Annotated in this window: 225 protein-coding genes, 3 tRNA genes, 1 other RNA gene and 1 pseudogene (1 of these 230 running past the window's edge); 125 read left to right on the top strand and 105 right to left on the bottom strand. The window is 69.7% G+C overall.

Annotated features, from left to right (window positions below; translation table 11 throughout):
* The 15 genes from ACX80N_RS12555 to ACX80N_RS12485 form a co-directional block, all read right to left on the bottom strand.
* Positions 1-289, bottom strand: the beginning of a protein-coding gene (locus tag ACX80N_RS12555; RefSeq protein WP_459339658.1) for a hypothetical protein. Its footprint begins 320 nt before the window's first position; the window shows 289 of its 609 coding nt (coding positions 1-289); it begins with the start codon at positions 287-289; its stop codon lies off the left edge, out of view.
* 468 nt (positions 290-757) lie between these two features.
* On the bottom strand, positions 758-922 hold the full coding sequence (locus ACX80N_RS12550; protein WP_459339657.1) for a hypothetical protein: 165 nt from the start codon (positions 920-922) through the stop codon (positions 758-760).
* 45 nt (positions 923-967) lie between these two features.
* Positions 968-1,519: a hypothetical protein gene (locus ACX80N_RS12545; protein ID WP_459339656.1), complete on the bottom strand. Its 552-nt coding sequence runs from the start codon at positions 1,517-1,519 to the stop codon at positions 968-970.
* Between the two features lie 118 nt (positions 1,520-1,637).
* A complete protein-coding gene (locus tag ACX80N_RS12540; RefSeq protein WP_459339655.1) occupies positions 1,638-1,868 on the bottom strand; it encodes a hypothetical protein in 231 nt (76 codons plus the stop codon).
* Positions 1,869-1,945: 77 nt separating this feature from the next.
* Positions 1,946-2,728, bottom strand: a complete 783-nt coding sequence (locus ACX80N_RS12535) for a hypothetical protein (protein ID WP_459339654.1) — start codon at positions 2,726-2,728, stop codon at positions 1,946-1,948.
* 43 nt (positions 2,729-2,771) lie between these two features.
* Positions 2,772-3,371: a hypothetical protein gene (locus ACX80N_RS12530; protein ID WP_459339653.1), complete on the bottom strand. Its 600-nt coding sequence runs from the start codon at positions 3,369-3,371 to the stop codon at positions 2,772-2,774.
* Positions 3,372-3,630: 259 nt separating this feature from the next.
* Positions 3,631-4,173: a hypothetical protein gene (locus ACX80N_RS12525; RefSeq protein WP_459339652.1), complete on the bottom strand. Its 543-nt coding sequence runs from the start codon at positions 4,171-4,173 to the stop codon at positions 3,631-3,633.
* 357 nt (positions 4,174-4,530) lie between these two features.
* A complete protein-coding gene (locus ACX80N_RS12520) occupies positions 4,531-4,758 on the bottom strand; it encodes a hypothetical protein (RefSeq protein WP_459339651.1) in 228 nt (75 codons plus the stop codon).
* Positions 4,759-4,951: 193 nt separating this feature from the next.
* A complete protein-coding gene (locus ACX80N_RS12515; RefSeq protein WP_459339650.1) occupies positions 4,952-5,665 on the bottom strand; it encodes an aminoacyl-tRNA hydrolase in 714 nt (237 codons plus the stop codon).
* Positions 5,662-5,952 carry a hypothetical protein gene (locus ACX80N_RS12510; protein WP_459339649.1) on the bottom strand — a complete coding sequence of 97 codons (291 nt, stop codon included), beginning with the start codon at positions 5,950-5,952 and terminating at the stop codon, positions 5,662-5,664. Before ACX80N_RS12510 ends, ACX80N_RS12515 begins: the two co-directional genes overlap by 4 nt.
* Positions 5,953-6,378: 426 nt before the next feature.
* A complete protein-coding gene (locus ACX80N_RS12505) occupies positions 6,379-7,398 on the bottom strand; it encodes a hypothetical protein (RefSeq protein ID WP_459339648.1) in 1,020 nt (339 codons plus the stop codon).
* An 862-nt stretch (positions 7,399-8,260) separates the two neighbouring features.
* On the bottom strand, positions 8,261-8,851 hold the full coding sequence (locus tag ACX80N_RS12500) for a 5' nucleotidase, NT5C type (RefSeq protein ID WP_459339647.1): 591 nt from the start codon (positions 8,849-8,851) through the stop codon (positions 8,261-8,263).
* A 66-nt stretch (positions 8,852-8,917) separates the two neighbouring features.
* Positions 8,918-9,688, bottom strand: a complete 771-nt coding sequence (locus ACX80N_RS12495; protein ID WP_459339646.1) for a DUF6994 family protein — start codon at positions 9,686-9,688, stop codon at positions 8,918-8,920.
* A gap of 51 nt (positions 9,689-9,739) precedes the next feature.
* Complete coding sequence (locus ACX80N_RS12490) at positions 9,740-10,294, bottom strand: hypothetical protein (protein ID WP_459339645.1); 555 nt, start codon at positions 10,292-10,294, stop codon at positions 9,740-9,742.
* Between the two features lie 111 nt (positions 10,295-10,405).
* A complete protein-coding gene (locus ACX80N_RS12485; protein WP_459339644.1) occupies positions 10,406-11,005 on the bottom strand; it encodes a hypothetical protein in 600 nt (199 codons plus the stop codon).
* Positions 11,006-11,011: 6 nt separating this feature from the next.
* Between ACX80N_RS12485 and ACX80N_RS12480 the strand changes: the two genes are divergently transcribed.
* Positions 11,012-11,701, top strand: a complete 690-nt coding sequence (locus ACX80N_RS12480; RefSeq protein WP_459339643.1) for a hypothetical protein — start codon at positions 11,012-11,014, stop codon at positions 11,699-11,701.
* Between the two features lie 27 nt (positions 11,702-11,728).
* Here ACX80N_RS12480 and ACX80N_RS12475 read toward each other — a convergent pair whose 3' ends face one another.
* The 9 genes from ACX80N_RS12475 to ACX80N_RS12435 all read right to left on the bottom strand — a co-directional run bounded on the left by ACX80N_RS12475 (position 11,729) and on the right by ACX80N_RS12435 (position 18,349).
* Positions 11,729-12,259, bottom strand: a complete 531-nt coding sequence (locus tag ACX80N_RS12475; protein WP_459339642.1) for a hypothetical protein — start codon at positions 12,257-12,259, stop codon at positions 11,729-11,731.
* Between the two features lie 43 nt (positions 12,260-12,302).
* Positions 12,303-12,611 carry a hypothetical protein gene (locus ACX80N_RS12470; protein WP_459339641.1) on the bottom strand — a complete coding sequence of 103 codons (309 nt, stop codon included), beginning with the start codon at positions 12,609-12,611 and terminating at the stop codon, positions 12,303-12,305.
* A gap of 34 nt (positions 12,612-12,645) precedes the next feature.
* The gene (locus ACX80N_RS12465; RefSeq protein ID WP_459339640.1) at positions 12,646-13,020 is read right to left on the bottom strand and encodes a hypothetical protein; all 375 of its coding nucleotides are present in this window, start codon (positions 13,018-13,020) and stop codon (positions 12,646-12,648) included.
* A gap of 140 nt (positions 13,021-13,160) precedes the next feature.
* Positions 13,161-13,832, bottom strand: a complete 672-nt coding sequence (locus tag ACX80N_RS12460) for a helix-turn-helix domain-containing protein (protein ID WP_459339639.1) — start codon at positions 13,830-13,832, stop codon at positions 13,161-13,163.
* Between the two features lie 376 nt (positions 13,833-14,208).
* Positions 14,209-14,475 carry a hypothetical protein gene (locus ACX80N_RS12455; protein ID WP_459339638.1) on the bottom strand — a complete coding sequence of 89 codons (267 nt, stop codon included), beginning with the start codon at positions 14,473-14,475 and terminating at the stop codon, positions 14,209-14,211.
* Between the two features lie 370 nt (positions 14,476-14,845).
* On the bottom strand, positions 14,846-15,286 hold the full coding sequence (locus ACX80N_RS12450) for a hypothetical protein (RefSeq protein WP_459339637.1): 441 nt from the start codon (positions 15,284-15,286) through the stop codon (positions 14,846-14,848).
* Positions 15,287-15,351: 65 nt separating this feature from the next.
* Positions 15,352-17,094 carry a hypothetical protein gene (locus ACX80N_RS12445; protein WP_459339636.1) on the bottom strand — a complete coding sequence of 581 codons (1,743 nt, stop codon included), beginning with the start codon at positions 17,092-17,094 and terminating at the stop codon, positions 15,352-15,354.
* Positions 17,095-17,153: 59 nt separating this feature from the next.
* Positions 17,154-17,324: a hypothetical protein gene (locus ACX80N_RS12440; protein WP_459339635.1), complete on the bottom strand. Its 171-nt coding sequence runs from the start codon at positions 17,322-17,324 to the stop codon at positions 17,154-17,156.
* A gap of 287 nt (positions 17,325-17,611) precedes the next feature.
* Complete coding sequence (locus ACX80N_RS12435; RefSeq protein WP_459339634.1) at positions 17,612-18,349, bottom strand: competence protein CoiA family protein; 738 nt, start codon at positions 18,347-18,349, stop codon at positions 17,612-17,614.
* A 157-nt stretch (positions 18,350-18,506) separates the two neighbouring features.
* Here ACX80N_RS12435 and ACX80N_RS12430 point away from each other — a divergent pair, with 157 nt between their 5' ends.
* Complete coding sequence (locus tag ACX80N_RS12430) at positions 18,507-19,007, top strand: DUF732 domain-containing protein (RefSeq protein WP_459339633.1); 501 nt, start codon at positions 18,507-18,509, stop codon at positions 19,005-19,007.
* Between the two features lie 73 nt (positions 19,008-19,080).
* On the opposite strand, the gene ACX80N_RS12425 is transcribed toward ACX80N_RS12430, so the two are convergent.
* The 7 genes from ACX80N_RS12425 to ACX80N_RS12395 form a co-directional block, all read right to left on the bottom strand.
* Positions 19,081-19,233, bottom strand: a complete 153-nt coding sequence (locus ACX80N_RS12425) for a hypothetical protein (RefSeq protein WP_459339632.1) — start codon at positions 19,231-19,233, stop codon at positions 19,081-19,083.
* Between the two features lie 102 nt (positions 19,234-19,335).
* Complete coding sequence (locus ACX80N_RS12420) at positions 19,336-19,653, bottom strand: hypothetical protein (protein WP_459339631.1); 318 nt, start codon at positions 19,651-19,653, stop codon at positions 19,336-19,338.
* Between the two features lie 1,393 nt (positions 19,654-21,046).
* Positions 21,047-21,265, bottom strand: coding sequence for a hypothetical protein (locus tag ACX80N_RS12415; RefSeq protein WP_459339630.1), 219 nt, complete (start codon positions 21,263-21,265; stop codon positions 21,047-21,049).
* An 83-nt stretch (positions 21,266-21,348) separates the two neighbouring features.
* A complete protein-coding gene (locus ACX80N_RS12410) occupies positions 21,349-21,555 on the bottom strand; it encodes a hypothetical protein (protein WP_459339629.1) in 207 nt (68 codons plus the stop codon).
* A gap of 47 nt (positions 21,556-21,602) precedes the next feature.
* Positions 21,603-21,749 (bottom strand): hypothetical protein, encoded by a 147-nt coding sequence (locus ACX80N_RS12405; RefSeq protein ID WP_459339628.1) that lies wholly within the window; start codon positions 21,747-21,749, stop codon positions 21,603-21,605.
* Positions 21,746-21,943: a hypothetical protein gene (locus ACX80N_RS12400; protein WP_459339627.1), complete on the bottom strand. Its 198-nt coding sequence runs from the start codon at positions 21,941-21,943 to the stop codon at positions 21,746-21,748. The genes ACX80N_RS12405 and ACX80N_RS12400 overlap by 4 nt, the downstream gene beginning before the upstream one ends.
* Entirely contained in the window at positions 21,943-22,245 is a 303-nt protein-coding gene (locus ACX80N_RS12395) for a helix-turn-helix domain-containing protein (RefSeq protein WP_459339626.1), read from the bottom strand. The genes ACX80N_RS12400 and ACX80N_RS12395 overlap by 1 nt, the downstream gene beginning before the upstream one ends.
* A gap of 1,205 nt (positions 22,246-23,450) precedes the next feature.
* Between ACX80N_RS12395 and ACX80N_RS12390 the strand changes: the two genes are divergently transcribed.
* From ACX80N_RS12390 to ACX80N_RS12375, 4 genes are all read left to right on the top strand, one after another.
* A complete protein-coding gene (locus ACX80N_RS12390) occupies positions 23,451-23,741 on the top strand; it encodes a hypothetical protein (RefSeq protein WP_459339625.1) in 291 nt (96 codons plus the stop codon).
* A 264-nt stretch (positions 23,742-24,005) separates the two neighbouring features.
* On the top strand, positions 24,006-24,305 hold the full coding sequence (locus ACX80N_RS12385) for a hypothetical protein (protein ID WP_459339624.1): 300 nt from the start codon (positions 24,006-24,008) through the stop codon (positions 24,303-24,305).
* A 173-nt stretch (positions 24,306-24,478) separates the two neighbouring features.
* Positions 24,479-25,000: a DUF1643 domain-containing protein gene (locus ACX80N_RS12380; protein WP_459339623.1), complete on the top strand. Its 522-nt coding sequence runs from the start codon at positions 24,479-24,481 to the stop codon at positions 24,998-25,000.
* Positions 25,001-25,408: 408 nt separating this feature from the next.
* Positions 25,409-26,017 (top strand): hypothetical protein, encoded by a 609-nt coding sequence (locus ACX80N_RS12375; RefSeq protein ID WP_459339622.1) that lies wholly within the window; start codon positions 25,409-25,411, stop codon positions 26,015-26,017.
* A 69-nt stretch (positions 26,018-26,086) separates the two neighbouring features.
* On the opposite strand, the gene ACX80N_RS12370 is transcribed toward ACX80N_RS12375, so the two are convergent.
* On the bottom strand, positions 26,087-26,647 hold the full coding sequence (locus ACX80N_RS12370; protein ID WP_459339621.1) for a hypothetical protein: 561 nt from the start codon (positions 26,645-26,647) through the stop codon (positions 26,087-26,089).
* Between the two features lie 344 nt (positions 26,648-26,991).
* Here ACX80N_RS12370 and ACX80N_RS12365 point away from each other — a divergent pair, with 344 nt between their 5' ends.
* From ACX80N_RS12365 to ACX80N_RS12355, 3 genes are all read left to right on the top strand, one after another.
* Positions 26,992-27,651, top strand: a complete 660-nt coding sequence (locus ACX80N_RS12365; RefSeq protein ID WP_459339620.1) for a recombinase family protein — start codon at positions 26,992-26,994, stop codon at positions 27,649-27,651.
* Between the two features lie 83 nt (positions 27,652-27,734).
* Positions 27,735-28,010, top strand: coding sequence for a hypothetical protein (locus ACX80N_RS12360; protein WP_459339619.1), 276 nt, complete (start codon positions 27,735-27,737; stop codon positions 28,008-28,010).
* A gap of 126 nt (positions 28,011-28,136) precedes the next feature.
* Positions 28,137-28,580: a hypothetical protein gene (locus ACX80N_RS12355; RefSeq protein ID WP_459339618.1), complete on the top strand. Its 444-nt coding sequence runs from the start codon at positions 28,137-28,139 to the stop codon at positions 28,578-28,580.
* Positions 28,581-28,600: 20 nt separating this feature from the next.
* Here ACX80N_RS12355 and ACX80N_RS12350 read toward each other — a convergent pair whose 3' ends face one another.
* Positions 28,601-28,816: a hypothetical protein gene (locus tag ACX80N_RS12350; protein ID WP_459339617.1), complete on the bottom strand. Its 216-nt coding sequence runs from the start codon at positions 28,814-28,816 to the stop codon at positions 28,601-28,603.
* Between the two features lie 37 nt (positions 28,817-28,853).
* Between ACX80N_RS12350 and ACX80N_RS12345 the strand changes: the two genes are divergently transcribed.
* Both ACX80N_RS12345 and ACX80N_RS12340 read left to right on the top strand, forming a co-directional pair.
* Positions 28,854-29,081 carry a hypothetical protein gene (locus tag ACX80N_RS12345; RefSeq protein ID WP_459339616.1) on the top strand — a complete coding sequence of 76 codons (228 nt, stop codon included), beginning with the start codon at positions 28,854-28,856 and terminating at the stop codon, positions 29,079-29,081.
* Positions 29,082-29,122: 41 nt separating this feature from the next.
* Positions 29,123-29,743, top strand: a complete 621-nt coding sequence (locus ACX80N_RS12340; RefSeq protein ID WP_459339615.1) for a hypothetical protein — start codon at positions 29,123-29,125, stop codon at positions 29,741-29,743.
* Between the two features lie 300 nt (positions 29,744-30,043).
* Here ACX80N_RS12340 and ACX80N_RS12335 read toward each other — a convergent pair whose 3' ends face one another.
* From ACX80N_RS12335 to ACX80N_RS12325, 3 genes are all read right to left on the bottom strand, one after another.
* Positions 30,044-30,259 carry a hypothetical protein gene (locus ACX80N_RS12335; RefSeq protein WP_459339614.1) on the bottom strand — a complete coding sequence of 72 codons (216 nt, stop codon included), beginning with the start codon at positions 30,257-30,259 and terminating at the stop codon, positions 30,044-30,046.
* A gap of 45 nt (positions 30,260-30,304) precedes the next feature.
* Entirely contained in the window at positions 30,305-31,219 is a 915-nt protein-coding gene (locus tag ACX80N_RS12330; RefSeq protein WP_459339613.1) for a DNA/RNA non-specific endonuclease, read from the bottom strand.
* A gap of 208 nt (positions 31,220-31,427) precedes the next feature.
* Positions 31,428-31,907 (bottom strand): hypothetical protein, encoded by a 480-nt coding sequence (locus ACX80N_RS12325; protein WP_459339612.1) that lies wholly within the window; start codon positions 31,905-31,907, stop codon positions 31,428-31,430.
* Positions 31,908-31,969: 62 nt separating this feature from the next.
* On the opposite strand from ACX80N_RS12325, the gene ACX80N_RS12320 reads away from it, so the two are divergent.
* Positions 31,970-32,116 carry a hypothetical protein gene (locus tag ACX80N_RS12320; protein ID WP_459339611.1) on the top strand — a complete coding sequence of 49 codons (147 nt, stop codon included), beginning with the start codon at positions 31,970-31,972 and terminating at the stop codon, positions 32,114-32,116.
* Between the two features lie 10 nt (positions 32,117-32,126).
* Here the strand turns inward: ACX80N_RS12320 and ACX80N_RS12315 are convergent, their stop codons facing one another.
* Together ACX80N_RS12315 and ACX80N_RS12310 are read right to left on the bottom strand one after the other, a co-directional pair.
* Positions 32,127-32,567 carry a hypothetical protein gene (locus ACX80N_RS12315; RefSeq protein WP_459339610.1) on the bottom strand — a complete coding sequence of 147 codons (441 nt, stop codon included), beginning with the start codon at positions 32,565-32,567 and terminating at the stop codon, positions 32,127-32,129.
* A 512-nt stretch (positions 32,568-33,079) separates the two neighbouring features.
* Positions 33,080-34,267, bottom strand: a complete 1,188-nt coding sequence (locus tag ACX80N_RS12310) for a recombinase family protein (RefSeq protein WP_459339609.1) — start codon at positions 34,265-34,267, stop codon at positions 33,080-33,082.
* A 70-nt stretch (positions 34,268-34,337) separates the two neighbouring features.
* Between ACX80N_RS12310 and ACX80N_RS12305 the strand changes: the two are divergent.
* From ACX80N_RS12305 to ACX80N_RS12215, 19 genes and pseudogenes are all read left to right on the top strand, one after another.
* A pseudogene (locus tag ACX80N_RS12305) lies at positions 34,338-34,655 on the top strand (CpaF family protein); the annotation flags it as partial.
* On the top strand, positions 34,652-35,509 hold the full coding sequence (locus ACX80N_RS12300; protein WP_459339608.1) for a type II secretion system F family protein: 858 nt from the start codon (positions 34,652-34,654) through the stop codon (positions 35,507-35,509). The pseudogene ACX80N_RS12305 and the gene ACX80N_RS12300, both read left to right, overlap by 4 nt.
* On the top strand, positions 35,506-36,447 hold the full coding sequence (locus ACX80N_RS12295) for a type II secretion system F family protein (RefSeq protein WP_459339607.1): 942 nt from the start codon (positions 35,506-35,508) through the stop codon (positions 36,445-36,447). Before ACX80N_RS12300 ends, ACX80N_RS12295 begins: the two co-directional genes overlap by 4 nt.
* 37 nt (positions 36,448-36,484) lie before the next feature.
* Positions 36,485-36,691: a hypothetical protein gene (locus tag ACX80N_RS12290; protein WP_240614922.1), complete on the top strand. Its 207-nt coding sequence runs from the start codon at positions 36,485-36,487 to the stop codon at positions 36,689-36,691.
* Between the two features lie 18 nt (positions 36,692-36,709).
* Positions 36,710-37,105, top strand: a complete 396-nt coding sequence (locus ACX80N_RS12285; RefSeq protein ID WP_459339606.1) for a TadE family protein — start codon at positions 36,710-36,712, stop codon at positions 37,103-37,105.
* 69 nt (positions 37,106-37,174) lie between these two features.
* A complete protein-coding gene (locus tag ACX80N_RS12280) occupies positions 37,175-37,612 on the top strand; it encodes a hypothetical protein (protein ID WP_459339605.1) in 438 nt (145 codons plus the stop codon).
* Between the two features lie 5 nt (positions 37,613-37,617).
* A complete protein-coding gene (locus tag ACX80N_RS12275; protein WP_459339604.1) occupies positions 37,618-38,151 on the top strand; it encodes a pilus assembly protein TadG-related protein in 534 nt (177 codons plus the stop codon).
* A gap of 516 nt (positions 38,152-38,667) precedes the next feature.
* Positions 38,668-39,960 carry a hypothetical protein gene (locus ACX80N_RS12270; protein ID WP_459339603.1) on the top strand — a complete coding sequence of 431 codons (1,293 nt, stop codon included), beginning with the start codon at positions 38,668-38,670 and terminating at the stop codon, positions 39,958-39,960.
* Between the two features lie 94 nt (positions 39,961-40,054).
* A complete protein-coding gene (locus tag ACX80N_RS12265; RefSeq protein ID WP_459339602.1) occupies positions 40,055-40,780 on the top strand; it encodes a polyprenol monophosphomannose synthase in 726 nt (241 codons plus the stop codon).
* A gap of 217 nt (positions 40,781-40,997) precedes the next feature.
* A complete protein-coding gene (gene prfB, locus ACX80N_RS12260) occupies positions 40,998-42,113 on the top strand; it encodes a peptide chain release factor 2 (RefSeq protein WP_105030164.1) in 1,116 nt (371 codons plus the stop codon).
* Positions 42,114-42,284: 171 nt separating this feature from the next.
* Entirely contained in the window at positions 42,285-42,989 is a 705-nt protein-coding gene (gene ftsE, locus ACX80N_RS12255; protein ID WP_105030201.1) for a cell division ATP-binding protein FtsE, read from the top strand.
* On the top strand, positions 42,986-43,900 hold the full coding sequence (gene ftsX, locus ACX80N_RS12250) for a permease-like cell division protein FtsX (RefSeq protein ID WP_105030165.1): 915 nt from the start codon (positions 42,986-42,988) through the stop codon (positions 43,898-43,900). The genes ftsE and ftsX overlap by 4 nt, the downstream gene beginning before the upstream one ends.
* Positions 43,901-45,499 (top strand): peptidoglycan DD-metalloendopeptidase family protein, encoded by a 1,599-nt coding sequence (locus ACX80N_RS12245; protein ID WP_459339601.1) that lies wholly within the window; start codon positions 43,901-43,903, stop codon positions 45,497-45,499.
* A 71-nt stretch (positions 45,500-45,570) separates the two neighbouring features.
* On the top strand, positions 45,571-46,044 hold the full coding sequence (smpB, locus tag ACX80N_RS12240; protein WP_105030166.1) for an SsrA-binding protein SmpB: 474 nt from the start codon (positions 45,571-45,573) through the stop codon (positions 46,042-46,044).
* Positions 46,041-46,415 carry a hypothetical protein gene (locus ACX80N_RS12235; RefSeq protein WP_459339600.1) on the top strand — a complete coding sequence of 125 codons (375 nt, stop codon included), beginning with the start codon at positions 46,041-46,043 and terminating at the stop codon, positions 46,413-46,415. The genes smpB and ACX80N_RS12235 overlap by 4 nt, the downstream gene beginning before the upstream one ends.
* Before the next feature lie 117 nt (positions 46,416-46,532).
* Positions 46,533-46,900: a transfer-messenger RNA gene (gene ssrA, locus ACX80N_RS12230) on the top strand.
* Between the two features lie 125 nt (positions 46,901-47,025).
* On the top strand, positions 47,026-48,330 hold the full coding sequence (locus ACX80N_RS12225; protein WP_459339599.1) for a D-alanyl-D-alanine carboxypeptidase family protein: 1,305 nt from the start codon (positions 47,026-47,028) through the stop codon (positions 48,328-48,330).
* 41 nt (positions 48,331-48,371) lie between these two features.
* A complete protein-coding gene (locus tag ACX80N_RS12220) occupies positions 48,372-48,599 on the top strand; it encodes a hypothetical protein (protein WP_157940094.1) in 228 nt (75 codons plus the stop codon).
* 40 nt (positions 48,600-48,639) lie between these two features.
* Positions 48,640-50,811 (top strand): alpha-galactosidase, encoded by a 2,172-nt coding sequence (locus ACX80N_RS12215; protein WP_459339598.1) that lies wholly within the window; start codon positions 48,640-48,642, stop codon positions 50,809-50,811.
* Between the two features lie 31 nt (positions 50,812-50,842).
* On the opposite strand, the gene ACX80N_RS12210 is transcribed toward ACX80N_RS12215, so the two are convergent.
* The 11 genes from ACX80N_RS12210 to ACX80N_RS12160 all read right to left on the bottom strand — a co-directional run bounded on the left by ACX80N_RS12210 (position 50,843) and on the right by ACX80N_RS12160 (position 60,640).
* Entirely contained in the window at positions 50,843-51,943 is a 1,101-nt protein-coding gene (locus tag ACX80N_RS12210) for a carboxylate-amine ligase (protein WP_459339597.1), read from the bottom strand.
* A gap of 115 nt (positions 51,944-52,058) precedes the next feature.
* Positions 52,059-52,781, bottom strand: coding sequence for a metal-dependent transcriptional regulator (locus ACX80N_RS12205; RefSeq protein ID WP_459339596.1), 723 nt, complete (start codon positions 52,779-52,781; stop codon positions 52,059-52,061).
* Entirely contained in the window at positions 52,781-53,674 is an 894-nt protein-coding gene (locus ACX80N_RS12200) for a metal ABC transporter permease (protein ID WP_459339595.1), read from the bottom strand. Before ACX80N_RS12200 ends, ACX80N_RS12205 begins: the two co-directional genes overlap by 1 nt.
* Position 53,675: 1 nt before the next feature.
* Complete coding sequence (locus ACX80N_RS12195; RefSeq protein ID WP_459339594.1) at positions 53,676-54,446, bottom strand: metal ABC transporter ATP-binding protein; 771 nt, start codon at positions 54,444-54,446, stop codon at positions 53,676-53,678.
* Entirely contained in the window at positions 54,443-55,348 is a 906-nt protein-coding gene (locus ACX80N_RS12190; RefSeq protein ID WP_459339593.1) for a metal ABC transporter substrate-binding protein, read from the bottom strand. Before ACX80N_RS12190 ends, ACX80N_RS12195 begins: the two co-directional genes overlap by 4 nt.
* A 58-nt stretch (positions 55,349-55,406) precedes the next feature.
* The gene (locus tag ACX80N_RS12185) at positions 55,407-56,168 is read right to left on the bottom strand and encodes a class I SAM-dependent methyltransferase (protein ID WP_459339592.1); all 762 of its coding nucleotides are present in this window, start codon (positions 56,166-56,168) and stop codon (positions 55,407-55,409) included.
* A gap of 30 nt (positions 56,169-56,198) precedes the next feature.
* Positions 56,199-57,008 (bottom strand): histidinol-phosphatase, encoded by an 810-nt coding sequence (gene hisN, locus ACX80N_RS12180; RefSeq protein ID WP_459339591.1) that lies wholly within the window; start codon positions 57,006-57,008, stop codon positions 56,199-56,201.
* Positions 57,009-57,163: 155 nt separating this feature from the next.
* Positions 57,164-57,367, bottom strand: a complete 204-nt coding sequence (locus tag ACX80N_RS12175) for a cold-shock protein (protein WP_105030177.1) — start codon at positions 57,365-57,367, stop codon at positions 57,164-57,166.
* A gap of 185 nt (positions 57,368-57,552) precedes the next feature.
* The gene (gene rsgA, locus ACX80N_RS12170; protein ID WP_459339590.1) at positions 57,553-58,683 is read right to left on the bottom strand and encodes a ribosome small subunit-dependent GTPase A; all 1,131 of its coding nucleotides are present in this window, start codon (positions 58,681-58,683) and stop codon (positions 57,553-57,555) included.
* Positions 58,680-60,086, bottom strand: coding sequence for a 3-phosphoshikimate 1-carboxyvinyltransferase (gene aroA / locus ACX80N_RS12165; RefSeq protein ID WP_459339589.1), 1,407 nt, complete (start codon positions 60,084-60,086; stop codon positions 58,680-58,682). The genes rsgA and aroA overlap by 4 nt, the downstream gene beginning before the upstream one ends.
* 5 nt (positions 60,087-60,091) lie before the next feature.
* Positions 60,092-60,640: a DoxX family protein gene (locus ACX80N_RS12160; RefSeq protein WP_105030180.1), complete on the bottom strand. Its 549-nt coding sequence runs from the start codon at positions 60,638-60,640 to the stop codon at positions 60,092-60,094.
* 412 nt (positions 60,641-61,052) lie between these two features.
* Here ACX80N_RS12160 and ACX80N_RS12155 point away from each other — a divergent pair, with 412 nt between their 5' ends.
* A complete protein-coding gene (locus ACX80N_RS12155) occupies positions 61,053-61,748 on the top strand; it encodes a sigma-70 family RNA polymerase sigma factor (protein ID WP_240614920.1) in 696 nt (231 codons plus the stop codon).
* Positions 61,745-62,005, top strand: a complete 261-nt coding sequence (rsrA, locus tag ACX80N_RS12150) for a mycothiol system anti-sigma-R factor (RefSeq protein ID WP_105030181.1) — start codon at positions 61,745-61,747, stop codon at positions 62,003-62,005. Before ACX80N_RS12155 ends, rsrA begins: the two co-directional genes overlap by 4 nt.
* A gap of 81 nt (positions 62,006-62,086) precedes the next feature.
* Here the strand turns inward: rsrA and ACX80N_RS12145 are convergent, their stop codons facing one another.
* Complete coding sequence (locus ACX80N_RS12145; protein WP_369299106.1) at positions 62,087-62,161, bottom strand: 50S ribosomal protein bL37; 75 nt, start codon at positions 62,159-62,161, stop codon at positions 62,087-62,089.
* A gap of 146 nt (positions 62,162-62,307) precedes the next feature.
* Here ACX80N_RS12145 and ACX80N_RS12140 point away from each other — a divergent pair, with 146 nt between their 5' ends.
* A complete protein-coding gene (locus ACX80N_RS12140; RefSeq protein WP_459339588.1) occupies positions 62,308-63,273 on the top strand; it encodes a zinc-binding dehydrogenase in 966 nt (321 codons plus the stop codon).
* A 67-nt stretch (positions 63,274-63,340) separates the two neighbouring features.
* On the opposite strand, the gene ACX80N_RS12135 is transcribed toward ACX80N_RS12140, so the two are convergent.
* The 6 genes from ACX80N_RS12135 to ACX80N_RS12110 all read right to left on the bottom strand — a co-directional run bounded on the left by ACX80N_RS12135 (position 63,341) and on the right by ACX80N_RS12110 (position 74,393).
* Positions 63,341-65,122 carry an ABC transporter ATP-binding protein gene (locus ACX80N_RS12135; RefSeq protein WP_459339587.1) on the bottom strand — a complete coding sequence of 594 codons (1,782 nt, stop codon included), beginning with the start codon at positions 65,120-65,122 and terminating at the stop codon, positions 63,341-63,343.
* Positions 65,122-66,156 carry an ABC transporter permease gene (locus ACX80N_RS12130; RefSeq protein WP_240614921.1) on the bottom strand — a complete coding sequence of 345 codons (1,035 nt, stop codon included), beginning with the start codon at positions 66,154-66,156 and terminating at the stop codon, positions 65,122-65,124. The genes ACX80N_RS12135 and ACX80N_RS12130 overlap by 1 nt, the downstream gene beginning before the upstream one ends.
* A gap of 8 nt (positions 66,157-66,164) precedes the next feature.
* Positions 66,165-67,697 carry an ABC transporter permease gene (locus ACX80N_RS12125; RefSeq protein ID WP_105030184.1) on the bottom strand — a complete coding sequence of 511 codons (1,533 nt, stop codon included), beginning with the start codon at positions 67,695-67,697 and terminating at the stop codon, positions 66,165-66,167.
* 102 nt (positions 67,698-67,799) lie between these two features.
* Complete coding sequence (locus ACX80N_RS12120) at positions 67,800-69,584, bottom strand: ABC transporter family substrate-binding protein (RefSeq protein ID WP_105030185.1); 1,785 nt, start codon at positions 69,582-69,584, stop codon at positions 67,800-67,802.
* 229 nt (positions 69,585-69,813) lie between these two features.
* A complete protein-coding gene (locus ACX80N_RS12115) occupies positions 69,814-70,413 on the bottom strand; it encodes a GDSL-type esterase/lipase family protein (RefSeq protein WP_105030186.1) in 600 nt (199 codons plus the stop codon).
* A gap of 140 nt (positions 70,414-70,553) precedes the next feature.
* Positions 70,554-74,393 (bottom strand): multifunctional oxoglutarate decarboxylase/oxoglutarate dehydrogenase thiamine pyrophosphate-binding subunit/dihydrolipoyllysine-residue succinyltransferase subunit, encoded by a 3,840-nt coding sequence (locus tag ACX80N_RS12110; RefSeq protein WP_459339586.1) that lies wholly within the window; start codon positions 74,391-74,393, stop codon positions 70,554-70,556.
* A gap of 259 nt (positions 74,394-74,652) precedes the next feature.
* Here ACX80N_RS12110 and guaB1 point away from each other — a divergent pair, with 259 nt between their 5' ends.
* The 6 genes from guaB1 to ACX80N_RS12080 all read left to right on the top strand — a co-directional run bounded on the left by guaB1 (position 74,653) and on the right by ACX80N_RS12080 (position 81,825).
* Positions 74,653-76,104, top strand: coding sequence for a GMP reductase (gene guaB1 / locus ACX80N_RS12105; protein WP_459339585.1), 1,452 nt, complete (start codon positions 74,653-74,655; stop codon positions 76,102-76,104).
* A gap of 285 nt (positions 76,105-76,389) precedes the next feature.
* Positions 76,390-77,838: a hemolysin family protein gene (locus tag ACX80N_RS12100; protein WP_459339584.1), complete on the top strand. Its 1,449-nt coding sequence runs from the start codon at positions 76,390-76,392 to the stop codon at positions 77,836-77,838.
* Positions 77,835-78,923 carry a hemolysin family protein gene (locus ACX80N_RS12095; RefSeq protein WP_459339583.1) on the top strand — a complete coding sequence of 363 codons (1,089 nt, stop codon included), beginning with the start codon at positions 77,835-77,837 and terminating at the stop codon, positions 78,921-78,923. The genes ACX80N_RS12100 and ACX80N_RS12095 overlap by 4 nt, the downstream gene beginning before the upstream one ends.
* 92 nt (positions 78,924-79,015) lie before the next feature.
* Entirely contained in the window at positions 79,016-79,999 is a 984-nt protein-coding gene (locus ACX80N_RS12090) for a metal ABC transporter solute-binding protein, Zn/Mn family (protein ID WP_459339582.1), read from the top strand.
* A gap of 81 nt (positions 80,000-80,080) precedes the next feature.
* On the top strand, positions 80,081-80,920 hold the full coding sequence (locus tag ACX80N_RS12085) for a metal ABC transporter ATP-binding protein (RefSeq protein ID WP_105030192.1): 840 nt from the start codon (positions 80,081-80,083) through the stop codon (positions 80,918-80,920).
* A gap of 2 nt (positions 80,921-80,922) precedes the next feature.
* Positions 80,923-81,825, top strand: coding sequence for a metal ABC transporter permease (locus tag ACX80N_RS12080; protein WP_459339581.1), 903 nt, complete (start codon positions 80,923-80,925; stop codon positions 81,823-81,825).
* Here the strand turns inward: ACX80N_RS12080 and ACX80N_RS12075 are convergent.
* The 3 genes from ACX80N_RS12075 to ACX80N_RS12065 form a co-directional block, all read right to left on the bottom strand.
* Positions 81,822-82,361, bottom strand: a complete 540-nt coding sequence (locus tag ACX80N_RS12075; protein ID WP_459339580.1) for a MarR family winged helix-turn-helix transcriptional regulator — start codon at positions 82,359-82,361, stop codon at positions 81,822-81,824. The two genes, ACX80N_RS12080 and ACX80N_RS12075, sit on opposite strands and share 4 nt — an antisense overlap.
* A gap of 85 nt (positions 82,362-82,446) precedes the next feature.
* Positions 82,447-82,992 carry a MarR family winged helix-turn-helix transcriptional regulator gene (locus ACX80N_RS12070; RefSeq protein WP_459339579.1) on the bottom strand — a complete coding sequence of 182 codons (546 nt, stop codon included), beginning with the start codon at positions 82,990-82,992 and terminating at the stop codon, positions 82,447-82,449.
* A gap of 127 nt (positions 82,993-83,119) precedes the next feature.
* Positions 83,120-83,593, bottom strand: coding sequence for a Fur family transcriptional regulator (locus ACX80N_RS12065; RefSeq protein WP_105030196.1), 474 nt, complete (start codon positions 83,591-83,593; stop codon positions 83,120-83,122).
* 80 nt (positions 83,594-83,673) lie between these two features.
* On the opposite strand from ACX80N_RS12065, the gene ACX80N_RS12060 reads away from it, so the two are divergent.
* The 3 genes from ACX80N_RS12060 to ACX80N_RS12050 all read left to right on the top strand — a co-directional run bounded on the left by ACX80N_RS12060 (position 83,674) and on the right by ACX80N_RS12050 (position 85,962).
* A complete protein-coding gene (locus tag ACX80N_RS12060; RefSeq protein ID WP_459339578.1) occupies positions 83,674-84,333 on the top strand; it encodes an MBL fold metallo-hydrolase in 660 nt (219 codons plus the stop codon).
* A gap of 148 nt (positions 84,334-84,481) precedes the next feature.
* Positions 84,482-85,309, top strand: coding sequence for a sulfurtransferase (locus ACX80N_RS12055; protein ID WP_459339577.1), 828 nt, complete (start codon positions 84,482-84,484; stop codon positions 85,307-85,309).
* A 227-nt stretch (positions 85,310-85,536) separates the two neighbouring features.
* A complete protein-coding gene (locus tag ACX80N_RS12050) occupies positions 85,537-85,962 on the top strand; it encodes an HIT family protein (RefSeq protein WP_459339715.1) in 426 nt (141 codons plus the stop codon).
* 7 nt (positions 85,963-85,969) lie between these two features.
* Here ACX80N_RS12050 and hrpA read toward each other — a convergent pair whose 3' ends face one another.
* The 11 genes from hrpA to ACX80N_RS11995 form a co-directional block, all read right to left on the bottom strand.
* Positions 85,970-90,004, bottom strand: a complete 4,035-nt coding sequence (gene hrpA, locus ACX80N_RS12045; protein ID WP_459339576.1) for an ATP-dependent RNA helicase HrpA — start codon at positions 90,002-90,004, stop codon at positions 85,970-85,972.
* A gap of 46 nt (positions 90,005-90,050) precedes the next feature.
* On the bottom strand, positions 90,051-91,058 hold the full coding sequence (locus ACX80N_RS12040; RefSeq protein ID WP_459339575.1) for a helix-turn-helix transcriptional regulator: 1,008 nt from the start codon (positions 91,056-91,058) through the stop codon (positions 90,051-90,053).
* Between the two features lie 173 nt (positions 91,059-91,231).
* On the bottom strand, positions 91,232-91,756 hold the full coding sequence (locus tag ACX80N_RS12035) for a hypothetical protein (protein WP_459339574.1): 525 nt from the start codon (positions 91,754-91,756) through the stop codon (positions 91,232-91,234).
* A complete protein-coding gene (locus ACX80N_RS12030; protein WP_459339573.1) occupies positions 91,753-93,135 on the bottom strand; it encodes a DUF58 domain-containing protein in 1,383 nt (460 codons plus the stop codon). Before ACX80N_RS12030 ends, ACX80N_RS12035 begins: the two co-directional genes overlap by 4 nt.
* Entirely contained in the window at positions 93,128-94,135 is a 1,008-nt protein-coding gene (locus tag ACX80N_RS12025; RefSeq protein ID WP_459339572.1) for an AAA family ATPase, read from the bottom strand. Before ACX80N_RS12025 ends, ACX80N_RS12030 begins: the two co-directional genes overlap by 8 nt.
* Positions 94,132-94,635, bottom strand: a complete 504-nt coding sequence (locus ACX80N_RS12020) for a hypothetical protein (protein ID WP_459339571.1) — start codon at positions 94,633-94,635, stop codon at positions 94,132-94,134. The genes ACX80N_RS12025 and ACX80N_RS12020 overlap by 4 nt, the downstream gene beginning before the upstream one ends.
* Entirely contained in the window at positions 94,632-95,354 is a 723-nt protein-coding gene (locus ACX80N_RS12015; protein WP_459339570.1) for a DUF4129 domain-containing protein, read from the bottom strand. The genes ACX80N_RS12020 and ACX80N_RS12015 overlap by 4 nt, the downstream gene beginning before the upstream one ends.
* Before the next feature lie 119 nt (positions 95,355-95,473).
* Positions 95,474-95,546 (bottom strand) — tRNA-Arg (locus tag ACX80N_RS12010).
* 91 nt (positions 95,547-95,637) lie between these two features.
* Positions 95,638-97,149, bottom strand: a complete 1,512-nt coding sequence (locus ACX80N_RS12005) for an FAD-dependent oxidoreductase (protein WP_459339569.1) — start codon at positions 97,147-97,149, stop codon at positions 95,638-95,640.
* Positions 97,146-98,006, bottom strand: coding sequence for an FAD:protein FMN transferase (locus tag ACX80N_RS12000; RefSeq protein ID WP_459339568.1), 861 nt, complete (start codon positions 98,004-98,006; stop codon positions 97,146-97,148). The genes ACX80N_RS12005 and ACX80N_RS12000 overlap by 4 nt, the downstream gene beginning before the upstream one ends.
* An 11-nt stretch (positions 98,007-98,017) precedes the next feature.
* A complete protein-coding gene (locus tag ACX80N_RS11995) occupies positions 98,018-98,578 on the bottom strand; it encodes a hypothetical protein (RefSeq protein WP_459339567.1) in 561 nt (186 codons plus the stop codon).
* A gap of 230 nt (positions 98,579-98,808) precedes the next feature.
* Between ACX80N_RS11995 and argS the strand changes: the two genes are divergently transcribed.
* The 10 genes from argS (at position 98,809) to ACX80N_RS11945 (ending at position 111,876) form a co-directional block, all read left to right on the top strand.
* On the top strand, positions 98,809-100,449 hold the full coding sequence (gene argS / locus ACX80N_RS11990) for an arginine--tRNA ligase (RefSeq protein ID WP_459339566.1): 1,641 nt from the start codon (positions 98,809-98,811) through the stop codon (positions 100,447-100,449).
* A 2-nt stretch (positions 100,450-100,451) separates the two neighbouring features.
* Positions 100,452-102,008: a diaminopimelate decarboxylase gene (lysA, locus tag ACX80N_RS11985; protein WP_459339565.1), complete on the top strand. Its 1,557-nt coding sequence runs from the start codon at positions 100,452-100,454 to the stop codon at positions 102,006-102,008.
* Positions 102,005-103,336, top strand: coding sequence for a homoserine dehydrogenase (locus tag ACX80N_RS11980; protein ID WP_105030990.1), 1,332 nt, complete (start codon positions 102,005-102,007; stop codon positions 103,334-103,336). Before lysA ends, ACX80N_RS11980 begins: the two co-directional genes overlap by 4 nt.
* Entirely contained in the window at positions 103,337-104,440 is a 1,104-nt protein-coding gene (thrC, locus tag ACX80N_RS11975) for a threonine synthase (RefSeq protein ID WP_459339564.1), read from the top strand. It abuts the gene before it with no gap.
* 1 nt (position 104,441) lies between these two features.
* Positions 104,442-105,431, top strand: a complete 990-nt coding sequence (gene thrB / locus ACX80N_RS11970; protein WP_459339563.1) for a homoserine kinase — start codon at positions 104,442-104,444, stop codon at positions 105,429-105,431.
* Between the two features lie 368 nt (positions 105,432-105,799).
* Positions 105,800-107,983, top strand: coding sequence for a transcription termination factor Rho (gene rho / locus ACX80N_RS11965; protein ID WP_459339562.1), 2,184 nt, complete (start codon positions 105,800-105,802; stop codon positions 107,981-107,983).
* Positions 107,984-108,114: 131 nt separating this feature from the next.
* Positions 108,115-109,194: a peptide chain release factor 1 gene (prfA, locus tag ACX80N_RS11960; protein WP_105030988.1), complete on the top strand. Its 1,080-nt coding sequence runs from the start codon at positions 108,115-108,117 to the stop codon at positions 109,192-109,194.
* A 3-nt stretch (positions 109,195-109,197) separates the two neighbouring features.
* Positions 109,198-110,067, top strand: a complete 870-nt coding sequence (prmC, locus tag ACX80N_RS11955; protein WP_459339561.1) for a peptide chain release factor N(5)-glutamine methyltransferase — start codon at positions 109,198-109,200, stop codon at positions 110,065-110,067.
* On the top strand, positions 110,064-111,065 hold the full coding sequence (locus ACX80N_RS11950; RefSeq protein WP_459339560.1) for a glycosyltransferase: 1,002 nt from the start codon (positions 110,064-110,066) through the stop codon (positions 111,063-111,065). The genes prmC and ACX80N_RS11950 overlap by 4 nt, the downstream gene beginning before the upstream one ends.
* Before the next feature lie 70 nt (positions 111,066-111,135).
* Entirely contained in the window at positions 111,136-111,876 is a 741-nt protein-coding gene (locus ACX80N_RS11945) for an L-threonylcarbamoyladenylate synthase (protein ID WP_459339559.1), read from the top strand.
* A 6-nt stretch (positions 111,877-111,882) separates the two neighbouring features.
* Here ACX80N_RS11945 and ACX80N_RS11940 read toward each other — a convergent pair whose 3' ends face one another.
* Both ACX80N_RS11940 and ACX80N_RS11935 read right to left on the bottom strand, forming a co-directional pair.
* Positions 111,883-112,836 (bottom strand): NAD-dependent epimerase/dehydratase family protein, encoded by a 954-nt coding sequence (locus ACX80N_RS11940; RefSeq protein ID WP_459339558.1) that lies wholly within the window; start codon positions 112,834-112,836, stop codon positions 111,883-111,885.
* On the bottom strand, positions 112,833-113,819 hold the full coding sequence (locus ACX80N_RS11935; RefSeq protein WP_459339557.1) for a glycosyltransferase: 987 nt from the start codon (positions 113,817-113,819) through the stop codon (positions 112,833-112,835). The genes ACX80N_RS11940 and ACX80N_RS11935 overlap by 4 nt, the downstream gene beginning before the upstream one ends.
* A gap of 203 nt (positions 113,820-114,022) precedes the next feature.
* Here ACX80N_RS11935 and ACX80N_RS11930 point away from each other — a divergent pair, with 203 nt between their 5' ends.
* From ACX80N_RS11930 to ACX80N_RS11870, 13 genes are all read left to right on the top strand, one after another.
* A complete protein-coding gene (locus ACX80N_RS11930; protein ID WP_459339556.1) occupies positions 114,023-115,966 on the top strand; it encodes a polysaccharide biosynthesis protein in 1,944 nt (647 codons plus the stop codon).
* A complete protein-coding gene (locus ACX80N_RS11925; RefSeq protein ID WP_459339555.1) occupies positions 115,963-117,030 on the top strand; it encodes an MraY family glycosyltransferase in 1,068 nt (355 codons plus the stop codon). Before ACX80N_RS11930 ends, ACX80N_RS11925 begins: the two co-directional genes overlap by 4 nt.
* Before the next feature lie 127 nt (positions 117,031-117,157).
* On the top strand, positions 117,158-117,712 hold the full coding sequence (locus tag ACX80N_RS11920) for a hypothetical protein (RefSeq protein WP_459339554.1): 555 nt from the start codon (positions 117,158-117,160) through the stop codon (positions 117,710-117,712).
* Position 117,713: 1 nt separating this feature from the next.
* The gene (locus ACX80N_RS11915; RefSeq protein WP_240615005.1) at positions 117,714-118,031 is read left to right on the top strand and encodes a hypothetical protein; all 318 of its coding nucleotides are present in this window, start codon (positions 117,714-117,716) and stop codon (positions 118,029-118,031) included.
* 85 nt (positions 118,032-118,116) lie between these two features.
* Complete coding sequence (gene atpB, locus ACX80N_RS11910) at positions 118,117-118,938, top strand: F0F1 ATP synthase subunit A (RefSeq protein WP_105030981.1); 822 nt, start codon at positions 118,117-118,119, stop codon at positions 118,936-118,938.
* A 75-nt stretch (positions 118,939-119,013) separates the two neighbouring features.
* Entirely contained in the window at positions 119,014-119,229 is a 216-nt protein-coding gene (locus ACX80N_RS11905; protein WP_019481292.1) for an ATP synthase F0 subunit C, read from the top strand.
* Between the two features lie 50 nt (positions 119,230-119,279).
* Positions 119,280-119,849: a F0F1 ATP synthase subunit B gene (locus ACX80N_RS11900; RefSeq protein WP_105030980.1), complete on the top strand. Its 570-nt coding sequence runs from the start codon at positions 119,280-119,282 to the stop codon at positions 119,847-119,849.
* Complete coding sequence (locus ACX80N_RS11895) at positions 119,849-120,661, top strand: F0F1 ATP synthase subunit delta (protein ID WP_105030979.1); 813 nt, start codon at positions 119,849-119,851, stop codon at positions 120,659-120,661. The genes ACX80N_RS11900 and ACX80N_RS11895 overlap by 1 nt, the downstream gene beginning before the upstream one ends.
* A gap of 99 nt (positions 120,662-120,760) precedes the next feature.
* Positions 120,761-122,395, top strand: coding sequence for a F0F1 ATP synthase subunit alpha (gene atpA / locus ACX80N_RS11890; RefSeq protein ID WP_105030978.1), 1,635 nt, complete (start codon positions 120,761-120,763; stop codon positions 122,393-122,395).
* A gap of 89 nt (positions 122,396-122,484) precedes the next feature.
* Entirely contained in the window at positions 122,485-123,378 is an 894-nt protein-coding gene (locus tag ACX80N_RS11885) for a F0F1 ATP synthase subunit gamma (RefSeq protein ID WP_459339553.1), read from the top strand.
* A gap of 79 nt (positions 123,379-123,457) precedes the next feature.
* Positions 123,458-124,921, top strand: a complete 1,464-nt coding sequence (gene atpD, locus ACX80N_RS11880; protein WP_459339552.1) for a F0F1 ATP synthase subunit beta — start codon at positions 123,458-123,460, stop codon at positions 124,919-124,921.
* Between the two features lie 5 nt (positions 124,922-124,926).
* Entirely contained in the window at positions 124,927-125,220 is a 294-nt protein-coding gene (locus ACX80N_RS11875; protein ID WP_105030975.1) for a F0F1 ATP synthase subunit epsilon, read from the top strand.
* Between the two features lie 10 nt (positions 125,221-125,230).
* Complete coding sequence (locus ACX80N_RS11870) at positions 125,231-125,662, top strand: DUF2550 domain-containing protein (RefSeq protein ID WP_459339551.1); 432 nt, start codon at positions 125,231-125,233, stop codon at positions 125,660-125,662.
* A gap of 27 nt (positions 125,663-125,689) precedes the next feature.
* Here ACX80N_RS11870 and ACX80N_RS11865 read toward each other — a convergent pair whose 3' ends face one another.
* A complete protein-coding gene (locus tag ACX80N_RS11865; RefSeq protein ID WP_459339550.1) occupies positions 125,690-126,901 on the bottom strand; it encodes an N-acetylglucosamine-6-phosphate deacetylase in 1,212 nt (403 codons plus the stop codon).
* A gap of 98 nt (positions 126,902-126,999) precedes the next feature.
* Positions 127,000-127,695, bottom strand: coding sequence for an endonuclease NucS (gene nucS, locus ACX80N_RS11860; protein WP_105030972.1), 696 nt, complete (start codon positions 127,693-127,695; stop codon positions 127,000-127,002).
* Between the two features lie 74 nt (positions 127,696-127,769).
* Here nucS and ACX80N_RS11855 point away from each other — a divergent pair, with 74 nt between their 5' ends.
* Together ACX80N_RS11855 and ACX80N_RS11850 are read left to right on the top strand one after the other, a co-directional pair.
* Positions 127,770-128,096, top strand: coding sequence for a hypothetical protein (locus ACX80N_RS11855; protein WP_105030971.1), 327 nt, complete (start codon positions 127,770-127,772; stop codon positions 128,094-128,096).
* Between the two features lie 56 nt (positions 128,097-128,152).
* Positions 128,153-128,962: an alpha/beta hydrolase gene (locus tag ACX80N_RS11850; protein ID WP_459339549.1), complete on the top strand. Its 810-nt coding sequence runs from the start codon at positions 128,153-128,155 to the stop codon at positions 128,960-128,962.
* 45 nt (positions 128,963-129,007) lie between these two features.
* Here ACX80N_RS11850 and ACX80N_RS11845 read toward each other — a convergent pair whose 3' ends face one another.
* Positions 129,008-130,348, bottom strand: a complete 1,341-nt coding sequence (locus tag ACX80N_RS11845) for an AI-2E family transporter (protein ID WP_459339548.1) — start codon at positions 130,346-130,348, stop codon at positions 129,008-129,010.
* 292 nt (positions 130,349-130,640) lie between these two features.
* Between ACX80N_RS11845 and ACX80N_RS11840 the strand changes: the two genes are divergently transcribed.
* The 7 genes from ACX80N_RS11840 to ACX80N_RS11810 all read left to right on the top strand — a co-directional run bounded on the left by ACX80N_RS11840 (position 130,641) and on the right by ACX80N_RS11810 (position 138,950).
* Complete coding sequence (locus ACX80N_RS11840; protein WP_459339547.1) at positions 130,641-132,464, top strand: hypothetical protein; 1,824 nt, start codon at positions 130,641-130,643, stop codon at positions 132,462-132,464.
* Between the two features lie 55 nt (positions 132,465-132,519).
* The gene (locus ACX80N_RS11835) at positions 132,520-133,476 is read left to right on the top strand and encodes a co-chaperone YbbN (RefSeq protein ID WP_459339546.1); all 957 of its coding nucleotides are present in this window, start codon (positions 132,520-132,522) and stop codon (positions 133,474-133,476) included.
* 34 nt (positions 133,477-133,510) lie between these two features.
* Positions 133,511-134,623 (top strand): NADH:flavin oxidoreductase/NADH oxidase, encoded by a 1,113-nt coding sequence (locus ACX80N_RS11830; RefSeq protein ID WP_459339545.1) that lies wholly within the window; start codon positions 133,511-133,513, stop codon positions 134,621-134,623.
* Positions 134,624-134,688: 65 nt separating this feature from the next.
* Positions 134,689-135,498: an ABC transporter ATP-binding protein gene (locus ACX80N_RS11825; protein WP_459339544.1), complete on the top strand. Its 810-nt coding sequence runs from the start codon at positions 134,689-134,691 to the stop codon at positions 135,496-135,498.
* Positions 135,480-137,045: a transporter gene (locus ACX80N_RS11820; protein WP_459339543.1), complete on the top strand. Its 1,566-nt coding sequence runs from the start codon at positions 135,480-135,482 to the stop codon at positions 137,043-137,045. The genes ACX80N_RS11825 and ACX80N_RS11820 overlap by 19 nt, the downstream gene beginning before the upstream one ends.
* 330 nt (positions 137,046-137,375) lie before the next feature.
* Complete coding sequence (locus ACX80N_RS11815; protein ID WP_459339714.1) at positions 137,376-137,963, top strand: DUF6318 family protein; 588 nt, start codon at positions 137,376-137,378, stop codon at positions 137,961-137,963.
* A 429-nt stretch (positions 137,964-138,392) separates the two neighbouring features.
* Positions 138,393-138,950, top strand: coding sequence for a PKD domain-containing protein (locus ACX80N_RS11810; RefSeq protein WP_459339542.1), 558 nt, complete (start codon positions 138,393-138,395; stop codon positions 138,948-138,950).
* Positions 138,951-139,004: 54 nt separating this feature from the next.
* On the opposite strand, the gene ACX80N_RS11805 is transcribed toward ACX80N_RS11810, so the two are convergent.
* Positions 139,005-140,447 (bottom strand): HNH endonuclease, encoded by a 1,443-nt coding sequence (locus ACX80N_RS11805; RefSeq protein ID WP_459339541.1) that lies wholly within the window; start codon positions 140,445-140,447, stop codon positions 139,005-139,007.
* Between the two features lie 167 nt (positions 140,448-140,614).
* On the opposite strand from ACX80N_RS11805, the gene ACX80N_RS11800 reads away from it, so the two are divergent.
* From ACX80N_RS11800 to ACX80N_RS11790, 3 genes are all read left to right on the top strand, one after another.
* A complete protein-coding gene (locus ACX80N_RS11800; protein ID WP_105030962.1) occupies positions 140,615-140,914 on the top strand; it encodes a DUF3039 domain-containing protein in 300 nt (99 codons plus the stop codon).
* A gap of 245 nt (positions 140,915-141,159) precedes the next feature.
* Positions 141,160-142,617, top strand: a complete 1,458-nt coding sequence (locus tag ACX80N_RS11795) for an MFS transporter (RefSeq protein WP_459339540.1) — start codon at positions 141,160-141,162, stop codon at positions 142,615-142,617.
* Positions 142,614-144,392 (top strand): DEAD/DEAH box helicase, encoded by a 1,779-nt coding sequence (locus tag ACX80N_RS11790; protein ID WP_459339539.1) that lies wholly within the window; start codon positions 142,614-142,616, stop codon positions 144,390-144,392. The genes ACX80N_RS11795 and ACX80N_RS11790 overlap by 4 nt, the downstream gene beginning before the upstream one ends.
* 64 nt (positions 144,393-144,456) lie before the next feature.
* On the opposite strand, the gene ACX80N_RS11785 is transcribed toward ACX80N_RS11790, so the two are convergent.
* Positions 144,457-145,080, bottom strand: a complete 624-nt coding sequence (locus ACX80N_RS11785) for an isochorismatase family protein (protein WP_105030959.1) — start codon at positions 145,078-145,080, stop codon at positions 144,457-144,459.
* Positions 145,077-146,387: a nicotinate phosphoribosyltransferase gene (locus ACX80N_RS11780; RefSeq protein WP_459339713.1), complete on the bottom strand. Its 1,311-nt coding sequence runs from the start codon at positions 146,385-146,387 to the stop codon at positions 145,077-145,079. The genes ACX80N_RS11785 and ACX80N_RS11780 overlap by 4 nt, the downstream gene beginning before the upstream one ends.
* Positions 146,388-146,521: 134 nt before the next feature.
* On the opposite strand from ACX80N_RS11780, the gene clpS reads away from it, so the two are divergent.
* From clpS to ACX80N_RS11740, 8 genes are all read left to right on the top strand, one after another.
* Positions 146,522-146,830 (top strand): ATP-dependent Clp protease adapter ClpS, encoded by a 309-nt coding sequence (gene clpS / locus ACX80N_RS11775; protein ID WP_105030958.1) that lies wholly within the window; start codon positions 146,522-146,524, stop codon positions 146,828-146,830.
* Between the two features lie 9 nt (positions 146,831-146,839).
* Positions 146,840-147,415: a DUF2017 domain-containing protein gene (locus tag ACX80N_RS11770; protein ID WP_459339538.1), complete on the top strand. Its 576-nt coding sequence runs from the start codon at positions 146,840-146,842 to the stop codon at positions 147,413-147,415.
* 82 nt (positions 147,416-147,497) lie between these two features.
* A complete protein-coding gene (gene murI / locus ACX80N_RS11765; protein WP_105030956.1) occupies positions 147,498-148,406 on the top strand; it encodes a glutamate racemase in 909 nt (302 codons plus the stop codon).
* Positions 148,403-149,200, top strand: coding sequence for an MBL fold metallo-hydrolase (locus ACX80N_RS11760; RefSeq protein ID WP_459339537.1), 798 nt, complete (start codon positions 148,403-148,405; stop codon positions 149,198-149,200). The genes murI and ACX80N_RS11760 overlap by 4 nt, the downstream gene beginning before the upstream one ends.
* A gap of 72 nt (positions 149,201-149,272) precedes the next feature.
* Positions 149,273-150,061, top strand: a complete 789-nt coding sequence (gene rph / locus ACX80N_RS11755; protein WP_459339536.1) for a ribonuclease PH — start codon at positions 149,273-149,275, stop codon at positions 150,059-150,061.
* Positions 150,054-150,692 carry an RdgB/HAM1 family non-canonical purine NTP pyrophosphatase gene (gene rdgB, locus ACX80N_RS11750; RefSeq protein WP_105030953.1) on the top strand — a complete coding sequence of 213 codons (639 nt, stop codon included), beginning with the start codon at positions 150,054-150,056 and terminating at the stop codon, positions 150,690-150,692. Before rph ends, rdgB begins: the two co-directional genes overlap by 8 nt.
* 213 nt (positions 150,693-150,905) lie before the next feature.
* On the top strand, positions 150,906-151,493 hold the full coding sequence (locus tag ACX80N_RS11745) for a DedA family protein (RefSeq protein WP_459339712.1): 588 nt from the start codon (positions 150,906-150,908) through the stop codon (positions 151,491-151,493).
* Entirely contained in the window at positions 151,490-152,194 is a 705-nt protein-coding gene (locus tag ACX80N_RS11740; protein ID WP_459339535.1) for a GNAT family N-acetyltransferase, read from the top strand. The genes ACX80N_RS11745 and ACX80N_RS11740 overlap by 4 nt, the downstream gene beginning before the upstream one ends.
* Here ACX80N_RS11740 and ACX80N_RS11735 read toward each other — a convergent pair.
* A complete protein-coding gene (locus ACX80N_RS11735; RefSeq protein WP_459339534.1) occupies positions 152,160-152,852 on the bottom strand; it encodes an HAD-IA family hydrolase in 693 nt (230 codons plus the stop codon). The two genes, ACX80N_RS11740 and ACX80N_RS11735, sit on opposite strands and share 35 nt — an antisense overlap.
* Positions 152,853-152,953: 101 nt before the next feature.
* Here ACX80N_RS11735 and ACX80N_RS11730 point away from each other — a divergent pair, with 101 nt between their 5' ends.
* On the top strand, positions 152,954-153,946 hold the full coding sequence (locus tag ACX80N_RS11730; protein WP_105030951.1) for an exonuclease domain-containing protein: 993 nt from the start codon (positions 152,954-152,956) through the stop codon (positions 153,944-153,946).
* A gap of 15 nt (positions 153,947-153,961) precedes the next feature.
* On the opposite strand, the gene ACX80N_RS11725 is transcribed toward ACX80N_RS11730, so the two are convergent.
* Together ACX80N_RS11725 and ACX80N_RS11720 are read right to left on the bottom strand one after the other, a co-directional pair.
* Complete coding sequence (locus tag ACX80N_RS11725; protein ID WP_459339533.1) at positions 153,962-154,924, bottom strand: SDR family NAD(P)-dependent oxidoreductase; 963 nt, start codon at positions 154,922-154,924, stop codon at positions 153,962-153,964.
* Between the two features lie 3 nt (positions 154,925-154,927).
* Positions 154,928-155,977 carry an ADP-ribosylglycohydrolase family protein gene (locus ACX80N_RS11720; RefSeq protein ID WP_459339532.1) on the bottom strand — a complete coding sequence of 350 codons (1,050 nt, stop codon included), beginning with the start codon at positions 155,975-155,977 and terminating at the stop codon, positions 154,928-154,930.
* A gap of 137 nt (positions 155,978-156,114) precedes the next feature.
* Here ACX80N_RS11720 and ACX80N_RS11715 point away from each other — a divergent pair, with 137 nt between their 5' ends.
* From ACX80N_RS11715 to ACX80N_RS11695, 5 genes are all read left to right on the top strand, one after another.
* Entirely contained in the window at positions 156,115-157,143 is a 1,029-nt protein-coding gene (locus tag ACX80N_RS11715) for an aquaporin (RefSeq protein ID WP_459339531.1), read from the top strand.
* A gap of 64 nt (positions 157,144-157,207) precedes the next feature.
* Positions 157,208-158,371 carry an exonuclease SbcCD subunit D gene (locus tag ACX80N_RS11710; protein ID WP_459339530.1) on the top strand — a complete coding sequence of 388 codons (1,164 nt, stop codon included), beginning with the start codon at positions 157,208-157,210 and terminating at the stop codon, positions 158,369-158,371.
* Positions 158,372-158,380: 9 nt separating this feature from the next.
* A complete protein-coding gene (locus ACX80N_RS11705; protein ID WP_459339529.1) occupies positions 158,381-161,434 on the top strand; it encodes an AAA family ATPase in 3,054 nt (1,017 codons plus the stop codon).
* A 72-nt stretch (positions 161,435-161,506) separates the two neighbouring features.
* Complete coding sequence (locus ACX80N_RS11700; RefSeq protein ID WP_459339528.1) at positions 161,507-162,844, top strand: MFS transporter; 1,338 nt, start codon at positions 161,507-161,509, stop codon at positions 162,842-162,844.
* Between the two features lie 119 nt (positions 162,845-162,963).
* The gene (locus tag ACX80N_RS11695) at positions 162,964-163,149 is read left to right on the top strand and encodes a hypothetical protein (protein ID WP_105030944.1); all 186 of its coding nucleotides are present in this window, start codon (positions 162,964-162,966) and stop codon (positions 163,147-163,149) included.
* Positions 163,150-163,170: 21 nt separating this feature from the next.
* Here ACX80N_RS11695 and ACX80N_RS11690 read toward each other — a convergent pair whose 3' ends face one another.
* Positions 163,171-164,136 carry a serine/threonine-protein kinase gene (locus ACX80N_RS11690; RefSeq protein ID WP_459339527.1) on the bottom strand — a complete coding sequence of 322 codons (966 nt, stop codon included), beginning with the start codon at positions 164,134-164,136 and terminating at the stop codon, positions 163,171-163,173.
* A 147-nt stretch (positions 164,137-164,283) separates the two neighbouring features.
* A complete protein-coding gene (locus ACX80N_RS11685; RefSeq protein WP_459339526.1) occupies positions 164,284-165,081 on the bottom strand; it encodes an alpha/beta fold hydrolase in 798 nt (265 codons plus the stop codon).
* Positions 165,082-165,333: 252 nt separating this feature from the next.
* Here ACX80N_RS11685 and ACX80N_RS11680 point away from each other — a divergent pair, with 252 nt between their 5' ends.
* The 6 genes from ACX80N_RS11680 to ACX80N_RS11655 all read left to right on the top strand — a co-directional run bounded on the left by ACX80N_RS11680 (position 165,334) and on the right by ACX80N_RS11655 (position 172,054).
* Positions 165,334-166,062: an NUDIX hydrolase gene (locus ACX80N_RS11680; protein WP_459339525.1), complete on the top strand. Its 729-nt coding sequence runs from the start codon at positions 165,334-165,336 to the stop codon at positions 166,060-166,062.
* 117 nt (positions 166,063-166,179) lie between these two features.
* Positions 166,180-167,463 (top strand): quinolinate synthase NadA, encoded by a 1,284-nt coding sequence (gene nadA, locus ACX80N_RS11675; protein WP_459339524.1) that lies wholly within the window; start codon positions 166,180-166,182, stop codon positions 167,461-167,463.
* Positions 167,460-169,124 carry an L-aspartate oxidase gene (gene nadB / locus ACX80N_RS11670; protein WP_459339523.1) on the top strand — a complete coding sequence of 555 codons (1,665 nt, stop codon included), beginning with the start codon at positions 167,460-167,462 and terminating at the stop codon, positions 169,122-169,124. The genes nadA and nadB overlap by 4 nt, the downstream gene beginning before the upstream one ends.
* The gene (gene nadC / locus ACX80N_RS11665) at positions 169,121-170,086 is read left to right on the top strand and encodes a carboxylating nicotinate-nucleotide diphosphorylase (RefSeq protein WP_459339522.1); all 966 of its coding nucleotides are present in this window, start codon (positions 169,121-169,123) and stop codon (positions 170,084-170,086) included. The genes nadB and nadC overlap by 4 nt, the downstream gene beginning before the upstream one ends.
* Positions 170,073-171,245 carry a cysteine desulfurase family protein gene (locus tag ACX80N_RS11660; protein WP_459339521.1) on the top strand — a complete coding sequence of 391 codons (1,173 nt, stop codon included), beginning with the start codon at positions 170,073-170,075 and terminating at the stop codon, positions 171,243-171,245. The genes nadC and ACX80N_RS11660 overlap by 14 nt, the downstream gene beginning before the upstream one ends.
* A 35-nt stretch (positions 171,246-171,280) precedes the next feature.
* Positions 171,281-172,054: a hypothetical protein gene (locus ACX80N_RS11655; RefSeq protein WP_459339520.1), complete on the top strand. Its 774-nt coding sequence runs from the start codon at positions 171,281-171,283 to the stop codon at positions 172,052-172,054.
* Positions 172,055-172,085: 31 nt separating this feature from the next.
* Here the strand turns inward: ACX80N_RS11655 and ACX80N_RS11650 are convergent, their stop codons facing one another.
* Positions 172,086-173,003 (bottom strand): oxidoreductase, encoded by a 918-nt coding sequence (locus tag ACX80N_RS11650; protein ID WP_459339519.1) that lies wholly within the window; start codon positions 173,001-173,003, stop codon positions 172,086-172,088.
* A 122-nt stretch (positions 173,004-173,125) separates the two neighbouring features.
* On the opposite strand from ACX80N_RS11650, the gene ACX80N_RS11645 reads away from it, so the two are divergent.
* Entirely contained in the window at positions 173,126-173,929 is an 804-nt protein-coding gene (locus ACX80N_RS11645; RefSeq protein WP_459339518.1) for a transglutaminase-like domain-containing protein, read from the top strand.
* Between the two features lie 34 nt (positions 173,930-173,963).
* Here the strand turns inward: ACX80N_RS11645 and ACX80N_RS11640 are convergent, their stop codons facing one another.
* From ACX80N_RS11640 to bcp, 7 genes are all read right to left on the bottom strand, one after another.
* Complete coding sequence (locus tag ACX80N_RS11640; protein ID WP_459339517.1) at positions 173,964-174,518, bottom strand: MarR family winged helix-turn-helix transcriptional regulator; 555 nt, start codon at positions 174,516-174,518, stop codon at positions 173,964-173,966.
* A gap of 48 nt (positions 174,519-174,566) precedes the next feature.
* The gene (locus ACX80N_RS11635; RefSeq protein WP_459339516.1) at positions 174,567-177,827 is read right to left on the bottom strand and encodes an efflux RND transporter permease subunit; all 3,261 of its coding nucleotides are present in this window, start codon (positions 177,825-177,827) and stop codon (positions 174,567-174,569) included.
* 51 nt (positions 177,828-177,878) lie between these two features.
* Positions 177,879-179,372, bottom strand: coding sequence for a malate:quinone oxidoreductase (locus ACX80N_RS11630; RefSeq protein WP_459339515.1), 1,494 nt, complete (start codon positions 179,370-179,372; stop codon positions 177,879-177,881).
* Between the two features lie 36 nt (positions 179,373-179,408).
* Positions 179,409-181,178, bottom strand: coding sequence for an ABC transporter substrate-binding protein (locus tag ACX80N_RS11625; RefSeq protein ID WP_459339514.1), 1,770 nt, complete (start codon positions 181,176-181,178; stop codon positions 179,409-179,411).
* Between the two features lie 214 nt (positions 181,179-181,392).
* Positions 181,393-182,115: a fasciclin domain-containing protein gene (locus tag ACX80N_RS11620; protein ID WP_459339513.1), complete on the bottom strand. Its 723-nt coding sequence runs from the start codon at positions 182,113-182,115 to the stop codon at positions 181,393-181,395.
* A 302-nt stretch (positions 182,116-182,417) separates the two neighbouring features.
* Positions 182,418-182,502: transfer RNA gene (locus ACX80N_RS11615), tRNA-Leu, on the bottom strand.
* 65 nt (positions 182,503-182,567) lie between these two features.
* Positions 182,568-183,047: a thioredoxin-dependent thiol peroxidase gene (gene bcp, locus ACX80N_RS11610; RefSeq protein ID WP_459339512.1), complete on the bottom strand. Its 480-nt coding sequence runs from the start codon at positions 183,045-183,047 to the stop codon at positions 182,568-182,570.
* A gap of 165 nt (positions 183,048-183,212) precedes the next feature.
* Between bcp and ACX80N_RS11605 the strand changes: the two genes are divergently transcribed.
* Positions 183,213-183,722 (top strand): MarR family winged helix-turn-helix transcriptional regulator, encoded by a 510-nt coding sequence (locus ACX80N_RS11605; protein WP_105030929.1) that lies wholly within the window; start codon positions 183,213-183,215, stop codon positions 183,720-183,722.
* 220 nt (positions 183,723-183,942) lie between these two features.
* Positions 183,943-184,767: a sigma-70 family RNA polymerase sigma factor gene (locus tag ACX80N_RS11600; RefSeq protein ID WP_105030928.1), complete on the top strand. Its 825-nt coding sequence runs from the start codon at positions 183,943-183,945 to the stop codon at positions 184,765-184,767.
* 53 nt (positions 184,768-184,820) lie between these two features.
* On the opposite strand, the gene ACX80N_RS11595 is transcribed toward ACX80N_RS11600, so the two are convergent.
* Positions 184,821-185,831: a glycosyltransferase family 9 protein gene (locus ACX80N_RS11595; RefSeq protein ID WP_459339511.1), complete on the bottom strand. Its 1,011-nt coding sequence runs from the start codon at positions 185,829-185,831 to the stop codon at positions 184,821-184,823.
* Positions 185,832-185,973: 142 nt separating this feature from the next.
* On the opposite strand from ACX80N_RS11595, the gene ACX80N_RS11590 reads away from it, so the two are divergent.
* From ACX80N_RS11590 to ACX80N_RS11560, 7 genes are all read left to right on the top strand, one after another.
* A complete protein-coding gene (locus tag ACX80N_RS11590; RefSeq protein WP_459339510.1) occupies positions 185,974-186,522 on the top strand; it encodes a D-glycero-alpha-D-manno-heptose-1,7-bisphosphate 7-phosphatase in 549 nt (182 codons plus the stop codon).
* Positions 186,519-187,622, top strand: coding sequence for a glycosyltransferase family 9 protein (locus ACX80N_RS11585; protein WP_459339509.1), 1,104 nt, complete (start codon positions 186,519-186,521; stop codon positions 187,620-187,622). Before ACX80N_RS11590 ends, ACX80N_RS11585 begins: the two co-directional genes overlap by 4 nt.
* Positions 187,619-188,620, top strand: coding sequence for a glycosyltransferase (locus tag ACX80N_RS11580; protein WP_459339508.1), 1,002 nt, complete (start codon positions 187,619-187,621; stop codon positions 188,618-188,620). The genes ACX80N_RS11585 and ACX80N_RS11580 overlap by 4 nt, the downstream gene beginning before the upstream one ends.
* Positions 188,617-189,909 carry a glycosyltransferase gene (locus ACX80N_RS11575; protein ID WP_105030924.1) on the top strand — a complete coding sequence of 431 codons (1,293 nt, stop codon included), beginning with the start codon at positions 188,617-188,619 and terminating at the stop codon, positions 189,907-189,909. Before ACX80N_RS11580 ends, ACX80N_RS11575 begins: the two co-directional genes overlap by 4 nt.
* Positions 189,910-190,049: 140 nt before the next feature.
* Positions 190,050-190,625 carry a D-sedoheptulose-7-phosphate isomerase gene (locus ACX80N_RS11570; RefSeq protein ID WP_240615013.1) on the top strand — a complete coding sequence of 192 codons (576 nt, stop codon included), beginning with the start codon at positions 190,050-190,052 and terminating at the stop codon, positions 190,623-190,625.
* Positions 190,622-191,986, top strand: a complete 1,365-nt coding sequence (locus ACX80N_RS11565) for a PfkB family carbohydrate kinase (protein ID WP_459339507.1) — start codon at positions 190,622-190,624, stop codon at positions 191,984-191,986. Before ACX80N_RS11570 ends, ACX80N_RS11565 begins: the two co-directional genes overlap by 4 nt.
* A 63-nt stretch (positions 191,987-192,049) precedes the next feature.
* Positions 192,050-192,784 (top strand): SDR family oxidoreductase, encoded by a 735-nt coding sequence (locus ACX80N_RS11560; RefSeq protein WP_459339506.1) that lies wholly within the window; start codon positions 192,050-192,052, stop codon positions 192,782-192,784.
* On the opposite strand, the gene ACX80N_RS11555 is transcribed toward ACX80N_RS11560, so the two are convergent.
* The gene (locus ACX80N_RS11555) at positions 192,750-193,907 is read right to left on the bottom strand and encodes a glycosyltransferase family 9 protein (RefSeq protein WP_459339505.1); all 1,158 of its coding nucleotides are present in this window, start codon (positions 193,905-193,907) and stop codon (positions 192,750-192,752) included. The two genes, ACX80N_RS11560 and ACX80N_RS11555, sit on opposite strands and share 35 nt — an antisense overlap.
* A gap of 255 nt (positions 193,908-194,162) precedes the next feature.
* On the opposite strand from ACX80N_RS11555, the gene ACX80N_RS11550 reads away from it, so the two are divergent.
* The 5 genes from ACX80N_RS11550 to ACX80N_RS11530 are packed head-to-tail and all read left to right on the top strand — an operon-like array spanning position 194,163 to position 198,432.
* Positions 194,163-195,575, top strand: a complete 1,413-nt coding sequence (locus tag ACX80N_RS11550) for an aldehyde dehydrogenase family protein (RefSeq protein ID WP_459339504.1) — start codon at positions 194,163-194,165, stop codon at positions 195,573-195,575.
* Positions 195,572-197,134, top strand: a complete 1,563-nt coding sequence (locus tag ACX80N_RS11545; RefSeq protein ID WP_459339503.1) for a PfkB family carbohydrate kinase — start codon at positions 195,572-195,574, stop codon at positions 197,132-197,134. Before ACX80N_RS11550 ends, ACX80N_RS11545 begins: the two co-directional genes overlap by 4 nt.
* Entirely contained in the window at positions 197,131-197,994 is an 864-nt protein-coding gene (locus ACX80N_RS11540; RefSeq protein ID WP_105030918.1) for a glycosyltransferase family 2 protein, read from the top strand. The genes ACX80N_RS11545 and ACX80N_RS11540 overlap by 4 nt, the downstream gene beginning before the upstream one ends.
* A 56-nt stretch (positions 197,995-198,050) precedes the next feature.
* Positions 198,051-198,239, top strand: a complete 189-nt coding sequence (locus ACX80N_RS11535) for a DUF2795 domain-containing protein (RefSeq protein WP_459339502.1) — start codon at positions 198,051-198,053, stop codon at positions 198,237-198,239.
* 13 nt (positions 198,240-198,252) lie between these two features.
* Positions 198,253-198,432, top strand: coding sequence for a hypothetical protein (locus ACX80N_RS11530; RefSeq protein ID WP_459339501.1), 180 nt, complete (start codon positions 198,253-198,255; stop codon positions 198,430-198,432).
* Between the two features lie 16 nt (positions 198,433-198,448).
* Here ACX80N_RS11530 and ACX80N_RS11525 read toward each other — a convergent pair whose 3' ends face one another.
* The 4 genes from ACX80N_RS11525 to ACX80N_RS11510 all read right to left on the bottom strand — a co-directional run bounded on the left by ACX80N_RS11525 (position 198,449) and on the right by ACX80N_RS11510 (position 201,285).
* Complete coding sequence (locus tag ACX80N_RS11525) at positions 198,449-198,907, bottom strand: VOC family protein (protein WP_105030915.1); 459 nt, start codon at positions 198,905-198,907, stop codon at positions 198,449-198,451.
* A gap of 166 nt (positions 198,908-199,073) precedes the next feature.
* Entirely contained in the window at positions 199,074-199,772 is a 699-nt protein-coding gene (locus ACX80N_RS11520) for a hypothetical protein (RefSeq protein WP_459339500.1), read from the bottom strand.
* A gap of 192 nt (positions 199,773-199,964) precedes the next feature.
* A tRNA-Lys gene (locus ACX80N_RS11515) sits at positions 199,965-200,037 on the bottom strand.
* A gap of 96 nt (positions 200,038-200,133) precedes the next feature.
* Positions 200,134-201,285: a PQQ-dependent sugar dehydrogenase gene (locus ACX80N_RS11510; RefSeq protein ID WP_459339499.1), complete on the bottom strand. Its 1,152-nt coding sequence runs from the start codon at positions 201,283-201,285 to the stop codon at positions 200,134-200,136.
* A 98-nt stretch (positions 201,286-201,383) separates the two neighbouring features.
* On the opposite strand from ACX80N_RS11510, the gene ACX80N_RS11505 reads away from it, so the two are divergent.
* Entirely contained in the window at positions 201,384-202,409 is a 1,026-nt protein-coding gene (locus ACX80N_RS11505) for a 2-hydroxyacid dehydrogenase (RefSeq protein ID WP_459339498.1), read from the top strand.
* On the opposite strand, the gene ACX80N_RS11500 is transcribed toward ACX80N_RS11505, so the two are convergent.
* Positions 202,393-202,857, bottom strand: coding sequence for a hypothetical protein (locus ACX80N_RS11500; protein ID WP_105030911.1), 465 nt, complete (start codon positions 202,855-202,857; stop codon positions 202,393-202,395). The two genes, ACX80N_RS11505 and ACX80N_RS11500, sit on opposite strands and share 17 nt — an antisense overlap.
* 232 nt (positions 202,858-203,089) lie before the next feature.
* Between ACX80N_RS11500 and ilvD the strand changes: the two genes are divergently transcribed.
* The 7 genes from ilvD to metG all read left to right on the top strand — a co-directional run bounded on the left by ilvD (position 203,090) and on the right by metG (position 212,953).
* On the top strand, positions 203,090-204,805 hold the full coding sequence (ilvD, locus tag ACX80N_RS11495; RefSeq protein WP_459339497.1) for a dihydroxy-acid dehydratase: 1,716 nt from the start codon (positions 203,090-203,092) through the stop codon (positions 204,803-204,805).
* A 346-nt stretch (positions 204,806-205,151) separates the two neighbouring features.
* Positions 205,152-207,032: an acetolactate synthase large subunit gene (locus tag ACX80N_RS11490; protein WP_459339496.1), complete on the top strand. Its 1,881-nt coding sequence runs from the start codon at positions 205,152-205,154 to the stop codon at positions 207,030-207,032.
* Positions 207,033-207,034: 2 nt separating this feature from the next.
* Complete coding sequence (ilvN, locus tag ACX80N_RS11485; RefSeq protein ID WP_105030908.1) at positions 207,035-207,553, top strand: acetolactate synthase small subunit; 519 nt, start codon at positions 207,035-207,037, stop codon at positions 207,551-207,553.
* Between the two features lie 57 nt (positions 207,554-207,610).
* On the top strand, positions 207,611-208,636 hold the full coding sequence (gene ilvC / locus ACX80N_RS11480) for a ketol-acid reductoisomerase (RefSeq protein WP_105030907.1): 1,026 nt from the start codon (positions 207,611-207,613) through the stop codon (positions 208,634-208,636).
* A 142-nt stretch (positions 208,637-208,778) separates the two neighbouring features.
* Entirely contained in the window at positions 208,779-210,371 is a 1,593-nt protein-coding gene (gene serA / locus ACX80N_RS11475) for a phosphoglycerate dehydrogenase (protein ID WP_459339495.1), read from the top strand.
* On the top strand, positions 210,371-211,300 hold the full coding sequence (locus ACX80N_RS11470) for an acetamidase/formamidase family protein (RefSeq protein WP_459339494.1): 930 nt from the start codon (positions 210,371-210,373) through the stop codon (positions 211,298-211,300). Before serA ends, ACX80N_RS11470 begins: the two co-directional genes overlap by 1 nt.
* Before the next feature lie 81 nt (positions 211,301-211,381).
* On the top strand, positions 211,382-212,953 hold the full coding sequence (metG, locus tag ACX80N_RS11465) for a methionine--tRNA ligase (RefSeq protein WP_459339493.1): 1,572 nt from the start codon (positions 211,382-211,384) through the stop codon (positions 212,951-212,953).
* Between the two features lie 89 nt (positions 212,954-213,042).
* Here the strand turns inward: metG and ACX80N_RS11460 are convergent, their stop codons facing one another.
* The 5 genes from ACX80N_RS11460 to ACX80N_RS11440 all read right to left on the bottom strand — a co-directional run bounded on the left by ACX80N_RS11460 (position 213,043) and on the right by ACX80N_RS11440 (position 219,279).
* Entirely contained in the window at positions 213,043-213,582 is a 540-nt protein-coding gene (locus ACX80N_RS11460) for a hypothetical protein (protein ID WP_459339492.1), read from the bottom strand.
* 137 nt (positions 213,583-213,719) lie between these two features.
* Entirely contained in the window at positions 213,720-216,296 is a 2,577-nt protein-coding gene (locus tag ACX80N_RS11455; protein ID WP_459339491.1) for an ABC transporter permease, read from the bottom strand.
* 1 nt (position 216,297) lies between these two features.
* Positions 216,298-217,083: an ABC transporter ATP-binding protein gene (locus ACX80N_RS11450; RefSeq protein ID WP_459339490.1), complete on the bottom strand. Its 786-nt coding sequence runs from the start codon at positions 217,081-217,083 to the stop codon at positions 216,298-216,300.
* 138 nt (positions 217,084-217,221) lie between these two features.
* Entirely contained in the window at positions 217,222-217,902 is a 681-nt protein-coding gene (locus ACX80N_RS11445; protein WP_459339711.1) for a response regulator, read from the bottom strand.
* Positions 217,903-218,079: 177 nt separating this feature from the next.
* Positions 218,080-219,279, bottom strand: coding sequence for a sensor histidine kinase (locus ACX80N_RS11440; protein ID WP_459339489.1), 1,200 nt, complete (start codon positions 219,277-219,279; stop codon positions 218,080-218,082).
* A gap of 110 nt (positions 219,280-219,389) precedes the next feature.
* Here ACX80N_RS11440 and ACX80N_RS11435 point away from each other — a divergent pair, with 110 nt between their 5' ends.
* Both ACX80N_RS11435 and ACX80N_RS11430 read left to right on the top strand, forming a co-directional pair.
* Positions 219,390-220,442: a 3-isopropylmalate dehydrogenase gene (locus ACX80N_RS11435; protein ID WP_105030898.1), complete on the top strand. Its 1,053-nt coding sequence runs from the start codon at positions 219,390-219,392 to the stop codon at positions 220,440-220,442.
* A 97-nt stretch (positions 220,443-220,539) separates the two neighbouring features.
* Positions 220,540-221,646 carry a branched-chain amino acid aminotransferase gene (locus tag ACX80N_RS11430; protein ID WP_459339488.1) on the top strand — a complete coding sequence of 369 codons (1,107 nt, stop codon included), beginning with the start codon at positions 220,540-220,542 and terminating at the stop codon, positions 221,644-221,646.
* 75 nt (positions 221,647-221,721) lie between these two features.
* On the opposite strand, the gene ACX80N_RS11425 is transcribed toward ACX80N_RS11430, so the two are convergent.
* Positions 221,722-223,293 (bottom strand): putative bifunctional diguanylate cyclase/phosphodiesterase, encoded by a 1,572-nt coding sequence (locus tag ACX80N_RS11425; RefSeq protein WP_459339487.1) that lies wholly within the window; start codon positions 223,291-223,293, stop codon positions 221,722-221,724.
* A gap of 468 nt (positions 223,294-223,761) precedes the next feature.
* Complete coding sequence (locus ACX80N_RS11420; RefSeq protein ID WP_105030895.1) at positions 223,762-224,793, bottom strand: hypothetical protein; 1,032 nt, start codon at positions 224,791-224,793, stop codon at positions 223,762-223,764.
* A 206-nt stretch (positions 224,794-224,999) separates the two neighbouring features.
* Between ACX80N_RS11420 and ACX80N_RS11415 the strand changes: the two genes are divergently transcribed.
* Positions 225,000-225,140 carry a hypothetical protein gene (locus tag ACX80N_RS11415; RefSeq protein ID WP_157940160.1) on the top strand — a complete coding sequence of 47 codons (141 nt, stop codon included), beginning with the start codon at positions 225,000-225,002 and terminating at the stop codon, positions 225,138-225,140.
* Positions 225,141-225,321: 181 nt separating this feature from the next.
* Positions 225,322-226,095 (top strand): fumarylacetoacetate hydrolase family protein, encoded by a 774-nt coding sequence (locus tag ACX80N_RS11410; RefSeq protein WP_105030894.1) that lies wholly within the window; start codon positions 225,322-225,324, stop codon positions 226,093-226,095.
* The last annotated feature ends 71 nt before the right edge of the window (positions 226,096-226,166 follow it).

The following is a 226,166-nucleotide window of genomic DNA, read 5'->3' as shown; positions in this document are numbered from 1 at the left end:
TCACGGACGGGGAAGGGCTAGGTGTCGGCTTGGCCGCGGGAGAAGTTGTCGTGGCGGGGCTCGTTGCCGCGGTCGGCGATGTGGACGGAGTGGGCATCGCCGATGCGGTCGATTCAGGCTTGTAATCGGTGCACGTGGTCACCAGCTTCTCGGCGGCCGAAATGCCTGAGGTGAAGTCGATTTCCCTACCTTCCGCCATCGCCTTGAGGGGAACCTGAACGCCCTCAATGTGCTCCTCCACAAGATCATCAGCAGACGAAGAGATCTTTCCCAGAGCGCTGGCGGCCATGGATGCAGATGCTTCGTCTGCGTTAGACACCTTGCTCGGAGCGGTATCAGCTTTTGTGAGCAGTGCCAGCGCCGAATCGAGAGGACTTTCGGCACCGCCATCGTGGAGACTCTTGCAGGTAGCGGACAGGGACACAATCGGGATGGCCGGCTCTCGGGCAGCCTTCGTAGTCGAGGACGCCAACCTCGTCGACGTCGTGGGGTCAGGTTCACTGCCGGCTCCGGCAGCAGTGCCGCATGCGGTCAGAACGAGGGCCGAAGCAAGAAGGACGGCGGGGAGGGCTTTCATGATGGTCCTTGGGGTCGCGCTGGTCGGTGAGACATGCGGGACCCAGGATTTGCGCCTGATGCCGAAGGCTCGAAAGCCTGCAGCGTTGTTCCCCCATGAGTGATCTGACTGAAGCCTACTGCCCGTCGATCCGGACGCTGATGATCGGGGCAAGCGGGTTGCTGCCGGATTCGTCAGTAGTTACGGCTCGTCCGTGGATCGCCGGCGTTGGGCTGCTGCAGCTGGTTTCGACGTTGCGCGGATGCTGGAGTTGATGAAGAAGGCGGCTCCCACGATCGGCACCGCTGCGACCGCGTGGTGGCTGTGCTCGGCGATGATCTGGGTGAGGTGCTGAAAGGCGTCCATGCCCTCGTGTGTGCGGTGGCGGCGATTCCGCTTACGGCCGGATTCTCAGCCCTTGGGCCAGAAAGCCATGACGAGGAACAGGTTACAGGCGAAGTCGGCGCAATGCACCGGCACGAAGCGGCTGCGGGTCATGCGGATGGACAGGGTGGACGGCGTCGTGGCGCCCGCTGGCAAATCATCGGGCGTTCCGCTCGGCGACGGCGACGGGAATGACGAGGACGGTTGCGTCCCACCCCCGGTACTGCTCGTGAGGGCGTAGGGCTCGGGCAGGTAGGGGAAGTCGCCATGCCAGTCGCGCTCGATAGGCACTCCGGGGGTGTGGGCGTTGGAGCCGACGAAAGTGCCGCGGAAGGTCATGCGGGCGCCATGAATGTAGTGCAGGGCGACGTAGTGGAACTCCAGGCTCGCGAACAGCGGCCGGTCACGCTCACGCTGTTCGGGGTCGCGTGGTACGAACAGGTTGGCCTCGAAACGGCTGCGACCCGCGGAAACGGCGCCGTCGAACGAACCAGCCATGAAGCGAACGATGTCGACGTGGTCGGCGAACTTCTCGTCGTGCCGTGCGCGCATGTAGCGGGGGGAACTCCAGGCGGACATGAATGAAGACATGGCCCTCCCTGATGAGCTCAAGGTTGGTCGGGGCAGATGCGGGAGCTTCGGGGGTATTGGCAGTCATGGCCGTCATGGGTACGGCCGGCCCGTGAAGCCTTACCCGTCAGGCGTCGGCAGAACCGAGCTTGTCGAGAATCCGGCGGTAGCGCGCGTACTTCTCGATCGCGCATGGCTCGCAGTAGCGGTCCACGTACCCCCAGCCACCGGGGTGGCGGACCCGCGGCTGCAGGTCGACGTGGCAGTAGGGATCACCGACGGCGATCGGGTACATCTTGACCGCGCAGCCGACGAGCGGTTCAGTGGCGACCCTGCGGCTGATGACGACGCCGGCCATCAACGGCCATCTCTGGCTGGACGTGGTGTCTGGATCATTGCCGTCATGTGTGCGGCAGATGGTGCCGCTCTGCCCGGTCAGATCGCGGGCAGTGCGTCGAGCTCCTCCTGGGTGGCGATAACGCCATCTTTGTCGATCGTGCCCCCGTACTGCGTTACGTCCCACGAGCCGTCCTCGGCCTGGACCAGACCGAGGTGAAGGGTCCGGTCGAGGAACACAATCTTGCCATCAGGCGTAGTGAACATGAGGCGTGCTTTCACGTTATTCACGCGGACACCCAAGGTTCCGTCGTGCCACTGCCATCGCTGCACGATCATGCCGTCGTTACGGGAGACGAAGGAGGCGCCGCTGTCGTCCGCGCTGTACTGCCCGTTCTCGGCAGGGTCATCAGCATGCTCGACCTCGTAGCCGGGTGCCAGGGTGATGGGCATCGATGAACCCAGGCCTGCCGTGTAGTCCTTCTCGGTCTCGTTCCAGTAGGACGGGGACATCAGCGGCCGCAGCGGGGCGAGCACCTCTAGGTCGGCTGCCGAGGGCTTGTGGCTGCCCTTCTCCAGTTCGGGGAAGCTCATGCCGACGCGGATGAACTCTTCGGCGGCCGCGCTGATGTCATCGCCGACGGCTGGATTGGCGTAGAACTCAACGATGTCCGGGTCGACGGCGGTCTGAGTCATGTCCAGGAGGACGGACTCCGGCCGGACCGGCAGGGACGCCGCGGCTGCCGGCGTCGCCTGGGCTGTGGCAGAAGCAGTCACTGGCGTGCTGAACGTCGAGGACGCCTCGGTGGTGGCGCACCCGGTCGCGCCCAGGACGAGGGCGCTGGCGATGATGGCAGAAGCGAGAGTCGTGCGGGGTGCCATGAGAATCCAGACGGTCGAAGGAGAAATGCTTGGGGTGAATCGGCTATACGGGCGGCAGCGCGTCCAATTCCTCCTGGGTCTGGGCGACGCCCTCGCGATCGACTGGCCCCCTGTACTCAAAGGTGTCCCAGGTGCCGTCTTCTGCGAGGATCATCGTGAGGTACAGGGTGCGGTCGAGGTAGACGAGGGCACCGTCGGGCCGGGTGAACATGATCCGGGCCTTGATGTTGTCGATCTTGACGCCGGTAACGCCGTTCTCCCAGACGTGGTTCTTGACGATCATGTCGTCGTTTCGGAAAACGAAGCTGATGCCGCTGTCATCTGCCTTGTGGGGTCCGTTGTCCGCGGGATCGGCTGCTTTGTCGAAGGTGACGACGTCGCCGGCAAGGGTTGGCGGGAAGGGAGCGCCGCCGTTAGAGGTGAAGTTCTCCTCGATGTCGCCCCAAAAGTTTGCCTCTACGAGCGGCTTCAAAGGGGCCAGCATCTCAAGGTCGGCCGCCGAGGGCTCGTGGCTGCCCTTCTGCAGCTCGGTGAAGCTGAGGCCGACACGAATGAACTCTTCGGCGGCGGCACCGATCGCGTCTCCCACAGCAGGGTCTGCATACGCTTCAACAACAGCAGGGTCGACGGCTGCGTTGCTCATGTCCAGGAGGACAGGCTCCGGCCGGACAGGAAGAGCGGGCGCGGGCGTGGTCTCCGGGGCGGACGAGCTGGAGGTCAATGATGAAGCCGCAGGAGCGGAGCCGGATGCAGGCTCACCTGCAGCGCAGCCGGTGACGCCGAGGACGAGGCCGCCGGCCAAAACGGCAGCAGCGATGGACGCAGAGCGGTGCTTCATGATTCCCCCAAGGATGATGGCGGCCCGTGCCGCTACGGGAATCGTAACGGCACGGGCCTGTGGATTACGCGGCGAGCAGGAGCGTGTCGAGGCGATCCCGGGACGAGTCGAGCTTCACCAGGATCTCTGCGGTCCCGTGGGATGCGAGCAGACCGGACATGGTCGCGTTCTTCAGGAACACGGCCTTGAAGATGTCGATGAGGGGTCGGTACTTCGCGGCCAGGCGGCGGACCATGCCCTCGTTGCAGGGGACGTTGTTGTGATAGAGCCCGGCGCCGTTGTCCATGAAGTCGGCGAACTTCACGAGGAAGACCTCCGGGTCGTCGGTGATCGCGTGTGCGACGTGGCCGACGTAGAAGGCGTTCTTGGTGCGGCGGCTCGCGCCGGCCGGGGGAGTGCCGTTGGTGACGGCGCGGATGATGCGCGCGGCGCCTGCTCCGAAGTCGTTGCGGACCCACTCGGTGGCGTAGGCGAGCTTCTCGGCGTCGCAGAAGTCGGACGGGTCGAAGTCCAGCATGTGGGTCAGGATGTCGTCGAGGCAGTCCTCGAAGGTTTCATGGAGGAGCGACCCCACCAGGACGTGGGTCTCGGTTACGTCCCAGCGCATGAGGCAAAGGGTGTTCCTCAGCGGATGTTCGATGTAGGACGTCCGGGGCAGGTTCGCGCGGTTTGCACGGGTCTGGTTGCGGTGCAGGAAGGTAGCTGCCGCGACGGCCCGGCTGATCGCGTCGAAGGCCGTCGGGATCTCCGGCTCACCATGTCGAGGAGCTCGCGGGTGAGTTCGGTGGCGTCCATGTCCTTGAGCAGCCGTGAGGCAAGCGTCGTCATGACCACCATGTGTGCGGCGGTCCCGGTTTCCGTCGCTAGTCAAGCCCAGCCGTGGAAGCTTCGGGAGTGCCCCCTTGATTGGGCGGAGAAGAGACGGCTGACTGCCCACCGGGCGGAATGGGGTTATAGCGCCACGTCAGCAGCCCAGAATCCCCATATTCTCCCTTACCGTGTTTAGTTCTCCTTGTAGATCGCTGACGTTTTCTCCCGACTCTCCTGCACCGGCAATTCTGCCTTCGAGCTCCCTCTCAGCGTCCGCCAACTTCCTACAGCCCGCGTCAACGCTGTTGTCCACCCCCTTAGTTCTTCCGAACTTACCGGTGATCCATGAAACGAGCCTGCGCCACCTGCTTTTTTTCGCCATAACCAGCTCCTTCGCCTAGACCTCGAGGTTCCTCCTGCACCCGGGGGGCGTCAAGGGGGACTGCCGGCTTTTCTGGGACTGTCCGATAAACGGTGCGTGGGGGCCAGCGGTTTCGAGTTGGTGGTCTTCCAGAATCGGCCCGCGAAAGTGCTCGCGCGGCGTTTACCCCCGTCGCTGGATACCGCCGCCGTCATCACATGGGTGCGGCGGGCACCATGACGTAGGCCGTCGTGCTCGACGGGGCGATCTCGGTGAGCCCGGCGTCGACGATAATCGAGTGCGGCACCGCCTTGGCGGCGAAGGCGCGGAAGTCGTCGGTGTCCAAGAACAGGACGGTGCCGGTCAGCTTGTTCGACCAGGCGCCCTGCGTGTCTTCGTTCAGCGTGAGGAACCAGGCGAAGAGGGCGTGCGATGCCTGGGCGGCCGCCTTGCCCGTCGTCATCTGCAGGTCTGCGTTCAGGACGATGACCGGGGTCGGGGCCTTGCCGTCGCTCGCGCGGTGCGTGCCACCCACCCGGGGGAGGTGAGTGCCGGAGACCTGCAGGCGGCTCAGCACCTTCGGGTACTGCTCGTAGGGAGCCGGCCGGAAAGCCAGTGCCCGTGCACGGCCGACGACTGCCTCGGTTGCCTCGTTGTGGAGTTCGTTGACGACCTTCGAGTACATCTTCACGTCGGCACGCCGCACCGACTTCGTGAAGCGTCTGTCCAGCCAGGTCTCCCAGCTGGTCGTGTCACCGCACGGCGTGAGCAGATCCGAGGCGTAGGCGCTCACGCTGGCGATGGCTGCGGCCAGGATGCCGTCGGCCTCAGGCGCAGGGTCGGTCCTGTCGATGAGCAGCACGATCGGCTGCACGAAGGACCCGGTCTCCGGCGCAGTAAAGGCTGGGGCGGTGATGCTGTCGGTCATGGCTGTCTCTCGGTGAGGCGGATGGAAGTAATCGTACGGAGAATCGCCTCGGTATTGTCGACCTGAGTCATCGCGGAACCGATCATGGTGCCGAGAGGTTCTCGTCGTCGGGCTTTCCCGTTCAGGCGGTACAGACCCGAGCAGCCGAGCCCGGGCGCCATGCGCAACGGCTTGGCGAAGGAGCCGATGTCGATGACGTCCATCGCGAACGATGTGCTCACCTGAGAGTAGTTGGGGTCGAGCAGCAGGTGCGAGTTTGTGAACGCGGCTGCCCGCTCGGCGGACACGGTGCGCCAGGGTCGACGACGCCCCACGGGCCTTGCCGGTCGGCGCGGCCGCGGTTGGAGGTCAGCAGTCTGATGTGCTCGTCCTCGTCCATGACGAGGCGGTTGTTTACGCGGGTCAGTGCGTCGCGCCGGAGGTGGCGTGACGTCTCCACGTCGGTCCACAGCGCCTGCGAGCCCGGTGACCAGAGCCGGTCCCAGTGGGGGTCACGGCGTGATGGCTTGGCTAGGTTCTGATTGGTGCAGGCGGGTTCGAGGGGTTCGGCGTGGGCGGCGGCGCCGCCGGAGCGTCGGCGGGGGACGGACGGTGCGGTCACAGTCGGACTCCCTGCTGTGGGTCGTAGCCCTGGGTGGCGGGGTAGGCGGCCGCACCGGGTTCGGGCTGTGATGCACTGCTTTTTCCATGGCGTGTCCGCAGAGTTTGGTGCTTCATACAGGTAAACATGCGTAGACGGGAGCCGATCGCTCTCCACCCTGACGCTGACGATCAAGGCGGCCACAGTCGTGGGTTTCCTCGGCGCTGACGGTGGGTGCGAGGATCAAGGGGTGCTCCGATCGGTGGTCCGGATGCTGGCTCAGCTGGGTACTGCTCGAGCGCCGGACACCTCGTCCTGCGCCACATGCGGATGGTCTGACCTCATGTGTGCGGCAGGGACGGAATCCCGCTACGCCGGTCGGCCGGAAGATCCCGCGTGGCTGGACGACCCGCTCGGGGACACCCGGGCGCCGCTCGATGATCTCCTTGGCCTTCTGGCTCTTGGGGTCCAGCTGGTCCTTCCGGTAGCCGGCGACGTCGACCCCCTGGGCGTCGAAGGCAGCGGCGAGGAACAGGTTCCCGGTGCTGTCCTTGCGGAACGTCATGATGGCCGCTGTGGGGAACATGTCGCGCACGTGCTCGCCGGCAGCCGCCGGTGCGGCCGATGCCAGGGTGTGCCGTTCGGCGGAGATGTCGGGGCGGGGGACCGAGAAGCCCTGGAGGGATCCGTAGGTGCGTTCATGATTCCTGCGCTGGGCGAAGTACTCGGCCTTGCGTCGCTCGATGACGGCGAGGGCGTCGGTGGCCGCGCGGACGGACGGAAGGTTCGCCAGGCGTCGGGTTGCGTCCTCGAAGGCGCGCATCGCGGCCAGGAGCTGGTTACGTGTGGGGAGTCCTCCGTGGAGGTCCGGGAGGTAGTCGTGCCAGGTGCCGGACTTGGTCGTGCGGGACGCATAAGCGGCCAGGGCCCGGTCCATGTCGGAGACGGTTTCGGCGGCCCGGATCGGTGCGGTCAGTCGCTCCCGCGCGACCGCTGCCAGGTCGTACGCGGCGGGGGTCTGCGAGGGCGCCTCGTCGACGGTGAGGGTGGACGCTCCACCGAGGCTGACGGAGGACTCCGCGTGTGTCGCGTACGTGAACTGCCCGCCCGCACGTACACCCTTGTCGATGCGGTTCGGATTGAAGCCAGCCATGTCATTTCCCTTTCGAGCGGCCCAGCGCCGCTCCTCTCATTTTAGGTGTGTGCGGCTCGCATCACGAGAGAGTGCAGGCGACCTGAAGCTGGCTGCCCGGGCAGCCCGGTCGACGGCGGAATTGGTGAAGAAGAGGCCGCGACAGGAGAGATCGGGCCGCTGGAGCTTGTCCGACCGTTGTCCGTCCTGTCCGACCGCTGTCCGACCATGTGGTCGGACAAGAACTTCCGCTCAAACAAAGGGAAGGAGGGGCCATAGATAGATAGATATGACTTGTCCGACCACTTAATTACTACTTCACACATAGGAACCCCTATATGTTGCTCACCCCTCCCTCCAACCGGATATATATACCCTCTCTCCCTTAAGTGTCCTGTTTTCCGGGCGGACAGGTCGGACAAGGCGATTGGGAAGTCCCAATGCGCCTCTGACTAGGCGTTTTACCCGGAAATCGTGTCCGCCGCATGGTCGGACAGCGGTCGGACACAGCAGGACATTGGTCGGACAGCCGAATTGCCCTATTCGCCTTTCTTGCGAGGAATTTGGTCATTCGTGGTACCCTGAGGAGCGAACGACCGGCAGAGAGCGACGAGGGGTACCACGGCCACCGAGAAGGTGGCCTTTTTTGTGGTCGGGGGCAGGGGTGCGGGCCTGGGGTCCCTCCTGCACCGGTGTCGGGCCGCGCACAAGGTCTCCGTCTTCGACAACCCTGTTTCCGCTCTGACAACCCTCGACGAGCAACCGGCGTGCACGTTCGTCGGTCACCTCCCAGAGCACTCGGAGGACCCCCGGACACGACGAAGGCCGCCTCCGGAGATGGAAGCGGCCTTCACCACGACTTGGAGCGCCGGCGGTGGTGGGCCTAGGCGGGAACCTCGGCACCCTCGAGGAGGGGCATCACGACGTCTTTCCAGTTCGCCCAGTCGGTGAGCCGGTGAGGGGTGTCGATGTAGCGGTTGTAGTCCTGGTCGCGCATCACATGAACCCACGACGGGGTGTGCGCCCCGGTGATCTCGGGCTTGTCGTCGATGAGCAAATCTGCCCTCACAACGGTCTTGTCGTGGGTCAGGATCAGGCGCTTGTCCCACCCCTCGCCGAGGTGCTTGGCGAGGTCCTTCAGCTTGCCCTGGACGCACCCCGGATTGGTCCAGGTCGGGGTCGAAACGACGAAGACGTCCATGCCCATCGAGAGCATCTCCCGAGCCGCTTCGATGGCACCCGGAAGGGGCGTCAGGTCGTCGTAGAGACGAGGGTGATTGAGGGCTGCCATGATCGTGTTGCGGTCCGCACCGTCGACCCAGAAGTAGTCGAAATGGGTCCTCAGGCCCTCCTCGACGACGGGGAAGTTGGGGTCCAGATCGAGGAGGATGTCGGCGAAGCGGGTGCTCCAGTCGAACATGTTGCCGTCTTGGTCCAGGGCCATGGTGGGGGTTGTGCCGTTTACGAATGCCATAGCGCACATGTGTACGGCATCCCTCGGACATTTCACCGGGCGCTGTATCGAGGGGACGCCGTGACGCTATCGGAGAACCTCGACGTCGGGGTGCACCTTCTGGACCCAGTCGGCCATCCGGCTGCCCCGGCGTTCGATGAAGCGTAGCGTCGCTTCCCGGTAGGTCACGTACTCATCGGCCGTAGTCGGTGTCGCCGGCCGCTGGAAGTCGTCGAACGGCAGGAAGAAGTTGATGCCCTCCGGTGTCGCGAGGTCCTGCAGGTGGAAGAACTCCACGAAGGCGCTGAACGTTCCGAAGAGCACGAAGAAGTCCGCATAGTTCGTGGTGACGCCGGCGAGTGGGCTGCCCGGCTCTCCTGCGTAGTGGCGCCGGATGCACTCCAGTGTCAGGTCCATGCGGTCGCCGATGAGTGCACCCTCGGGACCAAAGCCCCGCGCCGTGTTCATGGTGGGGTGGTAAGCGGTCCTGACCGGCCAGATCATGGCGCTGCCGATCGTGTACGGAGGGTTTAGGTATCGGGATCGCTGGTCCTCGGTCAGCGCGCCCCGTGCGTCGACCAGCGCCTTCGGCCTCGACCAGTCGCTGTACGAATGCGTGATGGCGTCGCTGCCGACAGTGAACCTTGCACCGAAGTCCAGCTCGACCGCCAAGTAGTTCTTGCGGCGCTCACTCGCCAGTGCCGGCACCTGAGGCTTGAAGAGCTCCCCGTCATGCAACGCCTTCGTCCACAGGAGCTGATGGTCGGCCTTGAGCCGCGGACTGTCCCGGTCGGGATCGGGTTTCGTCGGCGCCGGATGGTCGGTCTTGTAGTCGAAGGTGATGTCGAAGACGGTCATGCCCGAAGCGTATGCGTGCCTCGGCCTCGAGGCGCGGACCCTAGAGCCAGGTCAGTCGCAGTCGTCGCAGATGCCCGTAGCCGGCAGCTGGAGCCCGCAGGACGCGCATACCGGGCGCTCCCGCGGCTCAGGCTTGTTCTGCCGGCTGACGTAGGCCCTGTACTCGCGAGTCAGGGCCGGCTCGGCGTCGTCGGGCAGGTCCGGGCAGAACCGCCGGTAGCACTCCAGGCGCTCCTCCGCTGCGACGACCTCGAGCTGCTGGGGGTCATCGATACGGGGCCGCCCGGATCGTTCGAGGATGGCGTTGAAGCCTTCGCCCACTCCACCGTCGGATGCCCTCACGACCAGAGCGGTCAGCTGCGGATGGCCGTCGGCCTCGCAGATCTGGATCACCCGGTTCAGCACTCGGTCGGCCCAGTTGTTGACGAGCTGGTTGGACGGCCGGTGGATGAGAACACCCACCTGGTCCTTGAGGACCCCGTAGGTGATGTAGCCGTTGTAGCGGGAAGCGACCTCCTGCAGCACGAGGACGGCCGCGCGCGCTTCCCGCTCGGTGATAGTGCCGGCGACCTCGTGGTCGCTCGGCGGGGTAGCTACATCGGACAACGTCGTCTCCACTCGGTAGGGGTCCTTCCGATCATAGCCACGGCTACGCGGGCTGCCCCGGGTACGAGAAAGGGGCCGCCCAGATGGGCGACCCCTTTGGACAGGTGTTGGTTAGGCGGCTTCGCGGAGCCGGTGCTGGGCGTGGATGTTCTCGTTAATCGCGGCCAGACATGCGGTGTTGGCCAGTCGTTCCCACTGCTCGCGGTTTTCGTCCTGGCCGCGGTAGGCGAAGTCGTCCTCGCTGTCGTAGTCGGCCTTCTCGATGATGAGCTCGTAGTCGTTGTCCGGGCTCAGGACATGCTCGGTGTTCGAGTAGTGCTTCATCTCGTTGTGCACGGCGAAGCGGATCAGGCCGGCGTAGTGCTTGCGGCGGTCATCGTCCAGGTACGGCAGCTCACCCTCGAGCATCTCGAAGGCATCCTTGCGCGGGTGCACCGCGGTGCCGTCGGCCATGTAGTCCGGGTGGGACTCGCGGATGTAGTCGGCCAGACGGGAAGCACCGAGGGTGTCCTTGATGGGCGACTTCGGCATCTTGAGGAGCTGGTTCGTGAGCGCGGCGCCGTAGGCGGCCTCGAACTCCGGGTCGAAGTCCGGTGCTTCCGGTGCCGGCTCGACAGCAGGAGCGAGGGACAGCTGCGGCTCGGAGTGGGAGGTGGCGGCGAACTGGCCGCCCGTGGGAACGCCGGCTGGGGTGCGGTTGATGAGGTCCATACCTGCATGTGTGCGGCACCGCCCCTCTACCGCCACGTCCGCGTATCGGTCACCCTGTTCGACGGCGACGAGGATCCGTACAGTGCATCGGAAGTAGCCCGGTCGGGCAAGGAGCGGCCGAGCTGCTCCAAGAGCGAGAAGAGGGATGGCATGGGCAAGAAGCGGGATGAGATAAGTCGGGAGCTTCAGTACAGGGTCGAGATCGCCAAGATCGGCGCGCGAGCTGCCAAGGAGATTGCTGTTGCAGCAGCACCTGCATTGGGGAATCCCGCCCTGGCGCCCGTGGTGATGAGCCCCAAGGTGGGCGAGGCCACCGAGAAGGCCGTGATGTGGGTGGCCGGGTTCGGTTACTCAGGAACCGGCAAATGGATCAGGGGCCTGCATGGTGTCGCCCGAACCGACTCCACCCTGGCTCGTCTCGGACTTGGGACCCTGGTCAACGGAGGGTGGGGAAGGGCTGGCGGGGCGAGGGTAGTCGCCGTCGCAGGGACCGCTGTGTCGACCGCGGTCTTCGCGGGCTGGCTCGCGAACGGACTCGTGGCCACCCATTCCAAGCTGAAGACCGAGGCTGAGCAGTCTCATGCAAATGTCGTCCTATGCCCGAACTGTCAGGAAGTCCTTCCCATGGCTGCCACCGACGGAGAAATCCCTGCATGCCCTCATTGTGAAGCCGCCGAGAAGCCGGAGCTGGACTAGGTCAAGCGACAACGAGGTGGGCCCGGGCTAGTGCCTGGGCCCGACGATCCAGGTCTCTGAGTCATGCGGATCGACCCCGGCCCACTTCAAGGCGGCGACTTCCACATCCAACAGGTGTGCCGTTGACCCGTCGGAGCCGAGGAGATCCTTCGAGGCTCTGAAGGCCATGTCGCTGGCGACCAAGGTTTCCATATCGCTGCTGATGGCATCGAACTGCCCGGCCAGGAGCTTCACCGCGACTGCCTCGCGCGCGGCTGCCAGTCGAGATTGCTGCGCCTCCTCCTCCCGGATCCTTGCCGCCTCTTTCTGGTCCAGGAGCTCGGCGACCCATTGGGGCAACTCGGACGGGTGGTGCTTCGACCGGCGGGCATCCTGCACGGTGATCTGCTTCTTGATGCCCTGGCGCTTCATGGAATCCGTCAGAACGCGCCAGGGCAGCTCGAGGATGTTCGCGGCGCCGACCTGCACAAGAGCACTGTTTTCCCGGTGCAGGCGCCGTCGCTCAGCCTTGGCTGCAGCTCTGGCCGCCCTGGCTACGGGGTCGGGTGTGCGCGGCATGGAGTCAGTGTGGCACCCTGCGTCCGGGATGAACCAGATGCGGCTAGGAGTTGCGCAGGAACCAGGACCGTCCTCGCCGTAGGGCAGTGGAGAGCCGCCTGACTGCATGGTCCAGCTCCGCGTACCCGACGTCGTGGAACGAGCCCATTCCACCGCGGTACAGGGTGAGACCCTGGGCTGACGCTTCACGGAGACCGCGTCGATTCGTGACGCCGGCGAACAGTCCCTCGAGCCAGTCCGCCGTGTGAGCTCGCTGCTCATCCTGGCCCAGCAGGGCAGCCGCGCGGAGTTCGGCGGTGGCTGCAATGATCTCGTCCCTGGCGGCTTGGACGGTGCGCTGCTGGTTGGTCATGTGGCAATCCTAGGCATCGCGCTGGTGGCCCGGTTCATCCCAGCCCGGTTGCTGCGGCCAGGGTCTGCAGGCCGGAACGGCCCATGCTGGTGATCGCCCAGCCGACGCCGCCGATCGCGTAGGCGCTGATCGGCACGAGCAGGCACCACTCGCGGATGGACCCGGCGTTGCCGAGGACTGGGACGGCGAAGTAGCCGTTCTTCTTCCACATCCAGTTCACGACCGGGATGGCTCCGTTGGCCTTAGGTGGTCGGATGGTGAACGGGTGGACGAGGTTGCAGCCGCCGGTGGTCATCATGTCCCCGATGATGCGGATGATGACGCCGATGCCCATGGCCATCGGGAACCAGAACTGCTCGTCGGGTGCGAACGCGGCGATGAAGGCACCGGCGGCTATGCCGACGGCCATGACACGAAGCGGACATCGCTGCGGGCGTCGTTGAGCGACATGATCGCCAGATGGTCCCTCGGCACGACCGAGATCAGTGCCTCGGCGATCTTGAACAGCGCTTCCCATGCAGCGCGCTGCTTGTTGTCGCTGGGAGTAGGTCAATCATTGAGGAGCTCGCGAAGGAGGCGGGTTGCCTCGTCGGCCTCGCGTACGCCTCGGTGCTCTGCAAGGTCTGCGGCGATCACCGCTCGGGGGAGGGGGCGCGGAATGGCGTCGCAGATGTGCAGCACCACGTTGGCGTCATGGCCGCCGGCCGTGGAAGGAATGAGGAGGAGCTCCCGCTGCACCTTCGCGAAGTCTCGGCTGGTCACATACCCTTCTGCTTCTGCGTTCGCGAGCAGGCGTGTTTCAGGGTGCGAAACACCTGATAGAACAATGCGCTCATCTGAACGAAGGGTTTCGAGATCTGCGCGATCCACGGCCAGGTCGGTCCTCGTTGCTCGGTTCCTGACGAAGGACATGAAGACACCGACCAGCTCCTCGTCTGAGACGGCGCGGAGATGGTGCGCCCATCGCTCATGCTGCCCGAGCACCTCACGGCTGATCTCGCGTGACGGGTTGCCGGACAGGTATCGCAGGAAGGCCCAGGCGCTGGTCTCCGTGATTGGCCGCCCCTGCCGGCGAGGGCTGTATCGTTCGACGTCCACCGCATTTAAGACCCATGCTCGCCCGACCCGGGTTGCAGGGAGATCGCCGGCAGCGATGAGTTGGCGCACTCTGGCCCCCGTGACACCCAGGCGGCGGCTCGCGTCGGCCACACTGATCTTCATGCGTCTTACCCTAGCGATAGCGCAAGGGTTGGCCCGAGCATTCGCAGGCCTACCTGAGCGTTCTCGCTCGCACCTCTTCGATGAGGCCGTCGAGCGACCCGCGGCGATACTCCGTGTCGCAGCAGCCTCAAGAGACCACGCAGGTCGACCCAAGCGAAGTCTGAGCGAAGAACTCATCGCGAGCCGAAAAGCGCTCGGCACGGCTGCGAGAGATTTTTCAGCGCCCTTTGGGGCAGGAAGAAGAAGCCGGTGCACGAGTGCGGCGAGGGCCATCCGATTCATCCCTGCAACGACACCTGCGCCTAGGGTCACAGGTCACGAACGCGGCTAGGCGACCTGGTTGGCATCCAAGTGGCTACGATGCCGTCCCCGTGGGTTAGTCGACGGTGTAGTCCATGCAGAAGTCCTTGAAGTCCTCGATGACCCTCTCGTCTTCGGCTTTCGAGAACTCCTCACCGTCGATCTGCTTGATGAGGTGCTGGGCTGTGGGCTTCACCGCGCCGACGCCATCTTCGGCCAGGGTCGCCAGTGTCTCCTGGACCTCCTCGTAGTTCTCAGCCGTGATCGGCATGTCCCCGGTAAGCAGGCCGCCCAGGAGTCCACAGTGGGCAGTCGCCGTGTTCTTGTCGATGTCGGCATCCACGGACCCACTTCCACAGGCGGTCAGGACGAGCAGCGAGGCGCACAGGACTACAGCGGTGAGACGAGCCTTCAAGGTTCCCCCAAGGTGAGTGTTTCCTGCATCCTATCGGGCAGTCAGGGTGGTCGATGTAAGTGATCCGGGCGCGGCGCACCAGCACTACCTGAGGACGAACTCCACCTTCTTGCCGCAGTCCTGGCCCAGCGTCTAAATCCTCCGGCCCTCACGTTGCTCGTCGTTAACGAATTTGAGGACGCTGATGGCGGCGATGTCGTTGGAGACAGTGACCTTGTGGGAATCCATATGACCTATGTGTGCGGACGACGAAGGCCGCCTCCCGGGCGGGAAGGTGGCCTCATCTTTGCGGCGCCCCTCAGTAGGAGAGGACACCTGCCCCGACGGCGAGGTTGTGGATCATCGTCGTGTACTTGATGGTCTCCAGCTCGAGCTCCCGGTCGGTGATCTTGCCACTCAGGATGTCAAGGCTCGCCCTGATCTGGATGATGTCCGCTTCGTTCCACTTCTCGACGGGGACGAGCGGCTTCACCTCGTCGAGGGCGAAGGTGCGGATGTCGCGCATGACCGCCAGCGGGTTGTCCGTGTAGGGCCCGTACCCGGCTTTCACCGCTTCCTCGAAGGTGGCCGGCGCGGCCTGGACCTCGGTGATGGGCTCAGCTGCACGAGGCGTAGCCGACGCGGATGGCGGAACGCTGCTCGGGCTGGCGGTTGGAGTGGATTCGGTGGCGCCCGCGGAGCAGGCGGTGAGAGTGATGGCGAGCAGGGCTGTCAGGCCCAGGGCATGCAGAGTCTTCAAGGTGTCCTTCTGATCTTCGATGGTGCCGGTACAGGTTATCCGGCGGGGGAGCTGCGTCCGGGGAGCTAGATGCCCATGTCGTCGTGGACGCCGACGGTGGCGAAGGTGACCTTGCCGCCGTTGCCGCGCCAGAAGTGCAGCCGGCGGGCGGAGGCTGCGTTGACCTGCAGGGACACCCTCCACGCGGTACCGAATTCGGAGCTCTCCCATACCGGGGCGCCGCCCTTGGCGCCGTCGCGCAGGCGGTGCATCTCCCGGCCCGGCATGGACTCGGCGATGCCGGTCAGAACCTCGACGGCGACTGCGACGATTTTGGACCGGTCCACGCCCCGGATCGACTCGACGCCCTCAATGAAGCCGTCCTGGAAGCCGTACTCGGGCAAGGGCAGGGACCCCTTGGATGCGGCCGGGATGCGGCGGACCCATTCGAGGTAGACATCGTGGCGGAACTGGTCGGCGAGGTCGGAGAAGAGGGGTCCGTCGTTGGCGGTCTCGATGGCCCGCGAGAGCTGCCTGGTCCTGGTTGCCCGGTCGCGCTCGAGGCGGATCTCCTCGCGCAGCCGCTCGTTCTCGCGGGTCAGGCGCGTCATGTCCGATGACTGAGTGTCGAGGTCGCGGTTTGCTCGGTGTGCGGCCTCCAGCGCGTTGATTCTGGCTCGCTCCACGAGAGCGAGCTGGTTGCGGACGCGGTCGAGCTCGGCGCCGCCGGGCGACGGGGCGGGAACCGGCGTGGCAGGGGCCTTGGACCGTTCGTCATCGAGCTGAGCGGCGAGCCGGTCCTTCTCGTCCTGCAGCGACGTGAGGGTGTCGTGAATGATCCGCATGGCGCCGGTGAAGTCGACGGCGGGAGCCGGCGTCTCGTTCAAGGTGGCATCTTCTCCCTCGGCCTCTTCGAGGACGTCGGCTGGCAGGACAGTGATCTCCAGCCACGGTGCTGCACCCTGGATGAAGGGGAGAGGATCGCTGACCTCGGTACCGGCAGCGGCCTCGACGATGCGCCACTCCTTGCCGTCACAACGGCCCACCTGCTCGACGGTCACCGCGACGACGGTGTCGGCGGCATGTGCCGAAGGGAACTTCACATCGAGGCCGGGGAAGAGCGCGGCCTTCTTTTCGGTGAGCACCAGCGCCGGGTAGGTGCTCCCGGCGACCATATGGTCGATGGCCTCAGCAGGGGTGTGCGACATTGCAGAGATGTCCATGACGTTGTCGTCAATGACGCCTTCGACCGTCAGACCGGGCTGCAGCAGCCGGTTCGAACTGATACCCGGCGCGATCGATGAGGTGTCGATGCGTGCCATCACTCCACCGGTCAGCTTCACCAGGGCGCCGTCGGGTGCCATGAGCATCGCCACGGTGCCGGTACGGGCCAGCTTCGGTGCAGGGGACGGGGTGCTGATGACGGAGGTTCGCTTCACTGGCGCAGCGGCAGGAACGGCCATGGTCGCGACGTCGGCCGCGACCAGGTCTATCAGTCCGCGGTCCTCGGCCTCGGAAAAGGCGTGGCGGAACGGCGCCTTCCAGGGACTGGTGGTCCACTGCCGGCCGGTCGGGTACGAGCGGATGGCTCCGCCGTAGACGGAGGTATCTGTGGGCATGACGTCATCGAAGTCGAAGGCGACGCTGGTGGACGCGAGGACGTACACATCGGCTTCGGACCCGAGGCACTCCGCCAACCTCTCGGGGTCGACGAGGGTCCCGCTGTAATTCGGCGAAATGACGACGACCGGGCTGTAGCGGGAGGGGGAGACCAGCAGATCCGCCAGCTCGGCAGCATCCTTGCGTGTCGAGATCGTGCGGTATGACATAGACAATAATGTCCTTCTTTCCGGCGAGGTACAGAGCATATGCGGCGGCAGGATTCGCGCTACCCGGTCTGCGCGGTGCCGTTGGGCGAGGCGATCATCGACCACTTCCCGTGCTGAAGGACCGAGATGAAGAATTGCCCGCATACTGATTCGCAGGCGGGGCAGACGAAGGCGCTGTAGGTGGTCCCGCTCGCTTTGGTGCGCCGGACATCGATGTCGGCCTTAGCCACGTCGCAGTCCACCACGTCCATCCAGCGGTCAACCGCGCGGTGTACGAGAGGGTGGTTCTCGAAGCGCTTCGGTCCCACCTTGACGGGATGTCCGGAGGGGTCTCCACTTTCACCCAGTAGCCCCGCGGTGTCCAGGCGTGCCAGATCAGCATCAGCTGTCGGCAGCGGTCGTGCCAGCACTGGGTGACCGCTGCGCGGACGTGGAGGTTCTCCATCGTGGGGACGACGTGGTGACCGTATGCCGCTTCTGCAGGGGCGGTCCGCCGGTGCATGTCGTCGACCGCGGCCTACCACTCGGCCCGACGTCGCTCGGCTTCCTCATGCTCCCGGGCCCGCTCGTCCTTCTCGACCGTAAGCTTTTCCGCCTGCCGTGAAGGGCTTCCATGGCGCCAATTGTGCCCTCGCTCGAGTAGCTCCCTGATCGCTGCCCCCAGCCCGCTGACGCGCAGGTCGAGGTTGCTGGAGGACACGGGCAGGCGCAGCAGATCAACTGCGGAGTCGGGAATGTCGGACGTCTTGCCGAAACCGGTGGTCAGGGTCGGAACCTTGATCTCGCTGTACTCGAGGTCGCGGGCAATCAGCCACACCGGCATATACCCGCTGTCGAAGTAGCGCTGCGACCGCCGCTGGTACTCCTCGGGCGTTTGGCCAGAGAGCTGGACCTCGAAGGCGAAACGTTTCCTGCCGTCGTCGGATACGGCCATGATGTCGATGATCCATTCGCGCGAGGGGTGCGGGTGTTCGATCTCGGCACTCCACCCCGGTACGAGGTCGATGGCGTGAGCGATGGCCGCTTTCATCGCCTGATGCTGCGAGCTTTCGCCCCCGTGATCGACGCCGCACTCGGTTACCCGGTAGTGCGAGAAGAACTGCGTGGGTCCGCGGTTCTTCGCGACCGCCCGGATCCCGCATATGGGCATCGCAAGCCGCTTCCGGTCATCGGATTCCTTGAGCCCGAACCAGTCGTCCTCTGCCAGGCTCAACGCGTCGATACGTTTGCCGTCGAGCTGCGCAATCACTGCCATGTGGTCCCCCTCCACCTGTGACCGGCCGCCCTCGGCCGGATGCTTGCACGGATTCAACCACGTCGTGCCGACGAAGCAGGAGACGACACCATCGGGCGCCAGGAATTGCCTTGTCCGTGTGGCAAGCCGCCGACCGGTGCGGCACGACGGGATGGATATGATCAGCAAAATCACTTCACATGGGGGTCTCATGAAACTATCTGCCGTCGCGCTGCTCGCCGGCTTGCTCCTGACTGGTTGCGGCCAGAACACCTCGGGATCTGAGGAGGCAAGGGCCGCGCCTACGGCGTCACCGACACGCTCGGCAACCCCCACCGCGAAGCCCAAGCCGACCGTAACAGCCTCCCCGAAGCCGACCTCCTACGTGGCTACGTTGAAGGATCCATACAGGGGGCTGGATCCCGAGGTGGGCAGTGCGTTCGTCGATCTCGCCATCGAGGGCAACTCGTCGCTCGGCCACCAGGACATCGGCGGCATGGTCGACCTTGCCCTCGACATATGTGCGATCTACGGCTGGGGCGGTACTAACGACGAGGTCGCAAAAAGGATGGTGTCGAAGCCCGGCCCCTCCTTCAACGTCCTTCAGGGCATCGCAATTCGCGGTGCCGGCATCGCGACCTTCTGTCCGGAATACACCGAGTTGAGCGAGAGGCCGTAGCTGCCAGAACCGCCGACGAGGAAGGCACGCCCGGAATCACTGAGCGGTCCTCCGTCGGCTGGCGTGGATCTTGTCACGCGGCCTGCTGCACGGTCTTCAGAAGATCCGTTGACTTACGACGCCAGGCCGCCTGACGGGTATCGCTGAGCAGAAAGTAGGAATCGCCCGAGGCGCGGACCATGGCTACGCCCACTTCCTTCACCTTCGCCTCGGTGCTTGAATCCATTCGCGGCGGTCAGTCCGGTCTCGCGGTAGTAAAGCAGCTCCTTGATGCCCTCGCGGATGTCGGTCATCGCCGTGTGGCGTTGGCCTTGGCGGGTATCGCGTCCTAGGCGGGACGGTCCCAGCGGCGCTGGAGCTCGCCGACCGAGAAGATGTCGATGATGCGGTAGTCCATGGGGGTGATCGGGCGAAACTGCTCGATGACGCCGAAGTCGAACTTCACCGAGTTCGCGCCGATGACCGTGCCGCGGTACGTGGGGCCGTTGTAAGCAGGGACTGCGTGTAGGGGAAGTGAGCGGGTGAGCAGCGTGGCGTGGCCCGATGTCGCGATGGCCGAGGCGAAGGTTGCGGCCCGCTGGCTGAAGGTGGTCGGGTTGGTTTCGATTCCGCTGGTACGCGCGAAGTGGTAGATGACGTGTCCCATGCAAGGAAACATGCGGAGACTTGGGCCGCACCCCTGTGCGACCCGAGGCCGCAGATTAGGGCGATCCAGCCGTCGGAGATCCCGCTGGGATCAGGCCCTAATCGCCCACCGCAGGTATCGAAACCGTGCCCGGGCTTCTCTACGCTTTCGATGGTGTCTTCGACACGGGGCGTAGCCCTGGCATTTCAGTGGTGCTTGTGCGGTTTGGGGGACCCATTCTGCGACGCTTCCCGTCAACCATTCTGTGTGCGGCACTTCGTCCCGGCCGATCAGATTCTGCGAAGGAATTCCCCTCGCGGTGCGTGGGGGCGCTCTGCACTTCGTGCGGCGCGCGTGTCGGGGCATCGGTCCAAGGGATCCAGACATTGCGCCTGCAGCGGGCCTTCATAAATGGCTGGCTATTGCTCGTCAGCACAGTGACCGCTTCGCGGGATGCGCTGCGCGCGGCAGTGGGTGGGACGAGTGGTACATCCTCGGCTGAACCGTGGTGGCACTCATGAAGACCAGCGCCGCGCGCGGCTGGAAGAGCCACAGAGGTAGGCAGAATGCTCACCGTGACGTTGCCGGACTGTGCATCATGTCGATCCTCGATGCAGTCTGCTCCGCTCAGCGGATTCAAGTCCGGCCTTCGACCATCGGCGTGTGCAAAGCGCACCGCGGCGCAGCCGTTGACACACATGATGCGCAACACACAGCGCAGCATGAAGGGAAGCATAGAGGCGACGGCGCAGCCAGAGACTGGAACACATGATGGGCAGCACCGCGCCCAACGAGCTGTCCACCATGACGGATCGGGAAGCATTCCGCCGCCCGCAGGGCATCACTGGACGAGAGTCGATACACCGACAGATGTCCCACGGTCCCGCGGCGCAGCCGCCTGCACGGCCGAGGTGTTGCACCCGCGCAGACGAGGATGCGGTGGCCGGAAGAGAGCGCAGCGAACGAGAGGACACGCAGCCGCCGCGGGAGACGAGTACCTGGCGCGCACCGCCCTGATACATAGTCAGGTCACCAACTGGAAATCACGCGCGCAGCGCGGCGGCCCGCCGCCGCCACGCATCCGAGGATGAAATGAGTCAGCCCGAAGGGCGCGCAGCGCCCGAGGAGTTTGACGACACAAAGATTTTCACAACGGGAGACGCAGACACATCGAGAACCATGACGGTCCCCACAACGGGATCCACCAAGGATGAGGGCCGAAGGCCCGAGTCTTCTTAATATGCCCCTCCACCCGCCGCCACACTCGCACACCCGTCACCGACCCGCAGCTCGCTCGTCCTCAACGACCACGGCTATCGCCGGACCAACACACCGACCCGACGAGCGGGCCGGAACGGACAGCGGGGATTGGTACTCGAGTCGTGGAGTGCGGCGATCGCCGGCCGCTGGTCGTTCACCGCTGCAGGTCGTCGCGTTCCTTCCGAGCAGCACGACCCAGGGGGAAGAGCACCGCGACCATGATCGGTGCGAGCACGAGTGCGGTGAACCAGAAGCCGAGCACCGGTCGAAGGATCTCCGTCCCGACCATCGCGCCCACGAACAGCAGAAGGGTCCACAGCGCCAAGCGCTTCATCTTCGGCGGCAGGTTCCGATACTCGTCCGGGTTGCTCATGCCTCACCGTAAACCGCACGACTGATCCGACTGTCGGGGACACCAGGCCTACGACAGAGAGTGCGTCGGCGAACGCCCGTAGGTCAGCGCCGAGCGGATGTCTCCCGCTGGCTCCGGCGGAGGAGCATCACTCGGATGACGGCGGCGACAGCGAGGGGTATCACGATCACGAAGGGAAGCACTGCCCAGTCGAAGGCGTCACCGATGAACAGGGCCATGAACGCGACGGCGCCGACCCAGGCAATGACGTGCCCGATGATGATCTGCTTCACGCCTGTCGCTCGCCACATGCCGGTGAGTCTACGCGCGCACCAAAGCGGCAGTCAGTGCGCAGGCGCTACGGGTCGCAGCCACGCATGAAGTCGCACACGAGTGTGCCCGGGTCGCTGATACTTCCCGTGGCCTGAAGGATTGCGACCGCGACGCCGGCTAGGACGGCGAGCACGAGACCGGCGATCATCCAGGTGCGCTGTCGTGACGTCACGGCCGCGCGAATCCGAAGAAGCCGTTGATCACGAGCAGGGCGCCCATCAGGAACAGCACCATCATCCGACGGCGAAGTCCAGTGAGCGGCTCGCCCCTAGCCCGCGGATTCCGTATCGACCACAGCGCGCCGGTGATGATCAGGGCGCACCCACCGAAGAACTGGACCGAGTAGACGATGTCGAAGCCGTCCATTAGTTGTCGCCTGGTTCGCCGTCACCCGGGGCATCAGCATCAGCTGCGAGGTCACCGCGCTTGATGTCGTCGGCGGCGCGAGCGTACGCGGCGGTGATGTACTCCTCGAGCTTCACGCGTTCGATGCGCCACTGGCCGCGGCCGCCGACTTGGATGGCGGGGAGTTCCCCGCGCCGGATGAGCGCACGAATGGTGGTCTCCGTCGTCGCCAACTCCTGCGCTGCCTGGCGCAGAGTGAGGAAGCGCAGCGTCTTGATGCTCGCCGGCTCGATGGGCCTCACGTGCCCAGGGGAGTCGATCATGGATCCATCCTGCCTGACGCCGGCTCGAGACAGCCAGGGGTGAGAGGCTGCGGCATGGCGAAGAAGCCCGACCCGTACCTGAATGGCAGATCCGCTCAGCTCTGCGTGCTGTTCGTCGAGTTGTACACCACCACCCCCCGCTCATTAGCTTGGCCGACGGTCGGAGGGCTGTCGCCGACGGGGTGCTCTTCATTGTGGGCACCCTGCTCGTGACAACATGGCTGGTGATCATCACGCTGGGTGTGCGACAGCGTGAGCGCGGGGCGATGAGGTGGCCCGGACCGGGGTAAGCAGTAAACCACGTCGCTTGACCAGTCAGACCTAAATACCTGGGCCGCGCAACCGAGGTGGGGCCCAGGTAGGCGTCGAGTCTCTGCACCGCTCGGTAGGGCGGCTTTTGGAATCTACACCTCCGTCCCTCTTCATCAGCTTTTCTTTCAGGCTGAGCCGGGTTCTCCGCGCTGGTGCTCTCGCAGGTCTGCCGTCCGAGCCTAAGATCAAAACGAGCCGGTTCAGTTGGCTTCGCAACACATTTCTTGGCCGTCATCGATTGGAGGGCCGGTGGACGAACTAACGGCATGGTCAAAGGACTTCGCTTATGACCTTGCGATTGGGTCAGGGACACCAACACTGCTGACCCTGGCCATCTCCGACAGTGAGGCCGCGACAGGAATGCTTATGGATGTAGCACGCGAGCTCATCCGGGACGCTGGATGGCCACTGGAGGAAGTGTCGGCTACATACTTGACGCTTGACACACCGGCTTTCCAGCACGTCATGTCGCGCCGTCCTGGATTTCTGATCGTTCGAGACGTAGACGTACCGTTCAACGACCTGATGACTAATATTTGTGCCGCGCACCAGCACCGAATTCGGCAGGACACACAGGCGGGTCTTCTCGTCATCGGCACCCCCGCAGGTATTACTGCACTACGGTCACAGCCAGCACTGGGATTCTTGTGCCGAGCTATGCCGCTGGAAGTAGGCTAATTCTGAGGCGACCCTCCTGCCCGCCTTGTGTGACCAAACCCAAATTCTGCCGGGTAGGAGGCGAACAGCGAGTGCGCGCTGTGGATACGGAGCGATTAGATCGGTCGATCTGGGTTCTCAGCGGAGTGCGTAGACATGGCTAATTTGGAGGCTGCTCAGAGGTGCGTAACGGGACGGCCGCATCGCTATAGGGTTAGCAGCAGACAGGACTCGGCTTGACTAACGACTCATTTGAGGGACGTCCTGAGCGGCCGCATGAGCGAATCGATTTGCTCCCGAGACTTATCACGCAAGGCTGGAAACGTACTGGCGCTGACCAACGGTTTTCTCAAAAAGTTGTCAACGTCGCCAGCGACCTCACAGGCTCGAAGGACGCGTACCCGCTCGAAGACAATGCCGTCATCAAAGCTCTGCGCAAACAGGCCGAGCAGGAACGTTATGCGCTCGCCAACGCTGATGCGGGACACTCCAGCTGTACTGCGAACCGCTACTGCCATGTGCGATAGCGAGAGACCGCGATCCGCTGGATGTGCCCTCACTTGTCCGCAAGTTGTGCCCCGCGGCCATTCGTGCCGCTGGAGTGCATCAGGGCCGAGAAATCCCGTATTCCTGTAAGGCGCATTGCTGCACGAGCAGTGAAGAGCTCCGATGATTGTGCCGCACACATCTGCATTTGCGGGAAGCAAATGCTTATTGGACTCGCCAGAGGCAAGCAGTGCGTCAGTCTGCACCGTTTCGCTGGCCGGCTAAGGAGGACGAGGGAGATCGAAATGGATTCAGCTAGCGACTATCTGGCCGAGCTGGAGAACGAAATGGTGGGAGCTAACTTGAGGGCTCATATCGCGCATGACGAGACGGTCGGAGATGTTCTCGATCTGCTGCATCTAATCGCTTGTCTGTCTGGGCGGCCGGTCGCGATGAAAGGCGCTATCGATCCGAGGTTGCGTCTGGTGCACCCGCACTCGTTGAATGAGGAATGTTCAGCACGAGAGGCTTTGCTTAACTATAAAGTTGATCGGGTGTTCATCGATAGCGCAGTGGAAGAATCATCGGCGGATGACGCGATTTGAGCCGTTCAGAATCACCGCGACGGCGAAGAGGTCTTCGACCGAGTCGTGCCTGAAATTCAACCCGACGACTGGTTGGTGTTCGGCGACGGGTGGACGGTGCATTCGAAGGACGCGGAGAGCTTTTCTGCGGACGATGGAATGAGCGCCGCGCCGCACGAGGCAGGATGTCCCGTATGAGACGAACCGCCCACATCGATGGGGACTACCGCTACTCCCTCGACCGGCATTGGGGTGAGGACGAGGCTTCGACCCGCATCCTCCACCTGCTGATGCTCAACCCGTCGACGGCCGATGGACTCGAGGACGACCCAACCATCCGCCGCTGCATCGGCTTCGCCCGAGGGTTGGGCTACGACGGACTCAAGGTGGTGAACCTCTTCGCGCTGCGCTCTACCGACCCCCGCGGTCTCCGCCCCCACGCAGATCCCATCGGGCCCCGGAACGACGAGATCCTGACCGCGTGCATGGAGTCCCTGAGCGGCAGCTACATGGTCGCAGCCTGGGGAGCCGAGCCTTTCGCCGTCGAAAGGGCCAGGACGGTCCACAAGATGGCGGCGGCTCGGAACGTCACGCTCAAGACCTGGAAGAAGACGAAGGACGGCCACCCGTGGCATCCGCTATACCTGCCCCGGGACGCGGCACTGATGGACTGGACCCCTGACCAGTGGGCAGCATCGGTGGTCGACCTCGGGTAGTGGTGAGACTTTCTCGGGGCGCCGCACACGTGGTGTCTTAGAGGAAGAAACGAAGCCGGTTGGAAGGCCGGCAGGGCTGAAGGTACTGCGCAAGCATGCGGGTTTCGATTCTCGGACAGCGCACTTTGGAACGGTAGATGTTGGGCAGGACGAAGGGCAGATCAACCAGCACAAGTTGGGGCCGCCGAACCCACCTGGCTATCACTGCGGTTGAACCTGACGGGTAGCTGCACTGGTCCTAGGTCACCAGTGCAGTGAGAGATAGGGAGACCCCTGATCCTGGGGAGCTGACCTGAAGGGCCGTCCGGATTCCGGGCGGTCCTTCTTGCTGTCAGGGACAAACCCTTGAAAGTTGCCATTATTGTCTGCCTACCGTCTTTGGAGGAGAACTATCCCCGAAGGAGCCTCGTGGAGACAGAGCATGCCGTCATCGATTTCATCAAGAGCTGGTGGTTCGCAGGGCTGGCCGGCGGGCTTGTGTTCCTCGCCGCCACAGTCGGCATCTTCGCGCACAACTTCGGAGGCTCCTGGGTGTCGGACGACTGGGTCGCCGCGAACTGCGACGAGCAGCCCGCTGAGAGGTCATGCCGGAACGAGGCCTATCGCTTGGCCGACCGGCAGCTGCGGGGCGTCGGGCTTGAGGGCACGGAGCGGGATCGTGCCAACCACGTCCTGGTGCTGGCCATCCTGGCTTCGGGCACACCGGACTCAGAACTAATGCCGAACTTACAGACTCTGGCGGGCCGCGCCGTCGCTTCGACCGGTGCTGAGCCAGACTGCGTCCGGACCACCACACTGGCGTTCTTCAAGATCCAGGACAGGATCGACGGTTACTCGGACGTTGCCAGTGAGGTTCTCACGGTGGGGCTGACTCCTGAGCGAACGCCGCTGACCATGGAGAAGACGGTCGAGGCATACCAGCTGTGGGCAGACGCGCAGAAGGATCTGGCAGTGGGCGTCGCCGATTATGGGAACGCAGAGACACTCGTCACGAAGCTGGAGGCATGTCCATCGTGAAGCTGCAGCGCACCGCGTCTCACGAACTCTGCCGTCCGGACATTCGAGCAGCCCTTCCTCGCGGGCAGTTCAGTGCTGGGTCCGCCACCATCCCAGGCCGCGGATCCATCCGCTTTGCTGAGACGTAGCGGCCTGGAGCGCCGCGGCGACCGGAACGCCGACCGCGGACCGCAATCTGTCCCCGCTCTCCCAGGTGTGTACCGCCGGCCTCGGCTTCTGTCCGAGGAAGAACATGCCTCGGTCTTCCGGGCTGACGTCCGGATACTCGATGTAGCAGCCGTTCTCCAGGGACAACCGCCAGCCGTCCACCTCGCCCTTCGATAGGTGCTCCAGGGTCAAGAATTTTCCGTAACTTATCCAGACCGATCCGAAAGCGTCGAGGAGGACGTCGACCGAATGGGGGCCATAATCGCCACCGGAATCCTCGGACCCAGACAGCGCCCAAACATCACGCCAGTAGGAACAACGCTGCATAGCTTCCCAGCCGAAGCCCCTCGCGCTTCCATCCAGTGTCATCTTGAACTTGGTTCGCTCTCCATCTTCGACGTACAGCGGGAGAGGGGTGATGTCGCGCTCCAGCAGCATGACGACAAGCTCTTTGGACCAGTCCGCCGAGAACGGGTCGTCCATGGCTCTTAGAGCTTCAGCGTCTGCAGCTGCCTGGACAGCCAGCTTTCTCCGAAGTGCGGCAGCGTCATCAAGTAGTCCCATTCGAGCACCGTATGTGAGGGACCGACTCCGGGCGATACCTTCGCTGACTATGACGGGAGCCGGGACGGCGGCTGTGCTTCCACCTTGCCGTCACTGACATCAGCGCAATCGCCACCCGTCTCACGAACTCTAGCTAAGGAGGATGCGCTGGATTCCGCGCCAGGACTGTCATTACGGGGTGGTAAGTGTCTCACTAACACCGTCTCACTGCGGGATCTCGAAAGTCCTTAAGGAGACATGAGGCACAAGGCGAGGTAGACAGAATGCTGCTGGGCTACGCGAGGATCAGTACGACCGACCAGAACGCGAGCATGCAGGTGGAGGCCCTGGTTGAGGCAGGTGTCGATCGGAAGCGCATCTTCGTCGACGAGATGTCCGGTGCGAAATCGGCACGCGAACGACCGGAGATGAAACGCCTGCTCGAGTACGCCCGGGAGGGTGACCGGATCCTGGTCTGGAGGATCGACCGCCTGGGGAGATCCCTCGTCGACGTCGTGAACACGGTCAATGACATCCTCGAGCGGGGCATCGAGCTGCAGTCGATCATGGATGGCGTAGACCCGAGCACGGCTCAGGGCCGACTCCAGCTCCACCTCTTCGCCACACTGGCCGAGTTCGAGCGGGAGCTCATCAACGAACGCGTCCGCGCCGGCGTCATGGCGGCCAAGGCCCGCGGCGTCCAGTTCGGCAAGCCGGCCCCGAAGCCCGAGTCCGTAGAGCGGAAGGTGAAGGTCGTCCGCCAGCTGCTCGCTGAGGACGCCACGATGAAGGATGCGGCCGAAGCCGTCGGCTGGAGCCGGGCCACCGCCTACCGCTACCTGAAGCAGTTCGGAGCCGATGTGGAGCCCAAGAAGGGTGAGGTCGTCCACGGGCGAGGCCGGTCCCAGTACGCGGCGAGGAAGAAGCTGCCAGCCCGGAAGTGACACGGTGCACCGTCCCACACCTGCGATACGGGTCCTGCACACGATGGCCCTGGCAGCGGATGGTCCGTGGAGCCAGGAAGGTCATGATTCACATGAAGAGAAGATACAAGCTCCGCATCGGTGGCACGACGGAGGTCGGCGCGGTCGTGTACGCGATGGAGGACCTTGAGGAGTGGCACGACACTCGCGAGGAGGCGAAGAGGGCTGCCGAGCGGTTCCTGAGCGGACGTCAGCGGTGGTTCGAGGAGGGGCTCGATCCCGAACGGCGGTGGAAGTCTCGCCGCACCGAAGGATACGGGGCGGAGATCCACGAGGTGGCTCCGCTGGAAGTAATCGTCAGTGTCGGCTCGATGTCCTGAACGTGAGCCACCGCCGAACACGCTCGGCGGTGGCACCACGCTCGAATCAGCCACCCGTCCGGGAGCACCGCGCCTGTGGAAGAATCTCGTCCAGTGACCGCTGGGGTCACCGCTACCGGGGGAACCATGACCGCATCGAACACATCTCTGGCAACCGCGCTGACGCTCCTGGCAGGACTGGTTCTGACCGGCTGCGGTGCGCCGGAGCCGACGTCCAGCATCAAGCCCGACGGCGGGCCGTACACGAACGTCGGCGAGCTTCGAGCCGCCTACATCGAGGCCGGCGGGGATTGCGAGGACTGGAGGGACCGAGGCCCCAACGGATACGGTGGCGGCACCATTGAATGCGACGGCAGTAGCATGATCGACGTCGTTTCTGACTCCGACAAGCTCGAGAAGTACCGCGACGACTTCACCGAAAAGAGCAATGTCCAGTCGATCGAGTCGACATGGACCTGGCTTCAGGGGGAGAACTGGATGGTGCGCTCCACTGAAGAGGAAGTGGCGGCGATGAAGGAGATTCTGGGTGGGGAGATCGTGTCCTTCAAGACCGGCCCGACCCACCGCTAGGCCGATTCCCCAGAGGCGACTTACCGGCGGCGGCCGGTGGCTACGGCGCGCATGAAGAAGTCCTTGCGGATCTCGTTCTGCCTGCCGACGGACTCGTTGAGCAGCCCGTCCAGGTGCAGTTGCGCCGGGCTGACCTCGAAGGGGATCGAGCCGGTCTCCGCGTTGTTGAGTTGGCCTTGAATGCTGCCGAGCTCGTTGGTGCGGATGGCGTTGGCGATGGCCTGGTTGACCATCATCAGCTCGGTCGCGAGTACACGTCCGTCTCCACCCTTCTTGGGCAGCAGCTTCTTCGAGGTCGACCATCTGCCGCTGCCCGATGCGCCGCTCAGAACGGTCACCACGGTGCAGCGCGAGACGCTGGCCTCCCTGTCGCTCTACATCAGCCACCACACGTGGGCTCAGCTCACGACGGAAGAGAAGGAGTGCCTTGCGGACGCGATCGACGCCGAGCCAGGCGAGGACCCTGACTTGCCGAAGGTTGAACGCTGGTGGCGCGACTAGGAGTGGCACACGAGCCATGGTCCGCCTGTGATGATGGGCTCATGGTCGACATCACCGCCGAATACCTGGCACAAGCTCTGGAAGACGCCGCCGCGTCCTTCGCACCCGGCGAGCTCGCCTACCTGGCACTGACCTCGAAGGTTGAACAGCCCCTGCGCGACCGACTTGCTTGGAGCCTCTTCACGAAGCTGCCCGACCTGGTCGTTACCCGCGAATGGAAGTACACCGACCTGGCGATTCTGGACCTGCACGGAGCGCCGCTGGCGCTGATTGAGGCCAAAGCGCTGTACACCTTCGACGTAGTCACTCCAGATCGCGCAGACGTCCGCAAGTACAAGCGTGAAGTCGAGAGCGACATTGCGAAAGCCTTCACGCTCCTCAAGGGGCGCCCGGCCTCCGTCTTCGCACTCGTCCTGGTCGCACACCCGATGGGCCTACCGTCGGCCGGCTTCGAGGACGCCCTCAAGTACCAGTCCAAAATCAAAGCCGCCCTCAAGAATCTCCCTGAGCAGGAAGTCCGGGTCGGGGCGAAAAAGAGCCTCTCCTCCGCGCTTGCGCCCGTAGGGCGAGCGGTGCACGGGTCGCTGGCCGGCGGAACGGCAATCGGCGTGCAGGTGGATGTCGACTACATGGTCATTGAGCCAGTGGCGCCGCCTGCTTGACCGCCGGGCAGAGGAGATAAATCGCCGGGTGGTGATTCCTGGCGACGGCCGCGGTTCAGACAGGTGTGGGAGTGCCCCAGCACCCTGGAGAGGTGAAGAACGAACAGAAAGCGCTGTCGTGGCGTTCAGAGTGGTCAGTCATGTTAGCCGTCGGCTTGCCGCACGTAGGGCAAGGCCAGTGGGGGCCGGAACAGGTCCGGCTGTTATGTCCGTCGAACCCACAGGATGTACATGCCATGCACGCATCCTAAACCAGCTTGTGCCGGGCGCCTCTGTCAGGCACCCGGATGCGCCCGGTAGTCATTTGATGCGTTTTGGGTTGCGGCCGATAAGCCGCACGATGCTCTTGAAGGGGTCTCCGGTCTTCTTCGTCCCGACGTAGTTGCCCTTTTTGTCGTACTTCTCCCAAAGCCCACTCTTCGTGTTCTGCTTCTGGTACCGATCCTTGATCAGCCCGACCCGCGTACCCCTGCCCGTGTTCTTCGCCACGACGACCCCCTTCTCCGCGCTGATCATATCGGCAGGGCGCCTCGTTGTTGCCGCACCTCAGTCGTAGCTGGACTACGAGCTCCTGAGGTCGAAGTCCAGGTCCAGGCATTCCGGGGTGGCGAGCTCACGCCACGTCGACGTGACCCGGGCGCTCGGTAGCGCTGCGGCGATCGGCATCCGGTCCACGACGATGAGCTGGGCGATGTCCAGGCCGGTCAGCGCGGCGATGTCCCGGATCGGCACCTGGAAGGTCCGGAACGGACCCAGCGGGGGAGCGCCCCCGTCATCGACAGCACCGGGGCGCGGCACGTCCGGCAGGTCACCCAGCTGTGGCGTCTGGTCCACGACGTAGCCCGTGGCCGCGAGGGAGCCCTCCTGCAGGAACACGGCGACCTTGAAGAACCGCAACGGGATCTCCACGCCCCGATACACGGGGTCGACGTCGCTGAAGACCGGACCGGTGAAGACGATCAGCCGCCGGCCGTTGTCGGCGGCGTTCTCCAGCAGATACGACTCCAGGCCCAGCCACAGCTCGAGGCCCTGGTTGAACTTCGCCGCCTGCGGGGCGGCATTCGTGTAGTGGAACGTGTCCTCGTTGGCGGTCTGGGCTTCTGCGCGCGTGTCGCCCCAGACGGCGGAGGCCCGGCGCACGAGGTGCCCGCGGTCGATGTCGTTGCGGGCGTAGACCCTCTCACCGGTCTGCTGGTCCTCCGGCAGCCGCGGATCCAGGCGCCAGTCGATGCCGGAGCGGTCCAGGTCCATGAGCTTCGCCCCGTCGATGCCGAGGGCTGTGATGGCCGCCAGACGCTTGTCGGGGCGCATCAGCACCGAGAAGTGAGTGTACGGGAGCAGCATCGTCTCGACGTCGTCCAGCGTCGGCACGGGCACCGGGAGGCCGAGGAACTGCTCGTCGAAGCCTTTGCGGTCAGAGAGGATGGCGGCCGTGGCTGTGTGCACGATCTGAGGCGTAGGCAGTGTGGCGTCCATCTGGCGAAGCTACCAGCGGTAGGTGACGGTCCGATGAAGACGCGATCACGGTATGGCCGCTGTTGGTCCGGCGCCACTTCGACCGAGGATCGCATTGATACCAGGGGGAAGCCAGGGTGCTTGGGTTGCTCCTGTAACAGAGCAGGGCCAGGGGTACATTGCATCTGACAGTGCAGTGCACCCCTGGCTGAATCGGGCCCGATGAGCCCTAGACGGCGGTCAGCGCCTTGCGGACTTTCAGCCCGAGCTCGGCGTCCTTGTCCTCGTAGGCGGCGATCTCCAGCGCGTCCTCCCAGGCGCCGTCATGGATCCACGTCAGGTGCGTCATGTGACGTGAGGCCATGACGCACAGGCGCCGCGGGGAAAGCTGATGCGGGGATGCCCGGCTGTAGCCCACGAACGGGTCCAGGGCGACGACGGCGTGCCATTGCGCTCCCTGCAGACTGTCGGCGGTGTCGACCGTTATTCCGTAGACGTGCAGCTCGTCGCTGAGGACCGCCAGGATCGTGCTCGTCTGCGCGTTGTGAGGGACGACCACGGCGCTTTCCTCCGCTTCCAGAGGGCGGGCGACGGGGTTGCCGTCAGGGTCGAACTCCACTAGCTCGGTACCGATCAGGCTTGCCGCGTACCGGGCCACGGTGACCATCGTGTTGATGGCCGCGTAGGTCGCGGGGGCCGGGATCCGCATGGGGACGATCTCCGAGACGCGGTTGCCGTGCTCGTCGGTCAGGTACCTGTCAGGGCGTGAGGATGCGAAGGGCCAACCACCGCGTCGACGTCGTCGTGCAGTCCGACGAGTCCGACGCCGTGAAGGCGCTCATCCCCGAGGTTGATGGCAGCACCGAGGAGAAGCCGGCGGAGGAGGCTGCAGAGGCTACCGCGGCCGAGGGCCACTAGGACCCGACGGTCAGCGCGGCTCCAGCTCCTGCAGCAGGGAATTCAGCCTGATCGAGCGATCCGGGCAATCATAGGCTGCCGTAAGGCGCAACAGGTCCGGGGTGATCCCCGACTGGTTGAGAATCAGCGTGATGTCGCGGGTCCAGGTGACCGGTGGCGGAGAGTCCATATCCCGTTCGCAGACCTGCCTGGCTAGGAACGCACGGAAGCTGCCATCCGGATCCGGCTGGGAGCGCACTGCGGCGAGATCAGCTGCGTAGTCGCCCGAAATGGGGAAGGTCGTCGGGTCCGGCACGGGCGCGGTGGTCTCGACCGGTGCTGCCGTTTCCACGGCGGCCGCAGGCGACGCCTGCTCGCTGCCGGGAGAGTCGGCCCCACTGGCCGGCGTGCTGCACCCGGTGAGAAGCATCAGGGCGATGGCGGACAGGGCATAGACAGGCGTACTTCTCACAATTCCCCTAATAGGGTTGCTCGGCTGCAGGTCAAGCCTTCGGGGGTCCCTGCGGCCGGCAGTCAGCTCATCGTACCGAGCGCGGGGAGGGTTCCCCTGGACGCCGCACACATGAGGTCCATGGTCTCTGCCCCTTACTCTTTCGCGCAGGTCGTCAACTAGATGACCGGGCCCTCAACATCCCCCGCTACTGATGCCGCTTCCACATGGGTTCACTCAACCAGGATTTCTCAGGGATTTCCGCCTGTAATTACACACGTGCAATCACATTCCAGCGCCCTTGCTGCGATAGACCGTTCAACCCGGAGTTCAACGCGGGCAGCTGCCTAGATCCGCCATTCTGGCACTAGTCGCTCTGAGTCCCAGACCTTCGCGCCGGTCACGATACGACGGGGCATCACCGTGATTTTTACGAAGACTTGGTCGAGCAGAGCTCGTTTGATCGACGTCTCCATTGAAGGCCAAGCCGCGGCAAGCTCAGACCCGGTCGCGCGTTGCCGGGTGGGTTTCGCTCAGGGTGACGGCAGGGCCTGAAGTTGCTCTTTGACCGCTCTCGAAGCCACCAGCCACTCGTCTTCGTCTATGTGGCCGAGTCCGTACATCGTTGCCAGGGCGTTTTTCCGTTCTTCTAGGCGCTTACTCTCGGAGACGTACAGTGCACGCTCTGCCTCACCAGGATCGTTCTCCTCTTCACCGACGCGATCGAATGCGGCGAACAAGGCAGCAGAAATAAACTCCTCTGTCGACAGCAAGTTGATCGAGATTTTGCCGCAGCTTCGGCTTCCTTCATTTTTCGCACACCTGTAATTGGGGACACGTGTCTTGCCAGCTAGACCTCGCTGCATTGGTGCCCCGCAGTTGCCACAAATGAGCAGACCGGTAAGAAGATGCTTCCGTGGGCCCCCAACAGCTCGGCCTTCGGCTCGGCCCTTAGCAAGCTTCTTGCGCAGCAGGATTGAAGTCTCGTCGTCGACGATAGCGTCCCACGCACCTCGCTTGGTTATGACCCCGCGATGCTCGCGGTGACCTGCAATGCGCGCGGAGCGAGCGATTCCCACGATGGTCGGTGCTCTCCAGCCGGCGCCTTTTAGTGTGGGTATCTTGCGTCCGTTGAGGGAGCTGGCAATCGCATTGAGCCCTTCGCCTGCTAGTACTCTCTGCGCGATCTCTCTGATCACTTCAGCTTCCTCGGGAACTATGGAAGCGTCCTTCCTGTAGCCGTATACGCGCTGCCCGGGCCACTGTCCCTCTTCTGCATTTGCTCTGGCCTTGCGCAGCAGGCGTTCCGAAGTTTTCTCTCGTTCGGCCGCACCGAAGGCTCCAAGAATTGTTGCAAACATGCGTCCATCCGCAGAGGCAAGGTCAACCTTCCCAGCGACGACTGACTCGATGGCTGTGTCCGTCTCTTGCGAGAGCTCGATGTACTCAATGAGCTCCCGCATATTGCGAGTTAGGCGGTCCAGCGCGTAGACGAGAACGACATCCACCGCCCGATCTGACATGAGTTCACGGAGCTTCAGGTAGGAGGGCCGCTTCGCCAAACCAGAGGCCGAAATGTCGTTGTCCTCAAGCTCCTCTACAATCTCGTATCCATTTCTGTTCGCGTAGTCGCGGCAGTCAGCGAGTTGGCGGGCCACACCCAGGCCCAGACCCTCTAGATCCTTGGAGATGCGCGTGTAGATGACGGCCCGTTTCTGCATGGACCAACCATAGAGAGAAGATCAAGGTCAGAGGCACCTCTGGGCGGCGCGGCGTGCACGTCTTTGAGAAAGCGCCGCCGACGCCGTCACGAAGATCTGCACGCTGCCCCTCCTGGCGGGTGAGAACATCTCGAGCAGCTTCGTGGTGCCGACCGTCGCGTCCTGTGTAGACCTCGTGGTCCACTGCGCACGACTTCCGGGAGGCCGGCGCATGGTCACGGAGATCATGGCGCTGGGGCGGCGCGTGGAAAACGGCGTCATCGAGTCCTCCCACGTGTTCCGGCGAATCGATGGAACCCTGGAGGTGACTGCCAGCGGTATGCCTGCGGAGGAGAAGTTCGCGGCCGCCGGCGTCGATGTCGCGTCCCTGCTCGGAGCCCGCGCGTGAGCACCGCGCTCGGAGTCGCCCTCGGTGCGGGCCTTCTCCTCGTCTGGGGGTCCTGTTGGGAGCGCCCGGCGCTGCGGCGCAGGGTGCCGGCACGACGACCGCTGTTCGAGGACCTTCTCCTGCGCGCCGGGGTGGAGCGCGTCTCGGCGAACGGTCTGCTCGCCTCGTGCGGGGCCGTGGGAGTCGTCGTCCTGCTCATCGGTTTCGTGCTGACGGGATCCGCGCCGATCGCGCTGTGCTTCGCCCTCTTCGGCGGGTTCCTGCCCTTCTCGGTCGTCCGGTGGCGTGCCGCCAGACGTACTGCCTCGCTTCGCGAACTGTGGCCCGACGTCGTCGATCACCTCCGGTCCGCCATCCGCGCCGGGCTCTCCCTGCCGGAAGCGCTCATCCAGCTCGGGGAGAAGGGGCCGGTGGAGCTGCGCAGTGCCTTCCGCGCCTTCGGTGTGGACTACCGGGCGGGAGGGCGCTTCGATGATGCTCTCAACCAGCTCAAGGAGCGACTGGCGGATCCGGTCGCCGATCGCATCGTCGAAGCACTGCGGATGACACGCGAGGTAGGTGGGTCGGATCTGGGCAAGCTCCTCGGGACGCTGTCCGAATTCCTGCGGGACGCGGCCCGGACCCGCAGTGAACTCGAAGCCAGGCAGTCGTGGACGATCAACGCGGCCCGGCTGGCCGTGGCCGCACCCTGGATCGTGCTGCTCCTCCTGGCGACCCGCCCGGAGGCCGTGCGCGCCTACGACTCCCCGGGAGGTGCTGTCGTCCTGCTCGGTGGGCTCCTGATCTCCGTGGTCTGCTATCGGGTCATGCTGCGCATCGGTGCGCTGCCCGAGGACGCGAGGGTCCTCCGATGACTCCAGCCACGGCCCTGGCAGCACTGTCCGGCCTCTTTCTGGGAGTGGAACTGTGGCTGGTGTTCATCCGGCTGCCGGTGATGCGGCCAGTGACCCTCACTCAGCGCATCGCACCCCAACTGCGCGCCGTGGACGTTCAGTCCCGGCTGCTCGCGGACGCCCCTGCCAACGTCACGCCGTTCGGCCCCCTCGAACGCATCCTGCGACCTCTCCTCATGGACGCGGTGCGATGGTCGCACCGCTTCAACCCGGCCGCCGCCTCGCTCGCGCGCAGGCTCGCGCAGGCGGGTCGCGGCCAGTCCACCACGGACTTCAGGGCCCAGCAGCTGCTCTGGGCCGCGGGAGGGCTCGCCGGGTCCACGCTGGTCATGGTGCCGCTGGCCGCGTCCGGTTCGGTCAACGTGGCCCTGGCCGTCGTCATCATCCTCGGATGCGCCGTCATGGGCTTCGTCGCTCGCGACTATGTCCTCTCTGCCGACATCCGTCGTCGGGAGGCCCGCATGCTGGCCGAGTTCCCGAGTCTCGCCGAGTTGATCGCGCTCGCGGTGTCCGCCGGTGAGAGTACGACGGGTGCCCTCGAACGCATCTGCCGGACCGCGACCGGAGAGCTGGCGGGGGAGTTCGCCCTCGTCCTTGCCGCCACCCGGGCCGGTAAGCCTCTCGTGGAGGCCCTGCAGGAGTTCTCGAACCGGACACGCCTGGCCCCGCTGGCGCGGTTCGTGGACGGCATCACGGTTGCCGTTCAACGGGGGACCCCGTTGGCGGACGTCCTGCGCGCCCAGGCGCAAGACGTCCGCGACCTGGCAAAGCGGGAGCTGATGGAATCCGCGGGCAAGAAGGAGATCGCGATGATGGTGCCGTTGGTCTTCGGCGTCCTTCCCCTGACCGTCCTGTTCGCCGTCTATCCCGGCATCGCCCTGATCAACCTCGGCTTTTGACCACGCACCTTATATAAGGGGGAAACTCATGAGAATCATGGCCTACCTGCACCGCATCATCCTGTTTCTCCTCGCGACGACCACTGAGCGGAGAGGAGCCCCGGACGACCCCGAACGGGGAGACGTGCCCGGGTGGGTCATGATCACCCTCATGTCGGCGGTCCTCGTCGCCGCGCTGCTCGCGATCGCGGGCCCGGCCCTCGAGGGCCTGTTCAATCAGGCGATCGACCAGGTCTCGCCCTAGGCGATGCAGTGCGCAGGAATGCTGGCGCGGGACGGGCACTATCGCGACCGGGAGGAAGGCGCCGCCGTCGTCGACTTCGCGCTGATCGGCGGCCTCCTGACCGTCATCTTCATCGCGATCATCCAGCTGACGCTCGTCCTCCATGTGCGCAATACCCTGATCGACGCCGCCTCCTCGGGAGCCCGGTACGGCACGCTCGCGGACCGCGGTCCACAGGACGCGGTGCTGCGCGCCGAGGAACTGATCCGGGGTTCCCTCGCCGATTCCTACGGTTCCGATATCTCCGTCCGCGAGAGCACGGTCGGAGGTGTCCGGTCGCTCGAGGTAATCGTCAGTGCACCGCTACCCGTCATCGGCCTCATCGGCCCCGCGGGCGTCATGGAGGTGCGCGGCCATGCCGCCCTCCGGTCGTGACGGGCGGGACCCGCAGGCCCGCGACTGTTCTGGCGGGGATGACGCGGGGCGAGGCCCACGCACCGGGCGATGGTGGTCGCCGTGTGGCGCGGCGTGGGCAGCGAGCGCGGCAGCGCCGTCGTCGAGTTCGTCTTCCTGGGAGTCCTGCTCCTGGTGCCCGTCGTCTACTTGGTGCTGACCGTCGGGCAGGTACAGGCCGGCTCCTTCGCCGTGGTCGGTGCGGCCGATCAGGCCGTAAAGGTCTACGTGGACGCATCGACCCGGCAGGAGGCGGACGCAAGGGCCCGGCAGGCCGTGCGCCTCGCGCTCGCGGATTTCGGATTCACCGAGGAGCAGGCAGCCGTGGAGATCATGTGCAGCGCGGAGTGCCTGGCACCAGGCTCGCGGGTGACCGTGGTCGTACGCCTCGAGGTGCCCCTTCCTCTGATTCCCGCCGTCGCAGGTTCCTACCCGTCAGCGGCAACCGTCGATGCCGAATCCGCCCAGATCGTCGAACGGTTCGGCTGATGCAGATGACGAACGCTCCTGGACCGACGCACGGGCGGTCCGGGCAGCGAGGACCGAACCCGGTACAGGACACGGAACCCTCGAGCGGGACGCGGGCCGGACGCCGGGAGGAGGGACAGGTCGGCGTCCTCGTCATCGGGTACCTGCTGATCTCCCTGCTCGTCGTCACCGTCGTGCTGGCTGTATCCGCCGTCTACATCGAGCACAAGAAGCTGCTGTCGGCGGCCGACGGCGCCGCGCTCGCAGCTGCCGACAGCTACAGCATCGATGTCGGGACCGGCGTGCAGGGCGCGGCGAACCCCCTTCCAATGCTGCAGGACTCGGGCGTCGAGGACGCCGCTGCCGGCTACCTCGCCGCGGTCGGCGCCGAGGGCCGGTTCCAGCAGCTCTCCATCGATCCGGCCACCGGTGCACCCGACGGACGGACGGCCCGGGTGGTCCTCGCCGCCGTCGTGCGCCCGCCGATCGTCAATTTCCTGGTGCCAAGCGGGATACCCATTGTTGCGCAAGGAAATGCGCGTTCGCAGTTGGCGCGGTAGCCTAGCGCTCTGTTCTTACTCGTAGATTTCGCCCGCATCCCCTGAAGAGAATTTATCAACAATGGAAGAAGCAGCCCCCACAGGATAAGAGGAGCAGTTCCGATGAGGGTGCAGGGCAGGAGAATCTGTCGATGCTTTCCACCTGCTCGCTATTCCCACAGGCCTGCGAAATCATCCCATACATTGAATTCACGCAACAGGTCCGCCGAGGTAAGCGTTTCCCCTGATCGGACGCCGCATCCCGCAACCATATATACGACGTATGCGCGCCTTGATCGCGTCATTGCAGGGATAATCCAGCTTGGTCCACTCCAGCCGCCGCAAGCTTAAGCAAGCACCTTGCGAAAAGTCCTCAATAGATCGTGGCGGCGATGACGAGGACTGGCGAGTTGCTACGCGGCCGTACGTCCTCAGCTGCCCGCTCCCTGCGGATCCGCCGAGCGCAGTCCGGCCTCCAGCCGACCATGTGCCAAACTAGCCAGCGTGGTGACTGGGGCGGAGGGACTTGGACAGAGGATGCTGGTTGATCGATCACTGCGTCGCGTACCCATTTTTCTATGGTGGGTAGCCGGCGCAGCGCTGGCCGCTACCGCGGTCTTCGTGAGACAGCCGCCGGCGGCCCGCAACGTTCTCTGGGCCGAAGATGGGGGGATCTTCCTTCAACAGGCACTTCAACCAGGCGGTGTCAGCCTTCTTGCACCCTATGAGGGATACCTTCACGTCATCCCTCGATTGGGTGCCCTGATCATCAGTGGCATGCCGCCTGCAGCCTATGCGATCGCCATGAATGTCCTCAGTTCTCTTGCCCTCGGGCTCATCGCGGTCATGGTGTTCCATTGCGCCGAAAGTCTGGACAGCAGATTCCACGTGAGGGCAGCGCTCGCATCGATTGTCGTCCTGATCGGCGCAGGTCCTCTGGAGACCACTGGCAACTTCGCGAATCTGCACTGGTACTTGCTGTTCCTCACTCCGTGGATCCTTCTCAAACGAGCGGGGACACGGGCCGAAGCACTCTTGCTGTTCGGCGTCGCAGCGCTGACCGCCACGACGGAGATCCTCGCCGCCCTCTTTGCGCCGTTGATCCTTGTGAGGTGGAGGGATCGAGCCTACTGGCCAGCGAGGATCGGCTTGCTGCTGGGGCTCGCCTGCCAGTTCGTAGCAACGCTCGTGAGTCCGAGGACGGACAACACCCTCGAACCTGCAACCTTGACGTCCATCGTCATCGGCTGGTTCGTCAACGGCGCTGGAGTAGTCGTCTACGGCACCGGATCAGAACTGGGCAGCGTCGTCGCCAACTTCGGGTGGATGGCGCTGGTGGTGGCCGCTCTACCTTTTCTTGTGGCTTTCGGGCTGATTCTCTGGAAAGGGAACCCGCGGCACCGCCTGGCGGCTATCACGATGTTGGGGAGTTCGGTCGTGGTGTGGGTGGCCATTCAGGTCGTGAATCCAGCGCCGTTCTTCGCTTATGCGGACTTCTCGGCCCAGCAGTGGCGACAAGCCTTCCCTTCGCGTTATGCAGTACCCACCTCGATGTTCGTCCTGGCTCTCGTGCCGATCATGCTGGCGGTCCTTCCTCGGTCCAGAACCGCAGCCAAGTGGGCCCTGGTCGGGGTATTCATCACCCTGACTGCAGCTACTTTCTTCCCGTCCTATACAGCTCGTCTCGAAGGCCCGGACTGGGAGCAGGCAGTGACGCAGGCAACCGAGTCGTGCTCCGGCCAGGCGGCTGGTGGAGAAGTGGCACTGCCGATAGCACCAGCCGGCTGGTTCGCCGACGAGCTGATTGTTCCTTGCCGCAGGCTAGGGTAATAAATGGTTCCCGCTCCTTGCGGCGAGCTGGTTCCGCTGTGTGCGGAGCGGTCCGTGCGCGTTGCGCATTCCCTGATGGAAAGGTCCCGGCTGCGTGCGAGTCGTCACGATCATCCCCACCTACAACGAGATCGAGTCGCTCCCGTTGACCCTCGCCCGCCTGCGTGCGGCGGTCCCGGCGTCGGACGTCCTGATCGTCGACGACAACAGCCCCGACGGTACCGGTGATCTCGCCGACCGGGCAGCGGCGGCCGACGGGCAGGTCCACGTGCTGCACCGCACGGGCAAGGAGGGCCTGGGCGCGGCGTACATCGCCGGTTTCCGGTGGGCCCTGGCCCGGGATTACGACGTGCTGGTGGAGATGGACGCCGATGGCTCCCACAGACCCGAACAACTGCCCTCGCTGCTGGATGCGGTGGACCGGGCGGACCTGGTGATCGGCAGCCGCTGGGTGCCCGGGGGCAGTGTGGTGAACTGGCCCGCGCACCGCAAGCTGCTCTCGCGCGCGGGCAGCACCTACTCGCGCCTGATGCTGGGCCTGCCCGTGCGGGACATCACCGCCGGGTTCCGGGCCTTCCGCCGCTCCACCCTGGAGGCCCTGGACCTGTCCGCGGTGGCATCGGTGGGGTATGGCTTCCAGGTCGATATGACCTTCCGGGTCGCCCGGCAGCGCCTGACGATCGTGGAGGTCCCGATCACCTTCGTCGAGCGTGAGCTCGGTGATTCGAAGATGAGCGGCAACATCGTCTTCGAGGCCATCGCCAATGTCACCCGCTGGGGACTCGGTGCCCGCTGGGACAAACTCACCGGACGCGGCTGACCCCGGCACCCACCCGGACGCAGAAGAGGCACCCGCCACCGCGGGTACCGATCGGCCATGCGTCGTGCCGAGTAGAAATTGCCGTCAGGGACGGTCCACTGTTGCAGCTGGTACAGGCATCCACTGGTTCACGCCTTCGCCGTGACGGGCTGGTGGCTGGTTCCGGGGGCCTGACGCTCGCGGCCCCGCCGAATCGATGACGTAGGCTGGAAGGACCATGGCAGCCACTGATTTTCCCGCAGAGATCCGCGCCCTCCGGGCCAAGTACCAGTCCATCGAGCAGGTCTCCGACGTCGAGGGCATCCGCAAGGACATCGACGAACTGAGCGAGGAAGCCGGCGCACCGGACCTCTGGGACGATCCCGCCGCGGCGCAGAAGGTGACCTCGAAGCTGTCCCACCGGCAGTCCGCGCTCGAACGCCTCGAGACCCTCGAGAGCCGCATCGACGACCTCGAGGTGCTCGTGGAGCTCGCCGAGGACGAGGCCGACGAGGACTCCCTCGCCGAGGCAGAGAAGGAACTGATCTCGCTCGGCAAGTCCCTCGACGACCTCGAGATCGTGACGTTGCTGGCGGGCGAGTGGGACGAGCGCGAGGCCGTGGTCACTATCCGCTCCGGCGCCGGGGGAGTGGACGCCGCCGACTTCGCCGAGATGCTCCTGCGCATGTACCTGCGCTGGGCCGAGCGCCACGGCTACCCGACGCAGGTCCTCGACACCTCCTACGCCGAGGAGGCGGGCCTGAAGTCGGCCACGTTCGAGGTGAAGGCGCCCTATGCGTTCGGCACGCTGTCCGTCGAGGCCGGGACCCACCGCCTCGTGCGCATCAGTCCCTTCGACAACCAGGGCCGCCGGCAGACGTCCTTCGCCGCCGTCGAGGTCATCCCGCTCATCGAGCAGACGGATGTGATCGAGGTGCCGGACAACGAGATCCGCGTCGACGTGTTCCGTTCGTCCGGACCGGGCGGGCAGTCGGTCAACACCACCGACTCCGCCGTCCGCCTGACCCACCTGCCCACAGGAGTGGTGGTGTCCATGCAGAACGAGAAGTCACAGATCCAGAACCGCGCTGCCGCGATGCGCGTGCTCCAGTCCCGGCTCCTGCTGCTGAAGAAGGAGCAGGAGGACGCGGAGAAGAAGGCGTTCGCCGGTGACGTCAAGGCGTCCTGGGGTGACCAGATGCGGTCCTACGTGCTCAATCCGTACCAGATGGTCAAGGACCTCCGGACCAACCACGAGGTCGGCAACACCTCCTCGGTGTTCGACGGCGAGATCGACGACTTCATCGATGCCGGCATCCGCTGGCGGACGAACAACCGCAACGACGTAGCGTAGGACTACGCGAATACAGGGCCGGAGCACTCGTCTTGTGCTCCGGCCCTTGCGTGCGACACACCTCCGGGGGTAGTGGGCGCCGCATAGCGTGGTCGTTATAGTCGAGGAGCCGCGGCTCCCTTCCCCCAGCAAATGCCCGCGCCCGGCGCACGTCATGGGCGAAGAGTGATCATGATCAGATTCGACAACGTCACGAAGACCTACGACCAGCAGTCGCACCCTGCCCTGGATGCCGTTTCGCTCGACGTGGACCGCGGCGAGTTCGTCTTCCTCGTGGGTGCCTCGGGCTCCGGCAAGTCGACCTTCATCCGCCTGGTGCTCAAGGAGGACCGGGTGTCGCGGGGCGCGGTCTACGTGGCCGGCCAGAACGTCGCCAACATCCCGAGCTGGCGCGTGCCCCGCCTCCGCCGCGGGATCGGTGTCGTGTTTCAGGACTTCCGCCTGCTGCCGAACAAGACCGTCTTCTCCAACGTGGCGTTCGCGATGCAGGTGATCGGCAGAAGCCGCGCTGTCATCCGGGAGACGGTCCCCGACGTCCTCGCGACCGTGGGCCTCGAGGGCAAGAACAACCGCATGCCGCACGAACTCTCCGGCGGCGAGCAGCAGCGCGTCGCGATCGCGCGCGCGATCGTCAACCGACCCGGCATCCTGCTCGCCGACGAACCCACCGGCAACCTCGACCCGACCACCTCCATGGGCATCATGAAGGTCCTCGACAGGATCAACCAGAACGGCACCACGGTGGTCATGGCCACGCACGACGACGACATCGTCAACACGATGCGCAAGCGCGTCGTCGAACTCCGTAGCGGCTCCGTGGTGCGCGACGACGCCCAGGGCATCTACGTGGGCGAGGCAGGGGCGATGGCCGGGTGAGGCTCGCGTTCATCCTGTCCGAGATCGGTTCGGGCATCCGCCGCAACCTGTCCATGGTCACCTCCGTGATCCTCGTGACCTTCATCTCCCTCACCTTCGTGGGAGCCGCGGGCCTCTTCCAGCTGCAGATCGGGCAAATGAAGGGTTACTGGTACGACCGCGTCCAGGTCACCATCTACCTCTGCGTCGACAACTCCTCGGAGACGAGCTGCGCCGCGGGGCCCGTGACGGAGGATCAGCGGGCGGCGATCCAGGCCAGGCTCGAGTCCGAGCAGTTCGCCCCCTACGTCGACACCGTGACCTACGAGTCGCAGGAGGAGGCGCTGGGCCACTTCCGCGACCAGTTTGCCAACTCGCCCATCGTCGACTCGGTCACCGCGGACCAGCTCCCCGAGTCCTTCCGCGTCAGCCTCGTCGACGCCGAGAAGTACGAGGTCATCAACGAGGCCTTCTCCTCGGAACCGGGCGTGGAGGCTGTCAGCGACCAGCGGGACTTCCTCGAGGCGATCTTCCGCTACATGAACTGGGCCTCCGTCGTCGCGCTCGTGATCGCGGGCATCATGACGTTCTGCGCCATCCTGCTGATCGCGACGACCATCCGCCTCTCGGCCTTCAGCCGGCGCAGGGAGACCGGGATCATGCGGCTCGTGGGAGCCTCGAAGGCGGTCATCCAGCTGCCGTTCATTCTGGAGGGCGTGATCGCCGCCGTCATCGGCGCGGTCCTCGCGTCGGCCACGCTGTGGGGCGCCTCGCGCTTCCTGATCGACGGATGGCTCGTGAAGACCTTCCCGCAGACGGCGTTCATCTCGTCCCAGCAGGTCCTGATCCTCGTCCCGGCACTGGTCCTGCTCGGGGCAGTCCTCGCAGGACTCTCCTCCCTGCTCACCCTCCGCCGATACGTGAAGGTCTAGATGATGCCGCTGATTGCCACGGGACGCGTGCGCCCGGCAAAAACTTGGTGGGCCCCACAGGACAGGCGGGCCTTCGTGGTCCGCGGTACGGCGGGCAGCTCCATCGCCCTCGTCGTCGCACTCGCCCTCGGTTTCAGCACGCCCGTGGTCGCGGACGAACTCGAGGACCGCAAGAGCGCCCTCGAGAACGAGGTGGCCGAGGTCCAGCAGTCCATGGAGTACCTCGACTCCGACATCGCGGAGACCATCGGAGCACTGAGGACCTATCAGGGCCAGCTGCCCGCTGCCCAGCAGGCGCTTGCTGACGCGCAGGGCAGGGTCGACACGGCCGCGAACGACGCCGAGGCCCTCGCGGTCCGCGTGGACCTCGCGCAGGAGACCCGGAACAAGATCGCCGAGGAACTGCGCTCCGACCAGCAGAAGATGGACGAGACCCGGGAGGTGATTGGCCGGATCGCCACGGAGGCGTACAAGAGCGGTGGGGTCCCCACGAACGTGTCCCTGCTCATGGGCGCCGAGAACGTCGAGGACTTCACGGAGTCGATGGACATGGTGGACCAGGCCCTGCGCAGCCAGAACGCCGCGATGGAGCGGCTGTCGGAGCAGAACGCGACCAACGCGAACAGCCAGGCACGCCTGGTCGCCGTCGAGGCCGAGATCACCAGGCTGAAGGAGAAGGCCGACGCCGCCCTCGCGGCCGAGCAGTCGGCACGCGACACGGCTGCCGCCGAGAAGGGCAAGGTGGACAGGCTCGTGGCCGACACCTCGGCGCTGTCCGCCAAGCTGCAGGAGCAGAAGCCTGTCATCGAGGCGAAACTCGCCGGCGTCGAGGCGGCCCAGCAGCAGGTCAACGCCGACATCGCCGAGCGCCAGCGCCGGATGATCGAGGAAGCCCGTAAGGCGGAGGAGGCGCGGCAGAAAGCCGAGCAGGAGCGGCAGAAGGCCGAGCAGGAGCGCCTGCGCGCCGAGGCGGAGGCGGTGGCCGCGGCAGAGCAGGCCCGACTCCAGGCGGAAGCCCAGGCTGCCGCCGCCGCGGAGACGGCGCGACGCGAAGCCGAGGCCGCGGCGGCCAATCGCCCGGCTCCGGCCCCCGTGCAACCCCGGGTGGTCGCGCCCGTGGCGCCCGTGATCCCGCCTGCACCTGCGCCGGCACCCGTGTCGGCGCCCTCCGGTCCCAGTGCGTTCGGCCTGCGCGCCCCGGTGAACGCGCCGATCAGTTCCGGCTTCGGGTGGCGCGCGACGCCGGTCGGCACCATCGATTTCAACGGCACCGGCGGTTACGTGCACACCGGCATCGACTACGGCGTGGGCTGCGGGACCCCGCTCTACGCGCCAGCGGCGGGGGAGGTCTGGTACGCGGACTCGAACGTCCTTCCGGGTGCCGGGAACCGGATCGTCATCAGCCACGGCGTGGTGGGGGGCAACGCGCTCGCGACCAATTACTACCACCTCACGAGCTTCCTGGTCTCGGCGGGCCAGCGCGTGAGCGCGGGTCAGCTCATCGGTCATACGGGCACCACGGGGAACTCGCAGGGCTGCCATCTGCACTTCGAGACGATGCTCAACGGCACGCTCGTGGACCCGATCGGATTGTTCTAGGTCGTAGGATGGAAGGCACTGTCCACCCGCGGACCGCCGTCCGCAGCAGTGCCGCAAGAAGGAGAGTCGCCGTGCCGAAGGAAAGTGGCCGGAAAGTAGTGGCCACCAATCGGAAGGCCTTCCACGACTACGCCGTGCTCGACACCTACGAGGCCGGCATCGCGCTCATGGGTACCGAGGTGAAATCCCTGCGTGCTGGGCGCGCCTCGCTCATCGACGGCTACGCGATCTTCTACGGTGACGAGCTCTGGCTCGAGGGCATCCACATCTCCGAGTACTCGCAGGGCAGCTGGACCAACCACGCCGCCCGGCGCAGGCGGAAGCTGCTCCTGCACCGTGAGGAACTCACGAAAATCTCCCAGAAGATCCGCGAGTCCGGGTTCACCCTCGTACCCCTGCAGCTGTATTTCCTCAACGGCAGGGCCAAGGTGGAGATCGCCGTCGCCCGAGGCAAGCGCGACTACGACAAGCGCCAGACGCTGCGGGAGAAGCAGGACAACAGGGAGGCGCTGCGGGCCATGCGCGAGAAGAACCTCGGCGCGTGAGCGACGTCTTCTGGGAAGCTCAGGAGCAGGAGGAGCCCGAGGCCTCTGAGCTGGCGTACCGGCGTCCCTGGTGGGTGACGGTGGGGGCGGTCGTGGACCTGATCCTGCTGCTCGTGGTGGTGCCGGTCGGCGTCCTCTCCCTGATCCCGTTCGTCTTCCTGGTCTACGTCTACTTCGCACAGCTGCTCGTCTGGATCTCGCCCGTGCTGCTGGCCCTGAACGTGGCCATCTTCTGGTGGAGTTTCCGCCGGAAGCAGGCGGCGACCACCGCCCTCGCGGGCCTCGGCATCGCCTTCGTGACCCTCGCCTTCGTCGTCGTCCGGCTCTGGCAGGCGCCGATCGTCATCCTTGGCTTCACCCTCGCGCAGTAGTCCTGTCACCGTTCTTCAGGAGCGAATCCCCTCCGGTAGGGCCCGACGTGCGGTAGACTACTGGAGTCGGTAGGCCGGTGGGCCGTCCGATCCAGGAATCACTTGATAACTGAACATGGGGATGACAGGTTTCGACGATGTTAGTCGCGACAGGGGAAGCGGGCCGAGGATACAGGGTTATCTCGTAAACGCTCCTTGTAAAACAATAAGTGCCGAACAAAAGCGCACTGACTTCGCTCTCGCTGCCTAAGCAGCCTGACTAGTCCGTCAGCCCGGGTTTGCTCTCGCCCCGGATACTGGCGTCATTTAGAGGGCCACTGCTCCCGGTTCTCGTTGTAGGGACCGGGGGGACTCTTATACAACTGGGCTTGGCAGCCACTCGTTCGCACGATGGCTGAAGCCGAGAAAAACCGACGCGAACTGCGCCCGGAGAAGCCCTGACTACACTGCATCGGACGCGGGTTCAATTCCCGCCATCTCCACCACCCACGAAGCGCTCCACCGGTCTCCGGTGGGGCGCTTCGTCGTATGCATCGAGGACGGCGCCGCCCTTGTCGCCGCGATTGCGGGCGCCTACCCTTGAGCAGACCACCGAGTTCCAGGGGACACCATGAGGCGCACCGTTGCGTACCTGCTCGCCGTGATAGTTTCCGTGCTGCTCCTGGCAGGTTCCGTCGTCACGGCACCCGCGAGCCAGGCGGCCACGGCGATCGACGAGAGATATGCACAGCTCGGCGGGGCAACCGGTCGCCTCGGTGCCCCGACATCCCCGGAGACCTGCGGACTGCGTGACGGCGGCTGCTACCGCAACTACGAGCAGGGCGCCATCGTGTGGTCACCCTCCACGGGAGCGCAGCCGTCGTGGGGTGCCATCCGCGGGATGTGGCGCGCCTCCGGCTTCGAGAACGGACGGCTCGGTTATCCCACCACGTCCGAGGTGTGCGGACTGCGTGACGGCGGCTGCTACCAGAACTACCAGGGCGGGGCGATCATCTGGTCGCCGGCGACCGGAGCGCGGCTCTCGGTTGGCGCGATCCGGGCTGCCTGGGCGTCCACGAACTTCGAGAACGGACGGCTCGGCTACCCGACCACGGACGAGGTCTGCGGACTGCGCGGCGGCGGCTGCTACCAGAACTACCAGGGCGGGGCGATCATCTGGTCGCCGGCGACCGGAGCGCGGCTCTCGGTCGGCGCGATCCGGGCTGCCTGGGCGTCCACCAACTTCGAGAACGGCGCCCTCGGCTACCCGGTCACCGACGAGTCGTGCACCGGAGGCGCGTGCAGTCAGTCGTACCAGCGCGGGGTGATCTCATGGTCTCCGGGAGGCGGAGCGCAGATCGCCCGCGACATCGACGTCGCATCGTCCCCGGTGGTGGTCGTCAACAAGAAGCGTGCGCTGAATCCCGCACGCTACACCCCCGATCCCCTCGTGGCGGTGGAAGGTTTCCTGCTGCGCAGCGACGCGGCGCAGCAGTTCACCCGGCTGCTCGCCGATGCAAGGGCCGGAGGGGTCGCGATGGTGCCGGTCAGCGGCTACCGGTCGTACGACACGCAGGCCTCCCTCTATGCCTCCTACGTCAACCAGTACGGGCAGGCGACGGCGGACCTCATCTCGGCACGCCCCGGACACAGCGAACACCAGACCGGCCTCGCCGTCGACATCGGCAACGGCGACGGGGCGTGCGGACTGCAGGAATGCTTCGCGGGTACGCCGGCGGGGGCATGGGCAGCCCAGAACGCCTGGCGATACGGATTCATCATCCGGTACCCGCAGGGCCAGACCCCGGTGACCGGGTACGCGTACGAGCCCTGGCACCTGCGCTACGTCGGCACCACCATCTCCTCCGAGATGCGCGCCCACGGACTACCGACGCTCGAGCACTACATGTCCATCCCGGCGGCGCCGTCCTACTGACCGGTCCCCGACGGGGCGCCCGCGCGAACTACACTGGGGCAATGAGCTGGACCGACAGGCCGCCGTCGTGGCTCCCGCCAGTGCCGCCGCCCCACAGGGGCCGCGCTCTGATCGTGCTCGGCTGGCTCCTCGTCGGCGGCACGTTCATCTACATCTTCGTCATGAGCTACCTGGGCGGCACGCACACGCTCTACACGCTGATACCCCTCATCCTCGGCCTGCTGTGCCTCATCCTCGGCCTGCTGCGGCGGGACACCCGCGAGCGCTAGACGCGTTGCCCGGTTATTACTTTCGCGATAGAAATAATCAATGACCTTCGAACCCCTCCACCTCGCGCGAGGCGGCACCAGCGTGGTGCTCGAGCCCCATCCCTCCGGTCTGCCCGTCCTCACCTACTGGGGCCCGCAGCTCGGCGAACTCGCGGGGGAGGAGCTCGAGGCACTCACGGCGGCGCAGCGTCCACAGCGCGTCTCCGGCGGCATCGACGTCCCGGCGCGGCTCACCCTCCTGCCCCTCGAGTCGACCGGCTGGCAGGGCACCCCCGGCCTGACCGGCGACCGTTCGGGTGCGCACCTCTATCCGCGTTTCACCGTCACCTCGGTGAGTCGCTCTCCCGGGGCGGCAGCGGTGGTCATCGGGGCGCGCGACGACGACGCCGGACTCGCGCTGAGCGCGCACGTGGGCCTCACAGCATCGGGCCTGCTCACGCAGCGCCTGGTGCTCACCAACACGGGCGACGACGACTACGAGGTGCGGTCGCTCGCGCTCTTCTTCCCGCTGCACCACACCGCGGCCGAGGTCCTCGACACGACGGGCCGCCACCTCCGTGAGCGCTCGCCGCAGCGCCACACCCTGACCGCCGGCACCTACGCGCGGACGAGTCGGCGCGGACGCCCCGGGGCGGACGCGACGGTGCTCCTGGCCGCCGGGGCACACGGCTTCGGCTTCGAGCACGGCCTGGTGCAGGGCATCCACCTCGCATGGAGCGGCAACCAGCAGGTCCTGGCGGAGAAGAATCCCGCCGGCCCGGCGTTCCTCGCCGCGGGGGAGGTGCTCTCGCCGCGGGAGGTCCTGCTGGCCCCCGGGCAGAGCTACGCCACGCCGGAGGCCCTCGGCTCGTGGGGGAACGGGCTGAACGAGCTCGCCGGCCGTTTCCACCGCGACCTGCGCTCGCGTCCGTCACACCCGCAGCGCCCCCGGCCGGTGACCCTCAACACCTGGGAGGCCGTGTACTTCGACCTCGATCTGCCGCGCCTGCTGGCCCTCGCGGATCGGGCCGCCTCCCTGGGCGTCGAACGTTTCGTCCTCGACGACGGCTGGTTCCGTGGGCGGCGCGACGACGCCTCGAGCCTCGGCGACTGGTACGTCGACGGGACGGTCTGGCCTGCGGGGCTGGCCCCGATCATCGACCACGTGCGGGGACTCGGGATGGAGTTCGGCCTGTGGTTCGAGCCCGAGATGGTCAACACGGACTCGGACCTCGCGCGGGCCCATCCGGAGTGGATCCTGCAGCCCGAGGGACGCCTGCCCCTGCCAGGGCGCCAGCAGCAGGTGCTGAACCTCGGGAATCCCGACGCCTACGCCTACATCCTCGAACGCCTCGACGACATCCTGTCCTCCAACGACATCGCCTACGTGAAATGGGACCACAACAGGGACCTGCTCGAGGCGGCGGACGCACGGACGGGACACGCCGCCGTGCACCGGCACGTGGAGGCACTGTACCGGCTGCTCGACGAGCTGCGGCGGCGCCACCCCGGGCTGGAGATCGAGAGCTGCGCCTCGGGCGGGGCCCGCGTGGACCTCGGCATCCTCGCCCGGACGGACCGCATCTGGACGAGCGACTGCATCGACCCGATCGAGCGGCTCGTCAACCAGAAGTACACGGGACTCGTCGTGCCGCCCGAGCTTCTGGGCATGCACGTCGGCGGCCCGGTCTCGCACTCGACCGGCCGCGCCCACACCCTGCCGTTCCGGGCCGGTACCGCTGTCTTCGGGCACTACGGCATCGAGTGGGACATCTCCGACCTCACGGACGGGGAGTACGAGGTGCTCGGCCGGTACGTCGGACTCCACCGGGCGTGGCGCGCGGACCTGCACCGCGGCGCCGTCGTGCATGCCGACCTGACCGACCCTGCGATGGACCTGCGGGGGATCGTTTCCGAGGGCGGCCGGCGGGCGCTGTTCGGGTACTCGCTCACGGGCTCGAGCGCGAGCTACCCGCCCGGTCCGCTGACCTTCCCCGGGCTCGACCCGGACACGCTCTACGCGGTGCGGCCGGCAGTACCCGAGGAGGGGCATCCCGGGAACGGGCAGTCACCGCTCGCCTGGCTGCAGGCGGCGCTCGACGGCGCACCGCTCCGCCTGACCGGCCGGACACTGGCGCAGGTGGGCCTCCAGGCGCCCGTGCTGCTCCCCGAGCAGACCCTGCTCATCGAGCTCCGCGCCGTGACCGCTGGGATCGACGCCGGTCTTCCCTGATCCGTTCGCTCCGCCCGCCCGACCGACCCGGTCACGGCCGGGAGGTGAGCGTCCGCCCGTAGAGGGACAGCAGCGACTCCAGGCCGCCGTCGCGCATGGCACGCCGCTGGCGCTCCGCACCCGTACCGCGCTCCGCCATGGTCTCGAGCCCCGCCCGGACCCACGCGGTATCGCCCTCGGCCTCGAGCGCGGCGCCGACGTAGTCGAGGAAGGCCGCGAGGTGCCGGCGTGCGGGCACGGGCTCCGCCGTCGCCAGATCCACGAGCTGGCGTTCCATGCCGTCCCGCGCCGCCTGCCACAGGGCGGCGTCGAGCAGTTCGGGATCCGGCACGAGGGGCGCGGTGTCCGCCTCGGCGTCCTTCAGTGCCGTGACCACGAGCGCCCGCGTCAGCGCCCCGAGCAGGACGGAGTCCTCCGCCTCGAGCTGCACGTCGCACGCCCTCAGCTCGAGGGTGGGGTAGCGGTCGGAGAGCCTTGCCACCCAGGTGAGGACCCCGCGGTCGAGGATCGCGCCGGTGGCGCTGATGGCGCTGATGCGGCGCTCGTAGTCCGCGGCGTCCGCGAAGTAGGGAGCCACGCCCTGGACGGCCCAGCGGCGGTAGTGCACCACCCGCCAGCTGCCGAACCCGCTGTCCCTGCCCAGCCAGTAGGGGGAGTTCACGCCGACGGCGGTGAGCAGGGGGATCCACGGGCGGATGCGGTTCAGGGCCTGCACCCCACGCTCCTGGTCGGGGACACCGACGTGCACGTGCAGGCCGTTGACGAACTGGTCACCCACGATGCCGGGTGCGGTGGCCCGCAGGTCCTCGTAGCGCTGCTTGTCGGTGAGCTCGGGGTAGGCCTGACGGATCCACGGGGCCGTCCCGGTCGCGGCACCGATCGTCCCGGCATGTCCGGCAGCGTCCGCGAACGTGCGGCGGAAGGTCCGGAGGGACTCCTCGGCCTGCCCGAGGGTCTCGCACACGGGCGTCGCCGTCTCGATCTGGCACGACAGGAGCTCGCGCTGGACCTCGTCCTCGCTGATCCCCGGGACCGCCTCGAGGAGCTCCTGCACCTCCGTGGCACGGTGGGCGGGCAGCCCGGACACCGGTTCGAGCAGCAGGTACTCCTCCTCAAGGCCGAGAGTGGTCATCGGGAACTCCTATCACGTCGGGGGCAGGATCGAGCCGCACATCCCGCTCAGTCTAGGAGCGGGTGCCATAGTCCGGGAACGCCACGGCGCGCATGACGCGGGGAACGCCGCCGACCTACAGCGGATTCCGGAGCGTGCACCCCTCGTGCGGGACACTGCCCCCGATCCACAGCGCACGGGTGAGCGCGGCGTCCACGGGCAGGGCGGGCGCGGACGGACCGAGGAGCAGTTCGACCGGCGAGCCGGCACCGTGCCGTACCAGCAGGTGGGCGTCGAGTCCGATCCCGTGCCGGTCGAGGAAGCGCAGTACGCCCGGGTCCTCGTCGCTGACCCGCACGAGCCGGCCCGCATGGCCGTCGTCGACGCCGTCGAGCCGATTCGCCGGCGGGTACGCGACGGAGCCGTCGGCCGCCGGGATGGGATCCCCGTGAGGATCGCGCGGCGGGCGGCCGAGCTTCGCGTCGAGCCGCGCGACGAAGGCATCGGAGACCGTGTGCTCGAGCTGCTCGGCCTCGTCGTGCACCTCGTCCCAGCCGTAGCCGAGTTCCGTGACGAGGAACGTCTCGATGAGCCTGTGCCGACGGACCATCGCCAGGGCGAGCGCCCGACCGGAGGTGGTGAGGCTGATGGGACCGTACTTGCGGTGCTCCGCGAGACCGAGGTCCACGAGCTTGGCCACCATCCCGGTGACCGAGGAGTTGGCGACGGACAGTCGTGCTGCCAGCCGGGACGCGGTCACGGCGGCGTCCTGCCACTCCGTGAAGGCGTAGATGGCCTTCACGTAGTCCTGCACGCTGGTCGATTCGATGCTGAGGACGGCGCCCCTGCGGCCCGCCATCAGGCCGCGGACCGGGGGGCGGCCAGCCGCCCGGAGCCTGCGCGCGCCGCCGCACGGCGTCGGGCCTGCCACAGGACGCCGTCGGGTCGGGCGAAGAGATAGACGGCGGTGAACACGAGCGCCTGGCACAGCACCACGGCCGCGCCGGTCGAGATGTCCAGGTAGTAGCTGGCATAGATCCCGGCCACGGACGCCGTGACGGTCAGGATGACGGCGATTCCCAGCATGCGGTCGAAGCTGCGCGAGAGCAGGAAGGCGGTGGCCCCGGGCGTGATGAGCATGGCCACGACGAGGATGATCCCCACCGCCTGCAGGCCGACGACGACGGTGAGGGCGAGCAGTCCCAGCAGCAGTGCCGAGAGCAGCCGGGTGTTGAGGCCGATCACGTGGGCGTGCGTGCGGTCGAAGGCCAGAAGGGTCAGATCGCGCCGCTTGAACAGCAGGACGGCGAGGGTCACGGCCCCGAGGATCAGCACCTGCCACACCTCGCCCGCGGACACCCCGAGGACGTTGCCGAACAGGATGTGCATGAGGTCGACCTGCGACGGCGTCGCCGAGACTATGGCCAGCCCCGAGGCGAACAGTGCGGTGAAGACCACCCCGATCACGGTGTCGGCCTTCAGCTTCGTGGTGGACCTGACGATCCCGATCAGGGCCACCGCGCCCGCACCGAAGACGAAGGCGCCGATCGAGAACGGGATCCCGAGGATGTAGGCGAGGGCCACCCCGGGCAGGACGGCGTGCGAGACGGCGTCGCCCATGAGGGACCAGCCCATGAGGATGAGCCAGCAGGAGAGGACGGCGGCCACGACCGCGGCGGCGACGGTCACGGCGAGGGCCCGCGTGAGGAAGCCGTACTGCAGCGGCTCGAGCAGGAAGGCGAGGACGTCCACGTCAGGACCCTCCGTCCGGGAGGGGGGCGGCGGGCGCGGCCCCGAAAGCGAGAGCCAGATTGCCGTGCGTCAGGACGGCGGACGGGTCGCCGGAGGCCAGCACCCGCCGGTGCAGGAGAACGGCCTCGTCGCACAGGTCGGGGACGCCGGCGAGGTCGTGGGTGGAGACGAGCACGGACCGCCCCTCGTCGCGGAGCCCTTTCAGCAACCCGGTCATGGTGTGCTCACTGGCCTGGTCCACGCCCGCGAACGGTTCGTCGAGCAGCAGCAGCCGGGCGTCCTGCGCGATGCTCCTGGCGATGAACACGCGCTTGCGCTGACCGCCGGACAACTGGCCGATCTGCCGCTTCCTCAGCCCGTCCAGTCCCACGCGCTCCAGCGCGTCACCGACGGCGGCATGCTCGGCCGTCCTGAGGCGGCGGGAGGCGCCGAGGCGCCCGTACAGACCCATGGCGACGACGTCGGCCACGGACACCGGGAAGGTCCAGTCGACCTCCTCCGCCTGCGGCATGTAGGCGACCAGGCCCTGCTTCCTGGCGCGCGCTGTGGTCGTCCCGAAGAGTTCCACGCTGCCCTCGCGCGGGACCAGAAGTCCCATGAGCGCCTTGAAGAGCGTCGACTTCCCCGAGCCGTTGACACCGATGAGCCCGCAGATCCTGCCGGCCGCCAGCGTGATCGAGACGTCGTCGAGCGCGTGGACCTCTCCGTAGCGGACGCCGAGGTTCCGCACGTCGAGCACGGGGACGCCGGCGTCGGCGTGGAGTGCGGTCATGGTGCGATTCCTTCCGCGATGGTGGCCAGGTCGTGGCGGATCAGGTCCAGGAAGGTCGGCACGGGACCGTCCGGCGCGGACAGCGAGTCCACGTAGAGCATCCCGCCGAGCTCCGCCCCGGTGGCGAGGGCCACCTGCTCCTGGGCGGAGGCGTCGACCGTCGACTCGCAGAAGACCGTCGGCACACCGTGCTCCTCGACGAAGCCGATGACGTCGCGGATCTGTCGGGGGGTACCCTCGGAGTCGGCGTTGACCGGCCAGATGAACGCCTCGGCGAGGCCGGCGTCGCGGGCCAGGTAGGAGAAGGCGCCCTCGCAGGTCACGAGTGCCGGGACCCCGGAACCCGCGATCCGGGCGCGGAACTCCGTGAGCAGTCCCGCGAGGCGGTCCTTCAGGAGCCGCCCGTTCTCCGCGAAGTCGGCCGCATGCTCCGGGACCAGTTCCGAGAGGGCCTCCACCGTGTTGTCCACGTAGGTCTGTGCGGCGAGCGGGGACATCCACGCGTGCGGGTTGGCGCGACCGCTGTAGTCGCCCGAGCGGATCGCCACGGGCTCCACACCGTCGGACAGCACCGCGCGGGGGGCGTCCACGGCGGTGAGGAAGCGCTCGAACCACCGTTCGAGGCCCAGTCCGTTGTCGAGGATCAGGTCGGCGTCCTGTGCACGCACGAGGTCCGACGGTGTGGGCTCGTACCCGTGGATCTCCGCGCCGATCTTCGTGATCGACTCGACGCGCACGTGCCCGCCGCCTACGGTGTCGGCGAGGTCCGCGAGCACGGAGAAGGTGGTCAGGACCAGGGGACGCCCGTCGGCATCCGCGGCCTCCGGAGGGTCCGCCGGGGAGGCACCGCACCCGCACAGCGCCGCGAGCAGGACGAGGCATCCGGCGAGAGACGCCCGCACCGATCCCTGCCGCGGTTTTTGAGGCACACCTAAAGATAAGGTTTAGCCGTACCGAAATCTAGGTGGTAAGCAGGGGTGCACGCCAGGCGTGCGTGTAGTAGGGGAGGCGCAGGGAGGCCTCCGGGGTGAACGCGAGGTAGTCGGTGAGGTACCAGTGCAGGTTCGCCTCGACGCGGCGTCGGAGAGCGGGCGTGGCGCGCCGGTAGTAGCTGCGGGAGCGGGCGAGGTCGACGACGTCGGGGACGCTCAGCTCCTGGGTCCAGCGCACCAGCACGTCCTCGGGGGGTGCGAACCGCGGACCGAAGGAGGGACGGTAGGCGGGGGAGAAGACATCGCCCGCGTGCATGATGCGGGAGAGGCGATGGACCCAGGGCAGCGAGACGTCGAGCTGGTTCCAGAGCACGGCCAGCCGGCCACCGGGCCTCAGCACCCGGGCGGCCTCCCGGACCGTCGCCGGGTGGTCGCACCAGTGCCAGGTCTGGGCCAGGGTGAGCAGGTCCATGGAGGCGTCCGGCAGGTGCGAGTGCTCCGCCGTGCCCTCGAGGACGGGGACTCCCGGAAGACGGGTGGCGAGGACGGCCAGCATGTCCTCGGACGGGTCGACGGCGGTCACCTCGAGGCCGCGGTCGGCCAGCAGGCCGGTGAAGATGCCGGTCCCCGCCCCGATGTCGGCGGCCTGCCGGGCCCGCGGCGGGACGACCCAGTCGGCGATCCCCGCCGGGTAGCCTGGGCGCACGCGGTCGTACTGGCCGGCCCCGGTCAGGTAGGCGCCGGCCAGGGCGCGACGGCGCTGGTCGTCGAACCGCGGTCCGCCCGTCACCACGGGCCGCCCTGGGGCGTACCCGTACCGCTAGAGGAGGTCATCCACGTCCGGGTTGAGGGTCCGCAGGACCTCGCTGTGCAGGGAACCGTTGGTCGCGAGGGCGTTGCCGCCGTGAGGCCCGTCCTCGCCCTCGAGCGAGGTGAAGCGGCCGCCCGCCTCGGTCACGATGGGCACGAGGGCCGCCATGTCGTACAGGTTGAGCTCGGGTTCGCACGCGATGTCGACGGCGCCCTCGGCCACGAGGCAGTAGGACCAGAAGTCGCCGTAGGCGCGGGTACGCCACACGCGGTCCGTCAGGTTGACGAACTCGGCCAGTGCGCCGCGCTTCCTCCAACCGGAGAGGCTTGAGTAGGACAGCGAGGCGTCCTCGAGCCGCGAGACGTTGGAGACCCGGAGGCGCTGCGCGGCGGCGAGGGACTTGCCGGTGTAGGCGCCGGTGCCCTCGGCGGCCCACCAGCGCTTGCCGAGCGCCGGTGCGCTCACGACGCCGACCACGGGCCGGCCGTCGTCGATCAGCGAGATCAGGGTGGCCCACACCGGTACACCCCGGACGAAGTTCTTGGTGCCGTCGATGGGGTCGATCACCCAGCGACGCGAGCCGGAGCCAGTGCTGCCGAATTCCTCGCCGAGGACGGCGTCGCGGGGCCTGGCCCTGGACAGCTGCCCACGGATGGCCTCCTCGGCCCCCTTGTCGGCGTCCGTGACGGGGGTGAGGTCCGGCTTGGTCTCGATACGGAGGTCGAGTGCCTTGAACCGCGACATGGTGTGGTCGTCGACCGAGTCCGCCATGATGTGAGCGAGGCGGAGGTCGTCGTTGTAGCCCTGCGAGAAACTCATACCGATCAACCTATCGTCTGGGCGGGCGCATCAGGCGCTCCGTGCGCGGGGCGGGCGGGGGCGGGGCAGGATCGGGCCGGACAAGCAGAAAGCCACCGCGGGCTCGCGCCGCACGGTGGCTCTCGGTCCGTCGCCGCAGCGCGGCACGGAGGAAGTTAGAGAACGGAGATGTTCTCGGCCTGGGGACCCTTGGGACCCTGGGTGGTCTCGAAGCTGACCTTCTGGTTCTCCTCGAGGGAACGGTAGCCGTTCGAGTTGATCGCGGAGAAGTGGGCGAACACGTCAGCGCCGCCGTCCTCGGGAGCGATGAAGCCGAAGCCCTTTTCGGCGTTGAACCATTTCACTGTGCCAGTAGCCATGCTGTACGTCCTTACCTGGGGGAGCGCCCCGACGTTCGGGGGCTCATCGTGGTGTTCGTTGACCGCTTATCAAAAAAGCTGTCGAACTCCAGGTGGAGGGTCAAGGCTTAGAGATGTAATGCGCAAACAACAACTTCGTTCACTCTAACAGGCCCGACCGGGATCCCTGACATCGGGGGCCGGCCTCACTGCTGGCCGAGCTCCTTGGCGTCGTGTGCGCTGCCCCGCGGTTCCGCGGTCCCGGCAGTCAGCAGGCGGCGCAGGCTGGCGAGCCGCACCGGGCCGGATTCGCCGGCGAGCCCCTCCGCCACGTAGCTGTCCAGCCCGCAGTCCACGGCGTTGCCGTCGTGCCGGCATCCGCGCTCGCAGCGGTCGGTTCCCGGCTCCAGGTCGGGGAAGGCCTTCAGGATGCGGTCGGCGTCGACGTGCGCGAGGCCGAAGGACCGGATGCCGGGGGTGTCGATGATCCAGGTGCCGGGTGCGGCGTCCGCCGCCTTGAGGGCCAGGGCCGACGACGACGTGTGGCGTCCCCTGCCCGTGACGGCGTTGACGCCGCCCGTGGCACGCGTGGATCCTGTCAGGGCGTTGACCATGGTCGACTTCCCGACGCCGGAGTGGCCGAGCAGTACGCTGACCTGCCCGTCGAGCTCGTCCCGCAGGGCATCGACCGCGCCGTGCGAGAGGCGGGCCGACTCGCCGTCGTCGGAGGTGGCCTCGATCCCCACGGCCTCGTCCGTCCTGCTGATGATCACGCGCAGGTCGAGGTGCTCGTAGTTGGCGAGGAGCGGCGCCGGGTCGCGGAGATCCGCCTTGGTGATGCACAGCAGCGGCTCGATCCCGGCGTCGTAGGCGGCCACGAGGGCGCGGTCGATGAAGCCCGTCCGCGGTTCGGGGTTGGCGGCGGCGACGACGATGACCAGCTGGTCGGCGTTGGCGACGACGACGCGCTCCACCGGATCGGTGTCGTCGGCGCTGCGGCGCAGGACGGTGTGCCGGTCCTCGATCCGCACCAGGCGGGCCAGGGAGTCGGGGCCGCCGGAGAGGTCGCCGACCAGCGCCACGAGGTCGCCGGCGACGACGGCGTTGCGCCGCAGTTCGCGCGCGCGTGCGGCGATGACGATGCGTTCGTCGGGCGTGTCCTCGTCGACCACGGTGGTGTAGCGGCCGCGGTCCACGGTCACCACGCGTCCCGTCACGGCGTCGTCGTAGGCGGGACGCGTCTTGGTGCGGGGGCGGGACCCCTTCTTGTTGGGGCGGATCCGGACGTCGGACTCGTCCCAGGACCGCGACCCGCGGCGGTTGCCGGCCTCGCTCATGCCCGGGCCGCCATTCCGGGCCGGCGTCCGTCCTCGTGCTCCGTGGAGCCGGGAGCCGTGGTGTCCTCGGTACCGGCGGTCTCCTCGGTGCCGGTCACGGCCGCCCAGAGCCCGGGGAACTCGGGCAGCGTCTTGGCCGTGGTGCCGATGTTCTCCACGGCCACGCCGTCCACGGCCAGTCCGATGATCGCGCCGGCGGTCGCCATGCGGTGGTCGTCGTAGGTGTGGAACACGCCGCCGTGCAGGGGTGCCGGCCGGATCACGAGGCCGTCCGCGGTCTCCTCGGCATCGCCGCCGAGGGCGTTGATCTCCGCGACGAGCGCGGCGAGCCGGTCCGTCTCGTGTCCGCGGAGGTGCGCGATGCCGGTGAGGGTCGAGGGTCCGTCCGCCAGTGCGCACAGCGCCGCGACGGTGGGGGCGAGTTCGGAGGTGTCCGCGAAGGTGCCGCCGGAGACGGACGGGCCGCCCGTCACCGTCAGGACGCCGTCGTCCAGGGTCGCCGTCGCGCCCATCAGCGGCAGGATGCGCCGCCACGCGTCACCCACCTGGGTGGTGTCCGAGGGCCAGTTCCGCACGCGGACGGTGCCGCCGGTGACCACGGCCGCGGCCAGGAACGGTCCGGCGTTGGAGAGGTCGGGTTCCACGGCGACGTCGAAGGCCGCGATGGGGCTCGGGGGGATGTTCCAGTGGTCCGGCACGGAGTCGTCGACGGCGACACCGAGGGACCGCAGCGTCTCGACGGTCATCCTCACGTGGTCGAGGCTGGGCACGGGCTTGCCCACGTGCTCGAGGTGCAGGCCCTCGGTGAACCGGGCCCCGACGAGCAGGAGCGCCGAGACGAACTGCGACGAGGCGGACGCGTCGATCACGAGGTGTCCGCCTCGCACGCTCCCCTCGCCCGCGACGGCGAACGGCAGCGACCCCGCCCCGCCGTCGTCGACGGCGACGCCGAGGCCGCGCAGGGCCGCGATGATGCTGCCCATCGGGCGGCGGCGCGCGTGGGGGTCGCCGTCGAACCGGGTGCTGCCGGTCACGAGCCCGGCCAGGGGCGGGACGAAGCGCATCACGGTACCCGCGAGCCCGCAGTCGACGGCGCGGTCTGCTGCGGTGCCCGGCCCGGCCTGCAGGGGCGTCACGCGCAGGTCCGGCCCGAACCCGCCGTCGCCCGGCACCTCCTCGACCACGGCGCCGAGCGAGCGCAGGGCCCGGACCATCAGCGCGGAGTCGCGGGAGTGCAGCGGGCGGCGGATCAGGCACGGACCGTCGGCGAGGGCCGCGAGCACCAGATAGCGGTTGGTGAGGGACTTGGACCCGGGCACCGAGATCTCGGCGTCCACGGGACGCGTCAGGCGGGGCGCCCGCCACAGGATGTGGTCGGACACCCCGCCTGAGGTAACGGTCATGTCGCTTAGGAACCGACGACGTCGGACGCGGTCTTGCGCACGGCCTTGTCGGCCTTCTTCAGCTGCTTGCGGGCGTCCCTGCCGAAGCCGGCGGCGTTCTTCTTCGCGTCCAGGGCGAGGTGCTCGGCACGCCAGGCGATGCCCGGACGGCCGTTGGTGTCCACCGCGGCGAGCAGGACGGCACCGATGAGCGAGAGGTGCTTGAGCAGCTGCGCGCGGCGGGCCTTCTTGCCCTCGGGCGTGGAGGCGTCCGCCGAGCGGTAGTCCACCAGGGCGTTGACGGTGGCGGTCACGGTCAGCAGCAGGGCTGCGACGCGGGAGAACCGGCCGATGCCGAGCAGGAGCGCCGCACCGATCTGCGTGGCCCCGAGGACCTGGCCCACGAGCTTCTCGTTGCTCGTGAGCGCGGCGGCGGACGGGACCACCTTCGTCACGCCGGCGAGGACCGGCTTGAGCTGCGGGGCCGTGGCGCCCGCGGTGCGGAGCCGGTCGACGCCGGAGAACACGAAGCTGCTGGCGAGCAGGGGTCGGGCGATTACGCGGACAAGGGTCACAACTGCCTCCTGGTTGCCGGCGGTTCCGCCGGACGTCGGGTCTGTACTTCCGAGCAATTACTAAGCACGCTGGGTCTAGTTTTACATGCCGCATCGGGCGGGGCGATCCGGAAGCGGCTCCTGCGGGGACCCTCCTGCTGTGCGTCGCCGCACCGAGGGCGGATTTCGCCGCCGACCGGGTGTCGTCCCGTCCCGGGGCCCACCGGCGGCGGCCGGGGCTCCGGGGCAGGAATAGAAGGACCCCGGAGGAGGTTGGACCAGGGGTGACGCAGACGACGGTGAAGGGGTACCCACGCACATGACAGGTGGACAGACCGCTACGGTCGACAGACCCGGATTCCAGCTCTCGACGACGGTCAAGCATGACGGTCCCACGGGGCCGCGGCAGCTCCGGCGCGTAGACTTCAGGACGATGAATACTACAGCCCCCGCAGGCAGCAATCAGGCCGAAGATGCAGAGTTGGATGTGTCCACCGAGTCGGAAGCCGACCGGAAGGCCCGCTTCGAGCGCGACGCCATGCAGTACGTCGACCAGCTCTACTCCGCCGCGATGCGCATGGCGCGCAATCCCAGCGACGCGGAGGACCTGGTACAGGAGGCCTACACCAAGGCGTTCTCGGCCTTCCACCAGTACAAGCCCGGGACCAACCTGAAGGCGTGGCTGTACCGCATCCTCACGAACACCTACATCAATCTCTACCGCAAGAGGCAGCGCGAGCCCCTGCAGTCGCACTCGGACACCATCGAGGACTGGCAGCTCGCGAAGGCCGCCGAGCACACCTCGATGGGCCTGCGGTCCGCCGAGGCGGAGGCCCTGGACCACCTGCCGGATTCCGACGTCAAGAGCGCCCTGCAGGCGATCCCCGAGGAGTTCCGGCTCGCCGTGTACTTCTCCGACGTCGAGGGCTTCGCGTACAAGGAAATATCGGAAATCATGAACACGCCCATCGGGACCGTCATGTCCCGGCTGCATCGCGGACGCAAGCTCCTGCGGGAACTGCTCGCCGAGTACGCACACGAGCGGGGCCTCGGTGCCACCAGAGGAGCTGGTGCCAAGACCCCGGTCGCCGCAGGTGCAGGGGGCAAGGAACAGGAGATGAAGAAATGAGTGATTGCGGAAGTCTCGGCGACTGCGCCGACTCGCGGATCGAACGGCTCTACGAGTACCTGGACGGGGCTCTGTCCCATCAGGACCTGGTGGAGATCAAGGACCACCTCGACGGGTGCCCGCAGTGCGCCGAGGAACACGACCTCGAGTGCGTGATCCGGTCGGTCGTGAAGCGCTCGTGCACCGAGGTTGCGCCGACCACGTTGAAGGCGAGCATCCTCGACCGCATCAGCCACCTCCAGTCCGTGGACCACTGACGGCCCACCGGGACGAGAGCCGTATCAACGAAAGAACCTCCGGCCCGCGGGCCGGAGGTTCTTTCGTTGATACGCCTGGACTCAGGTGTTGGGGCGCTTACCGTGGTTCGCGCCTCCACGCTTCCGGTCGCGGCGCTTGCGTGCTCGCTTGCTCATGGCTGCCTCCTTCTTCTTCAGGCACTGCAGTCGTGCAGAACTGCTCCCCAGTCTCCCATACGGCGACCTGCCCCGCCTAAACAGGCCCGCCCCTGGAGGGCGTGCTTAGGATGAGCACGACCATCCATGATCGAAGGAGCTTATGCATGCGCGCCGCCTACGCAGCCACCCAGTCCCCGGACGATCCGCTCGCCGGCCTCACCATCGGTGACCTCCAGGTACCGGAGGCCCCGGCGGGCTTCCGAAGGGTCAGGGTGGTGGCGTCCTGCCTGAACCACCACGACCTGTGGTCCCTGAAGGGCGTGGGACTGCCGGAGGACCGACTGCCGATGGTCCTCGGGTGCGACGCCGCGGGGATCGACGACGACGGCAACGAGGTGATCGTGCACGGCGTCGTGTCCTCGCCCGAGTGGCGCGGCGACGAGACCCTCGATCCGAAGCGCTCCCTCCTCTCCGAACGCCACCCGGGCACGATGGCGGACTACGTGTGGGTTCCCGGGCGGAACCTGGTGCCGAAGCCCGCGGAGCTGTCCTTCGAGGAGGCGGCGTGCCTGCCCACGGCGTGGCTCACGGCGTACCGCATGCTGTTCACCGTCTCCCCGGCGGCACCGGGGTCGACGGTGCTGGTGCAGGGTGCGGGCGGCGGCGTGGCGTCCGCGCTGATCGCGCTCGCCGCGGCGGCGGGCTTCCGTGTGTGGGCGACGAGCCGCACCGCCGCCAAGCGGGAGAGGGCGCTGGAGCTCGGCGCCGAGCAGGCCTTCGACGCCGGTGCCCGGCTGCCCGAGCGCGTCGACGTCGTCTTCGACTCCGTCGGGGAGGCCACCTGGTCGCACTCCCTGAAGTCGCTCGTCCCCGGGGGGACCGTCGTGACGTGCGGTGCGACGAGCGGGCCCGCCCCCTCCGCGGACCTCAACCGGGTGTTCTTCCTCCAGCTGCGCGTGCTCGGCTCGACGATGGGCACGCGGGAGGAACTCGGGCGGCTCACGCGCTTCCTCGTGGCCACGGGTGTGCGCCCCGTCATCGACACGGTCCTGCCGCTCGACGACGCGTCGGAGGGCTTCCGGCGGATGCTCGAGGGGGACGTGTTCGGGAAGATCGTCTTTCGCCACTGAGCAGCCCCCGGACACACGGGAAGGGACCCTCCGTTCGCGGAGGATCCCTTCCCGTGGTGCGGCGTCGCTAGTCGACGGCGCCCGCCGCGATGAGGGCGGAGCGCTGCTCCCGGCGCAGCGCCTGGTGCGCCGGGTCCGGCACCGGCGCCGCTGCGAGCAGGCGGCGCGTGTAGGGATCGCGCGGGTACTTCAGGATCTGCTCGGTGCTGCCCTGTTCCACGAGGATGCCCTTGTTCAGCACCGCGATGTGGCTCGCGAGCAGCTCGACGACGGCGAGGTCGTGGCTCACGAACAGGCATGCGAAGCCCCGTTCCCGCTGGAGGTCCTGCAGCAGCTCCAGGACCTTCGCCTGCACCGACACGTCGAGGGCCGACGTCGGCTCGTCGGCCACGAGGAGGTCCGGGCGGAGCGACAGGGCGCGGGCGATGCCCACGCGCTGGCGCTGTCCACCGGAGAGCTCGTGCGGGTACCGGTTGCGGAACGCGACCGGCAGCTGCACGTCCTCCAGCAGGGCCGCCACGCGCTTGTCCAGCTCGGCGCGGCCCGGCTTCTCGTGCAGGAGCAGTGGCTCGCCGATGCTCTCGCCGATGGAGAGCCTCGGGTTGAGGGAGGCCGCCGGGTCCTGGAACACGATCGCGAACTTCTTGCGCAGCGGAAGCAGCTGCCGCGCGCTGAGGTCCGTGATGTCCGTGCCGCCGATCCGGACCTTGCCGCCGGAGGTCTTGATCAGGCCGGTCACCGCGCGGGCGATGGTCGACTTGCCCGAGCCCGACTCACCCACCAGGCCCAGGACCTCGCCCGGGTTGATGGTGAGCGAGACCCCCGAGACCGCCTTGAAGGCCGGCTGTCGGAACCGGCCGGGGTACTCGATGTCCACGTCGGTGAGCTCGAGGGCGGGCACGACGCCGGACGCGGTGTGCGTGGCCTGCGCCCGCAACGCCGCCTCCGCGTACTCCTCGTGGATGCTCGCGTGCCCGTCGACCACCTCGACGTCGCTGAGGACGCCGCCCACCTTCGAGCCGAGGTGGGGCACGGCTCCGAGGAGCTGCTTGGTGTAGGCCTCGGCCGGCGCCGCGAACAGCTGCGCGGTGGGCGCCGCCTCCACGATCCGGCCCTGCTCCATGACGACCACGTGGTCGGCGAGGTCGGCCACCACGCCCATGTCGTGGGTGATGAGCAGCACGGCGCTGTTGAGGCGCTTGTTGAGCTTGCGCATGAGGTCGAGGACCTCGGCCTGCACGGTGACGTCCAGCGCCGTCGTCGGCTCGTCCGCGATGAGCAGCATGGGGTCGTTGGCGAGGGCGATGGCGATCATGGCGCGCTGGCGCTGGCCGCCGGAGAACTGGTGGGGGAAGGAGTCGTAGCGGCGCTCGGCCTCCGGGATCTCGACCATGCGCAGCAGCTCGATGGCGCGCTTCTTCGCCTGGGCGGGGGAGAGCTCGGTGTGCTGCTCGACGGCCTCGCGGATCTGCTCGCCGACGGTCAGCACGGGGTTCAGGGCGGTCATGGGCTCCTGGAAGATCATGGCGATGTCGTTGCCCCGGACGCGCCGCAGCGTGCTCTGCGACGCCCCGATCAGCTCCTTCCCGAGCATCTTCGCACTGCCCGAGGACCGCCCGTTGCGAGGGAGGAGGCCCAGCAGGGCCATGGAGGACATGCTCTTGCCCGATCCTGATTCGCCCACGATCGCGAGGATCTCCCCGGGGTGGATCTCGTAGGAGACGTCCTCGGCGGCCATGACCCACTCATTGTCGACGTTGAACTCGACGCCGAGGCCCTTCACCTCGAGGATGGGGCCGTTGCCGACCGGCGCTTGCTCGTCGGAGATGATGACGGAACTGGTGCTCATTACTGCTTCACCCTTGTCTGCTTGGGGTCGAACGCGTCACGCAGGCCGTCACCGATGAAGTTGACGGCGAGGGCGATGCCGATGATGAACGCTCCGGGCCACAGGAACAGCCACGGCCGGACCGTGAGGGCCGAGCGGTTGTCGTTGATGGCCTTGCCGAGCGAGGTGTCCGGCGCCGTGACGCCGAGACCCAGGTAGCTCAGGGCGGTCTCCAGCAGGATCGCGCTCGAGATGGCCAGCGTCGTCGAGACGATGATCACGCCCACCGTGTTGGGGAGGATATGGCGGAAGATGATGCGGGCGGAGCTCGCACCCACGGACTTCGCGGACTCCACGAACTCCTTCTCCCGCAGCGACAGGAACTCGCCGCGGACGAGCCGGGCCAGCCCGGTCCATGTCACGGCGCCGAGGAACAGGGCGAAGGGGATGATGCCGTGCTTCGCGACGATACCGGCGACCGCGGCTGCGATGACGACCGTCGGGATGGTGATGACGACGTCGGTGATCCGCATGAGGAACGCCTCGGTCCAGCCGCGGAAGTAGCCGGCGATCGCGCCGACCGTGGTGCCGATCACCATGGCCACGAGGCCCACGATGAACGCGATGATGAGCGAGGTCTGCGTGCCGCGCATCGTCAGGGCGAAGTAGTCGCGGCCGAGGACGTCCTGGCCGAAGGGGTGCTCGCCGAGGCTGAAGGGCCACAGCGTCAGGGTCGGCCGGCCCTCGTTGAACCGGTCCGCGAGGACGTCGTAGTCCTTGTTCCACCACCCGGGGATGCCGGCGAAGCCGATCGAGGTGAAGGCGAGCAGGAAGATCAGGGCCAGCAGGGCGATGCCGGCGAGGGCGCCCTTGTGCCGGAAGAAGCGCTCCCTGATGAGGCGGCCCTGGCTCTTCGCCTCGGTGGTGCGGATGCGGTCGGTCTGCTCCCGCGTGGGGGTCGCCGTCGCGATGTCGGTGTCCTGGCTCTGCAGGGTCATCTCCGACAGCTCGACGGACGCGCGGGAGTCGTCCCGCGGGGAATCGTTTCTGGTCATGATGGGTCCTAGCTCAGGGTGATGCGCGGGTCGAGGAACGCGTAGGCGATGTCGGCGAGCATGTTGAACAGCACGGCCGCCGTGCCGACGACGAGGAAGAAGGCCATGACGGGCCCCGGGTCCACGTGGTCGATGCCGTCGACGAACATCTTGCCCATGCCGTTCCAGCCGAAGACCTGCTCCGTGATGACGGCGCCGCCGAGGACGCCGGCGAAGTCGAACGCCATGAGCGTGGTGATGGGGATCATCGCGTTGCGGAAGGCGTGCTTCACGAGCACGGTGCGCTCGCTGAGACCCTTGGCGCGGGCCGTCCGGATGTAGTCCTGGTTCATGACGTCCAGCTGGCTGGCCCTCGTGTAGCGCGTGTAGGTGGCGAAGGAGATCAGCGTCAGGGCGATGGTCGGCAGGATGAGGTGCAGCGCGAAGTCGAGGTTGATCTCCCAGAACGTCCCCGCCAGGTTCGCCGACTGCGAGCCGGTCGTCGGGATGGGCCGGCCACCGGCCTTCGCGGACAGCGTCGGATACGCCTGGAGGAGGCGGTCGACCACGATCAGGAGGCCCACCGATACCGCGATGACGGCACCGATCTTGGCGGCCTGCGCGCGGAACGGTCCACCGACCACACCGGCCACGAGGTAGGCCACGACAGCGGTCACAACGACGAGCGCCAGCACGATGAACCAGTTGGGGTTCTCCAGCAGCGGGATCGAGACGAGGTAGCCGATGAAGCTGACCGCGGCGGCGGCGAGCGCCGCGTGCAGGACCCGGCGACGCCGGAACCCGGCGAGCAGGGCCGTCCAGAGGACGGCGACACCCGCCGCGGAGACGAGCATCCCGAGGAGGCCGAAGCCCGGCTTGGTGAACCAGCCCGTGACGAGCAGGAGGTACAGGGCGAGTGCCGTGGCGACGGCCGCGACCCCGAAGACCATCAGCCGGCGTCGGCGGTCGCCGCCGACGACGACCGCCCAGACGACACCGGCGATCACCCCTATCAGGGCGATGGTCAGATACGAGAACTGTGGATTCGCGAGCCACGTGTTGAGGTCGATCGCCATGTACTGCTTGAGCAGCGTCGAGAGCCAGAACAGGGGGAGCGAGAAGAGCAGGAAGGAGAGGAAGGTGACCGAGTAGTCGAACACGCTGTACTGGCGGATCGCGGTGACGATGCCCACGACCACGCCGAGGATGAGGGCGAGGACGGTCGCCACGACGACGAGTCGCAGCGTGGAGCCCATCGCGTTCTCGAGCTGCGGGAGGACGGCCGCGCCGGTGCGGTCCTGGCCCAGGGTGCAGCTGATGCCGCCGGGGACGAGGCAGTGTCCCACGTCCTGCAGCCACAGGAAGTAGCGGGGGATCGGGGGGACGTCGAGGTTCATGGCCTCGGTCCGGGCCGCGATCGTGGCGGCCTTCTCCGGTCCGTTGGTCTCCCCGAGGTCCTCGAAGGGATCGCCGGAGGAGATCGTGAGGAAATACATCAGCGTGGTCGCTGCGAGCATGATGAAGAACGAGATGACGGATCGCTTGGCGATGAAGTAGAACACGTGGGGGCTCCTAGGAAACGGTGCTGGCTGGCGCGCGGCCGGGCACAGGGACGGGCAGGCCCGAGGGCCTGCCCGTCCTCATGCGTGATCCGGAGAGAGCGATCAGGCCTGCTTCGTCCAGCTGTAGGCATTCCAGGTGATGCCGGTCTGCGTGGGGTTCATCTCCACGCCCTCGAGCTTCGAGGAGTGCGCGATGATGTCGGCGTTGGCGTAGAGCACCACGTTGTACTGGGTCTCGGCGAGGCGCTGCTCGAGCTCGGTCTTGAGCGCAGGCACCTTGTCGGCGTCAGTGGTGGTGGCGATCTCCGTCCACAGGCGGTCGACCTCGGGATCGGTGTAGCCACCGAAGTTCTGCTCGCCACCGGTCACGTAGATCGACTGGCCGGAGGCGACCAGGCCGGATCCGGCCCAGCCGAACAGGACGGCGTCCCAGGCGCCGGGCTGGGAGAGCTTGGCGCTCCACTCGGCCTCGGGCTGCGGGACGATCTCGAAACCGGCCTTGTCGCAGGAGTCCTTGACGAGGGCCACCATGTCGGCGCGGAGCTGGCTCGTGGCGGCGTACATGAGGCTGACCTTTACGGGCTCGGTCTTGCCGGCCTCGGCCAGGAGCTTCTTGGCGCCCTCGATGTCGGCGGAACCGTCACCCTGGGCGGCTTCGGCGCCGTCGAGGACCGTCTCGTAGTCGGGCTGGCCCGGCTGGTACTCGCGCAGGTTCATGACCGTCCCCTCGGGGTCGATCGGGGTCACGAACTTGTCGACCATGTCGGCACGGGGCGTGCAGGCGTTGAAGGCCTGGCGCACCTTGACGTCCTCGAAGACGGCGCCGGGGCGCTGGTCGAGGTCGATGTGCGAGAAGGTCAGCGAGGTCCCGGTGTCGACCGTGACGGTCTCACCGATCTGCTCGAGGGCGGCCTTCGTGTCCACGGAGGGGCTGGACGGGTCGATGACGTCCACGTCGCCGTTCTGCAGGGCCTGGACGGCCTCCTCGTCGACGATGGTCTTGAAGACGATGGTGTCGGTCTTGCCGGCACGCTCCTCGCCCCAGTACTTGTCGTTCTTGACGAGGGTGAGCGTGCCGTTGGTGGCGTTGTCCAGCTTGTAGGGGCCGGAGGAGGGCAGCAGTGCCAGGTCTGGGAGGGTGGGGAGATCCGCCTCGTAGTCCCAGCCCGTGTTCCAGAACTCCGCCACCGGCGTGAGCGCGGCGACGTCCTTGTTCTGGATGGCATCGACGAGCGCGGCGCCGTCACCCTCGGTGGACAGTCCGCCCTGCTCGGCCGCGATGTGCGCGGGCACGATCAGGTCGCCGGTGAGCAGTGCCTCCCAGTCGGCGTACGGCTCGTTGAAGACGAGCTCGAACTCCTTGTCGCCCGGCTCACCCTCGATCATCTTGGTCTGGGCGAAGCCGTTGGTGGACGAGGCCTTGAACAGGTCCGACTCGGCGCCCGTCTCGGGATCCGTGACACCGCTGGGGTTCGTGCCGGACATGGCGGCCCAGGTGAGCAGGAGGTCGTCGTAGTCGATCGGGACACCATCGGACCAGACAGCATCTTCGTCGATGGTGTACTTGATCGTCAGCGGGTCGTCGCTGACCTTCTCGTAGGTGCCGAAGTCCGGGTTGGCTTCCAGCTCGCCGGCCGCGGTGAAGGCCGCGAAGCCGCTCGTGGTCAGGTTGCTCACGTAGCCGTTGTACACGGAGTTGGTGGCGGCGGTGTTGCCGTTGTAACCCGTCGGTGCCTGGCTGATCGCGATGTTGATCGTCGTCGCCAGGTTCTCCGTGGCACCTTCCGATGCCGGGCTCTCGGCCGTCCCGCCCGCCGATCCACAGGCGCTCAGCATGAGCGCTCCGATGGACAGTGCGGCGAGCGTCGTAGCGCGCTTATTACGCATTGAGATAGTCCTTACTGTGCTTGGCGCGAGGGGCCAAGGGATGCCCCACGAGGCGGATTGCTGCAGTGACGGCAATCACACTGGGCCAGCATAGCGAAGGTTCGTTGCCTCCGGACACTCAGCGAACCATTCCTAACCCATTCGTTACCTCGGTGAAACATAAGGTTGCTGCGCAAACGAAAAGCCCCGGGAGGACCGTGTCCCCGGGGCTTTCCGGCGTGCTGGTGCCTTATTCTGGCGCCGGCACGTCCAGCCACTGGAACCAGCCGCGGTGCAGCACGAGCCAGGCCATGAGGCCGTAGCCGGCCTGGCCCGGGGTGCCGCCGTTCGAGGCGAGATCGTGGCGCCACTGCTCGTGGGCCAGCAGTGGGGTGAACGTGTCCACGAAGACGTGCTTGCGGCGCGTGGTGACGTCGCCGAAGGCGGCTGAGAGATCGGCCAGGCGGCGGTTGCGCTCGGGATCCAGACCCGGGGGAGGGCCCACGACGAGCACCTTGACGCTCATCTGCGAGGCTCCGTCGAGGATGTTCGCCAGGTTGAGACGGCTCCTGGCCGTGGACAGCTCGAGGTCGAGGTCCCGGTCCGAGAGGCCGATCACCAGGCGGTTCTCGAAACCGTCGCCGAAGCGCCGCCCGGCCTCTTGCAGCCAGCGGTTGGCGAGAGACTCGGTCCCCTCCCCGGGGGCCGCGAGGCTGTAGGCCTCCAGGGAGGCGCCGTCGGGCCGGGTGCGGGCCATCACGCGTCCGAGCCAGCCGAGCGCCCGTGGATCACCGAGCCCCGCAAGGAGTTCGTCGCCCACTGCTGCTAGCCGGATTCTGCGTTGTTCCACTGGTCCCTCGGTGTGCTGGTCGTCGTACGGAGTCGGATGGGTTCGGGCGGAGCCGGGGTGCCGTGACGGCAGGGTCCCGTTCCAGCCTTAAAGACGTCGGGTGGGGCCGGAGCCCCACCCGACATCATACTGACGGCTTGCTACTGGCGGCCGAAAGCCCTCTTGATGAGGAGTTCCTGTTCCACCGCGTGGTTCTTCGCGGAACCCGTGGCGGTGGACGCCGACGCCGGGCGCGAGGCCAGGCGGATGCGCCGGTCCAGCTCCTGCGGCAGGTTCAGTCCGATGAAGGGCCACGGTCCCTGGTTGGCCGGTTCGTCCTGCGCCCACACGATCTCCGCGTTCGGGTACGCGGCCAGGGCGGCGTGGATCCCGTCCAGGGGGAGCGGGTAGAGCTGCTCGACGCGGACGATGGCGGTCCGTGCGTCGTCGAGCTTCTGCCGCGAGGACAGGAGGTCGTAGTACAGCCGGCCCGACACGAGGATCACCCGCTCGACGTCGTTCCCGGGCGTCTCGAGCGTATCGGGGATGACCGGGCGGAAGGTGCCCTGTATGAAGTCCTCGACCGGGCTCGCCGCGGCCTTCAGGCGCAGCAGCTGCTTGGGCGTGAAGATCACGAGCGGCTTGCGCGGACGGTTGTACGCGTGCCGCCTCAGCAGGTGGAAGTGGGATGCGGCCGAACTCGGGTTGGCCACCACCATGTTCTCCTCGGCGCACATCTGCAGGAAGCGCTCGATCCTCGCCGAGGAGTGGTCGGGACCCTGGCCCTCGTAGCCGTGGGGAAGCATGAGGACGAGGGAGGAGCGCTGGCCCCACTTCTGCTCCGCCGAGCTGATGAACTCGTCGATGATGGTCTGCGCGCCGTTGACGAAATCGCCGAACTGCGCCTCCCAGATCACGAGTGCGTCGGGGCGCTCCACGGAATAGCCGTACTCGAAGCCCATCGCGGCGTATTCGCTGAGCAGGGAGTCGTAGACCCAGAACTTCGCCTGGTCGTCGCTGAGGTCGTCCAGCGGCAGCCACTCGTGGCCGGTGGCGCGATCGTGGAACACGGCGTGGCGCTGCACGAAGGTGCCGCGGCGCGAGTCCTGGCCGGCGAGCCGCACGGGCACGCCCTCCATGAGCAGCGAACCGAACGCCGCGATCTCGCCGAAGCCCCAGTCGATGCCGCCCTCGCGGGACATCTGCTCGCGCTTCTCGAGCAGCGCCTTGAGCTTCGGGTGCACCGTGAAGCCCTCGGGGATCGCGGTGTGCGCCGCGCCGATCCGGGCGAGCGTCTCGGGGCTGATCGCCGTCTGCGGCGCCTCGTTCTCCCCGCCCTCGGCCTGCTGCGCGTAGGGGCGCTCGAGGTCGGACACGGCCTTCGGGTCCTTGGTGATGACGGGGATGGGCGAGGTCTGGGCGGCATGCGTCTCCGCGAAGACACGCTCGAGGCGCTCCTGGTAGTCGCGCAGGGCCTGCTCGGCCTCTTCCTGCGTGATGTCGCCGCGACCGATCAGGGCCTCGGTGTAGAGCTTCCGGACCGAGCGCTTGGCCTCGATGAGGTTGTACATCATGGGCTGCGTCATCGAGGGGTCGTCGCCCTCGTTGTGCCCGCGGCGGCGGTAGCAGACCATGTCGATGACGACGTCCTTGTTGAACCGCTGACGGAACTGGTACGCCATCTGGGCCACGCGGACCACGGCCTCCGGGTCGTCGCCGTTCACGTGGAACACGGGGGCCTGGACCATCTTCGCGACGTCGGTGGAGTACACCGAGGACCGGGAGGACGTGGGGCTCGTGGTGAACCCCACCTGGTTGTTCACGATCACGTGGATGGTGCCGCCGGTGCGGTACCCGCGCAGCTGCGACAGGTTCAGCGTCTCCGCCACCACGCCCTGGCCGGCGAACGCGGCGTCGCCGTGGATGAGGATCGGCAGCACGGGGAAGGTGTCGCCCTGGTCGAGGAGGTCCTGCTTCGCGCGGACGATGCCCTCGAGCACGGGGTCGACGGCCTCGAGGTGGGACGGGTTCGCCGCGAGGTAGACCTTGGTCTCGTTCCCGGCGTCGGAGGTGAAGGTGCCCTCGGTGCCGAGGTGGTACTTGACGTCGCCGGAGCCCTGTACGGAGCGGGGGTCCTGGGTGCCCTCGAACTCGCGGAACACCTGGGCGTAGGTCTTGCCGGCGATGTTCGTCAGCACGTTCAGCCGGCCGCGGTGTGCCATGCCGATGGCCACCTCGTCCAGGCCGTCGTCCGCCGCACCGGAGATCACGGCGTCGAGCAGCGGGATCAGGGACTCGCCGCCCTCGAGGGAGAAGCGCTTCTGGCCCACGAACTTGGTCTGCAGGAAGGTCTCGAAGGCCTCGGCGGAGTTCAGCTTGTGCAGGATGCGCAGCTGCTCCTCGCGGCTGGGCTTGGAGTAGGGGTGCTCCAGCTCGTCCTGGAACCACTGGCGCTCGGCCGGGTCCTGCAGGTGCATGTACTCGATGCCCGTGGTGCGGCAGTAGGCGTCACGCAGGACGCCGAGCATGTCGCGGAACTTCAGCATCGGCTGGCCGCCGAAGCCGCCGGTGGGCCACTCGCGGTCGAGGTCCCACAGCGTGAGTCCGTGCGTGCGGATGTCGAGGTCGGCGTGCTTGCGCTGCACGTACTCGAGCGGGTTCGTGTCCGCCATGAGGTGACCGCGCACACGGTAGGCGTGGATGAGCTGCTGGATCCGGGCGACCTTGTTGATCTGGTCCATCGGGTCGACCTGGATGTCGGCGCTCCAGCGCACGGGCTCGTAGGGGATGCGGAGGGACTCGAAGATCTCGTCGTAGAAGCCCTGCTCGCCCAGCAGCAGCTGGTGGATGATGCGCAGGAACTCGCCGCTGCCCGCGCCCTGGATGACACGGTGGTCGTAGGTCGAGGTGAGCGTGATGGTCTTGCTGATCGCGTGCTTGGCGAGGGTCTTCTCGCTCGAACCCTGGAACTCGGCGGGGTACTCGAGGGCGCCGGCGCCGATGATGCAGGCCTGGCCCTTGGAGAGGCGGGGGACGGAGTGGACCGTCCCGATGCCGCCCGGGTTGGTCAGGGACACCGTGGTGCCGGCGTAGTCGTCGGCACCCAGCTTGCCCGCACGGGCCTTCTTCACCAGGTCCTCGTAGGCGTGCCAGAACTCCGAGAAGTTCATGGTCTCGGCCTTCTTGATGTTCGGCACAACGAGCGAGCGCGTGCCGTCCGGCTTCGGCATGTCGATCGCGAGGCCGAAGTTCACGTGCGCAGGCTGGATGGCTGAGGGCTTGCCGTCGACGACGTCGTAGTAGACGTTCTGCGAGGGGAACTGCGCGAGGGCCCGGATGATCGCGTAGCCGATGAGGTGCGTGAAGGAGACCTTGCCGCCGCGGGCCCGGGCGAGGTTGCTGTTGATGACCACGCGGTTGTCGATCAGCAGCTTGGCCGGGATGGCGCGGACGCTGGTCGCCGTGGGGACGCTCAGGCTGGCTTCCATGTTGGTGGAGATGGCCTTGGCCGGGCCGCGCAGCACGCTGACCCTGTTCTCCTCCATCTCGCCGTTGCGGTCCGAGGCGGGCAGCTCTGCCGGGATGGGCTTCGGCGCGGGCTTGTCCTCCCGCGGCGTATCCGGCTTCTTCGCCGGTTCCTTCGCGACGGGGGGCTTGCCGTTCTGCTGCGTGCTGGCCGGGCTCTCACCCGACGCCTTCGGCGCGGGAGCCTCGGCCTTCACGACCGGGAGCTCCTTGGTCGCGGGGCGGGGGTCCACGGTGGCCGAGGTGCCGCTGTTCCCAGGCGCCGCCGGAGCAGCGGGCGCCGGCGCGGTGGCCTGGTCGGGTGCGTGGCGGCCGTTCCCGGCCGGCGACTTCTCCGCGTCGAACGACTCGAACAGGTCCCACCACTTCTTGTCGACCGAGTGGCGGTCCTTCTGGAACTGCTCGTAGAGTTCATCAACAAGCCACTCGTTCCCGCCGAATTCTTCAGGTAGACGGTGGCTGGTTTGTTCTGGCACTTGGTATACGCCTCTTCCGTAAGTTGCCCTGAGCGCGGTGCGGGCGGCACGTTCGGCGGAAAGCCGTGTCTGGACCCTGTCCAAGTGTAGTGACAGGAGTAGGCAACATCCAATCAGGCGTGTCGCCCGGAGGTGCGCCGTGCGATACTGCGGGCGCCCGGCGGATGTGCTCCGCGGGGGGCGACGCACTAGACTCTTCGCGGCCGTACACCCGGCCGTCCACCAGGCTGCCCCTCCGGCCGTCGATCCAGGGAGAACCGTGCGCTTTCTCACCCCGCCCACCACAGACCTCACCTACTCGGACGTCTTCCTCGTGCCCAGCGCGTCCGAGGTGGTCTCGCGCTTCGACGTCGACCTCTCCTCCGACGACGGCACGGGCACCACGATCCCGCTCGTGGTCGCGAACATGACGGCCGTGACCGGCCGGCGCATGGTCGAGACCGTCGCCCGCCGCGGCGGCATCGGCGTACTGCCCCAGGACGTGCCGGTCGAGGTGATCGCCGAGGTCACCTCCTGGGTCAAGGGCCGGCACCCCGTCTTCGAGACGCCCCTCAAGCTGCAGCCCGGCGACACCGTGATCGACGCGCTCCACCTCATGCACAAGCGCGCGCACGGAGCGGTCCTCGTGGTCGACGACGGCGGGTCGTGCGTGGGCGTGGTGTCGGCCGCGGACTGCGAGGAGGTGGACCGCTTCGCCTCGCTCGAATCGGTGATGCGTGCCGCCCCGGCCGCGTTCGAGGCGTCCATGTTCGACGGTGACCCCGCCGCCGCGCTGCAGAAGGCTTTCGAGGACCTCGACGGCGCGCGCACTGCGCTCGCCCCCGTGGCACGGGACGGCGTGCTGCAGGGCGTGATCACCCGCACGGGAGCGCTCCGCTCCACGATCTACGATCCCGCGCTCGATGCCTCCGGCCGGCTCCGCGTGGCCGCCGCCGTCGGGATCAACGGCGACGTCGGGGCCAAGGCGGCCGCGCTGCTCGAGGCCGGCGTGGACGTCCTCGTCGTCGACACCGCGCACGGCCACCAGCGCAAGATGCTCGACGCCCTCGCCGTGGTGCGCGGACTCGATCCGAAGGTCCCCATCGTGGCCGGCAACGTGGTGAGCGCCGACGGCGTCCGCGACCTCGTCGCCGCGGGGGCGTCCATCGTCAAGGTGGGCGTCGGCCCCGGCGCCATGTGCACCACGCGCATGATGACGGCCGTCGGACGCCCGCAGTTCTCCGCCGTCCACGAGTGCGCGCAGGCGGCCGCCGAACTCGGCGCCCACGTCTGGGCGGACGGCGGCGTCCGCTACCCGCGCGACGTGGCCCTGGCCCTCGCCGCCGGCGCGAGCCAGGTCATGATCGGCTCCTGGTTCGCCGGCACCTACGAGAGCCCGGGCGACCTGCAGACCGACAGCAACGGCCGCCGCTACAAGGAGAGCTTCGGCATGGCGTCGGCGCGCGCCGTCCAGAACCGGACCCGGCGCGACGACGTCTTCGCGCGCGCCCGGAAGGGCCTGTTCGAGGAGGGCATCTCCACGTCGAAGATGTACCTCGACCCCGCCCGTCCCGGCGTCGAGGACCTGCTGGACTCGATCACCGCCGGTGTCCGCAGCTCCATGACCTACGCGGGCGCGGCGTCGCTGGCCGAATTCCGGGAGCGCGCCGTGGTGGGCGTGCAGTCGGCCGCCGGCTACGAGGAGGGGCGGCCGCTCCAGCAGAGCTGGTAGGGCGCACGGGCCGGGTCCGATTGCGCCTGCGGCGGACCCGGCGGAAGTCCTCCGCCCGCGGCGGGCGCGAGCCGGTAAACTGGGACACCTTATGGACAGTCCTTCCAGGGGCCGGCTCGACGCCGGCATACCCTCACCTCTTGCCCATCAGCTGCCTGCCTGTGATGCGGAACGCCCGGCCGATGCCGGTTCCGACGCAGCAGCCCTCTCCTCCGACGCCGCGGACCCCCTCAGACGCGGCCCGCTGCCTGCCCTGCCCGGGTGTCCCGGGGAGGTGGGGTAGCGGTGGAGTGGATCTATCTGGCCTTCGGCCTGCTGCTCGTCCTCGGGACGGGCTTCTTCGTGGCGGTCGAGTTCGCCCTCGTCGCGCTCGACCAGACCTATGTGCAGCGCGCGGTCGACGAGGGCGACACGAAGGCCGAGCCCCTGCTCCGATGCCTGAAATCGCTCTCCACGCAGCTGTCCAGCTGCCAGCTGGGCATCACCCTGACCACGCTGCTGACCGGTTACGTCATGGAACCGTCGGTCGGACGGCTGCTGGAGACCCCGCTCGCGGCCCTCGGACTCTCGGAGGCGCTGACGGCCTCGACCTCGATCGTCATCGCGATGATCCTGGCGACCCTGCTCTCGATGCTCATCGGCGAGCTGGTCCCCAAGAACCTCTCCATCTCCCTGCCCTTCCGGGTCGGCAGGGCGCTCGCGCGTCCGCAGCTCGTCTTCACCGCCGTCTTCAAGCCGGCCATCGTCGTGCTCAACGGCTTCTCCAACAAGGTGCTCAACGTCTTCGGCCTCGAGGCCAAGGAGGAGATCTCGGGCGCGAGGACGCCGTCGGAGCTCTCCTCGCTCGTACGCCGCTCCGCGGAGATGGGCACGCTGGACCAGGGCACCGCCGACTTCCTCGCCCGGACGTTCAGCTTCTCCGAGCGCACGGCGGCCGACGTCATGACCCCGCGCATCCGCATGGAGGTCATCGATTCCGAGCAGACCGTGGCCGACGTCGTGGAGGCCGCTCGGCGGACCGGCTACTCGCGCTTCCCCCTCATCGGCGAGTCCGCCGATGACATCCGGGGCGTGGTGCACGTCAAGAAGGCCGTCTCCGTGCCGCGCCACAAGCGCGCGGAACTGCCCGCCGGGACCATCATGACCGAGGTGCTGCGCGTGCCCGAGACCGTGCACCTGGACTCGCTGCTCAGCGAGCTCCGGGAGGCCAACCTCCAGCTCGCCGTCGTGCTGGACGAGTACGGCGGCACGGCCGGCGTCGCCACGCTCGAGGACCTCGTGGAGGAGATCGTCGGCGAGGTGAAGGACGAGCACGACAAGCTCAAGCCCGGGGTGCTGCAGAGCGCAGCGGGTGACTGGTTCTTCCCGGGCCTCCTGCGTCCCGACGAGGTCACGGTCCAGATCCCCGGCCTCGTCGTCCCGGACGAAGCCGGGTACGAGACGGTGGCCGGGTTCATCATGGCCGAGCTCGGGCGCGTCGCGGCTCCGGGCGACACCGTCGAGGTGCCCGCCGGGACCCTCACGGTGGAGCGCATGGACAACCGTCGCATCGACCGCGTCCAGTTCCGGCCGGCACCCGTCCCCGAGGGCGGGGGCGCCGGGCAGATCGACGAGGCCGTCGTGCCGGAGCACCAGCCGGTGCCCCTGGGCACCGGCTCCCACGACGCCATCCCCCCTGCCACGGCCCGCCCCGCCTTCGCGGGCAGCACCACGACCCGGAAGGACGCGCGATGAGCGACTGGGCAGGAATCGTCTGGCTCGTCATCCTCCTGATGGGCAACGCCTTCTTCGTCGGCGCGGAATTCGCGATCATGTCCGCGCGCCGGAGCCAGATCGAGCCCCTGGCGGACGAGGGATCGAAGAGGGCCAGGACCACCATCTGGGCCATGGAGCATGTGTCCCTCATGCTCGCCTGCGCACAGCTCGGCATCACGGTCTGCTCGCTGCTGATCCTCCAGGTCGCCGAGCCGGCCATCCACCACCTGCTCGAGGTACCCCTCGAGGCCGTCGGGCTCCCCGAAGGGCTCGTGGGCGGCGTCGCCTTCGCGCTCGCCCTGCTCCTGGTGACGTTCCTGCACGTGACGTTCGGTGAGATGGTGCCCAAGAACATCTCGGTCTCCGTCGCCGACCGGGCGGCGCTCCTGCTGGCTCCGCCGCTGGTCATGATCGCGCGGGTGGTCAACCCGGTGATCTCCACGCTGAACTGGACCGCCAACCACATCCTCCGCGCCCTCAGGGTGGAACCGAAGGACGAGGTCTCCTCGACGTACACGCTCGAGGAGGTGCAGTCGATCGTCGAGGAGTCCACCAGGAGCGGACTCGTGGACGACGAGTCCGGCCTGATCACCAGCGCCCTGGAGTTCTCCGGGCAGACGGCCGAGACCACGATGGTCCCCCTCGGCGAACTCGTGACGGTCCGCACCGACGCCACGCCAGAGGACTTCGAGCGCGCCGTGGGCCGCACCGGGTTCTCACGGTTCGTGATGGTGGACGAGGGCGGGAACCTGACCGGCTACATGCACCTGAAGGACATCATGTCCATGCCGCAGTCCATGTACCGCAGGCCCATCACGGAGAACAAGGTCCGCACGCTGGTGAATCTCTCACTCGGGGACGAGATCGAGGACGCCCTCGCGGTGATGCAGCGGACCGGTTCCCACCTGGCGCGCGTGCTGGGCCCCGACGGCTCCACCCGCGGCGTGCTCTTCCTCGAGGACGTGATCGAGCAGCTCATCGGCGAGATCCGGGACGCCACCCAGAACCAGGGAGTCCGCAGGACGGGGGAGGGCGGGGGCAGCACCGCAGCCTCGATGACCTGAGCCGCCGCTCCGGCACGATGCGAACCGTTCGCGTTTCAGCTATGCTCGTCTGGCTAACGTAAACAGTTCTCATTAGTCTGATCGAGGTACCGATGTCCTTCTCCCGCCGTCTCGCCGTGCCAGCTCTCCTGGTCGCCTCAGCGCTCGGTCTGGCCGCCTGCGGGGAGGGCGCCTCGGAGGCGCCCGGCGCCGCCGAGGACGGTGGGCTGAGCATCGTCACCTCCACCAACGTGTACGGGGACATCGCCGCGACGATCGCCGGCGACGAGGTGGAGGTCACCGCGATCGTGGACAGCCTCAGCCAGGACCCCCACTCGTACGAGGCCACCGTCCAGGACAAGCTGTCCGTGTCCGAGGCGGATCTCGTGATCGAGAACGGGGGAGGCTACGACCCGTTCCTCGGGCGCCTCGCCGAGGAGACGGGCGTGGAGTCCGTGCTCAACGCCGTCGAGCTGTCGGGGCTCGAGGGATCGGAGGAGCACGCCGAGGAATCGGAGGAACACGCCGAGGAATCCGCAGAGGGACACGCCGAGGAGGGCCACGCGCACGGCGCCTTCAACGAGCACGTCTGGTACAGCCCGCCCGCCATGGTCGCGCTCGCCGACGCCATCGCCGGGGAGCTCGGCCGGCTCGACCCGGCCGGTGCCGACGCCTACCGCGAGCGGGCCGATGCCTTCATCGCCGCTCTGCAGCCAGTCCAGGACCGTCTCGCGGCGCTGAAGGCGGACGGCCCCGGCGGCACCGTGGCCGTGACGGAGCCCGTGCCCGCCTACCTCCTGGAGGCCGCAGGCCTCGAGGACGTGACGCCGGAGGAGTTCGGCGAGGCCATCGAGGAGGAGACCGACGTCCCCGTCGCCGTCCTCGACGAGATGACGACGCTCGTCGCGGGCGGCACGCTCACCTTCCTCGCGTACAACGAGCAGACGGAGGGACCGCAGACCGAGGCGGTGCGCTCCGTCGCCGAGGACGCGGGACTCCCCGTCCTCGGATTCACCGAGACGCTGCCCGACGGGGAGGACTATGTTTCATGGATGACGGCTTCCACGGATAGCATCGAGGCCGCGCTCGGGTCCTGAGGATCCGGGCACCCGATTCCCTGCAGCACCCCCGCACCGCCCTGCACCACCCTGCACCCGACAGACTGGAAACCGCCCCGCATGACCTCGACGACGCCCCGGCACGCGCCCGCACCGGACGTGTCGGCACGTCCGCCGGCTGTCCGCCTGCGGGGCGCAGCGCTCTCCTTCGGTCAGCGGACCCTGTGGGAGGGGCTGGACCTCGACGTCCGGCCCGGCGAGTTCCTGGCCGTGCTGGGCCCCAACGGGTCGGGCAAGACGAGCCTCCTGAAGGTCCTGCTCGGCCTCCAGCCGCTCACCGCCGGCACCGCGACCGTCGACGGCCGGCCCGTCACGCGGGGCAGCAGGAGCCTGGGCTACATCCCGCAGCAGAAGTCGTTCCCGCCCGAGACACCGCTGCGCGCACGCGACCTCGTGGGGCTCGGCGTCGACGGTCACCGGTGGGGGCTGCGGACGCGGGGCAGGGCGTACCGCGAGCGCGTGGACCGCCTCCTGCGCGACGTCGGTGCCGAGGCCTACGCCGACGCCCCCGTGGGACTGCTCTCCGGCGGTGAGCAGCAGCGACTGCGCGCGGCCCAGGCCCTGGCGACCGAGCCCACCGTGCTCCTGTGTGACGAACCGCTGCTGTCACTCGACCTCAACCACCAGCAGGCGGTGAGCTCGCTCATCAACCGGCAGTGCCACGAGCGGAACAGCGCGGTGGTCTTCGTGACCCACGAGATCAATCCGGTGATCGACTACGTCGACCGCGTCCTCTACCTTGCCGGCGGCAGGTTCCGGGTCGGCGCCCCCGCCGACGTCATGACGAGCGAGGTGCTCTCCGATCTCTACGACAGCCCCGTGGAGGTCCTCCACAGCAACGGCCGGATCGTGGTGGTCGGCCTGCCCGATGCCACGACCCATCACCACGAGGGCGCCTGACCATGGACTTCTCCGAGATCGTCGGCGCCGTCTTCACGTTCGACAACTACGCGCAGCTGCTGCCCCTCGTCCGGAACTCGCTGATCGCCGGGGCGGTCCTCGGACTGCTGGGTGGGCTCATCGGGACGTTCGTCATGATGCGCGACCTCGCCTTCGCCGTGCACGGCATCGCCGAACTCTCCTTCGCCGGGGCGGCCTTCGCGCTGCTCGTCGGCGCCAACGTGGTGGCCGGCTCCCTCGTGGGCTCGGTCCTCGCCGCGCTCGTCCTCGGGCTCATGGGCATGCGGGCGCGGGACCAGAACTCGATCATCGGGGTCGTCATGCCGTTCGGCCTGGGCCTCGGCATCCTGTTCCTCGCCCTGTACGAGGGGCGCGCAGCCAACAAGTTCGGCCTGCTGACCGGGCAGATCGTCTCGGTCGACGACGTGCAGCTGAACCTCCTGGTGGGTTGCGCCGTCGTCGTCATCCTCGCCCTGGCCGCGATCTGGCGTCCGCTCACCTTCGCGAGCGCCGATGCCGACCTCGCCGAGGCGCGCGGCGTTCCCGTCCGGGCGCTCTCGATCCTCTTCATGGTGCTGCTGGGGATCTCCGTGGCGCTGTCCATCCAGGTGGTCGGCGCCCTGCTGGTCCTCGCGCTGCTCATCACGCCCGCCGCGGCTGCCCTGAAGGTCACGGCGGCGCCCGGGCTCGTGGTCCTGCTCAGCGTCCTGTTCGCCTGCACCTCGGTGGTGGGCGGCATCCTCCTGGCACTGGGTGGACGGATCCCTATCAGCCCCTATGTCACCACGATCTCGTTCGTGATCTACCTGGTGTGCCGCCTCGTCGGTGCGCGGAGGACGAGGCGGGGATCGCGGAGGTCCGGTGCTTCGTCCGCCGAACCGGTCACGGCGCCGACCGGGGGCTAGGGCTCGGGGGAACGATCCGACTGGTCGACGGCGTCGGCGATCGCCTGTTCCATGCTGCGCAGGAACCGCGTGACCGTCTCGGTCTCGTCGTCGGTCAGGCCGTCCGCCGCGGCGAGCACGCCGCGCTTCTCGATGTCGAAGGCGGCGCGGAACTCCGCCGTCGCCTTCTCCCCGGCTTCGAGGATCACGGCCCGGCGATCGACGGTGTGGCGGCGGCGCCGGATGAACCCCGCCCTCTCGAGCCGGTCGATGACGAGCGTGGTCGACGCGCTCGAGATCCCCAGGGCAAGAGCGAGGTCCTTCGGGCTCGCCGTCTGGTCGCGCTGCCAGGCGGCGAACAGGTGGCGCAGGGCGTTGAGGTCCGTCTCGTTGATACTGAGCCTCTGGCTGAGGCGCCGGCGCAGGTCGCTCTCCAGGACGCGATACGCCCTCAGGGCGTTGAGGACGTCGACGCCCGTGGCACCGCGGCCGGGCACGCCCTCACGGGACGGCGGGTACCAGTAACCCGCTCCCTGCGGGGCGTCCGAGGTCATCATGAGTACAGCTTAGGGCATCTAGTAGTCAACCTCTCTAGCTACCCGGGATCGGTCCTGGAGTTCGACCGACCCGATGTACCGGTCCTCAGCCTCCAGCGGCGGGAAACGGGAAGTCCAGCGCCGATACCGCGACCCCGAGGTCCCCGAGGAAGCGGTGGATCACCGCGGTCTCCTCGGGGGACAGCGCGTTCGTGATCTCCTTCATGCGCTCGTGCAGTGCGCCCATGGTCGAGCGGACCTCCTCGTCGCTGGAGGCCGTGGGCCAGATCTCCACGCCCCGCCCGTCGGTGGCGCTCCGGCGGCGCTCCGCGTGGCCGCTCTTCTCGAGGCGGTCGACCAGGACGGTCGTCGCCGCCGTGGAGATCGCGAGCTCGCGTGCGAGCGCGGCCGCGCTGAGGGGCCGTCCGGATCGGCCCGCCCGGAGCAGGAGCCGCAGCGCCGTCATGTCCGTTTTGCCGAGGTGCATGGACTCCCGGCTCCGGCCGCGCATGGCGCCCTCGGCGTCCCGGTACCGTCGGACGGCGTCGGTCAGCGCGTCGAGATGGTTCACGTGGCCGGCGTCGTGGTCCGTCCCGGACGTCACCGGGGCCCGATCCGCTGCGGCGGGGGCCGGGTTCTCGGGAGGTATCACGTGGTTCAGCGTAGCCGAGGGCGAGGACTGCCGTCGGGGGAGGGCAGGTGCCGGCAGCGGTCCCTTGACAGGCGTCCGCTCCGGCTCGTCTACCGGTCATCGCCCGGTTGCTACCCGGGGGCCGCCCTCAGGGACGGGCGGCCAGGGCCGAGCATTCCGGGCACAGGCCGTGGATCTCGACGGTGTGGGCGGTGTCGGTGAAGCCGTGCTCGGCGGCGATCCGCGCGGCCCACTGCTCGACGGCGGGCGCCTCGATCTCCACGGCCCTGCCGCAGTTCCTGCACAGCAGGTGGTGATGGTGGTGCTCGACGGCGCAGCGACGGTAGACCGCCTCGTTGTCCCCGCTGCGCAGCACGTCCACGAGGCCGTCGTCCGCCATGGACTGCAGGATCCGGTAGGTCGTCGCGAGCGAGACCGATTCCCCGCGGTCATGGATCAGGCGGTGGAGCTCCTGCGTGCTGACGAAGTCGTCGAGGTCGTCGAGGGCGGCGCTGACGGCGCGGCGCTGACGCGTCACGCGCTGCTCCGACCCCTTGCGGACGGGCTGCGCTCCGGCTGTGCCCGGCGTCGATACTGCTTCGGATGTCGCCTCAGGCGTCATGTTCTACCCCTCCCGCGGGCGCTGGCGGTGCCCTGGACCAGAGTCAAGATTATCAGCGCGCCCGCGGGTAGTCTGGGCGCATGCTGCTGACCAAGTACTCGCACTCGTGCGTGAGGCTCGACCAGGACGGGTCCGTGCTCGTCATCGATCCGGGTTCGTTCTCCGAGGTCGAGGAGGCCCTCGAGGGCGCGGACGCCGTCCTCGTCACGCACGAGCACCCCGACCACATCGACGTCGACCGCGTGGTCGCCGGCCTGGCGGCGGACGTGTCGGTGCAGCTCTGGGGTCCGCCGGGCGTCGCCGACGCCGTGACCCGCGGCCTGGGTGACGCCGCCGGGGACCGGATCCACGCCGTGGCGGGCGGTGAGGAGTTCGCTGCCGCGGGCTTCGACATCCGCACGTTCGGCGGCCAGCACGCGCTGATCCACCCCCTGGTCCCGGTGATCGCCAACGTGGGCTTCCTCGTCGCGGGGACGCTCTACCACCCGGGCGACTCGTTCGTCGTCCCGGAGGGCGTCGACGTGGAGACACTGCTCGTGCCCGTCCATGCACCCTGGTCCAAGCTCGCGGAGGTGGTGGATTTCGTGATCTCGGTCGGGGCGCCCAGCGCGTTCCAGATCCACGACGCGCTGCTGAACGCGGCGGGCCTGGGCATCGTCGAGGGCCACGTCACGCGTCTCGGGGAACGCTACGGCACGACCTTCCGGCATCTCGCCACGGGGGAGACCGTCGAGCTCTGACGTACACGGTCGCGGTGGCGTGAAACCCCCCGGGGCTCCGGCGTACGGGGTCCTTGGTGCGGAAAGCGCCGTGTGGTGGACTGGCCTGCATCAGGGCCGGCCACGGCGACCGCCGTGGTCCGGCCGCCCGTCCCGACAGGAGATCTCGATGAAGACTCTGATGGATGTGCAGGAACTGCAGGGCCGGATGACCTCCGGCGCGCAGACGATCCTGCTCGATGTGCGCTGGACGCTGGGTGACGCGCACGGTCACGACCACTACCGATCCGCCCATATCCCCGGCGCCGTGTACGTGGACATGGAGACCCAGCTCTGCGCTCCCGGCGGTCCCGGGCTGGGCCGTCATCCGCTGCCGGACGCCGATGCCCTCCAGGAAGCGGCACGGCAGTGGGGACTGAACGACGGCGACACCGTGGTGGCCTACGACGATTCCGGCAACCTCGCCGCGGCCCGTCTCTGGTGGCTGCTGCGCAACGCCGGCTTCGCGTCGGTCAGCCTGCTCGACGGCGGCCTGGCGGCGTGGCGTGCCGCGGGCTTCGACGTCGAGGGCGGGGAGGAGCGGCACTGCGTCGGCTCGGTGCACCTCTCGGCGGGGCACATGGCCGTGGTCTCGGTCCCGGATCTCCTCGACGCCTCGACCGTCGACGTCGTGCTCGATGCACGGGCGGGCGAACGATTCCGCGGCGAGCAGGAACCCGTCGACCCGATCGCCGGGCACATCCCGGGTGCCGTCAGCGCCCCGACGGCGGAGAACCTCGGTCAGGACGGCCGGTTCCGCTCGGCCGACGAGCTCCGGCGCCGCTTCGGTGCCCTCGGCGCCGACCGCGGCCACGTCGCGGTCTACTGCGGCTCGGGCATCACCGCCGCCCACGAGATCGCGGCTCTCGACATCGCAGGCATCGATGCCTCCCTGTTCCCGGGCTCGTGGTCGCAGTGGTCCACGACGGAAGGGCTGCCCGTCGCGACGGGGGCCTGACGGCCGGGCCGGCACCTCCGGCTCCCGGGCGGACGGGGAACTGGTCCGCCCCGGAGTTGCTCGGGTAGCGTCGGGGCATGACCCCAGGACGTCCCTCGCCGCCGCCCCTGCGCAGCGGTGCCCGACTCACCAGCGCGTCCGCGGACGGCGTCCCACCGCGCGCGACGTCCGCCGACACCGCACCCGAACCTGTACCCGGAACCCCGGCCGACACCCCAGGAGGAACGATGCCCACGCTGTTCACGAGGATCATCGACGGCGAGGTGCCCGGCCGTTTCGTCTGGCAGGACGACGACGTCGTCGCGTTCCTGACCATCGCCCCGATCACGCCGGGCCACACGCTCGTGGTGCCGCGCCGGGAGATCGAGCACTGGCTGCACGCCGACGCCGACACGCTGTCGAAGGTCATGGCTGTCGCGCAGACGATCGGCCGGGCCCAGGAGCAGGCGTTCGGCGCCAGGCGCGTGGGCGTACTCCTCGAAGGCTACGAGGTGCCCCACCTGCACGTGCACGTGTGGCCCACGCAGTCGCCGCAGGACTTCGACGTCAAGCGTGTCGACGTCGCCCCGGATCCCACCACCATGGACCGCGCGGCCGAGGAGCTGCGCGCGGCCCTGCGGGACGCCGGGCACGGCGCCCACGTGCCGGGGTAGCCGGCCCCTACCGCGTCGCGGCGAGCGCCTCGTTCAGGGCCGTCCGCACGCGCTTCTCCGAGACGGAGTAGGCCGTGCCGAGGTCCTGCGCGAACAGGCTGATGCGCAGCTCCTCGATCATCCAGCGGACCCGCCTGAGTGCCGCGGGGCGGTGCCGGCCGGCGGCGAGGGACGCGACGGCGTCGTCGTACTCGTCCTCCAGCCGCTGGATCACCGCGGTGCCGAGACCGTCGCGCTGCACGTTCGTGGGCAGCTTCTCGAGCCGTACCTCGATGCCCCTCAGGTACCGGGGGAGGTGGGCCAGCTGCGCATAGCCCGTCGCCGCCACGAACCCGGGGTACACGAGGTGTTCGATCTGGCTCCGGACGTCGTTGAGCGACGTGATCAGCGCGAGGCTCGTGGTGCCCTTGCGCTGCTTCTGGATCCGACGGGTGCTGGAGAGCACGCGCTCGACCGTCGCCGTCACGGTGAACACGGTGTCGATGAGCTCGGCCCGGACCTCCTCGTACAGCCGGTCGAAGGCCTCCTCCGTCCAGGGCAGCTCCTCCGGCACCAGCTTGTCGATCGCGGCGAGCGAGCAGTCACGGATCAGCTCCGCGACACTGCCGTGCGGATTCTGGCTGAACGTCAGCTTCTCGGTGTTGCTGAGGTGTTCCAGCACGTACTTCGCCGGGCTCGGGATGCGCAGCGACAGGAGCCGGATGACCCCGGCGCGCATGACCGTCGCCTGCTGCCCCGCGTCGGGGAAGACCTTCAGGCCCACGGAGGTGCCCTCGTCGACGACGGCAGGGAAGCCCGTCACGCGGTGGCCGGCGACGGTGCGCGAGACCTCGCGCTCGATACTGCCGAAGGCCCATGCCTTCTCGCCCGTGCGTTCGGCGACGGCGGGGGCCTCGGCCACGGCGACGCCGCCCCGCGACGCCGGTGCGGCCGCGGTGTGCCCGCCCGTCCGGGGCGCCTCGGCTGCAGGAGCACCGCGTCCGCCGCGGGTGGACGCCGGCCGTCCGTCATCCCGCCCGGCGGGACCCGTACGGCCTCCGCGGCCACCCCGACCGGGGCCGGCCGCGGGCCGCGTGCTGCCCGGCGTCGCCCCGAGGGACTGCGCGATGGCGCGGCTGACCGCGGGGGCGAGCTGCTCCTTGAGCGCCTCGAGGTCGCGGGACTCGTCCAGCACGCGTCCGCCGGCGTCGACGATCCGGAACATCATCAGCAGGTGCTGCGGCACGGCCGACCAGTTCCACGATCCGGGCGGGATGATGTGTCCGCGCAGGCGGCGCAACGCGAGTTCGAGGGCCGTCTCGAGGTCGTCCTGGGCAGGGTCGAAGTCCGACGCGAGGGCGGCCACCACGGTCCGTGCGACGTCGGGCGCAGGCACGAAGTTCTTCCGGACCTGCTTCGGCAGGGACTTGATGAGGGCCGTCACGAGTTCCACACGCTGGCCGGGGATCTGCCAGCGGAACGGTTTCGCGTCCAGCTGGTTGAGGAACAGGACCGGGATGGTGACCGTGACGCCGTCGTGCGCGCCCGGTGTCAGGGGTGAGAACTCGTACGCCAGCGGCAGCTCGAAGCCCGCCTGGTGCCACACGTTCGGGAAGGCGGACTCGTCGAGCTCGGCCGCGTCCTCGCTGAGGAGCTTCTCGGGGTCGAAGTCGAGCAGGTCCGGGTGGTCCTGGCGGGCCTGTTTCCACCAGGAGTCGAAGTGCCGCTCCGAGACGACGTCGGCGCCGATGCGCTGGTCGTAGAACTCGAAGAGCGTCTCGTCGTCGACCCGGAGGTCCCGACGGCGCAGGCGGTTCTCGAGCTCGTCCACCTCGGCGAGGCGGGCCTGGTTGCGGCTGAAGAAGGTGTGGTGCGTCTTCCAGTCGCCCTCCACGAGGGCGTGCCGGATGAACAGCTCGCGGGCCACCTCGCGGTCGATCCTGCCGTAGTTGATACGGCGCTGGGGCACGATCGGCACGCCGTACAGCGTGACCTTCTCGTACGCCATGACCGAGCCCATCTTCCGGGACCAGTGCGGCTCGCTGTAGGTGCGCTTCACGAGGTGCGGTGCCACCTGCTCGGCCCACAGGGGATCGATACGCGCGACGACGCGGGCCCAGAGCCGTGAGGTCTCCACGAGTTCGGCGGCCATGACCCAGTCGGGCGACTTCTTGAACAGCGCGGACCCGGGGAAGACGGCGAAGCGCGTCCCGCGGGCTCCGGCGTACTCGCGCTTGCGCTGGTCGTACAGGCCGATGTTGCTGAGCAGGCCCGAGAGCAGGCTCACGTGGATCTGCTCGTGCAGGCCCACGGGGTCCACGGGACCGGCGGGCAGGGTGATGCCGAGCGGCTTGGCGAGCTGGCGCAGCTGCTGGAAGAGGTCCTGCCATTCGCGGACGCGGAGGTAGTTGATGAACTCGGCCTTGCACAGCTTCCGGAACTGCGTCGAGGAGAGCTCGTCCTGCTTCTCCTGCAGATAGCGCCACAGGTTGAGATAGGCGGTGAAGTCCGAGTTCTCGTCGACGAAGCGCTTGTGCTTCTCGGCTGCCTGCTGCTGCTTCGCCGGCTGGTCGGCCGAGGGCCGCTCGCGCGGGTCCTGGATGGTCAGCGCCGCGGCGAGGACCATGACCTCCTTCACGGCACCGCGCGCCCCGGCCTCGACGATCATGCGCCCGAGCCGGGGGTCCACGGGCAGCTGCGCCAGTTTGCGTCCGACGGCGGAGAGGCCGCCGTCGTCCTTCAGCGCCCCGAGCTCGCGCAGCAGGGCGACGCCGTCGTTGATCGCCTTGGTCTCGGGCGGCTCGACGAACGGGAACTCGGCGATGTCCTTCGGGCTGCGCGTGACGCCCATGGCGGCCATCTGCAGGATGACCGCCGCGAGGCTCGTACGCAGGATCTCCGGCTCGGTGAAGGGCCGGCGCGACTCGAAGTCCTCCTCCGAGTAGAGGCGGATGGCGATGCCGTCGGAGACACGGCCGCTGCGGCCCGAGCGCTGGTTCGCGGACGCCTGGGACACGCGCTCGATCGGCAGGCGCTGCACCTTGGTGCGGTGGGAGTAGCGCGAGATGCGCGCCGTCCCGGTGTCGATCACGTACTTGATGCCGGGCACGGTGAGCGATGTCTCGGCGACGTTCGTGGCCAGCACGATCCGGCGGTGGCTGCCCGTGGGACGGAAGACGCGGTGCTGCTCCTCGAGCGACAGTCGCGCGAACAGGGGCAGGACCTCCGTGCCGCGCAGGCGCTGAGTCGACTGGATCCGGGCGCGCAGGGCGTCGGCGGCGTCGCGGATCTCGCGCTCGCCGGAGAAGAACACGAGGATGTCACCGGGCGCCTCGAGGGAGAGTTCGTCCACCGCGTCGCACACGGCGTCCAGCGGGTCCCGTTCCTCCTCGAGCTCGCTGTCGGCCCCGCCGTCGCCGTCGTCGAGCCCGCCCGGTGGCTGGTCGAGCGGCCGGTACCGGATCTCCACGGGATAGGTGCGCCCGGAGACCTCGATGATCGGCGCGGGGGAGGTGTCCTCCACGGCGGCGTCGGCGGCGAAGTGGGCGGCGAAGCGCTCGGGGTCGATCGTGGCCGAGGTGATGATGACCTTCAGGTCCGGCCGTTCGGGCAGGATCCGCCGGAGGTAGCCGAGGATGAAGTCGATGTTGAGGCTGCGCTCGTGCGCCTCGTCGATGATGATGGTGCTGTACTTGCGCAGCATCCGGTCGTGCTGGATCTCGGCGAGCAGGATGCCGTCCGTCATGAGCTTGATCTTCGTCCTGCGGCCCACCGACCCGGTGAAGCGGACCTGATAGCCCACCTCCTCGCCGAGCGGCACCTGCAGCTCCTCGGCGATGCGCTCGGCGACCGTGCGCGCGGCGAGGCGCCGCGGCTGGGTATGGCCGATCAGCCCGCGCTCGGCGAGCCCGAGTTCGAGGCACATCTTGGGGATCTGCGTCGTCTTCCCGGACCCGGTCTCACCGGCGATGATGGTGACCTGGTTGGCCGCGATCGCGGCCATGATGTCTGCCCGGCGCTCCGAGACAGGGAGGTCCGCGGGGTAGGAGATAGTCAGTGTCATGGTTGCCTGCAAGTCTAGTTGCTCGCGCCGGACCGCAGGCGGGCGTTCACCGAGGGCTGGGCTCCTGGTCGACGGCGGCGCCCGTGTGTGCGGCGGCGGGAGTACCCGCCGACCGGCGGAGGCGGTCGGCGACGACGACGGCACGCTCGCGCATCTCGGCCGGCTCGAGGACCTCGAAGTCGATGTCCCAGCTCGCCAGGTACGCGAGGGGGAAGTCGAGCGAATCGAAGCCGGCCCGGAGCAGTGTCGCGTGCTCGCCGTCGGCCTCGAGGGTGCCCGTGCTGGAGGGGACACGTGACTCCAGCTCGTGCAGCGGTGCGTGGAACCGGATGACGGCGTCGTAGGAGTAGGGCGAGCGCGTGATGGATTCCTGCACGTAGGCGGCGAGATCGGCCGCAGGCAGCGGCTTGGGCAGGAAGCGGTCGCGGGCCACCGGGACGCTCTGGCAGCGGTCGACGCGGAAGGTCCGCCAGTCCTCGCGCGAGCGGTCGAAGGCCACGAGGTACCAGCGCCTCCCGGTGTCCACGAGGCGGTAGGGCTCCACGATGCGTCGTGAGGACTCGCCGTCGTGCCGGTCGTAGCGGAAGGCGACGCACCGCCGCTCCGTGATGGCCGCCGAGAACGCGGTGAGCACCTCCGGATTGACGGGCGTGCTCGCGGCCGCCATGCGGGTGACGGCGGAGCGCAGTCCCGAGAAGCGGGGACGCAGGCGGGGCGGCAGCACCTGCTCCAGTTTGGTGAGGGCACGGACGGAGGCCTCCCCGACGCCGGAGACGGGACTGGCCGTGACGGCGGTGAGGCCGATGGCGACGGCGAGCGCCTCGTCGTCGTCGAGCAGGAGCGGCGGGAGCTGCGCGCCGGCGCCGAGCTGGTAGCCGCCCGCGACGCCGGGGGACGCGTTGATCGGGTAGCCGAGGGTGCGGAGCTTGCCGATGTCCCGGCGGACGGTGCGCTCCGTGACGTCCATGCGCTGCGCGAGGGCCGGGCCGGTCCACTCCCGCCTCAGCTGGAGGAGCGAGAGGAGCTGCAGCAACCGTGCCGAGGTCTCGATCATGCTCCCACGGTACGACGACCGGCGGACAGGAACTGTCCTGGATCACTGCTGCTCGAGGGAATCGCCGTGCCGACCGTCGGTTGTCGTGACCGCCACACCATGTGACCTCGGGGCCACGCTGCTCCCGGCGGGCCGAACCCCCCGACGGCTGATCCGTCGGGACGGACACCGCACTACGGGCGCCTCACCGCCAGCCGGAACGTCCACCAGCAGAACGCCGCGACGCCCACCGCGACCACCGGAAGGCTCTGCCCGGCGTCGCCCACCCAGAGCGCGAGCAGTGCGATCGGTTGCGCCATGACCTGGACGCGAAGGAAGGACCGCACGAGTTCGCGCACCGCAGCCACGCTGACCCACCCCCGCAGCGGAAGATGCAGGAGCAGGACGTACAGCACGAACACGGCATGGAGCCCGGCCACGAAGACCAGGAGCCACGGCGACCCGGCAGGCATGTTCACCGCGTACGCCACCACCAGGAGCAGCAGGGAGACGAAGACCAGACCGATCGACGGGAGTACAGCGGCGGCCGCCGCCACCGCGACAGGAACGACGACCCACACGGACCCGTTCCACACCACGATGCCGAGCAGGACCGCGGTGAGCGCCGTCGCCGCCCGCACCACGGTCAACGGGATGAGACCGCCGCGGTCGGGCACGGCGGCGACCCCTGCTCCTCGCGCCGCGGGGAACAGCCTCATGGGGTCGTCCCATCGTCCGCGCGTCCGGGTCTTCGGGCAGCGCCCTGCGCAGCGCCGCCGCCGTGTCGACCCGACTGCCTGGCCATCAGGCGGAGGCCGGTCTCGAGGTCCGGTCCGCCCCTGTCCGGGAGGTGTGCGTCCGCCGCAACGCCCACGACCGCCGAAGCACCGGAAAAGACCGGGATGCCCTCCTTCCCCAGGTCCTCGAGGAGCAGGTGACGCCGGAGCAGCGTGAGCTGCACGGCCTGGGTCTGAGCCGTCGTCGTCGCGTCGTGGACAAGCGGCGGCACGCAGTCGACGCCGGCGACGAGATGGCCCTGAGCGTGCCAGAGGCGGAGCAGGCGCGCAGGCTCGGCATCGAGGAACGCCGAGAACACCACGACCACGGAGCCCTGCGGCGGCACGGGATCCCGGCCTCGTCGTCGTCGCGGGACCACGGACGTCCCTGCCAGCCGCACGCGGATCTGCTCGAGGTGCCGGGCTCCACCGGCCGAGCGCAGCGCCCGCCGCGTGCCCGACAGGTCGTCGAGACCCACCCGGTCACCGCCCGCGACGAACGACGCCGCCACCGTCGTCGCCGCCGCCCGTGCCGTATGGAGGGATCCGGCGGAGAGGCGCGGTCCCGCGGTGAACCAGTCGGCGGTCGACGACGGCAGGTCGTGCGCCTGGTCGACCACGAGGAGGACGGACGCCTCCGCGTCGGCGAAGGAGCGTCGCACCATGAGCCTGTCCTGGTCCGCCGAGCGGCGCGCGGTGGCACGCCAGTCGATACGCCGTAGGGCGTCGCCGGGCTGCAGCGGCGCGATCGATCGCAGCTCCCCGCCGTCGCCCGCGCGCCTGGATGCATGGGTGCCAGCGAGGCCCACGAGCCGTCGCGAGACGGGACGCGCAAGGGGCTCGCCGATCGGCGGGAGGATGCTGACGCGGACGGGCGGGGCGGGCGCGAAGGGCGAGGACACCGCGAGGTCCGCGGTGAAGCCCGCGGCCCCGTAGGACAGGACGTCCGCCTCACCCGAGAGCGGTGCACGCACCAGCAGCGGACACTCCTCGTCGGACCTCAGGACGAGGGCGTCCGGCGGACACCCGGGAGCGGCCAGGGTGGTGGCGACGAGGCCGCCCGACGGCCCGCCGCCGGCTGCCGGCGGTGCGAGCAGCAGGCGGAGGCGGGAGCCCTGCGTCCGTGGATCGGTGGAGATCCGCACGGGAGGCTCCTCCCCGCCTCCGGGCGCGGCACGGCCGGCGAGCGCGAGCAGGGCGAACGGTGCTGCAAGGGCGACGGCGTCGGGCCGACCGGCGACGAGTCCCGCGACGATGCACACGAGCGCCAGGATGAGCGCCAGGGCCTCGACGGGGGACCGGCCGGTCCCGGCCCTAGCCACGGGGCACGGTCGACGGCGTGGGCACCTCGGCCAGCACGTCCCGCACCACCCTCTCCGGGGCCACCCCCTGCGCCCACGACGACGGCGTGAGGGTGAGCCGGTGGGCGAGGACCGCCACCGCGCCCTCCTTCACGTCCTCGGGGAGGACGAAGGTGCGGCCGTCGAGGACCGCGAGGGCCCGGCCGAGGAGGACCAGCGCCTGGGACCCGCGCGGTGAGGCGCCGACCTCGACGGCGGGATGACTGCGGGTGGCGGCGGTGAGCCGCACCGCGTAGTCGATGACGTCGTCGTCGACGCCCACGGACTCCACCGCGGCCTGCAGGCGCAGCAGGCCCTGCGCCGTGGTGACGCTCTCCACCCGGGTCTCGTCCCGCCGCCGGCCGAGGCGCCGCGCGATGATGTCCTGCTCGCCGCCCGGGCCGGGATACCCGAACCGCAGGCGGACCAGGAAGCGGTCCAGCTGAGCCTCCGGCAGGGGATACGTGCCCTCGAACTCGACCGGGTTCGACGTCGCGAACACGTGGAAGGGACGCTGCAGCGGCAGGGTGGCGCCCTCCGCCGACACCTGCGCCTCCGCCATCGCCTCCAGCAGCGCTGACTGCGTCTTCGGGGAGGTCCTGTTGATCTCGTCGGCGAGGAACAGCCCCGCGAAGATCGGCCCCGGCTTGAACTCGAACGTCCGCGTCGCCGGATCGAAGATGGAGGACCCCGTGACATCCGAGGGCAGGAGGTCCGGCGTGAACTGCAGGCGGCGGAAGTCGAGGCCGAGCGCCTGCGCGAGGGTCTTGGCCGCGAGGGTCTTCCCGAGCCCCGGGAGGTCCTCGAAGAGCACGTGGCCGCCGGCGAGGACGGCCGCGAGCGCCAGGCGCAGGGCCTGCTCTGCGCCGACGACGACGGTGCCCGTGCGGGCGAGGATCTCCCGGCCCACGCGGGCCGCGTCCTCGGGGCCGAGGTCCGGGAAGGATGGGGCTGAAGGCCCGTCGACGTCGGCGGCGGTCATGGGATCTCCTGGTGGTGTGCGGTCGGTGCTGCGGAGGGGTCCATCGCGGGCCGTGCCGCGGGAGAGCCCGCGGCGGGCGCCGGTCGGACGAGCCGTTCGAGTTCGTCGACGAGGGAGCGGAGCTCGCGGGAGGTCGGCGCGAGGGGTCGGGACCGCGCGGCGAAGGCGACGAGGGCATCGCTCCGTGGAGCGTGCGGACGTGCCGCTGCGACCATCTCGGCGAGGGCATGCACCTCGAGGACGGCGCGGGCGCCGGGGTCGGTCGATGCCAGCGAGAACTCGAGGGACTGCAGGTCGGCGATCCCCAGGACGGGATCGGGGAGCGGGGGGAGGGCGACCCGCCGGACGTCCACGGCCTCGAGGAGCCCGTTCGCCACGCCGGCGGCGAGCGCCGCCCCGACGAGCGCGACGGCGTGGCGGCTGTCGAGGCCGAAGAACCATCCCGCGGCGACGGCGAGCCCCACCAGGACCGCCGTGATGGCCCACGCCGAGCGCTTCATCCCGCGCCCGCTGCCGTGCGACGGGCGCGGAGGGCCGCCGCGAGCTCCCCGACGGCGGCGGTCGCGAGGTCCCGGTCGCCGTCGTCGAGCGGCAGCGGGGTGCCGGCCCGGCCGAAGCGGGCCCGCTGGTACAGGCGCGTGAGGGTCGCCAGCGGCCGGACGGGCAGACCGAGGGCGGCGGCAGCGGCGGTCGCGAAGTCCGTCGTCGTCTGTGCCGGTGTCCGCCCTGTGCCCGCCGCGGTGCAGAGCTGCTCGAAGGCGAGCCAGCACCGGATGACGGCGTCGGAGGTGTCCGTCCCCTCCGCCAGGAGTGCGTGCGAGTCCGCCGTCCAGGCGGGGAGGGCGTCGGAGGCGAGTGCGGGGAGGTCCTGCCGCTGCAGGTCCGTGCGTTCGAGCGGGCCCTCCTCGACCGTCCGTCGGGTGCGGAGCCGGAGCAGGAACCTCACCAGGAGCGCGAGCCCTGCGGTCACCAGGAGAAGCAGGGCCGCCACGGCCCAGTCCCCGCCGATCTCGAGGCGCTCGCCGTCGGGCAGTGGTTCGGAGGTGGCCGGGGCCGTCGGGGCGGGCGTGCGCTCCTGCCCGACGGCGGAGGACGGATCCACCACGGGGTCCGCCGAGAAATCACCCATGAAGCCTGCGGCGAGCACCGCGAGGACGAGCATGAGCACGGTCAGGAGGGAGGCGGGGGCGCCGAGGCGGAACCTGCCCTTCGTCCCCACGCTTCCCCCGCCGGTCGGTGCCAGTGCGGCCCGCGGGGCCGCGTCCTGTGGAGCCTACCAAAAGCAGAACCGCCGCCGGCCTGGTGGCCGACGGCGGTGGACTCTGCGTGAGTCTCGGGTGCCCTCGATAGGATTCGAACCTACGACCTTCTGCTCCGGAGGCAGACGCTCTATCCCCTGAGCTACGAAGGCGAACACGGGGATGACCGTGCCCGTTAGGGACTCGTCGAGCTTAGCAGGTGCCGGTCGGGTGGGTGAAACGCCGGGCCCCCGATCCGGGGCGTCAGTAGCCGAGGAAGGCGTCCGTCCGCACCCGCGACACCCCGGCCGAGCGCACCGTGGAACGGAAGTCCCCGATGAACCGCGGCGATCCCGAGACGAGCACGGTCCGCCCGGGAAGATCCGGCACCGCGGCGAGGAGGTCCTCCGCCGTCGGTTCCGACCCCGCGTGCACCCACCCCTCGGGCAGTGGGGGCACATCGGCTCCCGCGGGCAGGAAGAGCACCACGCGCGTCCCCAGGTCGGACAGCTCGTCGCGGAACGCGATCTCCTGCGCGCCCCTGACCACGTAGACGAGGACGACGTCGCGCTCCTCGCCCCGCGCGGCGAGATCCCGCAGCTGGCTGATGAACGGTGTCACGCCGATGCCGCCGGCGGCGAGCAGCAGGGGGACGGACGGGTCGCGCGGCAGGCAGAAATCACCCCCGACCACCGTGCCCGTGACGCGGGCGTCCTTCGGCAGGTCGAGCAGGGCCTTCTTGAAGGAGCTCCCCGCCTCCGTGGTGCGCAGCCCGAAGGTGACGGCGTCATGCTGCTGGGGCGCGGAGGTGATGCTGAAGACCCTGCGGCTGCCGCGGCTGTCAGCACCGCGGTGCGGCATGCTCAGCTCCATGTACTGGCCGGCGCGGAACCGCACGGGCCTGGCCGGCGCGAAGACGAGCTCGGTGCTGGTGGGCGTGAGCTGCCGAGAGCCCGTGAACGCCAGCCGCACGCCCCGCCGCTGGCCCATCAGGAAGGCCACGGTGTTGCCGATGACCAGCGCGAACTCGGGGCCGAGGAACACCGGACCCACCGACAGCTGGAGCGCGAACACCCCGGCCACGATGGCGGCGAAGAGCCACTGCTGCCACCGCAGCGGGGGGAGGGTGAGCGGCTCGGTCATCATGAAGCCGAGCAGGAACAGGACGGGGTAGGAGGCCAGCACGAGCTGCAGCCCGGCGACGGCCGTCATGCCGCCCTGCACCAGGCCGACCAGCAGGATGCCGAGGGCCACGACGAGGAACACCGCGGCCATCGACAGCTTCCGCGTCCGGTACAGGAGCAGGGCGGCCCCCACGGCGACGACGGGCAGCATGTACGGGTTGGCGACCCACCAGGCGGCCGCGCCGACGCCGAGCAGGGTGGCGACGACGGCGCCCGCCGCGGCGGGGTTGACGATGTGGCGTCCCCGGACGGCCAGGAGGAACTTCGAGGCGCCGGCGGCCACGCCGGCGACGAGGATCCCGCCCAGTCCTGCGGCGGTGCTCGACGGGAACAGGATGAGGAACAGGATCAGGCCCGTGATGAGCGAGGACTCGCCGTGCGGCCGCAGCCGCAGGATCAGGGCCATCAGGCGCGTCCCGATGATCGTCCCTCCGACGGCGGCGGCGAGCGTGCCGCCGAGCTCGGCCGGTGTGTAGGCGAGGAGTCCGGCCAGCGACAGGACGAAGGCCTCGGCGCCCAGCACCAGCAGCAGGGCGAGCGTCAGCCGGTACATGGTCATACGGCCCAGCAGGCCGTCGAGTGCTGGAATCATGGGAACAGGGCTCCTGGGAGTGCGGCGGAAGTGCGGGCGCGTCCGTCCGAGTACATCAGGACGTAGTCGAAGTCGAAGACCGGCGCGAGGTCCGCGGGGTCCGCGACGAACAGGGCCGTGCACAGGCCGTCGGCCGTCATGGCGTCACGGGCGAGGACCCACGTCGCGACGACGGTGTCGACGCAGCGCCCCGTCCGCCCGTCGAGGACGTGGTGCAGTCCGTCGCCCCAGACGCGGCGGTTGGACGCGGACGCACACAGCGCCCCGCTCCCCAGGCGCACGGTTCCGATGGCCGACGTCGGATCGTAGGGGTGCTCGAGCGCCACGGTGATGGAGCCTGCCCCCGTGCGCCGCATGTCCCCGCTGGCATCCACGATCGCGTCCTCGTGGCCCCCGGCCACGAGATGGGCCAGCATGAGGTCGACGAGCTGGCCCTTGCCCGCGGCCCCCACGTCGAGGAGGGCCGGCCCGGCCAGGGTGACGCCGTCGGCCGTCCACTCCAGGAGCCCGTCCCACGCGCGGGCGGGTGCGGGCTCCTGCGTGGGGACGAAGGAGTACCCGGCGTCGTACCCCTGCGCAGCGAGGCGCTCGCCGACCAGTGGCGAGACCCCACCGCCGGTGAGGTCGTGGAGGGTCCGCAGGAGCCGGCCGAGCGCCGCTCCGTGTCCGGGCAGCGCGAGGAACCCTCCCGACACCGCGAGCGCCGTGATGCCCGAGTCCTCGCGGAAGCGCGAGTACAGCGCGTCGTACTCCTCGGCGAGGCGCAGGAGCCCGTCCCGTTCCCCCCGTGCGAGGGGCGCGCTCGTGTCGACGCGCCAGCGGGTGCCGATCGCGTCGAAGCCGAAGGAGTCCGCCACGTGCGATCCGCCTACAGCCGGGCTTCGCTCTTGATCTTGTCCGTCGCCTCGTTGAAGCCGCCGCTGGTCAGCGAGGAGCCGGCCACCTTGTCGACGGAGAGCTCGTCGAGCTTCCGGCCCACGATGGTGTCCGAGATCCCGCCGGCGAACCGTCCCTGGTACGTCTCGGTGGTCGGGTTGCTCGGCATCGGCTCCACCTCCACGGCGGTGACGACGTCGGCCTCGAGCGTGAGTGTCACCCCGACCTCCTCCCTGCCGGCGGGGGACTGGTACGTGCCGGTCTCGGTGTAGGTGCCGTCCTCGTAGGACTGGTCGGCCGCGGCGTCGCCTGCCCCGGCGGCGGCCGGCGTCTCCGCCGGGGCCGATGCCGCCTGCGACTCCGCGGCCGGTGATTCGGCGGTCGGTGATTCGGCGGCCGGCGATTCGACCGTCGGGGTCTCGGCCTCCGCGCCCGCGCAGCCGGCCGCGCCGAGGATCGAGACGGCGGCGAGCGCTGTCAGGACACGCCGGGGCAGGGCACCCGGTGCGCGTCCGATGGCGGCCGCGGGGAGGTCGGTCGTGCGAGGGGTCACTGGGTGCTCCTGGAGGTCGCCGGGGACCGGGCGGAGGGGGTCCGCACCGAGGGAAGGTTGAAGCTCGAACCAACATGCCTGCACTGTCCAACGTCCCACTGCCTCATTCGTTGCCTGCAGCGCGTCGGACTGTCGCGGGAATCCTATCGGGGTGCCCGGGTGGACCGGCTCCGGCTTGAGCCGCGTCACGGAAAGCAGGGCGCGGAGGTCCCCGCCGCTATGCTGGACGGGTGACTCCCGAAGAACTCTCTGCAGCTATCTCCGCCTGCCTGAAGGCCGCCGTCGAGACCGGCGACCTGCACATCGACCTCCCCTCCGAGGTGCGGGTGGAGCGACCGAAGAACCGGGAGCACGGCGACTGGGCCACGAACATCGCCCTCCAGCTGGGCAAGAAGGCGGGCATGAACCCGCGCGAGTTCGCCCAGCTGCTCAGCGACCGCCTCGCGGGCATCGACGGCGTCAAGAGCGTCGACATCGCAGGTCCCGGCTTCCTGAACATCACGCTCGACGCCGGCGCCGCCGGTGAGCTGGCGCGCACCATCGTCGAGGCGGGCCCCGCCTACGGCACCAACGACGCGCTCGCCGGCCACACCATCAACATGGAGTTCGTGTCCGCCAACCCGACGGGCCCGCTGCACCTGGCCCACACGCGGTGGGCCGCCCTCGGCGACTCCATCGCCCGCGTCCTGCGGGCCAGCGGCGCGCAGGTGACGGCCGAGTACTACATCAACGACGCCGGGACGCAGATGGACAACTTCGCGGCCTCCGTCCTCGCGACCCTGAAGGGCCGCCCCACGCCCGAGGGCGGCTACCCCGGCGAGTACATCGCCGACCTCGGCCGCACGGTGCTGGCCGCCCGCCCCGATGTCGCGGAGCTCGACGACGACGCCGCGCTCCCGATCGTCCGGACGCTCGCCTACGAGGCGCAGATGGCCGACATCAAGGAGACGCTCGCCGACTTCGGCGTGCACTTCGACGTGTTCTTCTCCGAGTCGGCCCTGCACGACGGCGGCGCCGTGGAGCAGGCCGTCGACCGCCTGCGGGACCAGGGCCACGTCTTCGACCTCGACGGAGCGGTGTGGCTGCGCACCACCGACTTCGGTGACGACAAGGACCGCGTCCTCATCAGGGCCAACGGCGAACCCACGTACTTCGCCTCCGACGCCGCCTACTACCTCTCCAAGAAGGACCGCGGCTTCCCCGAGAAGATCTACCTGCTCGGTGCCGACCACCACGGCTACATCGGCCGCCTCAAGGCCATCGCCGCGTGCGCGGGTGACGACATGGACCGGAACATCCAGATCCTCATCGGCCAGATGGTGTCCGTGAACGGCGCCCGGCTCTCGAAGCGTGCCGGCAACATCATCGAGCTGCGCGACCTGCTGGACTGGCTCGGCGCGGACGCGCTGCGCTACTCGCTGGGACGTTCCCCGGCGGATTCGGCGATGTCGATCGAGCCGGAGCTGCTGAAGAAGAACACCAACGAGAACCCCGTGTTCTACGTGCAGTACGCGCATGCCAGGACGCACGCCGTCGCCCGCAACGCCGTCTCGGCGGGCGTGGACACCAGCGGCTTCGACGCCGCGTCGCTGGCCCATCCCACGGAGGGGGAGCTGCTGGCCGCCCTCGGCCAGTTCCCCGGTGTCGTCGCGCAGTCGGCCACGTTCCGCGAGCCGCACCGCGTGGCCCGCCACCTGGAGGTCGTCGCGGGGACCTACCACCGCTGGTACGACGCCTGCCGTGTCGCACCGCTCGGTGAGGCACCCGTCGAGGACGTGCACCGCTCGCGCCTGTGGCTGAACAACGCCACGCAGCAGGTCCTGGCGAACGGGCTGGACCTCCTCGGCGTGTCCGCGCCGGAGCGGATGTAGCCATGACGACGACACGCCCCGCAGGGGCCTCGCCGCTGGCACCGGAGTGGCTGTCCGTCCCCGCCGACCCGACCCGCCTGGATGCGAAGCTGTGGGCCGAGGATGTGGAGCGCGGGACCGACGGCGTCCTGCGGATCGACGGCGTCTCCGTGGACAGCCTCGCGCAGGAGTACGGCACGCCGCTCTTCGTCGTGTCGGAGCGGGACTTCCGCACGCGCGCGTCGACGTTCCGTGACGCCTTCGACGAGGCCTTCGCCGAGCTGTGCGGCGGAGTGGACGTGTTCTACGCGGGCAAGTCCTTCCTGTGCACCGAGGTGGCGCACTGGGTGCGCGAGGAGGGCCTCGGGCTGGACACGTGCTCGGGCGGTGAGCTCGCCGTCGCCCTGCGCGCCGGACTGCCGGGCTCGAGACTGGGACTGCACGGCAACAACAAGTCCGCCGCGGAGATCGTCCGGGCCATCGACGCGGATCTCGGCCGGATCGTCGTGGACAGCATCCAGGAGGTCACGCTCGTCGGTGATCTCGCCGTACAGCGCGGCCGTACCGCCAACGTCATGCTCCGCCTGACGCCCGGTGTCCACGCCTCCACGCACGAGTTCATCGCGACCGCCCACGAGGACCAGAAGTTCGGTCTGTCGCTGACCACCGACCAGGGACCGGGCCAGGACGAGGACGAGAGCGACGGCACCTCGTCGCCGGCCGCACGCGCCGTCGCGGACGCGCTGGCACACCCGGGCATCAACCTGCTCGGCGTGCACTGCCACATCGGGTCGCAGATCTTCGAGCCGGAGGGCTTCGAGCTCGCCGCGCGGCGGCTGCTCGGCTTCCTCGCCGGCGTCCGCGACCGGCACGGCGTCGAACTGCCCGAGCTCGATCTCGGCGGCGGCTACGGCATCGCCTACACCGAGGCCGACGAACCGCGCCCCGCAGCGGAGATCGCCCGTGCCATGGCCGCCGTCGTCGGGTCGACGTGCCGGGAGCTGGGACTGGCCGTGCCCCGCATCTCGATCGAGCCCGGCCGAGCCATCGTGGGTCCCACCACGTTCACCCTCTACACCGCCGGGACCACCAAGACGGTACGCGTCGACGCCGCGGCCGACGGCTCCGAGGTCCTCGAGGACACCTCCGTTACGCACCCCCGGCGTTATGTGTCGGTGGACGGCGGGATGAGCGACAACCCCCGTCCGGTGCTCTACGGCGCGGATTACTCGGCCGTCCTGGCATCCCGCACCCCCGATGCCGACCCGGTGCTCTCGCGCGTGGTTGGGAAACACTGCGAGAGCGGTGACATCGTGGTGAGGGACGTCTACCTCCCCGAGGACACCGGAGCCGGTGACCTCCTCGCCGTCCCGGGCACCGGCGCCTACTGCTGGGTGCTCGCGAGCAACTACAACTACCTGACGCGTCCGCCCGTCGTGGCGGTCGCGAACGGCGTCGCACGGCTGATCGTGCGCGGCGAGACCGAGGAGGACCTGTTCCGCAGGGACGTCCAGCGCGAGCCCGCCTCGCCAGGAACTGCAGTGCCCGCCACGGATCCAGGAGCCCCACGGACAGCATGAACTCACCAGCCACACCCCCCGTACGCGCGCTGCGCGTAGCCCTGCTCGGCTGCGGCAACGTCGGTTCGCAGGTAGCCCGCATCCTCCTCGAGGACGCCGAGAACCTCGGCCGCCGCGCCGGCGCGCCGCTCGAACTCACCGGCGTCGCCGTCCGCACCCTCGACGCCCCGCGCGAGGTGGAGCTCCCGGCGGGACTTCTCACCACGGACGCCGAGGCGCTCGTGGAGGACGCCGACATCGTGATCGAGCTCATGGGCGGGATCGAGCCGGCCAAGTCGCTCATCCTCCGCGCGATCGGGCACGGCGCCACCGTGGTCAGCGGCAACAAGGCGCTCTTCGCGCTGGACGGCCCCGAGCTCTACGAGCAGGCCGACGCCGCCGGGGTGCAGCTGTCCTACGAGGCAGCGGTGGCGGGCGCCATCCCGATCCTCCGTCCCATCCGCGACAGCCTCTCCGGTGACCGCATCACGCGCGTGCTGGGGATCGTCAACGGCACCACCAACTACATCCTCGACCAGATGGACTCCACGGGCGCCTCGTTCGCCGATGCGCTGAAGGCCGCCCAGGACCTCGGCTACGCGGAGGCGGACCCGACGGCCGACGTCGAGGGGCACGATGCCGCCGCGAAGGCCGCCATCCTCGCCTCGCTGTCCTTCCATACCCGCTTCGCGCTCGACAACGTCCACTGCGAGGGCATCACCTCGGTCACCGCCGACGACATCGCGGCCGCCGCGGAGGACGGCTACGTCATCAAGCTGCTGGCCATCGCGGAGATGCTCACCGACGAGGCGGGTGCTGCAGGCGTGGGCGTCCGCGTGCACCCCACGCTCCTGCCGCGCTCCCACCCGCTGGCCGCCGTCCGCGGTGCGTTCAACGCCGTCTTCATCGAGGCGGAGAACGCCGGCGAACTCATGTTCTACGGCCAGGGCGCGGGAGGCACGCCGACCGCGTCCGCCGTGCTGGGCGACGTCGTCAGCGCCGCCCGCCGCATGGTCCTCGGTGGTCCCGGCCGCACCGAGACCACCACGGGCCACGTGCCGCCGCTGAGCATCGACACCGTCCGGACGAGCTACTGCATCGGCCTCGAGGTCGCCGACCAGCCCGGCGTCCTCGCGCGCATCGCGCAGATCTTCGCCGAGAACGGCGTGTCCATCGAGACCATGCGCCAGCGCATCCACCAGGGCGGGCCCGACGGCGGCACCACCGCCGAGCTGCGGATCGTCACGCACCGCGCACCCGAGGCGGCCCTTGCCGCGACCGTCAAGCACATCGCGGCACTCGACGTCATCACCGCCGTCTCGTCCGTGCTCCGAGTAGAGGGAATCTAAGTGGCCCACCAGTGGCGCGGAGTCATCCGCGAATACGCCGACCGACTGCCCGTCACCGAGGCCACCGAGGTCATCACCCTCGGTGAGGGTGGCACGCCCCTCGTGTACGCCCGGCACCTGTCCGAGCTGACCGGATCCGCCGTCCACCTCAAGGTCGAGGGCATGAACCCCACGGGATCCTTCAAGGACCGGGGCATGACCATGGCGATGACCGCCGCCGTCGCCGCCGGGGCCAAGGCCGTGGTCTGCGCGTCCACCGGCAACACCTCTGCCTCCGCCGCGGCCTACGCGACGCAGGCGGGCATCACCTGCGCGGTGCTGGTGCCGGACGGCAAGATCTCCATGGGCAAGCTGAGCCAGGCCATCGCGCACGGCGCACAGCTGCTGCAGGTCAACGGCAATTTCGACAACTGCCTCGACGTGGCCCGCAAGCTCGCCGAGGCCTACCCCGTGTTCCTCGTCAACTCGGTGAACCCGGCGCGCCTCGAGGGCCAGAAGACGGCGGCCTTCGAGGTCGTCGACGCCCTGGGCGACGCCCCCGACTACCACCTCATGCCCGTCGGCAACGCCGGGAACATCAGCGCGTACTGGAAGGGCTACAGGGAGTACGCGGCGCCCTACGCCTCGATGCACTCCGGCGAGCTGCCCGCCGTCGCCACGCGCACGCCCGTCATGTGGGGCTTCCAGGCCGAGGGCGCCTCGCCGCTCGTCAAGGGCCACCCGATCACCGAGCCCGACACCATCGCGACCGCCATCCGCATCGGCAACCCCGCCTCCTGGGACCTCGCCGTCGCCGCGCGCGACGACTCCGGCGGACTCATCGAGGCCGTGACGGACGAGGAGATCCTCGACGCGCACCGCTGGCTGTCCTCGCGGGAGGGCGTGTTCGTGGAACCGGCCTCCGCCGCGGGTGTCGCGGGGCTCCTCAAGAAGCACGCGCAGGGTCTCGTGCCCGCCGGCAAGACGATCGTCATCACCGTCACCGGTCACGGCCTGAAGGACCCGCAGTGGGCACTGCGCATGGCGGACGGTTCGGACGTGGAGCCCACGAAGGTCGAGTTCGACGTCGTGAGCGTCGCGGCGGCGCTCGGACTCGAGGACTGACGTGGCCGGCCTGCACGCAGCCCCGGCCACCTCGGACGTGCTCGACCTCCCCGGCGTCGAGGCCGGGCAGGACGTCCTGGTCACGGTACCCGCCACGAGCGCGAACCTCGGGCCGGGCTTCGACACGCTCGGCCTCGCACTGACCCTGCAGGACACCGTGAGGGTGCGCACGACGACGTCGGGGACCACCGTGGTCCGGGCCACGGGGGAGGGCGTGGCCGGACTCCCGACCGACGAGCGGCACCTCGTGGCGAAGTCGCTGATCAGCACGCTGCACCACGCCGGACGGCGTGCGTCCGGGCTCGAACTCGACACCGTCAACGTCATCCCGCACGGTCGCGGCATGGGCTCCTCCGCCGCGGCGATCGTGGCCGGCGTGCTCGCGGCGAACGCCCTGCTGCCCGAGCGCGAGCGGCTCGACGCTGCGCACCTGCTGCAGTGGGCGGCGTCGATCGAGGGCCACCCGGACAACGTGGCGCCTGCCCTCGCCGGGTCCCTCGCCATCTCGTGGGAGAGCGGCCACGCCTACCGCAGCACGCGCGTCGAGGTCCACCCCGACGTCGTCCCCGTTCTCGCGGTCCCCGACCTCGCTCTGTCCACGGACAGCGCCCGCGCGCTCCTGCCGCCGTCGGTCTCCCACCGCAGCGCCGCCGCCAACGCCGGCCGTGCTGCCCTCCTGGTCCACGCGCTGGGGCAGGACCCGTCCCTCCTGTTCGCCGCCACGCAGGATGCGCTCCACCAGGACTTCCGCGCGCAGGCCATGCTGCCGAGCGCGACGCTCATGCGCGGACTGCGGGCGGCCGGTTTCGCCAGCACCATCTCGGGCGCCGGCCCGAGCGTGCTGACCCTCGCCGTCGGCGAGGCCGGCGCGAGCGCCGCGGAGGACGCCGTGCGGGAGCTCCTGGGACAGGGCGACACGCCGCAGGACTGGCGCGTCCTCAGGCTCGCTGTGGCGCGGGAAGGTGCTAAAGTAGGAGTGCACCAAGGGTAGGTACCGCCGGGCGCACCATGCGCCCATCGGCACCAGTGTGTCTTCCAGCAAGGACCGTGTCGTTCAGCTGACACCGTGTCTCCCAACAGGCATCTCGTGCTTCTGTTGAATTCGCCGTCCTCTTCTCTAGACCGCCGCGAAACTGCGGGTCCCACCCGCACCAGCAATCCCCGGGTGCAGCCTCCGACATCATCTTTGTGCGTGCGGATCAACCTCCCGCAGATCGACGACCTCAGGCTTCCAGCACACCCAGGCCGCGCCGGATCACCTCCGGACGGACTGAACCCCGCCTGCTTCACATGCGGCACGGGGCAAACCACCGCGGACCACCGATCAGGTGGCCGCCCGACGAGGGGGAAGGATCCTTCGTGACTGAAACCACTGACCTGTTACCAGGTGTGGCCACCCAAGACGCCGACACAGCCGGCGCGACGACTTCCAAGAGCAGCGGTCTCGCGGGCCTCAAGCTCGCCCAGCTGCAGGCTCTTGCCGGTCAGCTCGGGATCACCGGCGGATCGAGGATGCGCAAGAGCGACCTCGTGTCCGCGATCTCCGACCACCAGCGCGGGTCCGCCGTCGCCGACCGCCAGAAGACCCCCACCGTGCGCAGCGAGCGCAGCACCGACGCAGAGCGCCCCGCCGTCGCGGGCACCCCTGCCGAGGCGGCCGACAGCCAGGACGAGCAGTCCGCTCCGGCCGAGCGCCAGCCCCGCACCCGCAACCGCAACCGCCGCGCAGGCAGCGACGGAGTCGTCTCCACGCCCGCGCCGGACGCCGCCGTCGCCGACGAGCAGGGCGAGGCTCCCGCCCGTGACGCTGCGGAGGACACCTCCGCCGGCGAGCAGCAGGACCGCGGAGACCGTGAGAACGGTGGCCGTGGCCAGCGGAACCGCCGCAACCGCCGTGGCGATGACCGCACCGACACGCCGTCGGGCCAGAACGAGGGCCAGAACGGCTCCTCGGCCGATGTGCAGAACGCCGGCCAGGGCGAGGCCGACACGCAGTCCGGACAGCAGGGCGAGGGCCGCGGCGAGCGTCGCACCCGCTCACGCAACGGCCGGGACGACAGCTCGAACAACGGGTCCAACGGCTCGAACGGCTCCAACAACGGGTCCAACGGCTCCAACAACGGGTCCAACGGCTCCAACAACGGGTCCAACGGCGACACCCAGTTCGACAACGGCCGGAACGGCAGCGAGCGCAGCGACAACCGGGGCAACGGCGCGAACGACGACGAGGGCCGCGGGCGCAACCGTCGCAACCGCGCGAACCGCGCCGGTGGGAATGGTCCCGAGGACCGCAGCAGCCGCTTCCGCGACCGCAACGACCGCAACGACCGCAACGACCGTCGCCGCGGGCGCAACCAGCCCGACGTCGACGACGTCGAGGTCACCGAGGACGACGTCCTGCTGCCGGTCGCCGGCATCCTGGACGTGCTCGAGAACTACGCCTTCGTGCGCACCTCCGGCTACCTGCCGGGCCCGAACGACGTCTACGTCTCGCTCGCCCAGGTCAAGAAGCACAACCTGCGCAAGGGCGACGCCGTGGTCGGTGCCATCCGCGCACCCCGCGACGGCGAGACCCAGGCCAGCGCACGCCAGAAGTTCAACGCCCTGGTGCGCGTCACGTCGGTCAACGGCAAGCCCGCCGAGGACCTGAAGGACCGCGTCGAGTTCGCGAAGCTCGTCCCGCTCTACCCCTCGGACCGCCTGCGCCTCGAGACGGACCCGAAGAAGATCGGCCCGCGCGTGATCGACCTCGTCGCGCCGATCGGCAAGGGCCAGCGCGGCCTGATCGTCTCGCCGCCGAAGGCCGGCAAGACGCTCATCCTGCAGGCGATCGCCAACGCCATCACGATCAACAATCCTGAGGTCCACCTCATGATGGTCCTGGTGGACGAGCGTCCCGAGGAGGTCACCGACATGCAGCGGACCGTGAAGGGCGAGGTCATCGCCTCGACCTTCGACCGTCCCGCCGACGACCACACCACGGTCGCCGAACTGTCCATCGAGCGTGCCAAGCGCCTCGTGGAGATGGGCATGGACGTCGTCGTGCTCCTCGACTCCATGACGCGCCTCGGCCGTGCGTACAACCTCGCCGCCCCGGCCTCGGGCCGTATCCTCTCCGGTGGCGTCGACTCGGCCGCGCTGTACCCGCCGAAGCGCTTCTTCGGTGCGGCACGCAACATCGAGAACGGCGGCTCGCTCACCATCCTCGCCACCGCGCTCGTCGAGACCGGTTCCAAGATGGACGAGGTCATCTTCGAGGAGTTCAAGGGCACCGGCAACATGGAGCTCCGCCTCTCGCGCAGCCTCGCCGACAAGCGCATCTTCCCGGCCGTGGACGTCAACGCGTCCGGTACGCGCCGTGAGGAGAACCTGCTCTCGCCCGACGAGGTCAAGATCATGTGGAAGCTGCGCCGCGTGCTGTCGGGTCTCGAGACCCAGCAGGCACTCGAGCTGCTCACCAACAAGATCCGGGAGACGCAGTCCAACGTCGAGTTCCTGATGCAGGTCCAGAAGACCACGCTGGGCTCCAAGGACTCCGACTAGCAACGGCAGCCGTTCGGCAGGAGCCGGTCACCTCGTGGCCGGCTCCTGCCGGGCGGCTTCCCCGTTAACGGGCGGCTCCTGCCCCCTCGACCTTCGTAGACTGGCTGCACACGCCGAAAGAGGTACACCCGATGTTTGAGTCCATCCAGGGACTGCTCGACGAACACTCCGAACTGCAGGACCAGCTCGCCGATCCCGCCGTCCACGCAGACCAGGCGCTCGCGCGGAAGCTCGGCCGCCGGTACGCGGAGCTCGGGCGGATCGTCGATGCCCACAATCGCTGGAGCGCGCTCGACGACGACCTCCAGGCGGCCCGCGAGATGGCGTCCGAGGACCCCGAGTTCGCCGCGGAGGTGCCGGTCCTGGAGGAGCAGCTCGCCACGGCGCAGGAGCGGCTGCGACGCCTGCTGATCCCGCGGGACCCCAACGACAGCCGCAACGTCATCATCGAGGTCAAGGGCGGCGAGGGCGGCGACGAGGCAGCACTCTTCGCCGGGGACCTGCTGCGCATGTACGCGCGCTATGCGGAGTCCCGCGGCTGGAAGACCGAGCTCATCTCGGCCAACGAGTCGGACCTCGGCGGCTACAAGGACGTGCAGATGGCCATCAAGGGCTCGTCGAACGACCCCGCCGAGGGCGTCTACGCCCGGCTCAAGTTCGAGGGCGGGGTGCACCGCGTGCAGCGCGTGCCCGTCACGGAGTCGCAGGGCCGCATCCACACCTCCGCCGCGGGTGTCCTCGTGCTGCCCGAGGTGGACGAGCCGGAAGAGGTCGAGATCAGCCAGAACGACCTCAAGATCGACGTCTACCGGTCCTCGGGCCCCGGCGGGCAGTCCGTGAACACCACCGACTCCGCCGTGCGCATCACGCACCTGCCCACCGGGATCGTGGTCGCGATGCAGAACGAGAAGTCGCAGCTGCAGAACCGCGAGGCAGCGATGCGCGTGCTGCGCTCCCGGATCCTCGCGCACGAGCAGGAGAAGATCGACGCGGCGAACTCGGACATCCGGAAGTCGCAGATCCGCACCATGGACCGCTCCGAGCGCATCCGCACCTACAACTACCCGGAGAACCGGATCGCCGACCACCGGACGGGCTACAAGGCCTACAACCTCGACGCCGTCATGAACGGCGAGCTCGAGCCGGTGGTGCAGTCCGCCATCGAGATGGACGAGCAGGCGCGCCTCGACGCCATCGGCGCGGACGAGTAGGGCGTGGAGGAGGCCCTGCGGGCGGCCGAACGCAGGCTGCGGGAGGCCGGCGTGCCCAGCCCCCGCGTCGACGCCGAGCTCCTCGCCGCCCACCTGCTCGGGGTATCGCGCGGCCGGCTGCGCGCCCTCGCCCTGACGGGCGCCCCGGTGCCCGAGGGCTACAGGGCCCTCGTCGACGAGCGCGCACGCCGTGTCCCGCTGCAGCACCTCACGGGCACGGCCTGGTTCCGCCGCGTGGAGCTGGCCGTGGGCCCGGGGGTGTTCGTGCCGCGGCCCGAGACGGAGACGGTCGCGCAGCTCGTGATCGACCGCGCCGCCACCCTCGACGCACCGAGGATCGTGGACCTGGGCACGGGCAGCGGGGCGATCGCCGCGGCCGTGGCCGACGAGGTCCCGGGGGCCGACGTGTACGCCGTCGAACTCAGCGACCTGGCCCTCGCGTGGGCGGGGCCGAATCTCAAGCCCTTCGGCGTCCACCTCGTCCAGGGCGATCTCGCGACCGCCCTGCCCGAGCACGACGGCTCGTTCGACATCGTGGTGTCCAACCCGCCCTACATCCCCGCCGACGCCGTCCCCGTGGAACCCGAGGTCGCCGAACACGATCCGCGGATGGCACTGTACGGCGGGGGAGTGGACGGCATGGAGCTGCCCCGGGCCGCCGCCGTGACCGCCGCCCGCCTGCTCGTGCCGGGTGGCTACTTCGTAATGGAGCACGCCGAGGTGCAGGCACCCTGGGTCGCGGCGTTTCTCGGGAAGATGGGTACCTGGAGCGCTGTGACGACCCACCAGGACCTCGGCGGCCGCGACCGCGCGACGAGCGCGGTCCTCGCGCCGCAGGGGCAGACCACGACGACGGAAGAGGCAGCACGATGACGGAGCGCAGCACGCAGGCCGGGCCGGTACCGGACACGGTCGGCACGACGGTGGGGAGCACGGACGCCGCCACCGACGCGGGCGCTCCCCTCGACACCGACACCGAAACCGTCGCCGTCGCCGCCGTGACCTACGACCGGCACGAGGAACTCGCGCAGCTCCTGCACTCCCTCGCGGCCCAGACCGCCCCGATCAGGACCGTGGCGCTCGTCGATTCGGGGACACGGCCAGCCACCGCCGTCGTCGAGGCCGCGACAGCCGATGGCGGTGCCATTCACTACCTCCGCTCCGAGGCGAACCTCGGTGGCGCCGGCGGATTCGCCTTCGCCATCCTCGCCGCGATCGCGAGCGGAGCCCGCTGGATCTGGCTCATGGACGACGACGGCCACCCCGAGGACGAGCACTGCCTCGCCGAGCTGCTCCGCGCCGCGCACGACCACGATCTCGACATCGTCAGTCCGCTCGTCGCCGCCACCGCCGACCCCACGCGGCTGTCCTTCAACTTCCGCATCAACGGCCTGCTGACCAACGACCGCGCCACCCTCGAGCCCCTGGGCTACCTGCCCGACATGGTGCACTTCTTCAACGGCGCCTTGGTCCGCACCGAGGTCTTCTCGACGATCGGCCTGCCGGACATGAAGTACTTCATCCGCGGCGACGAGGTGGACTTCCTGGCCCGCGTGCGCCGGGCGGGCCTGAAGTACGGGACGCTCGCGACCGTCGCCGTCCGGCACCCGGCCACCTGGTCCGAGATGAAGCCGATCTTCGGCGGGTTCATCACGCCCGTCATCCCCGACGGCGACTTCAAGCGCTTCTCCTACTTCCGCAACCGTGCCTACAACGCGCGCAAGTACCGCAACCTGCGCTGGTTCGGCGCCGACGTCATCGGCTTCCCGTACTACTTCCTCACGCAGCGCGACCTGAAGGGACTGCGCGCCTGGTTCGCGGCGTACTCCGCAGGGCTGCGGGGCACGGGCTTCGGTCCGCCGCCGTCCTGACGCCCTCCTGACCCTGTGCCCGACGTCCTCCGATGTGCGGCGGTGCGTTCCGCAATGGAAAGATGAAACGGTGACCACCAGCTACGACTGCTCCGACCCTGCCCAGCGACGCGAGGGGCTCGCCGCCGCCCAGCGCGCGGTCTCCCTCAAGCAGTGCGTCGTGCTGCCGACGGACACCGTCTACGGGATCGGCGCGGACGCGTTCTCGCCCCAGGCGGTCGCGACCCTGCTCGCGTCCAAGGGCCGCGGCCGCAACATGCCGCCGCCCGTCCTCATTCCCCGCGTGCAGACCCTCGACGGGCTCGCGACCGACATCACCGCTGACGCCCGTGCCCTCGCCGAGGCGTTCTGGCCCGGGGGCCTCACCCTCATCTGCCATGCCCAGCCGTCGCTGACCTGGGACCTCGGCGACACCCTGGGGACCGTCGCCCTGCGCGTCCCCGACGACGACGTCGCCCTCGAGCTGCTCACGCTGACGGGTCCACTCGCGGTGTCCTCGGCCAACCGGACGGGGCAGCCCGCAGCGACCACCGCGGCCGACGCCGCCGCCCAGCTCGCCGAGTCGGTGGCGGTCTACCTCGACGCCGGGCCGAGGACCGCGGCGGACGGGACAGGATCGACCATCGTCGACGCCACGGGCGAGACGCTGCGCGTGGTCCGCCAGGGGACCATCCCGCTGGACCGGCTGCGCGAGGTGGTGCCGGGCATCGTCGGCATCGACGACGCCCGGGCCGGGGCAGCCGGTGCGCATGCCGCGGATGCCCCAGCACCGGCGGATACCGTCGAGGATGTCGACACCCCCTCGGCGTGACCCGCCTCAGCCGGACGGCGCGCCGCCGGGTCCCGGATCCTGCGCCCGCGCCAGCACCGCGCGGACCCCGGCGGGCGGTACGAGGCCCTGCTCCACGGCCCAGCCGCGCGCCTGGTCCTGCCCGAACCACATCAGCTCCACCCGGCGCACGTGGCCGTCGAGGCGTCCGCGCACGAGGGAGGACACCGCGTAGCCGCCGGCCACCGCCGCCCGGCAGATCACGACGGGCAGGATCCGGGGCCGTCCGCCCGCCGCCTCGAGGACCGTGCGCACGGTGAGTCCCTCCCACGGCTGCAGCACGATGCGGGGGACCGGACCCGCGTGCAGCCCGACGGCGAGGACCAGCCCGGCGAGGGCGTCCACCGAGGTGATGGGGGACGGCGCCGTGCCCGGGGACACCACGGAGGCCAGCGGGGATCGCGCGAGGCGCACGAGTGCCGCCGTCGTCGGCCGGTCCGGTCCCTGGACGGACGTGGCGCGCACGATCACCACGGACAGCGCCGGGTCCCGGTGCGCAGCGAGGGCCAGTGCCTGCTCGCCGAGCGCCTTGCTGCGCGAGTAGGCGGAGAACGGGCGCACGGTGTCCGTCTCGTCGAGTACGGGGGTCCGCCCCTGCACGGCGGCGCTGCCGAGGTGGATGAGGCGGCCCACACCGGCATCCGCTGCGGCACGGGCGACGACGGCAGGGAGCAGGGCGTTCGCGCCTCGGAGCTCCTCGCCGTCGGGGGCGGAGGGCGTGGCGAGACCGGCGGCGTTGACGACGACGTCGGCGCCCTCGAGCGCGGCCACCAGCGCGGCGGCGTCGGTGACCGCTGCCGCCTCGAGCAGCGCGTCAGGCGTCCGTGCGGTCGTCGTGAGGCGCGGTGCGGGCACGGCGCGTGCGTCGATCCCCGCCGCGTGCAGGGCGCGCAGGACCGACGCACCCACGAAGCCCGAACCGCCGAGCACCACCCAGCTCATCGTGACCCCCCGGCGTCCCGGGCGCCGGTGGCCGGGACGGCCAGCGGCGGCTCGGGCAGCCACGCGGGATCCCGAAGGATCACCCGTGCCGCCCGCCAGCCACGCCATACGGATGCCAGACCGGAGAGGGACCGCTCGACGGCGACGAGCCGCACGATCTCCTTCCCGGCGGACAGCAGCGTCCCCAGGCCGAACGCGACGGGGTGGAAGCGGCCGTGGAGCCGCAGGTAGCGGGCGAGGTGCCCGCGGTTGCGCATGCCGCAGAACCGCGACAGGTCGCTCGAGTCGTTCAGGTGCCGGACGCCGAGGTCCACCTGCCGCTGCGCGCGCGTCTTCCGCAGGACGAAGGCGTCCACGTAGGCCACCGGATGCAGCCGCGAGACGAGCCAGCCGTACGTGAGGTCGTCGCCGTTCAGGAAGAACCGCGCATCGGGCAGCCCGATCTCCCGCACCACGTCCGCGGCCACCAGCATCCCCTCGAAGCAGCCGACGTTGGTGTGGAACACCCTGGACCGCGCGAACACGTCCCCGCGCACGGGAAGATGGACCCCGAGGGATTCGTGGAGGATGTGCTGCCAGAAGAAGGGCTCGCCCGCGTGGTCGTAGCGGCGCCCGTGGATGCAGGAGTAGCGGTCCATCCAGGGCCGGAAGGAGGCGAGGGCATCGGGCAGGACGACGACGTCGTCGTCCATCAGCCACAGCCATTCGGCCCCCTCGTCGAGGGCGCGCGACACGCCGGCAGCGAACCCGCCCGACCCGCCCACGTTCACCGGGAGGCGGTGCACGAGGACCGGGACGGGAAGCTCGACGGCCGCGAGCACGTCCTCGGTGCCGTCCGTGCTGGCATTGTCGACCACGACGACGCCGGACGGCGCCGGGTCGAGCCCGGCGATCGACGCGAGGAGGTCCTGCAGGTGGGATGCCCGGTTGAAGGTGGTGATGACGATGAACACGCGCGGACTGGCGGCGTCGGAGACGTGCAACGGAGTCCTTCCGGGCCGCGCCAGGGCAGTGCGCAACAGGCCTGGCACAGGCGGGGCGGTTAGTATTCTGAGGTAATAGCAGTCTATTACACCGTGTTCCAGCCCCCACCGGACCCGTGCGGTCCTTCGAGCGCCGGCGTCTCCCGGCAGCACCACGCCGGGTGCGGAACGCGGCGACGGACTGCGTGACACGGTTAGGAATCATGGGACTCAACGAAGGCCGACCACGGGGCGCCGCAGCCCGGACGCGGGGCTCCTCCGCCGCGGCTCCAACCGGCGACAAGCCGGCGATCTGGCTGTGGTCGCAGTACCTCCTCGACGCCGCGGCCTGGATCGTGGCCATCCTGCTCGCGCTGATCCTGCGCTACGAGCTCCTCGTCAAGGAGGTCAACGTCCCGGGCATCGCGGTGTTCTGCGCCGTGGCCGTCGTCGCCCAGCTCGCGGTGGGACTGAGCTTCGCCCTGTACCGCGGCCGGTACAGCTTCGGCAGCTTCCACGAGGCCAAGCTCCTGGTGATCGTGGCCGTCCTCGTCGCCGTGATCCTGGTGCTGTCCAGCGTCGCGTTCTTCACCGTCCTCGAGGTGCCGCGCAGCATCGGCATCATCGCGTTCCCCTTCGCGTGCATGTTCCTCGCCGCGACCCGCTACCTCAAGCGCATGTACGTCGAGAGCAAGGCCAAGCCGGGGGAGGACGCGCAGCGCACCCTCATCTACGGGGCCGGGTTCCTCGGCAACTCCCTCGTGAGCCGCATGATGCAGGACCCCGAGTCCCCCTACTTCCCCGTGGGGCTCATCGACGACGACCCCGCCAAGAAGCATCTGCGACTGTCCTCCGTGCCCGTCCTCGGGCGGATCGACGACCTGCGGGAGGTCGCGACCCGGACCCAGGCCCAGATGCTCGTCATCGCCTTCGCCGAGGTCGAGGCCGCGCAGGTCCGCCGCGTCTCGGACCTGGTGGCAGGGCTGGGGATCAAGGTGCTCGTCCTCCCGCCGCTGCGCGACATGCTCGGCGCGGGCGGAGCAGCCATCGCCGACTTCCGCGAGGTCGCGGTCGAGGACCTCATCGGTCGCCATCCCGTGGACATCCACCCCGACGAGGTGGCCGGCTACGTGGCGGGCAAGCGCGTCCTCGTCACGGGCGCCGGGGGGTCGATCGGTTCCGAACTGTGCCGGCAGCTCGCGGGCTTCGCGCCGGCCGAGCTCATCATGCTGGACCGCGACGAGACGGGCCTGCAGTCGACGCAGATCTCCATCACGGGCCGCGGCCTGCTCACCGGCCGCGACACCGTCCTGGCCGACATCCGCGACGCGGACGCGCTGCTGGACATCTTCGAGGACCGCCGGCCGCAGGTCGTGTTCCACGCCGCGGCACTCAAGCACGTCTCGCTGCTGGAGCAGTACCCGGAGGAGGCGTGGAAGACCAACGTCCAGGGCTCGCTCAACGTCCTGCGTGCCTCCAGTGCCGTGGGCGTCACCAACTTCGTCAACATCTCGACGGACAAGGCGGCCGACCCCACGAGCGTCCTCGGACACTCCAAACGCGTCGCGGAGAAGCTGACGTCCTGGCATGCGGAGCGGACGGGGCAGAAGTACGTCTCCGTGCGCTTCGGCAACGTGATCGGGAGCCGCGGCTCCATGCTCCCGCTCTTCACGGAACAGATCCGCAACGGCGGACCCCTGACCGTCACCGACCCCGAAGTCACGCGCTTCTTCATGACCATCCCCGAGGCCTGCCAGCTCGTGGTGCAGGCGGGCGCGATCGGCAGGGCCGGCGAGGTGCTGATCCTCGACATGGGCGAGCCCGTGCGGATCCTCGACGTCGCTCAGCGCATGATCGCGATGTCCGGCAAGGACATCGACATCGTCTTCACGGGTCTGCGCCCGGGCGAGAAGATGCACGAGGACCTGATGGGAGTGGGGGAGAACGACTCCCGCCCGCTGCATCCCAAGATCTCCCACACCTCGGTGGCGCCGCTGGATCCGCAGCAGCTCAGCCTCCAGGCGTGGAAGGCCGAGGGCGGCTTCGGACACGGCACGCGCGGGATCACGTCGGGGCAGTCCCAGGCTGGCACCCGGCCGAGCGCAACCCCGTCCTCGGACGCCCCCGTCCCGCCCGTCGACTCGCACGCCGGGGGACGGGCCTCATGAACGAGCTCCTTGTCCTCGTCGGGCTCGCAGCCCTGGGGCTGTCCCTCGCGCTGCCCGTCGTCGTGAAACCCCTGCTGAAGCGACTCGGCGTCGTCGACATCCCCAACGACCGCTCCTCGCACAGCGCGGTGGTCATCCGGGGGATGGGTGTCTCCGTCGCGGCCGCGATCCTCGTCGGCCTGGTCCTCTCCCTCGCCACAGGGCTCGTCGCCGTCGACCGGTCGCTGATCGTCATCGTCATCGGCATGGTCGGCGCGGCGGCGACGCTGGGCTGGATCGAGGACTTCCGGGGCCTGTCCGTGAAGGTCCGCGCCACCGCGCAACTCCTGATCGGCGTCATCGGCACGGCCGCCCTGGCCACCACGATCGACGACAGCAGCTACTGGTGGGTGCCGATCGGGGCCATCGCCGTCGCCACCTACATCAACGCCGCGAACTTCATGGACGGCATCAACGGCATCTCCGGGATGCACGGCGTCGTCGTCGGCCTCTTCTACTCCGGCGCCGGGATCCTCAGCGACCAGCTGTGGCTGACGGTCGGCGGCCTCGTGGTCGCCGCGGGCTTCGCGGGCTTCCTGCCGTGGAACCTCGGCCGCGGGTTCGTGTTCCTCGGCGACGTGGGCAGCTACCTGCTCGGCGCCTCCGTCGCGGCCCTGGCGGTCACGGGGCTGCTGGCCGGGGTCTACCTCGAGTACCTGCTCTCACCGGTCCTCATCTACCTCGCCGACACCTTCACCACCTTCGTGCGCCGGGCCCGGAGGGGCGAGCGCCTGCACACCGCGCACCGGCAGCACGTGTACCAGCGGCTCACCGACACGGGGCTCAGCCACGTGCAGGTCTCGCTCCTCGTCAGCGTCCTGTCCGCCCTCACCGGTGCCGCCGGGTTCGTGTCCGCCACGGCGTCGGCCCCGCTGGCCGTGTCCGCCTCGCTCCTCGCCGCCGCCGTCGTCGCGCTGTACCTCTACTCGCCCCGGATCTTCCGCGCACTCGCGCGGCGCCGGGCCACAGCAGCCGCCGGAGAGGGTGCCCACAGCAGCAGGCCGGCCCGCGGGCCGTCTTCGTGATGCGGTAGAATTTCAGGCGCCGGGCGCGGCGACCAGCAGTACCTGCTGGTCCGGTGCCAAGCCCTCCCGACGTCGTCGCCGGAGGACCCACGGCGCCGGACGGCGCACCCGACAGAGCGGACAGCACGTGCCACGACCCGAGCATCGGGCGAACGGAACCGATTCCCCGCACTCCGTGACGGCATCGGGCGCCACCGAGTCCCCCTGGCTGGGCATCCTCGCCAGGAGCGCCGCAGCGGGCGGCGGACTCGCCGTCGTGCTCGCCGTCGCCGCCGCACTCGCGACCTCACCCTCCGCCGGCCTGAGCGTGCTCGGAGGGGCGGGCCTGGTGATCGCCTTCTTCGGCATCAGCCTCCTGATCGGGCACTTCGCGGGCAGGACGAACCCCTCCGGTGCGCTCGGGCTCTTCGCCGTCACCTACGCGATCAAGGTGGTGGGCTTCGCCGCCGTCCTGTTCCTCCTCGGCACGCCGGGCTGGCTCGACCGCACCTGGTTCTTCACGGGGGCGCTCGCGACCGTGATCGCATGGCAGGTCGCCGAGGTCCTCGCCTTCTCGCGCCTGCGCACACCCCTGTACGACGACGCACCCGTCGCCGGCGCCCCGACGTCGGCGGTCACACCGGCAACGCCGTCCCCGATGCCGGTGCCGACGTCGCCGGCCGACCCGATGAAGGGACGCTGACGTGGCGGGCACGGATCGAGGACGGGACGGGGTCCCCGGCACGCCGCCGCAGGACGGCGACGCGCGTTTTTCCAACGGCGGTTACAACGCGGGCATGGCCGTCTTCAGCTACATCATTGGCGGGATCCTGGTGTGGAGTTTGATAGGCTGGGGGCTGGATAATCTCCTCGACACGCGCTGGTTGGTGCTGGCGGGAGCGTTCTTAGGTGCAGCAGGGGGTTTCTACCTCTCCCACATGCACAACCTCACCCGGAACCACACACCGAATCCGCCGAGCGGATCCCGGGTGACGCCCGGTGCCGAGGACGGACCCGAGTGAATCCCCAGAACTTGACGAGTCGGACCAGTAACGCTGCGGCCGAACAGATCTTGCCCAATGATGGACACAGCAGAGAGGAAACGCGTTGATCGCGCTTGCGCTCCCGGCCGCAACTACCGAAGAGGGATTCGTAGCCCCGACGATCGAGGACACCCACTACCGGGACATCCTCCCGTGGGGCGGTGAATACGGCGTCCTGCTGGACCCGGGCTTCGGGAAGCAGATGCTGCTGACCATCCTCTCGGTCGTCCTCATCGCCGCCTTCTTCCTCGTCGCCTCCCGCCGCCACCAGCTGGTGCCCGGCAAGCTGCAGTTCCTCGGCGAGTCCGCGTACGGCTTCGTCCGCAACTCCATCGGCAAGGACATCATCGGCGGACGCGAGTTCCTGACGTACGTGCCCTGGCTGTTCACCGCCTTCTTCTTCGTGCTGGTGAACAACATCTTCGGCGCCATCCCGTTCCTGCAGCTGCCCACGTTCTCCCACCCGGGCAGCGCCTACGGCATCGCGGCCATCTTCTTCGTCCTCTGGGTCAGCATCGGCCTGAAGAGGCACGGCATCCGCTACCTCAAGCTGGCCGTCGTCCCGTCGGGCGTCCCGTGGTACATCCTCCTGATCGTGGTGCCGATCGAGATCATCTCGAACTTCATCGTCCGCCCGGTCACGCACTCGCTGCGACTCTTCGCGACGATGCTCGCCGGTCACCTCATCGTGACCCTCGCCGGGTCGGCCATCGAGTACATGGTCTCCACCGGGAACATCCTGCTGCAGGGTACGAGCGTCCTCGTCCTCGTCGGCTCGGTGGCGATGTACATGCTGGAGGCCCTGATCATGATCCTCCAGGCCTACGTCTTCACGCTGCTCGCCGCGATCTACATCGAAGGCGCACTGCACGCCGACGCCCACTGATTCACACATGTCTTCCCCGTCGGGGATGATCCCAAACAACCTGTCGCACCAAGGCGGCATCTTGAAAGGAACACAATGGAAGTACAGGGTAGCCTCAACCTCGTTGGATACGGTCTCTCCGCAATCGGCGGTGGTATCGGTGTGGGTCTCGTGTTCGCGGCCTACATCAATGGCGTAGCTCGCCAGCCTGAGGCACAGCGTGTCCTCCAGCCCATCGCCTTCCTCGGCCTGGCACTGACCGAAGCCCTCGCGATCCTGGGCCTCGTCTTCGCCTTCGTCATCGGCGCCTGACAAGGCCGCCCTGACCGACCGAAGACCAGTTGAAGAAAGACGGGTGAAAAATGCTTAACGCAGCGATTATGGCGGCGGAAGAGGGATCGAACCCTTTGATCCCGAACCTGTGGGAACTGCTGGTGACCGTTGTCGGCTTCGCCGTCCTGCTGTTCATCGTCTTCAAGTACGTCATGCCGGCGTTCGAGAAGACGTTCGCAGAGCGCACGGAGGCGATCGAAGGCGGCATCGCGAAGGCGGAGGCCGCACAGGCCGAGGCCAACGCGGCCCTGGACGAGTACAAGCAGCAGCTTGTGGATGCTCGCACCGAGGCCAACCGCATCCGTGAGGAAGCGCGCGCCGAAGGCGCACAGATCCTCGCGGACCTCAAGGAGAAGGCAGCGGCCGAGTCGGCGCGCATCACCGAGCAGGCGCACGTGCAGATCGAGGCCGAGCGGCAGGCCGCCGTGGTCTCGCTCCGTGCCGAGGTCGGCACGCTCGCGACCGACCTCGCGAGCCGTATCGTCGGGGAGTCCCTCGCCGACGACGCCCGCTCATCGCGCGTCATCGACCGCTTCCTGGCCGACCTCGAGACCTCCTCGAACGGTGCAGGCTCACACCGGGCAGGTGCAGCTAAGTAATGGCAGGAGTATCGAGCGTCTCCCTGGCGACGGTCCGTGAAGGACTGGAGCCCCGCCTGCCGGGCGCGACACTGGCCCTGGCCGAGGACCTGTTCGGCGTGCTCGCGATCCTCGACAGCAATGCCGGCCTCCGCCGTGCGCTGACGGATCCATCGCGTACCGGCAGCGACAAGGCCGTGCTGGTGGACCAGCTCATCAGCGGCCGGGTGTCGGCGGAAGCAGCCGGCGTGGTCCGGGATCTCGTCAACGAGCGCTGGGCCAACGCCCGTGACATCGGGGACGCCCTGGAGACCCTCGCCGCGACCGTCGTCATCTCGGTGGCCGAGCAGGGCAGCGGTGTGGAGGGCTTGGAGCAGCTCGAGAGCGAGCTGTACTCCTTCATCCAGGTGGTCGCCTCGAACCACGCCCTGCAGAGGGCGCTCTCGGAAGCGCAGGCCACGCCGGAGTCGAAGGTCGCACTCGGTCTGAAGCTCGTTCCCCAGGCAGGTCCTGCGGGTCGGCTCCTGATCACGCAGGCCGTGCGGTCCCCGCGCGGCCTGAAGCCCGCGGCGCTCGTGCAGCGGTTCCTGGAACTCGTGGCCGCACGCCAGCAGCGCTGGATCGCCGACGTCAGCGTCACCCGTCCGCTGACGGCGAGCCAGCTCGCACGCCTGGAGTCGGGGCTCAATGCCATGTACGGCCGCGAGCTCAAGGTCAACGTGAAGGTCGACCCGACACTCATCGGGGGAGTCCGGGTCAGCGTCGGCGACGAGATGGTCGACTCCACCGTTCTCACGCGGCTGTCAGCACTCCGCCGCACGTTGGTGGGATAGGCGTCCGCGCCCGTCCCCATCCGAGATCCACCCACTGAATCACACACCGGTCGCCACGCATCCCATGGAGACCAACAACACAGGAGAGCAGGGACTGAGATGGCCGAATTGACCATCAACGCCGAAGACGTACGCAGTGCGTTGAACGACTTTGCGGCGTCCTACGAGCCCGGAAACGCGGAGCGCGTCGAAGTAGGCCGCGTGACCACCGCCAGCGACGGCATTGCCCGTGTCGAGGGTCTTCCCTCCGTCATGGCCAACGAACTGCTGCGCTTCGAGGACGGCACGCTCGGACTCGCCCAGAACCTCGACACGCGTGAGATCGGCGTCGTCGTCCTCGGTGATTACACCGGGATCGAAGAAGGCCAGGAAGTGCACCGCACGGGCGAGATCCTCTCGGTCCCCGTCGGCGACGCCTTCCTCGGCCGCGTGGTCGACCCCCTGGGTCAGCCCATCGACGACCTCGGCGAGATCGTCTCCGAGGGGCGCCGGGCACTTGAGACCCAGGCCCCCGGCGTCACGCAGCGCAAGTCGGTGCACGAGCCGATGCAGACCGGCCTGAAGGCCATCGACGCCATGATCCCCATCGGCCGCGGCCAGCGTCAGCTGATCATCGGTGACCGCCAGACCGGCAAGACCGCGATCGCCGTGGACACCATCATCAACCAGAGGGACAACTGGGCCTCGGGTGACGTGAACAAGCAGGTCCGCTGCATCTACGTGGCGATCGGCCAGAAGGCGTCGACCATCGCGGCGGTCCGCCAGACCCTCGAGGACAAGGGTGCGCTGGAGTACACGACCATCGTCGCGTCTCCCGCCTCCGACCCCGCGGGCTTCAAGTACCTCGCCCCATACGCCGGTTCGGCCATCGGCCAGCACTGGATGTACGGCGGCAAGCACGTCCTCATCGTGTTCGACGACCTGTCGAAGCAGGCCGAGGCCTACCGTGCGGTGTCCCTCCTGCTGCGCCGTCCGCCGGGACGTGAAGCCTACCCGGGCGACGTGTTCTACCTGCACTCCCGACTGCTCGAGCGTTGTGCGAAGCTCTCGGACGAGCTCGGTGCCGGCTCGATGACGGGCCTGCCCCTCATCGAGACGAAGGCGAACGACGTGTCGGCCTACATCCCGACCAACGTCATCTCCATCACCGACGGCCAGATCTTCCTGCAGTCGGACCTCTTCAACGCCAACCAGCGTCCCGCCGTGGACGTCGGCGTGTCGGTCTCCCGCGTCGGCGGCGCCGCGCAGGTGAAGTCGATGAAGAAGGTCTCCGGCACGTTGAAGCTGGACCTCGCGCAGTACCGCGACATGCAGGCCTTCGCGATGTTCGCCTCCGACCTGGATGCGGCATCCCGCCAGCAGCTGACCCGCGGGGCGCGCCTCATGGAACTGCTGAAGCAGGGCCAGTACTCGCCGATGCCGGTGGAGCAGCAGGTCGTGTCCATCTGGGCCGGGACGAACGGCTACCTCGACGACGTACCCGTCGAGGACATCCGCCGCTTCGAGTCCGAGTTCCTGGAGCACCTGGGCCACAAGTCGCAGGTCCTCACCACGCTCGCCCAGACCGGCAAGCTCGAGGACTCCACCGCGGAGGAGCTGAAGACCCAGATCACGGGCTTCAAGCAGGGCTTCTTCGGGGTCGGGCGCGACGGCCTCGCCGCCGGTCACGAGGAGCACCAGGCGATCGACGCCGACTCGGTCGAGCAGGAAAAGATCGTTCGACAGAAGCGCTAGAGGATTTGCTGCCGGGAGGGAGAAACCTTCCCGGCAGCAGGACCCTGGCCTGATCGCCTCCCGCTGCGGAGGCGAAGGAAAGGACAAGAATGGGAGCCCAGATCCGGGTCTACCGCCAGAAGATCGCCTCGACCACGTCGACGCGGAAGATCTTCAAGGCGATGGAGCTGATCGCGACGTCTCGCATCGGCAAGGCACGTACGCGTGTCGCTGCGGCCCTGCCGTACGCCAACGCGATCACCCGGGCCGTCTCGGCCGTGTCGTCGCAGACGGAGATCGACCACCCGCTGACCACCGAGCACGGCGAGGTGCGGCGCGCCGCCGTGCTGGTGCTGACCTCCGATCGCGGCCTCGCCGGATCGTACTCGGCCAGCGCGCTCAAGCAGGCGGAGGGCCTCTTTGAGGTGCTCCGGTCCGAGGGCAAGGAGATCCAGTCCTACCTGATCGGGCGCAAGGCGCAGTCGTACTTCGACTTCCGCGGCCGCGACTACGAGCGGGTCTGGACGGGCAACACCGACGCCCCCGAGTTCGGGACGGCGCGCGAGGTCGGTGAGGCGCTCCTGGACACCTTCCTGAAGGGCTACGACGACGGCGGCGTGGACGAGATCCACGTGGTCTACACGAAGTTCCGCTCCATGGTGGTGCAGGAGCCGTCCGTCATGCGCCTGCTGCCGCTCGAGGTCGTGGACGAGCAGGTGCCGCAGGACGGCGAGCTGCTGCCGCTCTACGAGTACGAGCCGGAGCCCGAGCAGGTCCTGGACGCGCTCCTCCCGCGGTACATCGAGTCCCGGATCTTCGCGGCCATGCTGCAGGCGTCCGCCAGCGAGCTCGCCGCCCGGCAGCGGGCCATGAAGTCCGCCGGTGACAACGCGACGGAACTCATCAAGAAGTACACGCGCCTCCGCAACACCGCCCGCCAGGCGGAGATCACCCAGGAGCTCTCCGAGATCGTGGCCGGCGCGGATGCGCTGAACGCCTCCTGACGCACTCCCGTCCGGGTCCCCGAGGACGCCGGTCAGCAAGACCTAGTTCCACGCCATCTACGTAAATGAAGTGAGAGAGATGACTGCCCAGACTGTTGAACACGGTACGGACTCAGTTGCCCCCGGCGCCACCGGCCGTATTGCACGTGTCATCGGCCCGGTTGTCGACGTCGAGTTCCCGGCCGACGCAATCCCCGCAATGTACAGCGCCCTCACCACCGAGATCACTCTCAACGGTGTGACGCGCCTGATCACCTTCGAGACCTCGCAGCACCTCGGCGACAACCTCGTCCGGGCCATCTCGCTGCAGGCGACCGACGGACTCGTCCGCGGCACCGTGGTGCAGGACACCGGGTCCCCGATCACCGTGCCCGTCGGCGACGGCGTGAAGGGTCACATCTTCAACGTCCTCGGCAAGCCCCTCGACGTCGAGGAGACCGCACTGGAGATCACCGAGCGCTGGCCGATCCACCGTGCAGCTCCGAACTTCGCCTCGCTCGAGGGCTCCACGGAGATGCTCGAGACCGGCATCAAGGTCATCGACCTGCTCACCCCGTACATCAAGGGTGGCAAGATCGGCCTGTTCGGCGGCGCCGGTGTCGGCAAGACCGTCCTCATCCAGGAGATGATCACGCGTGTCGCCCGCAACTTCGGTGGCACCTCGGTGTTCGCCGGTGTGGGCGAGCGTACCCGTGAGGGCAACGACCTCTGGGTCGAGATGGAGGAGGCAGGCGTCCTCAAGGACACCGCCCTCGTGTTCGGCCAGATGGACGAGCCGCCGGGAACGCGCCTGCGCGTGGCCCTCTCGGCCCTGACCATGGCGGAGTACTTCCGCGATGTGCAGAACCAGGACGTGCTGCTGTTCATCGACAACATCTTCCGGTTCACGCAGGCCGGCTCGGAGGTCTCGACCCTGCTTGGCCGCATGCCGTCCGCCGTGGGCTACCAGCCGAACCTCGCCGACGAGATGGGCCTCCTGCAGGAGCGCATCACCTCGACCAAGGGCCACTCGATCACGTCCATGCAGGCGATCTACGTGCCTGCAGACGACTACACCGACCCGGCTCCGGCGACGACCTTCGCCCACCTCGATGCGACCACCGAGCTCTCCCGCGAGATCGCGTCGCGTGGCCTGTACCCCGCCGTGGACCCGCTCGCGTCGACCTCGCGCATCCTGGATCCCCAGTACATCGGCCACGATCACTACAACACGGCCGTGCGGGTGAAGCAGATCCTGCAGAAGAACAAGGAACTGCAGGACATTATCGCGATCCTCGGCATCGACGAGCTCAGCGAGGAGGACAAGGTGGTCGTCGCCCGTGCGCGCCGCATCCAGCAGTTCCTCTCGCAGAACACGTACACGGCCAAGCAGTTCACCGGCGTCGAAGGTTCGACCGTCTCCATTCGGGACACCATCGAGGGCTTCGCGGCGATCTGCAACGGCGACCTCGACCACATTGCGGAGCAGGCCTTCTTCAACGTCGGCGGCCTCGACGACGTCGAGCGCCAGTGGGCCAAGATCCAGCAGCAGACCGGTAAGTAACGCCGATGGCATCGAACGGCGAACTCGAGGTCGAAATCGTCGCGGCCGACCACTTCGTGTGGTCGGGCGCGGCGCGCACGGTCAACGCACGTACCGCCAACGGGCAGATCGGGATCCTTCCCGGTCACGCCCCCATCCTGGCCATCCTCGAAGCAGGGGAGCTCTCCGTGGAGCCGGTCAGCGGTGAACGCCTGGTGGTGGGCGTGGACGGCGGTTTCTTCTCGGTCGACTCCAACCGCGTGGTGATCGTGGCGGACAACGCCAAGGTCGGCGGTTCGGTGACGCCGGAATCCGTCTAGGATTCTCCGCATGGAGGCACTCGGTGTGACGATCATCTGCCTTGCGGTCGTCTTCGGCCTGCTCGTGCTCGTGATCATCGCGTTCCTCCTGCGCCGCTACCAGCTCAACCGTGCCCTGGGCACCTTCGACGCCTCCATCCGCCTCCCTCCCCAGGGCTGGCGGGTGGGGGTCTGTCGTTACACGGACAAGCACCTCGAGTGGCTCGACCTCCTCTCCCTGAGCCCCGTGCCCCGCTTCCGTTTCCTCCGCAGTTCCCTCGAGGTCGCCGGCTGGCGGGCGCCCACCGAGGCGGAGCGCGTGCGTATCCAGCCCGGCGCGATCGTCGTGCAGCTCGCGTACGAGGGCGAGCCCTTCGACCTGGCGATGAAGTACGACGTCTACGCGGGTCTCTCCTCCTGGATCGAGGCCGGCCCGGTCATCGGGATCGGCACCTGGCGCTGACCCCGCGTCCGGCGGTGCTGCCGGTCCCTAGCCGACCTCGAGCGGCCTGATCCACGTCCCGGCGCGGAGGACGCCCTTCAGCTCGAGATCCGGTGAGAGCACCAGCGCGTCGGCACGGAGCCCGCCGCGGAGGCTGCCCACCTCGTCGGCGAGCCCGAGCACCCCGGCCGGGACGGCGGTGGCGGCGCGCACGGCGTCGACCACGCCGACACCGGCCCGCACCGTGCGCCGCACGACGTCGAGCAGGCTGCCGGCGCCCCCGGCGAGGGCTCCTGTGGCGATCAGGACGGCGGCGTCGTCCACCAGGGTGACCTCCTGGTGCCCCAGCCGGTACGTGCCGGAGGGGCGTCCGGCCGCTGCCGTCGAGTCGCTGACCAGGCAGATGTTCTCGGCTCCCGCGATCGTGAAGGCCATCCGGACCGTCTCCGGATGCAGGTGCACGTCGTCGGCGATGAGCTCGACCGCGATCTCGCCCGCGCGGGCGCGTTGCAGGAGCAGGGGGACGGGACCGGGGGAGCGGTGGTGGATGACCGGCATCGCGTTGAACAGGTGCGTGGCCGTGGGCCTGCCGCTGAAGCCCTCGAACCCAGTGGATGCCAGCTCCTCGTTGATGAGGTCCAGCGCTGCGGTGGCCTCCTCGGTGGAGCTGTCCGTGTGCCCGATCGAGGGGATGACGCCGTGCGTCACCAGTTCGTAGACCAGGACGTCGCTGCCCGGCAGTTCCGGGGCGTACGTCATCGATACCAGGTGTCCCTGGCCCGCAGCGACCAGGCGGGCTACGTCCTCCTGTGTCGGCAGGAGCAGGAAGGCCGGATCGTGCGCGCCGCTGCGCTCCTTGGACAGGAACGGCCCCTCGGCGTGGATGCCTGCGACCAGCCCTGCTTCGGCAGCCATGGCGAGCCGGCCGAACGCGGCCTCGAGGTCCTCCATGGGCGCCGAACACGTGCTGGCGAGCAGCGTCGTCGAACCGCTGCGGTGGAGGTGGAGGGCCGCGGCCTCGATGTCCTCAGCGGAACCCGAGGTGAAGTCGCCCCCGCCTGCGCCGTGGCAGTGGAGGTCGATGAGTCCGGGGAGGATGAAGTACCCCTCGGGCAGGCGCTCGGCGGCGGCGTCGCCCTCGACCGTCCCGACCTCGAGGATGCGCGTGCCGTCCCAGCGGAGCACGCCGTCCTCGATGATGCCGGCGTCGGTCACCAGGCGTCCCGACAGGGCAGTGGGCGTTCCGCTGGAGTGGGCCATGGACCGATTCTAGGCGGTCCGCTTCCGGGCGGGCGGTGCCGGGGTGATTCGGCGGGGACCGGGTGCCGGTCGCGGACGATGTCAGCCCGGACGGGCGGCTAGAAGAGGCGCGAGGCGCTGTCGTCGACGCCGCGCATGGCGTCGTAGTCGAGCGTCAGGCAGTCGATCCCGCGATCGGTGGCCAGCACGCGGGCCTGGGGCTTGATCTGCTGGGCGGCGAAGACGCCGCGCACCGGGGCCATGATCGGGTCGCGGTTGAGCAGCTCGAGATAGCGCGTGAGCTGCTCCACGCCGTCGATGTCCCCGCGGCGTTTCAGCTCGATCGCCACCGTGCGGCCTTGGGCGTCCCGCGCGAGGATGTCGACCGGGCCGATCGCCGTCATGTACTCCCGGCGGATCAGGGTGAAACCGGCTCCGAGGAGTTCGATCTGCTCGGCCAGGAGACGCTGCAGGTCGGCCTCCACGCCGTCCTTCACGAGGCCCGGGTCCACGCCGAGGTCGTGGGAGGACTCGTGCAGGTGCTCCCGGATGCTGATCACGAGCCTGTCGTCGCTCTTGCCGTGCTGGACGGTCCACACCTCGGTGACGCCCTCGGCGCGGTCGGCGTCGTCAGGCTCGCTCACGCGCAGGGTCGCGGGCGGGCTCATCCAGTTGAGGGGCTTGTAGGACCCGCCGTCGGAGTGCACCAGGACCGAGCCGTCCGACTTCACCATGAGGAGCCGGGTGGCCAGGGGCAGATGAGCCCGGAGGCGGCCGATGTAGTCGACGGAGCAGCGGGCAATGACAAGACGCACGACGGAAACTCTACCCGGCGCCGGGCAGGTCACGTGCCCGCACGGCGGTCCGCGGGATCGGGCAGACTGGAGGGGTGCCCCGATCCAATCGCCCGAACCGCCCCCGCGGGTCCTCGCGTCCCACCAAGTGGTCCGCGTCGCCGGAGCAGGACCTGGAGAGGACGCGGGTGGGTCTGCCGCTGCGGGAATCGGCGCCCGACGGCGAGTGGTCCGTGCGGCGCATCACCGAGCGGAACGCCGCCAAGACCTACACCTGCCCGGGATGCAACTCCCCGATCCTGCCCGGCATCGCCCACCTCGTGGTGTGGCGGGAGGACTCGCTGTTCGGTCCCGAGACGGCCCTCGCCGACCGTCGGCACTGGCACGTGCGGTGCTGGCAGACCCGGAGCTTCCGCTACTGAGGCGCCCTGGACACCCCGCACCGCACGGCGCGGGGCGCCCGTCCTAGACTGGTGGCATGCCCACCGAGTCGCCCGAGTACACGTTCACGCCCAACGACGAGGCGATCGAGATCCGCGCCTCGACGGTCCTTCCCGCCGACCGACGCGACATCGAGCTGCACACCGCCGACGGACTGACCCTCGTGGGGGAGTTCGCGGCGCCCGAGGGCCGGACCCCCGAGGCGACGCTCGTCACACTGCACCCGCTGCCCACGCACGGCGGCTTCATGGACTCGCACGTGTACCGGAAGGCGTCCTTCCGGCTGCCGGCCCTGGCGGACATCGCCGTGCTGCGGTTCAACACGCGCGGCACGTGCTCGCCGCGCGGCTGCAGCGAGGGCGTGTTCGACGGCGGCGACGGGGAGCGCCTGGACCTGCAGGCGGCCGTGCAGTGGGCCGTGGACCAGGGGCTCCGGAACATCTGGCTGGTGGGATGGTCCTTCGGGACCGAACTCTGCCTGAAGTACGGCGCCCAGGACCCGGTGGCCGAGCTCATCGAAGGGGCCATCCTGCTCTCGCCCCCACTGCACCGCGCGGTCGACGCCGACCTCGATGCATGGGGCGCGAGCGGGCTCCCCCTGAAGGTGCTCGTCCCCGAGTTCGACGACTACCTGGTGCCCGAGGACGCCGAGCAGCGGTTCGCACGCGTGCCGCAGGCGGACGTGACCGGGGTCGACGGCGCCAAGCACCTGTGGGTGGGGGAGAAGTACGCGGCCCGCGCGCTCAACGAGATCGTCGGCGTCGTGCGTCCAGAGGTGGACCTCCCGCTGCCTTCCCAGTGGACCGGACCCGCGGCCGTCGCGCCCTCCGCTACCGCCGCCGGCTGAGCGGAGACAGGACGGGCCCGCCGCCGGGCCGCAGACCGGAGAGCGTCACTGGCTGTCCTGGCGTGCGATGAAGACCTCCTTGAGGAGCAGCATCACGGCGGCCGCCGTCGGGATGGCGATCAGGGCCCCGAGGACGCCGAGGAGGCTGCCGCCGGCGATGACCGCGATCACCGCGACCGCACCGGGGACCGCGACGGCACGCTGCATGATGCGCGGCGAGATGAAGTACGCCTCGAACTGCAGGTAGGCCACGTAGGGGATGGCGAACAGCAGTGCGGTGTGCCAGCCCACCGTCATGGCGATCAGGCTCACGAGCACCGCGGCGATGGTGCCTCCCACGAGCGGGATGAACGCCAGCAGTGCGACGACGAAGGCGAGCAGCACGGAGAACGGGACGTCGGCGATGGACATCACGATGAACGCGAAGGTGCCGTTGAGCAGCGCCACGCAGGCCTGCCCGATGACGTACATGCCCACGCTGCGCGTGATCTCCTCGGAGAGGACCTCGACGCGGGGCCTGCGCGAGCGGGGGGCGAGCCGGTACGCCCACTTCTTGATCGACGGCAGCGACGCGAGGAAGTAGAGCGCGAGCACCAGGATCACGAGCGAACCGAACAGGCCGTTGACGATCACCGTCCCGACGCCGAGCACGCCGCCGAAGATGCCGCCGACCGCGGCGCTGTTCGCGAAGAACTTGTCGATCTCCGAGGTGACGCGGTCACGCACCTGGAACTGCTGGTCGAGCGTGGTGAAGAACTCGGAGTTCAGGAAATCGGCGGCGTAGCCGGGGGCGCGCTCCACGATCTGCGACGTCTGGTTCACGATGGTCGGGATCAGCAGCGCGAAGAACCCGGCCACGATGCCCACGAGGATGGACAGGGCCACCGCGATCCCCGCCGGCCGCGGCACGCCCTTGGTCTCGAGCCACCGGACGATCGGATCGAGGCCGAGGGCGATGAACAGGGCCGCCCCGATCCACACGAGCAGTTGGCCCACGTTGGTGATGATGAAGAAGGCCAGCAGGGCGAGGCCCACGCCCACGCTCATCATGAAGCCGAAGTGGATGGGATGGGCCCTCACGTCCCGCAGTTGGGTACCGCTGAACTCCCGCGGGTGGGCACCGCTGAACTTCAGGCGCTCGTCGGCGAGCGAGACGTCCGGGTCGACGGTCACCGGCTCGGGTTCGCGCTCGGGCGGGAACTCGAACCGCGGCCGCGGCTGAGCCGCGGGCAGGGACTTCCGGGCGAGCGAGAACAGGGACCGCAGGGTCGACGGCGCCGTGGCGCCGGTCGGCGGGTCGGCCGGAGGTTGCAGTTCCTCGCCTGTCCCGGGCGGCTCGGGCCGCGGGAGCGGCTGGTCGAGCGGGACTTCCTGGTGGTCTGTCAACGAAGAGCTCTGCTTTCGGAGAGGGCGGTGCGGGTAGGCGGGTGGGGCGACTAGCGAAACCCTAACAGCCGGGGGCGGGCGCAGGACGGAGTTGACGAACGGCGCCACCGGAGGTGCCCGAGGCACGGCTGATCACTCTTCCCGGGAGGCGTCGCCCGCGCCCGGCCCGACCGGGCGGGGGAACTTCGTTACCATTGGGTGACTATTCCTGATGGCCCGCCGCGACATGCGCCGGGCCATCAGAGCGGACGGGGCCAGGCGGTCCGCCGGAACGGACGACGATAGGCGAGCGGTGCGAGGAAAGACAGCAGTAACGATCATCGTGGCAGGGCTCCTGCTGATGCTCCTCGGTATCGGCCAGCGGACCATCTGGGCCCCGGCCGAGACGGTGACCGCCGGCCTCGCCGAGGGGTCCCGGTCGGCTCCTGTCACGGTCATCGAGGCCGGCGCACTGGGAACCGCCGACGGTCCCGTCGAGGTGACGGTCGAGGCCGAGGACCCCTTCGTCCTCGCGGTCGGGAGGTCCTCCGACGTCGAGGCCTGGGTGGGGGATGCCGCTCACCTGAGCGTCACGGGCGTCAGCGAGGACACGCTGTCCTCGGAGTACGCCGACGGCGAGGACACCGTCCCCGACCCGCGCGGCAGCGATCTGTGGATCAGCGAGGAGCCCGGCGACGGCGCGCTGACGTACCGCTGGGAAGAACCCGCGGACGGCGACCTGTCCATCCTGCTCGCCGGCGACGGCGAATCGGCCGCCCCGGCTGACGTCTCCATCACGCGCCCCAATGACACCTCCACGCCGTTCGCCCTGCCGCTCATCATCGGCGGAGCGCTCGTCGTCGTCCTCGGCATCGCGCTCCTCCTCGTCCCGCCGCGCCGCGGCGCGAAGCGGGATTCCGACGCAGTCGAGGGCACCAGGGCCCATGCGCGTATCCACGCCGACGCCGGAAGGCCGGGCGGAGCGTCCTCGATCGCGGCGCCCGGGCCGGTCCTGCTCGTCGCGAGCCTGATCGGCGCCGGTTCACTCGTCGGTATCACTCCGGGGATGGCGACGACGTCGCCGTCGGCCACTGCCACCGCGTCCCCGTCTGCAGCCCCGTCGGCCTCTGCCACCGCATCTCCGTCCGCCGCCGCATCCAGTTCGTCCGTGACGCCGTCGGCTTCTGCCACCGGGTCCCCCTCCGCCACGGCGTCGTCCTCCTCCTCCTCGGCAGGGAGCGAAGCCGGTGGTCCTCCCGTCGTCCTCGCAAGCCAGCTCGAGCGCATCCTCGGCTCCGTGGCAACGACCATCGCCGAGGCCGATGCCGCATCCGACGCCGAGAGCCTGGCCCTGCGGGTCGGCGGTGCGGCACTGGACCTGCGCACGGGTTCCTACGCCGTGCGGGCCAAGGACGCCCAGGCCGCGGCGCCCGCTCCGATCGCCGCGGACCCCGTCCTCCTGGACATGATCCCCGCGGGCGCCGGATGGCCCCGCACGATCGTCGCCCTGACGCAGGGCGATGACAACCCGGTGCCGCAGGCCCTCCTGCTCGTGCAGGCGACCCCGCGCGAGAACTACAAGCTCACCTCGGCGGTCCAGATGCTGCCGGGCAGCACCTTCCCCTCGGCGCCGCCACCCGGGGCCGGAGGCGTTGTGCCGCTGGACGAAGCCGGAGCGCTCACGACGGCGCCGCAGGCCGCCGTCGCCTCCATCGCCGACCTCCTGACGAAGCCGACCGACGCCACGTCCGGGATCTTCGAGGAGAACTCCTTCTCCAAGGCCATCACCGATTTCCAGGCCGGGGTGGTCGCCGATCCCGGCAACAACGCCGCCGACATCACCTTCACGCACACGGCCGACGGCACCCGGACGCAGGCGCTGCCGACCGCTGACGGTGGCGCGATGGTGTTCGGCTATCTCACCCACACCTATTCCAGCGTCCCGAAGGGCGCCGGAGACAGCATCGACCTCAAGGGGACGGTGTACCAGTCGCTGACGGGGAAGGATTCCAGCGAGAAGGGCATCGACGTCAACTACGGCGAGGCCGTCATGATGTACGTTCCCGGGGCCGGGAGCGACGATAAGATCCGGGTCATCGGCGCCGCGCAGCAGTTGCTCTCGGCCGCACTCCGCTGACCCGGCCCCCGCACTCCTGCCTCCGACAGCCAGGCAGCAAGAGAAAGGCAGAGCATTGTCCACACCAGCACAGCGGGGCGGGATGCCGCCGTCGAGCATGAACCTGCGGGGAGCGGTGGACCTGTCCGCGCTCAAGGCGCGCGCAGACGCTGCATCCCGCCCGGCCCCGGCGCGACAGGCCGCGGCGGCACCGAGTCCCTACATCGTCGAGGTGACGAAGCAGACGTTCCCGCAGCTCGTGCAGCTCTCGGCCCAGGTGCCCGTGATCGTGAACCTCCGGGCCGCGTGGAGCGAGCAGTCCAACCAGGTCACGGCCGTCCTCGAGGGTGCGGCCGTGGAGTTCGACGGGCGGATCCTGCTCGCCAACGTGGACCTCGAGGCCCAGCCGCAGATCGCCCAGGCGTTCCAGGCGCAGGGCGTGCCGACCGTCGTCGCCGTCGTCAAGGGCCAGCCGGTGCCCCTGTTCGAGGGCGTCCTGCCCGACCCCCAGATCCGCGCGTACCTGGACGAGCTCATGAAGGTCGCCGAGGCCAACGGCGTGACAGGCACGCTCAACGACGGCTCGGAGCCCGGCCCGGCCGCCGCGGAGGAGCCACCTCTGCCGCCGCTGCACCAGGAGGCCTTCGACGCCATCGAGGCGGGGGACTACGCTACGGCCGCCGCGGCGTATCGGCGCGCCCTCGCGGAGCAGCCCGCCGACGCGGATGCGAAAGCCGGGCTGGCGCAGGTGGAACTTATGGAGCGCGTGCAGGACGCCGACCCCGCAGAGGTCCGCCGGCGGGGCGCCGACGAACCCGACGCCGTCGAGGCGCAGCTCGCCGTCGCCGACCTCGACCTGATGGGTGGCCATGTGGAGGACGCGTTCAACCGCATCGTCGCGTTCATCGCACGCACCGCAGGGGAGGACAGGGAAGCGGCGCGCAAACGCCTGCTGGAGCTGTTCGACGTCGTCGGCGTCACCGATCCGCGGGTGACCAAGGCCCGCGGCGCCCTCGCCCGCGCACTGTTCTAGGAACCCGCCCAGCCCGTCCGATCCGAAGGATCCCATGACCTCCCCTGTCTCCCCGTCGGGCACCCCCGGCCTCTTCGACCCGATCACGCTCCGATCCCTGGACCTGCCGCACCGGGGATGGGTGGCCGCCATGTGCCAGTACTCCTGCGATCCTGCCGGTGCGGCCGGCGTTCCCACCGACTGGCACCTCGTGCACCTCGGCCAGTTCGCCACCGGGGGCGCGGCACTCATCATCACCGAGGCCGCCGCCGTGAGCCACGAGGGCATGATCAGCCCGCGCGACGCCGGCATCTACACTCGGGAGCAGGCCGCGGCCTGGCGCCGCATCAACGACTTCATCCATGAGCACAGCGCCGTCGGCACGAAGACGGCGGTGCAGCTGGCACATGCCGGACGGAAGGCGTCGACGTACTGGCCGTTCAGCGGCAGGCACGACTCCGTCCCCGGGTCGGAGGGCGGTTGGCAGACCCTCGGCCCCACCGACGAGGCCTTCGGCCGGTACGCCGCGCCCCGCGCCATGACGGAGGCGGACATCGCCAAGGTCATCGGCGACTTCGGTGCGGCCGCCGCGCTCGCCGTGGAAGCCGGCTTCGACACCATGGAGATCCACGCCGCGCACGGGTACCTGCTGCACCAGTTCCTGTCGCCGCTCGTCAACACGCGCACGGACGGCTGGGGCGGTTCGGAGGAGGCCCGCTTCCGCCTGACGCTCGAGGTGATCCGCGAGATCCGTCGCGTCATCCCGGCCACCATGCCGCTGCTGCTGCGCATCTCGGCATCCGACTGGACCGAGGGCGGCATCGACGGCAGTGTCTCCGCGCGACTCGCCAAGCGCGCGGCGGAGGAGGGCGTCGACTTCATCGATGTGTCCTCCGGCGGTGCCGTTCCCGCCGCATCCATCCCCGTGGGTCCGGGCTACCAGGTGGCGCTGGCCGAGGAGGTGCGCTCCTCCGGGGTGCCGACCGGCGCCGTCGGGCTCATCAGCGACCCGGGTCAGGCCGACGCCGTGATCCGCGAGGAGCGGGCCGACGTCGTCCTCATCGCGCGGGCCGCGCTGCGCGATCCCCACTGGTGGATGCGGGCCGCCCACGAGCTCGGCCACGACCTCGTCCCGGCACCCCAGTACGAACGGGCGGGCGGTTTCTGACGGCCCACTCCTTCTCCTCCTTTGGGATGACGAGTGGCGGAAGCGTGCGTTGCTAGCGTGGCACCATGAGTTCACTCGTGCCACCGCCGACCGATGAGGACAATCCGCAGGCCAGGACCGGCACGGCCGCCCTGAGCATCCGTGGACTCGCCAAGCGTTTCGGCGAGAAGATCGCCGTCGACGGCGTCAGCCTCGAGGTCCCGCCGGGTTCGTTCTACGGGCTCGTCGGTCCGAACGGCGCCGGCAAGACCACCACGCTGTCCATGGCCACGGGCCTGCTGCGTCCCGACTTCGGGCAGGCACTCGTCCACGGGGTGGACGTGTGGGCGCAGCCCCTGCAGGCCAAGAAGCTGATGGGGATCCTGCCCGACGGCGTCCGGCTCTTCGACCGCCTCACGGGTGAGCAGTTGGTCACCTACGCGGGGCTGCTGCGCGGCATGGACCGGGAGACCGTGGTCCAGCGCACGGGTGACCTGCTGCGCGCCCTCGATCTCACGAACGACGCCGGCACGCTCGTGGTCGACTACTCGGCAGGGATGACGAAGAAGATCGCCCTCGCGTCCGCCCTGATCCACGCCCCCAAGCTGCTGGTGCTCGACGAGCCGTTCGAGTCCGTCGATCCCGTCTCGGCGGCGAACATCCGGGACATCCTGACCGGATACGTGCAGTCCGGGGGATCGGTGATCGTCTCCAGCCATGTCATGGACCTCGTGCAGCGCATGTGCGACCACGTCGCCGTGATCGCGGCGGGCACCGTCCTCGCTGCCGGGACCGTCGACGAGGTCCGGGGCGACGCCACGCTCGAGGATCGTTTCGTCGAGCTCGTCGGCGGCCGGAACACCTCGGAAGGGCTGACGTGGTTGCGCACCTCCTGAGACTCAAGATCCTCCTGCTGCGCAATTCGCTCAGGCGGAGCACCGGGCAGCTCATCGGGGTGATCCTCGGCGGGCTGTACGGACTGGGCGTCCTGGGGCTGATCGTGGTGGGCCTCGTGCTGCTCGGCAGTCAGGACCCCGAGCTTATCCGGACCGTCCTCGTGATCGGCGGCTCAGCCACGGTGCTCGGGTGGATCGTGATCCCCATCGCGGCCGCCGGCATCGACATGACGCTCGACCCCGCACGCTTCGTGACCTTCGCGATCCCGCGACGCGAACTGCTCGCGGGGCTGGTGCTGGGAGGCCTCGTGGGCATCCCCGGGATCGTGACGCTCATCGCCGCGCTGACGCAGGTGCTCACATGGATCCGTTATCCCGCGGCCGCCCTGGCCGCCCTGGTCTGCGCCCTGGTCGCCGTCCTCCTGTGCGTCGTCGCATCGCGCCTCGTCACGACGGCGGTGTCCTCACTGACGGGCTCGCGCCGCTTCAAGGACATCAACGGCATCGTGGCGTTCATCCCGCTGATCTTCCTGGGGCCGATCATCGGGGGAGTGACCGCCGGATTCCAGGGCTCGCCAGGCTTCGCGCGATCCCTGGCCGATGTCCTCGCCTGGACACCACTCGGCGCCCTCTGGGCGGTGCCGGCGGACGTCGCCATGGGTGATCCCGGGACGGCGTTGCTGCGGTTCCTGATCGGGGCGGCCACCCTATTGCTGTTCCTCGTGCTGTGGAGCCGCACCCTCGCCCACGCGCTGGTCACACCTCCCTACAATGCGGTGGCGAAGCGGGCCGGTGGCAACCTCGGCTGGTTCGGCCGGTTCCCCGCGACCCCCGCGGGGGCGGTAGCTGCGAGGGCCCTGACCTACTGGCTCCGCGATCCGCGCTACTCCGCCTCACTCGTGGTGATCCCCTTCGTCGCGGTGCTGCTGTACTTCTCGGGGGGAGCGTCCGGTACGGCCTTCGCCTTCCTCGGTCCCCTCACGGCATTCCTCCTGGCATGGTCCATCTCGGCCGACATCTCCTACGACAACACGGCCTTCAGCCTCCACCTGTCGACCGGGGTCCGCGGTCTCGACGACCGTCTGGGCCGGGCCGCGGCGTTGCTGGTCTTCTCCCTGCCCATCACCCTGGTGTTCACGGTGGTGCCGTTGCTGATCACGGGCCGGCCCGAGGACCTACCGGTGATGCTGGGACTGGCGCTCGGCCTGCTGCTGACCGGTGCAGGGCTGTCGAGCCTCGTATCGGCGCGGTACACGTACAACGTGCCGCTTCCCGGCGAGAGCGCCTTCAAGACGCCGCCGGGCACCAACTTCACCATGTTCACCGTGCAGTTCATCGGCTGGATCGTGATGGTGCTGCTGGCCCTGCCCGAGCTCGTCCTGACGATCGTCTACTTCGTGACCGGGGATGCGCTGTTCGGGTGGCTGACACTGCTGGTCGGACTGGTCCTCGGAGCGGTCCTGCTCGTGGCGGGCATCCGGGTCGGTGGCCGGTGGTACGACAGCAGGGCGCCGGAACTGCTGCTGGCCGTATCCGCCAACCGCTGACCGGTCCGTCTCCCGAGGAGCGCTTCGGTGGAAGGCTTGTCGCGGCGCTGTTCCTGCCCGTTGCCGGGCTCGTCGCGGCGTTGCTCCTTTCCGTCGAAGGCGCGCGGCGAACCCTAGGTCGAGTCCGAGGACCTGGCAAGACCGGAGCAGATTTGTGCGCAGTCGCCGATTCCACCTGTGTATAACCGGTGGCAGTCGGAGTGCTTGCCGTTATGCTGGCACCCATTCCGGCTTGGCGGGCGAGGACGATTGGGGAATCACGTGTTTCCTGTGCGTACACTTCAAGGCCGACGTCTCGTGCCGGCTCTGGCAGGTCCAGTCATCGCGGCAATGGTGCTGACCGGATGCCAGGGCGGTGCCGATCCCTCGGCGTCCCCTACTCCTGAGCCGTCGGTGTCTGCAGCCTCCGCGTCGGCATCCGCGTCCGCTTCGTCCAGCCCCGCGCCATCGCCCGCGTCTTCGGCGGGGCCCGCTGCGAACATTCCGGTACCGGTGAAGCCACCGTTGGCCGACGAGAACTCGGCCGAGGGGCTGGAGGCGTTCACCGAGTACTGGTTCGAACTGTTCTCATACGGATACGAGACCAACGACTGGGCGACATATGACGAACTAACAGATGCCGGTTGTCGGTCCTGCTCAAACCTTACGGGTCAGGTCCGTGACCACTACACCAATGGAGGATGGATTAAGGGCGGAAACGTGCGCCTGAACTCGCTGCAAACTGAATTCTTAAAGAATACTTCGGGCTCGATAAATTCATTCGTCGACGTAGAACAGTCGGAGTTGATCTACTTTAATTCAACAGGCAGGGAAGTAGATCGGTCTGAGCCGCTGCCATCGACCATAAACGTCACTATTGCACTCTGGGACCAAGATAAATGGCTTATGCTCGAGTTCGGCTCTCCTGAGGGAGCTTGATATGAGACGAAGATTGGGTCGGGTGATTACGGCAGTCACCATTGTATTGTGCATTCATTCGGTCAGCGCGAGTAGCGCCACTGCCGACAATAGAAAGGTAGGAGCGGCTTTTCGGATGGAGGACTTGTAAACGCAGAAAGCGTCTCGAAGACTGAGCAAGGCGGACGTCCTGTTGCAGAAGGCGATGGAGTCGTCCCTGACGCAGGGCCACCTTCGACAACGCCCGCCGCTTCGCCGGTGGACGACGGCATTGAGTACACCTACGAGCGAGCGTGTACTGCAGGTGCTGGTGAGGCCCTGGATCCTGCGACGTGTCCACGGGTCGATGCCGTGTGTGCCGCCCAGGAGGGTGGCACTCTGGTGAACTGGATCGCCATCGATACCCGGGTGCAACCGGCAACCCGGACGCCCACGGGTAGGACTTCCTGCATGTATCCCGGCGAGCCACCGGTCGCGCCGGTGGAGGCCGGATTCGTGCCCGCGGAAGTGCCGGTGGTGATCACGGTGGAGGAGTTCCAGAAGCAGCCGGTGCTTGCGGCGACGATCCTGTCGCAGCCCGCGAATTTCGGGCTGCGCAACGCGCACTCGAACTTGTGGGCTCAGGCTGCGGAGCAGGAGTTCGCGTTCGAGTTCCAGGACGCCGATGTCGTGCTCATGGCCCGTCCGGTCGCGTATCTGTGGGAGTCCGGCGATGGCACGACCGTACGCACCACCAGCCCTGGCGGTCCGGTGCCGGGCAATGGGTTCGATACGCAGACGCCGACGAGTCACCGGTACGCCGAGACGGGGGACTTCCAGGTGACAGTGACCACGTTCTTCGCCGGGGATTATTCGGTCGACGGCGGGCCGTTCCAGCCGGTCGCCGGAGAGGCCGCCGTGGTCTCGGCGCCGCATCTGATGAGTATCTGGCGCACGCGGGGACACCAGGTGAGCCAAGACTGCCTGGAGAACCCCACCGGGATCGGCTGCCAGCCGCCTGCCCGCTGAGTGGTTGCCGGTGATGATCGCTGGCCGACGGCTACAGGTGGTTGCCGGCAGGGATCAGAACGGCGGGGGTACGGGGTCGCTGGTGTAGACGCGGCCGGTGGGTGAGATGGCGGTGAGTCGACCGGATGGTTGTCGGTCTCGGGTGTCCTGTGTGCCGAGGGCGTTATGACCGGCAGGAGTGTTCCCGGTGTCAAGCGCATGCCGGGGATCCTGGGTGTAGTGCCAGATGCCTTCGCTCTTGAGCTTGTGGTGCTTGCGGCACAGGTGCGCAAGATTGTCATAGCTGGTGGGTCCGCCATGGGACCAGGGCACGGTGTGGTCGAGTTCGCAGCGGGAGGCCGGGATGGTGCAGCCGGGATGGCGGCAGGTCTGATCGCGGACCCGGAGCCAGGTCTTCAAGTCCGCAGGGACGCTGTAGGTGGTGCGGCCGACGCTGAGCACGGCCCCGGTTTCGGGATGGGTGAGCAGGCGCGTGAACGAGGGCGCGTGGGCTGCCAGCCGCCGGGCGATATCGGCGGGAATGGGTCCGTAGCCTTCGAGATCGGCCGGGGCGTCGTCCACGCCGAGCAGCGTCAGCACCGGGACGGTGACATTGACGTGGGCCCTGATCCTTCCAGCCCCGGCTGCCACCCCGGCACCGGCCCCGGAGCAGGTGCCCGTACTCGCACTACCCGCATCCGCACCAGCCCCCGTGTCCGACCCGGTCCCGGCACCAGCGCTCTGGCAGGCGGTGGTGCCGGGGCAGCCGTCTCCGGAGATCAGCAGGTCGGTGAGGACATCGGCGCGTAGCTGGGGCAGGGTGCGGTGCTCGGTGGGAGTCTGCAGCGTACGGGCGATCAGGTTCAGGCGGGTGTCGATGGCGGTGGCATCGGTGGCGGACAGGTACACGTGCAGCCAGACCATCGCGTCGTGATCGGGTTCGATGTCCACGCGGCGACGGGATGCGGCGGTGGCAGCCCGGTCGAGGAGGGGCTCGGGGTCCAGCCGCGTGCGTAGTGAGCGTGCCCTGGCGGACAGGCGGCTGGGGGTGGTGTCCGCGGCCAGTGGGAGGAGTTGATCCTCGAGCAGGGCGGCCGCGCCTGCGGGCAGCCCCTCGCATTCGTGCACGACGGTGGTCGCATGTGCCCAGGAAATGGTTCCCTCGCGGAGGGCCTGGAGGGTTCTCGTCTGGTGGTTGACCAGGACCGCGGAGTATTGCACGAGGCGATGAGCGGCTCGTTCGGAGATCCGCAGCAGACATGCCAGCTCGGTTGCGGCGGTCGTATCCGCCAGATTCGTGCGGCGTCGCCTGGTGCCGTGCTGATCGGATTGTCGACCGGATTCCCCACCGGATTCCGCGCCGGACTGGTAATCGAAGAACTGGTCTTCGAGAAGTACACGCAGTTCCTCGGTGGCGGCTGCCATATCGGCGTCGATGCGGGCTTTCTCGGCGTTGAGGGACAGTATGCGTGCGTCGATCCGCTCGCATTCCGTCCGATACTCGGCACCCGTTCTCATGCCTCCATCATCGACCCCGCCACCGACACTATCGGGGCCTTGCGAATGCAATCCAGGAGGCGAGTTCAAGTAATTCGTCGAGTCGATGCGGGATATCCTGGAGAAAGGAATGGGATACTCAGAACTTCCGCCGGGGGCCCTGCGCGGACGGGCGATAGACTGGGGTCATGACTATGCCTGCAGATCCCTTCGCCAACGATCCCCTCGACCCCGGCACCGGCGGCTCCACGGCAACCATCGAACGGGAGGAAGTGCGTCAGGAGGTCGAGCCCGGTGACGCCGAGCGCTTCGCGCACTACGTGCGTAAGGAGAAGATCATGGAGTCGGCCTTCACCGGCGAGCCCGTGATCGCCCTCTGCGGCAAGGTGTGGACACCGGGCCGCGACCCGGAGAAGTTCCCCGTGTGCCCCGAATGCAAAGAGATCTACAACGGCCTGCGTCCGGGCAACGACGACCCCAAGAGCTGACAACCGGGCAGTAGCACGCCCGACCGCGGGAGCATGCGCCCCAGGGGTCCGTTGCAGGTCCTGGAGCTCCACAGGGTGAAGGGCTGGTTCATGCCATGCCGATCTGCGCGAGGCACGTGGCCATCCGACACGTCGGCACAGTCGCACCCCTCGGGGTGGCTCGGTGCGCCGCTGACCGAGGAACACCGGCGAGCCACGGCCACGCCGGCCACGCATGAGCAGACCCCAGTAGAACACCAGGTGCCATGAGCAAGACCGCCAGAACGGCCACGAAGAAGTCAGCCGGCGTGATGACGCCCGAGCTGCGCCCCCTCACCATCGGCATCCTCGCGATCATCACCTGCGCGGCCTTCGAGGCGATGGCCGTCATCACCGCGATGCCCTCCGTGGCCCGTGAGCTCTCCGGCGAAGCGAGCTACGGCCTCGCGTTCTCCATGTACCTGACGGCATCCCTGCTGGGCACCGTCGTCGCCGGCTCGTGGTGCGACCGCAAGGGTCCCCGGCCCGCGCTCGCCGTCGGGATGACCCTCATGATCCTCGGCCTGCTGGTGGCGGGAGTGGCGTCCGACTTCTGGCTCGTCACGGTGGGCCGTGCGGTGTCCGGACTGGGCGGTGGCGCCATGATCGTGGCGGTGTACGTCGTCATCGGGCGCTCCTTCCCGCAGCGGGCCCAGCCGGTGGTGTTCGGCTGGCTCGCCGCCGCATGGGTGCTGCCGGCCCTGATCGGACCGGTGGTCGCGGGTTTCGTCACGCAGCAGTTCGGATGGCGCTGGGTGTTCCTCGGTGCCGCGCCCGTGGTCCTCGCCGCCGTCGTGATCGTATGGCCCAAGACGAGGGAGCTCGGGCCGCTGGATTCGAACGAGGCCGGTTCGGCGAGAGCGCGGGTCCTGCGCGGCCTCGCCCTGGTCGGTGGCGTCTTCGTGGCCCAATGGGCGGTGGTCCGGCTCGCCGACACGCAGGATCCCGACGCCGGGACCGTCACCGGGCTCGCCCTGCTGGCCGCGGCCGGCGTCGTGGTCGCCCTGTTCGTCCTGCCGGCACTCCTGCCCAAGGGCACCCTGGTCCTCGGCCGCGGGCTACCGAGCATCATCGCGACACGCGGCCTCGTGAATGTGGCCTTTTTCGGTACCGAGGCCTTCATCCCGCTCATGCTGGCGAGTTCGCGGGACATCGACCCCGGGACCGCCGGCCTCACCCTGAGTGCAGGCGCACTCGGCTGGAGCGCCGGGTCCTACGTCCAGGCGCGTGTGACGTTCAAGCGGCAGTGGCTGCTCGTCGCCGGCTCCTCGATCCTCTCGCTCTCGCTCGGCGGCTTCGCGCTTGCGACGGCGGTCGAAGCGCCACTGTGGGTGCTCGCCGTGGTGTGGGGACTCTCGGGTTTCGCCATGGGGATGACGCTGTCGAGCACGTCGGTGCTGGTGCTGAAACTGTCGCCGACCACCGAGCAGGGGCGCAACTCGGCCGCCCTGCAGATCTCCGACCAGCTGGGCGGGGTCGCCGGAACGGCCGGTGCCGGTGCCCTGTTCGCGCTCCTGCGCGATCCCGCCGATCCGGGACACGTGCCCACGTTCGTTGCGATCTGGCTCGCTCTGTGGGTGTTCACGGCAGCAGGTATAGTTTCGGGTCTGAGAGGGGCCAGGTCATCCGACGACGGCCCCGGCCTCACCCCCAGCAAGTCAATGGAAGGTACTGTCCCGGCGTGAGTAGTGACACCCTGTTCGGTGCCGGCGCAGCCCTGCCCCCCGCATATCCGGAGCGCGCCGCCTGGGGGACCGCCCCTAAGCTGCGCCAGTGGCAGAGCGAAGCGCTGGAGAAGTATTTCCGGGAGTCCCCGAGCGATTTCCTCGCGGTGGCCACCCCGGGTGCCGGCAAGACGACCTTCGCCCTCCGGGTGGCGACCGAGCTCGTCGATCGCGGCGTCATCAACCGCATCACGATCGTCGCGCCCACGGACCACCTCAAGCGCCAGTGGGCGGACGCTGCCGCGAAGGTGGGCCTTGCGATCGACCCCAACTTCAAGAACGCCGACGGTCGCCACGGCGGTGCGTTCATTGGCGTGGCCGTGACCTACGCCCAGGTGGCCAGCAAGCCGATGCTGCACCGCGCGAAGACGGAGGCTGCCCGCACCCTCGTCATCCTCGACGAGATCCACCACGGCGGCGACGCCCTCTCGTGGGGCGACGGCATCCGCGAGGCCTTCGAACCCGCGGCACGCCGCCTCGCGCTCACCGGGACGCCCTTCCGCTCGGACACCGCGGCCATCCCCTTCGTCGAGTACGCCGAGGACCGCGACGGGATCCGCCGTTCACGCGCCGACTACACCTACGGCTACGGCCAGGCCCTCCGCGACCACGTGGTCCGGCCCGTCATGTTCATGGCGTACTCCGGCCAGATGCGCTGGCGCACCAGCGGTGGGGAGGAGATGGCGGCATCGCTGGGTGAGGCCGCGGTGACGAAGGACATCACGGCCCAGGCCTGGCGCACGGCACTCAACCCGGCCGGCGAGTGGATCCCCGCGGTCCTCGCCGCCGCCGACAAGCGCCTCACCGAGGTGCGCCGTACCGTGCACGACGCCGGGGGCCTCGTCATCGCGACGGACCACGACGACGCCCGCGCCTATGCGGGCCAGCTCAAGCGCATCACGGGGGAGTCCCCGACGGTGATCCTGTCCGACGACGCGAAGGCCTCCTCGAAGATTGAGGAGTTCTCCGCAGGGGACAAGCGCTGGATGGTGGCGGTGCGCATGGTGTCCGAGGGCGTGGACGTCCCGCGACTCGCCGTCGGCGTCTACGCGACGTCCACCGCGACCCCGCTGTTCTTCGCCCAGGCCGTCGGACGCTACGTGCGTGCCCGACGGCGTGGCGAGACGGCGTCGATCTTCCTGCCGTCCGTGCCAAACCTCATGGCCCTGGCGAACCAGCTCGAACTCGAACGCGACCACGCCCTCGACCGCCCGGAGAAGGACGACGAGGGGTTCGGCCTCGAGGACGCGCTGATGGAGGAGGCGAACCGCGAGGACAAGGCGTCGGATTCGCTGACCAAGCAGAAGTTCGAGGCGCTCGAGTCACAGGCGTCCTTCGACCGCGTCCTGTTCGACGGCGGCGAGTTCGGGACCGGTGGTGAGATGGGCAGTGACGAGGAACTCGACTTCCTCGGCATCCCCGGGCTGCTCGACGCCGACCAGGTGGGCCAGCTCCTGCGCCAGCGCCAGCAGGAGCAGCAGTCACGCCGCAAGACACGCCCGACGGCGGCGGCGGCCGCCGAGCCGCTCGTGGTGGACCACCGGCAGCTCACCGAACTGCGTGGGCAACTCGCGAAGAACGTCTCGGCGTGGGCCGCCCGGACGGGCATGCCCCACGGCCAGGTGCACACCGAGCTGCGCCGGCAGTGCGGCGGCCCGGCCGTGGCCCAGGCCGACGAGGACCAGCTCCAGCGCCGCCTGCAGAAGCTGCAGGACTGGTTCATCGGCAAGAAGTAGCGCTGCGCGGACACAGAACGAGGGCCGGGCTGGACGTACCAGCCCGGCCCTCGTGCATCCGGTTCTAGCGCACCAGTTCGATGCCTGCGGCCTCGAGTTCGTCCAGGGTCTGCTCCGACCTGTCCTCGTGCACGCCCCGCGTGAGGTCGGTGAGCACGGACACCGCGTACCCCGCCTGGAGTGCGTCGAGCGCGGTGGCCCGCACGCAGTAGTCGGTGGCGAGCCCGGCGATCACGACGTCGTCCACCTCGTGGTCCTGCAGCCAGTCGTCGAGGGTCATCGGGTCCTCGTCGGGGTCGACCGCCCCGCCGCCGAGTTTCTGCTCACCCGTGGGAACTTCGTCGTCGGGCGCCTTGACACCCTCGAAGCCCGAGTACGCGGCCTCGAACTGCCCCTTGCGGAACACGGCGTCGATGCTCTCGGTGTCGAGGTCCCGGTGGAAGTCGGACCCCTTGGTGTCGGCGACGCAGTGGACAGGCCAGGAGTCCACGAAGTCGGGGTCCTCGGAGAAATGCGCCCCCGGATCGATGTGCCAGTCCTGCGTCGCGACGACGTAGTCGTAGGAGCCGGCCTGCTCGTCGATGTGGTCGCTGATCGCGGCTGCGACCTGCGCGCCACCCTGCACGGCGAGGGACCCGCCCTCGCAGAAATCGTTCTGCACATCCACGATGATCAGTGCTCGCGTCACGGTGCTGCCTCCTCGTACTCGGTGGGTATGATGGGTTCGCCGCGCTGCAGGCGCCGGACGGCTCCGGGCAGCTCGGCGATGGAACGGGCGTGCTGCCCGGCGGCCCGCAGGACCGCCTCGGGCCCGGTCCAGCCGGGCAGGACGACGCCGTCGCGCATGAACTGCTGCATCAGCGGCCGGTCGTCGCCGTCGTCGCCGGGCGTGATCCCGATGCCCACGATCTCAGCCTGGGCCACCCCGTGCTCGTCACGACGGCGCAGGGCGTGCTTGAGTCCGCCGACTGACGCCTTGTTCTTCGCGGCCTTCGCCACGGAGACGAACGCGCCGGAGTCGTCCTGCCGGCTCACGAGCTTGTAGACCATGCCCGCCGTCGGCGCACCGGAGCCGGTGACCAGCGACGTGCCGACACCGTAGGAATCGACCGGGGCCGAGGCGAGGAGCCCGATGGCGAACTCGTCGAGGTCGGACGTCACCACGATCCTGGTGGTGTGGTTGCCGAGGTCGTCGAGGAGCTGCCGCACCCAGCGGGCCTGCGCCACGAGGTCGCCGGAGTCCAGGCGGACGGCGCCGAGCTCGGGGCCCGCCACCTCCACGGCCGTGCGGACGCCCTGCTCGACGTCGTAGGTGTCCACGAGGAGCGAGGTGCCCCGTCCCAGGGCTGCGACCTGCGCCTCGAACGCCGCGCGTTCGGAATCGTGGAGGAGCGTGAAGGAGTGCGCGGCGGTGCCGACGGTCGGCAGGCCGTACCGGCGGCCGGCCTCGAGGTTGGAGGTGCTCGCGAAGCCGCCGATGATCGCGGCACGCGCGCAGGCGACGGCGGCCTCCTCGTGCGTGCGGCGCGAACCCATCTCGATGCACGGGCGCCCGGCGGCCGCACCGGTCATACGCGAGGCCGCGGAGGCTATGGCGCTGTCGTGGTTGAGGATCGACAGCACGAGCGTCTCGAGGATGCAGGCCTCGGCGAAGGTGGACTCCACCGTCAGGATCGGCGAGTTCGGGAAGTACGCCTCGCCCTCCGCGTAGCCCGAGATGGAACCCGTGAACCGGAAGTCCGCCAGCCAGGAGAGGGTGGTGTCGTCGACGATACGGTGGTCGCTGAGGAACGCCAGCTGCGCGTCGTCGAACCGGAAGGTCGCCAGCGCCTCGAGCAGGCGCCCCGTCCCGGCGACGACGCCGTACCGCCGCCCGGCCGGGAGCCGGCGGGCGAAGGCCTCGAACACGGAACGGCGGTGTGCCGCCCCCGAGTGCAGGGAGGCCTGCAGCATCGTGAGCTCGTACTGGTCGGTGAAGAGCGCACTGTTCGGCATGGTCGGGGCGGGAGGCGCCGCACCGGCGGCGGGCGGTTCGGTGTGGGCATTGATCACCCTTGAAACGATAGCGGGGCGCCCGGGGTGTGAGTACCCGGACAGCGGGCAGTGGGGATGCGACCTAGAATGAGGGGATGACCGTAGGCTTTGCAACCGGCACCGACACCCTGGAAGAGGTGCGGACGACCGAGAAGACCGACCTGGACCAGCCCTGGGTGGTCGTCGTCTGGAACGATCCCGTGAACCTCATGAGCTACGTGAGCTACGTCTTCCAGTCCTACTTCGGCTACAGCGAGGCGAAGGCCCGCACGCTGATGCTCGAGGTCCACGAACAGGGCCGCTCCGCCGTCGTCTCCGGCAGCCGCGAGAAAGTGGAACAGGACACCGTGGCACTGCACTCGTACGGGCTGTGGGCCACCTTCGAGAAAATCGGAAGCGAGTAAGCCCACCCCATGGCAAAGCCGTTCAAATCGACGCGCCGCGGCATCACCGGCGCGCTGGAACCCGGGGAGGCGCGCCTGCTCGGCGCGCTGCTCGAGGACGTCATCTCCATGCTCGAGCCCGAGACGGAGCCCGGCGACGACCCGCTGGCGGCGATCGTGGGCATGTCCGGTACGGACGCCGAGGCGACGGCGCCCGACGACTCCGCCGTCCGCCGCCTCCTGCCCGATGCCGTCCGCGGCGACGACGACGAGGCGCTCGCCTTCCGGCGCCTGACCGAGCGGTCGCTGCGCGAGCAGAAGATCGGCGCCCTGCGCAGCAGCGCCCTGGTGATCGAGACGAATCCCATCACCCTCGGTTCCGAGCAGGCACGGCTCCTCGCACAGGCGCTCAACGACGTCCGCCTCGTCCTCGCCGACCGGCTCAGCATCGAGACGGAGGAGGACGCCGAACGGCTGCACGACATCGCGGACTCCAAGGACGTCGACGACGTCGAGTCCTACCTCGCGCTCGTCTACAACTTCATCACCTGGCTCCAGGAGTCCCTCGTGCAAGCCATGCTGAAAGCGGCTCGGCTGGAGCGCTGACGCGCACCGGTGGAGGGCTGTGACACACCCCACGGGCCGATGAATAGTTTTCGCGGGCGGCACGTTCTAGTCTCAGAGGATCATGAGCCCAGAGCCAGCGAACACCGACCGCAGCGAAGCGCCCATCGGCATCTTCGACTCCGGCGTCGGGGGACTGACCGTCGCGCGAGCCGTCATCGACCAGCTGCCCCACGAATCGATCATGTACGTCGGTGACACGGCGAACGGGCCCTACGGACCCCTGCCGATCGCGCGTGTCCGAGCCCATGCGCTCGGCGTCATGGACGAGCTGGTCGACTCGGGCGTGAAGCTCCTCGTCATCGCGTGCAACTCGGCGTCGGCCGCGGTGCTCCGCGATGCGCGGGAACGCTACACCGCCCGGTACGGCATCCCCGTGATCGAGGTCATCCAGCCGGCCGTCCGCCGGGCCGTCGCCTCCACCCGCTCGGGCCGGATCGGGGTCATCGGCACGAGCGCCACCGTGGGGTCCCGGGCCTACGACGACACCTTCGCCGCCGCCCCGCACCTCGAGGTCACCTCCGTGGCGTGCCCGGCCTTCGTCGAGTTCGTGGAGGCCGGGATCACCGGCGGCCCTGCCCTCCTGAGGACGGCCGAGGAGTACCTCGCGCCGCTGAAGGACGCGGGTGTGGACACGCTCGTGCTCGGCTGCACCCACTATCCGCTGCTGACCGGCGTCATCTCCTACGTCATGGGCGATGCCGTGACCCTGGTGTCGAGCGCCGAGGAGACCGCCAAGGACGTGTACCGCGCGCTCGTCTCCCACGACCTCGAGCGGGACGGCACGGCACCCGGGGCGCACCGTTTCATCGCGACGGGCGACGCCGCAGGCTTCGAGGTGCTGGCACGCCGGTTCCTGGGGCCCGAGGTGCTCAGCGTCCAGCACGTGGACCATGTGGCCGCGCAGTATCCGACCGGCAGCCTCGCGCGGATCACGCCCGAGATGATCGCCGCCGGGTTCCCGCCCGCATGAAGCTCACCATCGTCGGCTGCAGCGGATCCTTCCCCGGCCCGCAGTCCCCGGCCTCCTGCTACCTCCTCAGCGCCGAGTGGGAGGGCCGCACGTGGCGGATCCTCCTCGACCTGGGCAACGGATCGCTCGGTGCCCTCCAGCGGTACATGGACCTGCGCGAGATCGACGCCGTGTTCCTCTCCCACCTGCATCCCGACCACTGCATGGACCTGTGCGGCCTGCACGTGGCAGTCCACTGGGACCCGTCCGGCTGGGGGCTGCCCCGCATCCCCGTCTGGGGACCGGCCGCGACGGCGGACCGGATGGCGAGCGCGTACGGCCTCGATCCGGATCCGGGGATGCACGAGGACTTCGACTTCCGGTCGTGGGAGGACCGGTCGGCGGTGTCCCTGGGGCCCTTCACGATCACGCCCTACCGGGTCCTGCACCCCATCGAGGAGGCGTACGCGCTGCGGGTCGAGGTGACCGAGGCCGATGCCGGGGGCGAGGCCCGGCCCCACATCCTGACCTACTCGGGCGACACCGACGCGTGCGACGGGCTGGTGGACGCGGCCAAGGACGCCGACGTCTTCCTGTGCGAGGCGGCCTTCCACGAGGGCCGCGACGACGCGATCACCGGGGTGCACCTCACCGGCAAGCGGGCGGGGGACGTGGCGACCCGGGCGTCGGCCAAGCGGCTGCTGCTGACGCACCTGCCGGTGTGGAACGACGCGAACGTGGCCGTCGGCGAGGCCAGGGAGAGCTACGACGGGCACCTCGCCATCGCCGTCGCGGGCGTCTCCTACACCGTCTGACGCATCCGGAGCCGGTGCGTGGTCCCGGATCCCCGGGCGTCCTCCCAGGTGCTCCCGTCTAGACTGGAAATCATGACCTCCGCGAATCCCACGCCCGCACCCACCGCCGGCAACACCACCCCCGTGCTGCGTGCCGACGGCAGGACGCCCGACCAGCTGCGCAACATCAGCATCACGCGCGGCTGGTCCAAGCAGGCCGAGGGGTCGGCCCTCATCGAGTTCGGGAACACCCGCGTGCTCTGCACGGCGAGCCTGACCAGCGGTGTGCCGCGCTGGCTCAAGGGCGAGGGCAAGGGCTGGGTGACCGCCGAGTACGCCATGCTCCCGCGCGCCACGAACACGCGCTCCGACCGCGAGTCGGTCAAGGGCCGGATCGGCGGCAGGACCCACGAGATCTCACGCCTGATCGGCCGTTCGCTGCGATCGATCATCGACACGAAGGCGCTCGGGGAGAACACGATCGTCCTCGACTGCGACGTCCTGCAGGCCGACGGCGGCACACGGACCGCGGCGATCACCGGCGCCTATGTGGCCCTCGCCGACGCCATCCGCTACGCGAAGGACAAGAAGCTCATCCCCGCATCGGCGAACCCGCTCACCGACACCGTGGCCGCCATCAGCGTGGGCATCATCGACGGCGTCCCCATGCTCGACCTGCCCTACGTCGAGGACGTGCGCGCCGAGACGGACATGAACGTCGTCGTCACCGGATCCGGCACGTTCGTCGAGGTCCAGGGCACAGCCGAGGGCGCGCCGTTCGACCGTGCGGAACTCGACGCCCTGCTGGACCTCGCGCTGCTCGGCACCGCGCAGCTCGCGCAGATCCAGGTCGACACGCTCCGGGACTCCCAGGGTGGCTGACGCGCCACGGCTCGTCCTCGCCACGCGCAATCCCGGCAAGCTGCGCGAGCTGCGCGAGCTGCTGCGCGGACAGGTGCCGGGGCTCGACGTCGACACGCAGGTCATCGACGCGGCCGCCGCGGGTGCCCCGGACGTGGTGGAGAGCGGCGTGACCTTCGAGGAGAACGCGCTGCTGAAGGCGGAACAGGTGGCGGACTCCACCGGGCTGCTCGCCGTCGCCGACGACTCCGGACTCGCCGTGGACGTGCTCGGCGGGGCGCCCGGCATCTTCTCGGCGCGCTGGTGCGGACGGCACGGCGACGACGCCGCGAACCTCGCACTCCTCCTGGCCCAGCTCGCCGACATCCCGCACGAACGGCGGGGCGCGGCCTTCGTCTGCGCCGCAGCCCTCGCGCATCCGCGTGGAACCGTCGGCGCTCCCGGCGCCGGCCGCACCGAGCGCGGCGAACTGCGCGGCACACTGCTGACGGCCCCACGCGGTGCGGGAGGTTTCGGCTACGACCCCGTCCTCGTGCCGGAGGGCCTCGACAGGAGCTGCGCGGAGCTCGCCCCGGAGGAGAAGAACGCCATCAGCCACCGGGGCATCGCCTTCCGGGCGCTGCTGCCGCACCTCATCGACGCACTGCGGTAGCACGCAGCAGACGAACAAGCACCAGACGTACAAGCACCAGACGAACAAGCACAGCACGCGAGCCGCCCACCGGGGCGGCCCAGACCAGGGACGGATACCACCGTGAGCATCATCCAGACAGTCCAGGCCGCGCAGGCGGTCAACGTCGCGACGGCGACCACGACGTCGGACGGTTCTGCCCTCGGCGCCGTCACCGACTGGGCCGTGAACCTGATGGAGACCATCGGCGCGCCCGGCGCCGGCCTGGCCATCGCGCTGGAGAACCTCTTCCCGCCGCTGCCGAGCGAAGTGATCCTGCCGCTGGCAGGGTTCACCGCGAGCCGCGGCAACTTCTCGCTGTTCGAGGCGATCCTGTGGACCACGCTGGGGTCGGTGGTCGGCGCCTATGTGCTGTACGCGCTCGGTGCGTGGCTCGGACGCGACCGCATGAGGCGGCTCGTGGCCAGGGTCCCGCTCATCGACCTCGAGGACGTGGACAAGGTGGAGGCCTGGTTCGACCGGCACGGCTACCGTGCGGTCTTCTTCGGGCGGATGATCCCGCTCTTCCGGAGTCTGGTCTCGATCCCCGCCGGGATCGAGCGCATGCCCCTGGGCAAGTTCCTGCTGCTCACCACGGCCGGCAGCCTGATCTGGAACACCATCTTCGTGCTGGCGGGGTTCTACCTAGGCGAGAGCTGGCACATCGTCGAGCAGTACGCGGACACCTTCCAGAAGATCGTGATCATCGCCGTCGTGCTGTTCGCGGTCTATTTCGTCGTGACCAAGGTACGCAAGTACCGCGCCCAGAAACGGGTCCGGTGACCGGTCCCGCACAGGCAGCGGGAGGGACCACCGACCCGCTGGTCGGTGTATGGCCGCTGTTCGGGCTCGTCATCACCACGCCCCGCCTCGTCCTCACGCCCGTCCGCGACGGGCACCTGCCGGAGCTGGTGGACGCCGTGCTCGCGGGGGTCCACGATCCGGCCGAGATGCCGTTCAGCGTCCCCTGGACGGACGCACCCCGCGACGTCCTCGTCACGGAGACGGTGCGGCACCAGTGGAGGACCCGCGTCGGTGTCTCGCCCGAGGACTGGACGATCAACTTCGCCGTGCTGCACGAGGGCCGTGTCGTCGGTGTCCAGGACCTGACGGCGCGGCGCTTCCCGCTGCTGCGACGCGTCGAATCGGGGTCGTGGCTGACACGTCCGGTGCACGGGCGCGGCCTCGGCACCGAGATGAGGGCCGCGGTGCTGCAGTTCGCCTTCGACCACCTCGGGGCGACGTCGGCGGTGTCTAGCGCCGCCGACTGGAACGCCGCCTCGCTCGGGGTGTCGCGGCGCCTGGGCTACGTGCCCAACGGGACTGCGCTCGTCGAGGCCCGCCCGGGTGAGGTGCAGACGCAGCAGAACCTGCTGCTCGCGCGCGAGGACTTCGCGCGGCCGGACTGGAGCGCGCATGTCGACGGAGCGCCCGAGGTGCTGGCCTTCCTCACTCCCGGGCGGGCTCCGGCACCGGCCGGCTGACGGCAGGACCCGCGACGACCGCCGACGGCATGGGATCCGCCGGGACGCCCGCCGGCTGCAACAGGACGCGGGACAGGTCCGACGACGCATCGAAGAGGCGGGCGTCGATCCCGAGGGCGCGTGCAGCGGCGATGTTCGCCGGGGCGTCGTCGACGAAGGTCACCGCGGCCGGGTCGACGCCGAGCTCCGCCAGGACGTGCTCGAAGATGGCGGACGAGGGCTTGACGAGCCCGAGCGACGAACTGAAGAAGAGGCGGGAGAAGAGCCTCGTCCACGGAGCATGGGACAGCTGGGCGACCATGGGCGCCGGCATGTTCGAGAGCAGCGCCAGGTGTCCGCCCCGCGCCTCCAGGTCCTCCAGGACGTCCAGCGTCTCGAGGTTCGGGTGCGACCACTGGTTGCCGTCGAGGACGTCGAGCCAGGCTGCCCTCACGTGCTCCACGCGCTCGCCGCACACCAGCGACCAGTACTCCTCCGGCGGAAGAGCCCCGGCGTCGTACGCGAAGCGTTGCCGCCAGTAGGTGGAGGCCGGGTCCTGCAGGTTCTGCACGCCCGTGGCCTCCGCGAGCAACTCCCAGTCCTGGGGCGTGGGCGCGGTGGAGACGACGTTCCCGTAGTCGATGAGATACCACCGTGGGGAGCTGCTGATTGGGACCATGGTTCAGGATAGGACCGTTCCCCGGGGGACGCATCGGGACCGCGGTGAACGTTACATGAACGCGGGCCCGGTGCGCGGGCGGGCGGCGGTAAACTCATCGGGTGGGAATCGCGTTCACGGCCATCGACTTCGAGACAGCGAACGGCTTCCGCGGATCCCCCTGCGCCGTCGGGCTCACCAAGGTCCGGGACGGCCGGGTCGTGGAGGAGGCCTTCTGGCTGATGCGTCCACCAGCCGGGCACGATCACTTCGATTCCCGCAACATCGCGATCCACGGCATCACGGCCGGCATGGTCGAGGACGCCCCGCGGTTCGGGGAGCTGTTCCCCGAGATCGGCGGCTTCATCGGGTCCGACGTCCTCGTGGCGCACAATGCCGCCTTCGACCTCGGCGTCATCCGCTCGGCCCTCGAGGTCTCCGCGCTCGCCGGGCCGGCATGGGACTACGCCTGCACCGTCCTGCTCTCGCGCAGGAGCTACTCACTGCCCTCCTACTCCCTGCCCTTCGTCGCGGAGGCCGCCGGTGTCCCGCTGGTCAATCACCACGACGCCGTCGAGGACGCCCGCGCCTGCGCGGGCATCATGCTCGACATCGCCCGCCGGCACGACGCCCCGAGTGTGGAAGAGGTGCTCGGACACCACGACCTCCTGCTGTCGCGGGCCGAGCCGTACGCGCCGGGGGTGGATGAGCTCTCGAAGGCCACCCGGACGGCGCTGGGCCGCGGAACGTCCCCGACGGGCTGGGCCGGCTGGCCCGAGGAGGGCGAGAACCCGCACGCCAACGCCCAGGCCGATCCGCGCCACCCGCTCTACGGACAGACCGTGGTCTTCACCGGGAATCTCGGCATCCCGCGCCCGCAGGCCAAGGAGCGCGCGGCGCGGCTCGGCGCCCAGCCCGCCAGTTCCGTCACACGCAGGACCACCGTCCTCGTGGTCGGCGACGGCTTCGTCGCCTCGGACCTGCGCAACGGACGTGTGACGGGCAAGGCCCGGCGTGTGCTGGAACTGCACGAGCGGGGTCAGGCGATCGAGGTCCTCTCGGAGGCCGAGTTCCTGCAGATGACCGGCGGACGGTGGCCCGCGGACAGCCAGTAGCCCGCGCAGCACCGCTCAGAAGCGCAGCGGGACATCCGTCAGGGAGGCCGACAGCTCGATGAGCCTCGACGCGGCGTTGCTCTCGCGCGCGGCGGGCTTCGCCGGCACCAGGCCCGGCCGCCCTTTGAGCTGGAACCAGCCGTCGGGGCCGCAGTAGGCGCCGTTCGGGACGCCGGCGTCGACCGCGGCCCGCACGAGCGGCCAGGCGCCGTGATCCTTGCCCTGCGCCACCGGCTCCATGACGCGGCGCTTCCACGAGGCAGCCGGCCGGTGCGCGTCGATCCCCGGCCGCTCCGGGGTGAACATGCCCAGGGCGAACCCGGGGTGGGCGACGACGCTCGTCGCCGCACTGGTGGTCAGGGCCAGGCGCCGCGCCAGCTCGAAGCCGAACGCCATCACCGCGAGCTTCGACGTGGCATAGGCGCTCCCGTTGCGGTACGTCGACGGCTGCAGGGCTGACGGCGTCAGTCGCGCCCATCTATGGCTGATGCTGCCGAGGTGGACGATCCGCGTCCCGGAGGCTGCGAGGGTCGGCAGGAGCAGGGCGATCAGGGCGTAGTGGCCGAGGTGGTTGGTGCCGAACTGCAGCTCGAACCCGTCCGCCGTGCTCCGCCGCTCCGCAGAACCCACCACGCCGGCGTTTGCGAGCAGCCCGCTCAGGGGCGGCCCCTCGGCGATCGCCGCGGCGGCGGTCCGCACCGAGGACAGGTCGGCCAGGTCCAGCGGCTGGAAGGTCACGTCCGCGCGGGGATGCCGGGCGCGGATGGCACCGATGGCACGCCCGGCCTTCTCGCTGTTGCGCGAGGCCATGACCACGCTCGCGCCCGCCGCCGCGAGCTGCTCGCAGGCGAAATAGCCGAGGCCCGCGTTGCCGCCGGTCACGAGGACGCGCCGCCCGGTGAGCGGGGGGAGGTTCGTCGGGTCCCAGCCGGGCACGGAACCGGGACGGGCACCGGGGGAGTGGGGCGTGGAACGCATCCCTCAGGCGCCCGTGGTCGCGGCGAGCAGGGTCCGCGCCAGAGTCCGGACGACGCCGGGGACCCCGGGGGCATCGAGGTGGGCCGGCGGGAGGGCCTGCGTGCCGTGGAGGGCGCCGACGATCGCGCCCGCCACGGAGGCGGCGATCACGGGCGAGGCGTCGGGCCGGCCGGCTGCCGCCGCGTGGGCGAGGGCCGCCGCCAGGTGCTCGCGGGGCGAGCCCGCCGATGCCCCCTCCAGCACGGCCTGCAGCGCCGCCTCGAAGGTTCCCGCCGCCGTCGGTCCGCCGTCCGGAGGTCCGCCGGCCACGGCACTGCCGTCGGTGCTCCCGCCCACGTAAGCGCCCACGGCGAGGCGGTGTTCCTCCCCGCGTGCGGCATCGACGGCTCCGGCGAGGTCGACGCCCTCGATCGCGAGTGCGCGCACGACGCCGCTGAAGAGGGCCGCGGTGTTCCGTGCGGCGGCGGAGCCGTGGGTGAGGGCCGCGGCGTCGACGGTCAGCCGTTCGACCATGCTCGCGGGGATGCGGGGTACCAGACCGAAGGGGGCGGAGCGCATCAGGGCTCCGGGGCCCGACGCCAAGGGGTTGAGCGGCCGGGACCGTGTCCCCATCGCGCCGGTGAGCAGTGCGGTCACGGTCTCGGGGTCTGCGTCGTGGACCGGCAGCAGGTCCTCCTGCCGGTCCAGCCATCGCGGGGGCGGTGCGGGCGCGCTCGCGGGGAGGTGCTCACCCTGCCGGTTCAGCCAGCGCAGGTAGGCGAGCCACAGGCAGGCCGCCTCGTCCGCCGCGACGCCGTCATTGGCCCACTCCAGTGCCTCGGTGAGGCCGTCCACGGTGTACAGCGTCAGCTGGGTCGCGTCCGAGACGGCGAGCGCCGCAGGGTCCGCCAGGGCGGCGGAGGGATCGTCCCCGGCGACGACCAGGACGCCGTAGGCGTCACCCGCCATCACCCCGAGCAGGCATCCCAGCACCCGGTCCTCGTAGTCCGCGGGCGTGGTGTCCGCCGGGGTGGAATTCTCCGTCGTGCTGCTCTCGGTGCTGTCGGTCGTCACCCCTCCAGTCTAGGGAAGCCCGTACCGGATGAACCGTGCCTGTCCTCCCAGCCGCCGTGCAGACTAGGATGGAAGGCTTGTCGGCGGTGCGGTGCACCGCCGGACCGACTCCCGCACGACCGAAGGATTGCGCCTCCATGACCTCTTCCACGCCACACACCGGAGCTACGGCCGGCGCCGTCCGCGTCGGCACGTCCGACGACGTGCGGACCCCCGGCCTCCTGGCCCGTTCCATCGCCGAGGGTGCCGGTTCGTTCCTCGTGATCCTCGCGGGTCTCGGTGCCACCATGCTGGCCACGGAGACCGCGCTGCAGCCCACCCTCGTGTTCGGCTTCGCCGTCATCGCAGCGATGATCGCCTTCGGCTACATCTCCGGCGGCCACTTCAACCCGGCCATCACCATCGGCTCGGCGGTGGCCGGCCGGACCGGATGGAAGTCCGTGGTGCCCTACGTGGTGGCCCAGGTGCTGGGCGCCCTCGCCGCGTCCGGGCTCATCTGGCTGACGCTCAGCGCCAACGCGCAGCTGACCGGCATCCGTGGCTTCTTCAGCTCCTCCGCCAACGGCTTCGGTGAGCACTCCGCGGCGCAGTTCCCCCTGACCAGCGCCTTCCTGCTCGAGGTGGTCGCCGCGGCCCTCGTGGTGGCGGTCTTCCTCGGCGCGACGTCGCGGCGCGTCCGGTGCGACCTGGCGCCGTTCGCCGTCGGCCTGATCTACGCGGGCCTGCTCTCGTTCCTGCTGCCCGTGACCAACGGCGGCATCAACCCCGTCCGCGCCACCGCGTCGGCCGTTTTCGCCGAGTCGTGGGCCCTCGAGCAGCTGTGGCTGTTCTGGGCCGCGCCCCTGGTCGGCGGCCTGATCGCGGGGCTGCTCTTCCGCAGCATCGATGCGCCGGCGCAGGCCCGGGACTCGTCCGTCGAGTCCGTCGAGACCGTCGAGTCCGTCGGGACCGCCGCCGTGCCGGCGGCCGACATCGACGGCCACGACACCCGCACCGCCGGGCAGGACACCGCCCTGGATGCGCAGTACGCCGCGCCCGTCGACGGCCAGCCGGCACCGCGCGGCAGCGCGTCGGCAGGCGATGCGGCGTCGTTCTTCGACAGGCCGGGCACCGATGTGCCGCCGTCGTCGGGTGACGCAACCGGGACCTCCGGGCCGGTGCGCTAGCACCGTTCCCGAGGCCGCCGCGCTGATCCGGCGAATGTCGGCGTGCGGCGGTAGCGTGAAAATCATGAGGATCCTCCACACATCCGACTGGCACCTGGGCCGCTCCTTCCACGGCACCGGGACGCTGGACGCCCAGCGCATCTTCATCGACAGCCTCGAGAAGACCGTGCGCGAGGAGGCCGTGGACGTCGTCCTGGTGGCGGGCGACGTCTACGACCGCGCGCTCCCCGCCGTCGACGTCGTGTCACTGCTCGACGACGCACTGGACCGGCTCGCGGTGGCCGGCGCGCAGGTGGTCATCACCAGCGGGAACCATGACTCCGCGACGCGGCTCGGCTTCGGTGGGCGTCTCCTCGCCCGTGGGGGAGTGCATCTGCGCACGCGTATCGAGGACATCGCGGTCCCGGTGACCTGGCCTCTCGGGGACGACGCCGAACTCGCCGTCTACGGCATCCCCTACCTGGAACCGCGCGTCGTCGCCGGGGGACTGCAGGCTGAGGCCGGCACCCACACGGCCGTGACCGGTGCCGCCCTGGAGCGCGTCCGCGAGGACCTCGCACGGCGGACGGCCGGCCGGCGCGTCGTGTCCATCGTCATGGCGCACACCTTCGCCGCCGGGGGAGCCCCCTCGGACAGCGAACGCGACCTCGCCATCGGCGGGCTCGGGGCCGTCCCGCTCTCGCTGTTCGACGGGTTCGACTACAGCGCGCTCGGCCACCTGCACGGCCGGCAGAAGCTCTCCGAGAACGTGCGGTACTCGGGCTCACCGATCGCCTACTCCTTCTCGGAGGTGGACCAGAACAAGGGCGGGTGGCTCCTGGAGGTCGACGCCGACGGCGTACGCGACGTACGGGCCGTCGAGTGGCCCGCCCCGCGGAACCTCGCGGTCCTCTCCGGCACCATCGACGACCTCCTGGCGCGCACGGACCTCGAGTGGGCCGAGGACGCGTACTGCCACATCACGCTCACGGACCGCGAACGCCCTGCGCGCGCCATGGAGCGGCTGAGGACGCGGTTCCCGGACACCCTCGTCCTCGCCTTCGCCCCCGAGGGGGGGCAGCGCGACGACGTCCGGACGTACAGCGAGCGGATCGCCGGAGCCAAGGACGACGCCGACATCTGCTGCGGCTTCCTCGACCACGTGCGCGGCCGGACGCCCTCACCGGAGGAGCAGGCGCTCGTCCGGTCCACGGTGGACGCCGCCCTGAGCCTCGCCCACGAACATTAGGACGCGCCCATGAGACTGCACCGCCTCGAGATCCAGGCGTTCGGGCCGTTCGCCGACCGGCAGAGCGTGGACTTCGACGCCCTGTCGGCCCAGGGCCTGTTCCTCCTCAACGGACCCACCGGCGCCGGCAAGTCGAGCGTGCTCGACGCCGTGTGCTTCGCGCTCTACGGCTCGGTGCCCGGCGCACGCCAGGCGGCGAAGAGACTCCGCAGCGACCACGCGGCCGAGTCGGTGGCCCCGCAGGTCATCCTCGAGTTCTCCGTGGGTGGCCGGCGTTTCCGGGTCGAGCGGTCTCCGGCATGGGAACGGCCGTCACGGCGCGGCACCGGCACCACGACGGAACAGGCGAACACGCTCCTCAGCGAGCACATCGGCGCCGACTGGGTGCAGAAGTCGGCCCGCAACGACGAGGCGGGCCTGGAGCTGCGCACCCTGCTCGGCATGGACAAGGAACAGTTCACCAAGGTGGTGATGCTGCCGCAGGGAGAGTTCGCGGCCTTCCTCCGGGCCGACGCCGCATCACGGCGGGACCTGCTGCAGAGACTCTTCTCGACCACGCGCTTCGAGACCCTCGAGACACTGTTCACGGCGGAGAGCCACCGGACCGCCCGGGAGCTCGCGGACCAGGAGGGGAAGCAGCGGCACCTCTACCTCCGCGCCGTCGACGAGGCCGAGCGCCATGACCTCGCCGCACCGGACACCGATGCCGAGACGGGGTCCGCCGTCGACCGGGCAGCGTCGATCCAGGCCATGATCGACGCCCTCTCCGTGCGCCGGGACGAGGCGGCCCTCGACGTCACCGAGCTCGCGGAGCGGAGCTCCCTCGCGGACGGCGCACTGGCGGAGGTGCGGCGACGGCGCAGTCGCTTCGAGGCCCTCGCACAGCTGAGGGTGCAGCGAGCTGATCATGAGGGGCGGGCCGAGGAGATCGGGCGCCTGTCCGAGTCGGTGCGCCGGTCCGACCAGGCACAGGGACTGGCGGCCCTGCTGGGGCTCGACGACGAGGCAGCGGTGACGGTGGACCGGGCGGGGTCCCTGCACCGGGAGGCTCTCCAGCGCCTGCTGCGGAACGACACCGCGGCGGACCACCTCGAGGGGGACCCGTCCGCCGAGGGTGGGTTCCGGCGCGAGGCGCTCACCGACGCGTGCGCTGCGGCCTCGTCCGCCCTGGGGATCCTCCGTGCCGCCCTCCCGGACGAGCAGCGGCTGCTGGACGTGCGATCGGCCCTGCGGGCGCTGGTCACGGAGGCCGGCAGCCTCGACGCGCGCCTCGAGGACACGGTCGGGCGCATCGCACGGCTACAGCGCCGACGCGCCACCGACACCGAGAGCCTCGAACCGCTCCGCCGCGCCGCCGACGGGGTGGCGCACCTGCGGGCCGATCTCGCGGCAGCGGTGACCGCCGAGGACGTCGTGCGGCAGTACCGGGCGGCCTCGGACCGCCGGGCCGCGGCGGACACCGCCCACGCCGAGGCTTCCGAGCGGTTCCTTCGGCTGAAGGCGGAGTGGCTCGAGAAGCTGCAGTTCCGCCTCGAGCAGGCCGCGGAGGAACTCGCCGAGCAGCTCGAGGACGGGCAGCCGTGCCCGGTGTGCGGCAGCAGCGACCACCCGTCACCCGTGGCATCGCCCGGCGGGAACCGCGTCACTCTCGAGGAGGAGCAGGCCGCCCGTCGCCTGCAGGCCCAGGCCGAGAGGAGCCTGCACGATGCCCGGGAGGCGCTGGACGGGGTGCGGCTGGAGGTCGCCGACCTCGCAGCCAGGGGCGGCGACTCCTCGCCGGAGGACGCTGCGGCCACCATCCGCACCGCCCGGGCGAAGGTGGAGGCGGCCGAGGCGGCCTCCGCCGAATACTCGGCCGTCGAGGAGCGCGTGCGGAAGGCCGTCGAGGAGGAGGACCAGGCCTGCAGGACGCGGGACCTGCTGAGGGAGGAGCGTTCCGCGGCGGAATCGCGCACGTCCTCGCTCCTCGAGCAGGAGGAGGACCTCGAGCAGCGGCTCGCAGGCCTCCGGTCGGGGGCGCGATCGCTCGCGGACCGCATCGCCCAGGTGCAGCGGGCACACGACGAGCTCCAGGGTCTCCGTGACGCCACCGACGACCTGGCGCGCGCTGTGGACCGCCGGACGGACATCGCCCGGCGCCTGGACGAGGCGCTGCGGGCCACGCCCTTCGCTGACGCGCAGGAGGCGCGCGCGGCCCTGCTGCCGGAGGACCACTACGGCCGCATCGCGCACGCGATCCGGGAGCACGAGGTGCGCGGACACCGCCTCGATGCGGCGTGGGACGACGACGCCATCCGGGCGGGTCTCCGTGACGAGCAGGACGGCGTCGAGCCGCCCTCGGAGGACGACGAGCAGCAGGCCGGCGTTCTCGCCGAGGAGCTCCGGACCCGGGCGCACCGTGCCGGGATCACCGCGGAGGTGCTCGGCCAGTCGGTCGCGCAGCTCGACGCCTACGCCCGGGAGTTCGCGGACCTCGAGCGGATCGCGGCGCCCCTGCGCGAGAGGGCGCACCTGGTCCAGGCCGTGGCGGACACCGCGCGCGGCGCGGGGGAGAACCTGTACAAGATGTCGCTGGCGACGTACGTGCTCGCGTCGCGGCTCGAGCAGGTGGCCGCCGCGGCGACGGAACGGCTCCTGCAGATGTCGGACGGCCGGTACCAGCTGGTCCACAGCGACGCCACGGCGGGGAACAGGCGCTCCGGGTTGGGGCTGAACGTGATCGACGGCTGGACCGGCAACCGCCGGGACACCTCGACGCTGTCGGGGGGCGAGTCCTTCATGGCTTCCCTGGCCCTGGCACTCGGACTGGCCGACGTCGTCCAGCAGGAAGCGGGCGGACTCGACATCGAGACCCTCTTCGTCGACGAGGGATTCGGCTCGCTCGACGACCAGGCGCTCGAACAGGTGATGGACGCCCTCGAAGGCCTGCGGAGCGGGGGCCGCGTGGTCGGGCTCGTGAGTCACGTACCCGAACTCAAGCAGCGCGTCGGCGCGCAGCTGCAGGTGGTGAAGGGACGGCAGGGATCGGTCCTGCGCTTCGTGGAACAGCCCATCAGCGTGTAAACTCGTGGGCGTTACCGGGTCGGGCGCATCGGGAGGGGGGACGATGCGCGTTCGACGCACCCGGAAAGCGCCATGTACAAGAACCCGGAACCGGCATCGCCGAATTCCCTCCCGTCCGCAGGATCATCCGCCGCGCCGCGCCCGAGCACTACCGGGCGCTCCCGCCTCGGCAGGTTCGAGGTCCTCCCGCGTCTGGCCGGCACCTCCTTCCTCGTCGTGGGCCTCTTCGCCCGGCTCCCCCTGGCCATGCTCACGGTCGGCGCCCTGACACTCGTCACCACCGCCAGCGGCTCCTACGCCGCCGGAGGGTTCGCCGCCGGGGCCGTGGGTATCGGCTCGGCCCTCGGGGCGCCCGTCCTCGGTGTCCTCGCGGACAAGCACGGCCAGCGGATCGTGCTGCTCGTCTCGGCGATCCTCAACACCCTGGCCATCGCGGGGCTGCTGGTCGCGACCCTCACCAGCACCGGCTTCACGGGCGGCCCGCTCGCCGTCGTCCTCGCCGCAGCATTCGCCACGGGGTTCACCTGCCCGCAGATCGGTCCCCTGGCGAGGGTCCGCTGGATGGCGATGACGCGGCGCGGCCCCCGCTCCGACCTGGACACGGCCCTGTCCTACGAGGGCACGGCCGACGAGCTGACGTTCGTCCTCGGTCCCGCCCTGGTCGGTGTGCTCGCCAGCCTGATCGCGCCATGGCTCCCGTTGGCGCTTGCGGCCGCCCTCACCATCACGCTCGTCAGCGCCTTCGCCGTGCACCGGACGGTGGCCTTCAGCGACGCGCGCCCGGAGCCCGGAGGAGACGCGCCCGACGGCGACGCCGCCCGCCCGTCCCGGGCGTGGCCCGTCCTGCTCCCGGTGGTGGGGATGATCGCCATGGGTACCTTCTTCGGCTCGACCCAGACGTTCCTCACCGCCTTCGCCGGGCGCTTCGGCGCCACCGAGTCCTCGGGCCTGCTGTATGCGGTGATGGGGCTGAGCTCGGCGGTGGCCGCCCTGTCCGTGGCGTACTGGTCCCCACGCTTCAGCCATGTCCGCCGCTGGATCGCCTCCGCGGCCGCGATGGCGGTGGCCGCCGCGGTGCTCGCCCTCCCGGGTTCGATCCCCACCATGCTCGTGGTGCTGCTCGTCCTCGGACTCTTCGTCGGGCCAACCATGGTGACCATCTTCTCGATCGGGTCGGCGGTCGCCCCCGCGCACCGGCTCGGCACCGTCATGACGCTCCTGGCGAGCGGCATCGTCGCCGGTACCGCGATCGGCTCGGCGCTGGCCGGAACACTCGCCGAAGCGGCGGGGCCGGCCGCAGCGGCGGGCGTCCCCGCTTTCGCTGCCGCCGTGCTGCTCCTCCTCGGTGTCGCATCCGCCGTCGCCCTGCGCGGCCGCGGCTCCACCCAGGCTCCGGTGCCCGGGAGGTAGCACCGTCGCCCTCCGCGCCGGCAGCTCGATCGAGGCACGGGCGCCACCAGCCGGCGGCGCTGGTCCTCGCGGCGCTGCCGCGCATAGGATCGGAGGACATCCCAGCTGCAGGAGGACCCATGAGCACCGAAGGCACCGAGCACGACGGCACGACCCAGGACGGTACTGGCCACGAGGGCACCGACGACGCGCAGGGCGCGGGTCCCGAGGGCACGATCCCGGCGAGCGACGACGGCATCGCGGCGGGATCCACCGACGAGCCGAGCAACTTCGAGCCCGAGGAGGACGACGGCGGCGCCTCGTAGGCGGAAGCGGCCCTGCCGCGCTCAGCTGATGCTGGGCGCGTAGCGGGGCGGCTCGGGGAGACGCACGTTGCCCCCGACGATACCGCCGGTGATCCTGCCGGCCGGGACGAACTCGGAGCCGCTGGCCCCCCGGGTGGAGGGTGCGGCCACGGGCGCCGGCGCGTGATCGTCGTCGCGGCTGCGCAGCTGGAGCGCGACATCATGCGCGAAGGGCCTCGCGGCAGGGTCCCGCGACGTCATGCGCCGCAGCAGGTCCGCCCACTCGGGACCGAGCGAATCCGGTACCTCGGGATCCCGCAGGAGACGGGCCAGTGCGGCCTCGACCACAGGTCCCGGGAACGCCTTCTCGCCGGTCAGGCACTCGAGGAGTACGAGGCCGAGGGAGTAGATGTCGCTGCGCTCGTCGAGCGGATCACTCCTTGCCTGCTCGGGGCTGAGGTAGCTCGCGGTGCCGATCGTCGCGCCGACCGCCGTGGCCATGGTGGCCTCCACCAGGCGGGCGATCCCGAAGTCTGTGAGTTTGGCATACAGGCGCGTGCCACTGTCCGTGCTGAGGAACATCAGGATGTTGGCGGGCTTCACGTCGCGGTGCACCACGCCCTCGGAGTGGATGTAGGCGAGAGCGTCCGCCAGGTCCGCTCCGAGCTGCGCGACGTCCTCCGCGGGAAGCGCCCCGCCTCGGAGCAGGTGTCGCAGATCCTCGCCGTCCACGAGTTCCATGACGAGGAATCCCGTGGTACGGCCCTCCTCGTCCTCGTGCATGCCGGCGTCGTGCAGCGTCACGAGACCGGGATGATTCAGCGTCGACAGCAGCATCGTCTCCGTGTGCTGGCGACGGTAGTCGTCGTCGTCGGACGTCGTGGGGTTGAAAATCTTGATCGCCACGTCGCGGCCCAGAGTGCGATCGACGGCGCGGTACACCGACGCGGTGCCGCCGACACCGAGGAGACCCGTGGTCTCATAACGGTCGGCAAGGAGCACGTGCATGCGTGTCCTCCCGCGCCAGGTTGTGATGGTCGACCGTCACACAGCCATAAGGCTGCTGATCAATTCCGAGTATAGCCTCGACCGGTGCGGCCCCGGCGTGTGCCGGACACGCGTTACCGAACCTTCACCGCACGTCACCGCGTCCCGTCATGCGAGGAAGGCGAGTGCCGCCTCCTTGAACACCCGGGAGGTGATCGCGTTCGTGTGGTTCCTGCCCGGCAGTGTGGTGACCACCGCATCCGGCGCCCACCGTGTGAGGTCCTCGAGGCCGACGGCGTAGTCGTCCTGGTCCCCCGCGACGAGGAGCAGCGGCATCTTCGGGACGGCGCCCTGCGGGTCGAACGGTTCCGTCTTGATGGCCGAGACCAGCGCCAGGAGCGCGGGCAGGTCGGCGTGCGGGCCGGCCTGAGCCATCCGCAGGAGGTCGGCGGTCGTCGGGTCCTGGGAAGGGTCTCCGCCGGCGAGGAAACGCTCGGCGCCCTCGAGGTCGAAGGCCGCGAGGGGGTCCGCCGTGCCCGGTCCGCCCAGCACCATCCTCCGCACCGTCTCGGGCTGGGTGGCGCCGAACTCCCACGCCAGCCTGGAACCCAGCGAGTAGCCGATGATGTCGACGCCGGAGGTCGGGTCGTCGCCGCGCAGAGGGAGGACACGCTCATCGAACAGGGCCTGCAGGATGTCGGCACGGATGCGGCTGGGAGCGTAGGCGCCGGCGTCGTCGGGCGTCGCACTCTCGCCGTGTGCGGGGAGGTCCACCATGACGACGCCGCGGCCCGCATCATTCAGGAGACGGACCCAGCCCGTTCCGATCCAGTTCTGCCGGGAGGACGAGCCGAAGCCGTGCAGCAGGAGGACCGGCGGCAGGGGCGCGGGGGAGTCCGGGAGGCTGCGGGTGATGGACAGGCGGGGATCGGTCCCCTCGACGGCGTGAACAGCGTGGTGATCCATGCGTCCCATCGTAAGGGCGGCAGAGACATGTGCACCGTTGAACACATCCCCGCCGCGCGGCCCGGGGGCCGACGCCAGTGACTTTAGACACTCCGACCGGATCGGGCAACCCCTCGGCTGCACGTTACGCGGTCCCGGCGACGGGGACGGGCGGTACGGACACTGCATCACGACCGGCTGTCGACCGCCGCTCCCATGAGTTATAGTCATCTTGACCCGAACAGGGCGCGCCCCTGGACGGAAGGATCGGGTATGTACGGCTCGGCCAACGTCACGGAGCGGCAGGCCCAGGCACCCGCCCTCGCCATCTCGACGGTCATCTTCGCGCTCCGCACGGATCCCGGGACCGGCCGGTCCGAGATCTGGCTACCCCTCGTCCGCAGGATCCGGCAACCGCACCTCGGCAAGTGGGCGCTGCCCGGCGGACCCCTCGGTGGGAGCGAGTCGCTGCAGGATGCAGCAGCGCGGAACCTGAGGGAGACGACGGACCTCGAGCCGACCTACCTCGAGCAGCTCTATGCCTTCGGTGGACTCGACCGGGCGGCCACGCAGCGGCTCGTGTCCATCGTCTACTGGGCACTCGTCCGCCCCGACCAGGCCGACCTGGCGCGGGAATCGGAGAACGTCCGCTGGTTCCGCGCGTCCGAGGCGGCAGGCCTCGCCTTCGACCACGACGAGATCGTGGCCTACGCCCTCGAGCGGCTGCGTGGCAGGATCGAGCACGGCTCCGTCGCCTACCACTTCCTGGGCGATCGGTTCACGCTCACCCAGCTGCGAGGGGTCTTCGAAGCCGTGCTCGGCCGGCCGCTCGATCCGGCCAACTTCCGCCGCCAGCTCCGGTCGGCACGGGACATCGCCGCGACGGACGAGGTACTCCAGGGCGGGCGCAACCGGCCGCCCCGCCTCTACCGCTACACCGGGCAGACCGCGCAGGCACCGCCGTCCGCCCGCACGCCGGCGGACGACCGACCGACCTCGTGACGGGCGGTGTGCCGAATACGTCCCGACGATCACCCGACGCTGCCTCGTCGACGCCGTCACCCCCACGACCGGCCCCGCAGCCCGACAGCCCGACAGCCCACCCCCAGGGAGAACGCCATGTCCGTCACCACCGCCATCCATGACCTCGCGCGAGGCCCCGCCGGGACCGGCGCAGCTCCGGGGACCTGCTCGCCGGACCTCGTGCGTGAGCCGTGGGCGTTCGACGCCCTCCCGCTGCCCGGTTACGGGCCCGGGGCGTCCGTGCAGGACCCGGCCCCGGCGACGACCCCGCGGCAGGGCGACCTGCCGGAGGAGTACAGGAACGCCCCGGCCGAGGAGCTCGACCGCCGGATCCTCGCCGCGAAGAACACACTGGGCGAGTCCGTCGTGATCCTCGGGCACTTCTACCAGCGTGATGAGGTGGTGAGATACGCCGACTTCGTGGGGGACAGCTACCAGCTCGCGCGGGCCGCCACCGAGCGGACGGCCGCCGAGGCCATCATCTTCTGCGGCGTCCACTTCATGGCGGAGACGGCCGACATGCTGTCCACACCGCAGCAGGCCGTGGTCCTGCCGAACCTCGCGGCGGGCTGCTCGATGGCGGACATGGCGGATATCGACTCCGTGTCGGAGTGCTGGGACCAGTTGACCGCTCTGTTCGGGTCGGAGCCGGACGCCGACGGCCGGCTGCCTGTGATCCCCGTGACGTACATGAACTCCTCGGCCGCCCTGAAGGGCTTCTGCGGGGAGAACGGGGGGATCGTGTGCACGTCGTCGAACGCGGCTGCCGTCCTCGAGTGGGCCTTCGAGCGGGGCCGGCGCGTGCTCTTCTTCCCCGACCAGCACCTCGGCCGCAACACGGCGAAGGCGATGGGCGTGCCGCTCGGGCAGATGCCGATGTGGAATCCTCGCAAGCCCTGGGGTGGCACGGACGAACAGACGCTGCGCGACTCCCGCGTGATCCTCTGGCACGGTTTCTGCTCGGTGCACAAGCGCTTCACCGTGGCGCAGATCGAGAAGGCCCGCGCGGACTTCCCCGGCGTGCGGGTGATCGTGCATCCCGAGTGCCCGATGCCCGTGGTCGATGCCGCCGACGAGTCCGGCTCCACCGACTACATCCGGAAGGCCATCGCCGCGGCGGAGCCTGGCAGCACCTTCGCGATCGGCACGGAGATCAACATGGTGAACCGGCTCGCCGCGCAGCATCCCGAGCACACCATCTTTTGTCTCGACTCTGTCATCTGCCCCTGCTCCACCATGTACCGCATCCACCCCGGCTACCTCGCGTGGGTGCTCGAGGGGCTCGTCGACGGGCACGTGCTCAACCGCATCACGGTGCCCGACTCCGTCGCGGAACCCGCCCGGGTGGCGTTGAACCGGATGCTCGCGGTCCGGCCATGAGGACAGTCCCTGCCTCGGGCGGGAGGAACGATTCGCCGGGCCTGCGGACCGTTGTCGTCGGCGCGGGGATCGCAGGGCTGCAGACAGCCCTGGTGCTCCGTCGCCTCGACCCGACGGCCGAGGTGGTCCTGGTGTCGAAGGGGCCGCTCGGCGAGAGCAACACCGGGTACGCCCAGGGCGGTATCGCCGCCGTCGTGCCGCGTCCGGCAGGTGCGGGGATGCCCGACGGCGGTGCAGGCACGGCAAGTGTCCTCGATTCGGTCCAGGCCCATACCGCCGACACGCTCCGTGCCGGGGCCGGCCTGGCCGATGCGGACGCGGTCGCCGTCCTGTGTGAGGGAGCCGCGGAGGGGATCGCCGCGCTGGAGCACTCGGGGGCGGTCTTCGACACCGCCGGTGCCACCGCGCTGCCTGCCCTCGGCCGGGAGGCGGCGCACTCCGCGGCGAGGATCCTGCACATCGGCGGCGACACGACCGGAGCCGGGCTCGTGGACGCGCTCCTCGGCGCGGTCCGGGCCGACGGCGGTCTCCGCGTGCTGGAGCACACGGTCGTGACGCGGGTGCTGCTCGACGCCGCACCCGACGGCTCGTCGCACGCCACGGGCGTCGAGGTGGTCGCCGCCGACGGAACCGGGCGGATCACCGCGGACGCCGTCGTGCTGGCGACGGGCGGCGCGGGGCAGCTCTTCGAGCACACCACGAATCCCGCGGTCGCCACGGGTGACGGCGTGGCACTGGCCTGGCGGGCCGGCGCCGTGGTCGCCGACCTCGAGTTCTTCCAGTTCCACCCGACATCGCTCGACGTGCCGGGGAACCCGCTCCTCTCGGAGGCGGTGCGTGGCGAGGGGGCCCGACTCGTCGACGGCGCAGGGCGCGCGTTCATGACGGACTACCACCCCGACGGGGACCTCGCCCCACGCGACGTCGTGGCGCGGGGTCTCGCGGACCGGCTCGCCCGCGACTGTTCCCGCGACCGTTCCCGCGCGGCGACGGACCGGGCGCCGCAGGTCTTCCTGGACGCGACGGCGCTCGGTGGTGCGTTCCTGGCCGGGCGCTTCCCGTCCCTCACGGCGCTCACCGCACAGCACGGTCTCGACTGGTCCTCGGTCCCCGTGCCCGTGGTCCCTGCGGCGCACTACTGGATGGGCGGCGTCAGGACGGATACGGACGGCCGCACCTCGGTCCCCGGGCTCTTCGCCGTCGGGGAAGCGGCGTGCACGGGCGTGCACGGCGCCAACCGGCTCGCCTCGAACAGTCTGCTCGAGGGGGTGGTCTTCGGGGCGCGGTGTGCAGCGGCGATCGCCGTCGGCGGGGGAGCGGTGCCGGTCTTCGACGCCGAACCGGTGGATCTGGAAGCGGAGGCGGCCCCGGCGCAAGCCTTCACGCGCCGGGACCTGCAGGCGCTGATGTCCGATCACGCGGGCTTACTGCGCACGGGCGAGGGCCTGGACCTCGCCCGCAAGCACCTCGCCTCCTACCGCGTGGACGCGGATCCCGAGAACGCCAACCTGCTGCTGTGCGCGCGCCTCCTCGTTCATGCCGCCGCGAACCGGGTCAGGTCCTGTGGAGCGCACTTCCGCTCGGACCAGCCCGCCAGCCCGCCCGACCGGCCCGACCCGAGCCGGTCCTACGTCCGAGCCTCCCGAGGGAGAACGCCATGACAGAGACCGTCATCAGCCCGACACCCCCCGCCGTTCCCCGCCCGTCGTCCCCGTCGGCGTCCACGTCCGTGCCACCGCAGCACCTGATCGACGCGGTCGTCGCCGCCGCGCTCGCCGAGGATGCGCCCTGGGGCGACATCACCTGCCAGGCACTCATCGACCCCGACCTGGAGGCGACGGCGACCATCACCGCACGGGAGCCGGGCATCCTCTGCGGGACCGCCGCCATCGAGGCCGCCCTGCGCCTCACGGACGCGCGCATCCGCGTGGTCTTCCCGCAGGTGGACGGTACCCGGTTCGACGCCGGTGCCGTCCTCGCGGAGATCAGCGGACCGGCGGCCGGGATCCTCACCGCGGAACGGACGGCCCTCAACATCGCCCAGCGGCTCAGCGGGATCGCCACGATGACGCGCGCCTTCGTCGACGCCGCGGCCGGCACGGGGGCGCGCATCACCAACACCCGCAAGACGACACCCGGCCTCCGGCTGCTCGAGCGCTGGGCGGTCCGGTGCGGCGGCGGCTCCAACCACCGCTCCAGCCTGTCCGACGCCGTGATGGTCAAGGACAACCACCTGGCCCTGCTCGCGGTCGACGGGCCGGCAGCCCTCACGCAGTCCCTGCTGGCCGTGCGGTCCCGTGTGCCGCACACCGTGCACGTGGAGGTCGAGGTGGACCGGCTGGACCAGCTCGAGCCGGTCCTCGCCGCCGGGGTGGACACGGTCATGCTCGACAACTTCGGCCTCGACGACCTGATGGAGGGAGTGCGCCGCATCGGCGGCCGGGCACTGGTCGAGGCCAGCGGCAACGTCCGGCTGGACACGGTCCCGGCCATCGCGGCGACCGGCGTGGACCTCATCTCCGCCGGTGCCCTCACCCACAGCGTCCGGTCGCTCGACCTCGGACTGGACTTCGGCCCCGGCCCCGGCCCCGGCTCCAGGACCGACTGCCATGATCTACCTTGACGCCGCCGCGACGGCCCCCGCGAAGCGTGAGGTCCTCGAGGAGATGTGGCCCCTGCTGACCTCCACGTTCGGCAACCCCTCGAGCCACCACACCTACGGCGAGGCCGCGGCGACCGAGTTGGCCCGCGCCCGTGCGCGCATCGCCGCTCTGCTGGGCTGCCGGGCCGGGGAGATCGTCTTCACCTCGGGCGGCACCGAGGCCAACAACCTCGCGCTCAAGGGGATCGCCCTGGCCGCGCCGCGGGGGCGGCACATCGTGGCGAGTGCCATCGAGCATCCGTCGGTGCTGGAGGTGCTCGACTACCTCCGCAGCTTCCACGGCTTCCGCATCACCGTGCTGCCCGTGTCCTCCACCGGCGTCGTCTCCCCGTCGGCGCTGGCCGCCGCGCTCGAGGAGAGCACGACCCTGTGCACCGTGATGTACGCGAACAACGAGGTGGGCACCGTGCAGGACCTCGCCGCGCTGGCCGGGGTGTGCCGGGCCGCCGGCGTCCCCTTCCACTCCGACGCCGTGCAGGCCGCGGGGTGGCTTCCCCTCGGGGTGGACCGCCTGGGCGTCACGGCCCTCAGCGTCTCGGGGCACAAGCTCGGGACGCCGAAGGGCACGGGAGTGCTGTACCTCAGGGCGGGGACGCCCTGCGAACCCGTGCTGCACGGCGGCGGGCAGGAGCGCGGACGCCGCTCCGGCACGGAGAACGTGGCCGGTGCCGTGGGCCTCGCGCGGGCTCTGGAGCTCGCGCAGGGCGCCCTGCCGGGGACCGCGGTCACGGCTGCCGGGGCACGGGCCGCCTTCATCTCCACCGTCCTGGACGGAGTGCCCGGAGCGATCCTCACGGGCGACGCCGACCGGAGGCTGCCCAACCTCGCCTCGTTCTGCTTCCCCGGCGTGAGCGGCGAGGCGGTCCTGCTGGAACTCGAGCGCCGGGGGATCGTGTGCTCGAGCGGGTCCGCCTGCGCGGCCGGGTCCACGGAGCCCTCGCCGGTGCTGCTGGCACTCGGCCTGGACGAGGAGACCGCCTCCACCGCCGTGCGTCTCTCATGGACCTCCGACACAGGCTCCGACGAGCTCGCGAGCGCGGCCGCGGCCGTCGTCGCCTCCGTCCGTGCCGTCCGGTCGCTCGGCGCGGCATACCCCTGCGTCGGCGCGACCGGACCCTAGACTGGCCGCACCGAGCCGCCCGGAGGGGAGCGCAGATGAACCAGATACCGACCAGCGGGCGTGATACCAGTCGCGTCCTGCAGGGCGTCCTCGCCGCCGCGCTCGTGGGCCTCCTGCTGCCGTCGTGTTCCACGCTGCAGGGCGACGACGGCGGGGCCCCGTCGGCGTCGGCGACCGCGTCACCGACGTCCGAGCCGGCCGCCGCGCCGCTGCGACAGGCGCGCGAGGGCTGGAAGGTGTTCACCGATCCCGGACGGCTCATCAGCTTCGAGCTGCCGCAGGCGTGGGTTGTGCAACCGCTCGAGCCGGAGCCCGGCGCCTATGCGCCGGACTCGCTGCACTACGCCGTCCGCACGCCGGAGGGGACCACGGCCGCAGAGCTGCACTCCGGCATCCTGGCGCCCGAGGACCCCTGCCCCGACGCGCAGCGCACTCCGTACTACGTCCTCGGCAGCGAACCCCTCGACACGACCGGCGGTGCGCCGGCCGCCGGTATCGAACCGCGCTTCGTGGTCCGGATCATCACCGGATTCCGCTTCTTCGGTTCCTACGGCATCACGGACCAGGTGGGCGGGGCTGACGGTCTCGCGTGTTCCCTTCCCAACACGGTCCAGGGCGGCGAGGCCCTCGGGCGGTTCAGCTTCGGCGACCTCGAGGTGCTGGCTCCGAAGGCTCCGGCGAACACCGGACCGGGGACGGTCTCCTTCGGCACGATCGGGGAAGCCGAGGCGTACTACGACACCCCGGAGTTCGCCACCATCCGCGAGATGGTCCGTTCCGTCCGCGTGGAGCCCGCTCCGGCCGGCTGACGGGACGTCGGACGGGAGACCAGGCAGGGCGTCAGGCGGCGGACCGCAGGGCCGTGTAGTCCACCCCGGTCAGTTCGGCGCTGCGGTTCCACAACCGCACCGCGATGTCCTGGTCGAGCACGCGGGGCACGGGGGCCACGAGGCGGGGAGCGCCGCGGGTCTCCCCGGGCCCGGATGGGCCGTAGTAATCGCCGCCCCGGACATCGGGCGCCGTCGCCGCGTACAGCGTGGGCAGGGCGCCGGCGGCATCGGACTGGCCCATGAGCTTGAGGAAGCCCCCGAAGGCGTCGAGCACCGGGGCCTGCATGCCGGCGGTCAGGTTCGTGTTGGCGAGCCCCGGGTGCGCCGCCACGGAGGTGAGGTCCCAGCCCGCGGCGCGCGCCCGGCGGTCGAGTTCCACCATGAAGTACAGGTTCGCGATCTTGCTCTGGCTGTAGGCACCCCACCGGCTGTACCGGCGCTCCGACTGCAGGTCCCCGAAGTCGATGCGCCCCCGCCTGTGGGCGATGCTCGAGAGAGTGACGACGCGCGGGGACCCTGCCGCGCGCAGGTTCGGCAGCAGCAGGCCCGTCAGCGCGAAATGACCGAGGTGATTGGTGCCGAACTGCAGTTCGAACCCGTCCGCCGTGGTGGACCTCGGCGTGGCCATGACGCCCGCGTTGTTCACGAGCAGGTGCACCGGCCCGTCCAGGGCTGCGGCGAACGCGCGGACCGATGAGAGGCTCGCGAGGTCGAGCACGCGCATCTCGACCTCCCCGCTCCCGCTCAGGGACCGCACCCGCGCCTCTGCGTCGCGCCCGCGCTCCTCGTTGCGGCAGGCCAGCACCACGTGCGCGCCCTTCCGGGCGAGTCCGACGGCGGTCTGCAGGCCCAGCCCGCTGTTGGCACCGGTGATGACCGCGCGCCGTCCCCCCAGATCGCCGATCGAGTCCGCTGTGAAGTCGCTCATGTGTTCCTCTCCTGCCCGGGGCTCCTGCCCGGGTCCGGTGGTGCCCGTCCGGCGTCGATGGTGCGCCCTCGCCCCAGCATAGAGTTGGGGGCGGACCTGCCACCTACCGGGAGCAACGAACCATGCAGCGCACCGTCTCCGCCGACCTCGATGCCACGACCATCGCGGGTACAGAGGTCGTCCTGTCCATCGCCCTGGCCGCCCCGGGGAGCTACACGGCCGTCGAGGAGGAGCTGGCCGTGCTGATCGACGGTGAACCGGCCGAGCTCCGCCCGCTCGAGGACAGGGACGGCACGCGGCTGCACGTGTTCGGCACGCCGCGGGCCTCGTCCATCCGCGTGCGCTACCGCGCGCAGGTCACGGGGAACGCCGCCCCGGCGCCGCTGGACGACGTCGACCTCGTGCGCTACGTGCGGCCGAGCCGCTACTGCGAGTCGGACAGGATCCTGCCCACCGCCTACGCGCAGTTACCCGACCTCCGCGGGGTGGACCTGATGCAGGGCGTGCGGGACTGGGTCGCGGCCGAGCTCTCCTACGTCCCGGGCTCCTCCGGGTTCACCGACGGCGCGGTGGACACCCTCCTCGCCCGCCGGGGCGTCTGCCGCGACTACGCCCACCTCGTGATCGCGCTCCTGCGGGCCCGGGACATCCCTGCCCGCCTCGCCTCCGTGTATGCGCCGGGTCTCAGCCCGATGGACTTCCACGCCGTCGTCGAGGCGTGGGTGGACGGCACGTGGCACCTGCTGGATGCCACGGGGCTCGCCCCACGTGCCTCGATGCTGCGCATCGCGACGGGAAGGGACGCGACCGACACCGCGTTCGTCTCCACGGTGGGCGGTTCCCTGCAGCTCTCGGGCCTGACGGTGACCGCGACGGTCGACGAGCTGCCTGTCGATCATGCGGCCGAACGCCTGTCCCTCCGCTGACCGCCGGCCCTGCAGCCGCTTCCCCGGGGCGGGGCTACCGCTCCAGGGCGGCGTTGATCTTGTCCGTCAGGGCCTTCAGCTGGTCCATCTCCGCGGGGTCCAGGACCGGAGCCAGCACGTCATGGATGCGGTGGACGTGCGCCGAGCCGATCCGTCGCTGCAGCGCCCTGCCCTCGTCGGTCAGCCCCAGCTCCACGCCGCGGTGGTCCTTCTCGGCGGGGCGCCTGCGCACGAGGTTCCTCGCCTCGAGACGGTCCACCATGCGGCTGAGGCTGGGCTGGCTGATCAGCAGGTGGTTGTTGAGTTCGTTCAGCCGGGTCCAGCCACCGGGACACCGGCTGAGGTTGAACAGGACGTCGTACTCGCCGATGGGCAGTTCCCGGAACGCGGGATCCTGCCGGATGCGGCGCATCACGCCCACCTGCGCACGGAAGAGGGCCTCCCAGGTCTCCGACGCCTGCCGGACCGACGCACCCGTGCCCTCGCCGTCGTGAGCCCGCCCGGGCTGCCCGACGGCGGTGTTCGACTCCTCGCCCATGGCTGCTGCCCGGCCTCCCGCCGGTCCGCCCGGCAATCGATGTGTTTGCATCAAGTATACGCGGCGCCCCTACGCGGCGCCGCTGCCGGAGGCGAGGCCTCAGGCGGCAGCCCGACGCTGGGCCCGTTCCTCGCGACGCCCCTCGACGAGCCGGTACAGGACCGGGACGAGGACGAGCGTGAGCGCCGTCGAGGAGACGAGCCCGCCGATCACGACGACGGCCAGCGGCTGCGAGATGAACCCGCCCTCGCCGGTGAGGCCCAGGGCCATCGGGGTGAGCGCGAAGATGGTGGCCAGCGCCGTCATGAGGATGGGCCGGAGGCGCTGGCGGGCGCCCTCGCGGATCGCCTCGGCGACCGGCAGGCCCGGCGACCCGTTCCGCGGCAGGCGGTACTGGTTGATGAGGTCGATCAGTACGATCGCGTTCGTCACCACGATGCCCACGAGCATCAGCATGCCGATGAGCGAGGGCAGCCCGAGCGGGATCCGGGTGATCAGCAGCAGGGCGATGGCACCCGTGGCGGCGAAGGGGATCGACACGAGCAGGATCAGGGGCTGTACGAGGCTCTTGAACGTGGCCACCATGATGACGTAGACGATCGCGACGGCCGCCCAGAGCGCCAGGAACAGCTGGTCGAAGGACTCCACCTGCTGGGTCGAGGCACCGCCCACCGTGGCGGTCGCACCCGCGGGCAGGTCGATGTCCTCGAGCCGTTCGGTGACGGCGGTGGTCAGGCTGCCGAGGTCGTCCCCGGCCGGCGTGATCGAGACACGGGCGGTCCGCTCCCCGTTCGTACTCGTGACGGAGAGCGGCACCTGCACCTCCTCCACCGAGGCGACGTCGGTCAGGGGGACGGGCCCGCGTGCCGTCGGGACCTGGAGTGTGCGCAGCTGCTCGAGGCTCGTGATGCGTGTGCCCTCGCCGATCAGCACCGGGAAGTCGTCGGCGTCGAACCGCACGGAGCCGGCCGGGACGGGGCTGATGCTGCCGCCCAGCAGCGCGGCGATCTGGCCCTCGCTGAGGCCCGCGGCGACGGCGGCGGCCCGGTCCACGTCGATCTGGACCTGCGGCGATGCCGCGGAGAGGTTGCTCGAGACCTCGCCCGCACCTTCGAGCCCCTGCATGCCGTCGAGGACGGCGGCGTTCGCGGATTCGAGGTCCTCGCCGGCGGGAGCGGTGATGTCCACGTCGATGGTGCTGGACGTCCCGAAGCCGCCCTGCTGGCTCGAGAGGGACAAGCTTCCGGCGTCCGACAGTCCCTCGAGGTCCTTGCGGACCGACTCCTGGAGTGCCTCCTGGTCCGCCTCCTCGTCGGTGATGACGGTGAAGGTCGCCACGGAGGCCCCGCCGGAGAACTGGGCGGCGAAGCCCCCCTCCGCGTTGCCGACGGTCAGCTGGACGTCCCTGATCTCGGGGTTGTCGGCCAGGATCTCCTCGGTGCGGCCGGCCGCCTCCGCGGTGGTCGCGAGGCTGGAGCCCGGCGGGAGGGTCTGCGTGAGGGAGAAGCTGTTCTGCCCGGAACCGCCGAGGAGGTTCGTGGGCAGGAACGGGACCATCGCCGCCGTCGCGCCCAGCACGATCAGCCCGCTGACGAGCGTGACGACGGGATGGCGCTGTGTGCCGGTCAGGATCGGCAGGTAGCCACGCTGGAGCAGTGACGGGCGTTCGGGTACGGGGGTCTCCCGGGCGCCGTCATCCGGCAGGGGCGCCGCGTGGCGTGCTCCCCGGCGGGAGGACGCGGTGCGGGGGAGGAACCAGTAGGCCAGTACCGGGATGATCGTCAGCGACACGGCCAGGGACGCCAGCAGCGCGATGCCCGTCGTGACGGCGAAGGGGCGGAAGAGCTCGCCCGCGAGGCCGCCGACGAAGCCGATCGGCGCGAAGACGGCGACGGTGGTGAGGGTCGAGGCGGTGATGGCCCCGGCGACTTCCCGGACCGCGGTCAGGATGGCCTCGCGCTTCTCCTCGCCGTAGCCGAGGTGCCGCTTGATGTTCTCGATCACGACGATGGAATCGTCGACCACGCGCCCGATGGCGATCGTCAGTGCTCCGAGGGTCAGCAGGTTGAGGGAGTAGCCCGCCGCGTAGAGCCCGATGAACGTGATGAGCAGGGACAGCGGGATGGAGATGGCGGTCACCAGCGTGGAGCGGACCGAGAGGAGGAAGACGAGGATGATCAGCACGGCGAACCCGAGGCCCAGGATCCCCTCGGTGGTGAGGTCGTCGATGCTGCTCTCGATGAACGGCGCCTGGTCGAACACCACCGTGATGTCCGCGGCGTTGCCGAGCTCCGCCTCGAGCTCGGGGACGAGGGCCACGATCTGCTGGGAGATCTCCACCGTGTCGCCGTCGGGCACCTTGGTCACCGAGAGGGCGAGCGTCTCCACCCCGTTGGTCCGCGTGACGGAGGTGGCCTCGTCATCGGCCAGGCGGACGTCGGCGATCCCGCCGATGGTGGCGACCGGGCCCCGCGCGGGCGCGGGCGAAGCGAGCGCTGACGTACCGGCCGGCGCATCCGGGGAGGTGCCGGGTGCGCTGCCGCCGGGCGCCGTCCCTCCGCCGGTCGCGGCTCCGGGCTGCGCCGAGCCCGATCCTCCCGTGTCGCCGGAGGACGACGACGAGGGGAGCACCGGCAGGGCCTCGATGTCCTCGAGCGACCCGATCTGGCTGCCCGCCTGGATGGTCAGCGAGCGGGGATCCTCCTCGAGGGTGCCGACCGGGAAGAGCGCGCCGTTGTCCTCGAGCGTGCTGGTGAGGTCGCCGACGGTCAGTCCGGCCCCCTCCAGCGCTCCGGCCCGCGGCAGGATCGCCACGTGCTGCGTGGTGCCGCCGGAGACGTCCGCGGTCCGCACGCCGTCGATCTTCTGCAGCCGGGGGACGGTCAGCCGCGCGAGGTCGCCGTTGAGCTCACTGAGGGTCTGGTCGGACGAGACCGCCATGAACACGATGGGCAGATCGCTGATGCTGCCGGCGAGTGCCTGCGGTTCCACGTCCTCGGGAAGCGTGGGGCGGACCGTCGAGATGGCCCGGTCCACCTGTGCCCTCGCGCGGTCGAGGTCGGTGCCGTACACGAAGACGAGGCTCACGGTCGAGACGCCCGTGCGCGAGGTGGACGACGACGACTCCAACCCCTCGACGCCGCTGAGCGCCGCCTCGAGCGGTTCGCTGACCTGCTGGTCGAGGTACGTCGGGGAGGCACCCGGCACGGCGGACAGCACCGTGATCTGCGGGAACTCGAGCGAGGGGATCAGTTCCTGCTTGAGGGACCCGAGCGTGATCACGCCGAAGACCGACGCGAAGACGGTGATGAGCGCGATCAGGGCACGGTTGCCGAGGGAGAGGTGGGCCAGACGGAACAAGGGACCTGCCTTCGATGCTGGCGGGCGCCCCGCGGGCCGGGACCGCCATCGTTACTTGAGTTTGAGGACCCGGTCCGTGAGCGACTGCACCTCGGAGGCCAGGGACGGGTTCTCGTTGAGCTTGACCCCGTAGCCGGGCAGCATCTCCTTGAGCTTCGGCTCCCAGTCGGCCATCTTGGCCGGGAAACAGCGCTTGAGCAGTTCGACCATGATCGGGGCGGCCGTGGAGGCGCCGGGGGATGCTCCCAGCAGGGCTCCCACCGAGCCGTCCGAGGAGGTGATGACCTCGGTGCCGAACTGCAGTACGCCGCCCTTCTTCGGGGCCTTCTTGATGACCTGCACACGCTGACCCGCCGAGATCAGTTCCCAGCTGCTGCCGTCCGCGCTCGGGAGGAACTCGTTGAGCGACTCGTTCTTGGCGTCGCGGTTCTTCAGCACCTCGGTGATGAGGTACTTCGTCAGGGACATGTTGTCCTTGCCGACCGCCAGCATCGGCACGAGGTTGGAGGGCCTGATGGACGAGGGCAGGTCCAGGTAGGAGCCCCGCTTGAGGAATTTCGTCGAGAACCCGGCGTAGGGCCCGAAGAGCAGGGAGCGCTCGCCCTGGACGAAGCGCGTGTCGAGGTGCGGCACGGACATGGGCGGGGCGCCCACGGACGCCTGGCCGTAGACCTTGGCGTTGTGCTGGCTGACGAGCTCCGCGTCGGTGCACCGCAGGAACTGGCCGGAGACGGGGAAGCCCGCGAAGCCGCGGCCCTCGGGGATACCGCTGCGCTGCAGCAGGTGCAGGGCGCCGCCGCCGGCACCGATGAAGACGAATCTCGTGGTCACGGTGCTGGACGCCCCGGTGGCCCTGTTCTTGACCTTGACGTCCCAGCGGCCGTCGGTGGCGCGGGCGACGTCGAGCACGTCGAAGCCGTAGTGGAGGTCGACGCCGGTGCCCTCGAGGTAACCGGTGAGCTGGCGGGTCAGGGCACCGAAGTCGACGTCGGTGCCGCCCTCGACCCGGGACGCCGCGACGGGCTGGGACGGGTTGCGGCCCTTCATGACCAGTGGCGTCCAGCCGGCGATGGTGTCGTGGTCCTCGCTGTGCTCCATGGTGTTGAACAGCGGCTGCGGGCTCAGTGCCTCGTAGCGCCTGCGCAGGTACTGGGCGTTCGCCTGGCCCCAGACGAAGCTCATGTGCGGCACGGGGTTGATGAAGCTGCGCGGGTCGCCGATGTGCCCCTCGGACACCAGGTGCGACCAGAACTGCCGTGACACCTGGAACTGCTCGTTGATGGCGACGGCCTTGGCCGGGTCCACGGAACCGTCCTTGCCCGCGGGGGAGTAGTTCAGCTCGCAGAGGGCGGAGTGGCCCGTGCCGGCGTTGTTCCAGGGGTCGGAGCTCTCGAGGCCGGCGACGTCGAGCCGCTCGAAGAGCGAGATGTCCCATTCGGGCTGGAGCTGCCGGAGGAAGGCGCCGAGTGTGGCGCTCATGATCCCACCGCCGATCAGCACGACGTCGGTGGTCCTGGCAGGGGTGCCCAGATTACTAGTGGTCAACGTTGTCTCCAGTCGCGAGGTCGTAGCAGGGAAAGCCTAGCCGCTGGGAGTGACACTCCCTAAATCAGCGGGGTCCCCGTCGCCCTGGCCGGAGGGCTCGGGGAGAGGCTCGGCGTCCGCGAGGTCGATGCGGTTGAAGACCTCGTGCATCACCGGGCTGACGGGGTACGTCCTCACGCGCGCGCTCATCGCCAGGGCGGAGATGGGGAAGGCGAGCGGGACGGCGGGGATCCTGTTGGCGATCTGTGCACTGATGTCGGCGTAGGCCTCCGTACGGTCCTCGCCGCCGGGCAGTCCGCGTGCCCGGTTGATCTTGCTGAACAGCTGCGGATCGTCGTAGGCGAACTCCTGGTTGCGGCCGCCGAAGAGCGCGCCGACGAAGTTGTCGGGATCCTGGTAGCTCCCGCTCCAGCCGAGGAGGTGGAAGGCCCGCTCGCCGGATCCCTGGACCGTCGCCACGTAGTCGTCGCTCCAGTCGACCGGTACGGGCCGGATGTTGAAACCGGCCTCGGTCAGCTGCCGGCTGAGCTCGGCGTAGGCCTTTTCGGGTGCCGGCAGGTAGGCACGGGAGACGTTGCGCGGGTAGTAGAAGGGCAGCTCCCGCCCGTCGTAGCCGGATTCCTCCAGCAGTTCCCTCGCGAGGTCGAGATCGTGCCCGTAGTCCTGCACCGTCTCGTTGCTCACACCGAGCTTCTCCGGGATGAACTGGCGGGCAGGCTTCGTGCCGTTCAGGAAGCGGCCGTCGATCAGGGCGTCCTTGTCGATGGCGTGGGCGACGGCGCGGCGGAAGAGGAGGTCGTCGACGCCCGGGAAGGCCTCGTTCATGCCGAGGTACAGCACCGAGTAGGGGTCCCGCTGGAGGAACTGGAGCCCGTTGCGGGCGAGGTCGACGGCGCTGTCGACACTGACGAAGTCGTAGCCGTCGATCCGCCCCGACGTGAGGGCGCGGGCCCGGGAGTCGGGGTTCGGGATGGTGGTGAAGAGCACTTCCTCGACCTCGCCGCGGTCGCCCCAGTAGTCCGGGGAGGAGGCGAGTGCGACGGCGCCCGGCTCCCACGAGGTGAACCGGAAGGGTCCCGTCCCCACCGGCGCCAGGCCGTAGCGGGAGACGGCGTTGCCCTCCCGGGACTCGCTGAGGGTGTCGGCCGCTCCGGCCTGCAGCGCGGCGGGGGAGGACATGGCGAAGGCCGGGGCGGCGAGCGCCGGGATGAGGCCGGTGATCCTGCCGGCCAGGCGCAGGGTGGCAGTGTAGGCGCCGGTCGCGGAACAGCCCTCGTAGAGGCTGAGCTCCGGATTGTCGGAGAAGGCCTTGAACACATTCTCGAAGGGCAGGTGGGGGGCGCCGGTCCGTGCGGCGGCGGGCATGGTGTACCAGCGGTCGAAGTTGGCGCAGACCGCCTGGGCGTCGAACGGCCGGCCGTCGTGGAAGACGACGCCCTGCCGGAGCGTGAACTCGTAGGCCCGGCCGGAGTCCTGTTCCTCCCAGGACTCCGCCAGCAGTGCCTTGGGCTCGGAGGTGAGCGGGTCCACGCCGACCAGTCCCTCGAGGATCTGCTGCGTCACGCGGTAGGACTCGGTGTCGTTGGCCAGTGCGGGATCGAGGGTCCGGGGGTCGGCCGCGGTCCCGAAGGTGAAGGTGGACGTGCCGGTGGCCGCGGTGGTCATGGTGGGGGTGGGCTGGGGCGGGGCGACCTCCCCGGCCGTACAGGCCACGAGGGAGACCGCGGTGACCAGTGCCGTCGCCAGCGGGACCATGCCGCGGGCGCCCCGTCCGTGGCGGATGCGGCGCGCGGCAGGGGTCTTCACGAGCTTCGGTCTCCGATGGCAGGGGGGCCCGGTCCAGCGGGACCCGGGTGTCTGGAAGCCCAAGTCTAGGTGATGACCCTGTCCGCGCCGTGCAGGAATCGGGGCCGACGGCCACCCCCTGACGAACGGACGGACCCCCTCACCGCGAGGGTGAGGGGGTCCGTCCGGTGCCCCGGGCCACGTCAGAGGGGTGGGCCGGGGTGGTCAGCAGTCCCTAGCCGGCAGCGGGGGGCATGAGGACGGTGTCCACCAGGTAGACGACGGCGTTCTGGGTCTGGACGCCGCCGCAGATCACGTTGGCGTCGTTGACCATGAGCGCGTCCCCGGAGCCGGTGACCTCGAGGGTCGCGCCCTGCGCCGTGGTCTGCGTGGTGCCCATGAGCTCGGAGGGCTGGATCTTGCCGGGGACCACGTGGTAGGTGAGGATGCTGGTGAGGCCCTCGGTGTCGGTCTTCAGGCCCTCGACGGCCTCGGCGGGCAGGGCCTCGAAGGCGGTGTCGACGGGGGCGAAGACGGTGAACTCGCCGCTGTTGAGGGTGTCCACGAGGTCGACGTCGGGGTTGATGCCGCCCGTGACCGCAGCGGTCAGCTGGGTCAGGATCGGGTTGTTCGATGCCGCGGTCGTCACGGGATCGAGGGCCATGCCCTCCACGGAGCCGGCGCCGGAGGGGACCTGCTCGGCGTACCCGGCGCAGCCGGGGCCCACGAGGTTGGCTGCTGGGTCCATCGCGGCGTCGGCGGAGGCCGAGGCGCTCGGAGTGGCCTCGGCCGACGCCGACTCGCTCGCCATGCTGCTCTCGCTCGCCATGCTGCTGGCGGAGCTGCTCGGGGTGGACTCCGAGGCCGCTTCGTCGCCGCCGCCACAGGCCGCGAGGCCCATCATCGAGATGGCTGCGATGCCGAGGATCGAGAGATTCCTGCGCTTGGTGATTTCCATGAGTTGTCCTCCGTAGAAGGCGTCCCAGCGGGCGCCCGTGGTGGGTCAGTGGCGGTGAAACACATCGTGTCGATGTCTCGGAGATACTTCGGACGACCCGTGGGGGTGGATGGGTTCGTTTTCTGCAGGAACTTCACCGGAGCACATCCGACCATGTGCTGCGCTCCCACCGGCGTCGGCGTCGGCGTCCGACCCGCGAGGATGGAATCCCGACTATTGGCGGGCACGGAGGAGCCCCGCCGGGCGTCACGGCCCGGCGGGGCTCTGGGCACCCGTCCGGCCATGGGTGCCGGAGGTGCTGATGGTGCGCGAGAGGGGACTTGAACCCCTACGTCCGAAGACACTGGAACCTAAATCCAGCGCGTCTGCCAATTCCGCCACTCACGCCCGGATGTCCCGATGGGACATCCGTTCCTACTGTATCGCCAACGCCGTGACGGCCCCGGCGCCGGCTACTGGTCGAGGCCGAGGCCGAGGTCGCGTCGCAGCTTGGCGACGTGGCCTGTGGCCCGGACGTTGTACTGTGCCACGGCGACCTTCCCCTCGCCGTCCACGACCACCGTCGAGCGGATGAGTCCCTCGTAGGTCCTGCCGTAGTTCTTCTTCTCGCCCCAGGCGCCGTAGGCCTCGGCGACGGCGTGGTCCTCGTCGGAGAGCAGCGGGAAGTTCAGGGACTCCTGCTCGGCGAACGCCGCGAGCTTGCCGACCGGGTCGGGGGAGATCCCCAGCACCCTGTAGCCGGCCCCCGCGAGCGAGGCCAGATTGTCCCGGAAGTCGCAGGCCTCGGTGGTGCACCCCGGCGTCGCGGCGGCCGGATAGAAGTACACCACCACCCGGCTGCCCCTGAGCGAGGACAGGGCGACACTGTTGCCCTCGGCGTCCATCAGCGTGAAGTCGGGGGCACGATCACCGGCGGCTAGTCGTTGCGACATGCATACTCCTGGGGTTCTGACGGTTCGGGCGGCGGCTCCGCCTCCTCGCAGGGTCCGTGGACGCGACGGGAAGGACCTGACCGGCCGGCCTAGCTATCATAGGTGGAGGACCCGGGGGGCGAGGACCGTCACCGGGTCTGCGAGCGAGAGGAAGTGCACGGTTCTATGCCCGATCTGGAGCAATGGCCCACGGGTCGCCTGCTGACGACGGCGGCCCGCCTCGTCGAGCACGCGTGGAACGAGCGGCTGGTCGACATCGGCGTCACGCACGCCGGCGTGATCGCCCTCGGCGTCCTCGCGGACCAGGGTGCGATGACCCAGGCGAGCCTTGCGCAGATCGTCCGCGTGCAGGCGCAGACGATGGGCAAGACCCTCTCACGGCTCGAGACCAGGGGGCACGTGACGCGGGTGCGGAACGACCTCGACCGGCGCTCGCACATGGTGTCGATCTCACCCGCGGGCCGTCGGGTCCTCGACGCCGCCGAGGACATCGAACGCACGCTCGTGGCCGGCGGGGGACTGGTGTCGGAGGAACTGCGCAAGCACCTCCAGACCGTCATCCGCGAACTGGGCGCGCCGCGCTGGAACTGGACGGCGTCGGGCGCCGGCGCGCAGGAGGGTGTGGCCCTTGAGGGTCCTGGCGGGTCCGGACCCGCGGCCACCCTTCTGAACTGACGCCCCGCGCCGTCCCCCGGGCCCCTTGCCTCCGGCAGGGGGCTTTTCCGTGCCCGGGGCACCTCCGCCCGCCGGACGGCCGACGGATACCACTACCTGTGCCGGCAGGAAAAGGAAAGACCCCTGCTGAAATCGGTCAGGACGGCGATGGCACTTGCGTGCTAAGCACGCTGATGTTTTGTTGGGAAGCGTGAGTGTCCAACGCCTGACGGAGAACAGCATGCAGAGCACCGCCGCCCCCGAGCCGATCCGGGACGCCCTGCCGGCGCATGCCGCCTCGGTCGAACCCGTCGGTCATCCGACGGGTGGTACAGGCCCCGGTCGTCCCCTGAAGGCTGCGCTGCAGGACGACATCGCCCTGCGGCACATGGAGATCGCCGAGTCCGTGGCCCGCTCCTTCGCGTCCTCGGGGCCGGAGGCCTCCGACATCCGGCAGGTCGCCTACCTCGGACTCATCAAGGCGGTCCAGCGTTTCGATGCCACCCTCGGCGTTCCGTTCGCCTCCTTCGCCGTACCGACGATCAACGGTGAGATCAAGCGTTACCTCAGGGACTCCTGCTGGGTGGTCCGCCCGCCACGGGACGTCCAGGACCTCCGCACGGAAATTGCCCGCGCGGCTCCCGCGATGGCGCAGCGCCTCCGACGCGAACCCACCGCGCGGGAACTGGGACTGGAACTGGGATGGCCCGAGAGGAAGATCCTCGAAGCGCAGGCCTCCCACTCGAGCCTGCGCCCCGACTCGCTCGACGCACCGTTCGAGGGCCGCACCTGGGCCGACACGCTCGCGAGCGACTCCAATGGCATCGAGCGCAGCGACGACATGATCTCGCTGCGCAGCGCCGTGAACGAGCTCGACGCCGGCGAGAAGGAGCTCCTCTACCGCCGGTACTTCATGGAGCAGACCCAGCAGGGCATCGGCGACGAGCTCGGGATGTCGCAGATGCAGGTGTCGCGGAGCCTGGCGCGGATCCTGGTGAAGCTGCAGAAGAGGCTGCTCGGCGTCCCGTCCGCGCCGGTCCAGGTGGCGCGGCCGCGAATGGCCTGAACACCCTGGCCCGAACACCCTGGCCCGAGGCCCTGTGACGCCCGGCCTGCGTCCTAGGAGATGCCGTGGTCGGCCGCGGCGGCGAGCACCTGCTCCACCGTGACCGCCATCAGGGCCGGGTCCGGGGTGGGTGAGAAGGTCTCCCCGAGGCGCAGCGACTCGTCGGTCAGCACCGTGTGCGGTCCGGGCGGCGGTCCCCACTCCGAGGCGGGTGCCGGGCCGAACAGGACCACGGACGGGCGGGTGTAGGCCGAGGCCAGGTGCGCGGCTCCGGTGTCGGCGGAGATCACGAGGGACGCGCCGGCGATCAGCGCGGCGAAGCGGTCCAGCGGCAGCTCTCCCGCCGCCACCGTGTCCTCGGGCAGGCCCGCGGCATCGGCGACGGCGAGTGCCCGGGGGCGCTCCTTGCCGCTGCCCGTGAACAGGACCCGGTGCCCTGCGGCGGCCAGGGTGCGCGCCACCTCGGCGAAGCGGTCCACGGGCCAGAGGCGGCTGCCGTAGGCCGCGCCGACGTGGACGACGACGGCGTCCGGTGCCGGGCTGCCTCCCTCGGGCACCCGCAGGCGGCAGTCCAGCGGGTCCGCGGGGACGCCGTGCCAGCTGACCAGGGAGGCCCAGCGCTCGCGTTCGAGGATGCCGTCGCGCCACTCGGGTCCGTCCCAGCCGGGTGAGCGGTGGCCCATGCGCCGCTTCGCGCCGATCTCCTCGAGGCGTGCCCTGCTCTCGCCGCCGCTGCCGTGCAGGTTCACGGCGAGGTCGATCCGTCCGTGCTCGATGGGCAGCGGGTCGTCGAGGCCGTGCGTCGGCAGGAGGTCGTCGATCGCGTCGGTGAGGCCCACGATGGGCCGCAGCCATTCCTGGGCCGCGTAGAGGATCCGGTGCTCGGGGAAGGCGCGGCGCAGGCCCTTGAGCGCGGGCACCGCGACGAGGAGGTCGCCGAGCTTCAGCGCGCGCAGCGCGAGGATCTCCGGGCGGCCGTCGGGGGCGGGAGTGGACGCCGGGATGCGCACGGAAGCGGTGGGGGCGGGCTGGTCGATCGCGGCGGTGGAGCCCTCGGAAGTCATGCCGATCATCCTGCCAGAGGTTCCTCCGCGTCCCGGTACGGGCGTCCGGGGGCGGGGCGGCGGGAAGGAGCCGGAGGAGCAGCAGGAGAAGAAGTTCGGCGGAAAGTGTTTAGTACTGCTTCTTCCCGGGAACTAAGCCACTATGCACACTTCGGCCGATCGTCCACGGACAGCTCCCAGGGCGGTCCTGTTCGACCGCGACGGGACCATCGTCGTGGACGTCCCGTACAACGGGGACCCCTCGCTCGTGCAGCCCGTGCCGGGCGCACGGGAGGTCCTCGACGGACTGCGCCTGCGCGGCATCCCGGTGGGCGTCGTCACCAACCAGTCGGGGATCGCCCGCGGCTTCGTCACGCGGGAGCAGGTCGACGCCGTCAACGCCCGGGTGGAGGAGCTGCTCGGTCCCTTCGCGGTCTGGGAGGTGTGCCCCCACGGAGCCGACGACGGCTGCGCGTGCCGCAAGCCCGGTCCCGGCATGGTCCTCGCCGCGAGCGCCCGGCTGGACCTCGACCCCTCCGACGTCGCGGTGATCGGTGACATCGGGGCGGACATGGGCGCCGCGGCGGCCGCCGGCGCGCGCGGCGTGCTCGTGCCGACGGACATCACGCTCGAGGACGAGATCCGCGCTGCTCCGGCCGTCGCAGGGGACCTCGCCGAGGCCGTCGCGACCCTGTGGGCGGGGACACCGTGAGGCGGCGCGTCCTCGTCGCGCGCCTCGACAGTGCCGGCGACGTCCTGCTCGCCGGACCGGCCGTCCGTGCCGTCGCCGCCGGCGACCACGGCGACTCCCCGAACGACGTCGTCATGCTGTGCGGGCCGCAGGGAGCCGCCGCTGCACGGCTGCTCCCGGGCGTCGTCGACGTCGCCGTGTGGTCGGCCCCCTGGATCGTCGACCCGCCGCCCGAGCCCACGCCCGAGCTGGTCGGAGCGCTGCACGAGACGGTGGTTGACCTGGAGGTGGACGAGGCGGTCCTGCTGACCTCGTTCCACCAGTCGCCGCTGCCGCTCGCCCTGCTGCTCCGGCTTGCCGGGGTGCGCCGGATCGCCGGCGCGTCCGTCGACTACGCCGGATCCCTTCTCGACGTGCGGCTCAAGCCCGGCGAGGACTTCCCCGAGGACCAGCCCGAGGCCGAGCGCGCCCTCGGCATCGCGGAGGCCGCGGGGTATGCCCTTCCGCCGGGCGACGACGGCCGGCTGCAGGTCACCGGCCTCGCCGATGCCTCCGACCTCGTGGGGAAGGGTCCGTACGTCGTCGTCCATCCCGGGGCGTCGGTCCCCGCCCGCGCCTGGCCGCCGCTCCACCACGCGGCCGCCGTGGAACTCCTCACCGCTGCAGGGTTCCGCGTGGTCGTCACCGGCGGACCGAGCGAGACGGATCTCACCTCCACCGTCGCCGGGCCGGAGGCGCTCGATCTCGGGGGCCGGACGGACCTGGCGACCCTGGGATCGGTCATCGCGGGAGCATCCGTGGTCATCACGGGGAACACCGGCCCGGCGCACCTGGCGGCGGCCGTGGGCACCCCCGTGGTCTGCCTCTTCTCGCCCGTGGTCCCCGCGATCCGCTGGGCGCCGTACCGCGTCCCCGTGGAGCTGCTCGGGGACCAGAGCGCGGCGTGCGCCCTCAGCAGGGCGAGGATCTGCCCCGTCCAGGGCCACCCCTGCCTGTCCACCGTCTCCCCGGAGGACGTGGTGGACGCCGTCCTCCGGCTCGGCTCCGGAGTATCGTCACTGGGCTCACGCCGTAGCATCGGCCGCACCGACGGCCGCAGAACAACGAGGGGAAACCGATGAGGATCCTGTTATGGCACGTCCACGGAGGGTGGACCGACGCCTTCGTGCGAGGGTCCCACACCTACGTGCTGCCCACCACGCCCGAGGGCGGTCCGTGGGGACTGGGCCGGGCCGGGCGGGACTGGCCGGCGTCCGTCGTGGAGGTGGCGCCGCAGGACCTGGCGGACGCCGACATCGACGTCGTCGTCCTGCAGCGCGTCGAGGAGATCGCCGAGTGCGAGCGGCTCCTCGGACGCACGCCCGGCCGGGACCTGCCGGCCGTCTTCCTCGAGCACAACACGCCACGCCGCGACATCGTGGGGACGGTGCATCCCCTCGCGGAACAGACGGACATCCCCGTGGTGCACGTGACCCACTTCAACGAGCTGTTCTGGGACAGCGGCGTCGCGAGGACCACGGTGATCGAGCACGGCATCGTCGACCCCGGCTACCTCTACACGGGGGAGCTCGAGCAGCTGGCCGCCGTCATCAACGAGCCGGTGCGGCGCGGGCGCATCACCGGCACCGACCTGCTGCCGCGCTTCGCCGGCGTCGCACCCCTGGAGGTCTTCGGCATGGGCACGGACCGTCTCGCGGACACGCTGGACCTCGGCCCCGGTGAGCTGCGCATCGGCGGCGACCTCCCCATGAGGGAACTGCACGCCCGCCTGGGCCGGTCGCGTGCCTACGTGCACCCGCTGCGGTGGACCTCGCTCGGGCTCTCGCTCCTGGAGGCCATGCACGTGGGGCTCCCCGTGCTGGCGCTCGCGACCACGGAGGCCGCACGCGCGGTACCGCCGGAGGCCGGGGCGATCTCGACCAGCATCGAGGACCTCGTGCGGATGGCGTCCCGCCTCATCGACGATCCCGACGAGGCCAGGACGCGGGGACTGGCCGCACGGGAAGCAGCACTCGCACGCTACGGACTGGCCCGTTTCCTCGCCGACTGGGACGACGTCCTGACGCGCGAGCCCCTGCGGCACCGGGTCCTGGCGGCAACAGAAAGGAAAGCGCAGTGAGGATATCGATGGTGTCTGAGCATGCCAGCCCGCTCGCGGCCCTCGGGGGCGTCGATGCCGGCGGGCAGAACGTCCACGTGGCCGAGCTGTCCCTCGCCCTCGCGCGCCGGGGACACGACGTCACGGTGTACACGCGCCGCGACGATCCCGCCCTGCCGGACCGTGTCCGCACCGACCCCCGGCTGGAGGTGGTGCACATCACCGCGGGCCCCGTGCAGAGCGTCCCGAAGGACATGCTGCTGCCCTACATGAGCGAGTTCGCCGAGGGCATCGTCGGGGACTGGGGCGAGGACGCCCCCGACATCGTGCACGGGCACTTCTGGATGTCCGGCATCGCCGCCCTCGACGCCGCCCGCCAGTCCCGCAGTGCCGGCCGGCCCGTGCAGGTCGTCCAGACCTTCCACGCCCTGGGGACGGTCAAGCGCCGCCACCAGGGCGGGGAGGACACCAGCCCGTCCGAGCGCCTCATGCTCGAGGCCATGGTGGGCCGCAGCGCCGACCGCGTGGTCGCGACCTGCTCCGACGAGGTCTTCGAGCTCAAGGCCATGGGCATCCCCGGCAGCCGCGTCTCGATCGCCCCCTGCGGCGTGGACCTCGGGCTGTTCACCCCGCAGGGACCCGTCGAGGAGCGCGGCAGGGCCCACCGCATCGTGAGCGTCGGGAGGCTCGTGCCCCGCAAGGGCATGGACCTCGTCATCCGCGCGATGCGCGAGCTCGCCGCCACCGGCCGTGACGACGTCGAACTCGTCATCGTGGGCGGCCCGGGCACCACGGCGGGGCTCGACGGCGACCCGGAGGCCCGGCGCCTGCGTGCGCTCGCCGCCGAGCTCGGGGTGGAGGACCGCGTGGTGCTGCGGGGCCAGGTGTCCCGCGCTGAGATGCCGGCCGTCCTGCGCAGCGCCGACGCCGTCGTGTGCGCGCCGTGGTACGAGCCGTTCGGCATCGTGCCGCTCGAGGCGATGGGGTGCGGCGTCCCCGTGATCGCCGCCGCCGTCGGCGGACTCGTGGACACCGTGGTGGACGGCAAGACCGGCCTCCACGTGCCGCCCCAGGACCCGGCCGCCATCGCGGCCGCCATCGCCGAGGTGGTCTCGGACCCGGAGTGGGCCGCGGAGCTCGGCGACAACGGCTACCGGCGCGTGAAGGCCCGCTACTCGTGGAGCCGCATCGCCGCCGACACGGAGAAGGCATACCAGACGGCCCTGGGCGCGGCAGCGCCCGCAGAACCGGCCACAGCGCGGCGGAGCGCCGCGCGTCGACTCGAGAGCACGGGAGGCAGGGCACTGTGACCACTGAGACCACCGACATCACCGAGGTATCCGCGGACAGGACCACCGCCGCCGGCACCGCGGCGCCCGTGCGCAGTCCGCACCCACAGGCTCCCGGCGGGGCCGGGAGCCCGGCGAACCCGGAGGCGGACTCGCGGCGCATCGTGACGGACCACCTGCGCTCGGTCGCCCCGGCCGTCGAGTCCCTGCTGCAGAACGTCGGCACCCTCGCCGGCTGGGGTGTGGAGATGGCGGACCGGCTCATGGCCGGCCAGCGCCTGCTCGCCGCCGGCAACGGCGGGTCCGCCGCCGAGGCGCAGCACCTCACTGCGGAGCTCGTGGGCCGGTTCGACGGCGAGCGCGAGCCGTTCTCGGCCATCTCGCTCCACGCCGAGAGCTCGGCGGTCACGGCCATCGCCAACGACTACGGGTTCGACCGCGTGTTCGCCCGGCAGGTGAGCGCCCATGGACGCGAGGGCGACATCCTCGTGCTCCTGAGCACGAGCGGCAAGAGCCCCAACCTGCTGCACGCCGCCGACGCCGCCCGCGCCGCAGGGATCACCACGTGGGCGCTCACGGGGGCGGGCCCGAATCCGCTGACGGAGCGGGTGGACGACTTCGTCGCGGTCGACGCGCAGTCCGCCAACGCCCAGGAGGGCCACCTGATCGCCCTCCACGCCATCTGCCGGGCCTTCGACGCCGAAGTGCTGCGCCGCCGGCAGGAGGAGCAGCGATGAGGATCGTGGTCGTGGGCGACGTCCTGCTCGACACCGATCTCTCGGGCGGGGCAGGGCGCCTGTCGCCCGACGCGCCCGTGCCCGTCGTGGACGTCGACACCGTCCGGCGCCGCGCCGGTGGAGCAGGCCTGGTGGCTCGCATGCTCGAGGCCGACGGCCACGAGGCCGTCCTCGTGACGGTCCTCGGGGACGACGACGCCGCGGGGCTGCTCCGCGCCGAGCTCGACGGCATCGACGTCGTCGCCGGTCCCTCCGGCGCCCCGACCCCCGTCAAGACGCGGGTGCGGGCTTCCGGCCAGCCCGTGGTGCGCTTCGACGAGGGATGCGCCCCGCCCCCCGCCCCCGGCTGCACCGCAGAGATGCTGGCGGCGCTCGACGGCGCGGATGCGATCATCGCCGCGGACTACGGCCGGGGGCTGCTCGCCGAGGAGTCGCTGCGGGCACGCCTCGAGGACCTCGCCGCCTCCGTCCCCGTGGTCTGGGACCCCCACCCGTCCGGCGCGCAGCCCGTGCCCGGCGTCGCCGCCGTGACCCCCAACCTCGGCGAGGCCCTCCGGTTCGCCGACGTGCAGGGCTCGGGCACGCGCGCCGCCGCGGCCGCCGCCGACGTCCTGCTGGCCGCCTGGCGCAGCCGGGCCGTCCTCGTCACGATGGGCGAACACGGCGCCCTCGTGGCCGCAGCCGGACTCCTGCCCCAGGTGGTCCCGGCCCCCCGCGTCAGCGCCGGCGATCCGTGCGGTGCGGGGGACCGCTTCGCCTCGGCGCTCGCCCTCGGCCTGGCCGCCGGGGACCCGATCGACGCGGCCGCCCAGCAGGCCACCGACGCCGCGGCGCGCTTCCTCGCCTCCGGCGGCGTGAGCGCGATGGGCCGGCGCCTGGAGGCGCCGCAGCAGCTGCCCGTCGACGGTATCGACGCCCTCGAGGTCGCACGCCGCACCCGGGAGGCCGGGGGCACCGTGGTCGCGACGGGCGGATGCTTCGACCTCCTCCACGCCGGCCACGCCCGCACGCTCGCGGCCGCACGGCAGCTCGGCGACTGCCTGATCGTCCTCCTCAACTCGGACGAGTCGGTGCGTGGACTGAAGGGCGAGAGCCGGCCCATCATCAAGCAGGAGGACCGCGCCGAACTGCTCTCCGCCCTCGAGTGCGTGGACGCCGTCCTCGTGTTCGGCGAGTCGACGCCCGAGAACGCCATCTCCCGCCTCCAGCCCGACATCTGGGTCAAGGGCGGGGACTACGCCGCCGAGGACCTGCCCGAGGCCGCCCTCGTGAGCAGCTGGGGTGGCAGGACCGTCACCGTCCCGTACATCCCGGCCCGCTCCACCACGAAGCTTGCAGCAGCGCTCGCCCGCGTGGGCTGACGTTCTGCAGACCAGCGCCCGGCCCTGCAGAACGGCCGGGAGCGACACCACGAAAGGAACAGCATGACCGAGAACACAGCACAACCGGCAGCAGCCCCGGCAGGCGCCGGGTACAACCCGGGACGTGTCCTGGTGACGGGCGGGGGCTCGGGCCTCGGCGCGGCCATCGTGCAGGGCGTCATCAAGGCCGGTGGCACCCCCGTGGTCCTGGACCGCGACATCAGCCGCGTGAGCGGCGTCAAGGCCTTCGAGGTGGACGTCGCCGACCGCGGGGCCGTGGAGGCGGCGGTCCGTGAGGCTGCGGAGATCCTGGGTGGCCTGGACGCCGTCGTGACCGCGGCCGGGATCGACCGGTGCGGGGCGCTCGACACCGTGCCCGCGGACCAGTGGGAGATGGTGATCGGCGTGAACCTCATGGGCACCGCGTCCACCGCGCGTGCCGCCCTGCCCTACCTGAAGCAGACGCACGGCCGCGTGGTCACCATCGCCTCGACGCTCGGCATTAAGGCCGTGGGCGACGCGACGGCCTACTGCGCCTCGAAGTTCGGGGTCATGGGCTTCACGCAGGCCCTCGCCGCGGAGACCGCCGGCCAGATCGGCGTCACCACGATCATCCCCGGCGGCATGAAGACCCGGTTCTTCGACGACCGCGACGAGCAGTACAAGCCGCAGGACGATTCCCGCCTCAACGATCCCGAGCGCGTGGCCGAGGCGATCCTCTTCGCGCTCTCACAGCCCAAGAGCTGTGAGATCCGCGAGATGGTCATCGCCCACGCAGAAGAAGGCTCGTGGCCCTGAGTTCGGCCACGTCCGCGTAGACGGCATCGGGCTGGACGGCCGCGACGAACGAGTCATCGTGCTCGCAGCGTTCGGCCGTCCAGCCCACCTGCCTGACGTCCACGCCGCACACCGGGCACTGCGCCACCCACGAGAAGTGCACGCGGTGGAGGCTGCGCCCCATCGCCCCGGCGTTGATGACGTTGCCGATCCAGTAGATGCCGACCGTCGGCGTGCCGACCGCTTGGGCCAGGTGTCGGGGCCCGCTGTCGTTGCCGACCATCACCGCGCTGCGGTCCAGCACACCGGTCAGTTCTCCGAGCGTCAGTCGTCCCGCGAGCGACCGGACGTCCGCCGCAGGAGCCGCCTCGTGCGCCAGCCGGACGATCTCCTCAGCCATCGGCACGTCCGTGGCATCCCCGACCACCACGACCTCGCACCCGTCCGCCGCGGCGCGCACGGCGACCTCCGCGAACGACGACGACGGCCACCGCCGGCGCGGATCCGTGGCGCCGGGGTGCAGCGCGACCACCGGGCGGGCGCCGGTCAGCTGCGCAGCGCGCTCCACCTCGCCGGGCAGCACCTCCACGCGCGGCTCGAGATCCCGCGGCACGGCGCCTGCCAGGCCCACCACCTCCAGGGCGCGGAACACCTCGTGCTGGTAGTAGACGTACGGGATGGTCCGCTCGAGCGCCACGGCGTCGGGCGTCCGGGTCCCGATGGTGTGGCGGGCCCCGAGGCGCAGCAGGAAGGGGTTGGAGTTGCGACCTCCGCCGTGCAGCTGCACCGCGAGGTCGAAGGTCCCGTGGAGGCCGGCGAAGAACCGGTCCACGGCGTCGGGATCCTCCTCGCCGGGGCGGACACCGGGGGAGACGGGCAGCTTCAGGACCTCGGACACCGGACCGGGCCGGCCGCCCAGCAGCGCCGCGTGCCCCGGCATGCCCAGGAGGGTGATGGAGGCGTCCGGGTAGCGGTCCTTCAGGGCCGCGAGGGCGGGCATCGCGAACATGAGGTCACCCAGGCCGCCTCCGCGCAGCACGGCGATCCTGCGGACGCCCTCGAACGGCGCGAGCACGGGCCCCACCGATCTCGCGGTGTCCTGCCGCCCGCCGAAATCCGCCGTCGTGGTGTCTCCCTGCCGCATGAATCGCTCCCCGTCCGTGTCGTCGCGGATGCCGCGGGCCGTGCCGCCGGCGGCGCTGTCAATGCCTTCGCCGGGCGCAGGAGACCCGCTGCTCCTCCTCCTCCTGCCACCATATGCTAAGCGTGCTGACGACCGTGCGGACGGAGTGCAGAAAACGGCGGGCGCCCTGTGTGAAAGCGCGGGAGGCGGGTACGGGACCAGTAGCCGGCGCCAGGACGTGCCGTGGTGAACGAGCAGACGACATCAAGGAGCGCAATGTCCATCAACTCCCAGCCACCCACCCTGCTTGATGTGCAGGACGACGACACCATCACCATCACCGACCCCCGCGACGGCAGCGAGGTGGGCACGCTGCCCTGCGCCGCCCGTGAGCAGGTGGCCCTGGCCGTCGCCCTGGCACGGACCGTGCAGCCCGAATGGGCTGCCACGAGTCCCGCCGACCGCGGCGCGGCCCTGCGGCGCGCCGCCGCAGCCCTCCGGGACGGAGCCCGCGAACTCGCGGAACTGAACGTGCGGGAGACCGGCAAGCCGCTCGCGGACGCGCTCGGCGGCATCGAGGCCGGGATCTCCACGCTCGAGCAGTACGCCGAACTCGGTCCGGTGCACCGCGGGCTGAGCCTGCGCGGAGCCGTCACCGCCACCGACTACACCGTCGCCGAGCCGCGCGGGGTCGCCGTGCTCCTGACGCCCTGGAACGACCCCGTGGCCGTGGCCGCCGGACTCATCGGAGCCGCGCTCGTCACGGGCAATGCCGTCATCCACAAGCCCAGCGAACGGTGCCCCCACGTGGGCGAGCTGCTCGGGCGCCTGCTGCAGCCCGCTTTCCCCGACGGTGTCCTCACCACCCTGACCGGCGGAGCCGGCGTAGGGCAGATGATCACCATGGAGACCGGCGTGGACGTCTTCGCCCACGTCGGCTCCAGTGCCACCGGGGCGCGCATCGCCCGCGCCGCGGCGCTCACCGGCGCGCACGTCATCCGGGAGAACGGCGGCAACGACCCCCTGATCGTCGACGCCGACGTGGACCCGGTGTGGGCGGCCGGCCAGGCAGCACTCGGTGCCTTCGCCAACAGCGGCCAGATCTGCACGTCCGTGGAACGCATCTACGTGCACCGGGCCATCGCCGAGCCCTTCCTCGCCGCCCTCGTCGAGGAGGCACGGAAGCGCAACGCGGAGGACGACCGGCAGCCGCTCGTGGACCGCGCGATGCGCGACCTCGTCGACGGGCAGGTCGCGGAGGCGATCGGCCTCGGGGCGACCTGCCTCGAGGGTGGTGCCGTGCCGGAGGGCCCCGGTGCCCACTATCCCGCAACGGTCCTCGCCTCCTGCACCGACGCCATGACGGTCATGACGGAGGAGACCTTCGGCCCGGTGGCGCCCGTGACCGTCGTGGACAGCTTCGACGAGGGACTGCGCCTGGCCGCGAGCGGGCCCTACGGTCTTGCCGCCTCGGTGCTCACGGCCGGCATCGCCCACGCGCAGCGGGCCATCGCCGGTCTGGCGGTCGGCACGGTCAAGGTCAATGCCGTCTTCGGCGGTGCGCCCGGCGGCGCCGCCCAGCCCCGCGGCATCAGCGGCGCGGGCTTCGGCTACGGGCCCGAACTGCTCGACGAGTTCGCCCTCGTCAAGGTGGTCCACCTCAGCGCGCCCCCGCAGGCGGGCGCATGACGGACGACGCGGTGCAGGACCACCCGGGTGCCGCTGCCGCCGGTGGCGACGAGGTGGCGCTCGACCTCTCGGAGGTCCGCGGCCTCGCGGCGTGGGTCCCGGCCGCCATCGCCGACCGGGCCCCGCTCGTCACCGTGATCGGTGACGCCATGCTGGACGGCTGGTGGAGCGGCACCATCGAACGGTTCTGTCGCGAGGCGCCGGCCCCGGTGGTGGACATCACCCGGCGCGAGTACGCCGCCGGGGGCGCGGCGAACACGGCGATGAACCTCGCCGCGCTCGGTGCCCGCGTCCGCATGTGCGGCCTGATCGGCACCGACGACGCCGGGAGGCGGCTGCGCGGCATCCTCGAGGACGCAGGCGTGGACACCACGCACCTGCTGCAGGACCCGCGCGTCGGCACCACCACCAAGTACCGGATCCTCGGCGGCGACCAGGTCATGCTCCGCCTCGACGACACGCCCGAGGAGATCCCCGCAGCGGCCGCCGCCGCGCTCGCCGCCACCATCCCCGACGCCGTCGCGGGCGCGGGCGCCGTCATGGTGTGCGACTACGGCTCCGGCGCGCTCGGCGGGGAGGTCCGCGCGACGCTCGCGCAGGCGTCCACCCTCGACCCCGGGACGCTCGTCGTCGTGGACGCGCACGACACCGCGGCGTGGTCCGCGCTGGGCCCGGACATCGTGACGCCGAACGCGCAGGAGGCCGCCCAGGTGCTCGGTGCGCGCCTCGACGCCCGGACGGACAGGGCCGCGGCCGTCACCGCCCGCAGCGGCGAGCTGCTCGCGGCCACGAATGCCGCCGCCGTCGTCGTGACCCTGGACCGGGACGGGACCGTGCTGCTGGGGCAGGACGGCGAGGAACACCGGACCTGGGCCCGGCCGGCCACGGAACGGCAGGCCTCGGGGGCGGGGGACACCTTCGTCGCGAGCCTCACCGCCGCGAGGGCCGCCGGGCTGCCGTTGACAACGAGCCTCGACCTCGCCCAGGCCGCCGCGGACGTCGTCGTCCACCGCCCGGGGACCTCCGTGTGCACGACGGCGGACCTCACGGGCCACCTGCAGCAGGCCGCGGACACGGCGCTGGACACGGACGAGCTCCTGCGCAGGGTGGCGGAGGACCGCGCCGCGGGGAAGCGGATCGTCCTGACGAACGGCTGCTTCGACGTGCTGCACCGCGGGCACACCCGCTCGCTCAACCAGGCCAAGCAGCTCGGCGACGTGCTGGTGGTCGCGCTGAACGACGACGCCGGCGTGCGCAGGCTCAAGGGCCCCGACCGTCCCATCAACCCGATCGCGGACCGGGCGGGCATCATCGCGTCCCTGAGCTGCGTGGACTACGTCACCGTCTTCGCCACGGACACCCTGGTGCCGCTGATCGAACTGCTGAAACCGGACGTGTACGCGAAGGGCGGCGACTACACCGCGCAGATGCTCGAGGAGACCCCCGCCGTCGAGGCCTGCGGGGGCAGGGTCAGCATCCTCGACTACGTCCCGGAGCGTTCCACGGCGGCGGTGGTCCGCAGGATCCGATCCATGCCGCTCGGCGGTGACGTGACGTGAGCCCGCGCTGGTCGGGGGAGTGGGCACTGGACGCCACCGCGGACGAGCCCGCGGTGGACGTGCTGATCCCGTCCTTCGGGCGCCCGGCGGAGCTGGCCGTGACGCTCGCGGGCCTCGCGGCGCAGGAGGGGGTCGCCTTCCGGGTGATCGTCAGCGACCAGACCGACGGCGATGCCGCCTCCTTCATCCAGCCCGCCGTCCGGGCCATGGTGCGCGTCCTCGAGGCCCAGGGACGCCAGGTGCGGCTCGAACGGCACCTGCCCCGGAAGGGACTCGCCGAGCACCGGCACTACCTGCTGGGGCTGGCACGCGCGCCACTGGTCCTCTTCCTCGACGACGACGTCTGGCTCGAACCCGGCTCGCTGGACCGCATGTGCAGGGCGCTGCGGGAGGCCGGCTGCGGATTCGTGGGCTCCGCGGTCCAGGGCCTGTCCTACCTCGGCGACCGCAGGCCCCACGAGCGGACCGCACTGGCGCTGTGGCCGGAGAACGAGGTGGTGCCCGAACGCGTCCGCCCGGGCACCGAGGGCTTCGCCCGCTGGCCGCTGCACAACGCCGCCAACCTGGCGCACGCCGCCGCCGACCTCGGCATCCCGCCCGGCGGGTGGAGGCTGTACCGCGTCGCGTGGGTGGGAGGGTGCGTCCTGTTCGACCGCGAGGCCCTCGTGGACTGCGGCGGCTTCGACTTCTGGGACCGCCTGCCGCCCGCGCACGCCGGGGAGGACGTCGCCGCCCAGTGGCGCGTCATGGAGCGCTACGGCGGGGCGGGCATCATCCCGTCCGGCGCCGTCCACCTCGAGGCGCCCACCACGGTCACCGACCGTGCCACAGACGCTGCCCGGGTGATCCTGGGCCAGTGACGGTGCGCCCGCCACGGGGGCACCACAGGAATCGAACCGACACGAAGGAGCACGACATGGCAGATCCGAGTCCGATCGACATCCAGAAGGCACTGGGCGGCATGGAGTACCCGGCCTCCAAGGAGGACCTCGTCAATCACGCCCAGGACAAGGGCGCCGACGAGTCGGTCCTCGAGACGCTGGGCAACCTGCCCGACCGCGAGTTCGACTCGCCCACGGACGTGAACAAGGAAGCGTCCAAGTAGGCCATGGACGACGGTGGCGCTCCATCCGGCGCGCCGCCGTCGTCGGCACTACCGGGGGGACAGCGGTGAGGAACGACGCGACGCACGCCTCGAACACGACACCGAGGACCACGAGCGCATCGAGGAGGCCGTGGTGACCCTCTCCACGCCGGACGAGCCGACACCCGGCTTCGGCGCCGACCCGCGGGCCTGACCCTCGGGTCGTGGGTTCAGACCCCGGCGACGTCGGCCGGCCGAGCGGTCGCCGCGTCCCCGGCGGGTGCCGCGGCGATGCTGACCATCCAGCTCACACCGAAACGATCGACGCACATGCCGAAGCTGTCGCCCCACGGCGCAAGGGCGAGGGGCAGGATCTCGGTGCCGCTGCCGGCGAGTGCGTCCCAGTACCCGCGGAGCTCCGTCTCGTCGTCGCCGCTGATCGACACGGAGTGACCGGCCGGCGGCGTGTACTCCATGCTGTCGGGTGTGTCCGCGGCCATGAGCACCTGTCCCGACGGCGTGGTGAGCATCGAGTGCATGATCTTGTGCTGCTCGGCAGGATCCTCGCTGAGCTGGAAGTCGGCGAACGTGCTGCGCTGCAGCTCGCCACCGAACACGGACTGGTAGAAGTCCATCGCCTCCCGGGCGGTGTCCTTGAAGTTCAGGTACGTGTTGATCGTCGCTGCCATGATGTCCGCTCTCTGCCGGGGGCCTGCGCCATGCCTTCGTGGTGACACGAGCGATTATGGTCCAGGCAGGACCTGCAGGGAAGGCCCGCCGATGACCGACCGAAGGGTCACTCGAGGGTCACCGGAGGCGCAGCGTCGGGCGGGTTGCTCCCGATGGTCCCGGTGATCAGGATCGGCGCTGGTCGATCGCGCCGGCGATCCTCTCCTCGAGATCGCTGATGGTGGCGTCGGGCAGGACGATCAGGCCGTCCAGCTCGCGCCGCGCGCGTCGGTAGGCCGTCTGGCGCTCGGCGGCGGTGGCGGCGCCGTCGATCGCGACGGTGACGAGCTTGCGTGCCGTCTCCAGGCGCTGCCGTTCCTCGGGGCTGAAGCCGCTGGCCCGCACGCGCCGGGCCTCGGTCTCGGCGACCTGGAACGCGACGTCGTACGAGGTGACCGCGGACCGGTAGGCGTCGAGGTCCTCGGAGGACATCGCGGAGGGGTCCTGCGGGCGCAGCGAGTCGGCCACGCGCTTGGCCCGGAGGAACGCGACCGTGAGCGGTTCCCGCACGTCCGTCATGGTCGGGTAGTCGATCAGCTTCGCCGCGTCGAGCTCGTAGGCCAACCACCTGCGGTCGACCTCGTCGTGCATGCGCTCCACATGCCGGACATCGCGTTCGCGACCACCCGGCCGGCCGGGGACGGCGTCGGGCTGGGCGTGCGCGCCGTGCAGCTCCCCGGGGTGCTTCAGGCGGTACATCTCCACCTTGCGCCGGTGCCGCCGCTCCGTGGCCTCGGACCACGACCTGCCCCAGATCGCGAACACGCCCGACAGCGGGAAGACGAGCCACCAGTAGCTGCCGGCGAAGGACAGGATTTCGTTCACGCGTCCATCGTAGGCCCGGGCTCCACGGGGCGGACCGGAGCGCGGGCCGTGGAGCCTGCGCGGCGGTGCGACGGTGGGGCCCGGTTGTCGCTGATCCGGGCCGTCGCACGGCGGTACGACCGGGAGAAGGGCCCGGACATGAACGAATCCCCGCCTCCCAGGCGGCGAGACCTGGAGGACGGGGATCCGATGTGCACCCCTCGGGACTTGAACCCGAAACCCATTGATTAAGAGTCAATTGCTCTGCCAATTGAGCTAGAGGTGCGTGGCGTTTTTCCTCCCGGTTTCACCCGGTTCGGTCATCCGCAACAGCATGAAACTCTACCAGCACTTCGGCCGAAACATGAAACCGGGTGCCGCATCACTGCCGGGCCACCCGGAGGATCCGCCCGCCACCGGATTCGTTGGTGGCCACGAGCAGTCCGCCGTCCACTCCGGCCGCCACGTCCCGCAGCCGCCCGTACTGCCCGTCGAAGTGGCTGACCGGCATCCCGGCGATGCCGTCACGGAGCGGGACCTGCCAGAGGCGCTGGCCCCGCAGGCCCCCGATGTAGGCGACGTCGTCGAGGATCGCCATGCCGCTCGGTGACGACGTCGCGGTGGACGGCCAGACCACCTGGGCGTCGGTGTACCGGGCATCGCCCGGTGCGCCCGTGACCTCCGGCCAGCCGTAGTTCCCGCCGGGCGTCACGAGGTTCAGCTCGTCGTCGACCTCCGGGCCGAACTCCGAGGCCCAGAGCCTGCCCGCGGAGTCCCAGCCGAGCCCCTGCACATTGCGGTGGCCCAGACTGTAGACCGGTGAGCCGGGCGTCGGGTTGTCGGCCGGGATGCCGCCGTCGGCCGTGATCCGCAGGATCTTCCCCCCGAGGGTCGCCGGGTCCTGCGCCGCGGCACGGACCCCCGCGTCCCCGGTGCCGACGTAGAGGTGGCCGTCCGGACCGAAGGCGAGCCGCCCGCCGTTGTGGATCTCCGCCTTCGGGATGCCGGTCAGGATCGGTTCAGGGGTCCCGAGCCGCCTGCCGGTCCAGGGGATCCTTACCACCCGGTTGTCCGTGGGCGAGGTGTAGTAGGCGTACAGCGCGTCGGGCGGCGCGTCCGGCGTACCGGCCCCGGAGCCCGGGGCGCTCACCGCCAGTCCGAGCAGGCCTCCCTCGCCGGTCGCGGATGCCGCCTCGGGGATGCTGCCGATGACCTCGGAGGTCCCACCGCCGACCCGCGTGATCCGGCCGGACTCGCGGTCCGAGACCACCAGGTCGCCGTCGCCCAGGACCACCACGGACCACGGGAGACCGAGCCCCGTGGCGGCCTCACCGGCATGGGTGAGATCCGGAAGCCCCGCGGGAGGGGCGTCCGCACCGGCAGGGGCCGTGGGGGCAGGGGCGGATGCGCCCGCGTAGACGGGCTCCGGTCCCGACGACACGGCCGTGCAGCCGGTCCCGGCCAGCAGCAGGGCTGCTGCGGCGGGCAGGGTGCGGGCGAGGAGGAGCGCAGGTGGCCGTCGTGCGGCTGGCATGCTCCGACCCTAGGCCCGGGGCCGGAGGGGTGTCCATCCACCGGGACCGCGGACGCACCACCGCGCCGACGGGCGCAGGGTGCCTCTAGGCTGGCGGCATGACGACCTCCGCCGCAGCCGCCCACCAGACCGTCCGGATCCTCAGCGTCCCGTCCGCCGACCTCCGCGACGCGCTCGCCGACGCGTCCCCGGCGGTCGACGTCGTCCTCTGGGACTTCGCGACCCCGCCCGCTGGCCTGGACCTGGCCACGCTCGATGCCGCCGTCCTGCCCTACACCGGCCGGGCCCACCTCGACGGCGCGCTCGAGGCCGCCCCGAACCTCAGGCTCGTGCAGACGCAGTCCACGGGGTACGACGGCGTCGCCGACCTCGTGGGACCGGACGTGGCCATCGCGACGGCGGCGGGCGTCCATGCGGCGGCGACCGCCGAGCTCGCCGTCGGGCTGGCCCTGGCCTCGCTGCGGGGACTCGACGACGCCGTCCGGCAGCAGGCCGAGGGCCGGTGGCACAGCGCCCGGTACCCGGGTCTGGCGGACCGCCGCGTGCTGCTCGTGGGTGTCGGCGGGATCGGCGAGGAGATCCGGCGCCGCCTGGTCACCTTCGAGGCGGAGGTGACGCGCGTGGGCAGCTCCGCGCGCGACGACGAACGGGGCCACGTGCACGGCAGCGACGAGCTCGTCGCCCTCGCCCCGCACCACGACGTCGTCGTCGTGATCACTCCCCTCACCGACGCCACGCGGGGTCTCATCGGTGCGGAGGTGCTCGCGGCGCTGCCGGACGGTGCGCTGGTCGTGAACGTGGCCCGCGGCGCCGTCGTGGACACCGACGCCCTGACCCGCGAGGTCGGGGCAGGGCGGCTCAGGGCGGCGCTCGACGTCGTGGACCCGGAGCCCCTGCCGGCGGACCACCCGCTCTGGAGTGCTCCCGGCGTCATCATCACGCCCCACGTGGGCGGCAACACGGAGGCCTTCCCGCCGAGGATCCTCGCGCTGCTCAAGCGCCAGGTCGAGCGGCTCGGCGAGGAGCGGGAGCCGGAGAACCTCGTGCGGCGGGGGCCGTGGGGCCAGGCGGTGGGTCCAGACCATCGGGGGGTCAGGTCATCGAGGCCTAGGACATCGCGATGAAGGCGTCCATGAAGGACGTGAAATCGATGACGTCCTCCTCCTGCTCCAGGCGCAGGGGAGTGCCCGGGCCGATGTCCAGCACGGGGTCGGGGGAGATGCCGAAGCGGAAGACCCGGCCGGTGCTCGTGCCCACCTCGTAGCTGCCGTCCCGGTCCCATTGCAGCGCATGCGCGAGGTTCGTCATGTTGATCTCGACGGGCACGCCCGCGCTGGTGATCGCGGTGAGATCCACGGGTGCGATCATCAGTTCGGCGGGCTTCCAGCGGTAGCCGACCACGTACGCGGTGGCCGCCGCCCCGCTGTCCGCCTGCGCTGACCGGGCCGCGAAGACCAGGTTGTAGTCGCCGTAGTTGGGGATCTGCCCGTCGAAGACACGGCGCAGGGCGTGCTTCAGCCCCTGTCCGCCGTCGAGCGGTGTGCTGGGATCGTGCGGCTCGTCGGGGGTCATATCACGCCATCGCGGTAGGGGGTGTCGGTCCGGAGCCCCGAGGCGGAGTCGCACCGGGCCCGGCCGGCAGGCGGAGGAGAATCGCCCGCGTGACCCACACTGTAGCGGAGCACGCGCGCGGCGCACGAGGGGTGCCGGGCGTCACGGATTCCTCCGGCGGGCTCCCCGGGGGGCCTGTAACGCGCGGGTCACATGGCGAAGGCGTGGTGTCCCTCCGGCCTAGACTGCTTGCATGAGCGTGGAGACAACCCCGGAGAAGACCCCAGACATCAAGCCCAGGAGCCGCGTCGTCACGGACGGCATCCATGCGGCACCGTCCCGCGGAATGCTGCGCGCCGTCGGCATGGGTGACGAGGACTTCGCCAAGCCCCAGGTCGGCGTCGCCAGCTCCTGGAACGAGATCACCCCCTGCAACCTGTCCCTCAACCGCCTGGCAGAGGGAGCCAAGGAGGGTGTGCACGACGGGGGAGGATTCCCCATGCAGTTCGGCACCATCTCCGTGTCCGACGGCATCTCCATGGGCCACGAGGGCATGCATTTCTCCCTCGTCTCCCGTGAGGTCATCGCGGATTCGGTGGAGACGGTGATGCAGGCCGAACGCATCGACGGCTCCGTGCTCCTCGCCGGCTGCGACAAGTCCCTGCCGGGCATGCTCATGGCGGCAGCGCGACTCGACCTCGCCTCCGTCTTCCTCTATGCGGGCACCATCATGCCCGGCTTCGCGAAGCTCGAGGACGGCACCGAGAAGGAGGTCACCCTGATCGACGCCTTCGAGGCGGTCGGCGCCTGCGCCGCCGGCAAGATGAGCCACAAGGACCTCGACAGCATCGAACGCGCGGTCTGCCCCGGCGAGGGCGCATGCGGCGGCATGTACACGGCGAACACGATGGCCTGCATCGGCGAGGCCCTCGGGATGTCCCTGCCCGGTTCGGCAGCGCCGCCCTCGGTCGACCGCCGTCGCGACATGTACGCGCGGAAGTCCGGCGAGGCGGTCGTGAACCTGCTGCGCCTCGGCATCACGGCCCGCGACATCATGACGAAGAAGGCGTTCGAGAACGCCATCGCGGTCACCATGGCGTTCGGCGGCTCGACGAACGCCGTCCTGCACCTGCTCGCCATCGCCCGCGAGGCCGAGGTGGAGCTGACACTCGATGACTTCACGCGCATCGGTGACCGCATCCCGCACCTGGGTGACCTCAAGCCCTTCGGCCGCTACGTCATGTTCGACGTCGACAAGGTGGGCGGCGTGCCCGTCATCATGAAGGCGCTGCTCGATGCCGGCCTGCTGCACGGCGACTGCCTGACGGTCACCGGCAGGACGCTGGCCGAGAACCTGGCCGAGATCGACCCCCCGGACCTCGACGGCAAGATCCTTCGCGCGCTCGACAACCCGCTGCACAAGACCGGTGGCATCACCATCCTGCACGGATCCCTGGCCCCCGAGGGCGCCGTCGTGAAGAGCGCAGGCTTCGATGCCGACGTCTTCGAGGGCACCGCCCGCGTGTTCGAGCGTGAGCAGGGCGCCCTCGATGCGCTCGATGCCGGCGAGATCCGGGCCGGCGACGTCATCGTCATCCGCTACGAGGGGCCCAAGGGCGGCCCCGGCATGCGGGAGATGCTCGCCATCACAGGCGCCATCAAGGGAGCCGGGCTCGGCAGGGACGTGCTCCTGCTGACGGACGGCCGGTTCTCCGGCGGCACCACGGGTCTGTGCATCGGGCACGTCGCACCGGAGGCGGTCGACGGCGGCCCCATCGCCTTCGTGCGCAACGGCGACCGCATCCGCGTGGACATCGCGGCGAAGAGTTTCGACCTCCTCGTCGACGAGGCGGAGCTCGAGCAGCGCAGGGTGGGGTGGGAGCCGCTCCCGGCCCGCTACACCAAGGGCGTGCTGGCGAAATACGCGAAACTCGTGCACTCCGCCTCCCAGGGCGCGTACACGGGCTAGGCCCGTACCGCCCGCCCGGGAGCACCCGGGCGGGCGGCGGCGAGCAGGGGTCTGTCCAACGACCGGACGAGATGTCCATGATGTGAGACAGGCGGGGGGTCGGTTGACACCATTTCGCGGGGGCGGGGAGACTACAGGTATGCAGCCCGAACCCGTAGTCGTCATTCTTATACAGCGCGTGGCCTGAAGCCCGTCCGGTAGACGACTGCAGTCACGCGCAACCCCTCGCAGAGCCCGACAAGGCCGAGGGGTTTTTTTGTCGGGACACCCACCGGCAGCGAAGAAGCGCAGGAAATCCGCAGTTCAGCCTGCAGCAGTGCAGCGAATGCTCCGAAGGAAGTCATCGATGTCCAAGGGATCGCCCATCAGCCCGGCGCTGCTGGCAGCAAGGCCGGCACCGCCCGCAGCACCCGCTCGGGAGACCGCACCCGCGGCTCCGGCGAGCCCCGTCCGGGGCCCCAACAACGTGGTCGCGCCCACCCCGATGCTCGGATCCGCGGCGATCGTCAGGTCGCTCGAGGAACTCGGCGTCGACGACGTCTTCGGACTGCCCGGCGGAGCCATCCTCCCCACCTACGACCCCCTCATGGCGTCCTCGCGTCTCCGGCACATCCTCGTGCGGCACGAGCAGGGCGCCGGCCATGCCGCCCAGGGCTACGCGATGGTGACCGGCCGGCCCGGTGTCTGCATCGCGACCTCGGGACCAGGGGCCACCAACCTGGTGACCGCCATCGCGGACGCGCACATGGACTCGGTGCCCATGGTCGCCATCACGGGCCAGGTCTCCAGCGCGTTCATCGGCTCGGACGCCTTCCAGGAGGCTGACATCGTGGGTATCACGATGCCGATCACCAAGCACTCCTACCTCGTCACCGATGCGCAGGACATCCCGCGCGTCCTCGCCGAGGCGTTCCACATCGCCACCACGGGACGCCCGGGCCCCGTGCTCGTGGACGTCGCCAAGGACGCGCAGCAGTCCACCATGACGTTCTCCTGGCCGCCGAAGGTCGACATCCCCGGCTACCGGCCCGTGGTGCGCGGCCACGCGAAGCAGGTCCGCGAGGCCGCACGCCTCATCGGTGCCTCGCAGCGCCCCGTCTTCTACGTGGGCGGCGGCGTCGTGAAGGGACACGCCTCGGCGGAGCTGAAGGAGCTCGCGGAGCTCGTCGGCGCGCCGGTGGTGACCACCCTCATGGCCCGCGGTGTCTTCCCCGACTCGCACCGGCAGCACGTGGGCATGCCCGGCATGCACGGCTCCGTCTCCGCCGTGACCGCACTGCAGCAGGCGGACCTCCTCATCACCCTCGGCGCGCGGTTCGACGACCGCGTCACGGGCGTGCTGTCCAGCTTCGCGCCGAACGCGAAGGTCATCCACGCGGACATCGACCCCGCGGAGATCTCGAAGAACCGCGCCGCGGACGTGCCGATCGTCGGATCGGTGAAGGAGATCATCCCGGAGCTGACCGCGGCGGTCACCGACGCCTTCTCCGCGCAGGAGCGCCCCGACATCTCGACCTGGTGGAGGACCATCGACCACCTCCGCGAGACCTACCCGGTGGGCTTCACGCAGCCCGACGACGGCCTGTCGGCACCGCAGCAGGTCATCAAGCGCATCGGCGAGCTCACCGGCCCCGAGGGCGTCTTCGTCTCCGGCGTGGGGCAGCACCAGATGTGGGCCGCGCAGTTCATCCGGTACGAGCGCCCGCACGCCTGGCTGAACTCCGGCGGCCTCGGGACCATGGGCTATTCCGTCCCCGCCGCGATGGGCGCCAAGGTGGGCAACCCGGACCGCGTGGTGTGGGCCATCGACGGTGACGGCTGCTTCCAGATGACCAACCAGGAGCTCGCGACCTGCGTCATCAACAACATCCCCATCAAGGTCGCGGTGATCAACAACTCCTCGCTCGGCATGGTGCGGCAGTGGCAGACCCTGTTCTACGAGGGCCGCTACTCGAACACCGACCTCAACACCGGCCACGACACCGTCCGCGTGCCGGACTTCGTGAAGCTCGCCGACGCGTACGGCTGCGTGGGCCTGCGCTGCGAGCGGGACGAGGACATCGACGCGACCATCGAGCAGGCGCTGGCCATCAACGACCGCCCCGTGGTGATCGACTTCGTCGTGAGCCGGGACTCGATGGTGTGGCCGATGGTGCCCTCCGGTGTCAGCAACGACCTCATCCAGATCGCCCGGAACATGACCCCGACCTGGGAGCAGGAGGACTGACCATGGCACGCCACACACTCTCCGTACTCGTCGAGGACGTACCCGGCGTCCTGACCCGGGTGGCCAGCCTCTTCGCCCGCCGCGCGTTCAACATCAACTCCCTCGCCGTCGGCCCCACCGAGATCGTCGGCATGTCCCGCATCACCGTGGTGGTCGAGGCCGAGGGTGACCTGCTCGAGCAGGTCACCAAGCAGCTCAACAAGCTCATCAACGTGCTGAAGATCGTCGAACTGACCACCGAGCAGTCGGTGCAGCGCGACCACGTCCTGATCAAGGTCCGGGCCGACGCCGCCACGAGGCTGCAGGTCACCCAGGCCGCGGACCTGTTCCGTGCGTCGGTGGTCGACGTCGCGATCGACTCGCTCATCATCGAGGCGACGGGCACACCCGAGAAGCTCTCGGCGCTCCTGTCCGTCCTCGAGCCGTTCGGGATCCGCGAGATCGTGCAGTCGGGCACGCTCGCGATCGGGCGCGGCGCGAAGTCGATGAGCGGCTCGAGCCAGGCCCTGCGCAGCGCCTGAGCACACCAGCACCACCAGCAGACCTTTCCAGCACCACCATCTGAAGGAGAACCACCCGTGACCGAGATGTTCTATGACGACGACGCCGATCTGTCCATCATCCAGGGCCGCACCGTGGCCGTCATCGGATACGGCAGCCAGGGCCACGCCCACGCGCTGAGCCTCCGTGACTCCGGCGTCGACGTGCGCGTCGGGCTGAAGGAAGGATCGGCGTCGCGCGCCAAGGCCGAGGCCGAGGGACTGCGGGTGGTATCGGTGGCCGAGGCCACCGCCGAGGCGGACCTCATCATGGTGCTCACCCCCGACCAGGTGCAGCGCCACGTGTACAAGGAGGACATCGCCCCGAACCTGCAGGCCGGTGACGCCCTGTTCTTCGGCCACGGCTTCAACATCCGCTTCGGCTACATCCAGCCGCCCTCCGACGTCGACGTCGCGCTCGTGGCCCCCAAGGGTCCCGGGCACATCGTCCGCCGCGAGTTCGAGGCCGGCCGCGGCGTCCCCGACCTCATCGCCGTCGAGCAGGACGCGTCCGGTACGGCGCGCGACCTCGCCCTGTCCTACGCCAAGGCGATCGGCGGCACCCGGGCGGGCGTCATCGAGACCACCTTCACCGAGGAGACCGAGACGGACCTCTTCGGCGAGCAGGCCGTGCTGTGCGGCGGTGCCTCGCAGCTGGTCCAGTACGGCTTCGAGACGCTGACCGAGGCAGGCTACAAGCCCGAGGTCGCCTACTTCGAGGTGCTCCACGAGCTCAAGCTCATCGTGGACCTCATGGTCGAGGGCGGCATCGCCAAGCAGCGCTGGAGCGTCTCCGACACAGCGGAGTACGGTGACTACGTCTCCGGCCCCCGCGTCATCACCCCCGAGGTGAAGGAGAACATGAAGGCCGTCCTCGCGGACATCCAGAACGGTGCCTTCGCCAAGCGCTTCATCGACGACCAGGACGCCGGAGCGCCCGAGTTCGCCGCGCTGCGCAAGAAGGGCGAGGACCACCCGATCGAGAGCACGGGCCGCGAGCTGCGCAAGCTCTTCTCGTGGATCAAGACGAGCGACGACTACACCGAGGGTTCCGTGGCGCGCTAGCGCCGTCTCCTCCCGGCAGGGCACCCGCCTGGCGCTCGACGACGAGCGGGTGCCCTGCCGGACGTGTGTCCGGCCGCCTCCGGTCCTGCCCGGCCCCGCGCGCCGCCCCTGATCCGCCTCCCCAGCCCCGAAGGAAATTCCCGTGACCCCCAAGCCCGTCGTCCTCCTCGCCGAAGAACTCTCACCCGCCACCGTCGAGGCCCTCGGACCCGATTTCGAGATCCGCAGCACCGACGGCGCCGACCGCGCCCAGCTCCTCGCTGCACTCGCCGACGTCGACGCCGTCCTGGTGCGCTCCGCGACCCGCATGGACGCGGAGGCCATCCAGGCGGCCCCGCGGCTGAAGGTGATCGCCCGTGCCGGCGTGGGGCTGGACAACGTGGACATCAAGGCCGCCACCCGGGCGGGCGTCATGGTGGTGAACGCCCCGACGTCGAACGTCATCTCCGCCGCCGAACTCACGGTGGGCCACATCCTGAGCCTGGCGCGGAACATCCCGCAGGCCAGCGCCGCCCTGAAGGCGGGGGAGTGGAAGCGCTCGAAGTACTCGGGCACGGAGCTGTACGAGAAGACCATCGGCATCATCGGGATCGGGCGGATCGGTGCCCTCGTCGCGGCGCGGCTGCAGGGGTTCGGCACGCAGATCCTCGCCTACGACCCCTACGTCACCTCCGCGCGCGCGGCGCAGCTGAACGTCCGGCTCGTCCCCCTCGAGGAGCTGCTGCGGGAGTCGGACTTCGTGACGATCCACATGCCGAAGACGCCGGAGACCGTCGGGATGCTCGGCGCCGAGGCCTTCGCGCTCATGAAGGACACCGCGTACGTGGTCAACGTGGCCCGCGGCGGCCTCGTGGACGAGGAGGCCCTGCACGCGGCACTCGCGGAGGGGCGGATCGCAGGAGCCGGCGTGGACGTCTTCGTGACGGAGCCGAGCACCGACCTCCCGTTCTTCGCCCACGACGGCGTGGTGGTGACCCCGCACCTCGGGGCGTCCACGGCCGAGGCCCAGGAGAAGGCCGGGATCTCGGTGGCGAAGTCCGTGCGGCTGGCACTGGCCGGTGAACTCGTGCCCGACGCCGTGAACGTGGCCGGCGGCGTGATCGACCCGGCCGTCCGCCCCGGCATCCCGCTCATGGAGAAGCTCGGCCGTATCTTCACGGCCCTGACCCACGCCTCGCTCACGCAGATCGACATCGAGGTGGCCGGCGAGATCGCGGCCCTCGACGTCAAGGCCCTCGAGCTGGCGGCCCTGAAGGGCGTCTTCACCGACGTCGTCTCCGAGCAGGTCTCCTACGTGAACGCGCCGATCCTCGCGGAGCAGCGCGGCGTCACCTCCCGACTGATCACCACGTCCGAGTCCGAGGAGTACCGCAACGTGCTCCGCCTCCGCGGGGCGCTCTCCGACGGCACGCAGATCTCCGTCGCCGGGACACTCACCGGTCCGAAGCAGGTGGAGAAGCTCGTGGGCGTGAACGGCTACGAGCTGGAGATCCCCATCAGCGACCACCTCCTGGTGCTGCTCTACACCGACCGCCCCGGCGTGATCGGTGCCCTCGGCCGGCTCCTCGGCGAGCGGGACATCAACATCGCCGGCATGCAGGTGTCGCGGAACAAGGAGGGCGGCCAGGCGCTGTCCCTGCTCACCGTGGACAGCTCCGTGCCGCAGGACGTCCTCGACGCCATCCGCGCCGAGATCGGGGCCACCGTGGCCCGGGAAGTGGACCTGCAGGACTGATGACCACCCACCACCTCCCGGCCGAACAGGCGACCGCCACCCAGGTCCTCTCGCGGGACACCCCACCCGTGCTGACCGTGCAGCCGGGGGACCGGGTCGTCGTCGTGTCCCTCGACGCGTCGGGACACCTCGAACGCCAGGCAACGCCCGGGGCGGGAACGCAGTACCGGTTCCCGGACCGGCGGGGCCATGCCCTCACGGGTCCGATCGCTGTCACCGGAGCCGTGCCGGGTGACGTGCTGGCCGTCCGGTTCGAGTCGTTCGAGCCCGCCGCCTGGGGCTGGACGGCGGCCGGCCGGCAGGAGGACGACTTCTCACGCGCGCTCGGCCTGGAGGGCACGGACCCCGCCTGGCTGCTGTGGGACCTCGACGCGGCGGCAGGGACGGGCACGAACCAGTACGGGCACACCGTCCGCCTGTCCCCGTTCCTCGGCGTGGTGGGGCTGCCGCCGTCCGAGCCGGGGGAGCACTCCACGACGCCGCCGCGCGCGGCCGGGGGCGGGAACATCGACTGCCGGGAGCTGACGGCCGGATCCACCCTGTTCCTCCCGGTCACCGTGCCCGGCGCGATGCTGCACCTCGGCGACGGCCATGCGGCGCAGGGCGACGGCGAGGTGGGTGGCACCGCCATCGAGTGCGGCATGACCACCACGGTCACCGTCGACGTCGTCCGGGACGCGCCGCTGCGGAGCATCCACGCGCTGACGCCGACCGCGCGCATCACGTTCGGGTTCGACGCGGATCTGAACCGGGCGACGGCGGAGGCCCTCGGTGCGATGCTCACGTGGCTCCAGCAGCTGTACGGACTCGAACGGAAGGCCGCGCTGGCCCTGGCCAGTTCCGTCGTCGACCTCCGGGTGACGCAGATCGCGAACCGGACCTGGGGCGTCCACGCCGTGCTGGGACTCGACGCCGTCGGGCGGGCCTGAGCGGACGCCGGAACCCGTACCCGGGCTAGGGTGCGCCGTCGCACTTGGGCGAATCCGTGTGCACCGGGGTAATTTCATAGTGTGACCTCCGCAGACCCGAAGCCCCCGTTCTACATCACCACCGCCATCTCCTACCCGAACGGCGTGCCGCACATCGGGCACGCCTACGAGACGATCGCCGTCGATGCCATGGCGCGCTTCAAGCGCCTCGACGGCTTCGACGTGATGTACCTGACGGGCACGGACGAGCACGGCCTGAAGATGCAGCAGGCGGCGGACCGCGAGGGCATCCCGGTGCGGGACCTCGCCACGCGCAACGCGCGGGCGTTCCAGGACATGAACGACGTCGTCGGGACCTCCTACGACCGCTTCATCAGGACCACCGACGAGGACCACTACGCCGCGGCGACCGAGATCTGGAAGCGCATGGAGGCGAATGGGGACATCTACCTCGACAAGTACGCCGGCTGGTACTCGGTGCGGGACGAGGCGTTCTGGGCCGAGGAGGAGACCGAGGTCCGCGAGGACGGCGTGCGGTACGCGAAGGAGACCGACACCGAGGTCACCTGGACGGAGGAGGAGAGCTACTTCTTCCGGCTCTCGGCCTACCAGCAGAAACTGCTGGACCTCTACGAGGCGCAGCCGGAGTTCGGTGCGCCGCAGCCCCGCTTCAACGAGGTCATCTCCTTCGTGCGTCGCGGCCTCGAGGACCTCTCCATCAGCCGCACCACGTTCGACTGGGGCGTCCCGGTGCCCGGCAACCCCCGACACGTCATGTACGTCTGGGTGGACGCGCTCACCAACTACCTCACCGGCGTCGGCTTCCCCGACACCGGGTCGGAGCGGTTCCGCAGGTTCTGGCCGGCGGACGTGCACGTGATCGGCAAGGACATCTCGCGCTTCCACGCCATCTACTGGCCCGCGTTCCTCCTGTCCGCGGGGCTGGAGGTCCCTCGGCGCGTCATGATCCACGGCTTCCTGCACAACAGGGGCGTGAAGATGTCCAAGTCCCTCGGCAACACCGTCGCGCCGGCCGACTGGGTGGACCAGTACGGCCTGGACCAGGTGCGCTTCTTCCTCCTGCGGGAGGTCCCCTTCGGCGCGGACGGCTCCTACAGCCACGAGGCCGTCGTGGGGCGCATGAACGCCGACCTCGCGAACAACTTCGGCAACCTCGCGCAGCGCTCGCTCTCGATGGTGGCCAAGAACTGCGACGGCGCCGTCCCGCAGCCGGGGGAGTTCGCCCCGGCCGACACGGAGATCCTCGACCGGGCGCACGCCCTGCTCGAGGCCAGCCGCGCCGCCTACGAGAAGCAGGAGTTCTCCCGGGCGCTCGAGGCCGTCTGGGCGGTGCTCGGTGACACGAACGCCTACTTCGCGGACCAGCAGCCGTGGGTCCTGCGGAAGACGGACCCCGGACGCATGGACACCGTGCTCTACGTGACGCTGGAGGTGCTGCGGGTGGTGGCGATCCTCACCCAGCCCGTCATGCCGGACGGCGCGGGGCGGATCCTCTCCGCCCTCGGCCAGGGGACGGCGGACGACGATGCGCGGCGCCTGTTCAGCGCACTGGGCGGGCGCATCGAACCCGGCACCGCACTGCCCGCGCCGTCACCGGTGTTCCCGAAGTACGAGGAGCCCGCCGGGGCATGAGCCGCCCGTCCGGGCCGTGGTCGCGGCTCGGCCCGGCGCCGGGTTCCTCCGGGACCACGCGCGGCGCCGGACGGATGCCGGGTCCGCCGTCAGCGCCGCAGGAAACGTGCGGGGGCGGTCTCCCTCATGACGCGTGCCACGGTGTCCTGCTGGCGCTTGGACGCATCGAGCAGGTGCTCGAGAGCGGTCCGGTTGAGCACGGCATCGCCCGCACTCGCCGACGCCTCGGGCACCAGCGCGAGGAGCGTGGACCACAGCGACTCCTTGCCCCGGAGCAGCGACTGCAGGGCCTCGAGCTCCAGCTGCGCGCCCGCCGTCGCCTTGCGGCGCAGCGGATTGAGCGGGTCGAGATCCGCCACCAGTGACATGGCCCGGGCAGCCGCCATCTTGACCACGCCGGGGCGGTGCCCCAGGGATCTGATCAACCGTTCGAGGAATGCGCGCTCCTCGTTGATCTCCTCGCGCAGTCGTGCGAAGTCCTTCTCATAGGGCGTCCCGGCCCACGAGACGCGTGCGGCCTTGAACAGCCGCACCCCGTTCGTGGCGCCGACCAGGTGCAGGTCCAGGTAGGGCAGGAGGGTGTCCAGGTCCAGCTGGTGCAGGGGAATGCCGTCCTCGACGCGTGTCATGGGCTGTCCTTCCATCGGATTGTCCAGCACATCACCCTACGGCAGCGCGGCGCGGCATCGGTAGCGGCACGGCGAGAGCCGCGCCGGTGCCCGGCGTCCGCCCGGGCGTGCCGGCCCGAGGGACGCCGGACCGGGCCTCAGTCGGTGGCGAGTCCGGCGACCGGCGACAGACGGGCCGCCCGCCGGGCCGGGAGCACGGAGGCCAGGAGTCCTGCGGCGACGGCCACCAGGAGGACCGCTCCGAGCTGACCGACGGGCACCGAGAGGATCACCGGAGTCAACCCGCCCAGGGCCGACTGCGCGCCGAGCCATCCGTAGAGCACGCCGAGTACGGTTCCCAGCAGGGCCGCGACCCCGGCGACGAGCACGGCCTCGACCGCGAGCATCCCGCGCAGCTGCCCCCTGGTGAGCCCGAGGGCCCGCAGCAGGGAGTTCTCGCGGCGTCGTTCCAGGACCGAGAGGGAGAGCGTGTTGGCCACCCCGATGAGCGCGATGAGCACGGCGACGGCGAGCAGGGCGGTCACGATGAGCAGCATGACGTCGATGATCTGGTCGTAGGCCAGCCGCTCGATCGCCGGGCCGGTGACGTCGTACTCCGACACACCCGTGGCCGCGACGATCCGCGACCGCACCTCGGCGATGCCGTCCGCATCCAGTCCGTCGTCGACGCGGAGCCAGTACATGGAGCCCACGGCGGCCGCGAAGGCATCGGTGTCCGCCGCCGTGCGGGGTGCCGGATCGGTGTCCGCCGGTTCGCCCAGGTAGGCCTCGAGGGCCCCCGGCGGGGTGCCGCCGAGCTGCTCCGCGGTGGCCCGGGTGATGAGGGGCTGGAAGAACACCGCGTCCGTCGCGGTGACGGGCAGGGTGGCGGAGCCGCCGCCGGCGTCGAGGGTCACCTCGGCCTGCTCCCAGGTCTGGGGTGCCAGGACCATGCCGTCCTGCAGCACCCCATCGGAGCGCAGCACGCCGGCGATCTCGTCCGCGTCCGCCGTGTACACGAGCTGGGCGCCGTCCGCGGCGCTGGTCAGCAGCACCGGGGTGAGCTGGACGGCGGCCTGCACCCCGTCCACCTGCAGGAGTGTGGCGGCATCCACGCGGGACGGCTGTTCGCCGGCCGCCGCGGAGAGGGACCCGGCCACCCTCACCTCGAGGTCGACGGCGTAGTTCTGGTCGAGCTCGCGGTCGAAGGACATCCGGGCGGTCTGCGCCCCGACCATCATCATGGTCACGAGCGTCACGCCGACCATCAGGGCGGCCGCCGACGCCGTGGTGCGGGCGGGGTTCCGGACGGCGTTGACCGCCGCGAGGGCGCCGGGTACGCCCAGGGGGCGGGCGATCCGCCCGACAGCCGCCACGCAGGCCGGGATGAAGAGTGGTGCGAGGAGCACGATGCCGAGGAAGGAGATGGCACCGCCGACCACGGCCTGGCCGATCGCGACGGAGACGGCGCCGAGGAGCAGCAGCGCGGCGCCGACGAGCAGGGCGGCGAGGCCCGCGATGAGCCGGACCCGCCCGCTCCTGGTCCCGGCGAGCACCGGCTCGGTGGGACGGAGCGCGGCCAGCGGTGCCACGCGCGTCGCAGCCCGCGCCGGGACCAGGGCGGCGAGGAGTGTCATCAGCACGCCCACCGCGATACCGATGAGCACGGCCGAGGGTGGGACGGCCAGGACGGCGAAGGAGCCGAAGCCGGTTCCGCGGGCCAGCCCGACGAGTGCAGCCATGACACCGACGGCCAGCAGCACCCCGAGCAGGGACGCCACCAGTCCCACGAGGGCGGCTTCGACGAGCACCGAGGACCGGATCTGCCGCCGTCCGGCCCCGATGCAGCGCAGCAGGGCCAGTTCCCGGGTCCGCTGCGCCACGAGGACCGAGAAGGTGTTCGCGATGACCAGCCCGGCGACGAGCACGGCCACGGCGGCGAAGGCGAGGAGGATCCCCGTGAGCGCGTCGTTGCCGTTGGAGAGCTGGGCCACGTCGGCGAGTGTCTGTTCGGGGGCCGTGCGGACGGTGAAGGTGCCGGACTCCCGGGCGGGTTCGAGGGCCGCGGCGACGGCCGCGGCGAGGGCGGCGGTGTCCGTGCCGGGGTCTAGGGCCAGCTGGACGTTGCGGAACGCGGGGCCGCCGTCGGAGAGCTCGCGGACCACCGACGGGGACGCGAGGACCTGCACCACCCCGGACAGGGACGGGTCGGCGCTGGGCGCCATGAGCGCGGTGACCTTGAGGGCGCCGCCCAGCGCGGCAGGGGTCACCTCGGTCCTGTCACCGAGGGCCACGGTGTCACCGGGTGTGATGCCCAGCCGCCCGGCCGACTTCTCGTCGAGCGCCACCTCACCGGGGGCGCTCGGGTAGGAGCCGCGGGTCACCTCCGCGTTCTCCAGGTCCGGCGGAGCGGTGGTGGTGAAGGCGGCGAGGGAGGTCCGCGAGCCCGTGGCGAGCTGACCGTACGCCCGCTCGAGACCGTGTGCGGTGTGCACACCAGGGACGGCTGCGAGCCGCTCGACGACGTCGGCAGGGATGTCCGCGCCGTCCTGACCGGTCACCACGAGGTCGGCCTTGGCGTAGGTGGCCCCGATGCTCCGGCCGAGACTGGCGTTGGTGGTCGCGCCGACCATGAGGGTCGCGGAGAGGAAGGCGACGCCGAGCATCACGGCGAGCCCGACGGCGATGAAGCGGCGGGAATGCACCCGCACCTGGGCGAGGGCCAGCTGCAGCACGTCAGGCTCCCAGCTGCGCGAGGGCGCTCGAGATCGCGTCCGGCGTGGACTGCTCGAGCTCGCCGACCAGCACGCCGTCGTTCATGAGGACCACGCGGTCGGCATAGGACGCCGCCACGGGATCGTGCGTCACCATGATGATGCTCTGGCCCATCTCGCGGCAGCTGCGCCGGAGCAGGGAGAGCACTTCGGCGCCCGTCGCGGAGTCGAGGTTGCCGGTGGGTTCGTCCCCGAAGATGACGTCGGGCCGGGTGAGCAGGGCGCGGGCGACGGCGACGCGCTGCTGCTGGCCGCCGGAGAGCTCGTGCGGGCGGTGGGTCAGCCTGTCGGTCAGCCCGAGCGAGGACGAGATCTGCTGCAGCCAGGCGGTGTCCACGGTGCCGCCGGCGAGCGCGACCGGCAAGATGATGTTCTGCTCGGCGGTGAGGGTTGGAACGAGGTTGAAGGCCTGGAAGACGAAGCCTACGCGGTCGCGGCGGAGGCGGGTGAGGTCGGCGTCGGGCAGTGCGGTGATCTCGGTCGGGCCGATCCAGAGCCGGCCGGCGTCGATGCTGTCGAGCCCCGCGAGGCAGTGCATGAGGGTCGATTTGCCGGACCCGGACGGGCCCATGATCGCCGTGAAGCGCTGCCGCTCGAAGTCGAGGGAGACGCCGCGGAGCGCGTGGACGGCGGTCTCACCGCGGCCGTAGCTCTTGGACACGCCCCGGGCGCTGACGGCGCCGTCCGGGGTGGAGGACACGGGGAGGGCGCCGGGCATGCCGGCAGGACGATTCGTGGACGTTGTCATGCTCCCACGCTATGGAGGGAAGCGGGCGTCCGGATCGGCGCGCGGGCCGGGGTTTCCCGCCGCATCTCTCATCCCGGGGGATGAGCAGGAGCACCGCAGCCTACGACCGGCTGGTCCCGGGTACGGGCCGGCCTGTCGTCAGGGCCGCACGATGCCCGTCGCGTAGGCGAGGACGACGGCCTGTACGCGGTCGCGCGCCCCGAGCTTCGCGAGGATGTGTCCCACGTGTGTCTTCACGGTCGCCTCGGACAGGAACAGCTTCGATGCGATCTCCGGGTTGGACAGCCCCTGGGCGATGAGTTCGAACACCTCGCGCTCGCGGGCGGTCAGGCGGGCCACCGCGGCGGCCTGGGCGTCCTGAGCGGGCGAGGCCTGGCGCAGCATCGGGGCCACATGGTCCAGCAGGCGCCGCGTGGTGGAGGGCGCGATCACGGCGTCACCGCGATGCACCGTGCGGATGGCCTCCAGCAGCTCCTCCGGCGGCGCATCCTTCAGCAGGAATCCGCTCGCACCGGCGTGGATCGCGGACAGCGCGTACTCGTCGAGGTCGAAGGTCGTCAGCACCACGATCCGTGGCCCGGCCGCCGCACCGCCTGCTGCCGCCTGGCCGGCGAGGATACGGCGGGTCGCCTCGATGCCGTCCATACCCGGCATGCGCACGTCCATCAGCACGACGTCGGCGCGCGTGGCGGCGAGCGCCCGGACCGCCTGCTCGCCGTTGGCCGCCTCACTGACCACCGTGAGGTCGGCCTGGGAGTTGATGAGCATCGCGAATCCGCTGCGCACGAGGTGCTGGTCGTCGACGATCGCGACGCGGATCGGCCCGGTGTCCCCGCCACGTGCCGGCTCGCTGCCCGTGTCGGCCGGCGAGGTGCTGCTGGTGGTACTGCTGGTGCTCTCCACGGGGTCCTGTTCTCCTGGTCTCGCCTGGTGCTGGTGCATACCTGTCATCCTCGCGCTGCGCCGCTCACGCGTCTCCCGGGTACCGCCACAAGCCTAGGCCTGCGTGTAGGGGATGAATGCCTCCACACGATAGCCGCCGCCCGTGCGCGGCCCCGCGGACACGGTGCCGTCGTACAGGCGCACCCGCTCGGTCATCCCGGTGATCCCCTGGCCGGCGCCCGCCGTGGAGGGATCGGGCGCGGCCCCGCGGCCGTCGTCGTCGACCGTGACGGTCAGCCCGCGGGGGCCGTACCCGAGCTCCACCTCGGCACTCGTGTTCGCCCCCGCATGCTTGAGCACGTTGGTGAGCGACTCCTGCACCACCCGGTAGGCGGTCAGCTCGGCGCCGAGCGGGAGCGGCCTCCGGGGCGTACCGGTGCGGCGGCACGCCACCCGGACGCCGGATCGCCGGACCGACTGGATGAGGGAGTCGACGTCGTCCAGCGTGGGCAGCGGCCGCGTGGAAGCGGTCTCGTCGCCGCGCAGGACACCGAGCAGCCGCCGCATCTCGCGCAGCGACCCCCGTCCCGTGTCGGCGATGGTGCCGAGTGTCTGCACCGCGAGCTCCGGCGCCTGGGCGCTCGCGTACCGTGCGCCGTCGGCCTGCGTGATGATGACCGAGAGGGAGTGCGCCACGATGTCGTGCATCTCCCGGGCTATGTGGCTGCGTTCGTCCGCGGCCGCGAGGTCGCGCTCCTGTTGCCGCTCCACCTCCAGCCGCCGCGTCCTGTCCTCCAGTGCCTGATAGGTGCGGCGCCGGGACCGGGCGAGGTCACCCATCGTCCAGGCGAGGAGCACGAGGGCCTCGATGAAGAAGACCAGGACCAGGAACAGCGGGATGGTGCTCAGCACGAACTGGTCCCCGCCGAGGCCGAGCAGGTCTCCGTAGCGCGCGGGGCCGACGGCGGCGGCGAGGACCGTGAGCCCCAGGCCACCGATGCTGGCCCACCGCGGGGCGTAGGCGGCGAGCGTGTAGAGCGTGATGAGCACGACGAACTGCGCCGGGACCGGGTCCACGCCGAGGACGAGCTGCAGGACGGAGATGCCGGCGATGATCCCGGCCGAGAGGAGCACGTGCGAGCGGCGCCACGCGAGGGGCACCAGCAGGGCCACGGACACCGCGACGACGACGCCGTACCCGCTGGCGCCGGCGAAGGGCAGGACCAGGAACACGAAGATCGCCAGCGCGAGGCAGGTGTCCAGTGTCCCCGGGTGTGCGCGTACCCAGCGCGCGAGTCGCAGGTGGATGTCCATGGCAACCAACTCTAGGTGGGCCGCTGCCGCCGCACATCCGACCGCGGGTGGAGCTGTCTCAGCCTGCGGACCGATTGTCGCGGGAGAAGGTGCCTTCCTACGCTGGGACCATGACTGACGCACCGCACCGCATCGATCTGGCCGTCATCCCCGGAGACGGGATCGGCCCGGAAGTGACAGCAGAGGCGGTGAAGGTGCTGTTGGCGGCCGTGGGCACCGACGTCGACGTCGCGCTGACGGAGTACGAACTCGGCGCCGAGCACTGGCTCGCCACGGGGGAGACCCTGCCCGATGCGACCCTGGAGCGCCTGCGGAGCCACGATGCCATCCTCTTCGGCGCGGTGGGCGCCGCGCCGGGGGACACCCTCGTCCCGTCGGGCCTGATCGAGCGGGAGTTCCTGCTCAAGCTCCGCTTCTCGCTGGACCATTACGTGAACCTGCGTCCCACCCGGCTGTTCCCCGGCGTCACCAGTCCGCTCGCCGACCCGGGCGCCGTCGATTTCGTCGTCGTCCGTGAAGGGACCGAGGGTCCGTACACGGGCAACGGCGGGACGCTTCGCGGCGGGACGGTGCACGAGGTGGCCACCGAGGTGTCGCTGAACACGGCGCATGGCGTGGAGCGCGTGGTGCGCGACGCCTTCGCACGAGCTGCGGGACGCCGCAGGAAGCTGACCCTCGTGCACAAGCACAACGTCCTCGTCCATGCCGGCCACCTGTGGAAGCGCATCGTCGAGGCCGTCGCCGTCGAGTTCCCCGAGGTGGAGCACGACTACCTGCACGTGGACGCGGCGATGATCTTCCTCGTCACCGATCCGGCGCGCTTCGACGTGATCGTCACCGACAACCTGTTCGGCGACATCGTGACCGATCTCGCCGCAGCGGTCTCGGGGGGCATCGGGCTCGCCGCGTCCGCGAACCTCAACATGGACCGCACCGCCCCGTCCATGTTCGAGCCCGTCCACGGCTCGGCGCCGGACATCGCGGGCCGGCAGATCGCCGACCCCACGGCCGCGATCCTCTCGGCGGCGCTCCTGCTCCACCATCTCGGTCTCGACGCGCCCGCGGTTCGCATCGAGCAGGCCGTCGAGGCGGACATCGCGTCCAGGACGGGAGCCCGCAGCACGGCCGCCGTCGGCGATGCCATTGCCGCTGCGGTGTCCTAAGGTGGTTACACATCATTAACCCAGTGCCGGAGCACTGACCACCGACGGACGACGGCGGCCGCGCCGCGCGTGCAGTCCGTTCCAGCGCGGAGGAACCATGACAGCCACCGAAACCCAGTTCGCCCAGCACCTGTCGGAGCGGCGCATGCCGGTCGAGGAGCGGGAGGCGGTCCTGGCGGATCCCGGCTTCGGCAACTTCTTCACCGACCACACCGCGATCGTCGACTTCCGCGTGGACGAGTCCGGGGTCGGGGGCTGGCACAGCGCCCGCCTCGAGCCCTACGGGCCCATCGCCCTCGATCCCGCGGCCGCCGTCCTGCACTACGGCCAGGAGATCTTCGAGGGCATGAAGGCCTACCGCCACACCGACGGCTCGGTGTGGACGTTCCGCGCCGACGCCAACGCTGCCCGCCTGAACCGGTCCGCCGTCCGCCTCGCCCTGCCCCAGCTGCCCGAGGAACTGTTCCTCGAGTCGCTGCGCCAGCTCGTCGCCGCGGATCAGGACTGGATCCCGTCCGGCGACGGCGAGAGCCTCTACCTGCGGCCCTTCATGATCGCCACCGAGGCGTTCCTCGGCGTGCGGCCTGCCCGCGAGGTGTCCTACCGCGTCATCGCGTCCCCTGCGGGCAACTACTTCGGCGGTGAGGTGAAGCCCGTGGACATCTGGGTGTCCCGCAACTACGCGAGGGCAGGACGTGGCGGCACAGGGGCAGCCAAGGCCGGCGGCAACTACGCCTCCTCGCTCGCCGCCCAGCTGGAGGCCGAGGCCCACGGCTGCAAGCAGGTGCTCTTCCTCGACCAGTTCAACGACAACGCCGTCGAGGAGCTCGGCGGCATGAACGTGTTCTTCGTCTTCCGTGACGGCTCCCTCGTGACCCCCGCCCTCTCGGGCACGATCCTCGAGGGCGTGACGCGGTCCTCGGTCATCCAGCTCGGACGCGACCGCGGGCTGGACGTCGTGGAGCGCAAGATCACGCTCGACGAATGGCGAGACGGCGTCGCCTCCGGCGACATCACGGAGGTGTTCGCGTGCGGCACGGCTGCCGTCATCACCCCGATCGGCCGCTTGCGCGACGGCGACGAGTACATCGGAGCCGCCGACTCCGCGGCGGGGGAGGTCACCATGTCGATCCGGAGCCAGCTGCTGGGTATCCAGACCGGCGTCGAGGAGGACACGCATGGCTGGCTGACGCGCCTGGTCTGAGTTCCGTCCCCCGACGGCGCCCGCCACCGCCCCTGCAGGGGTGGGAACGGGCGCCGTCGCCGTTCCCGGGCCGGGTCAGCGGGAGGACGCCCGCTGTGCGCCCTCGACGCCGTCACCGACCTGAAGGAAGCGGGTCGCGGTCAGGAGCACCGCCGTCTCGTCGGCCGGCAGGGGGCGGCTGAAGTAGTACCCCTGGCCGCTGGCGCAACCGAGGTCCCTCAACTGACTCGCCTGTTCGGCCGTCTCGATGCCCTCGAACACTGCCTCGAGCCCGGCGGCCCGGATGAGCTGCAGGATCGCGGCGACGAACTCCAGCTGCCCGGCCCTCGAGTTGAGCTCCACGAGCAGCGAGCGGTCCACCTTGACCATGCTGACGGGCAGCTCCCGCAGGTAGCTGATGGAGGAGTATCCCGTCCCGAAGTCGTCGATCTCGATCCCCACGCCGAGCTGCTTCAGGCTCAGGAGCGAGTACATCTCCACCTCGCCGCGCGTCACGATCGCCGTCTCGGTGATCTCCACCACGAGGGCGCGCGCCGGGAGGTCGAGTTCGCGGAGCAGGCCGCGGATGTGGTCCACCAGGTCGAGCTGCTTGAGCTCGACGGCGGAGAGGTTGACCCTCAACTGGAAGTCCTCGTCGAGCGCGATGTCCCGGCGCCACTGGGCCAGCTGACGCAGCGAGCGGGACATCACCCAGCGATCCAGGTCATGGATGACGCCGATCTCCTCGGCGAGGGGGATGAAGGTGTCCGGCGGGATCAGCCCGCGCAGGGGATGCTGCCACCGCACCAGGACCTCCACACCGAGGATCCGGTTGGTGGCGAGTTCCACCACCGGCTGGTAGTGCAGCACGAGTTCGTCCGAACTGATGGCGCCGCGCAGCTCGGTGGCCATCTGGCTGCGCAGCTGCCGCGAGTACAGCATCACGGGCTCGAAGACCTTGATGATGCTGCGACCCTCGCGCTTGGCCGCATACATGGCGGTATCGGCGTCGAGCAGGAGTTCCTCGGCGGACTGGCCGGTGGTACCGAGGCGGACGCCGATGCTGGCGCGCGCGTGGACGTAGAGCGAGTCCAGGCGGATGTGCGCGTCGAGTGCCTCCAGGGCCCGACGTGCCACGTGCATCGCGCTGTCCATGCTCGCGCCGGGCAGCAGGATCGCGAACTCGTCACCGCCGAGCCGGGCCACGAGGTCGCTCTCGCGGACCACGCTGTTGAGCCGGGACGCCACCTCCTGCAGGACGCGGTCACCGGCGTCGTGGCCGAAGCGGTCGTTGACGTTCTTGAAACTGTCGAGATCGAGCAACAGGAGGGCGGGAGGCGGCGATCCGGCCGAGGCCTGGTTGAGGGCCTCCTCGATGGCGTCCATCAGCGCTACGCGGTTCGCGAGACCCGTGAGGGCGTCGGACATCGCCATCTTCATCATGTCCAGGTGCGCCTGGCGGAGCATGGCGGTGCGACTTTCGACGCGTTTCTCGAACTGCTCGTACACCTGCTCGAGCTCCTCGGCGAGGAGATTCACACCGGTGATGACGGCGTCGACCTCATCCCTCGCGCTCGAGGGTTCGATCCGACTGCTGAGCTCGCCGCGCGACAACCGGACGATGCTCTCGACGAGCATCGCGAGCCGCGGGTCCTTGTGGGCGCTCATCGGTCCCAGCGTACATTCCGGGCCGCTGCCGCCTGCGCGCCGAGCGGTGCGGCGACATACGGATGCCGGGGGAGTGCCGGCGCCCCTCGGTCCGCTGTACGGTCGGAAGCCGTTGTCATGGCGCTACCCCCAGGCTGCCGCCGTCGAAGAAGTGGTTGAGGACGCGTCGACGGGTCGACCATCACGTGGTCGAGCGGTGGATCGTTCTGCACGGACCCTGCTACCGCCGACGGGGAAAGATTAGCACTGCGCCCGGCCACTTCCGTGGCGGCGCGAGGGGGCGGCCGGCAGGGGATGCGCCGATGGGAGCGGCGGGCACGAAGGAGCCCCGACCGGGGTGGGAGTAATGGGGGAAAACGCCCAAGCCGATCGGGGCCTACGCAAGAAGCTACGCCGGATCGGCGGAGCGGGGACGCGGTACGGCACCCGAGAAATTCCGCTTGACAACAGAGCTCAACGGGTCGGCACTCAGGTACCGATACCGTCCATCAGTGACCTTGCCACCGCAGCCCTCTCCTGGGCCCCGGACTGCAGGAAGAGATCCTCGCTCGCTTCGAGGTTGTCCCGTGCCTCGCTGTCCCGCCCCTGTCCTGAGAGGGCGCGTCCAAGGAAGAAGTGCGCTTCAGCCGCGGTATGTGTCGCGAGCAGGTGCTTGTGCGCGATGACATCTCCGAACTGCTCGATCGCCGCCTCGAACTGCCCCGTCAGAACCAGCCATTGCGCCCGTGTCAGCCTCAACTCGAGGCGGTCACGCTCGGTGCCACCCACGATGGAGCTTGCGAGTTCTGCACGCTCAATGCACTCGAGCGTCTCGGGTTCGATTACGTTCGCCGTCAGCCGCAGCGACGCCGATGCACGGTTGAATCGCGCCCACAGGTCCAGATCGTTCGTAGGTGACAGGTGTTTCGCAGCGAGTTGATGATAGGAGACACCTTCGCCGATGTGCCCGAGGAGGAATGCGACATTGCCGATTGCCCAATGACCAAGTCCAGTGGTCTGGGTAGGCGGTTCCATCGACAGGAGCTCGGCCAAGATTTGACACTCATTCCAGGCTTCCTCGAGTCGATCACTGTCGGCGAGGGCAGCGATCAGAGCGTTCTGCGCTTCTATCTGGATACTTTTCTGCCCGGGTGCCTCCTGGGCGGACCTTACGCCTGCACGCGCAGCGGTGACTGCTTGGGCGAGATTGCCAGTGCCCTGCAGTGCGAAGGACATCAGGGTTGCGGCTCTGGCGCTCAACGCTGGTGACTCACGCGTCAGCGGGTGGATCTCGAGTTGCTCGGCGATTTCCTTGGACTGTTGCATACGCCCCTGCTTCCGCAGAGCTTCCGATACAAGGAACGTGGCATTCCACCAACCGGCCTCATCATCGGAGGCTGCAGCGACGCTTGCGGCTCGTTCTGCCAACTGCTGAGCGCTCACGTAATCACGCTGGTTCCAGGCATCGCGAGCCTGCAGTTCGATCATGAGCTGCTCACCACGGGATTCCTGCAGTGCCATGATCGCCTTTCGTCGAAATCCCAGAACAGTGCCTCCTCACAGTATTGGTTCAAGTGCCGCCGGAGCCAGAGGACGGAAAATTGTCGAACATATCTCGCCAGAAGTGTTACCAAAGTGGCTGGTGTGGCTTACGATGATTCCAGAGCCGCTCGTGGTAGTAGGGCGGGACTCCATCACTGTCTAACCGAGCCCAAAGGACCAACACCATGAAGCGCTTCACCTCCGCACTCCTCCTCGCATCTCTCCTCGTCACTGGCGGGGCTGCTGCCGCCAACGCCGCTCCGGCGAAGGCCGATACAAAGACCTCCGTGTCCTCGACTGACCGCGTCAACAACTGGCCCTACTGAGCCTCTCGGTCGGGCACGGCGATCCGTTAGGAACGCGGCCGGGCCGAAGGTTTTGACGCAGTGCCGGTACCGCGGGCACCTTCTCTGGGGAGAGGGTGCCCGCGGTGTCGCGTTAAGCCCGTCCGCGGGCGAGGCGGCGGGGCCCCGTGCCTCGGGATCGGCGCAGGCTAGGCTTGGCGCCATGCGAATCGCACGCTTTGTCGTAAATGATGACCCATTGTTCGGTGTCGTGGAGGGCGCTCCCGGGAGCGAGGAGGTCGCCGTCATCCAGGGCGACCCCTTCTACGGAGGCGTCCAGCTGACCGGCGTCCGCCACGCCCTCGAGGATGTCCGGCTGCTCGCGCCCGTCATCCCGCGTAGCAAAGTAGTGGGTGTGGGCCGGAACTACGCCGACCACATCCAGGAGATGGGCAGCGAGACGCCGGCCGCGCCACTGATGTTCCTCAAGCCGAACACGTCGGTCATCGGCCCCGGCGATCCGATCATGCTGCCGTCCTTCTCGGACCAGATCTCCTACGAGGCGGAGCTGGCCGTGGTCATCGGCCGCATCTGCAAGGACGTCCCGCTCGAGCGCGTCGACGACGTGGTCTTCGGTTACACCTGCGCCAACGACCTCACGGCACGCGACGTGCAGAAGACCGACGACCAGTGGGCCCGCGCGAAGGGCTTCGACACGTCCTGCCCCATCGGCCCGTGGATCGAGACGGACCTCGACCCCGAGAACCTCACCATCCGCGGGACGCTGGACGGCGACCTCCGCCAGGACGGCTCCACGAGCGACATGATCTGGGGTGCCCGAGAACTCGTGGCCTACGTTTCCCAGGCGTTCACCCTCCTGCCGGGGGACATCATCCTCACCGGTACGCCCGCCGGCGTCGGGATGATCACCGACGGCCAGCGCTACGAGGTCGACATCGAGGGCATCGGCCGCCTGTCCAACCCGGCACGCCGCTGACCGGTGCGGGGGGGAGGGTGCCCCCCCCGGGCCGAAGGGGAGGGGGTGGGGGGGGTGGGTGCACGCCGCAC

It is taken from the genome of Arthrobacter sp. MDT2-16 (assembly GCF_054510925.1).
The sequence above is the reverse complement of the archived record's forward strand: the minus strand, read 5'-3'. Positions and strand labels throughout refer to the sequence as shown.

Excerpts from the sequence above, each read along its gene's own strand:
- ACX80N_RS11505 (WP_459339498.1), top strand. The coding sequence starts at position 201,384 with ATGACGACCTCCGCCGCAGCCGCCCACCAGACCGTCCGGATCCTCAGC.
- ACX80N_RS11725 (WP_459339533.1), bottom strand. The coding sequence starts at position 154,924 with ATGCGTTCCACGCCCCACTCCCCCGGTGCCCGTCCCGGTTCCGTGCCC.
- ACX80N_RS12325 (WP_459339612.1), bottom strand. The coding sequence starts at position 31,907 with ATGCGGATCCCGGCCCCCGCGACCTACGCGGCCATCAACACGATGGTC.
- ACX80N_RS12035 (WP_459339574.1), bottom strand. The coding sequence starts at position 91,756 with ATGAGGCTGTTCCCCGCGGCGCGAGGAGCAGGGGTCGCCGCCGTGCCC.
- rph (WP_459339536.1), top strand. The coding sequence starts at position 149,273 with ATGACCTCCGCGAATCCCACGCCCGCACCCACCGCCGGCAACACCACC.
- ACX80N_RS12430 (WP_459339633.1), top strand. The coding sequence starts at position 18,507 with ATGATCAGCAAAATCACTTCACATGGGGGTCTCATGAAACTATCTGCC.
- ACX80N_RS11980 (WP_105030990.1), top strand. The coding sequence starts at position 102,005 with ATGAACTCACCAGCCACACCCCCCGTACGCGCGCTGCGCGTAGCCCTG.
- ACX80N_RS11905 (WP_019481292.1), top strand. The coding sequence starts at position 119,014 with ATGGAAGTACAGGGTAGCCTCAACCTCGTTGGATACGGTCTCTCCGCA.
- ACX80N_RS12425 (WP_459339632.1), bottom strand. The coding sequence starts at position 19,233 with ATGGATTCAAGCACCGAGGCGAAGGTGAAGGAAGTGGGCGTAGCCATG.
- ACX80N_RS12155 (WP_240614920.1), top strand. The coding sequence starts at position 61,053 with ATGAATACTACAGCCCCCGCAGGCAGCAATCAGGCCGAAGATGCAGAG.
- ACX80N_RS11435 (WP_105030898.1), top strand. The coding sequence starts at position 219,390 with ATGACTGACGCACCGCACCGCATCGATCTGGCCGTCATCCCCGGAGAC.
- ACX80N_RS11425 (WP_459339487.1), bottom strand. The coding sequence starts at position 223,293 with ATGAGCGCCCACAAGGACCCGCGGCTCGCGATGCTCGTCGAGAGCATC.
- ACX80N_RS12420 (WP_459339631.1), bottom strand. The coding sequence starts at position 19,653 with ATGGGACACGTCATCTACCACTTCGCGCGTACCAGCGGAATCGAAACC.
- ACX80N_RS11875 (WP_105030975.1), top strand. The coding sequence starts at position 124,927 with ATGGCATCGAACGGCGAACTCGAGGTCGAAATCGTCGCGGCCGACCAC.
- ACX80N_RS12195 (WP_459339594.1), bottom strand. The coding sequence starts at position 54,446 with ATGACCGCACTCCACGCCGACGCCGGCGTCCCCGTGCTCGACGTGCGG.
- ACX80N_RS12025 (WP_459339572.1), bottom strand. The coding sequence starts at position 94,135 with ATGACCGCCGCCGACGTCGACGGGCCTTCAGCCCCATCCTTCCCGGAC.
- ACX80N_RS12535 (WP_459339654.1), bottom strand. The coding sequence starts at position 2,728 with ATGGCACCCCGCACGACTCTCGCTTCTGCCATCATCGCCAGCGCCCTC.
- ACX80N_RS11660 (WP_459339521.1), top strand. The coding sequence starts at position 170,073 with ATGATCTACCTTGACGCCGCCGCGACGGCCCCCGCGAAGCGTGAGGTC.
- ACX80N_RS12320 (WP_459339611.1), top strand. The coding sequence starts at position 31,970 with ATGCGAAGGGCCAACCACCGCGTCGACGTCGTCGTGCAGTCCGACGAG.
- ACX80N_RS11830 (WP_459339545.1), top strand. The coding sequence starts at position 133,511 with ATGACCTCCCCTGTCTCCCCGTCGGGCACCCCCGGCCTCTTCGACCCG.
- ACX80N_RS12285 (WP_459339606.1), top strand. The coding sequence starts at position 36,710 with ATGCTGGCGCGGGACGGGCACTATCGCGACCGGGAGGAAGGCGCCGCC.
- ACX80N_RS11735 (WP_459339534.1), bottom strand. The coding sequence starts at position 152,852 with ATGGTCCCAATCAGCAGCTCCCCACGGTGGTATCTCATCGACTACGGG.
- nadB (WP_459339523.1), top strand. The coding sequence starts at position 167,460 with ATGAGGACAGTCCCTGCCTCGGGCGGGAGGAACGATTCGCCGGGCCTG.
- murI (WP_105030956.1), top strand. The coding sequence starts at position 147,498 with ATGAGCCCAGAGCCAGCGAACACCGACCGCAGCGAAGCGCCCATCGGC.
- ACX80N_RS12290 (WP_240614922.1), top strand. The coding sequence starts at position 36,485 with ATGGCCTACCTGCACCGCATCATCCTGTTTCTCCTCGCGACGACCACT.
- ACX80N_RS11560 (WP_459339506.1), top strand. The coding sequence starts at position 192,050 with ATGACCGAGAACACAGCACAACCGGCAGCAGCCCCGGCAGGCGCCGGG.
- ACX80N_RS12220 (WP_157940094.1), top strand. The coding sequence starts at position 48,372 with ATGAGCTGGACCGACAGGCCGCCGTCGTGGCTCCCGCCAGTGCCGCCG.
- ACX80N_RS11850 (WP_459339549.1), top strand. The coding sequence starts at position 128,153 with ATGCCCACCGAGTCGCCCGAGTACACGTTCACGCCCAACGACGAGGCG.
- ACX80N_RS12545 (WP_459339656.1), bottom strand. The coding sequence starts at position 1,519 with ATGTCCGCCTGGAGTTCCCCCCGCTACATGCGCGCACGGCACGACGAG.
- ACX80N_RS12355 (WP_459339618.1), top strand. The coding sequence starts at position 28,137 with ATGACCGCATCGAACACATCTCTGGCAACCGCGCTGACGCTCCTGGCA.
- ACX80N_RS12495 (WP_459339646.1), bottom strand. The coding sequence starts at position 9,688 with ATGACCGTCTTCGACATCACCTTCGACTACAAGACCGACCATCCGGCG.
- ACX80N_RS11865 (WP_459339550.1), bottom strand. The coding sequence starts at position 126,901 with ATGGCCCACTCCAGCGGAACGCCCACTGCCCTGTCGGGACGCCTGGTG.
- ACX80N_RS11770 (WP_459339538.1), top strand. The coding sequence starts at position 146,840 with ATGGCAAAGCCGTTCAAATCGACGCGCCGCGGCATCACCGGCGCGCTG.
- ACX80N_RS11690 (WP_459339527.1), bottom strand. The coding sequence starts at position 164,136 with ATGCACGTGCTCCTTGCCGACCGTTATGAGACCACGGGTCTCCTCGGT.
- ACX80N_RS11805 (WP_459339541.1), bottom strand. The coding sequence starts at position 140,447 with ATGAGAACGGGTGCCGAGTATCGGACGGAATGCGAGCGGATCGACGCA.
- ACX80N_RS12080 (WP_459339581.1), top strand. The coding sequence starts at position 80,923 with ATGGACTTCTCCGAGATCGTCGGCGCCGTCTTCACGTTCGACAACTAC.
- ACX80N_RS11640 (WP_459339517.1), bottom strand. The coding sequence starts at position 174,518 with ATGCAAACACATCGATTGCCGGGCGGACCGGCGGGAGGCCGGGCAGCA.
- ACX80N_RS11430 (WP_459339488.1), top strand. The coding sequence starts at position 220,540 with ATGACAGCCACCGAAACCCAGTTCGCCCAGCACCTGTCGGAGCGGCGC.
- ACX80N_RS11815 (WP_459339714.1), top strand. The coding sequence starts at position 137,376 with ATGGTGCTGACCGGATGCCAGGGCGGTGCCGATCCCTCGGCGTCCCCT.
- ACX80N_RS11870 (WP_459339551.1), top strand. The coding sequence starts at position 125,231 with ATGGAGGCACTCGGTGTGACGATCATCTGCCTTGCGGTCGTCTTCGGC.
- ACX80N_RS12435 (WP_459339634.1), bottom strand. The coding sequence starts at position 18,349 with ATGGCAGTGATTGCGCAGCTCGACGGCAAACGTATCGACGCGTTGAGC.
- prfA (WP_105030988.1), top strand. The coding sequence starts at position 108,115 with ATGTTTGAGTCCATCCAGGGACTGCTCGACGAACACTCCGAACTGCAG.
- ACX80N_RS12500 (WP_459339647.1), bottom strand. The coding sequence starts at position 8,851 with ATGGCATTCGTAAACGGCACAACCCCCACCATGGCCCTGGACCAAGAC.
- ACX80N_RS12445 (WP_459339636.1), bottom strand. The coding sequence starts at position 17,094 with ATGTCATACCGCACGATCTCGACACGCAAGGATGCTGCCGAGCTGGCG.
- atpD (WP_459339552.1), top strand. The coding sequence starts at position 123,458 with ATGACTGCCCAGACTGTTGAACACGGTACGGACTCAGTTGCCCCCGGC.
- ACX80N_RS12470 (WP_459339641.1), bottom strand. The coding sequence starts at position 12,611 with ATGACCAACCAGCAGCGCACCGTCCAAGCCGCCAGGGACGAGATCATT.
- ACX80N_RS12395 (WP_459339626.1), bottom strand. The coding sequence starts at position 22,245 with ATGATCGACTCCCCTGGGCACGTGAGGCCCATCGAGCCGGCGAGCATC.
- ACX80N_RS12060 (WP_459339578.1), top strand. The coding sequence starts at position 83,674 with ATGCTGCTGACCAAGTACTCGCACTCGTGCGTGAGGCTCGACCAGGAC.
- ACX80N_RS11600 (WP_105030928.1), top strand. The coding sequence starts at position 183,943 with ATGCAGAGCACCGCCGCCCCCGAGCCGATCCGGGACGCCCTGCCGGCG.
- ACX80N_RS11565 (WP_459339507.1), top strand. The coding sequence starts at position 190,622 with ATGAGGATCGTGGTCGTGGGCGACGTCCTGCTCGACACCGATCTCTCG.
- ACX80N_RS12090 (WP_459339582.1), top strand. The coding sequence starts at position 79,016 with ATGTCCTTCTCCCGCCGTCTCGCCGTGCCAGCTCTCCTGGTCGCCTCA.
- ACX80N_RS11930 (WP_459339556.1), top strand. The coding sequence starts at position 114,023 with ATGGGACTCAACGAAGGCCGACCACGGGGCGCCGCAGCCCGGACGCGG.
- ACX80N_RS12335 (WP_459339614.1), bottom strand. The coding sequence starts at position 30,259 with ATGATCAGCGCGGAGAAGGGGGTCGTCGTGGCGAAGAACACGGGCAGG.
- ilvN (WP_105030908.1), top strand. The coding sequence starts at position 207,035 with ATGGCACGCCACACACTCTCCGTACTCGTCGAGGACGTACCCGGCGTC.
- ACX80N_RS11500 (WP_105030911.1), bottom strand. The coding sequence starts at position 202,857 with ATGACCCCCGACGAGCCGCACGATCCCAGCACACCGCTCGACGGCGGA.
- hrpA (WP_459339576.1), bottom strand. The coding sequence starts at position 90,004 with ATGACACTGACTATCTCCTACCCCGCGGACCTCCCTGTCTCGGAGCGC.
- ACX80N_RS11605 (WP_105030929.1), top strand. The coding sequence starts at position 183,213 with ATGCCCGATCTGGAGCAATGGCCCACGGGTCGCCTGCTGACGACGGCG.
- bcp (WP_459339512.1), bottom strand. The coding sequence starts at position 183,047 with ATGTCGCAACGACTAGCCGCCGGTGATCGTGCCCCCGACTTCACGCTG.
- ACX80N_RS12040 (WP_459339575.1), bottom strand. The coding sequence starts at position 91,058 with ATGATCGAGACCTCGGCACGGTTGCTGCAGCTCCTCTCGCTCCTCCAG.
- rsrA (WP_105030181.1), top strand. The coding sequence starts at position 61,745 with ATGAGTGATTGCGGAAGTCTCGGCGACTGCGCCGACTCGCGGATCGAA.
- ACX80N_RS12020 (WP_459339571.1), bottom strand. The coding sequence starts at position 94,635 with ATGAAGCGCTCGGCGTGGGCCATCACGGCGGTCCTGGTGGGGCTCGCC.
- nadA (WP_459339524.1), top strand. The coding sequence starts at position 166,180 with ATGTCCGTCACCACCGCCATCCATGACCTCGCGCGAGGCCCCGCCGGG.
- atpA (WP_105030978.1), top strand. The coding sequence starts at position 120,761 with ATGGCCGAATTGACCATCAACGCCGAAGACGTACGCAGTGCGTTGAAC.
- ACX80N_RS11710 (WP_459339530.1), top strand. The coding sequence starts at position 157,208 with ATGAGGATCCTCCACACATCCGACTGGCACCTGGGCCGCTCCTTCCAC.
- ACX80N_RS12475 (WP_459339642.1), bottom strand. The coding sequence starts at position 12,259 with ATGCCGCGCACACCCGACCCCGTAGCCAGGGCGGCCAGAGCTGCAGCC.
- ACX80N_RS12385 (WP_459339624.1), top strand. The coding sequence starts at position 24,006 with ATGGATTCAGCTAGCGACTATCTGGCCGAGCTGGAGAACGAAATGGTG.
- ACX80N_RS12415 (WP_459339630.1), bottom strand. The coding sequence starts at position 21,265 with ATGAGCAACCCGGACGAGTATCGGAACCTGCCGCCGAAGATGAAGCGC.
- ACX80N_RS12140 (WP_459339588.1), top strand. The coding sequence starts at position 62,308 with ATGCGCGCCGCCTACGCAGCCACCCAGTCCCCGGACGATCCGCTCGCC.
- ACX80N_RS11415 (WP_157940160.1), top strand. The coding sequence starts at position 225,000 with ATGAAGCGCTTCACCTCCGCACTCCTCCTCGCATCTCTCCTCGTCACT.
- ACX80N_RS12480 (WP_459339643.1), top strand. The coding sequence starts at position 11,012 with ATGTGTGCGGCACCGCCCCTCTACCGCCACGTCCGCGTATCGGTCACC.
- ACX80N_RS11655 (WP_459339520.1), top strand. The coding sequence starts at position 171,281 with ATGAACCAGATACCGACCAGCGGGCGTGATACCAGTCGCGTCCTGCAG.
- ACX80N_RS11900 (WP_105030980.1), top strand. The coding sequence starts at position 119,280 with ATGCTTAACGCAGCGATTATGGCGGCGGAAGAGGGATCGAACCCTTTG.
- ACX80N_RS12365 (WP_459339620.1), top strand. The coding sequence starts at position 26,992 with ATGCTGCTGGGCTACGCGAGGATCAGTACGACCGACCAGAACGCGAGC.
- ACX80N_RS11700 (WP_459339528.1), top strand. The coding sequence starts at position 161,507 with ATGTACAAGAACCCGGAACCGGCATCGCCGAATTCCCTCCCGTCCGCA.
- ACX80N_RS12505 (WP_459339648.1), bottom strand. The coding sequence starts at position 7,398 with ATGGCTGGCTTCAATCCGAACCGCATCGACAAGGGTGTACGTGCGGGC.
- hisN (WP_459339591.1), bottom strand. The coding sequence starts at position 57,008 with ATGAGTTTCTCGCAGGGCTACAACGACGACCTCCGCCTCGCTCACATC.
- ACX80N_RS11460 (WP_459339492.1), bottom strand. The coding sequence starts at position 213,582 with ATGACACGCGTCGAGGACGGCATTCCCCTGCACCAGCTGGACCTGGAC.
- ACX80N_RS11535 (WP_459339502.1), top strand. The coding sequence starts at position 198,051 with ATGGCAGATCCGAGTCCGATCGACATCCAGAAGGCACTGGGCGGCATG.
- ACX80N_RS12520 (WP_459339651.1), bottom strand. The coding sequence starts at position 4,758 with ATGGCGAAAAAAAGCAGGTGGCGCAGGCTCGTTTCATGGATCACCGGT.
- ftsE (WP_105030201.1), top strand. The coding sequence starts at position 42,285 with ATGATCAGATTCGACAACGTCACGAAGACCTACGACCAGCAGTCGCAC.
- ACX80N_RS11550 (WP_459339504.1), top strand. The coding sequence starts at position 194,163 with ATGTCCATCAACTCCCAGCCACCCACCCTGCTTGATGTGCAGGACGAC.
- ACX80N_RS12225 (WP_459339599.1), top strand. The coding sequence starts at position 47,026 with ATGAGGCGCACCGTTGCGTACCTGCTCGCCGTGATAGTTTCCGTGCTG.
- clpS (WP_105030958.1), top strand. The coding sequence starts at position 146,522 with ATGACCGTAGGCTTTGCAACCGGCACCGACACCCTGGAAGAGGTGCGG.
- ACX80N_RS11680 (WP_459339525.1), top strand. The coding sequence starts at position 165,334 with ATGTACGGCTCGGCCAACGTCACGGAGCGGCAGGCCCAGGCACCCGCC.
- ACX80N_RS11760 (WP_459339537.1), top strand. The coding sequence starts at position 148,403 with ATGAAGCTCACCATCGTCGGCTGCAGCGGATCCTTCCCCGGCCCGCAG.
- nadC (WP_459339522.1), top strand. The coding sequence starts at position 169,121 with ATGACAGAGACCGTCATCAGCCCGACACCCCCCGCCGTTCCCCGCCCG.
- ACX80N_RS12400 (WP_459339627.1), bottom strand. The coding sequence starts at position 21,943 with ATGGACGGCTTCGACATCGTCTACTCGGTCCAGTTCTTCGGTGGGTGC.
- ACX80N_RS11745 (WP_459339712.1), top strand. The coding sequence starts at position 150,906 with ATGGAGACCATCGGCGCGCCCGGCGCCGGCCTGGCCATCGCGCTGGAG.
- ACX80N_RS12275 (WP_459339604.1), top strand. The coding sequence starts at position 37,618 with ATGACGAACGCTCCTGGACCGACGCACGGGCGGTCCGGGCAGCGAGGA.
- ACX80N_RS11925 (WP_459339555.1), top strand. The coding sequence starts at position 115,963 with ATGAACGAGCTCCTTGTCCTCGTCGGGCTCGCAGCCCTGGGGCTGTCC.
- ACX80N_RS12075 (WP_459339580.1), bottom strand. The coding sequence starts at position 82,361 with ATGATGACCTCGGACGCCCCGCAGGGAGCGGGTTACTGGTACCCGCCG.
- lysA (WP_459339565.1), top strand. The coding sequence starts at position 100,452 with ATGACGACGACACGCCCCGCAGGGGCCTCGCCGCTGGCACCGGAGTGG.
- rsgA (WP_459339590.1), bottom strand. The coding sequence starts at position 58,683 with ATGAGCGAGGCCGGCAACCGCCGCGGGTCGCGGTCCTGGGACGAGTCC.
- ACX80N_RS12095 (WP_459339583.1), top strand. The coding sequence starts at position 77,835 with ATGAGCGACTGGGCAGGAATCGTCTGGCTCGTCATCCTCCTGATGGGC.
- ACX80N_RS12215 (WP_459339598.1), top strand. The coding sequence starts at position 48,640 with ATGACCTTCGAACCCCTCCACCTCGCGCGAGGCGGCACCAGCGTGGTG.
- ACX80N_RS11695 (WP_105030944.1), top strand. The coding sequence starts at position 162,964 with ATGAGCACCGAAGGCACCGAGCACGACGGCACGACCCAGGACGGTACT.
- ACX80N_RS11645 (WP_459339518.1), top strand. The coding sequence starts at position 173,126 with ATGCAGCGCACCGTCTCCGCCGACCTCGATGCCACGACCATCGCGGGT.
- ACX80N_RS11510 (WP_459339499.1), bottom strand. The coding sequence starts at position 201,285 with ATGCCAGCCGCACGACGGCCACCTGCGCTCCTCCTCGCCCGCACCCTG.
- ACX80N_RS12120 (WP_105030185.1), bottom strand. The coding sequence starts at position 69,584 with ATGCGTAATAAGCGCGCTACGACGCTCGCCGCACTGTCCATCGGAGCG.
- ACX80N_RS11440 (WP_459339489.1), bottom strand. The coding sequence starts at position 219,279 with ATGGACATCCACCTGCGACTCGCGCGCTGGGTACGCGCACACCCGGGG.
- ACX80N_RS11950 (WP_459339560.1), top strand. The coding sequence starts at position 110,064 with ATGACGGAGCGCAGCACGCAGGCCGGGCCGGTACCGGACACGGTCGGC.
- ACX80N_RS12485 (WP_459339644.1), bottom strand. The coding sequence starts at position 11,005 with ATGGACCTCATCAACCGCACCCCAGCCGGCGTTCCCACGGGCGGCCAG.
- ACX80N_RS12280 (WP_459339605.1), top strand. The coding sequence starts at position 37,175 with ATGGTGGTCGCCGTGTGGCGCGGCGTGGGCAGCGAGCGCGGCAGCGCC.
- ACX80N_RS12065 (WP_105030196.1), bottom strand. The coding sequence starts at position 83,593 with ATGACGCCTGAGGCGACATCCGAAGCAGTATCGACGCCGGGCACAGCC.
- ACX80N_RS12410 (WP_459339629.1), bottom strand. The coding sequence starts at position 21,555 with ATGTGGCGAGCGACAGGCGTGAAGCAGATCATCATCGGGCACGTCATT.
- ACX80N_RS12270 (WP_459339603.1), top strand. The coding sequence starts at position 38,668 with ATGCTGGTTGATCGATCACTGCGTCGCGTACCCATTTTTCTATGGTGG.
- ACX80N_RS11650 (WP_459339519.1), bottom strand. The coding sequence starts at position 173,003 with ATGAGCGACTTCACAGCGGACTCGATCGGCGATCTGGGGGGACGGCGC.
- ACX80N_RS12370 (WP_459339621.1), bottom strand. The coding sequence starts at position 26,647 with ATGGACGACCCGTTCTCGGCGGACTGGTCCAAAGAGCTTGTCGTCATG.
- ACX80N_RS11810 (WP_459339542.1), top strand. The coding sequence starts at position 138,393 with ATGTATCCCGGCGAGCCACCGGTCGCGCCGGTGGAGGCCGGATTCGTG.
- ACX80N_RS11450 (WP_459339490.1), bottom strand. The coding sequence starts at position 217,083 with ATGACAACGTCCACGAATCGTCCTGCCGGCATGCCCGGCGCCCTCCCC.
- ACX80N_RS12525 (WP_459339652.1), bottom strand. The coding sequence starts at position 4,173 with ATGCGCTGGGACGTAACCGAGACCCACGTCCTGGTGGGGTCGCTCCTC.
- ACX80N_RS12085 (WP_105030192.1), top strand. The coding sequence starts at position 80,081 with ATGACCTCGACGACGCCCCGGCACGCGCCCGCACCGGACGTGTCGGCA.
- ACX80N_RS11470 (WP_459339494.1), top strand. The coding sequence starts at position 210,371 with ATGACCACCCACCACCTCCCGGCCGAACAGGCGACCGCCACCCAGGTC.
- ACX80N_RS11620 (WP_459339513.1), bottom strand. The coding sequence starts at position 182,115 with ATGGAAATCACCAAGCGCAGGAATCTCTCGATCCTCGGCATCGCAGCC.
- ACX80N_RS11490 (WP_459339496.1), top strand. The coding sequence starts at position 205,152 with ATGTCCAAGGGATCGCCCATCAGCCCGGCGCTGCTGGCAGCAAGGCCG.
- ACX80N_RS12465 (WP_459339640.1), bottom strand. The coding sequence starts at position 13,020 with ATGGCCGTCGGCATAGCCGCCGGTGCCTTCATCGCCGCGTTCGCACCC.
- ACX80N_RS12295 (WP_459339607.1), top strand. The coding sequence starts at position 35,506 with ATGACTCCAGCCACGGCCCTGGCAGCACTGTCCGGCCTCTTTCTGGGA.
- ACX80N_RS11420 (WP_105030895.1), bottom strand. The coding sequence starts at position 224,793 with ATGGCACTGCAGGAATCCCGTGGTGAGCAGCTCATGATCGAACTGCAG.
- ACX80N_RS12310 (WP_459339609.1), bottom strand. The coding sequence starts at position 34,267 with ATGCAGAAACGGGCCGTCATCTACACGCGCATCTCCAAGGATCTAGAG.
- ACX80N_RS11940 (WP_459339558.1), bottom strand. The coding sequence starts at position 112,836 with ATGAGCTGGGTGGTGCTCGGCGGTTCGGGCTTCGTGGGTGCGTCGGTC.
- ACX80N_RS11525 (WP_105030915.1), bottom strand. The coding sequence starts at position 198,907 with ATGGCAGCGACGATCAACACGTACCTGAACTTCAAGGACACCGCCCGG.
- ACX80N_RS12530 (WP_459339653.1), bottom strand. The coding sequence starts at position 3,371 with ATGAGCAACGCAGCCGTCGACCCTGCTGTTGTTGAAGCGTATGCAGAC.
- ACX80N_RS11825 (WP_459339544.1), top strand. The coding sequence starts at position 134,689 with ATGAGTTCACTCGTGCCACCGCCGACCGATGAGGACAATCCGCAGGCC.
- ACX80N_RS11795 (WP_459339540.1), top strand. The coding sequence starts at position 141,160 with ATGAGCAAGACCGCCAGAACGGCCACGAAGAAGTCAGCCGGCGTGATG.
- ACX80N_RS11410 (WP_105030894.1), top strand. The coding sequence starts at position 225,322 with ATGCGAATCGCACGCTTTGTCGTAAATGATGACCCATTGTTCGGTGTC.
- ACX80N_RS12055 (WP_459339577.1), top strand. The coding sequence starts at position 84,482 with ATGAAGACTCTGATGGATGTGCAGGAACTGCAGGGCCGGATGACCTCC.
- prfB (WP_105030164.1), top strand. The coding sequence starts at position 40,998 with ATGGCAGCCACTGATTTTCCCGCAGAGATCCGCGCCCTCCGGGCCAAG.
- ACX80N_RS12550 (WP_459339657.1), bottom strand. The coding sequence starts at position 922 with ATGGACGCCTTTCAGCACCTCACCCAGATCATCGCCGAGCACAGCCAC.
- ACX80N_RS12205 (WP_459339596.1), bottom strand. The coding sequence starts at position 52,781 with ATGGCGGGCCGCAGGGGCGCCGTCCTCAGCATCGAATCGACCAGCGTG.
- ACX80N_RS11715 (WP_459339531.1), top strand. The coding sequence starts at position 156,115 with ATGACCTCTTCCACGCCACACACCGGAGCTACGGCCGGCGCCGTCCGC.
- ACX80N_RS11895 (WP_105030979.1), top strand. The coding sequence starts at position 119,849 with ATGGCAGGAGTATCGAGCGTCTCCCTGGCGACGGTCCGTGAAGGACTG.
- ACX80N_RS11800 (WP_105030962.1), top strand. The coding sequence starts at position 140,615 with ATGACTATGCCTGCAGATCCCTTCGCCAACGATCCCCTCGACCCCGGC.
- ACX80N_RS11580 (WP_459339508.1), top strand. The coding sequence starts at position 187,619 with ATGAGGATCCTGTTATGGCACGTCCACGGAGGGTGGACCGACGCCTTC.
- ACX80N_RS12210 (WP_459339597.1), bottom strand. The coding sequence starts at position 51,943 with ATGACCACTCTCGGCCTTGAGGAGGAGTACCTGCTGCTCGAACCGGTG.
- ACX80N_RS11685 (WP_459339526.1), bottom strand. The coding sequence starts at position 165,081 with ATGGATCACCACGCTGTTCACGCCGTCGAGGGGACCGATCCCCGCCTG.
- ACX80N_RS11705 (WP_459339529.1), top strand. The coding sequence starts at position 158,381 with ATGAGACTGCACCGCCTCGAGATCCAGGCGTTCGGGCCGTTCGCCGAC.
- ACX80N_RS12330 (WP_459339613.1), bottom strand. The coding sequence starts at position 31,219 with ATGGACGCCACACTGCCTACGCCTCAGATCGTGCACACAGCCACGGCC.
- ACX80N_RS11885 (WP_459339553.1), top strand. The coding sequence starts at position 122,485 with ATGGGAGCCCAGATCCGGGTCTACCGCCAGAAGATCGCCTCGACCACG.
- aroA (WP_459339589.1), bottom strand. The coding sequence starts at position 60,086 with ATGACCGTTACCTCAGGCGGGGTGTCCGACCACATCCTGTGGCGGGCG.
- ACX80N_RS12515 (WP_459339650.1), bottom strand. The coding sequence starts at position 5,665 with ATGACCGACAGCATCACCGCCCCAGCCTTTACTGCGCCGGAGACCGGG.
- ACX80N_RS11555 (WP_459339505.1), bottom strand. The coding sequence starts at position 193,907 with ATGCGGCAGGGAGACACCACGACGGCGGATTTCGGCGGGCGGCAGGAC.
- ACX80N_RS12175 (WP_105030177.1), bottom strand. The coding sequence starts at position 57,367 with ATGGCTACTGGCACAGTGAAATGGTTCAACGCCGAAAAGGGCTTCGGC.
- ACX80N_RS12005 (WP_459339569.1), bottom strand. The coding sequence starts at position 97,149 with ATGATTCCAGCACTCGACGGCCTGCTGGGCCGTATGACCATGTACCGG.
- ACX80N_RS11595 (WP_459339511.1), bottom strand. The coding sequence starts at position 185,831 with ATGACTTCCGAGGGCTCCACCGCCGCGATCGACCAGCCCGCCCCCACC.
- ACX80N_RS11545 (WP_459339503.1), top strand. The coding sequence starts at position 195,572 with ATGACGGACGACGCGGTGCAGGACCACCCGGGTGCCGCTGCCGCCGGT.
- ACX80N_RS12135 (WP_459339587.1), bottom strand. The coding sequence starts at position 65,122 with ATGAGCACCAGTTCCGTCATCATCTCCGACGAGCAAGCGCCGGTCGGC.
- ACX80N_RS12050 (WP_459339715.1), top strand. The coding sequence starts at position 85,537 with ATGCCCACGCTGTTCACGAGGATCATCGACGGCGAGGTGCCCGGCCGT.
- ACX80N_RS12360 (WP_459339619.1), top strand. The coding sequence starts at position 27,735 with ATGATTCACATGAAGAGAAGATACAAGCTCCGCATCGGTGGCACGACG.
- ACX80N_RS12460 (WP_459339639.1), bottom strand. The coding sequence starts at position 13,832 with ATGAAGATCAGTGTGGCCGACGCGAGCCGCCGCCTGGGTGTCACGGGG.
- ACX80N_RS12130 (WP_240614921.1), bottom strand. The coding sequence starts at position 66,156 with ATGACCAGAAACGATTCCCCGCGGGACGACTCCCGCGCGTCCGTCGAG.
- ACX80N_RS11590 (WP_459339510.1), top strand. The coding sequence starts at position 185,974 with ATGCACACTTCGGCCGATCGTCCACGGACAGCTCCCAGGGCGGTCCTG.
- ACX80N_RS12380 (WP_459339623.1), top strand. The coding sequence starts at position 24,479 with ATGAGACGAACCGCCCACATCGATGGGGACTACCGCTACTCCCTCGAC.
- ACX80N_RS11780 (WP_459339713.1), bottom strand. The coding sequence starts at position 146,387 with ATGCCGAACAGTGCGCTCTTCACCGACCAGTACGAGCTCACGATGCTG.
- ACX80N_RS12245 (WP_459339601.1), top strand. The coding sequence starts at position 43,901 with ATGATGCCGCTGATTGCCACGGGACGCGTGCGCCCGGCAAAAACTTGG.
- ilvD (WP_459339497.1), top strand. The coding sequence starts at position 203,090 with ATGAGCGTGGAGACAACCCCGGAGAAGACCCCAGACATCAAGCCCAGG.
- ACX80N_RS12540 (WP_459339655.1), bottom strand. The coding sequence starts at position 1,868 with ATGGCCGGCGTCGTCATCAGCCGCAGGGTCGCCACTGAACCGCTCGTC.
- ACX80N_RS12350 (WP_459339617.1), bottom strand. The coding sequence starts at position 28,816 with ATGATGGTCAACCAGGCCATCGCCAACGCCATCCGCACCAACGAGCTC.
- ACX80N_RS12340 (WP_459339615.1), top strand. The coding sequence starts at position 29,123 with ATGGTCGACATCACCGCCGAATACCTGGCACAAGCTCTGGAAGACGCC.